Source organism: Collinsella sp. OM08-14AT (genome assembly GCF_003438115.1).
GTDB lineage: Bacteria > Actinomycetota > Coriobacteriia > Coriobacteriales > Coriobacteriaceae > Collinsella.
Genome location: NZ_QSTE01000001.1, coordinates 124,056 through 321,818 on the forward strand (window position 1 = coordinate 124,056; position 197,763 = coordinate 321,818).

Consider the following 197,763-nt stretch of genomic DNA (forward strand, 5'->3'; position numbering starts at 1 on the left):
TAGGCGTAGTCGTCCTTTTGGTAGTTTGCCGTGTGATCGGAGTGGGCGATTGCCATGAGCTCGTCGGTCAGGCCAAAGTACAGATGGCGCTGGTCCAGGTCTCCGTACCAGTTGTCGCTGGTGTCGTCCCGGGTTAGGTCCATCTGGCACCATTTGCCGTCGATCTTTACGGCGTTCCAGGTGTGGCCGTTGCCGGTGATGCGGCCGTTGGCGATGCCCGCGGCGTTAAGGAGCTTGGAGTAGATGCGCTGGTAGCTCTCGCAGGTGCCCTGGTGGCGCGTGAGGTCGCTTTCGGCCGAGCACCAGTTGAGGTTGTGGTCGTACTCTAACTGGTCGAGCGTCCAGTCGTGGAGCCACAGCGCCATGTCGTATTCCGAGCAGTTTGTTTCTTGCCTGCACTGGGCTACGGCGTTGTTGACGATCTGCGTGACGCTTGGGCGGGCAGTGTCGTTTACGGCGACTTCTGCCATGGTTCGCAGGTAGTAGATCCCCTTGTCGTTTTGGGGGTCGTTTCTGTCGTTGTCCATAAAGTAGAAGTAGATGCGGTACGTGCCCGACGCTGTGAAGTCAAAGGTAAAGTCGTGGCCCGCGGTGCTCAGGCTGTAGTAGCTGGCCCATGCCTGGCGCGACGGGTCGCAGACGCTTTCCTGGCTGCCGCCGTCCCAATAGGTGGGCACGTCCATGCGCGCCTTGGCCTGGGACGAGCCGTTGGCTTGGGTTACGTGGAAGGTCGTCGCGGTGCCCGCGGGGGCGGCGTTCCACGAGACGGTGAAGGTGACGCCGTTTTGGGTTGCGGTGGCGGAGTGGGCGTAGGTGGTTTTCGGCGTGGTGGAGATTGCGGTGGGCGTGGGGTTGGTCTGGGCTCGGAGGGATGGGGCGGGGGTGCCGGTTGCGGCGGCGGTGCCGTCGGCGCTTTCCGTGTTGACGGCGCTGGTGCCGGTGGATGTTGCGGTGCTGTCCTCTGCGGTATCTGCTGTCGTATTTGTGTTGGTGCCGTCTTCGGCCTTGCCTGTGTCGCTGCTCGTGGCGTCAGCTTGCGCTTGCTGCTCGGCGGCTGCCTGAGGCTGGATGGCTTCCGCGACGGCTGCCATGAGCATCGTCGAGCTGACCATGGACGTGCACGCGATCGCGCAGAGCAGGTAGTAAAGGGGTCGTTTCATAGCGGAGCCTCTCGGTGAGCAGCCAATAGGGTTCGAAGGCAGCTCCAGGCCAGCACTCCGCACATATTTTACTGGGTTTATTTTACGGGAACCACAGTCAACATCAGCGAACTTTCTGGGGAATGTTGGGGAGGGGAGGGATGGTTGTTGGCTTTCTGTTTCCCCATCCGGCGGCTATGCGGCATGCGTTGGGTTGTCTATGCGTGCTGCGGAAGCTCCAGCGCGAGTCTGTGTTGTTCCTCCGCGAGGCTCGACACGGGCGTCTTCCAGGAAAAGCCTGTGAGTTGGCTACCCAGGTCCAGCTCTGCGTGGCCATATTCTTCGATTTTGCATCCAGGGTGCTTGGTATCGGGCCTCAGGCGGCACTCGACCGGGTTCGACCCGATGATTCGATATTCCTGCTGGTAAGCGTACTTGGGCGTTTTGATAAGTAGGTTGCAGATCGTGCCTTGGAAATTTCCTCGATCAGCTTTGGTCCGGGGATGCCATAGGAGATGGCGCCGTGGGCGTATACCTCCTCGCCGCCGGTGGTGTGGCTGTCTATAAGGCGCGCGAAGCTTTCGTACCGCACGATGCCGATCCATCCGTCTGCGCATCCGAACTCCCGGATCATGCGCATTGGGCTCTGGACGCAGTTGTTGAAGGTTTCGCTCTCGCGGACCGTATACATGCAGTAGATGGGTAGACAGTGATTTCCGCTTAGGCATACCTCGGGAACTATGGACGCTTCGAGCGGGTCGCCCTGTTCGCCAGGCAGGCCATGGTAGTAGCCGGCTGCGTTCATGTAGAGGCGACCGTTTATCAAGTCGTCGATTTATGCTTCCCTGGGTGCGAACTTGAGTAGATATGTGATGCCGTCGTTGGACATGGCATGTCCTTTCTTGAGCGGTTCTGTCCCGGGCTAACTCGTTCGTCCGGGCACCTTGAGACCATGATAGGGACGTTCCCCAAAACCTTCACTCGCAAATTGATTTATTCGGTTCCGCTCCCGCACGGCCGGTCGGCTTCTGCGCCCATCACAACGTCCACGACCTGCTCGGCGAGGCTCCTGAGCAGCTCCTGCATGTCGATGGCGCCATCATCGAAACGGGGCATGTAGAGCATGTCCGGCGTCGGGTCTGACAAGATTTCTGCAGCGGTCTTCGTTCTTTCCCAGAACCTGTTGTTGTGGTGATTTCAGACTCTAGGACGAGGACCGTTTTTCGGTAATCGGGCGCTAGGGCGTCATCCTTACGCCAACGTTTCCGACGGACCCTCTTTTCGTTCTGCGATGTAGTCCGCGAACCATTTTCGCGCGTTGTTCTTGAGGATACGGATATTATCTTCGTTTGCGGTGTTGATCTCCTGAAGCGCTCGTTCGGCGATAACGCTCTGATCTTCAAGAGACTCGTCGACGCTTGAACGGTATTTTTTAGCGACCGATGCTATATACCTGCTTACGAAGGTCTTTTTCTCCTTATCGCTCAGGGCCGCGAAATCTACTTTGAGATTGAGCCTCGAGAGCAGTTCCGGTGGGAACTTTTCCTGCACCTCGGTTCTCGGTGTGTTCGAGGTGAATACTATGGTATAGCCGTTAAGGTCGTGTTCCTCGCCCTGGGAATCCGTGAACTTGCCGTTCTCAAGCAGGTCGAGGAAGAAGCTCCATACTGCTGAATCTCCCTTTTCGAACTCGTCGATGAGAATGACGCCCGACTTACTGCGCTCTATCTTCATTGTTAGCTCGCCCTCTTCGCTGCCCATGTAGCCACGCGGGCTGCCGATGAGTGAATTGAGCGAGTCCTTGCTGCTGTAGTTGCCAAAGTTGATTTTTGCCAGCGATTCCCCCGGCGCGAGCAGGCTACTGAGGATCCTTGCAGTCTCGGTTTTGCCCACGCCGGAGGGGCCGATCAGGAACAGGGAGAGAATCGGCTGTTCTCCGATGCTGTTAAACAGCCTGAAAATTTCGACCTGTTTGCGGAAATCATCTTTGAAATTGTCCTGCCCGATGAGGTCGTGTACGAACTGGTCGAGTAACTCTTTTGTCTCTGAGTCGTCTAGGTCTATCAGGCGTTTTGGCTTCTCTTCAGTTGGCATGGCTTGATCTTCGGTATCTCCTTCGATATCGCATTGTCGTACGGTGTCAAATATGGTGCGCATTTCGTATGCGTATCTGCCTGCTGTTGTTTCATCGGCAGTGAACACCGTGTTTTCAGGCATTTGATAGAGAAGACCTTCAAATGTTGCGGCCATGCTTCCTTTGCCGCCAGTGGGATCGAGTAGGGATAAAAGCGATGAAACATCGAGTGCCATATCACCCTCTCCAGCTTGCAGCGCAATTTGTGCCGTGCTAGATAGAGATAACGCCGAGGTATATTCGTATCCTTCGCTTTCGAGCCGGCCCCTGAGACGGGCGAACTGGTCCTTTCTGTATGTGATTAAGTTCAGCATGGCTTATTCACTCTTTTTATTGACTGCCTGGATGACTGCGATGACATCGATATAGGTTGCTTCGGTCTCATCTTTTTCTGTTGTCGGATTGTCTACTTGATCGTCCGTTCGTTCTTTGTATGAGCCATCAATGAAGCCGTCGTCCGGTTCAGCTGTCTTGCCTTTTGTTTGAAAGTATTCGTACGAGCTGCGAAGGTTCGATGGATAAACTTTTCCCTTGCAGATTCCGATGATTCCGACTTTGCCGATGAGAAGGTCATCGATTGAGTAGCCGCTCTCGAAGAGATCTGCCCCATCGATTGGAATCTTCAGGATAATGTCGTTGCTCTTTCCGTCGCCGATTCTCCCGATAAGCTTGAATGACGTGCCCGACTTGATGAAGGACTGGAATAGGTGCCCCACATCGAGGCCGCCAGCCTCCGGGATTGTAATCCCATCGAACGTTCCCGACATGACTGTTATAAGGGTACGCACTTCGTCCTCGTTGAGTAGCGAGAGGCGTACGTTATCGATGTAAACTAGGTCGCCCTCATCTCTCTTTTCTTTGTCAAAATCGAGGCAGTTTCTTTTGATGTCGGCGAGCATGCGGCTCATGGTGTTTATGTACTCGAACGTATCGATCATCTTCGTTCGCTTCTCATGTCCCAAGTCGCCGCCTCCTTCTACGGTAAATTTTGTAAATATTGGAACCTTGGTTTCGCCTTTTGCGTTGATTTCAGCATTGCCAGAGGTGGCCTTATTTTCTTCATTTGAGCCATCTTTCCAAAGCGTGTTATCTAGCAACATGCGCATCTCATAAACCTTGGAATGGTTCATGTAGTACACCGTGAAGAGGTCTGGGGCCTTGGTTTTATTCGACATAGCATTCCAATCTATTTGATTCGTACATTTGTTCTATCTATTGTATCCAAAGTCGCTGGATCGTGAAGGTGCGCGCCAGGTTGAAGCTTTAATTCGGCTGCGATTAATTAAAAGGGCTATTTGGTAGGGGGCCGTTGATAAGATGCAGACGACCTTTAGTCAATACATGACATACCGTGGTAGTGTCCTGTTCATCTTTAAAGACCTGTTCACTTTTGTGATGTACCGGCACATATTTCAGCGATAGACTTCTATTGTCAACACTTATCTGTTCCTAGCTGCTTTGGAGGTTGCTTATGGATCCGGCGTCCATGTTTGATGGTCTGGGCTCATCGGTTATAGCGGCTATTGCCGGCGCTCTCGTGACTGCTCTAGTTAGTGTTCCCGTCAGCTACAAGGTTGGGCAGAGATCCGTCAAGCAGTCTCAGAAGGCCGGTAAAGGCTCAAAGCAGATTCAGGTTGGTGTCGTAAATGAGCGCAACGACAAATAAGCAAATCCAAAAGGCTGGCGATAATGCAAACCAGATTCAAACGCAGACGTTTGTGCAGAACATCGGGATATCTGAAGAGCGGGTTTATGACATCGTAAGCGCTGCGTGCGACAGGGCTATTGAGTCTTGCCTTATGGAGTCAAGGCTTGCCGTCGAACAGAGGTTGAATAGTTTTAAAGATGAGCTGTATGCCATTGTCGGGAATCAATTACAGCTTTTCGAATCGCTTCGCGAGCCGTCGTGTGCGGCGACGTTAGGTGCAGCCGCAAATGCCGCGGCTAGGACTAACTCCGTTGCTGATCATCAGATGCTGGCTGAGCTTTTAGTCAAACGCTTCGAGTCACCATCGGATCGCCATGTTGCCACTGGGGTAACTAAGGCGATTGAGATTGTCGAGTTTCTTACTGATGAGGAGCTTGCTGGATTGACGACACTGCATGTTGCGCGAGCCTTCACACCTGTGAGTGGCGATATAAAGAAAAGTATCGAGTCTTTAGCTGGGTTGATTGATGTGCTCCCGTTGGAGCTTCTTCCTAGTGGGCAAGAGTGGATAGACGATTTGGATATCCTTGGTGCCGTTAGATCTTCACCTATCGCATCGCTGGTGCCCTATCTCGATATTCAGTTTAAGCAACTGGATGGATATACCGTTTGCGGTGTTAAAGCCGGTTCTGATGAAGAAGCTGAAGCGTTGGATAAGCTTTCAGAAGTGGGTCTACCCGCTAATTTGCTTGTTGAGCATGAATTGAACCCAGGATATAAACGTTTGCCCCTTAGGCATATTAATAATTTTGAAGGGCTATCCCTTTATTCGCCCTCTGATCCTTCAGCGTCGCAAACCGAGCTCAATAGTGATCAAATAAAAGCATTTCGATATATTTGCAGTTTGAGTAAAGATAATTCTTGTGATGAGGTGATTAGGGGAAACCTCAAGAAGGAGATGTTCCGATATCCATCATTGGTTACCCTTATCAATTGGTGGGATTCGATTCGGTTGGCTCTGAGGCTTACGTCTGTCGGCAGGTGCCTCGCGAGTTCAAATGCAAGAAGGCTGAAACCCGAGCTGCCGGAATTCTAGTAACAATCTGCTTCGCTCCGCTAGGCTTCTTTTGCGCGTTGATTTGCTAAATGTGTCTTTAGATTAATCTCTTTTGAACAAATAGGTCTAGTTGTAACGGTCCGCCGGTGGCTCTGCCCTTAATCGTTACCCTTACGGGCTTTCACCTTACAAATTTCCAATGTCAGTTGTTTGTTATCCTGTTCTTTAATAAAGAACGACCGTTGGGGGCGTTATGCACGATAAGCCATGGCTTACTCCTGAACAACAGATTGAGCATTTGGAACGTAAGGGCGTAGCGTTCAGCTTGATGAGCAAACAAGAAGCTCTGAGTTATTTAAAGCATAACAATAATTATTTCAGGCTCCGCTCGTATCGGTGCGGTTTCGATAAGGTCGTTGGTGGAGTAAATGATGGCAAGTATATTGGTCTCGATTTCGCCATGCTCCAGGATCTATCTGTTATTGACTATGAATTGCGGCAAGTCTTACTGCCCATGACAATCGATATCGAGCACTTTTCAAAAGTTGAGCTGCTTGAGAGACTTGGGCGTGACTCCGTTGATCCGTATGAGATTGTCGAGCAGTACCTCTGTGGCAAAAGACGCTCACAGTATGAGGGCGTATCGGGCGGAAGCGTGACGCGCGAAATTGATTCAAGGCTAAATAGCTGCTATATCAATGGTCTTATTTCGGCCTATAGGGAAACTGGTTATCCAGTTTGGGTTTTTACAGAGTTGATTACTTTTGGAACTTTCATTGATTTTTGGTTCTCGGTTTCTCGCTATCTTCATGATGGGGAATTTAGAAGACGCGCCTATGAACTGCAGGCTGTGAAGGGCCTTAGGAATGCCTGCGCGCATAATAACTGTATTATCAATGATCTGAAGTCGGGTAATCCCAGGTATAACGTTTCGTATGACGTAAGAAATGCTGTGACGGCTCTTAAACTCCAAGATGTGAATGTTAAGGCCAAGCTATCAAACGAACGTCTACAGCATATTGCGACTACGTTGTACCTTCACAGTACTATGGCTTCAACCGGGGTAATGACTAATAAAGGAAATCAGCTGCGCAGGCTAGTTGAAAGAATGTATCGCAACGAGAGCTATTATCTTCGTAATGATCAAATAAGAACCGGTTTCGCTTTTATTAGCGGCCTGATAAATGGCTGGTTTGTGAATTAGAAAATAGTCTCTTTTGGGAAACAGGGCTATAGCTATAATACTCACTCACAATACAAAGAAGGTTGAAGCCTTCTTATCGGGGACGCATCCTTTGGGTGTGTCCCCGTTTTCTTTTCATTGAGTAAGACGAACTGTCCGATTGTGACGGGGAACTCCTTATGAGTTCAGTGTTTATCGTTGCGACCCGGTATTCAACATCCACGTTGCTAGTCGTTTTTGGGCATGATCGCTATTTCGTGTAGGCGCTAGGGCCGGCGTGGACCCCTGCAAAATCCGATGGCTATATTTCAGTCAGTTCTCTTATCCTTATAATGCTGTTTCATCGCGTTGATGTTGATTGAAGGTTGCTTCATATGGTCTTTCAAGGATTGCCTGTTTCCGATCCTCCGGAAAACTGGAAGGAGATGGAGAGGTCCGTTGCACAGATTCTGACAGCTTCTGGAATGGATGCTGAGGTTCAGAAAACTATTGCCTTGGCGCGAGGAACTGTAACCGTTGACGTTTTTGCTCAGCCCAAAAAGAGCTTGTATGGGCCAATTATATGCGAATGTAAATATTGGAACACAGCTGTTCCTCAGGAAAAGGTGTTTGCATTTAGCCGGGTAGTTGGTGATAGTGGCGCTTCTCTTGGGTTGTTGATTTCGCGATTTGGGTTTCAAGAGGGGGCTATTAATGCTGCGCGATATAGCAATATTAAATTGTTTTCATGGCCTGAGTTTATTGAGTATATAAAGCCATTTTGGCTCTGTGAGACAACAAGGCGCTGTTTGGGGTTTGGGCGTGTTTTACTAAAATATTCGGATCCCCTGGATGTTCCGACTCATCTTATTGGCGATCAAGGGCGTGCGGAATATAAAAAGCTCATTTCGAAATATCGCGGGCTTGTTCAATTGCTGTCTTCGTTGAGTATTGAGGTTATTTCTCAGGTGGAATATCCTGCAATGTTGCGAGATGGTGACATTGTGCGCGCTGCTGATGCTTTTGTAAATCACTATGCGGACATGCTTCAGGTAAGGACTGCGGATCAATTGTTCACCTTCCTTGTCGACGCTTGCGAACAGGCAATTAATGAATTTGAAAATGTTTTTAACGGATTCGACTTAGATGATACTCCCTATGAAGAGGTTGCTAAATATGCAGACGATTTGATCGAAGCGCTTTTCCCAGAATAGCAGTCTTCATCCAGAGATTCTGGCGAGGAAACCGTCAAGCATACGCTTAGCGTGCTGCTCGACGAGGCGGCGTTCGAGTCAGTCGGGGCAGAGTCTAGATTCAACATGGCTAGGGAGCTTGATTGATCTTCAGTAGAGTCCAATGGGTGGTTGCAACTCTCATTGGACAAATGGATAACCGTGAATATGCGTCAATAATATTGATAGGTCTTTTAGCGATTTACCTACTGGCTAAGGGTAAGTTGTTAAGTGTTATTAAATCGTTTGCCGATGTTGCTAAACTTGCGCTAAATCCCAAAATTCTGGTCCCTGCGCTCATCCTTGTAGCGTACTCCTTGCTTTTGATATACGGTGCGTTTGTTTGCGGGTTTTGGAATACGGGCATCTTGCTGGACACGATTCTTGAAGTTGTATTTGTTGGGTTTCCCTCCATGCTAATTGCGTCCAAGACCACATCGGTTACTTCTATTAAAAATGAATTGATTGTTCCCGAGGTCGGTTTTGGCGCACTAACGTCTTTCTATATCAACTTGGTTTGTTTCCCGATTCTGGTTGAGGTTGTTCTTCAACTAGTTATTTTGTTTTTGGGTATTGGATATGCTCTATATTCATCCAAGCGTGAGCTATCCAATCTACGCCTGTTTGAAAACGCGAGAGCTGTTTTGGGCATCATAGTTTTTGTTGCAGCAACGTTACTGCTCTCAAATACTTGGTTTTCTATGGACTGGGGCGATGAATTAAGCTCGTTATTTCTTTCAATCTGGTACCCAATATTCATCGCGCCTTATGTTCTCGCCCTTGCCTATTATGCCTCGCTAGAATCGATGTCCATGCGGATTAACGTTGTGGGGGAGAACCTGCCTGCAAAGGAGTTTATTAATATCGCAATGGCGTTGCTTCCAAACTTTCGATACATCAGACATTTCAACGGATGGAATGCCCATGAGTATCTAGGGTGTTTAAACCCGTCTGAAAAAGCTTCCTACTTGGACAATTTTAAGCGTGAAATTGACACAGTCGCCGCTAACGCCAACGCTAAGGTTAAGCGGTTTGAATTGGGTAAGGGGAGGAGCGGGTTTGATCAAGATGGGATATGGCTTGACTGGACATATCTGGAAGAGATGAAGTCCTTTCTTTGGACAATTGCAAGCTTGGAGAATCGGAGTTGGATGGAATCCGGCATCTATTCGTCTTTGGATGAGGCGTTTAACTGCTTCTTGCCCAAAGACTGCAACGGATCGTTGCTGCTTTCTCGCGGAAAGGACGCATACGTCTGTTGGGTAATCGATCCATCAGGTTTTGTGTTTGCTGCCGGTTCCAGGGACGGTGCTTTTCCTTTTATGAAATACGAGGGCGATTGCTGCCCAATTACCGACGGTGCGGATATGCTCTCTGGGTTTGTTGATGACAACGGGGATGCTGATACGCGGCTTAAAAACTGGCACTTCAGCTTTTATGTTGATAAATCTTACTTGTGATTACGCTTGAGACTGGATGATTTAACGATGCTTCTCTCTGCGGACCTCGGTGCTCTTTTGTTGCGGCGTCTGATTGACCTGCACCTATTTCGGTGCCTATTTGTTGCTATCGGCCGACCCCGCAGCGCTGGCGTATGTCGGTCTCGCTCAGATAGGTGATATCGGATTGACGGACCCCGAGTTTTCCCTTAAAGTAATCGTTGTGATGAGGCCTTGCGACGGTACGTCCGGCTTGGTCCGCGGGAACCGCCGGAAGGCGGTTTTTGCGTTTAAGGGATGTTTTGGTAAAGACTTCGTTGCGCTTTCCTGCTTAGAGCGCTCGGTTTTTATCGTTGCTTTCGAAAGTATGCGGTAAATTCCGGAACCCCCGAGCACATCACCTTTATCGCACTAAGAAACCGCAGGTAAACGCGTTGTCGCCATTTGACGTAGTCGACCTGTCCTAATTTTGCCGCATACTTCTGGTTTTATCCATCGTTGCGGTCGATCGACCTTCAAAACAATTCGATTAGCAAGACTTTCGAGGATAATCATTTCTAGATTTCGTAATAATTTATAACTAATTCGATAAAATATATCGATATCTAGTATGATTGTCAGCAACTTCCACGCTAGGAGACTGCTGATGGTTCGTATTGTTCAGATCGCGTTGCATGATTTTAAGAATATTGCCTTTGGCGAGATTGCCTTTACGAAATCGAAGCCCGGCTCTGCCTTTGTGCCCGGGACGGACGTTATAGGCATTTATGGCCAAAATGGCTCCGGCAAGACTTCTGTAATTGAGGCGATTGACCTGGTCAAAACCCTGATGACGGGTGCCGCGTATGACAGGCAGAAAGTTCTCGACTGCTTTTATCCTGGCAAAGACTCTTTTTCAATTGACATTGAGTTTAACATTGATACCGCGGATGAATTATTTCTTACGTTCTACACCGTCACTTTTTCGCGTAGAGCAGACTCTGCTTGGATTTCGCACGAAAAAATGGCTGTAAAACAATTTAATGTCGATAAAGACAAATGGGGCTCTAAGAGGACTCTCGTGGAGCTTGTTCAAGAGGCCCCCGAGTCTGCCGCGGAGGTTCTGCCCAGAAATCGCTGGTCCCATCTTTTGAACGCGGATCAACAGCTTAAGATGTCGATGTTGGTTTCGCTAGGTGTTCTTCAGCGGGGCAACATGTCCCCCATGCTTTCCATACAAACTGTAAAATATCTGATCTCGCTTTTTGCCTGCGATTTCAATCTTTATATGAAGGAGGAACCTCCGGAGCAATTGCAGATTAATGAGGCGGTGTACGAGCTGCAATCGGCTTCTTTCAAGAGTGCCCATCAAGAGATTCTCACTCCGCTGTATTGCCTGCTCGCCGAGCTTGGGCTTTATTTCCGTTACCGAGTCAATGTGTTTACGACGCTGGCAAATGCAACTTGCAGCTTAAACGTACTTTCGATGGATATTATCGATGACCGCGTGTTTGGCCAGAAGGGTCACCTTTCTGTCAATCTTTTTAAGCCCGCTGTTATTAAGGACGATGATTTCCCAGCTGTTTCGTCTGCGATTAAGCGCGTGAGCGGATTAATTGGCACGCTTGTACCGGGCCTTTCCATCGAGGTTAAAGTCATTGGATCTCAGCTTTTGGATAAGGGCGATTCACCCGCCAAGCAAGTCGAGTTCCTTTCTTGCCGCAATGGGGTCGAGATTCCACTGCGCTGTGAATCTGAGGGCGTAAGAAAACTCATCTCTTTCTCGCTCTGCCTTATGGAAGTCCATTCGTACTCTGACGCATTCCTTGCAATTGACGAGCTCGACTCGGGCGTATTCGAATTCCTCTTGGGGCAGCTTCTTTCCGTGCTTGAGTCGTTTGGCAAGGGGCAGCTCTTGTTTACTGCCCACAACCTACGTGTTCTTGAATTGCTGCCGGCATCAGAGATTCTTCTGACCACTGCAGATCCTGATAATAGGTTTGTTCGCTTTAAGGGTGTTAAGCCCACCAATAACATGCGTGACCAGTACTTGCGCGCGATTAGCCTTGGCGATAGCGGGCAGCGTTTGTACGATTCGACGGACAGGTACTCGATCGACGCCGCGCTCTGCTTGGATGGAGACGAGTAATGGGCGCTACCAAGTTCGTTCTGTTTATCGTCGAAGGCGAAACTGATGAGCTGGCATTGGGTCGTGCTCTTACAAGTTTGTTTGCAAGCGGGGAGCATCCTGGTCCTCGTTTTGGGATTGTGCGCGGCGACATCACATCGGTACATGCTCTCGGTGCAGGAAATCCCGCTTCGACTATTAAGAGGCGGTTGGTTGATACCGTGAAGGAATTTCTCGCTAAGGACAAATTGCGTGTCACCGATTTAGACGCCATTGTGCTGTTGTCCGATACCGATGGTGCATTTATCGATGATTCGCTGGTTGTCTTTGATGAAGATGAGCCTCGTTGTTCCCCTCGTTGTTCCTATTTTGAAGATAGAATCGAAACGTCGAACGTCGCCTCGCTGCGTCAGAGAAATCAATGTAAATCTTCGTGTCTTAAGACGTTATCTAGGACGCATGAGCTGACCTGTAATAAAAGGAAGATTCCTTTCAAAGCTGCATATATGTCACGCAACCTTGAGCATGCTTTGTCCGATTATTCGGGTAGGGCAACGCAGCAGAAAAAGTATGATCTGGCGCGCAAGTTTTCAAAAAAATACGGTACGGACGTTATTGGTTTCTTGGAGCTCCTTACGTTCCTTGCTCCCGTTGGCTCATATCAGGATAGCTGGGTTTATGTCGCGCGGGACAATAACTCTCTTTTGAGGGGTTCCAACATGAAGCAGACGCTCGAGGCTTTGCCCTCTAGTCCAATCAAAGCTGTCTCCTCCCTCTAAAGATGTTCTTAAAACAGCCTTAAGGATTTTGGACATATGCGTTGGCAGCGTACAATACGCATGTTTTGCATGATTGAAATCTGATGAAGGGGAGTACGCCATGGAGGTGCTGGTTGTTGGCAACACCGCATATGTTGACGATGACTTTTGCGCCAAGGCATTCCCTGGGGACCACGTTAAGGTTGTAGCCGCGCAGGAAGCGCGCCGCGATGAGTCGTCGCCCCATGCCTCGTGGAAAGAGCTGCTCCAGCACTTGGAGCAGGCCTACGAGTTCGACCGCGTGGTCTACCTGTCTAATTACCTAACCCCGCATACCGATACCGTGTGCGATATCGAGCTGCTGCGCTCGGTCTTTCGTACGTGCGCGGGTCGCCGGATCCAGCTGTTGTATATAGCAGGTCCCGCGGGTGCCGAGGGTGCCGCCGATGCCGCGGGGCGAACGGGCAAGGGCATTATCGCGCACGCAGCCAACGACCTGTGCCGCTACTACGCTGCTCGCGAGGGCGTTCAGACTAAGATCCTGCGCGTGCCGTTCCTGTATACCGCGTCTGCCGCGCTGGAAGACCCGTTTTTGGTGCCGCTGTTCGACGCGTGCTCAACCGGATCGGCCGCTCTGCAGGGCGCGCAGGATGCGGCGTTTCCCCTGCTGTGTGCCGAGGAGCTTTCGGTGCTGGTACGCCGTATCTTCGACAGCTGGAATGGTAACTTTGAGACGCTCGACGTAGTCGATACCTTCCATCACACGGTGGGTGAGGTGGGCGAGGCCCTTCAGGCACTGTTCCCAGGACTCTCGGTTGCCTATGGCGATTCTGCCGGCTACGCCCTGCCTGCCAGCGACGTCGCTCGCGTGCGCTATGGCTGGTTTCAGCGCTACGACTTGCTACGCGACCTCTCGACCATTCAGGCTCGCTGGGATGCTGGTCGTGCAAAGAAGGTCAACCCCTTGCGCGCGGCCATCGACCGCATTCAAATGCGCACGCTGCCTGTCAAATGCCTGGAGACGGCAGTCGCCTGGGTGCTCTTTGAAGTGCTGGAGCGCTTGTTCTCTCAATCGACCCAGCTCAACGTGCTCGATTATCGCCTGCTCTACGTGGTGCTCATCGGCACGCTGTATGGCTTGGACTTTGGCCTGGTTGCGGCGCTGCTGGCGTCGGTGGGTTTGGCCGCGAGTTACTTTACTCTGTACGGCTATACCTTCCAGGGCCTGTTCTACGAGCCGTCCAACTGGCTGCCGTTTATTGCGTACTTTGTTGTGGGTGCCGTGTGCGGCTATGTGCAGCTGCGCAATAGCGAAGCCATTAGGGCGGAGCGTGATCAAAACGAGCTCGTGCGCAACCGCAATACGTTTCTTACGCAGCTCTACCACGATGCCATCGAGGACAAGCGCACATACAAGCGCCAGATTGTGGGGCGTCAGGATAGCTTTGGCAAGATCTTTGCCGTGACGCAAGAGCTCGACGTGCTCAATCCGCGCGACATCTATCGCAAGTGCTGCGAGCTCATGGGTGAGATTCTGGAAAACGATTCGGTGGCGATCTACCACGTTTCGGGCGGGGCGTTTGCACGTCTGGTGGCGGCGAGTCCCGTGATTGCCGAAGACGCCACGCGCTCGTTTTCGCTTGAGCAGCTTGCGCCACTTTTGGGCGGCGGGGGTCGTTCGAACCTGTGGGTGAATCGCGAATTGACGCCGGGGCTGCCCATGTTTGGATACTCGATCGAGCGCGACGGGGCACCCGCCGTGTTGATCTCTGTGCGTCGTGCGGCTCAGAATCAAATGACGCTCTATTACCAAAACCTGTTCCGCATCTTGTGCGGCTTGGTCGAAAGCGCGCTGGGGCGCGCCTTTGACTATGAGGCGGTGGCGCAGGATAAGCGCTGCGTTGACGGCACTTGCGTGCTCAAGCAGGCGGCCTTTGGCCAAGAGCTCGCGGCCGAACAGGCGCTGGCAGACGGTAAGATGGGGAGCTTTTTGCTCCTGCGCGTGGTGCCGGGCATGGAGCCTGTCGGCGAGCTGGTGGGCGCGATTGGTTCGGCTATCCGCGAGAACGATGCGGCGGGCTTGGTCGACGGCGACGTGCTCTACCTGCTTATGCGCCAGGCAAAGGCGTGTGATCTTCCCATTATCCGCGAGCGCCTGAGCGCAAAGAAGATTGCGGTGGAGCCCGTCGACGGCGAGGACATCGTGGCGTTGTTGCAGCACATCTCTTACACCGGTGCCGGTGAGGGGGGTGCCGCTTGATCTCGCTTGTCGTTGCTGCCGTCTTGCTGCTGATTCATGCGCTGGTTTGCCTGATGCTGTGGACGCTCATGAAACTGGGCCTGCTGCCGGTGCGCGGGCATATGCTGGCTGTGATAGTGCTGGTGCCGCTGTGGGGCCCGCTGTTGGTGGCACTGCTTTCGGTCCGCAGCGCCGTGTTTGGCGAGGGGCTGAAAGAGTCTGCGCTGGAGTCGCTGCGCTTCAACGACGACTTGCATCGCAGTATGTCGGTACCGAGTGGTGAGGACGATGCAGGCGTAGTGCCGCTCGAGGAGGCGCTCATCGTCAACGACCCAGCATACCGGCGCCGCCTAATGCTCTCCATGCTCACCGAGGAGCCCGACGCGTACTTGGCGCAGCTGCAGGCGGCTAAGCTTAACGACGACGTTGAGGTGGCGCACTATGCCGCGACGGCGGTGGCGCAGATCTCCAAGGAGTCCGACCTTAAACTGCAGCAGCTGGAGCGTGCGTTTAAGACCGATCCCAGCTCGCATAACCTGGATGCGTATTGCGACTTTTTGGGCGCCTATCTGGACTCGGGTTTGGCGGAGGGCCGCGTGGCACAGATTCAGCGTCAGCAGTATGCACGCTTGCTCGCGCGCCGTTGCGAACGCGAGGACGGGCCGGCGTTGCGCATCCGCTATGCCACGGCGCTGGCCGATGCCGACGAGATCGATAAGGCAGAGGACGTCGCGAGCCAGTTGGTGATCGATGCGCCAGACGAACAGGACGTGTGGATGCTCTGCCTGCGCTTGGCTGTGATTCGTCGCGATGGGCAGGCGGTACAGCGCGTAATCGATGCGATCGAAAAGCAGCATGTGTATTTGAGCGCCGACAACCGCGAAAAGTTGGCATTTTGGCGCGACGGGGAGGAGGCCCGATGAGCGTGGTGCAACATATCCGCGACCGTGCAGGCCGCTTTCGTTGGATGGGACTGCTCGTAGTGTGGGCTGTTTTTATCGTCATGGCCGCCGTGCTGCTGATCGAACGCGCCGGCGTGCAGTACAGTGCGGGCCAGCATAAGCTGGGGATGCTTTCCGCCAACGATGCGGTGCCGGCCTCCTCGGCAATCTTTGGCCAAAAGCCCACGTGCCTGGTCATTACCGATTCCGATCAAGCTGGTGTCGAGGACGTAAAGGAGCAGTTCGACCAGATCCTGCTCGACATGAAGATCGCGCACCGCGACGTGGACCTTGCCCTGGACGGCGCGGATGCCATTCCCTCGCTGACCTCTTACGATCGCGTGATTTTGCTCATGCCGTCGCTCGATGGGCTCGGTACGCACCTGACCGATATTATGAGCTGGGTGAGTGCCGGCGGTTCGCTTATGCTTGCCATGCCTCCGGATAACTCGAGCTATCTGCAAGTGATTGCCCCCAAGCTTGGCATTGAATCAGCCGGATATGACTATGTAAAAGCCGAAAGCATTGTGCCGAGCGAGGACTTTATGCTGGGCGGGGGAGATCGCTACGAGCTCTCGGACCCCTTTGATTCGTCGCTTTCGGTTTCGCTGCGCGAGACGGCTCGTGTGTGGGCTAAGACCGGCGATGCGGGCGCCCCACTCATTTGGTCGAACGATTGCGGTAGTGGGCGCACCGTGGTGTGCAATATTGGCATCTACGACAAGGTCATGCGTGGGTTCTATGCTTCGGCCATAAGCCTGCTGGGTGATACCACGGCCTATCCGGTCATCAACAGCGCCGTGTTCTATCTGGACGACTTTCCCAGTCCTGTGCCCTCGGGCGATGGCACTTATATCAAGCGTGACTACGGCCTTTCCATTGCGGATTTTTACACCAAGGTCTGGTGGCCCGATCTGCAAAAGCTCGCGCAAAAATATGGCATTCGCTATACCGGCGTGATGATCGAAAACTACGAGGACGCGGTCAACCAGACCGAGCCCGCGCGCCAACCCGATACCACGCAGTTCCGCTATTTTGGCGGCATGCTGCTGCAGATGGGCGGCGAGCTGGGCTTTCACGGCTACAACCATCAGCCGCTTGCGCTCTGGGACACCGACTATGGTACGTTGTACGTCTACAAGACCTGGAAGAACAAAGAGACGCTCGTCGCTTCGCTCAACGAACTTATCGCGTTTCAAGACGAGGTCCTGCCCAATGCTCATGGCTCGGTTTACGTGCCGCCGTCGAATATCCTTTCGGCCCGCGCGCGCAAGCTTATCGGTACCGATGTTCCGCGAATTAAGACCATTGCCAGTACCTATTTTGAGGATGGCACCGACCTGCCGTACGTGCAGGAGTTTGGCGTGGCGAGCGATGGCATTGTGGAGCAGCCGCGTATTGTTTCGGGCGGCATGGTCGACGATTCCTATATGCGCCTGGCAGCCGTGTCCGAGCTCAACATGCACTACGTGAGCACGCACTTTATGCACCCGGACGATCTGCTCGATCCCGATCGTGGTGCCAAGGAGGGCTGGGAGGTCTACAAGGGCGGCCTGGTCGACTACCTGGAGTGGCTTACCAAGTTTGCGCCCGACCTGCGGCACCAGACGGCGTCGGAGTGCTCCGGTGCCATCCAGCGCTTTTCGTCGGTGACGGTGAGCGTGGATACAAGTGCGGATGCCTGGACGCTCAGCTTGGGCAATTTCCATGACGAGGTGTGGCTCATGTTCCGTGCCAACAATGGCGAGCCGGGTGCAGTCACGGGTGGCGAACTGACGCACCTTACGGGCAATCTGTATCTGCTCAAGGCAAATGATAAGACCGTGACGATCGAGCGCAAGGAGGGTGGCGACAAATGAGGATCTGCTTGGTACTCGAGGGTTGCTACCCCTATGTGCACGGCGGCGTGTCCACGTGGATGCATGGCTACATTACGGCCATGCCCGAGCACGAGTTTGTGCTGTGGGTGATTGGCGCACATGCCGAGGACCGCGGCAAGTTTGTCTACGAGCTGCCCGGCAACGTGGTCGAGGTGCACGAGGTGTTCCTGGACGATGCCCTGCGGCTTTCGGGCGAGCAGCACGAAGCCAGTTTTGACGACCGCGAGCGCGAGGCGCTGCGCCGCCTGGTGTCGCTCTCCAATCCGGACTGGGACGTGTTGTTCGATATCTTTCAGCGCCGTCGCGTGCACCCGCTCTCGTTTTTGCAGAGCCGCACGTTTATGGATATCTTTCGCTACGTGTGCCTGGCCGAGTACCCATACACGCCCTTTGCCGATGCATTCCACACCATGCGCTCCATGCTGTTGCCCGTGCTCTACCTTCTGGGCAGCGAGGTGCCGGTGGCCGATCTGTACCATGCCATCTCGACCGGCTACGGTGGCCTGCTCGCCTGCCTGGGCTCAAGCGTTCACCATGCGCCGGTGCTGCTGACCGAGCATGGCATCTATACCCGCGAGCGCGAGGAAGAGATCATTCGCGCCGATTGGGTGGTGCCGTCGTTTAAGGACCGCTGGATTCGCTTTTTCTACCTGCTTTCGGAGGAGATCTACCGTCGCGCCTTCCGCGTGACGAGTTTGTTCCATAACGCCCGCAAGACGCAGATCGATATGGGCTGCGATGCGGACAAATGCCTGGTCATCCCCAACGGCATCCAGTTCGACCGCTTTAAGGACATCCCCTTAAAGCCCGATGACGGCTGGGTGGACATTGGCGCGGTAGTGCGTCTGGCGCCCATCAAGGACGTCAAGACCATGATCTATGCCTTCTTTGAGTTGCACGAGCGCCTGCCCAAGGTGCGCCTGCACATCATGGGCGGCGTGGACGACGAGGAGTACGGCGCCGAGTGCCACGCGCTGGTCGAAACCCTGGGCGTGCGCGACCTGATCTTTACCGGCCGCGTCAACGTGGTCGAGTACATGGAAAAGCTCGACTTTACCATTTTGACGAGCATCTCCGAGGGCCAGCCGCTCAGCGTGCTGGAGTCGCTTGCAGCGCGCCGTCCCTGCGTGACGACTGAGGTGGGCTGCTGCCGTGAGTTGCTCGAAGGCGCCCCGGGCGACGACTTTGGCGTGGCGGGTTTTGTGACGCCGCCCATGTATCGCAAGGGATTGGCCGATGCCATGGAACGCATGTGCACAAGCCGCGCCCGCCGTATTGAGATGGGGGAGCGCGGCCAGCGTCGCGTTGCCACGTACTTCTTGCACGAGCAGATGCTCGCCAACTATCGCGCGCTGTACGACGAGACGGCATGTGCGTTTAACCTGCCCAGAGAGGGGGAGTAGCCGGTGGCCGGAATCGGTTTTGAGCTCAAGCGCCTGTTTAGGCGCAAGGGTCTGTTTGCCACGATGCGCGCCTATGGCTACGCTGGCATTGTGTGCACGGGCCCCATGCTGCTGGGCGTGCTGCTTCAGGTGGGTATCTTGGTGCTGTGCGGTCTGTGGGGTGTGGGCCGTTCCAACCAAGATCTGCTGGTGTGCATGGTGACCTATACGCTGCTGGCGTCGCTCACGCTCACGAGTTTTTTCTCTATGCCGGTCACGCGCTTTTTGGCCGATATGCTTTTTGCCGAGCGCGAGGATGAGATCCTACCTTCGTTTTGGGGCTCCAACGCCATTATGCTCGTTGCGGGCACAGTGCTCTACGGCGTCTTTTTGCTGTTCTCGGGCGCCACGCTGCTGCAGGGGCTGCTGTGCCTGTGGCTGTTCAACATTATGATCGTCAACTGGAACGGCATGAGTTACCTCACGGCCATCAAGGATTACCGCGGTATCCTATGCAGCTTTGCGGCTGCCATTGGCGTGGCGTGCCTGTGCGCCCTGGCCGCGCTGGCGCTGGGGCTGCCGCCGGTCGAGGGCCTTTTGGCGTCAATTGCTCTGGGCTACGGCGTCATGCTCGCTTGGGACGTGGTGCTGCTGTACCGGTATTTTCCGCAGAGCGATCGCAGCCCCTGGCTCTTTTTACGGTGGCTCGATCAGTTTATGCCGTTGGCGCTCACGGGCTTGTTTACCAACCTGGGCCTCTTTGCGCACTTGGTGATAATATGGGCCGGCTCCATTGGCGTGCAGGTCAAGGGCTTGTTTTATGGTGCGCCCTACCACGATGTGCCGGCGCTTATCGCGTTTTTGACGATCCTGGTCACGTCCGTCAACTTTGTGGTCTCGGTCGAGGTCAACTTTTATCCGCGCTACCGCGACTACTACAGCCTGTTCAACGACGGTGGCGTGGTGGGCGACATTGTGGTGGCCGAGGAGGAAATGCTTGCCACGCTCAACCGAGAACTGCGCTTTTGTGCGCTCAAGCAACTGTTTGTGACGGCGGCGGTCATCTCGCTCGAGACCACGGTGCTGTCGGCCCTACCGTTGGGCTTTAACAACCTGATGCACGGGTATTTTCGCACGCTGTGCGTGGGCTACGGCCTGTATGCCGTGGGCAACACGATCCTGCTGATCTTGCTGTACTTTACCGACTACAAGGGGGCCGTGCTGGCCTCGGGACTGTTTGCCGGTGTGGCCGGGCTGGCGACTGCCGTGTCGTTGCTTTTGCCGCAGCAGTTTTATGGCTTTGGCTTTTTGTTGGGTGCGGCGGTGTTTTTTATCGTGGCGCTGTCGCAGCTCGATACCTATACTGCCAACTTACCGTATCGTATCCTGAGTCAGCAGCCCATGGTGGCGACCGACAAAACGGGTCGCTTTACGGAGTTGGGCCGCTTGCTCGACCGTGCCGAGCAGCGCTATGAGGAAGGCCGCCATAAGGGTGAGCCGCATGGCGCTTTTGAGCGCACGGTGGTCCGTGTGTATCGCAACCATTGGGGAGGTTCTGATGACCGATAGGATGATGTCTCGCCGTCGCCTTTTTGAGGCGGCTGCCGGTGCGCTGTTGCTTTCGGGCTGCTCGGTGCAGGAAGACTCCTCGACCAAAAAGGTCAAAAAGCAGGACAAGATTAAAAAGGCCGAGTCCTCGGACGGTACCAAGCACCTACGCGATAAAGACGAGCTGTACGAGGTCTATGACGACTCGGGCATTGTGACCATGTACCTGACGGTCTCGCGTGGCAACAGCTCCGAGAACACCGACCACAGCTGGGCCGAGATCAATACGTACTCGGTGTATGATTATGCCGACATGGGCGTGACGCGCTATCAGGTTATGGGCCTGCTGCAGCCGGGCGACGAAGACGGCCCGGTGGCCGGCGAGGTTGGCTATGGCGAGGAAGCGCCCAATGCCACCGTGCAGGTGCGCGGTCAGACATCGAGCTCTTACACGCAAAAGAATTACAAGGTGGAGCTCAAAAAAGGCAAGGGCACCTGGCGCCAACAGCACGCGATTGCGCTCAACAAGCACATGGGCGAGGGTATGCGTTTTCGCAACAAGATGGCCTACGACCTTATCCGCGGGATTCCCCAGATGATTGGCCTGCGTACGCAGTTTGTGCATCTGTGGGTGTGCGACCAGACCGAAAAGTCCAACGATACCTTTGAGGACTACGGCCTGTTTACGCAGGTGGAGCAGCTCAACAAGACGGCGCTTAAGGCACATGGCCTAGATAAGAGCGGGCACCTGTACAAGGTGAACAGCTTTGATTTCCATCGCTACGAGGACACCATTAAGCTTGCCGATGATCCCGACTACAACCAGGCAAGCTTTGAAGGCATGCTCGAGATTAAGGGCGATACGGACCACACCAAGCTCATCGAGATGCTCGATGCGCTCAACGACGAATCGCAAAAGATCGATGACGTGCTCGACACCTACTTTGATACCGAGAACCTGGTCTATTGGTTGGCGTTTCAGATCCTGACGGGCAACTGCGATACGCAGAACCGTAACTGCTATCTGTACAGCCCGCTTAACTCCAAGGTCTGGTATGTCCTGGATTGGGATAACGACGGCATGCTGCGTAAGCTGGAGCTTTCTCTTACCGGGTTTTCGGACTACGCGAGCTGGGAGCGCGGCGCAAGCAACTACTGGGGTAACGTGCTGTTTAACCGCGCGTTGCGCAGCAAGTCGTTCCGCAGCGAACTCGACCGTGCCGTCAAGGACTTGCGCTCGTATTTGACCGAGACTCGCCTGACCAAGATGATCAAGCACTACCGCGAGGTGACTGAATCCATGGTCTTTGCTTCGCCCGATATCGACAATCTGCCTGTCACCAAGGACCAATACGAGCAGATCGCCGCGGCGATTCCCTCCGAGATCGAGGAGAACTACAAGAGCTTTCGCGAGAGTTTTAAAAAGCCCATGCCGTTCTACATCGGCGTGCCGCAGATCGATAACGGTAAGCTGCGCATTAACTGGGATGCGTCCTACGACTTTAAGGCGCGTGACATTCGCTATACCGTGGAGCTGGCGCGCGACTATGCCATAAGCGACGTGCTTTTTAAGGCCGAGGACGTGCTGCTTCCCGAGGTGACCTGCGATGCGCCCGATACCGGCCAGTATTTTGTGCGCGTGCGTGCCACCAACTCCGACGGCTATACGCAAGATGCGTTTGACTACTATGTAACCGACGACGGCAAGCACTACGGCATGAAGTGTTTTTACGTGCAAGACGGCGGTAAGGTCGTGGAGGATACGTATGAGGAGGGCTAGCGCGTTGCTTGAGCGCTTGGCGGCCCCGCCTGTGCGTGCCGCGCAGGAGCGTTACCGCCACGAGCTCAAATATCTCATTAACGAGGCCGAGCACGCCGCGCTTGCCTGTCGCATGGCGCCGGTGTTTAAGCTGGACAAGCATGCGCGGGCGGGCGGTTACACTATTCGCAGCCTGTATTTTGACGACTACTGTAGCTCGGCCTACGAGGAAAAAGACGCCGGCATTCTCATGCGCAAAAAGTATCGCGTACGCATCTATAACGGCAGCGACAAGGTGATTAAGCTCGAGCGCAAAAAGAAGTACGGTAGCTGGATTTACAAGGAAGATGCGCCGCTCACGCGCGGCGAGTTTGAGCAGATTTTGGCTGGCGACTACGACTTTTTGCTGAGGAGCCCTTATCCGCTCTGTCGCGAGTTCTACATCGAGTGCATCTGCAACATGATGCGCCCGCGGACCATCGTGGATTACGAGCGCGAGCCGTGGGTGATGGACGAGGGCACCGTGCGCATCACGTTTGACATGAACGTGCGTGCCGCGGTGGGGAGCTTTGACATCTTTGACGCGACGTTGCCCGCGTTGCCCGTACTGGAGCCCGGCAAGCTGGTGATGGAGGTCAAGTTTACCGAGTTTTGCCCGCAGCTGGTGCGTGATATGGTGCCGCCGGGAGCGGCCGAGCTTACGGCGGTCTCCAAGTACTGCCTGTGTTACGAAAAGACCGCCTACCTGCGCGGATTTAATTACTGGGAATCGGATTTTGAGAACCGAGGGGATATTTAGACCATGAGCACCAGGGACTTTTTTAAGAACTCCGTCTTGGAGGCGTTTGGTCAGGTCGACCCTGCCAAGATCGGCCTGTCGCTGCTCGTGGCGCTCGCCATGGGCATCCTGATCTACTACGTGTACAAGCGCTTTTTTACTGGCGTGGTCTATTCGCGCAGTTTTGCCGTGACGCTCGTGGGCATGTGCGTGCTTACCTGCATGGTCACGCTCGCGATCTCGACGAACGTGGTCATCTCGCTCGGTATGGTCGGTGCTCTGTCCATCGTCCGCTATCGTACGGCGGTCAAGGACCCGCTCGACCTGTTGTATCTGTTTTGGTCCATTACCACGGGCATTACGGCGGGCGCCGGTATGTATGCGCTCGTAGGTCTCACGGCAGTGGTGATCGTGGTGATGATCGCCGGCTTTGCGAGCCACCAGGACAAGGCGCGCGTGTACATGATGGTTATCCACTACACGGGCCAGACCACCGGCGACGATATCGTGCGCGCGTTTGGGCGCACCAAGTTCACCGTCAAGTCCAAGACCATGCGCGGTGACAAGGTCGAGATGGCTGTCGAGGTGTTCTCTGATGGCGTTGATATGCCCTACGCCGATGCGATTCGCGCACTCGACGGCGTTGAGGACTTGACGCTCATCCAATACAACGGCGAGTATCACGGCTAGCTTGGTTCCGGCGTTTTAACAAACGCCGGACCGCTTGACGCTGCGCGGGCATCTGCCGGGCGATCTGCCGCTCAAACCGTCGCGCGCGTACATAAAGTACGCGTCGCTCCTCTTTCGAGGCACCTCGCCACGGCAGCTGCCCGCTCGCTGGCGTGCGATCTTCATGGATGGTTTATTCGGTTCGGTTTTTGGGGACGGTGTTGCGTGGACGTGCAACAGCTAGAAGAAATCTGGGCTGCAAGGGCCGGCGCGCGTGAGGTGCGTCTTGTTGCGGCCTCGCATGTGCCGGCGGCGCTGTCGATGCTGGGGATTGTGCAGCCCGGCGATCGCCTGGTGGCCTTTGCGGACGACTTTGCCGATGCATTCGCCTGCGGCTTTGATGGCTGCGATGTTGCGCTGGTGGGGGAGCCCGCGGCTGCGGCGTTTGCTGCTGCGTCCGAAGGCTTTGATGCTTCGTTTGATGCCGAGGGGCCGCACCTGTGGTGGTTCGTCAACTCCATCGGCGGGTTTGGTCTGCGTGTGCCCGACCTTCGCGCTCTGGGCCGCGCCGCTCGTGAGCCGCATGCGCTGCTCGTGGTTGATAACACTGTGTCAGGCGTCTTTGGGTGCAACCCGCTGCGTCTGGGCGCCGTGCTTTCGCTCGAGGCGCTCGACCGTGTGTGTGCCGGCGTTGCGCCGCGCAAACTCGTCGCCGCTTCGGTGGCGCGCTCGCAGCTTAAGCGCCATCGCGTGGATGCCGCCGCCGAGTGTGCGTATGCGCTTCTTGCGGATTGCGGTGCGTCTGCACTCGACCTTTCTGTTAATGAGGCTTGCATGCTGGAGCGGGGGCTGTCTTCGCTCGACGCTCGCATGCAGGCCCACTTCGACCGCGCCCGTGCGCTGGCCGAGTATCTGGCCGCCAACGAGATGGTACGCAACGTGCGCTATCCCGGGCTGACCTCGCATCCCGACCATGCCATCGCGACCGGCATCCTGGAGCACGGTTTTGGCCCGGCAGTAGAGTTTGACCTGATGGACTGCATCGCGGGTGAATTTTTCAGCATACTGCCGGACGAATTCCGCACATCACCCGCCGGCGGCTCAACAACGCGCCTTTCGGCCCCGCGCGGTAAGCAGGGGAGCGCCATCCGCCTCTTCGCCGGTACAGACGACCCTCTGCAGGTGGCTGCCACTCTCGATAACGCCCTTCGCAAGTAGCTAATCGGGGTCTGTGTCACGAAAACGGCCTATTTACTACGTTTAAGCAATAGGGGTCGACCACACCCGCCTATTTTGAAAATTACCAAGCTGTTTACCAGCGGTTTTGTTTTCATGAAATCTGGTGTGGTCGAGGGTGTCCAACTAAACGTAGTAGATGGGCCCGTTTTGTGGCGCGAGCCTCAACCCGAGGGCGCTGTGGGCTAAAAACCGCCCAAAAGGACTACTCCGCGTTGATGTTTGCGATGAGGGCATCGGCCTTGGCAGCGATGATGTTGTTGATATCGGCCTGCAGCTCCTCGTAGACTGCTATGGCTCGCTCGCCGGCCGGCGTGAGCGTGGATCCGCGGGCGCCGTCGCGCTCGATGAGTTTGCATCCCAGCTGTCCTTCGGCCTCGTTCACGATGCGCCAGGCCTTAGAATACGACATGCCCATGCTTTTGGCGGCGCGGTTGAGTGAGTGCTCCCGGGCAATACCCTGCAGCAGCAAGACGCAGCCATGGCCGAACACGCCCGGCAAATCCTTGTCGCACGCTTGAATGACCAACTTTGCCGTCGTCTTGTACTTCATACGCTCCACGTCTCCCCGCTAAAGTGTTTGCTGGGCAAACGCAAAGCCTGCGTCAAACCCTCGTGTGCTCTTCTTAAATCATGCATTGTAGCAGTCAAAGTGCGTTAAGATACTTCCCCAGTATTGGGCGCCCAAGGTTGGGCTGGGTCCTACGAGGCCTGCAGCCGACCGGTCGCATGGAAAAAGGAGAAACATGGCTACGTTCTTTCCCGGTGAGTCCCACACGTTTTCGGAGTATCTGCTGGTCCCTGGTTACTCGTCCTCGCAGTGCATCCCCAACAACGTGTCTCTTAAGACGCCGCTAACCCGCTTCAAGCGCGGTGAGAAGCCGGCAATCACCCTGAACATCCCCATGGTTTCCGCCATCATGCAGTCCGTCTCGGGCGTCGACATGGGTGTCGCGCTCGCTACCGAGGGTGGCCTGTCCTTCATTTACGGTTCTCAGACCCCCGAGTCCGAGGCTGCTATGGTCAAGGCCGTTAAGGATCACAAGGCTGGTTTCGTTCAGTCCGATTCCACGCTGACACCCGACATGACCATGGAGCAGGTCATCGAGCTCAAGGAGAAGACCGGCCACTCCACCATGCCGGTCACCGACGACGGCACTCCCAAGGGCAAGCTCCTGGGCATTGTCACCAGCCGTGACTATCGTCCCAGCCGCGATGACCACCAGAAGAAGGTCTCCGAGTTCATGACCCCGCGCGAGCAGCTCATCGTGGGCGACAAGAACATCAGCCTCAAGGTTGCCAACGACGTCATCTGGGACAACAAGCTCAACGCCCTGCCTATCGTCGACGACAACGATCACCTTATGGGCATCGTCTTCCGCAAGGACTACGACAGCCACAAGACCAACCCCAACGAGCTGCTCGATAACGACAAGCGCTATATGGTCGGCGCCGGTATCAATACTCGCGACTATGCCGAGCGCGTGCCGCTGCTCATCGAGGCCGGTGCCGATGTCCTGTGCATCGATTCTTCCGAGGGCTTCAGCGAGTGGCAGAAGCGCACCATCGAGTGGATCCGTGCCAACTACGGCGAGGACGTCAAGGTCGGTGCCGGTAACGTCGTCGACGCCGAGGGCTTCCGCTTCTTGGCCGACTGCGGGGCCGACTTCATCAAGGTCGGTATCGGCGGCGGTTCCATTTGCATCACTCGCGAGACCAAGGGTATCGGTCGTGGCCAGGCCACCGCGCTGATCGACGTCTGCCGCGCCCGTGACGAGTACTACGAGGAGACCGGTGTTTACGTGCCCGTGTGCTCCGACGGCGGTATCGTCTACGACTACCACATGACGCTCGCCCTTGCCATGGGTGCCGACTTTATGATGCTGGGTCGCTACTTCGCTCGCTTTGACGAGAGCCCGACCGAGCGCGTCAACGTGAACGGCCAGTACATGAAGGAGTACTGGGGCGAGGGTTCCGCGCGCGCCCGCAACTGGCAGCGCTACGACCTGGGCGGCGCCGCGAAGCTCAGCTTCGTCGAGGGCGTCGACTCCTACGTCCCGTACGCCGGCTCCCTCAAGGACGGCGTGGGCGGCACGCTTTACAAGGTCAAGTCCACGATGTGCAACTGCGGCGCCCTCTCGATCCCCGAGCTCCAGGAAAAGGCACGCCTGACCCTGGTCTCCTCGACCTCGATCGTCGAAGGCGGAGCCCACGACGTAGTCGTGAAAGACTCCCAGCAGTCTGTGTCTTATCGATAGGATAAGAGCTGCACATAAAGGTTGAGTTTCAACCACGTTATTTAGATAAAGCGAGATGCCTGCAAGTCGCAGGCATCTCGCTTGTTGTATTTGCTATCATCAGTCAAGTTAACCTTAGGGTCGGGCGGCTTAGCTTTGTTCGCTACAAGTTCCGCACGCAAAGAAGAGCACTTAATGTGCTCTTCGTCTTGCGCAGGACTGTCCGCAGTAGCGAACAAAGCTAAGCCGACCGACCCCATTAAAGATTAAAGGAGCTGATATGTGCGATTGCACAGATCATAAGGATGAGATCCCTGCCTACGACGCGCAGGCCATTGAGTCCAAGTGGATGAAGGCCTGGGAGGACTCCAACCTCTTTGCCGTCGACACCGACGCCAGCAAGCCCAAGAAGTACGTGCTCGAGATGTTCCCGTATCCGTCGGGCGACCTGCACATGGGCCACGCGCGCAACTATACCATCGGCGATGCCATGGCCCGTCAGGCCCGCATGCGCGGCTACGATGTGCTGCACCCCATCGGCTTTGACGCCTTTGGCCTGCCCGCTGAGAACGCTGCCATTAAGCACAACACGCAGGCTGCCGCCTGGACGTATAAGAACATGGACCAGGCGCTCGCCACGATGAGGCGCATGGGCTTCTCCTACGACCTGGATCGCACCGTTAAGACCTGCAGCCCCGACTACTATCGCTGGGGTCAGTGGATCTTTGAGAAGATGTGGGAAAAGGGCCTGGTCTATCGTAAGAAGAATCCGGTTAACTGGTGCCCCACCTGCAAGACCGTTTTGGCTAACGAGCAGGTGACCGAGGGCAAGTGCTGGCGTTGCGGCACCGAGCCCGAGAAGCGCGATCTTGAGCAGTGGTACTACAAGATTACCGAGTACTCCCAGGAGCTGCTCGATGACCTGGAGAAGCTCCCTGGCTGGCCCGAGCGCGTCAAGCAGATGCAGGCCAACTGGATCGGCCGCTCCGAGGGTGCCGAGGTCGACTTTACCCTGTGCGACGCCGATGGCGAGCCCATCGAGGGCGACGATGGCAAGATCACCGTCTTCACCACGCGCGCCGACACGCTCTTTGGCGTCTCCTTCTTTGTCCTGGCTCCCGAGTACGCCCGTCTGCACGAGCTCGTCGAGGGCACGGAGTACGAGGCGGCCGTCACCAAGATCGTTGAGGACTCCAAGCACATTTCTGCCGTCGAGCGTGCCCAGGGTACTCTCGAGAAGCACGGTGCCTTTACCGGCCGCTACGTGGTGAACCCCGTTAACGGCGAAAAGGTCCCCGTGTGGGTTGCCGACTACGTTGTGGCCGACTACGGCACCGGCGCCGTCATGGCCGTTCCCTGCGGCGACCAGCGCGACTTTGAGTTCGCACGCAAGTATGATCTGCCGATCGTGCCGATCATCCTGGACGATGACGACCGCGCAGCCGTCGAGGCCAGCGGCGAGACCATCGATACCTTCCATGCCGAGACCGTCGACTGGGATTGCGCCCATGCTGCCGAGGGCACGCTCGTCCAGTCCGGCAAGTACACCGGAATGCGCGGTGGCAAGCACTCCGAGGGCGAGGCTGCCATCGTGGCCGACCTCGAGGCCATGGGCTGCGGTCGTCGCAAGGTCGAGTTCCGTCTGCGCGACTGGCTCATTTCCCGTCAGCGCTATTGGGGCAACCCCATCCCGGCCATCCACTGCGAGCACTGCGGCATCGTACCCGTGCCCGAGGACCAGCTGCCGGTGACGCTGCCCGAGAACTTGGACCTGGGCGCCGGCGAGACGCTTGCCGAGTGCAAGGACTTCTACGAGACCACCTGCCCGGTCTGCGGTCGCCCGGCCAAGCGCGAGACCGATACCATGGACACTTTCACCTGCTCCAGCTGGTATTACCTGCGCTATACCGATCCGCACAACACCGAGCTGCCCTTCTCCCGTGAGGCCGCCGACCGTTGGATGCCCGTCGATAACTACATCGGCGGCATCGAGCACGCCATTCTGCACCTGCTCTATAGCCGCTTCTTTACCAAGGCCCTGCGCGACCTGGGTCTGCTGAGCGTGGACGAGCCCTTCACTAACCTGCTGTGCCAGGGCATGGTCAAGGACGAGAACGGCGAAACCATGTCCAAGTCCAAGGGCAACGTCGTGCCCCCGAGCTCGGTCATCGAGCCCTACGGCGCCGACACCATGCGTCTGGCGATCCTGTTTATCGCCCCGCCCGAGAAGGATTTCGACTGGGACCCCAAGGCCGTTGATGGCGCCAACCGCTTCATCAAGCGCGCCTGGCGTATCGTTTGGCAGCTTGTCCAGTCTGGCGACGCCAGCGTGGCCTTCGACAAGTCAGCGCTCGACGAGGTTGCGATGAAGCTCTATCGCGAGCGTCACCGCACCATCGCCAAGTGCACCGAGGACTTCGATCGCGGCCAGTTCAACACCGCCATCTCGGCCGTCATGGAGCTCGTCAACGCGGCGAGCGCCTACCTCAACGCCACTGAGGTCGCTTCCCGTGACAAGGCGCTGTGCTACGGCGTGGCTAAGGATATCGTGAGCGTCCTTGCCCCAATCTGCCCGTTCTGGGCCGACGAGCTGTGGCATGAGGCGCTCGGCTGCGAGGGCAATGCCTACACCGCCGCCTGGCCCGAGTTCGACTTGGCCGAGTCCATAGAGGACACGGTGCAGATCGTCGTACAGGTGCTCGGCAAGGTCCGCGGCCGCATCGACGTCGCCCGCGACGCCTCCAACGAGGAGATGCAGGCTGCCGCTGAGGAAGCCGTCGCCAAGTGGCTCGAGGGCAAGACGGTCGTCAAGGCCATCTGCGTGCCCGGCAAGCTGGTCAACCTGGTGGTCAAATAAGCTCTGCGCGTAAAGCTGACATGCAATAAACGAGGGACGGTCCGGTTGGGCCGTCCCTCGTTTTGTTTAGCCTGGCCGCGGTCAATTGTCCTATTCTTGTGGAGAAGCTGTGCGCACGCTGACCTGCAGATTCGTACTGTGCTTGCACGTTTTCGCAGCTATTGCTATAGTTTGCTTGCAAATGAAGTTGTAATTGAAAGAAGTGGGGTTTCGGCCCCGCTTCTTTTTTGTATGGATGGAGGTGCCGCAATGGTCAAGACTAAGACCGAGCAGGCGATCATCGATGCGCTCGAGGCCGTCGCTCCCCAGCACGATGTCGACATCGTCGACGTCGAGCTCGTGGGTGCCACCAAGGCCCCCTGCGTGCGCGTGCGTATCGAGGGTGCCGAGGGTCAGAGCCTGTCGCTCAACGACGTCACGGCCAATACCAAGTGGGTCGGCGACGTGATTGAGGAGCTCGACCCCATCTCTTCGAGCTATACGCTTGAGGTGTCGAGCCCGGGCATGGCGCGCCCACTGCGCCGCCCGTGCGACTTTGCCCGCTTTGTGGGCGAGAACTGTGAGCTCACCTCCACCGCCACCGAGGGCCGTCGCAAGTACGCCGGCAAGATTGCCGCTGCGACCGAGACCGACGTGACCCTCGAGCTCGAGGACGGCGAGTCCGTTACCCTCGATTTCTCTGATGTTAAAAAGTGCAAGTTGAAGCCCACCTACGACTTCAAGCCCGCGAAGGAAGGAAAGTAAGATGGCAGCATCCGACATGATGTCCGCCCTGATGGAGCTTTGCCAGGAGAAGCACATCGACCAGCTCTACCTGATCGACCGCCTGGAGCAGTCGCTCGCCAAGAGCTATGCCGAGATCCTGCATCTTGAGTGGGGCGCTAAGGTGACCATCGACCGCACCACCGGCAAGATCTACGTCTACCGCCTGGAGCCGATCGACGATTCCATGGACGAGGAGGGCAACTTCACCGAGTTCGAGGAGATCGACGTCACCCCCAAGAATACGAGCCGCATCGCTGCCCAGCACGCCAAGGCCGAGATCAACGCCATCGTGCGTAACTCCGCCCGCGAGCAGATCTACGAGGAGTTCTCCGGCCGCATCGGTGACCTCATCAGCGGTACCGTGCTGCAGTCCACGCCCGACTTCACGATCGTCAAGATTCGCGAGGGCGTCGAGGCCGAGCTGCCGCACTTCGATCAGCGTCGTTACGAGAACGAGCGCAACGAGCGTCCGATGGGCGAGCGCTACCTGCACAACCAGCACATCAAGGCCGTGATCATCGACGTTCGCGACCCCAACTCCAACCTGCAGCCGGTTCGTGGCGAGCACAGCCGTCCGCCGATTGTCATCTCCCGTACCCACCCCGAGCTCATGCGTCGTCTGTTTGAGCAGGAGGTGCCCGAGATCTATGAGGGCACCGTCCAGATTAAGTCGATCGCCCGCGAGCCCGGCCAGCGCTCCAAGGTCGCCGTCCACTCGCTCGACGACCGTCTGGATCCCGTGGGCGCCTGCGTCGGCCCCAAGGGCAGCCGTGTTCGCGCTGTCGTGGGCGAGCTCCGTGGCGAGCGCGTCGACGTCATCCTGTGGGATGCCGATCCTGCCGTCTACGTCGCCAACGCCCTGTCGCCCGCTAAGGTCACCCGCGTCCTCATCGACGAGGAGAAGGCCTACGCCGGCGTCATTGTGCCCGACGACCAGCTGTCCCTCGCCATCGGCAAGGAGGGCCAGAACGCCCGCCTTGCCGCGCGCCTGACCGGCTGGCACATCGACATCAAGTCCGAGACGCTTGCCGCCGACATCCTCAAGAACGTTCCCGTTCACGAGGAACCCGCCGCCGACCTGATCGGTGATGAGGAGGACGAGGACGTCCGCCGCTGCGAGTACGTGTCCGAGGACGGCATCCAGTGCCGCAACCAGGCCCGTCCCGGCTCCCGTTTCTGCGGTGTCCACGACACCGACGCCTTCGATGATGCGGAGGACCTGATCTAGCGCGGTCGCGCCGGGCGGGTCCCGGCGCGTCTCCCACGCTCGTTCAGTCTCTAGGCACCCAAGGTGCCAGAAAGGGTAGGTGAAGTCATATGGCAAAAGTCCGTGTGTCCACCCTGGCCAAAGAGTTCGGCATGACCTCCAAGGAACTGATGGGTCATCTCGCCGATATGAAGATTCCCGCTAAGTCCGCTTCCTCCACCTTGGAGGACGCCTATGTCGCCATGGTCCGCAAGCAGCTCGCCTCGGTGATCGAGGCCCGCGCTCAGGAAGTCGAGGCCGCCAAGCAGGCCGAGGAGCAGGCAGCTGCCGCCGAGGAAGCCGCTCGCGCCGCCGAGGCCGAGCGCGAGCGCATCGCCGCCGAGAAGGCACGCGAGGAGGAGCGCCGCCAGTTTGCCGCCGCCCAGGCTGCCGAGGAGGCTGCCCGCGCCGAGGCCGAGGCCAAGAAGAAGGCCGAGCAGGAGCGCCTTGCTCGCGAGAAGGAGGAGGCTGCCCGCGAGGCCCAGCGCCGCGCCGTTCCCGCTTCCGACTCCGGTTCGCGCTTCCGTTCGCTGCTCGACCAGATCGCTGCACAGGAGACCGTGCTCAAGGAGAAGAAGGACGCCGAGGACAAGGCCAAGGCCGAGCGCGCCGCCGAGCGCGGTAACCGTCGTGGCGGCAACAACGACCGCCGCGGTGGCCGTCGTAACGATCGCAACGCTTCCGACAACAACTCCGAGCGCAACGCCTCCGAGAGCCGTCCGCACAGCCATCGCACCAACGCCAGCAACAACGTCGCTGCCGGCATGGACTTCCCCAACCCCGATAAGCAGGGCAAGGGCAAGAAGCGCAAGGGCGGTCACAACAACGAAGAGGACCACTACAGCCGCATGGCTCGTGAGGCCGAGGAGTACAGCCGCGAGAAGGTGCTCGAGGAGGCTCGTGCTGCCGTCGAGGAGGCCTCTCGTGAGTCCACCGGTCGCCGCAAGAAGCGCAAGGAGAAGCGCGAGCGCGAGGCTGCCAAGGCTCAGGAGGAGCGCAAGATAGAGGAGGCGCTGGCCCAGGGCGTGAACCCCGAGGAGCTCGACGCCATCAAGGTCTCCCAGGGCGTTACCGTCCAGGAACTCGCCGAGGCACTCGACGTTCCGGCCAACGACATCATCAAGCGCCTGTTCCTGCTGGGCACGCCGCTCACCATGACGCAGTCCATGTCCGATGACCTTGTCGAGCTCGTTGCCGACGACCTGGGTCGTCAGATCAAGATCATTACCCCCGAGGAGGAGAATACCTTCTCGTTCTACGACGATCCCGCCGACCTTAAGCCGCGCGCACCGGTCGTCACCGTCATGGGCCACGTCGACCACGGCAAGACGTCGCTGCTCGACGCCATCCGTCACACCGGCGTTGCTGCCGGCGAGGCGGGCGGCATTACGCAGGCCATCGGCGCTTCGCAGGTCATGATCAACGACCGCAAGATCACCTTCATCGATACCCCGGGTCATGCCACCTTTACGGCCATGCGTGCCCGTGGTGCCAAGGTGACCGACATCGTCATTCTGATCGTGGCCGCCGACGACGGCGTCATGCCCCAGACCATCGAGTCGATCAATCACGCCAAGGCCGCCGGCGTACCCATCGTCGTCGCCGTCAACAAGATCGATAAGCCGGGTGCCAACCCCGACCGCGTGCGCCAGGAGCTCACCGAGTACGGCATCATCCCCGAGGAGTGGGGCGGACAGAACATGTTCGTCAACATCTCGGCCAAGCAGAAGATCGGTATCGACGACCTGCTCGAGACCGTGCTGCTCCAGGCCGACGTGCTCGAGCTCAAGGCCAACCCCGACACTTTTGCCTCCGGTAACGTCCTCGAGGCTAAGCTCGACAAGGGCCGCGGTTCGGTTGCCACGGTGCTCGTGACCCGCGGTACCCTGCACGTGGGCGATACGCTGGTCGCCGGCCTTACCTACGGTCGCGTCCGCGCCATGCTCGATCCCAAGGGCAACGCCGTCACCGAGGCCGGTCCTTCCGACGCCGTCGAGATCCTGGGCCTGCAGTCCGTGCCCAACGCCGGCGACGAGTTCCGCGTTTTCGAGGACGAGCGCGAGGCTCGCGCCCTGGCCGATGAGCGTTCACTCAAGGCCCGTATCGAGGAGCAGAGCCGCGTCAAGCACGTCACGCTCGAGAACCTCTTCGAGACCATTGCCGACGCCGAGGTCAAGGAGCTCAACCTGATCATCAAGGCCGACGTCCAGGGTTCCATCGAGGCCCTTCAGGACTCGCTCGACAAGATGGATCAGTCCGAGGTTCGCATCAACACGATCCACTCCGCCGTTGGTGCCATCAACGAGACCGACGTCGTCCTGGCCGACGCCTCCAACGCCATCATCATCGGCTTTGGTGTCCGCCCCGACGGTAAGGCGCGTTCCGCCGCCGAGCGCGAGGGCGTCGAGATCCGTTGCTACGACGTCATCTACAAGTGCCTCGAGGAGCTCGACGCTGCCCGTATCGGCATGCTCAAGCCCACCGAGGTCGAGGTCTCCACGGGTACCGCGACCGTCCTGGACACCTTCAAGGTGCCTAAAGTCGGTATCGCCGCCGGTGTCCGCGTCGAAGAGGGCGAGATCGCCGCGACCGATTCCGTGCGTCTGGTGCGCGACGGCATCGTGGTCTTCAACGGCAAGATCGCCTCGATGCGTCACTACAAGGACGAGGCCAAGAGCCTCAAGAGCGGTTCCGAGGGCGGCATTGGCCTGGAGAACTTCCAGGACATCAAGCCCGGCGACCAGATCGAGGGTTACCGTATCGACCAGGTTGCCCGTACCGAGTAGGGGGTAGCGCTATGAAGCAAACGCAGGCAACCCGCCGTCTGGGCGAGCAGCTTCGCGAGAAGCTCGGTTATATCCTGCTCTTTGAGGTTTCCGATCCGCGTCTCGACCTGGTTACTTTGACCGCGGTCGAGGTCGCGGTGGACCGTTCGTTCGCGCGCGTGTACGTGTCGTGCGATGCGAGCCGCTACGACGAGGTCTTGGAGGCGCTCGCAAGCGCTAAGGGCCGTATTCGCAGCCTGTTGGCTCGCTCGCTCGATTGGCGTGTTACGCCCGAGCTCGATTTTCGCATCGATCGCTCGACCGATGAGGCCGAGCGTATCACGCGTGCGCTGGAAAACGTTCCCGCCACGCTTGCGATCGAAAAGGACGAGGACGGCTATCCGATAGCGGATGCCGCCCAGGAGGCAGCTTTAGATGACTAATTCCGCCGACCTCGCCTCGTGCGAGTCTGCAGATATTCAGCGACGCATCCTCGAGCTCATCGAGGGTGCGTCCTCCATTGCGATTTCGGGACATACTTCTCCCGATGGCGATGCCTTGGGCTCCGTTTTGGGTCTGGGCCTTTCGCTCATGAAGTTTTTCCCCAACAAGGACATTGCCCTGCTGCTGGCAGACGATGATCCGGTTCCGCGTATCTACCGCTTTATGGAAGGCTCCGATCGCCTGGTGCCGGCATCTGCGTACACCGGCAATCCGGACCTGTTCATCTCGGTGGACGTGCCGGTCGTCGAGCGTCTCAATAATTCCGCCGAGGTGCTTCGTCGCTCCAAGCATGTGGTGTGCTTCGATCACCATCCGGCGCGTGAGGAGTTTGCCGAGCTCAGCCTGAGGCGCGTCGAAGCTGCAGCCTGCGCCATGATCATCGACCGCTTCTTGGACAATTGCGGCATTGTCGCACGTGATGGCGTTGCTACCTGCCTGCTGTGTGGCTTGGTTACCGATACCGGCCGTTTTCAGTACCAAAACGCCGATGCCGCCGCGTTCCATGCAGCCTCGCGTCTGGTTGCCCACGGTGCCGATCCGGCGCGTGTGGCACTCGAGGTCTACCAGAGCATGCGCGTTGAATTTTTGCACCTCAAGTCCATCGTTATGGGCCGCATTAAGACGGTGGCCCACGGGCGCGTCGCGTATAGCTACGCGTACCAGAGTGACCTTGAGGCCTGCGGTGTCACCTCGGATGAGTGCGACGGCCTGGTCGATGTGGTTCGCTCGGTGATGGGCGTCGAAGTCTGCCTGTTCCTGAAGGGCATTGAGGGCGATACCAAGGTGCGCGGCAACCTGCGCTCCAAGGGCGACCTCAACGTGTCCGAGATCGCTGCTGCCTTTGGCGGAGGCGGACATCCCGCTGCCGCCGGTTTCTCCAACAACGGAACGATTCTCGAGACGCTCACCGTGGCACTTCCCATGCTGGCCGAACTGGTAGGGGAGGATCCCGCTTCGGTGACCGTCGAGCTTTAACTTTTTGGATGGTACATGGCTCGTCGTACGCCTTCTCAACTGAATATGCTGCTCGCCGTCGATAAGCCGGTGAGCTGCACGTCCCACGATGTGGTCTCGCAATGTCGGCGCGCCCTCCATGAGCGTCGCGTCGGCCATGCCGGCACGCTCGACCCCATGGCATCGGGTGTCATGGTGGTGGGTGTTGGCCAGGCTACTCGTTTGCTGGGCATGCTAACCCTCGATACCAAAAGCTATGTCGCCGACATCTCGTTTGGCGCCGAGACCAATACCGATGATGCGGAGGGCGAGGCGGTCCGCACGGTGGCTATTGCCAACGAGCTGCGCGATCCTGCCTATGCCCGTGAGCGCTTGGCGGCCATGCTGGGTCCGCAGATGCAGGTGCCGCCGGCGTTTTCGGCTATCTCGGTCAATGGCGTTCGCGCCTACAAGTCTGCTCGCGAGGGCAATGCGGTGGACCTGCCTCCGCGCCCCGTCGAGGTCTATGCCGCCGACCTGATCGCCGTGGGCGGCGAAGGTGATACGTGTGTGTGGACCGTGGCGTTCTCGGTGAGCAAGGGCACCTATATCCGTGCGCTCGCTCGAGACTTGGGCCGCGCCTGTGAGAGCGCCGCGCACATTTCCGCGTTGCGCCGCACGGCCTCCGGTGTTGTTTCCATTGGCGCTTGTCATGCGGTCGAGGAACTTTCCCCCGAGTCCGCGCCTGGCTTTGCCCTGGATCCCATTGCTGCCCTGGGCGCCACGCGTGTTGACTTGCCTGGCAATCTTGCCGATGACCTGCTCTGCGGCCGACGCATTCCCGTTGAGCGTGCGCTTGCGGATTTCGATGCCTCGAAGGCGCCGTTTGCGTTGGTGCTCGATGGGGGACTCAAGGCGCTCGCCCGCATTGAGAGTGGCCGCTTTGTCATGGAGCACGTGTTTCCGCAGGCAATCGGCGGTGTTCGATGATGTTGTCCGCTCGCGAGCTCGCGCGTATCTTTTTCGCGGGCGAGTCGGACGAGGCTCGCATCGTTGCTGCCGATGCATTTGATGAGTGCGAGCACTTGGGTGCTGCCTCCATCGCCATCGGCGTTTTCGATGGTGTGCACCGTGGACACCAGGAACTCATCGAAGCGCTTGTCTGTGATGCCCGTGCCCATGGCTGTAAGGCGGTCGTGGTTACCTTCGATCCCGACCCGGACGTCGTGGTGAGCCCTTCGCCCGCTCAAAAATTGATGACGACGGCCGACCGTCTGCATGCCCTGGCTCAAACCCGGGTCGATGCAGTGGTGGCCGTTCCCTTTACGCCTGAGGTTGCGGCGCTCGACCATGTCGGTTTTCTCGCACTGTTGTCACGCGTTGTCGACATTCGTTCGATTCGCGTTGGCAGCGATTTTAGGCTGGGTCGCGGCGGTGCTTCTGGTGTTGCCGAGATGCGCGCCTGGGGTTCCGAGCGCGGAGTTGACGTGTATGGTCACGACCTGCTTTGCGAGGGCGGCGAGGCCATTTGCGCCACCCGCATTCGTCACGAGCTGGGACAGGGCCATGTGGGGCTTGCTGCTGGGTTACTCGGCCGCCCGTATATGGTGCGTGGCGGTGTTATTCGCGGCCGCCACGAGGGCTCTGGCATGGGCTTTCCCACGGCAAACCTACAGGTTCCCGACGGCATTCAGGTGCCTGCCGATGGCGTGTATGAGGGCCTGGTGCTGGTAAACGACATCGTGTGGCCTGCTGCCGTTAACGTCGGACTGCCGCCGACGTATGCCGACGATGCGGCATCTGCGCATCTTGAGGCTAATTTAATTGGTTATACGGGCGACCTGTACGGTGCTTCCGTTTCGCTGGCGTTTACGCGCTGGCTGCGTCCGTCGCGCGTGTTCGATTCGCTGGATGAGTTGATCGCGACCGTCGAGGGTAATATCGAAGATATTCGTCACAACTTGGGCGAGCAGGGGGTGAGCGTCCGTGATTAGCGATGAGGAAAAAGACCAGGTACGCGCTGCGTCCGACTTAGTCGCCATCGTGCAGGAAACGGTTGAGCTCAAGCCCCGCGGCCATGAGTTTTGGGGCTGCTGCCCCTTTCATGGCGAAAAGACTCCGTCCTTCCACATTATTCCCGCCACGCAGGTGTGGCATTGCTTTGGCTGCGGCGAGGGTGGCGACGTCTTCACCTATATCATGAAGCGCGAGAACCTGAGCTTTCCCGAGTCAATCCGTTATTTGGCCGATCGTGCAGGTATTGAGCTGCACGACACCGGAGATCGCCGCGAGCGCGGTACCAAGCGTGCCCGCATCTACGATCTGTGTGCCGAGACCGCCCAGTTCTACCACACCATGCTTATGCGCGGTAAGGATGGCCGTCCACGTGAGTACTTTGCCAGCCGCGGCATGGGTGGCGACGTCTGCCGCCGCTACTGCCTGGGCTTTGCGCCGGGTCGTAATATGCTGGTGGCTCATCTGTCGCAGGCGGGCTTTACTCCGCAGGAGATGATCGACGCCAACGTTGCCGTGAGTCGAGGGCGCGGGCAGCTTGCCGACCGCTTCTACGACCGCGTGATGTTCCCCATCTTTGACGAGCAGGGTCACAACATCGCCTTTGGCGGTCGCATCATGGGTGACGGCCAACCCAAGTACCTCAACACCGCCGAGACGAGCGTGTTTCATAAAAAGCGAAACCTCTACGGCTTTAATTGGGCCAAGGAGTTTATCGTCGCGCAGGATACCGCCATCGTGGTAGAGGGCTATACCGACTGCATCGCCTGTTGGGAGGCGGGGATTAAAAACGTTGTCGCTACGCTGGGCACCGCGCTCACGGAGCATCACGTCAAGACGCTCACCCGCTTTGCCAAGCGCATCGTGTATATGTTTGACGGCGATGCCGCGGGCCAGAAGGCCGCCCGTCGCGCGATTCAGTTTATCGAGCAGGATTCGATGGACCTGCGCTGCGTGGTGCTGCCTGACGGCAACGATCCCATGGAGTTCATCACGGCCCACGGCGGAGAGGAGCTGCAGAAACGCATTGACGCCGCCGAGCCGCTCATGGACTTCGTGTACCGTTCGCTGCAGGAGTCGAGCGACATCACCACGCCGGGCGGTCGCGCCAAGGCGCTGGAGGATGCGCTCACGCTCATCTATCCGCTTCGTGACAGCTATATGATCGATACGTACTTTATCCAGATTGCCGATCTGCTGGGTTTGGATTTGGAGACGGTGCGCGCGAGTTCGGGTCGCGTGTTTCGCGATGTCGCTAAACGCGAGGATGCGGAACGCCGACGCGAACAGAACTATGAACGCCAGCGGGCGCAGGCTGAGCGATCTGGTAGCGCGGGCGGTCGGTCGTCTGGTTCGCAGGGAACATCTCGTGGTGCTTGGGCGTCGGGCGCGACGCCGCCGGTGTCCGCACCGGTCGAAGAAGAGCCGTACGACTACGTCCCACTCGATGCCTACGGTGCCGCGCCGGTCGAGGTCGTCGACGACCTGCCGCCGATCGATGTGCCTGACGGTATGGGCTCTACGCCCGCCGGTGCCCCGACAGACGCCTCGGCCCCTATGGTTTTGACAGATCTAGAGCGCAAGTCCTTGGCGGGGGAGCGTGAGCTGCTAACCATGCTCACGAGCTACCCCGACCTGTTCCGCACGTATGCCGACCGCATCTGCTCCATCGAGTGGGTTGACCCACGTCACGAGTCCATCGCATGGGCCGTGCTGGCAACGCCGCCGGGAACCGATCCTGCAGCCTGCATGGATGCGGCACGCTCGGTGTGTCCCGAGGCGGCAACGCTTGTGAGTGCCGGGCGCATCTCGGCGACGAGCAAGCACCCCACCGAGACGAACATCGTGTTTATGCTCGATACGCTCGAGCTCTACACAATCAAGCGCCGCATGCGTGCCGCACAGGCCAAGCTGCGCCAGGACCGTTCGCTCGATGATGAGGCCCGTCGTGCGCTGACCGTGCAGGCCGCGCAGGACTCGCAGCGTCAGCGCGAACTGCAAAAGTCGATCGGCGGCGTGGCGGACCCGTTCCGTTTGATCGGCCTGGAGGCCGCAGGCACCGAACAGGCCTAGATGTTGTGGTCAACCAGCGTATTCTCGCCTATATCCAGTCCTCTTTTTGGGTATAGACGTCAATGTGTGTGCTAAAGTATTGAGTCCTGTGGACTATGAAGGGAGAATCTGTGCCAAAAAAGACTGAGAGCACGGGTACTGGGCTGGAATCCTACGTTGCAAAGCTCATTGGCAACGGCTCAAACAGGACTTCGGTAACCGAGGACGAGATTCAGGTCGCCCTGAAGGATATCGATGTTTCTGACGAGCAGCTCACCGCGGTGTATTCCGCGCTGCGCAACAGCGGCATCCAGATTATCTCCGCGAGCGGTAACGACGACGCCCCCATGGACGTCGACGATGACGATAACGATACCGATACCGACGATTTCGATGACGATGACGAGCACGATTCCGGCTCGCTCGACGATCACGAGCTCAAGATGGCCCGTCAGGCCGACGCCGAGATGGGTTCTTCCAAGAGCAAGAAGAAGCGCACCGTGCGCACGTCCCGTTCACGCTCCCGCGTGCGTGGCATCGATGCCTCCACGGTGATGCTGACCGGCGATCCGGTTCGTATGTACCTCAAGGAGATCGGCAAGGTCGACCTGTTGACCGCTTCCGAAGAGGTCGATCTGGCTATGAAGATCGAGGCCGGTCTCGAGGCCACCGAGAAGCTCGAGGCTGCCGAAGCAGGCGAGCTCGAGCTCACGCGTGCCGAGATGCGCCGTCTGACCCGTATCGAGAATGTCGGCCTCGAGGCCAAGCAGGCTCTCATCAGCGCAAACCTGCGTCTGGTCGTCTCCATCGCCAAGCGCTATGTTGGCCGCGGCATGCTGTTCCTGGACCTGATCCAGGAGGGCAACCTCGGTCTGATCCGCGCCGTCGAGAAGTTCGACTACCAGAAGGGCTTTAAGTTCTCCACGTACGCCACGTGGTGGATCCGTCAGGCCATCACGCGCGCTATCGCCGACCAGGCCCGTACCATCCGTATTCCCGTGCACATGGTCGAGACCATCAACAAACTCGTCCGCGTGCAGCGTCAGCTCCTTCAGGACCTGGGCCGCGACCCGACCCCCGAGGAGATCGGTGCCGAGATGGACATGAGCGCCGACCGCGTCCGCGAGATCCAGAAGATCTCGCAGGAGCCCGTGTCGCTTGAGACCCCCATCGGCGAGGAAGAGGATTCCCAGCTGGGCGACTTTATCGAGGACTCCCAGGCTATCGTTCCGCCCGATGCCGCCAGCTTCTCCATGCTGCAGGAGCAACTCACTCAGGTGCTCGACTCGCTTGCCGATCGTGAGCGCAAGGTTATCGAGCTGCGCTTTGGCCTTGTCGACGGGCATCCCCGCACGCTCGAGGAAGTCGGCCGCGAGTTTGGCGTCACGCGCGAGCGTATCCGCCAGATCGAGTCCAAGACCTTGGCCAAACTCCGCCACCCGAGCCGCAGCAGCAAGCTGAAGGACTATATCGAGTCTTAGTAGTTACGGCGTTTTACCAAACGCCGTAACTGGCCGACGCTGCGCGGACACCAGAGCGACAACTTGTCATTCAAAGAGGACGGCATGACCAGAAGGTCTATGCCGTCCTCTTTTCATGCCAATTTGTTCGCTCTGGTGCCCGCTCGCTCATATGACCCAATCCACTGTCAAGGGCCACAATGGCCCCGCCGACCGCTTGCAATCGGTCGGCGGGGCCTGCCGTTAAACCCGTCCCGGTCCGCCCCCGGCATGTCATCGACGCCTTCGGCTCAGTCTCATATCCGCGGATACCGCTCCGGCGGCCCGCAATCCTCTCCTTCGGCGGGGTTCCCCTAGTCTGTCTTCGCGCATGCGGCGGCCGCCGCGCGCACAGCGAGAACGGGGGTGTCCCCGAAGGCTGCCCGGCTCGCCGGGACGGGGGCTTATGTCTATTCCGCGCCCTCCCGGCACATCGTGCCGAGGGCCCACAGCCACCTCACGAGCTCGGCCGCGGTGGCCGCGTTCGCCTTCGCCTGCGGCATCCCGCGGGCGATCATCTCCTCGCGGCGGCGCAGGAGCCTCTCGGACCCCTTCCTCCCGTGCATCCTTATCTCGAGGGGCACGCCGGAGCCCTTGGGCATCAGCTTCGGCTGGTGGCCGGCCTGGGCATAGCACCAGGACCCCTCGACAGCCAGCTTCCTGACGAGCGCGTTGCCGGCCCCGCTGATTCCGCCGAGGCGCACGGAGTCCGCGCTCGACCTCTGCTTCGGGGCGAGGCCGAAGTAGGCCGTCACCTGCCTGCCGGAGCGGAACCTCGAGAAGTCGCCGACCTCGGACGCGAAGGCGGCGGCGAGCGCGAACCCGCACCCCTTGATCGACTGGAGCGCCTCGACCTCGGCCGAGAGGGGGCCCGCCGCGACGGCGGCCCTGTATTCGGCGAGGAGGGCCCCCCTCGTCTCGTCGGCCGCCTCGACCTCGTTCCTCAGCGCCGCAAGCGCCCGGATGCCTCCGTCGTCGGCGGGGTGTATGCCGTCGAGCCACCTGAGGAAGCCGTACGTCCAGTACTTCCGGGGGTTGCCGGCCGGCGTCGTGCCGCCGTAGACATAGCCGCGGCGGGCTAGGAACGCCAGGAGCCGCTGCTTCGCCGCCGCGAGCCTCGCGGTCGCCGCGTCGTGGGCGGCGGCGAGGTGTTAGCGCCCTCGATCTCGGGGGACGGCACCCATACCGGGGTGACGTCGTGCGACAGTATCGCCTTGGCCATCCTGGCCGCGTCGTTGCGGTCGTTCTTGGACGAGAGGTCGGCAGCCGACCTCGGGACCTTGGAGACGGCCGCGACGACGCAGTCGACGCCGAGCCCGGAGAGCTCCCTTTGCGGGGCGAAGCCGAGGTAGCCGCTCTCGTAGGCGGCGAGCGACGGGCCGGGGAAGCCCGACATCCACTCCGCGACCTCGCCCCAGGGGTTGCCGCGGAACCTCCTCGTCACGGCCTCGCCCGTCTCCGCGTCGAGCGCGCAGACGGTGGTGGACCTGAGGTGTACGTCCATTCCGAAGGCGGTAGAATATCTAGGCACGGGAGCCTCCCAACCTCGTTGCGGCGCGGCTGCGCCTCTGGCACTTCAACAACATTGTCGCAGCCCCGACCCGCGGTCACGAGCGGGGGCTCCTGTCGTTTCCGTGCCCCTGGATTGGGTCATAGTGTCTGGCATTGTCAAAACATCGGCGTTTCCGTTGCCGGTGCCGGCAGTTAGGCCGTCCCCAAGGGATCAAGGCGAGAAAATTTCTTAAAAAAGTTCTTGCCCTAAGCTGATTCGTCCGTATAATAAACTTCGTTGCTTGAGAGCACGCACCTATTCCTCGGTAGCTCAATGGTAGAGCACGCGGCTGTTAACCGCGCTGTTGTAGGTTCGAGTCCTACCCGGGGAGCCAGAATTTCTCAGCCCATTCCGCTGGGCTTTTAAATTCCTCGGTAGCTCAATGGTAGAGCACGCGGCTGTTAACCGCGCTGTTGTAGGTTCGAGTCCTACCCGGGGAGCCAGGTTGTAAAACCCGTCGCTTATGCGGCGGGTTTTTTCATGCCGCGACCACTTGACTCGAACGTTGCCATATCAACATTTCGTGTCGAGGATGTAATCCCGCGACCCACCACCTCAACATGGCGCGGTCGTTGTAGAATATTGCAATGATTGCTCCCACGACATGGTGCCGCGAGCACCAGATAAGGAGATTCTTGTGTCTGAGACCATTAACGGCAGCCTGAGCGTCTCGAACGACGTTATTGCCGATATTGCCGGTTATGCCGCGATGACGTGCTATGGCGTCGTCGGTATGGCTGAGCAGCTCCAAGGCGCCGAGAGCGTGCGCCTGCTTGCCGGTCAGCGCCTCCGCAAGGGCGTGCTTGTCTCCGCCGACGAGAACGGCCTTACGGTCGATCTTCACGTCGTGCTCGAGAACGGCGTCAACATGAAATCCGTCTGCCACAATCTTTCGAGCTCCGTTGCCTTCACCCTGCAGGAGATCGCCCAGATCGATCCCGCCAGCCTTAAGATCGGCATCCATATCGACGCGCTCAAGAGCCGTCTGAACTAGCATCCGAAAACGGAGATTTAAATACCCATGATTGCAAAGACCATTCGCACCTGTTTTCCGATCGCTGCGGCTGCCGTTTCCGACAAGGCCGAGGAGATCAACAAGCTCAACGTCTTTCCCGTGCCCGACGGTGACACCGGCACCAACATGTCGCTCACGCTCGCCTCGGTGACCAAGGAGCTTTCTGCCCTTCCCGCCGACGCCGACATGGAGGCCATCGCCGGCGCCATCACCCACGGCTCCCTGATGGGCGCCCGCGGCAACTCCGGCGTCATCACCTCGCAGATCTTGCGCGGCGTGGCCGAGGGCCTTGTCTCCGCCGACGAGCCCATTACGTCCGCCAACATCGCCTTCGCCTTCCGTCGTGCCGTCAAGGTTGCCTTCCAGGCCGTCCGTAAGCCCATCGAGGGTACGATCCTCACGGTGTTGCGCGATGTCTCGACCAAGGCCGACGAGTGCGAAAAGAAGAAGTTCTCGGCCGAGGACGCGCTCGACGCCATCGTCGTCGAGGCCTACCAGTCCGTCGCCCGCACGCCCGACCTGCTGCCCGTTCTGAAGGAGAACGGCGTGGTCGACTCCGGCGCCTTTGGCTTTGCTATTTTCCTTGAGAACTTTGTTGCCGCCGCTCTTGGCCGCAGCACCGTTGTCGAGGATTTCTCCGCCACGTTTGATTCCGCCTGCTCTGCCCGCGACGCGGCCCTTGGTCGTGTTGAGATCGAGGCCAACGACGACTGGGAGGGCTCGGAATTCCGCTACTGCAACGAGTTCCTCTTTAAGGCCGACGCTCCCTTTGACGAGGACGAGTGCCTCAAGTTCCTGGGTTCCATGGGCGACTGCGAGCTGCTCGTGGGTGCTTACCCCGATTACAAGATTCACGTGCACTCCAACACCCCCAACTTGGTGCTCGAGCACATGCTGCAGCTTGGTCAGATCTACGAAGTCTTTATCCATAACATGGAGATGGAGGCCCACGACCGTACTGCCAAGATCCACGAGGACCAGGAAAAGGCCGCCGAGCCCGCGAAGGCCCTGGGCTTTGTCGCCGTTGCCGCCGGTTCCGGCGAGGCAGACATCCTCAAGTCTCTCGGCGTTGACGTGATCGTCTCGGGTGGCCAGACCATGAACCCTTCGACTGCAGACCTGCTGGGCGCCGTCGACCAGGTCAACGCGACCTCGGTCATCATCCTGCCCAACAACGGCAACATCCGCATGGCCGCCGAGGCCGCTGCTTCAGCCTGCACCGACAAGAAGGTCGCCGTCGTTCCCACCAAGACCGTTCCGCAGGCCTTCTCCGCGCTGTTCGCGGTCCTACCCGATTCCGAGCTTGAGGATGCCGTCGCCGCTATGGTCGACGCCATCAGTGAGGTTCGCGATGGCGAGGTCACCCGTGCCGTGCGCGATTCCAGCGCCTCCGACGGCTCGCCGATTCACTCCGGTGACGTCATGGGTATCATTGCCGGCTCCATTGATGTGGTCGGCTCCGACGTGAAGCAGGTCACGCTCGATTGCATTAACCGTATGCAGGAGGAAGAGGAGGGCGACGCGCTGACGATTCTGGCAGGCGAGGAACTGTCCAATGAGGCCTTCCAGGAGATTGTCGATGCCATTGAGGAGGCTCAGCCCGATCTGGAGATTGACGCCCATCGTGGCGAGCAGCCGCTCTATCCCGTGATCTTCTCGATCGAGTAGGCAACTGCCCATGTCCGAACTGTGCTCCGTGCCGCGCGTCTCGGAGCGCTTTGCCCAGAGCAATGCGCTCGACGAGGATATCGCGCGACTCAAATATGTTTCGGGTAAACGTGAGGAGGCCCTTCGCCGTCTGGGAATTCGGACGGTGGGGGACCTCCTTCTCCATATCCCTCATCGATACCTGGACTTTACGCGCTCCTGGTCCATCGAGATGGCGCCCATCGGTACCGTGTGTACCATCATCGCCACGGTCGACCGTATCGTCCAAAAGCAGCCTCGTCCGCACATGCAGGTGACCGAGGTCTCACTCGTTGACGAGACGGGCGTGCTGCAGGTCGCCTTTTTCCGCCAGCCCTGGATTGCCCAGCAGCTTAAGCAGGGCGACCGCCTGGCCGTAATGGGTAAGGTCGAGTTTGCCTACGGCTTTAAGCAGATGGCCTCGCCGCACTTTGAAAAGCTTGAGGAAGGGCGCGCCGCGGGCACTATCCTGCCGGTCCATTACGTGAGTGACGGCGTGAGTCAGGCATGGATGCGCCGTATCGTAAGCGGCGCGCTCGAGGTCGTCGGCAATCCCTTTGATCCCATTCCGGCACGCTTACGCGTTAAACGTCGCCTGATGAGCCATGCCCGTGCCCTTCGATCGATCCACTTTCCCTCGAGCATGGCTGAGCGCGATATCGCGCGCGCACGCCTTGCCTACGAGGAGTGCCTCTACCTTCAGCTGGCGCTGCGCTTGCGCAACGACGGCGGCCTGGTCGATGTGGTGCCCTATGCCCACGCCGCGGGCGAGCACCTGGCCGCGCTTAAGCAGGCCCTGCCGTTTTCGCTGAGCGACGAGCAGGAGGCCGCGTTCCAAGATATCCTGCGCGATATGTGCGATGGCGGGCGCGTGATGAACCGCCTGCTGCTGGGCGATGTCGGTACCGGCAAGACCGCTGTTGCCGCCTGCGCGCTGGCTGTGGCTGCCGATAGCGGCACGCAGGCCTGCGTTATGGCGCCCACGGGCGTGCTGGCGCGTCAATATGCCGATAAGACCGGCCCCTTGCTCTCGCAGGCTGGCATGACCTGGGCGCTCCTGACGGGCGCCACGCCGGCGGCCGAGCGCGAGCGGATCCATGCCCAGCTGGAATCGGGCGAGCTCGATGTCCTCTTTGGCACCCACGCGGTGCTTTCGGATAACGTGGCGTTTAAGCATCTGTCGCTCGTGGTCATCGATGAGCAGCACCGGTTTGGCGTCGGCCAACGCAACGCCCTGCGTGCGAAGGGCGTTGGTGCCGATCTACTCGTTATGACGGCAACGCCCATCCCACGTACGCTGGCGCTTTCGGTCTACGGCGATCTGGACACGAGCATCATCCGCCATCGGCCCGTCCCTGGCGCTGGCGTGATGACACGCGTGCTTACCGAGTCGAGCCGCGACCTTGCCTATGGCGCCATCCGCGAGGCGCATGAAAAGGGTCAGCAGGCCTACGTGATTTGCCCGCTCGTGGAGCCGAGTGACTCGGTCGATGAGCTTGAGGACGTGCCCGGTATCGCCCGCGACGACGAGGGCCGCGTGACGGTCCCCGTGCCGCTGCACGATACGGCGACCGAGCTCGATCGCCTGCGTCTGGCGTTGCCGGGTCTTGCCATCGAGCGCCTTCACGGCCGTATGCCAGCGGGGGAGAAGGACCAGGTTATCGATGCCTTCAAGCGCGGCGAGATCGACGTGCTCGTCTCGACTACGGTGGTCGAGGTGGGCGTCGACGTGCCCAACGCCACCGTCATGGTCATCGAGAACGGTGAGCGCTTTGGCTTGGCGGCCCTGCACCAGCTGCGCGGCCGCGTGGGCCGCGGCAGCGTGTCGGGCACCTGCCTGGTCATGACGCACTCCAAGGGCAACGGCGGCGCTTCGGCGGCGCAAGAGCGTCTCCAGTCGCTCGAAAAGACCTCGGACGGCTTTACGCTCGCCCAGATGGACCTTCGTCTGCGCCACGAGGGCGAAATCCTGGGGTACCGCCAGCATGGCGGTGTGACTCTGCGCTTTGTCGACCTGGATGCCGACGAGGAGCTGATCGAGTGGGCCCATTTGGACGCGGTCGAGCTCTTGCGGTATGCTTGCAACCTTGACTCCGTGGCGACGCGCCCCCTGCGCGATGCGGTCGCCATGCGATATCGACACATTTTTAAGGAGGTCAGCGGAGGATGAGAATCATCGGCGGCGAATGGCGCGGTCGTAAGATCGAGGAGCCCCGTGGTCGCGATGTCACCCGCCCCACGACCGATCGCGTGCGCGAGGCATGCGCATCTATGGTCATGTCGGCATTCGACTTCGATCTGGACGAGGTCCGCGTGCTGGACGCTTTTGGCGGCTCCGGTGCCTTAGGGTTAGAGATGCTCTCACGTGGTGCCCGCTCACTCACGACGTTCGAGATCGATCGGAATGCCGCGCGGCTCATTACCAAGAATATCGAGTCGCTCTGCCGTGACCGTGCGCGTTGGCGCGTGGTAACGGGCGACATGCTGGCGAGCGCCTCGCGCGGTCGTGTGCCGGGCGGCCCCTTTGATCTGGTCCTGCTCGACCCGCCCTATGCTTTTGGTGCCGAGCCGGTCGAGATACTGCTGCAGAACCTGGCTCAGCAGGGTCTGCTTGCACCTGGCGCTTATGCCCTGTTTGAGCATGCCGCCGCCGATGCGGGCGCGCATCCGGCAGGCTTTGAGATCGTGCGCGAGAAGCGCTACGGCATTACCTCGGTCGACCTGCTTCGTTGGGTCGGCGATGACGATAGTGAGGAAGATTGCGCCGGCACCGATGCTTACAACAACGATGCCATGACGGTTCAGGAGAACGCCCATGAGTGACACCATCAACCGCGTGATCGTCCCGGGCACCTTCGATCCCATCACGTTTGGCCATATCGACGTCATCCGCCGCGCCCGCCGCATCTTTCCCAGCGTGATCGTCGCTGTCGCCGAGTCGCAGGGTAAAAACGGTGTGGGCACCACGTTTATGCTCGATGAGCGCGTGGCGCTGGCTCGCGAGGCGCTCGGTGATATCGACGGCGTCGAGGTCCTGCCCTTTACCGGCCTCTTGGTCGACTTCGCTCGCGAGCAGGGGGCGGGGGCCGTGGTCAAGGGCCTGCGCGCCATGACCGACTTTGAGTACGAGCTGCAGCAGGCAGACCTCAACTATCGCTTGGATAACGAGTTGGAGTCCATCTTTGTCATGAGTGCGCCGCAGTACGGCTATATCTCGAGTTCGGTCGTTCGCCAGATCGCCTCGCTCGGCAGCGATGTATCGACGTTTGTCCCGCCCAACGTGGTCGAAGCGCTCAGACACCGCTTTTCGTGACGTTTTTTATTGCCTGGTGGCATGTGGTAAACTAGCACGATGATATGTTACCTATGAAAGGAGACTGGATGCCGGGCGAGAATTTTCCTGGCGATAGGATCGTCAGCTTGGTCGATGAGCTCGAAGGGCTGATCGAGGAAGCCAAGCCGCCTTTCGGCAAGAACGCTCAGTTCAAGGTCATCGACGCCGACGTGTTCTTCAACATCCTCGACGAGATCCGCATGAGCTATCCCGAGGAGTGGCAGAAGTCCCGCCGTATCCTTAAGGAGCGCGAGGAGCTTATGGCTTCCGCCGCCGCTCAGGCCGATTCCATCATCGCCGACGCTCAGCAGCAGGCCCTCACCATTGCCGGTGAGCAGGAGATCGTCCGCTTGGCACAGCAGCAGGCCGACGACATCCGCGATCGTGCCCAGCAGTACGAGCGCGAGACGCGTTATGCTGCCGAGGACTACGCAGAGCAGGTCTTTACGCACCTGGAGGAGAACCTCAAGAGCCTGACCGGCACCGTTACCCGTTGCCGTCAGCAGCTCAACGAGGGTGCCGCCCAACAGAATGGTCAGTGGTAATGGCTGAGTTCCCGAGCGTTACCGTCGATCTTTCTGAGCAGCTCGAGTTTCCTGGTGATTCGTATCCGCTGACCGGCAAGGTCGATGTTGCCACCTACACGGTGGGCGAGAAGGAGTACCAGCTACAGGACGGCATCGACTACGACGTTGTCTTTACCAATGCCGGTACCGGTGTCTTGCTCACGGGCATGGTCCGCGCGCACGCCACCGGCGAGTGCGACCGTTGCCTGGAGCCCGCCTCGTTTGATATCGCCGGCGAGATCGAGGAGTTCTACCTCTTCGAGGAGCCCGAGGATCCCGAGGCCTACGAGGACGGCTACGAGCTCCTGGGTGAGGACCGCATCGTCGATCTGGGTGAGCCCATCAACGACGCGGTCGTCATGGACACGCCGTTTGTCGTTCTGTGCAAGCCCGATTGCCGCGGCCTGTGCCCCACTTGCGGTTGCAATCTCAACGTCGAGCAATGCGATTGCGCCGCCCAGGCAGAGGCAGAATGGGCCGCTGCCACGGAAAATCCATTTGCAGCATTGAAGAATCTCAAGCTCGACGAGTAAAACTGTGGTAGTATCGCTACTTGCGCGTAATCGCCACACTGGATAGTTCATAAGGAAGGTCACTATGCCCGTACCTAAACAAAAGCAGGGTCGTATCCGCACTCACACCCGTCGTTCCGCCAACATGAAGATCTCGGCTGCGGCTCAGTCCACGTGCCCCCGTTGCGGCGCTGTCAAGCTTCCGCACCACGTGTGCCCCAGCTGCGGTTTCTACAAGGACCGCGAGGTTATCGTTACCGAGTAACGGTATACTCTGGATGCGATGCCGTTCCAAATGGAACCACAATGGCCGGCTCAATGAGTCGGCCATTTTTGTATAAGGAGTATGTATATGAGTAACGTTCGCGTTTGTGTAGACGTTGTGGGCGGAGACGAGAAACCTCAGGTTGTTCTCGATGGTATCGAGGCTGCGCTTGCCGCCGATCCCGATATCGAGGTCCTGGCAGTCGGTCCCGCCGAAATCGTCAATCCCTTTGCCGCGGCCCATGCGCGTGTGGAGGCTCTGGAAGCCCCTGACATTATCGCCATGGATGACGATCCCATTCGCGCCGTGATGACCAAGCGTAAGTCCTCGATCGTGCTTGCCTGCCGCGCCATCAAAAAGGGCAACGCGGACGCGTTTTTCTCCGCCGGCTCCACCGGCGCCATGACCGCTGCCGCGACCGCCTACGTCACACCGTTTAGATATATGGCCGAAGGCAAGAAGCAGCCGGTGCGCCCCTGTTTGACCAATGCGCTGCCCAATCGTGCCGGCGGCCTGACGGTGCTGTGCGACATGGGCGCCAACCCCGATGTCGAGGTGGACGACATGGTGCGTTTTGCCCAGATGGGTAGCGCTTATGCCCGCGTTGTCCTGGGCATCGAGCATCCTCGCGTGGGCTTGCTTGCCAATGGCACCGAGGACGAGAAGGGCTCCAACTTTACCAAGGCGTGCTTCCCGGCCATGAAAGCCGCCGTTCCCGGCTTTGTGGGTAACTGCGAGGGAACGGACATCACCTCCGGTAACTTCGATGTCGTCGTTGCCGACGGCATGTCGGGCAACATCGCACTCAAGGCCACCGAGGGCGCTGCCAAGTTTTTGCTGCAGGAACTCAAGGGTGCCTTTATGTCTTCGCTCGGCACCAAGATTGCCGCGCTGCTCATCAAAAAGCAGATGCGCGAGATTAAAGCCAAGCTCTCTGGCGACGCCAAGGGCGGCGCGATTCTTTTGGGCCTGCGCGGCGTGGTCCTGATCGGCCATGGCGCCACCTCGGTCGAGGCTGTTAAAAACGGTACGCTCGCGGCGGCCGAAGCCGTGCGCGCCGGGCTGGTCGAGAACGTCGCCAACTCTATGGACGGTATCGTTTTATAACAGCGGCGTTATGCGTCTCGGGGCGTGCGTCGTGGGGTAGAATCAGAACCGTGTCTTGGTACCGCCCGGGCGGTACCATTCTTTTGGTATTCATGCACTATGAGAGGAAGCGCTATGGACCGCTCCGAAATCTTCGACAAGATCGCCGAGGTCGCTGCTGACGTTCTGGGCGTCGATGTTGCCGAAATTAGCGATGAGACCACCTTTGACGATCTCGATGCCAACTCGCTCGAGCGCCTGCAGCTGGTTACGGCTATCGAGGACGAGTTTAACCTCGAGATCGATGACGAGACTCTGCTCTCGCTCAACTCTGTCGCCGACGCCGTCGACGCCATCGAAAACGCCAGGGAGGCCTAGGTTTTGGCTTTGTCTGAACGACTTACGCGCGCCCAGGAAATTCTGGGCCACGAGTTCAATAATAAGGTGCTGCTGCGCGCGGCCCTTACGCATCCCTCGGCAGTCGAGGGCCAGCCGGTTTCTGCCAGCTATGAGCGCCTTGAGTTCTTGGGCGATTCCATTTTGGGCGCCGTGGTCGCACGCTCCCTGTTTGAGTCCTATCCGGAGTTTGACGAGGGCAAGCTCACACGCCTGAAGGTATCGCTTGTCTCGGGCGCTACGCTGTCCGAGGTTTCTCACGAGCTGGGCATCGACGACATCATCATCTTTGGTGCCTCCGAGACCGGTACCGGTGCGCGCGGCCTGCATTCGGCGCTCGAGAACGTCTACGAGTCGCTCGTGGGCGCACTGTACCTGGATGCCGGCTGGGATGCCGCAGCGGAGTTTATCCATCGTACGCTTAAACCGCATTTGGCTTCCGAGCGTGCCGAGCATCCTGCAAACCCCAAGTCGTTTTTGCAGGAGTGCGTGCAAGCCGACGGTCATGAACCCCCGGCGTATAAGCTCGTTGGCTCCGAGGGCCCGGCGCATGCGCCCACCTTCACCGCCGTGGTTTTGATCGATGGTATTCGCCAGGGTCGCGGCTCCGGCTCCTCAAAGAAGGAAGCCGAGGGAGCCGCCGCGCTCGAAGCGCTCGACCGCATGGGTTACACCACCAACGGCGTGATTCTCAACAAGAAGCACGTGTAAGCGAGGAACCGTGTATCTCAAGTCCCTCACGCTCAAAGGGTTCAAGTCGTTTGCCGATCGCGCACATATGACGTTTGGGCCGGGCCTGACCGTCATCGTCGGTCCCAACGGCTCGGGAAAATCGAACATCTCCGACTCCATCCTGTGGGTCCTGGGTGAGCAGAGCGCCAAGCAGCTGCGCGGCCAGGCCATGGAGGATGTCATCTTTTCGGGCTCGTCAGCGCGCAAGCCGGTGGGTGTCGCCGAGGTCACGCTGGTGCTCGATAATTCGGACCATATGCTGCCCGTCGATTTTGACGAGGTCGCCATCACCCGTCGCATGTATCGCTCGGGCGAAAGCGAGTACCTCATCAACTCGAGTCCGTGCCGCCTGATGGACATTCAGGACATCCTGCACGATTCGGGCCTGGGCAAGGATACGCATTCCATCATCAGCCAGGGCAAGCTCGACGCCATTTTGCAGAGCCGCCCCGAGGAGCGCCGCGCTCTCATCGAGGAGGCCGCCGGCATCTCCAAGCACAAGCGCCGCAAGGAGCGTGCGCTCAAAAAGATTAAGTCGATGGACGAGCATCTGACGCGTGCTCGCGACATCAATAAGGAAATCGCCCGTCAGCTGCGACCGCTGGAGCGTCAGGTCGATCGCGCGCGCAAGTACAAAGAGCTGTCCTCGCGCGCGAACGAGCTTACGCAGATGCTGGCCGTCGACGAGCTGCGTTCGCTGCAGTCGCAGTGGAACGACCTGGAGAGCCGCTCCAAAGAGGGCGCGGCCGAGCTGGAGCTTGCGCAGTACCGCTTGGGCGAAAAGGAGCGCGAGCTCGAGAAGCTTCAGGTCATGCTCGAGGAAAAGGGCCTGTTTGTGGGCGACCTGGGTGAGCAGCGCCGTCATATGCAAGATGTGGTCGGCCGCATTAACTCCGACATGCGCCTGCTCGAAGAAAAGGGCCACAACATGGTGTCGCGCCTGTCTGACATGCGCGGGCAGATTTCGAGCTCCGAGCATCAGCGACGTCGCGTGGTCGAGGAGCTCGAGGACTCGCGTGCGCAGCTTGAGGAAGTGACCGGTGCGCACATGCAGGCCCAGGAGGACGTTGACGCCGCTGGTCCTGCCGCCGCCGAGCTCAATGAGCGGCGCGTGGCGCTCGACAATCAGATTTCGCAGCTTACGCGTGAGCAACGCGATGTGCAGCGCGTAGCCGATAACGCCGCGCTCGAGCTCGCCAAGGTGAAGGATTCCTTGAGCAACGCCGAGGTCGAGGACAACATGTATGCCTCGCGCCTGGAGCAGATCGATGAACAGCTCGAGGAGGTCACGGCCTCGCTCGAGAGCCGTCGCGACCGCGCCGAGGAGCTTGAGGGCGCTCTTGAGGAAGCGCGCCAGGCTCAGGTCGATGCGCGTGAGGCCACCGAGACCGCACGCGCGGCCCTGAAGGACCTGCGTGCCCGCGAGAGCGAGGCGCGCAACAAGTTATCCGAGGTGCGCTCGGAGCTTGCCAGCCAAAAGAAACTCGATGCCCGCATGGCCGACAGCTCACCGCTCGTGAGCCGTCTGGTGGGTGCGCTGGGCGATGACGTAACGGGTCGCCTGGGCGATGTGCTCGAAGCCCCGCGCGAGCTTGAGGGCCTAGCTGAGCAATTGCTCGCCGGCGATATCGATGCGCTGCTGTTTGATGATACGTCCTCGCTTGAGCGTGCCGGTCGTGCCGCTCTGGACCAGAAGAAGGCCTCGGGTGAGGCGCTGCTGGTGGCGCGCGGCGTGAGCGGCTCTGCTGCCGCCGAGGGCGCTGCCGGTTCGCGTCTGGTCGATCGCCTTTCCGTGCGTGCCGGTTATGGCCCGATTGTCGAGGCGCTGCTCGGCGGCTATTACGTAGTGGACGATCTTGCTGCCGCGCTGTCGGCGCCTGTCGTTGACGGTGTGACCTACGTGACTCCCGATGGCGCCCGCGTAAGCTGTGGCGGCCTGGTGCGTGTGGGGCTCGATGCCGGCGAGGCCTCGGGTGCTCTGGAGCGCAAGCGTCGCATTCGCGAGCTGGAGGGCCTGGAGCCCGATCTGACTGCCGTGTTTGAGCATGTGTCGGATCAGGTCGTCGAGGCCAATGCGGCCGTTGAGGAAGCGCGTGCCGCTGAGGGCGATGCCGCCGGCGAGATCGCCCGTCTTGAGGGCGAGCGTCGCTCCCTGTTGTCCGAGATCGGCCGTCTGGAGCAAAGCGCCAACAATGGCGAAGTCGAGCGCGTGCGTATTTCCAAGCGCCGCGAGCAGGCTGCCGAGGCCGTTCGTGCCGCACGCCCGCGCGTGGATGAACTTACCCGTTCGCGTGACGAGGCCCGTGCGCAGGCGAGCGACTTAGGCTTGCAGATTGCCGAGGCCAATGACGAGCTCGACCGCGTGCGCCGTGACGATTCCGAGGCCGCCGGTAAGCTCGCCGACGCTAAGGTACGCCTGGCTCAGACGAGCGAGCGCCTGCGTTCGCTGAAGGGCCGCGTGCCCGATCTTGAGCATCGTCTGGAGGGTATCGACCGTCGTATCCGCGGGACGCGTCAGGCCTCGCGCTCGCTCGAGCTGCTGCGCCTTCGCGTCGATCCCATGCACGAGCGCTATTCCGCCCTGTTGGAGCGCGCCTCGGACTGGGCTGCGCGCCTGCGCGATCAGGCAACGCTTGAGGAGGCGGACTCGGCTTCGCTTAAGAAGACCATCGAGGACGCCAAGACCGAGGTCGCCCGCGCCAAAGAGCGGGTCGATGTTGCCGCCACAGCGCAAAATGAGTTCAAGGTGGCGCGCGGCAAGCTCGAGGTGCAGGTCGAGGCTGCCATCAAGGCCATCACCGCCGATGGCACCACGGTGCTTGAGGAAGCGCTCATGCTGCCGGCGCCCACCGATCGCGACGCCGCCGAGCGCGAGCTTAATCAACTCGCGCGCCAGATCAACAACCTGGGCCCCGTGAACCAGGTTGCCATGGAGGAGTACGAGCAGCTCAAGCGCCGCGCCGATTACATCGAGGAGCAGCTGACCGATCTTGAGAGCGCGCGCAAGGCGCTCACCAAGATCACCGTGGCCATCGACCGCAAGATGCGTAAAGCCTTCCTGGTGACGCTTGAGAAGGTTGATGCGAATTTCCGCGAGATCTTCGCCATGCTCTTCCCGGGCGGCCAGGCACATTTGGAGATGACCGACCCCGAGCATCCGGCCGAGACTGGCATTGAGGTCGTGGCGCAGCCGCGCGGCAAGCGCATCACCAAGATGATGCTCATGTCGGGCGGCGAGAAGAGCCTGACGGCGCTCGCCCTGCTCTTTGCCGTATACCGTACGCGCACGGTGCCGTTCTATGTGCTGGACGAGGTCGAGGCGGCGCTCGACGACGCCAACCTGTCCAAGCTCATCGGCGCCCTCGATGTGCTGCGTTCCGATACGCAGCTCTTGGTAATCTCGCATCAGCGCCGTACTATGGAGGATGCTGACGTTCTCTACGGCGTCTCGATGCAAGCCGACGGTGTCAGTCGCGTCGTCTCGCAAAAACTCGATTGCGAAACCGGAAAGGTCGTGAATGCATAATGGGATTTTTTGACGCACTCTCGCGCGGACTTGAGCGCAGCCGCGAGGCCCTCAACGAGGTCTTCTACTTTGGCGGCGAGGTCGACGAGGATTTTTGGGAGGACCTTGAGGACACCCTCGTTATGGGTGACATGGGTGCCGAGGTCGCCATTCAGGTCTCCGATAACCTGCGCGACGCCGCTGCCAAGAAGAACCTCAAGACCGCCCCGCAGCTTCGCCGCGCCCTGGCCGAGCAGCTCGAGGGCCATTTTGTGCCTGTTGAGCGCGATCCGTTTTCCGACACGCCGAGCTGCGTGCTGTTTGTCGGCATCAACGGTGCCGGCAAGACCACGACGGTCGGTAAGATCGCGAGCGCCATGGCCGCCCGCGGCAAGAACGTGGTGATCGGTTCGGCCGACACCTTCCGCGCCGCCGCCATCGAGCAGCTCGATGTGTGGGGCCAGCGTGCCGGCGTGCCCGTCATCAAGCGTGACCGCGGCTCCGATCCGGCGAGCGTGTGCTATGACGTGCTCGACGAGGCCGATAAGCGCGGCAGCGACCTGGTGCTCATTGATACCGCCGGTCGTCTGCACACGAGCCCCGAGCTCATGCGCGAGCTTGCCAAGGTGGTCAATGTGACCCGTAAGCGCGCCGCCAATATGGCCGCCGGTCCCATGCCCGTTTCGGTCGTGCTTGTGATCGATGCCGCCACTGGCCAGAACGGTCTGAACCAGGCGCTCGAGTTTAACGAGGCGCTGGGCCTGGACGGTATTATCATGACTAAGCTCGACGGTACGGCTAAGGGCGGTATCGCCATGGCCGTGGCCGAGAAGCTCAAGCTCCCGATTCTGCGCATCGGCGTGGGCGAGCAGGTCGATGACCTGCAGGAGTTTAATGCAAAAGATTTCTGCCGCGCCCTGGTGGGCGAGTCCAATTAAGGAGTGACTAGTGTTTGATTCCCTGAGCGATCGCCTCAACGACACATTTGACCGCCTGCGCGGCAAGGGTAAGCTGACCGAGGCCGATATTACTTCGGCCATGCGCGACATTCGCATGGCGCTGCTCGAGGCCGACGTCAACTTCAAGGTCGTCAAGGAGTTCGTCGCCAAGACCAAAGAGCGCTGTATGACCGCCGAGGTCATGGAGTCGCTCTCGCCGGCGCAAAACGTCGTTAAGATCGTGCTCGACGAGCTCACCGAGATGCTCGGCTCCACCGAGAGCAAGCTCGTCTTTAGTAACCGCATTCCCAATGTCATCATGCTCGTGGGCCTGCAGGGCTCCGGTAAGACCACGGCTGCCGTAAAGCTTGCCTACCTGCTCAAGAAGCAGGGCCGCTCGCCGCTGCTCGCCGCGTGCGACGTCTATCGTCCCGCTGCTGCCGACCAGCTGGCCACGCTCGGTGGCGAGATTGGCGTGCCGGTCTTCCGCGGTGACGGCGCGCACCCGGTCGACATTGCCAAGGGTGCCATCCAGGAGGCCGTCGACCACCTGCGTGACGTGGTCATCGTCGATACCGCCGGTCGTCTGCAGATCGACGAGCAGATGATGCAGGAGGCCGTCGACATCAAGAAGGCCGTCAAGCCCGACCAGGTGCTGATGGTCGTCGACGCCATGACCGGCCAGGATATCGTCAACGTTGTCTCGACGTTTGCCGAGCGCACCGATTTTGACGGCGTTATCATCTCCAAGCTCGACGGCGATGCCCGCGGCGGCGGTGCGCTTTCCGTGCGCCAGGTGACCGGCAAGCCCATCAAGTTCGTGAGCATGGGCGAGAAGCCCGATTCGCTGGAGCCGTTCTACCCCGACCGCATGGCCAAGCGCATCTTGGGCATGGGTGATGTTGTCGGCATTATCGAGAAGGCCCAGGAGGCCGCCGATGCCGAGCAGCTCGAGGCCGCCGAGCGCATGCTGCGCGAGGGCTTTACCATGAACGACATGCTCGACCAGATGAAGGCCGTCAAGAAGATGGGCGGCATGAAGGGCATTCTGGGCATGCTCCCCGGTGGCCAGCGTGCACTCAACCAGATGGGCGGCAACCTGGACGAGGGCATCTTCGATAAGAACGAGGCCATCATCATGTCGATGACCAAGGAGGAGCGCCTGCGTCCCTCCATCATCAACGGTCAGCGTCGCGCGCGTATTGCCAAGGGCGCCGGCGTAACCCCCACCGAGGTCAACAGCCTTATGAAGCAGTGGGGCGAGATGAATAAGATGATGGGCCGCATGCGCACGATGGCCAATCAGGCACAGGCCGGCGGCAAGAAGGGCAAAAAGGGCAAGAAGGGCAAAAAGATGCGCATGCCCAATATCCCTGGGCTGGACGCTATGGGTCTGGGCGGCATGGGCGGCCTGGGTACGGGCGGTCCCAAGTCCGATATGGAGCTGCTGCGCCAGATGGAAGCGCAGATGCGTAATAAGAAATAGAGCTGTAATTCCAGCTTGATATGGCAAAGGCCACTCGGATGCTACCGGGTAGCCTTTGTTGTTGGCTTTGATTGTTGGGTTGCGTTCGGCGTCGCGCCCCGAGCTCGCGGTGCCGTGCCGTTAGTGGCAGCCGCAGCCCTCATGGCCCTCGTGCTCGTGATGGCCGTGGCAGCTGCAGGACTCGCCATGTTCGTGGGCGTGGTCATGGCCGTGGCAGCCGCAGGTGGCCTCGCCGTTCTGTGCGAGCTTGCCGGCGATAAGGGCCTCGACGCAAGCGTCGCAGCTGCCCTGGGCACCTGCGTATACCGTGATGCCGGCTTGGGCAAGCGCGTTGATAGCGCCACCGCCGATACCGCCGCAGATGAGCGTGTCCACGCCGCCGTTGGCGAGCAAGCCCGCCAGGGCGCCGTGGCCGGTGCCGCCGGTGCCCACGACCTGCTCGTTGAGCACCTTGCCGTCCTGAATGTCGTAGATCTTGAACTGCTCGCTGCGGCCAAAGTGCATAAAGATGTTGCCGTTGTCGTACGTGGTTGCCACCCTCATGGTGTCGATCTCCTTTGCTGGCCATGCGGCCGTCGTTGTGGTGATGGGGGAGTACGCGATATTGCCGCCCTCGATGATGAGCGCTCGTCCGTTGACCAGCGCGTTTGCCACCTTGCGATGCGCTCGACTGCAAATTGCCGCCACCGTGGCGCGTGCGATGCCCATGTGCTGGGCGACGGCCTCCTGATTGAGGCCTTCCAGGTCGCACAGCCGCAGGACTTCGAGCTCGTCGACCGTCATGTCGATGGCGTCTCCACTGGCAAGGCCGTCGGGGGTAAAGCCGCGGTATTCGGGGATGATCCCGACGCGGCGCAGTTTCTCGCGTCTTCCTGCCATGTGCTCTCCTTATCTGACATATGTCAACAATAGAATAGCGAACGCGCAGATTTATGCAATGAATTTCTGGCATATGCCAGAAAATGAGGGCTTATGTTTGGGCTGTGGGGCCGCATGTGCCTGGGCTACAATGAATCTCGCTTATAGGCGACTGACAGGAGGGTCAATGAGCAAGGCTGATCAACAGTTTGTAACCATGTGCCGCGATATTCTGGACCATGGCACCACCACCGAGGGCCAAAAGGTCCGCCCGGTGTGGGAGGACGGCACCCCTGCCTATACCATTAAAAACTTTGGCGTCACGGCACGCTACGACCTGCGTGAGGAGTTTCCGGCGCTTACCCTGCGTCGTACGGCCCTCAAATCTGCCATGGATGAGATCCTATGGATCTATCAAAAGAAGTCCAATAACGTGCATGACCTCAACAGCCATATTTGGGACGAGTGGGCCGACGAGACTGGCTCCATCGGCAAGGCCTACGGGTATCAGATTGGGCAGAAGAGCCATTATGCCGAGGGCGACTTTGACCAGATGGATCGCGTGCTGTACGACCTTAAGAACACGCCGTACAGCCGCCGCATTATGACGAACACCTATGTGTTTAGCGACCTGTCCGAGATGCACCTGTATCCGTGTGCCTACAGCGTGACGTATAACGTGACGCAGCGTCCGCAGGATGATAAACCGACGCTCAACATGATTCTCAACCAGCGCAGCCAGGATATTTTGGCTGCGAACAACTGGAATGTGTGCCAGTACGCCATTTTGCTGATGATGGTCGCGCAGTCGGTCGATATGATCGCTGGCGAGCTGCTGCATGTGATTGCCGATGCCCACATTTACGACCGTCATGTCGATATCGTTCGCGAGCTTATTGAGCGTCCGCAGTTTGCTGCGCCCAAGGTAACGCTCAACCCCGATGTGCATGACTTCTATGCGTTTACGACCGATGATCTGATCGTCGAGGGCTATGAGCACGGCCCTCAGGTCAAGAACATCCCCATTGCGGTGTAGGTGACGCGCATGAGGTGTAAGCTTTCTGCCATTGTTGCCGTGTGTGACGATTGGGGCATTGGGTGCGAGGGTGACATGGTCGTGTCCAATCGCGCCGACATGCGCCATTTTGTGGCGTGTACCAAAGGTTGCCCGGTCATTATGGGACGCAAGACGCTGCTGAGTTTTCCCGGCGGACGTCCGCTCAAGAACCGCCGCAATATCGTGCTCACGCGCGATGAGGACTTTGCTCCCGAGGGCGTCGACGTGGTGCATAGTATCGACGAGGCGCTTGCCGCGGTTGCCGATGAACCCGTTGCCTGGGTAATCGGCGGCGGCGAGGTATATCGACAGTTTTTGCCGTATTGCGTGGAGGCCGAGGTTACGCATGACCATTGCGTGCATGACGTGGATACGTACTTTCCCGATTTGGATGCCGATCCCGCGTGGGAGATTGCGCGGCGTGACGGTGTTGCCACGATTGCCTCGGGCGAGGGAGACGAGGGTGTCGATTATGAGTTCGTGACGTATCGTCGCGTTGAGGCGTAAATCGTCTGGCGTGAACGGTATCATCGGGTTGTTTGAATGCATGGGGCGGCGCTTAGCGTCGCCTCGTTTGGTATAGATGTGCTGTAAAGAAGGGTGCGGGCTGGCTGCTATGACTGATGCCGTTGAGGTGCTGCGAATCGATTCTCTCGAGGACGAGCGGCTCGATGCCTACGTGCGACTGACCGAGCGTGAGCTTCGCTGCGTGCTGGAGCCGCAGAAGGGCATTTTTATCGCCGAGAGTGCCAAGGTCATCGAGCGTGCGGTTCGCGCCGGATACCAGCCGGTGAGCTTTCTTTTGGGCGAGCGCTGGCTCGACCAGATGATGCCGCTGTTTGAGCGCCTGATTGTGCGCGAGGGCGCGGGTCCGGTTCCTGTGTTCGTTGCCTCCATGGAGCTTATGGAGCAGCTGACGGGCTTCAATGTGACGCGCGGTGCGCTCGCGGCATTCCGTCGTCCACGTCAGATTCCGGTAGCCGAGTTCTTGGGTGGCGTCGTCGATGCGGCGGGGGAGCGCCCGGTGCGCGTGTGCGTGCTCGAGGGCATTGTCGACCACACCAACGTCGGCGCGATTTTCCGCTCGGCGGCTGCGCTGAACGTCGATGGCATTTTGGTGAGCCCTACGTGCTGCGATCCGCTGTACCGTCGCTCGGCCCGCGTGAGCATGGGCACGGTGTTCCAGGTGCCCTGGACACGCATTGGCAGCGAAGCGCGCGTATGGCCGCATGATGGGCTGGCGGCGCTACACGATGCCGGCTTTTCGTGTGCCGCTATGGCGTTGACGGATGATTCGGTGTCGCTGGACGATCCCGCGCTCCAGGAGATTGACCGCCTGGCAATCTTTATGGGCACCGAGGGTGCTGGCTTGGGCGCCAAGACCATTGCAGGCTGCGACCGCGCCGTGCGTATTCCGATGGCACATGGGGTCGATTCACTCAACGTGGCCGCGGCAAGCGCTGTTGCCTTTTGGCAGCTGTGCCCGCATGTGAGCAACGAGTACCACTACCAGCCGGGGCTGTATCACTAGGCAGATAGTTAGCACCGGGCTCTGGTTCGGGGCGTTTCGGCCGACGTCGGTCGGTGCTAAGCTGGTATCGGCTTTGGTCTTAAATTGCCGTTTTGTTGTTTGACGTACGCTGGTGGGGAGGGCGTGTGGCTAAGAAATCTACGGCTATCGATGTAACGCAGGGTGTCATTTGGCAACAGCTGCTGTCGCTGTGCGTCCCTATCTTCTTTAGCTCGTTTTTTCAGCAGGCTTACACGCTTATTGGTACGTATATCGTCGGCCAGTTTGGCGGCAAGCTCGCGCTGGGTGGCATTCAAGCCACGATGGTGCTCACCGAGCTCTGCATTGGCTTTTGCGTTGGCGTTGGCGCTGGCTGCGCGGTCATTACCGGTCAGTATTTTGGTCAGCACGATGATGAGCGATTGAGTCGTTCGGTCCATACGGCCATGACGCTCGCGCTGGTGGGCGGTATCGTTTTCTCGATTCTTGGCATAGTGTTCGTTGAGCCCATGCTGGTACTTATGAACACGCCGCATGAACTATTGGCCGAGGGCGTGGCCTATGCTCGTTGCTATTTTGCCGCCATGGTTGCGGCGCTGCTGCTCAATATGGGAACGGCGCTGCTGCGCGCCGTGGGCGACACACGCGGCCCTGCTGTGATCATTGCTTCCGGCTGCCTTGTTAATGCGGTGCTGGATGTCATCTTCGTTGCCGTGCTTCATATGGAGGCTCTGGGCTGCGGCATCGCGGTGGCGCTGACCATTTGCTCCAACGCCACGATGATCGTGATTCGTATGATGCACGCTCCGGGTGCGTGGCGGCTTTCACTGTCCAAACTCTGCATTGATCCTGGCATTTGTAAGAGCATGATCTCGTGTGGTCTGCCGCTTGGCTTTCAGTCTGCTGCGTATTCGATTTCCAACGTTTTGATTCAGGTGTCGGTCAACTCGTTTGGTGCCGATGTCACCACGGCGTGGGGTCTTTCGGGCCGTTTGGATGGCATTGTCTGGATGGTTACCGAGGCGCTTGGCGTTTCGATCACCACGTTCTCGGCACAGAACTTTGGCGCGCGCAACTACGAGCGCATGCGCAAGGGCTACCATACGTCGCTTGTGCTGTCGTTTATGCTCATTGGTGGCCTGTCTGCCGTGCTACTGGTGTTCTCGGGTCCGTTGTCGCGTCTGTTTGTCGACGATGCTTCGATTTCGGCCTACACCACGACGATTCTTCATTTCATCGCGCCGTTCTACGCGATCTTCTCGATTATCGAAAACGCGTCCGGCTCCATCCGCGGCGCTGGCGTGAGCTTCCAGCCTATGATGCTCACGATTTTTGGCACCGTCGTGCTCAGGGTGATCTGGGTGTTTGCGATTATGCCGTTCGATCCGTCGCTTGAGCACCTGCTGCTGGTTTACCCCGTAACCTGGCTCATCACGGCCACGATGTTTACCATCTACCACCACAGCGGCAACTGGCTCGGCCGCGCCACCGCCTAATGATCCGTAGGGGACGGAGGAAAACGGATCATTGACCTGGCGATAAGGCAAAATGATCCGTTTTCCTCCGTCCCCTTCGGATCATTTAGTATTCGATGCCTTGGCGGGCTAGGAGGCCTTCGTCGAAGTAATGTTTGACGGGGCGCATTTCGGTGACCAGGTCTGCCAGATCGGCGAGGGGCAGCAGACCGCGGCCGGTAAGCACGAGCTCCGTGGTGGCGGGCTTTGTCGCGATCAGCGCTTCGACATCCACGCGCGTCACAAATCCACGGCGCATGGCCTCGCCAAGTTCGTCCAGAATCAGAACGTCGACTTTGCTAATCTGCTCGCGCGCCAGCTCTATGATCTGTGCGGCACAGGCTTCGGGCGTGTCGCGGTCGGCTTGTACGATGCGCAGACCTAAACGGGGCGCCGCATCATGCTCGGCGCAGTGCAGCTTCTTGGCAAACTGCAGCATAAGCACGTTAAGTCCATAGCCCGTGGCGCGCAGTGCAAGCCCCAGCGCAGCCGTCGTCTTGCCCTTGCCGTCGCCCGTGTAGATCTGAACCTTGCCGACTTCGAGTGATGCCATCTCTATTCTTTCGTGCCCGGCGTCGGTTTATCGCCGGCCGGGTTGGGTATTCTAGTTAGCATTATCAACCCCAGTAGATGGAGTTCAAGCAGATGGAGATGGATGACAACAAACGTAGACGGAATATGATCCTCTACGTGCTCATCGCCTTCGTCGTCTACCTCGTGCTCTCGACCGTTCTGTTCCCCAACATCGGTCACACGCAGCAGATTACGAAGACCGATTATTCGACGTTTGTCAAAGCGCTCGATAAGAAGAGTGTCGACAAGGTCGAGTACAACACGGACGATTACTCGATTTATTACACCAAGAAGGGCGAGGACGAGAACATCGCCTACAAGACGACCGGCGTGCCGAGTGACACGGGCTTTACCGATCGCGTGCTCGAGGCCGGCGCCTCGCTGGAGTCGGTGGTTCCCGATAAGAACTCGGGCCTGATGACTTACTACTTGCTCACGCTCGTCCTTCCCATGGCGATTTTCTTCCTCATCGGCTGGTGGCTCAACCGCCGTATGAAGAAGGCCATGGGCGATGACGGCCCGTCCATGAATTTTGGTGGCGGCGGCTTTGGCGGCGGTGGACTGGGTAAGTCCGGCGCGCGCGTGATTGCTTCCAAGGACGTGGGCGTGACCTTTAAGGATGTTGCTGGTCAGGAAGAGGCCAAGGAATCCCTGAAGGAGGTCGTCGACTTTCTGGAGAAGCCGCAGCGCTATGAGGAAATCGGCGCCAAGCTGCCGCGCGGTGCTCTTCTCGTGGGCCCTCCTGGCACTGGTAAGACCCTGCTTGCCAAGGCTGTTGCCGGCGAGGCGGGCGTACCGTTCTTTAGCATTTCGGGCTCTGAGTTCGTCGAGATGTTCGTCGGCCGTGGCGCCGCCAAGGTGCGCGACCTGTTTAAGCAGGCTAAGGAAAAGGCCCCCTGTATCGTATTTATCGATGAGATTGATACCATCGGCAAAAAGCGTGACGGTGGCGGCTTTAGCGGCAACGACGAGCGTGAGCAAACGCTCAACCAGCTGCTGACCGAGATGGATGGCTTCGACAACCACAAGGGTATCGTCGTCCTCGCTGCCACCAACCGTCCTGACAGCCTCGATCCCGCTCTGCTGCGCCCCGGTCGTTTTGACCGCCGCATCCCCGTTGAGCTGCCCGACCTGACCGGCCGCAAGAACATCCTCGAGCTTCACGCCAAGAGTGTGAAGACCGAGCCGCCGATCGATCTGACCGCGATTGCCCGCGCCACGCCCGGAGCCTCGGGCGCCGACCTGGCCAATATCATCAACGAGGGCGCCCTGCGCGCCGTTCGCGAGGGTCGCAAGCGTGCAACCCAGGACGACTTCGAGGAGTCGGTGGAGGTCGTCATCGCCGGCCAGCAGCGTAAGTCCACGGTGCTGTCCGATCACGAGAAACAGGTCGTGTCCTATCACGAGATCGGCCATGCCATCGTTGCCGCCCGCCAGAAGGGTTCTGCGCCGGTTACGAAGATCACCATCGTGCCGCGTACGAGCGGTGCTCTGGGCTACACCATGCAGGTCGAGGAGGACGAGCGCTTCTTGACCACGCGCCAGGAGGTGCTCGACAAGCTCGCTGTCTACTGCGGCGGACGTGCTGCCGAGGAGCTCATCTTTGGTGAGATGACGACTGGCGCGGCCAATGATATCGAGCAGGCCACCAAGCTCGCCCGCAACATGGTGACGCGCTTTGGTATGTCGGAAGAGTTTGGCATGATGGCGCTCGGTACCGTTCAGAATGCCTACCTCAACCAGGACACGTCGCTCACCTGTGCCCCCGGTACGGCCGAGCGCGTCGACGCGATCGTCGCCAAGCTGATCGAGGACGCACATGACCGCGCCCTGCAGATCCTCAAGGAGAACAAGTTTAAGCTCCATGAGCTGGCTCGTTATCTGTACAAGAAGGAGACGATCACGGGCGAGGAGTTCATGAATCTCCTCACGCGCGAGAATCCGCTGATGCCAAAGCAGCAGTAAGGCTGGTTGCACAACGTCGAACGCCCCATTTGAGTTTCTATCTCAAATGGGGCGTTTTGTTTGGGAGGGATATGTATGAAGATCGTGGTGAGTGCCTGCTTGATGGGAGAGAGCTGCAAATATAACGGGCTCGACAATTACCATCGCGCGTTGGTCGAGGCCTGCGAACGCACAGGGACCGAGGTCCTGTTGGTGTGCCCCGAGGTTTTTGGCGGCTTGCCCACACCGCGCAAGCCGTCCGAGATTGTGAATGGCGAGGTTTGTACCTGCGAGGGCATCTCGGTCGATCGCGAGTTTCGCCTGGGTGCAGAGCGCGCGCTCGATATGTGCGAGCAGGCGGGCGGCCCGTCCGAGATCGCTGCGTGCGTCTTACAGGACCGTAGCCCCTCGTGCGGTGCGGGTCGCGTCTACGATGGCACCTTTAGCGGCACGCTCACTGTGGGCAATGGTGTTTTTGTCGATCTGCTGCTGCGTCACGGGTACCGTGTGATTCCGGCTAGCGAGTTCGATCCCAGCATACTGGAACATTGTCCACAGCACTCGAACCCAACACTTCCTCACGGGTGACCGTTTTGGCATCATCCGTGAAGTTGATATTGAGTACGACCCGGTCATCAAAGACGTAGACCGAGTTGACAGGCGCCGTACCCATGCAGCCCCTCCCCACGGCCCTCGCGCAGGAACGCGCACACGGCCTTCCCGTCTCTTGCGCCTCTCCCGGAACTGTCCACATCAGCGTAGCCAATCCAGTCCGCCAAGGGCTGCAGCCCGGACAACGCGGCGATGGAGGGCTTCTTCGGCCTGCTCAAGAAGGAGTTCTGGCACGGCAGGGACTGGTCGGACTGGACCCCCGCCCGCTTCATCGAGGAACTCGGGGGCTGGATCGGCCGATACAATACGGAGAGGCGCAGCGATGCGCTCGGTGGCCGCACCCCGGCCGAGTTCCGCTCCGCGCTGGGAAGGGCCGCGTAACGGTCCAAGAAATCGTCCGCAGTCCCCATTCTTGCCCCTTTGGGACGGCTTCTTGTTGGGGCGTGCCTGCCCCAAACCCTGCTAGGAACGAGTGCAGCAAACTGGAATTTTAAATTACTCTTTGCAAATAACCTTTGAACCTTCACCATCAATTACAATTCCCTGACGATTGTTAATTGGGCATAGATTCAAATCCGAAAACTCAGTTATTATTTTCTCGGTAACTTTCTTAAATGGTGCTGTAAGAAAATGCGGAAGAACATAGAAATCAATCAAATTAAGCCCTGCATCATCTTCTTGTGAGTAGTCCTCCGGCTTTTCATCCATTTGCTCGATATATTGGATGCTTGGAGCGCATACAATCGCACCTGCCGATTCACCAATCATCAGTTTTCCTTTTGCCAATTCTTTCTTCAACAGCTCATCCGTTCCCGTTTTACGGAGCTGGTCTATAAGGAAAAAAGAATTTCCGCCGGTAAAATAGATCACATCCGCATCTTCAAAAAGAGACTGTATCGTTGAATAAGCCTCCGTTGAAATATCAATTTCAGTTACGATTGCTCCCAACTTTTTGAATAATTTTCGAGCCGAGCCGACATAACCGGTGTAGCCTTCACGCAGCGAAGCTGTTGGAATAAATGCGACTTTTTTATTTTCAATTTCTTCCTTTATCAGACTTCCTACACTTGAAAAGTGAGAACATAAAAACAGTTTCATCAATATCCTCCTTTATGTATAAATTCTTATTTGTTGAACTAAGCCGTGTATACCATACTCTCCAATGAAAGAACGCCCTAATATAGCGAAATTTTGCCGTTTTCCTGCGTACGTGCGTACACACTCCACAGGAATTCTAAGGTGCCTGCCCCCTTAGCACACGGACTTTGGAACAAAGTCTAGCGTGTTACGCCTTGCCAGAGGTGTACAGGCTCCCGGTATGCACGTACGAAGCAATTGCCATCAATGCGCTATATAAGTGGCGATCAAGTTCGCATAAAGCGACCTTGATCCCGCAAAACAAAAGGCAGGATACCATCACCACGATGATACCCTGCCTCTGTTCGTTCCTGTTTGCCGTTCCGAGTAGTCCTTCCGCAGAATTTCCGATAAACAAAAAACGTACCCGAACCCTTTCTCGTAAAGAATCGGGTTCGAGTACGAACTGAATGCTGGATCAATAAAAAACCACCAGAAAGGTGCCCGTCCCATTTGTGGTGGTTTTGGGTCAGTCCTAGAGCGTGTGGCCGTAAGCGTCGGTGGCCTTGATGGCGGCGGCGAATTTTTCGTCCGTGAAGGGCTCGGGGTTTCCCTGCTTCCACTCGTTGGTGGCGTGCGCGTACTCGCACAGGGCAGGGATATCAGCCTCGGAAAGCCCGACCTGCTCAAGCGTCACGGGCAGGCCCATCTGATTGTTAAAGGCGGCGTAGCGCTCAAGGTTCTCGGTATCGCCCGTATAGGCGAACAGTACCAGCACACCCAGGCTTACGACCTCGCCGTGCAGGTAGGAGCCCTCGCGCGGAATGCTGCAGGAAGCGTTGTAGAACGCGTGCGCCACGCTCGAGTTGTAGTAGTAATCGTTTTGGTTGGTCAGGTTGGAGACGTAGCCCGTGTTGACCACGATGTCGAGCGCGATCTGCTTGACGGCATCGGTCGACTGGTCCTGGCGCACGTCCTCAAGACCCTGGACGCCAAAGGTAAACAGCGGCTCGGAGCAGGTGTGGGCGAGTGCTAGGCCAAGGCCTGCCGTGTGCTCCAGGTTGCCGGCGCTCGTGGCGTACTCGACCTCGGGCTGCTTGGACATGGCATCACCCACGCCGGCCCAGAAGTACTCCGCCGGAGCCTCGGCGATGATCTTGGGGTTGATGAAGATGTGCGCAGGTCGGTTAGGGTACGAATAGCCCTCGAGCGAGCCGTCGTCGTTGTAGACAACGGCAATGGCGGTCGCGGCGGAGCAGTTGGAACAGATCGTCGGTACCGTAAAGACAATCTTCTTGAGCTCGATAGCTGCGGTCTTCACGGTGTCGAGCGCCTTGCCGCCGCCGCATGCGATAAGCACGTCAGCTTCCTGGCAGGCAGGGGAGTTTACGACCTTGGCGATATTTGCGCGCGTACTGTTGGTGCCGTAGACGCGCGTCTCCAGAATCTCGACGTCGGTACCTGCCAGCGCAGCTTCGATACCGGGAAGTGCTGCGGCCAGTGCTCGTTTACCACCAATGATGGCGACCTTGGTTGCTCCGTACTCGGCCAACGCGCCGTGCAGCTCGTCAAAGCAGTCTTCGCCAACGGTATAGTCGCTCATTCCGATCGTGCGCATAGCAATCTTCTTTCGTTCGATAAAGTGCTTACAGGTATTTTGCTCCAAGAGAAGGTCCACGGCCGCAAGAAATTTCGAACGTATAAAACCAGTGTTGAGGGTTTTTCGCCGGTGCGGAACGTGCTAGCATACTCCGCATAAGCGTTGATGGGGACGAGTAGTCGGCCGTCCGCATGCTACAGAGAGCGGGGAGCGCTGAGAACCCGTGCATGCGACCGATGAAAATCACCCCGGAGCTGCGGTCCCAACGGACGTGCCGCGCAGGTTCGTCTTAGTAGACATCGCCGAGATGGTCGTCGATACAGACCAGCCGAGTAACGGATGCGAGCGCGCGAATACGCGGGCGAGGGCATCTAAGCTGGGTGGTTAAGCGAAGAGCTTTTGCGGGCGTGCAGCCCGTTTGTGGCGCTTCGTCCCAGCTTGTAGGGACGGGCGCTTTTTTGGTGCCCAGAGGGCGTGCGCGCCCACGACATGAAAGGGGTACCGTGGCAAACGAGTACAAGCAGACGATGAATCTGCCCAAGACCGGTTTTCCCATGCGTGCCGGTCTTTCCAAGTCCGAGCCCAAGCGACTCAAGGACTGGCAGGACAACAAGGTCTACGAGCAGGTTCTGAAGAAGAACGAGGGTCACAAGAAGTTCGTGCTGCACGACGGCCCTCCGTACGCCAACGGTCCGATCCACATCGGCCACGCCATGAATAAGATCTCCAAGGACATGATCAACCGCTACTGGATGATGCAGGGCTATGAGGTTCCCTACGTCCCCGGTTGGGACTGCCATGGTCAGCCGATCGAGCACAAGGTCGAGGAGAAGCTCGGCACCGAGAAGTTCAACCAGACCTCCACGGCTAAGATCCGCGAGCTCTGCAACAAGTTCGCTGTCGAGAACATCGAGCTGCAGAAGGCCGGCTTCCGTCGCCTGGGCGTGCTCGGCGACTGGGACAACCCCTATCTGACGCTCTATCACCAGCATGATGCCGCCGACATCGAGGTCTTCAAGGCCATGTTCGATAAGGGCATGATCCATCGCGGCCACAAGCCGGTTCACTGGTGCAAGCATTGCCACACCGCACTCGCCGAGGCCGAGATCGAGTATTCCGACGAGACGAGCCCGTCCATTTTCGTGCGCTTTGAGATGACCTCCAAGCCCGCCGGCCTCGAGAACTTCGACGGCCCGGTCGACTTTATCATCTGGACGACCACGCCGTGGACCATCCCCTCCGACCAGGCCGTTTCCCTTAAGCCCGGCGCCGCCTATGTCGCCGTTGAGCACGAGGGCCGTGCCGAGGTCATGCTCGAGGACCTGGCTCCTAAGTGTTGTGAGGAGTTTGGCTGGGAGTACACCCCGGTCATGGTCGATGGCAAGCCCTACGTGGTTTCCGCCGAGACCTTCCACCACATCCACTACAAGCAGCCGATCTTTGACGGCGTTGAGGGCGTGGCGCTGCTGGCCGATTACGTCGGTGTCGATGACGGTACCGGTATCGTCCACAACTCGCCCGGCCACGGCGTCGACGACTACTTCGCCTGCCTCAAGGAGGGCATCACCGACATCTGCATGCCGGTCGATGACGACGGCAAGTTCTACACCGGCGAGGAGTTTGGCACCGGCGGCCCCTTCAGCGGCATGGATACCGATGAGGCCAACCCGCACATCATCGAGTTCCTGCGCGAGCGCGGCACCCTGGTCCTCGAGAAGAAGATCACGCACAGCTATCCGCACTGCTGGCGCTGCAAGCACCCGGTGCTCTTCCGTGCTACCGACCAGTGGTTCGTCTCGATGGACAAGACCGGTTTGCGCGAGCAGGCTGGCAAGGAGGTCCGTGAGAACGTCAAGTGGTATCCGGCTCACGCCGCCAACCGCATCGGCGCCATGGTCGAGCAGCGTCCCGACTGGTGCATCAGCCGCCAGCGCAACTGGGGCGTGCCTATCCCCAGTTACACATGCGCCGACTGCGGCGAGAAGGTCATGAACGACGCTACGCTCGACGCCGTTATCAAGCTCTTCCACGAGAAGGGCTCCGACGCCTGGTTCACCGATGCTCCCGAGAGCTACCTGGGCGAGGCCTGCGTCTGCCCCAAGTGCGGCGGCCATCACCTCAAGGCCGATAAGGACATCCTCGACGTGTGGTGGGACTCCGGTGTCTCCTGGAAGGCCGTCTGCGAGTATCGCCCCGAGCTGGAGTATCCGGCGGATGTGTATCTCGAGGGCTCCGACCAGCACCGCGGTTGGTTCCAGAGCTCGCTGCTCACCTCGGTGGGTGCCAACGGTCACGCTCCGTACAAGGCGGTCGTCTCGCAGGGCTTCACGCTCGACGGCCAGGGTCGCAAGATGTCCAAGTCGCTCGGTAACGTCATCGACCCCAACAAGGTCTGTGACGAGATGGGTGCCGACATCATCCGCCTGTGGGTTGCCTCGGTCGACACCAGCTCCGACGTTTCCATCGACCACGAGATCCTCGCTCGTACGTCCGATGCCTACCGTCGTTTCCGCAACACGCTGCGCTTCCTGCTCTCCGAGCTCGAGGGTCAGTTTGAGCCCGAGACCGACGGCGTCGCCTTTGCCGACCTGTTGCCGCTCGACAAGCTCATGGTTGCCCGTCTGACCCAGGTTCAGGCCGAGGTTGACGATGCTTACTCTTGCTACGAGTTCCCGCGTGCCTACCGTGCGCTCTACGACTTTGTGGTTACCGAGCTCTCCAACGTGTATCTCGACGCCCTGAAGGACCGCCTGTACTGCGAGAAGCCCGGCTCGCTCGAGCGCCGCAGCGCCCAGACCGTGCTTGCCGAGCTCTTCTCGATGCTCATGCGCGATCTGCAGCCGATCCTGTCCTACACCGTCGACGAGGCCATGGCCTATGCGCCCGCCGGCTGCGTCGATCATCAGAAGTACGCAGCGCTGCTCGATTGGTACAAGTCGCCCATTACGGTTGACGAGGCCAATGAGTTCGAGGGCGTGCTCGAGGCTTCACTCGAGCTCCGTAGCGCCGTGACCAAGGCCCTTGAGGACGCCCGCTCCGCCGGCACCTTCACCAAGAGCCAGCAGGTCCGCGTCAAGGCGGTCGTTCCCGCCGAGATGTACGCGCTGCTGACTGGCGACAAAGCCGTCGACCTGGCCGAGTTCTACATCGTCTCCGCTGTTGAACTGACCCAGGGCGAGGAGCTCTCCGTTGCCATCGAGGCTGCTGAGGGCGAGTGCTGCGACCGTTGCTGGAACTACCGCACCACCGTCGGCGAGTACAACGGCCACGCTCACATCTGCAAGAGGTGCGCGAATGCCCTTTAAGGCACGGTAACTCGGCATTTTAGTTATAGGGAGAATTTGGGCGCCTTCGGCCCATTTGCTCCGCTGAATAAAAGCGGCATTCTGTTTTTCGGAATGCCGCTTTCGTTTTTAGCTGGTTATTTCGCTTGCGTTGGTGGATATGTCGTGCGCTCTGCGTGTGGCAATATAAGATGGTTACTTGCACTAAGCGTAATTTGAGCTTTTGAGGGTAGGGGATCGATTTGGGTCGTGGTGCGGATATGACGCCGCCTTTGCGTTGGCGGTTGGTTGTTGCTGGTGGGGTGGCGCTTGTTGTGTTGCTTCTTGACCAGCTGACCAAGCTTGCGGTTCGTGCCGTGGGCGACGCCTTGCATGTGACCGTTATCCCCGGTGTTATCGACTTTATGTTTGTCCGCAATATCGGTGCCGCCTTTAGCATGGGCGAGGGGCATGGTGTCGCGTTTGCCGTGCTGGCGTTGGCGGTCATTATCGCTATTTTTGTGTACCTCGTTCGTGCACCTCAGCTCGCCCATCTTGAGGTTGTGGGCATGGCGATGGTTGCGGGCGGTGCTATCGGTAACGCGATCGATCGTTTGGCCTTTGGCTTCGTGACCGATTTCATTGCTACCACCTTCATCGACTTCCCCGTCTTCAATGCTGCCGATATCGGCATTACCTTGGGCGTCGTGCTCGCCCTCTTTGGCTACATGTTCTTGAGCCCCGCTGCCCGTGAGGTCGATGCGACCGCCGAGCTTAACGCCCGTGATGAGGCCCGCGCCAAGCGCAAAGCCAAGCAGCGTGGGGAGCGTGCCCGCAAGATTCGCGAAAGGACTGAGCGCTAATGGCCGACATCCATATCCTTGTTGCCGACGATGCCGCTGGTCAGCGTCTTGACGCCTATCTGGGCGCCAATGACGGCTGCCCTACGCGCTCTGCCTGCGCGCATCTGATTGAGGGTGGGGCCGTAGTGGTCAATGGCGAGACCTGCCTGTCCAAAAAGTACGCCGTGCGAGCCGGTGACCGTATTTCGGTTGATTTGCCCGAGCCGCACGATCCCACCGATGTGATTCCCGAGGCTATCCCGCTCGATATCCGCTACGAGGACGACTACCTCATCGTGCTCTCCAAGCAGCGCGGCCTGGTGTGTCATCCTGCGCATGGTCATGAGAGCGGTACGCTCGCGAATGCGCTGGTCTATCACTGTGGTATCGACCATCTGGGCACCGTGCAGGGCGAGGACCGCCCCGGTATCGTGCATCGTTTGGATCGCGATACCTCGGGTCTCATGCTTGCGGCCAAGGACGACGATACCCAGCGCGCGCTCAAAAATCTCATTCGCACGCGCACGCTCGACCGCCGCTACATTACGCTCGTTCACGGTCATATCGCCATGGATGAGGGTACCATTAACACCGGCATTGCCCGTTCTACGCGTGACCGTGTCAAGATGGCGGTTTCGGACGATCCCTTTGCGCGCCAAGCCATCACGACCTTCAAGGTCCTTGAGCGCTTTGATTCCACGCGTTTCGACGACGGCTACACGCTTGTCGAGTGCCACCTGTTTACGGGCCGCACGCATCAGATTCGCGTGCATATGCGCCATATCAACCACGCCTGCGTGGGAGATCCGCTCTACGGCAAGTGCGATGCACGCGCCGATCAGGGTCTGACCAGGCAATTCCTTCATTCCTGGCGCGTCGCATTCGACCATCCCGTGACGGGGGAGCGCATTGAGTGCCGCGATGAGCTGCCGTGGGATCTCGCTGCGGTTCTTGACGACCTGGCCCCGCGCTCGCTTGGCCGCACCGCTGCCGGCGACGAAATCGTTCCGCAGCTCGGTCTGCTCGAAGCCTAGCCAGTATTAGGTGGTTTCTTGAACTCGGTAAGCCTGCGGTAAGATATACGGTTGTTTACGTAACGCGTTGCTGGGAGCCTGCATGCTCGCCTTTTTACAAACCAACACACCCATCGTGATCTTCAACCAGATTGTGGTTACGCTGCTCACGGTCTGCTTTCTGTACCAGGTGGTCTTCTTTGTCATTGGCGCTCTTCGTGGCGAGGTCGCGCCTCCCAAGGCCAAAAAACTCCACCGGTATGCCTTCTTTATCGCGGCGCATAACGAGGAGGCCGTGATCGCCAACCTCGTTCGCTCCATCAAGGACCAGGATTATCCGTCCGAGCTTATCGAGGTCTTCGTGGTCGCCGATGCCTGCACCGATAACACGGCGCAGCTCGCGCGCGAGGCGGGCGCCATCGTCTATGAGCGCAATGACCTGGCCCGTAAGGGCAAGAGCTGGGTCATGGACTTTGGTTTCGACCGCATTCTCAACGAGTATCCCGACACGTTTGAGGGTTACTTTATCTTCGATGCCGACAACGTTATCTCCCGCGATTACGTCTCCAAGATGAATGATGCCTTTGACCAGGGCTTTCATGTGGTCACGAGCTATCGTAACTCCAAGAACTTCGGCAGCTCGTGGATTTCGTCTGCCAACGCCACCTGGTATCTGCGTGAGGCCCGCTTCCTCAACAACGCGCGTAATATCTGCAAGACTTCCTGCGCTGTCTCGGGTTCGGGTTACCTCATCTCCGCCAGTGTTATCGAGGGCATGCACGGCTGGCAGTTCCATACACTGACCGAGGACATCCAGTTCACCACGTTCTGCGCCATTCACGGCATCCGCATCGGTTATGCGCCGGCGGAGTTCTTTGACGAGCAGCCGGTGACGTTTAAGGCGTCCTGGAAACAGCGCATGCGTTGGACCAAGGGCTTCTACCAGGTCTTTTTTACCTACGGCAAGCATCTTGTCAAATCGACGTTTCGCTATCATCGCTTTGCCGCATATGACATGTTTATGACCATCGCTCCGGGCATGCTGCTGTCCCTGATCTCCATGCTCGCCAATGCGACGTTCCTGATCGTGGGTGGGCTTTCGCACGGCTTCTTGGCCACCGAGGTCGAGATGCAGGCTTGTGCCGCCTCGCTCATTATGACCTTCGCGATGATGTATCAGACCTTCTTTATCCTGGCGCTGCTCACGACTATCTTCGAGTACAAGCACATCCATTGCGCGCAAAAGTGGCGCCTGGTGACCAACATGTTTACCTTCCCGATCTTTATGTTCAGCTATATCCCCATTACGGTGGCTGCGTTGTTCCTGAAGGTCGACTGGGTCCCGACGCAGCATGCCGTCAACGTTACCCTCGACGAGGTCATGCAGGGCGCTAAATAACCACCACCAAAACCACCACAAAGGGGACAGGCACCTTTTTGGTGGTTTTTGCTTTTGAGCAGCTGTTCATGGAGGTGCACGATGTTCTACATCCCATTTTGGATCTGCGCTTTTGCCGGCGCGGTGATTGATGCCCGTGAGCGGCGGTTTCCCAATGAGCTTGCCGGCGTGTGTGCGGTGGCGGCGCTTGCAGGCGTTTGGCTCGACAGAGGTGTTAACACGGCGCTTGACCACGCCGGTCTTGCGGTCATCGTCTACCTTGCCCTTGTGCTTACTGAGTCGCTTTGGCGGCGTTTCCGCCAGGCCCCCGGCATCGGCATGGGGGATGCCAAGGCGCTTTTCGCGCTTTGCACGCTCGACCCTCTGGGGGGCATCGTGGCATTTGCCGTCGCGCTCCTGGTCCTGGCCCTCTCCTGCCTCTTCACAAAATCGCGCTCCCTGCCATTGCTCCCGTTTTTGGTGCCGATATTTGCCATAATCGAGGTCGTGGGCTGCACATTGTAACCGATTGCGCATCCTTTTTAAGGAGCATGCCATGGCAACTAATCAAGAAACGGCCGTCATTGAGGCGCGCATGGACCGCATTCCCGCGGCGTTGTCGCCCGAGCTGGTCGAGCGTATCGCCGCCGACCGCGCCTCGGGTGTCGTTAATCCTTATCGATGCGGCGATGACCAGGTCATTCGTCGTATTGATCGCGCTGCCGACAAAGGCACACTCATGCGACCGGCATTTATGCGCGACACCGAAAAGATTCTTCATCTTCCTGCGTACACGCGTTATGCAGGCAAAACGCAGGTCTTTAGCTTTCGCAGCAACGACGATCTGTCGCGGCGCGGCCTTCATGTGCAGCTCGTCTCGCGCATTGCCCGCGATATCGGCCGTGCCCTGGGCCTCAACTGCGATTTGATCGAGGCGATTGGCCTGGGCCACGATTTGGGCCACACGCCCTTTGGCCATGCCGGCGAGCGTTTCCTCAACGATATCTATCACGAGCGTACGGGTCGTTATTTTTTCCATAACGTGCAGTCCGTCCGCGTGCTCGACGCGCTGTACGGCCGCAACGTGTCGCTCCAGGCGCTCGACGGCGTGCTGTGCCATAACGGCGAGTACGAGCAGCGTGTCTTTGAACTCTCGGACATGGCGTCGTTTGACCAGTTCGACCGTACCGTCGAGGACTGCATTGCCACGGGCTATGGCGCGATCGAGCACCTTCGTCCCATGACGCTCGAGGGCTGTGTGGTGCGTATCTCGGATATCCTCGCCTACGTCGGTCGTGATCGTCAGGACGCTATTGCGGCGGGCCTGCTGTCGCCCGACGCTTTTGACGATGGTCGGGGCGGCGCCTATAACAGCTGGATCCTCACGCACGCTTCTATCGATATCGTTGAGCATAGCTATGGCAAACCGCGTATCGAGATGAGCGAGGACCTGTTTGAGGAGATCCGCCGGGCTAAGCGCGAGAACTACGAGAAGATCTATAGCAAGGGCGGTATCGAAGGCGACTCCGAAGCGGAACTGCGCGAGGCCTTCGAAAAGCTCTACGACCGTTGCCTGCAGGATATAAACGAGGGTGACGAGTCCTCCTACATCTTTAAGCACCACATTTCGCGTGTTGAGCAGCAGCTTTCCTATTATGGCCGCACCTATGCTTGGCAGGACGACAAGGATCAGGCCGTCGTCGATTACATCGCAAGCATGACGGATGGTTATTTTTGTGAGCTGACGAGCAAACTGTTCCCGGGATTAGAGTTTCCGCATCGTACCTATATTAACGAACGGTAGTTCGTATCCTTTCGGTATACTGTTGGTCAACAACGATTTTGATTAATGCACGGGATGGCTATGGACGACCTTTTTTCTGCTTCGACGCGCGAGCGCTCCTTTAAAAATGCGCCGCTTGCGGTGCGTATGCGCCCCAATTCGCTCGACGAGTATGTGGGCCAGCAAAAGGCCGTCGGTAAGGGCTCGTGGCTGCGCGCCGCGATTGAGCATGACGTGCTGTCGAGCGTGATTCTGTACGGCCCGGCTGGCACGGGCAAGACGACGCTGGCCCACATTATCGCCAACCATACCAAGAGCGAGTTTGTCGAGGTCAGCGCCGTGACGGGCACTGTGAAGGATCTGCGCCGCGTAATCGATGAGGCTAAGACCCGTCTGAACACCTACGACCGCCGCACCATTCTGTTTATCGATGAGATCCATCGCTTTTCGAAGTCGCAGCAAGATGCCCTGCTGCATGCGGTCGAGAACCGCACCGTCATTATGATTGGCGCCACGACGGAAAACCCGTACTTTGAGGTCAACTCGGCATTGCTCTCGCGTGGGCGTGTTGTAGAGCTTGAGCACCTGAAGGACGAGGATATCGCCATGCTCATTGAGCGTGCGCTCGAGGCGCCGCAGGGTTTAAACGGTAAGTTCTCGGCCGATGAGGATACAGTCAAGACCATTTGCACGCTGGCCGCGGGTGATGCGCGCTCGGCGCTCACGACGCTCGAGCTTGCGAGTGAGATTGCCGTTACGCGTCCCGATACTGAGGGAACGCCAGCGCCGGCGGCGGGGGAACGCTATCCCATTACCGTGGATGACGTGAAGATCGCCAATCCGCGTCGTGGGTTTTCGTATGACAAAAACGGTGACATGCACTACGACATTATCAGTGCGTTTATTAAATCTATGCGCGGCAGCGACCCCGATGCCACCATTTATTGGCTTGCGCGCATGATCGATGCGGGGGAGGATCCCAAGTTTATCGCTCGCCGCATTATGATTCAGGCTTCCGAGGATGTTGGCAACGCCGACCCGCAGGCGCTTTTGGTGGCGCATGCCGCATTTAAATCTGCCGAGGTCATTGGCTATCCCGAGTGTCGCATCAACCTGGCTCAGGCTGCGCTCTATGTGTGCCTGGCGCCTAAGTCCAACGCGTGCGAGGCCTCGATCGATGCGGCGCTGGCCGATATCCACAGCAGTGGTCTTCGCGAGGTGCCCAGCTACCTGCGCGATCGTCACCGTCCCGGCAGCGACGAGTACGGTGTATACAAGTACCCGCACGATTATCCCGAAGGCTGGGTCGATCAGCGCTATTTGCCCGAGGGGTTGGAGCGCGGCGCGTTCTGGCAGCCTGCCGGCCGCGGTTGGGAAGAGTGGCGTGTGGAGCAAAGCGAGCGCGACCGTAGCGGCAACGCTCCCAAGTAGGCCATTGGCGCCTCGCGCATTCCCTTTGGGTATCTTTGCCCTTCTTTGGGGTACCATGAAAAACGTCTGTATTTCGATTCCTTCGGGAGGCTTGTATGAGTCCCATTCAAATCGCCCTGCTGCTGCTCGCCGTTGCCGGCGTGTGGGCTGTTGTCGAGCTCGCGCTCACGCTGCGCAAGACTCGCACCGTCGTCGACTCGCTCGACAAGACGGTGAGTGACCTTAACAATACGCTCGCCGAGGCACAGCCTGTGGTGGCAAAGCTCGATGGCGCTGTCGATGAGCTCACCCCCGCGCTGGCACAGGTTGAGCCGCTCCTCAAGTCGAGCAAGACTGCCGTTGATGCCCTGACGTCCAACCTCGTTGAGGTTGAGGCGGTCGTTCGCGACATCTCCGAGGTCACGGGCAGCGTGGCCGAGGCCAGCAATGCCGTATCGAGCGTGACTGATTCTGCTGCTGGCGCCGTGCAGAAGCTCTTCAATAAGGTGAAGGCTCCTGCAGCCGACGCCGATCGCAAGCTCGCCGCTGCCGCCGCCGAGGCCGAGCAGCCTACTGAGCGCGTTCTGATTGACGATGACGATGCCGCTGCTGACGACGATGATGTTCAGAAGCCCGCTGCTAAGCCTGCTCAGTATTACACCTATACGCCTGCCGAGACCTCCGAGGAGTCCTGCGATGAGTAGTGAAGCAACCTGCCCCATTACGCTGAGCGTTGCCGGTGATCCGCGTCTCGCGCGCTTGGTGCGCATGACGGCCGCCAACGTCGGCGCCCTGTGCTCTATGTCCGTCGATCGCATCGAGGATATCCGCATGGCTGCCGAGGAAGCCTTCATCTTTGGGTGCACCGCGGTCGACTGCGACGACATCACGATCAATTTCGATGTGGACGAATCTCACGTCGGCATGACCTTTACCTTTGGGGAACAGGCCACCGTCGACGAGGATGACCAGGCTGCTGTGTATGCCGAGCTCATTCTTGCAAGCGTGTGCGATTCCTACGAAAAGACTGCGGCGCCCCTAACGCTTTCCCTCGACCTCAAGGCGGATATCTAATATGACCGAACGTTCCCGGAGCGGCAAGACCGCTTGGGACAAGGAGAAAACCCGCGAGCTGTTTCGTCGTTATAAGGAGACCGGTGATCCGGATGCCCGCGAGCAGCTCGTCATGTCCCATATGAATCTGGTAAGGTTTCTTGCCAACAAATTTAAGAACCGCGGCGAGCCGCTCGATGACCTTTTGCAGGTCGGCTATTTGGGCCTGCTCAAGGCTATCGACCGCTTTGACCCTGAACGCGGACTTGAGTTCACGACGTTTGCCACGCCCACCATCTTGGGCGAGATTAAGCGCCACTTCCGCGACAAGGGCTGGAGTGTGCGCGTGCCCCGTCGTTTGCAGGAGCTCTCGGCCAAGGTCAACCAGGCTACCGATAAGCTCACCAACGAGCTGCAGCGTTCGCCTAAGGTTGAGGAAATCGCAGAATACCTGGACGTGACCGTCGACGAGGTGCTCGAAGCCATGGAATCGTCCTCGGCCTACACCTCGGTGCCCATCGAGGCCCCCGGTGCGTCCGATTCCGATGATGCGCCTTCGATTCTCGATCGCTATGCCGACGACGACAACGAGCTCGACTTTACCGATGACCGCCTGGTAATCGAGGAAGCCATCCGCGATTTTTCGCCGCGCGAGCGCGAGGTTATCGAGCTGCGCTTCGTTAAGGGCATGACCCAGATCGAGATTGCCAAGAAGCTTGGCATCTCGCAGGTGCAGGTCTCGCGCCTGCTTCGCCGCACGCTTAAGAAGATTCAAGACAAGATTGACCCCGACGGAGTGATGGTTCGTTCATGAATGAGCACCCCCAACAATCCGACCGCACGCTTCGCGATACCCGTATTCTGACGCTGCGCATTTGGGCCGTCGTCGGTTGCATCGTTATCGCCGCTGTCATCTTTAACCTTATGGGAATCCTGGCGCCGGTTATCGAGTTTCTCGCTGTCGGTTCCATCATCGCTTTTGTGATGTCGCCGATCACTAACTGGCTCGAGCATCACGGCGTCGGTCGTGGCATCGGTTCGCTTGTCGCGCTCATCGTGGTTGTGGCGGTGCTCGTCGGCGTCGTCTGCATCCTGTCGCCGATTCTGTTCGGCCAGATTATGGAAGTCCTGAGCCGTCTGCCCGCGCAGCTTCGCGTTGCGGGCGGCGACCTCAATGAGATGCTCTCGCACGCCAAGACGCTCAACAACACGCCGCTCAAGGAGTATCTGGACGACAATCTTTCTTCGCTGGTTACCGTGGCGTCCAAGTACGTCTCGCAAATCGCTGCCGAGCTCGGTCGCGGTGTATTCCCGCTCATTACCAACACAGCCTCGCAGCTGTTCGTCATCTTCCTGGGCCTGGTGCTTGCCTATTGGATGGCCTGCGACTACCCTCGCATGCACCACGAGATCTGCACCATTATCTGACAGGAAAAGGAGACCTCGTACCGCTTTATGGTTGCCATTCTGTCGCGCTCGGTGGGCGGCTACATGCGTGGTATGGTCGTGACGTCCATCTGCGGCGGTTTCCTCGCCTTTATCGGTTTTATGTTCATCGGCCATCCGTATGCGGCGCTCATGGCTATCTTTACCGGTATCATGCATTTGGTTCCGGTTGTCGGCCCCTGGGTGAGCGCAGCAATCGCCACAGTGCTCGGCTTCATGTTCAGCCCCATGTTGGCGTTATGGACGCTCGTCGTGACGATGGTCGCGCAAAACGTCACCGATAACGTGATTTCGCCTAAGGTCATGCAGAGCTCAGTACAGGTGCATCCTATCATGAGCCTCACGGCGCTCGTTATCGGTTCGGCGCTCATGGGTCCCATCGGCATGATCATTGCCATCCCGCTGTGCGCAGCTCTCAAGGGCATTTTCGTCTACTACTTTGAGAACGAGACCGGTCGCCAGCTTGTGGCATACGACGGCGCCGTGTTTAAGGGCACGCCGTATCGCGATACCGAGGGCAATCCTGTCGCCGCCTATGACGCGCTTGGAGACGATACGTTCATCTACGAGTCCGAGCTCATCGGCAACGAGACCGCGCCCGAGGCCCAGGCCATGCCCAAGCCCGAGCTCGATAATCCCTGGATTAAGCTCTCAGGCCTGCAGCCCGACGCGACGGGTTTCTTTAAGAACCCCTTTGCCAAGGACGACGACACAAGCTCTGACGACGACACCAAAACCGGCATCGACGGCTCCATGGACGATTCGGATTCCAAATAGGCCCCGTTAGCGTTTCTTGATGTTGTAAAAGACAAGAAACACGAGCAAAGCGATTGATAAGGGGCCGGCCACATAGAAAAAGATGGCGTCAATTGCGCTTAGGGTGTAATACGCTTTATCGCCAGATGCTACTGCGTACAATGCGTAGCCAAATCTCGGCTGGTTCACATACCAGCTCGAGTAAGCGAAGATTGCTAAAAGGGCTACCGAGGTTAGTGCATTCACGACAAACCGTTTGCTATTCATCGATCGCTCCTTTCGGACGATTCTTATATACAATTTTACCGAAATCATTTTTTTCAAAGTATTTAACAGACCTAAATAGCATGCACTTTCGCTGGAGGGTCGCCGTTTGGCGGCCCTCTTTTTTGCACAGGCGCGGCGGGATGGTAATATCGTTACGTTTGAACTGTTTCGATGTGAAACCGAGGAGATTCCCTCTATGAGTGCTGACTACCCGTCAATGACTACGGCCGAGATCCGCTCCAAGTTCCTCAACTTCTTTGAGGAGCGCGGTCTTAAGCTCTATCCTTCTTCGTCTCTTGTTCCCGACGATCCTTCGCTGCTGCTTGCCAATGCCGGCATGAACCAGTTTAAGGAGTACTACCAGGGCAAGAAGACCATGAAGGAGATCGGCGCGATCTCCTGCCAGAAGTGCGTCCGCACCAACGATATCGACTGCATCGGCGAGGATGGCCGCCACCTGTCCTTCTTTGAGATGCTCGGCGACTTCTCCTTTGGCGGCGTCTCCAAGCAGCAGGCCTGCGCTTGGGCCTTTGAGCTCATCACCAAGGAGTTCAAGCTGCCGCTCGACCGCCTGTACTTCACCGTCTTTACCGAGGACGACGAGACCCACGATGTGTGGCGCTCTCTGGGCGTTGCCGAGGATCACATCTCCCGCCTGGGCGAGGACGACAACTTCTGGGCCGCTGGCCCCACCGGCCCCTGCGGTCCGTGCTCCGAGATCTACTTTGACATGGGCGAAGAGGTCGGTTGCGGCAGCCCCGATTGCAAGCCTGGCTGCGACTGCGACCGCTTCCTTGAGTTCTGGAACCTCGTGTTTACCCAGTACGACCGCCAGGAGGACGGCTCCATGCCGGAGCTGCCGCACCGCAACCTCGATACGGGCATGGGTCTGGAGCGCATGGCCGCCATCATGCAGCACAAGACCGCTAACTACGACGGCGATCTGATGCAGCACCTCATCAAGCTCGGTGAGAAGATCAGCGGCAAGACCTATGACGCCGACGATTACTCCGGTGCCAGCCGCTCCCTGCGCATCATCGCCGACCACTCCCGTGCCGTCGACTTTATGATCTCGGACGGCATCCTGCCCGGTAACGAGGGCCGCGAGTATGTCCTGCGCCGCCTGCTCCGTCGTGCCGTGTTCCACGGTCGTCTGCTGGGCATCGAGGGCGCCTTCCTGACTAAGTTTATCGACGAGGTCAACGCTCAGATGGGCGAGGCTTATCCCGAGCTGCTCAAGAACGTCGCGCTCGTTAAGGGCATCGTCGCATCCGAGGAGGAGCGCTTCTCCACGACGCTCGACAACGGCCGCGTTTACCTGGACGAGGCCCTGGCCGCGCTCGCCGACGGCGCTGTCCTTCCGGGCGATGTTGCCTTTAAGCTTCACGACACCTTTGGTTTCCCCATTGACCTGACTGTCGAGATCGCCGGCACCGCCGGTCACGACGTCGATATGGATGGCTTCACCGCTTGCATGGAGGACCAGAAGGCCCGTGCCCGCGCCAACGCCAAGGGCGATGCCTGGGGTAGCTTCAACGACGTGTGGGTCGAGCTTTCCGACAAGGTTGCTGCGACCGAGTTCGACGGCTATGACAACGACGTCATCGATGGCGCCAAGGTTGTCGCCATCGTGCGCAACGGCGAGTCCGTCGAGTCCGCCGCTGCGGGCGAGGACGTCGAGGTCGTGCTCGACCGCACCCCGTTCTACGCCGAGATGGGCGGCCAGCAGGGCGACGCCGGCGAGCTTTCCGCCGAGGGCGTTGCGCTGACCATTTCCGATACCAAGAACCACAACGGCCTGTATGCCCACGTTGCTCACGTTGCCGAGGGCACGCTGACCGTCGGTGCTACTGTGACCGCCGCGCTCGACGCCGAGCGCCGTGGCTTCCTGCGTCGCAACCACACCGCCACGCACCTGCTCGACGCCGCGCTTAAGCAGGTCCTGGGCGAGCATGTCTCCCAGGCTGGCTCGTTGGTGACGCCCGAGCACCTGCGCTTTGACTTCACGCACTTCGAGGCCCTGTCCTCCGAGCAGCTCAAGGCTGTCGAGGACCTGGTCAACCAGCAGATCTTCGCTTCCAAGCCGGTCGTGACCCGCGTCATGGGCATCGACGAGGCCAAGGCTGCCGGTGCTGTCGCCCTGTTTGGCGAGAAGTACGGCGACGTCGTCCGCGTTGTCTCCGTGGGCGCCGAGGATCAGCCGTTCTCCCGCGAGCTCTGCGGTGGTACGCATGCCGCCAACACCGCCGAGATCGGTCTGTTCAAGATCATCTCCGAGTCTTCCACGGGCTCCAACGTCCGCCGTATCGAGGCCGTGACCTCCAAGGGCGCTCTCGATTACATGGCCGACCGCCTGGCGCTCGTTGACGCCGCCGCTTCTGCGCTCAAGTGCCGCGTTGACGAGGTTCCCGCCCGCGTGGAGAACCTACAGGCCGAGCTGCGCGAGACTTCCAACAAGCTCAAGAAGGCACTCACCGGTGGCTCCTCCGATGCGATTTCCAGCGCCATCGACGGCGCTGTCGAGCTGAATGGCTACAAGCTCGTTGTCGCTGAGCTCCAGGGCCTTGAGGCTGCTGACCTGCGAAACGTCTGGGATACCGTGCACCAGAAGGTTGCCGGCCCCGTCGCCTGCGTCGTTGCCAGCGTGACCGAGAAGGGCACCCCGGCTCTGCTCGCCGCCGGCTCCGATGACGCCGTGAAGGCCGGTTTCCACGCCGGTAACGTGATCAAGCAGATCGCGGGCCTGGTCGATGGTCGCGGTGGCGGTCGTCCCAACATGGCCCAGGCCGGTGGCAAGAACGCCGCCGGTATCGCCGATGCCCTCGCGGCCGCCAAGACCGCGCTTGGCGCCTAAGAACATAAGTAGTCGCTGTGGTCGCGCTCGCACTGGACATAGGGGAGACCAGGATTGGCATTGCCGTCTCGAGCCGTGATGGCAAGATGGCAATGCCTGTCAAGGTGCTTCCGGCTGCCGAGGTCACTGGCATGGCCAAGACGTTCAGTTACCTGGTTGAGGACTATGAGCCCGATATCCTGGTAAGCGGACGTCCCTTGACCATGGCCGGTGAGCCCGGTCCCCAGGCCGAGCGCGTCGCCGCCGTGGCCCAAAAGATTGCCGACGAGCTCGAGCTTCCGCTGGAGTTTGAGGACGAGCGTCTGTCCTCGCAGGAGGCCAAGAGAATCCTGCGCGAGCAGGGGCTCAACGAAAAGCAGATGAGGGGCAAGATTGACATGATCGCCGCCAGCCTGTTCTTACAGACATGGCTCGATCGTAAAAACGAGGAGGTTTCGCATGCCTAGCGCTTCCGATCCGCGCCAGCAGAATCGCTATGGGCAGCCTACGCCGCGCCCTGCCCAGCCTGGCCAGCGTCCGGCACAGCCGACCCAGCGCGCAGCTCAGTCTGCCGCGCGTCCGGTGCAGTCCTCCTCTCGTTCGGCCCAACCTGTTCAACGGACGGGTCAGCAGCCTTCTGCTCGTTCGGTTCAGCATCCGGCTTCTCACGCGGCTCAGCAGCCCACTGCTCGTTCGGCTCAGCCCGCAGGCGGTATTCGCTTTAAGCAGCAGGCACCTACCCAGAGAACGCAGGCCCCCCAATCGCATTCGCATCACGCTCGCGGCTCGCATGGCGTTGCTCCGGCGACCCGCTCGAGCTACAACACGCATGCTCGTCGCGGTGCCCAAAAGAAAAGCTCCCTGGTGCCTATGATTGTCGGCGTCGTGGTGGCCGTAATCGCGCTTGCTGCTATCGCTTTCTTTGTCGTGCCTGCCGTCAAGGGCTTCTTTACCGGTGAGGATACGAAGGTCACGGCTGGTCAGCAGGTTACGGTGACCATTCCCGACGGTGCTTCGGGCGATACGATCGCCTCGATTCTCTCCGAGAACCATATCGTCGAAAATCCTAAGGATTACTACGCGGCGGTGAAAAAGCTCAACGCCGATATGTCGCTTAAGCCTGGCACCTACTCGTTCTCCACGCTCATGGATGCGACCAAGGTCGTCCAGCAGCTCATGGAAGGCCCCAACGCGGGCTCCAATGCGCTGACTATCCCTGAGGGCCTGACAGTCGATCAAGTCGCGGACCGTGTGGCCCAGGCCTACGACAGCATCTCTAAGGAAGACTTCCTCAATCAGGCCAAGGCCTCTAACTACGTGGACGACTATAGCTTCCTTAAGGGCGCCGCCAACGATTCGCTCGAGGGTTTCTTATTCCCCAAGACCTATTCGTTAGGCGATTCGCCGACGGCTGATGACGTGATTCGCGCCATGCTCGATCAGTTTAAGACCGAGTACAAGTCGCTTGACTTTGCGAGCTGCGAAGCCAAGATCAAGGAACGCTACGGTGTGGAGATGTCTGACTACGATATCGTCAACTTGGCCTCTATCGTTGAGCGCGAGGGCCTCAACGTCGATCAACGTGCGCATGTGGCCTCGGTCTTCTACAACCGCCTTGCCGGCAAGCTCGACGGCCTGCGCTATCTCAACAGCGATGCGACCATGATGTATGTCACCGGTGGCGAGGTTACCGCCGACGACCTCCAGAGCGATAGCCCGTATAACACCTATAAGCATGAGGGCCTGCCGCCCACGCCCATCTGCTCTCCGTCGCTCGAGGCGCTCAAGGCCACCCTTGAGCCGACCGACTCCGATGACCTGTATTTCTACATTACGCAGGACGAGGAGTACTTCTCGCAAACCTACGAAGAGCATCAACAGTCTTGGAATTAGCATGAGGATTTTTAGCCCCAAACGTTACGTTGCCTCGGTCGATCGCATCGACCTTGATACCCTGTGGGCCGACGGCAAACGCGCCATTCTGCTCGATCGCGATAACACCCTGGTGCCGCGCGACACCGAGCAGGTTCCCGCCGCGGTTTCCGCCTGGCTCGATGCCGCCCGCGCCAAAGGCTTTAAGCTGTGCATGGTGTCCAACAACTGGCATCGCGATCAGGTCATGAGCTCTGCACGCGAGCTGGGACTCGAGGCCATCAGCCACGCCATGAAGCCGGCGCCGTTTGCCCTCAAGGCGGGTCTTAAGCGTCTCGGCGCCACGGCCGACGAGGCGGTACTGATCGGTGATCAGCTCTACACGGACGTGTGGAGCGGCAACTTCGCCGGCGTCGATACCATTCTGGTAAAGCCGCAGGCGACGCAGGACCTGTGGTATACGCAGATCTTCCGTATCTTTGAGCGCCGGGCCCTTCGCGACCTTCCCTGCGAGGAATAGGTCACGCTATGTCCCAGCACACCAAACACGGCTGCGACCATATCTTCTTTATCGGCTTTTTGGGCGCGGGCAAATCGACGCTCGCGCGCAACGTCGGCACTATGTTCAAGCGGCGTTTTATCGATACCGACCGCCTGGTCGTGCGCCGTTGCGGCAAGTCGGTAACCGAGATTTTTGAGACCGAGGGCGAGGATCGTTTTCGCGAGCTCGAGACCTCGGCGCTCCGTTCGCTCCAAAGTGAGCGCAGCCTGTTGGTTTCGTGCGGGGGCGGTATCGTCGAGACACCGGTGAATATTGAGCTGATGCACGAAATGGGTACGTGCGTGTACCTCGAGGGCGACTTCGAGGATTCGATTCGCCAGATTCGTCGGTCCGACACGCGCCCCGATTTCCGCTCGCCTGAGCATGCCGCGCGCCTGTTTGAGCATCGCCGTCCGCTGTATCGCCAGGCTGCCGACCTTACCCTTGATATTCGCAACAAGTCCTTCGAGGACGTTTCCTACCTTTGTGCCGAGATGCTTTTGGAGCGTGGACTGCTATGATTCGCCGTCAACTGATCAATTTCCAAAACCGCAGCGTCGATGTCCGCGTCGGATTGGGCGCGTTCGATGAACTGTCGCGTATGTTTGCCTCGGCCGTGGGCAAGCCTAAGCGCGCGATGGTCGTTTGGAACACCGCCACATCCGAGCGTTTTGGTGAAGTCGTCGAGCATGCGCTGGTCGACGCCGGTTTTGCCGTGTCGCAGCTAGTCCTCGAGGTTTCGCCTGCTGGTGCCACGCTGGCCGATGCCGATGCGATCTTTGGCGCCCTGTCTGCCAACGGCGTTACCTGCGACGATCTGGTTGTCGCCGTTGGCGATGCCGCAACCTGCTCGGTTGTTAGCTGGTGCGCCAACCAGTGGTGCGGCCGAACCGAGTGCGCGCTGTTGCCGACGACCTTCGACGCCATGCTCACGGTCGCGACGACCATGAAGCCGCTCGTCGCCTCGTCGGCCAATGCGCTTCCCGCTATCGCGTTCCGTCCCGAGCCGGGCTTGGTCGTGTGTGACCTCGACCTTGTTCGTGAGGCGGACCCCGAGGACCTCAAGCTCGGCTTTGTGGTGCTTGTTGGCACCATGCTTTCGAGCAGTAAGTCCCGCTGGAATCAGTTTACTGAGACCGTCCCCGAGATTCTCGCGGGCGAGGAGGTCGCGCTCGTCAATGCCGTTCAATGGTCTCAGACTGCCCGTAAGGACGTACTGATGGCCACGAACCCGAGCGCTCGCCATGCGCTCGATTTTGGCAAGACGGGGGAGCGTACCCTGCGCGCCTGCTTGGGCGATGCCGCTTCGCAGGTCCCTGCCTATCAGCTGTTATCCGAGGGCATGCGCTTTGAGGCGCGCCTAGCACATGATGCCTGCGACTTTGATATTGATTACGTCTTTGAGGTCGATGACTGCCTGGAGGACTTTGGTATCGAGGAACTTGCCTTCGATCTGGAGCCTGTCGCATATATCGAGGAGTTCCGCAGGCAGCAGTTTGCCCGCTCAAACCGTAGCATGTTGCCGCTGCCCGCGGCACTCGGCGCCATTCGTCTAACGAGCGTTGAGGACGAGGTTCTTGAGCGCCATGTTCACGCCTACTTGGCTTCTCGCAAAGAACTTCTCTAAGATTTATTGACATCCATCGTCTTTCGTATCATGTTGAGGGGCGGGTTTTCAATCGGTTGCGGATCGCATGCGATTCCGTCGTTCGGTTGAGACCCGTCCCGTCTATATAGAGACAACAAGAAAGGAAACTGCATGTCTGAGTTTGCTGCCGGTCCTGCCGGTCGTATCGAGCGTGTCCGTGCCCTGATGGTCGAGCGTGGCTACGATGCCATCGTGGTGCGCGACGAGGCTAACCTTCGTTGGCTCACGGGCGTGAAGGGCGTCTTCGACTACACCTTCGAGTTCCCGCACGCCGCGTTTATTACGGCTGACCAGTGCCTGTTCCACACCGACTCGCGCTACCTCAACAGCTTTGAGGAGAACACGCCCGCCGGCAGCCCCTGGGTCTACGACATGGACGAGGGCACCATTCCCGGCTGGGTCGCCGGCAAGATCGCGGCCAACAATTGCCGCGTCTGCGTTGTCGAGGATGACATGCAGATTAACTTCTACCAGGGCATTCAGCGCGGCCTGGAGGACCGCTCTGTCGCCTGCATGCTGCCGTTGATGCACGACGACATCCGCAAGATGCGCGCCATCAAGGATGCCGAGGAGATCGAGCTCATGCGCCATGCGCAGTCGATCACCGATGCCGCCTTCCAGCATATGCTCGGCTTTATTAAACCCGGTATGACCGAGAAGCAGGTTCGCAACGAGCTCGAGAACTTTATGTTCGCCAACGGCGCCGACAGCCTGGCCTTCGGTTCCATTGTGGCGAGCGGTCCCAACACCGCCAACCCGCATGCCGTGCCGAGTGACCGTGTCATCGAGAAGGGCGACTTCGTCCTCATGGATTACGGCGCGGGCTACTGCGATTATCGTTCCGACATGACGCGCACTGTCGTGATGGGCGAGCCTACCCAGGAACAGCTCGACCTGTACGCGCTCGTGCGCCGTACGCACGAGGAGTGCGTCGCCGCCATCCATCCGGGCGTCGAGGGCAACGACATTTTCAAGCTTTCCAAGAAGATCATCGGCGATGCCGGTTATGGCGATTACTACAACCATGGCCTGGGCCACGGCGTTGGTATCGACATCCACGAGCTGCCCAACTTTAACCGCAGCAAGAACATCATCGAGGTCGGCTCGGTTGTCACCATGGAGCCCGGCGTCTACCTGCCCGGTGTGGGCGGCGTGCGCCTGGAGGACTACGGCGTCGTCACCGAGAACGGATATGAGCCCTTCACCAAGACCCCGCACGACCTGCACGTCATCGATTGCTAGCCCATTTCGATAGATTTTTGGGGCGGGGCGTCCGGAGCAATTCGGACGCCCCGCGTTCTCTTTTTATGCGCTCGCTGCAGGCGCCGTCTGCAAGTGTATAATTTCGGTCGTATGTAATTTGGACGCTTGTGCGTTCTGCCCATAACAAGAAAGGTCGCTATGCCTACCATTTCTACCGCCGACTTCAAGAACGGCCTCGGTCTCCGCATTAAGGACAAGGTCTACACCATCGTCGAGTTCCAGCATGTCAAGCCGGGCAAGGGTGGCGCTTTTGTGCGCTACAAGACCCGCGACATCAAGAGCGGCCGCGTCGTCGAGAACACCTGCAACGCCGGCACCAAGTTCGAGAGCGTCATGCTCACCACCCGTGAGTTCCAGTACCTCTACAACGATGGCACCGACTACATCTTCATGGACAACGAGTCCTATGAGCAGGTTCCCGTTCCCGACGACATGGTGGGCGAGAACTCCAAGTGGCTGCGCGAGAACGACATCTGCCAGCTGCTCTTCGCCGACGATGAGCTCATGGGCGTGACCCCGCCGATGTTCATCGAGACCACCATCGTCCAGACCGACCCGGGCTTTAAGGGCGACACCGTCCAGGGTTCCACCAAGCCGGCCACGATTGACACCGGCGCTGTCATCCAGGTCCCCATGTACCTCAACGAGGGCGAGGTCATCAAGGTTGACACCCGCGACGGCAAGTTCGTCTCCCGCGTCTAGCAACCAACTCTTCTAGGAGGACTCATGCCCCAGGAAATCAAGATTGACGGCATCGGCATTTCGCCCGATGTTCTGACCGCCATCGTCTCGCGCGCCGTGTCGGATGTCGAGGGCATCGCCTCCGTTGGCGTCAAGGACCTTGCCACCAACCTTGTCTCCATGATGCTCTCGTCCAAGGCCCCGGCTTCCGAGCCGGCGGTCGAGACCGAGGTCGTCGGCGACAAGCTCGCACTCACCGTGCGCGTTGTGGTGTTCTTTGGCTATCCGTTCAAGAAACTCGCCGAGGCCGTTCGCGCTGCCGTGGTCGCTGCCATCGATGCCCAGGTGGGCGTTGAGGTCGAGCGCGTTGACGTTTGCATCGACGGCCTCGTTTTCCCCAAGGAGTAACCTTTGAGCCTTAAGGTTTATCGCGGGCGTACGCTTGCCCGCAGTCAGGCGCTGCAGCTGCTGTTCCAGGCCGAGGCCACGGACAGCCCGCTCGAGCGCGTCCTCGAGGGCGATTTCCTGATCTCGAAGGGCCCCCTCGACCCCTATGCGCTGGAGCTGTGCCGCGGTGCCTACGAGCATATCGATCGCATCGACTGTGCCCTGCGCGCCGTCGCCAAGAACTGGGATCTTATGCGCATGCCCGGCGCCGACCGCAATCTGCTGCGTATCGCCGTCTACGAGATGCGCTTCCTCACCGACGAAGAGGTCTCGGACGCTATCGTGATCAACGAGGCCGTCGAACTTGCCAAGGCCTATGGCACCGACCAGTCCGCGTCGTTCGTCAACGGCGTGCTGGGCAAGATCGCGCGCAGCGAGGAGTTGCCGGGTGAGGACCTGTACCAGGAACTGCTGGCCGAGGATCGCGCTCGCGAGGAGGCCCAGGCTGCTGAGGCTGCCGCCAAGGTCGCTGCCGCTCAGGCTACCGCCGGTGTACTTGCCGAGGATATGGACGCTGCTGAGGCCGTCGAGGCCGACTCCGTCGAGGAGTAGCCATGCCAGAGGGTTCTGTCCGCAACTTTGACGAGATCTCGGACCGTCTGGACCAGATCATCGCTACCGTTCGCTCCAAGGATACGTCCTTGGAGCGTTCACTCGATCTGTTTGACGAAGCGATTGAGCTGGGCTCCCGCGCGGTCGATATGGTCGACAAGTTTGAGCTGACGCCGCGTGAGGCCGATAAGCTCGAACAGGAATACGATGAGGATGCGGCAAACGAATCCCAGGATAGTTAGCCGCATCTCCGGATACGAATGGTTGATGGCATTCATGAAACGCGTGCGTCTTGATGACGAACTGATTTCACAGGGCATCTGCGCCGATCGCGCGGATGCCCTTCGCACTCTTATGGCCGGCCTGGTCTCGAGTGGCGGCGAGCGCTTGACTTCGCCGGGCCTTAAGGTGACCCCGGGCTTGCCTCTGCACGTGAAGGGGCGCATTCCGTACGTTGGGCGCGGCGGCCTTAAGCTCGAGGGTGCGCTCGATGCGTTTTGTATCGACCCGACGGGCCTTGTCTGCCTGGACGTAGGCTGCTCTACCGGCGGCTTTACCGATTGTCTGCTCAAGCGCGGAGCTGCGACCGTTGTTTCGGTGGACGTGGGTCGCGCCCAGTTTGATTGGTCGTTGCGTCAGGACGATCGCGTGACGCTGCATGAGCGCACAAACGTGACGCAGCTGCCTGAGCTTGGCTATGCCGGTGCCATCGACCTGGCTGTATGTGATGTCTCGTTTACCAGCATCGCGAATATCATCGACGCCGTGCTGGCGTGCCTGAAGCCTTCGGGTTCGTTCTGCACGCTCGTAAAGCCCCAGTTTGAGGCGCCGGCTGCGCTGGTGGGCGACGGCGGTATCGTGACCGACTCCGCCGTCCGCCGCGATACACTCGTGGCGGCGATTGAGCTTTTTGCCGCCAAGGGCCTGTTCCCGGTCGATGTGTGCGTGTCACCCATTCATGGTGCCAAGGGCAACGTTGAGTTTTTCCTGTACGGCACAAGGTTTGTCCCCGGGGAGCGCGCCGACGATGAGCTTCAATCCCAGGTATCGGCTTTGAGCGAGAAAGCTGCAACGCTATGAAGGTCTTTCTGGTCCCCAATTACTACAAGCAAGAGGCGGTCGAGAGCGGCCTGATGCTCGAGCTTTGGCTTTCGCGCCAGGGCTACGAGGTCGCATGGGCTGCCGACCAGCGATCGAAGATTCAAAGCACGCCTGATATTGATGGCTCCGATCTGGTCATTACGCTCGGCGGCGACGGCACGTTGCTGCGCGCTGCCCGCATCCTCAACCATCGCGAGATTCCTATCCTTGGTCTTTCCTATGGTCACCTGGGCTTTTTAACTGCTGCGAGCCCCGAGGAGCGCGACATTCTGCAGGTTGTGAGCGATGCTCTGTCCGGCGAGCTCCACGTGAGCCGCCGCGCCACCATCGCCGCGGATATTGTGTCCGTGCGCGAAGACGGCGCGAAGGATGTCGTGCGCACGTTTGCCCTCAACGATATGGCACTTACGCGCGGCCCCCTGTCCGATATGGTCGAATTTGACATCACGGTGTCCGGCCATCATATCGACCGCCTTCGCGGCGACGGTGTCGTTGTTTCGACGGCGACCGGCTCCACCGGCTACGCGCTTTCCGCCGGCGGCCCCATTGTCAGCCCCGATTACACGGGTATGGTCTGTGTGCCCATCGCTCCGCATACCATTCAGGCTCGCGCTTTTTTGACCTCGCCGAGTGATGTCGTCGAGATCTTTATGTCCGATGATCGCCCGAGCGTGCCGGCGATTGCCATCGACGGGCAGTTTATTACCTGCGATGGCACCGTTGAGAGCGTGGCGGTGCGTCGCGGTCCCGGAGATGTGCTGCTTCTCGATTACGGTCCCGAGAGCTTCTATAACTCCGTGAGCCGCGTGTTCTACGGAGTGCGTCATGATCGATGAGCTGCAGGTTTCCAACATTGCACTCATTCGCGAGGCGACGCTGGTGCCGAGTGCGGGCCTAACGGTTTTGACTGGCGAGACCGGTGCCGGCAAGACCGCGCTGCTCTCGGCGCTCAAGCTCATTTTGGGCGAGCGTGCAGATTCGTCGACCGTGCGCGAGGGAGAGGCGCTGGCGAGCGTCGAGGCGCGCTTGTTCGACGGCCCGCACGACACGGAGGGCTTTACCGTGCAGCGCAGCCTTTCTGCCGAGGGTCGCAGCCGCGTCAAGATTGACGGCCGCATCGCCAGCGTGCGCGAGCTTTCCGAGCGCGTCGGCGTGATGATGGATCTGTGCGGCCAGCATGAACATCAGCGTCTGCTCGATCCGGCGCATAATGTTGCCATGGTTGATGCCTGGGCTGGTCGCTCTGCGCTCGAGGCGCTCGACCGTTACCGTGCCTGCTTCAAGGCGTCGCGTGCGGCTGCCAAGGAGGTCCGTCGCGTAGAGGAGGCGTCGCGTGCGCAGGGGAGTCGCGTCGAGGAGGCGCGCTTCGCCCTGGAGCGTATCGCCGAGGTCGACCCCAAGCCGGGTGAGTATGAGGAACTCGAGGAACTGCTGCCGCGCTCCGAACATGCCGAGGTACTGGTTGCCACAGCTAACGATGCCCATGCATCGCTTGCCGCCGAAGGTGGAGCGCTCGATGCCGTGAACAGCGCCGTGGCAGAGCTTTCCCGTATGGCTACCGTCGATCGCAAACTGGGCGACATTGCCGATGCGCTTTCGGATGCCTGCATCTCCCTTGAGGATAGCGCGAACGAGCTTCGTGCCTATCGCGATGGCGTCGCCTTCGACCCGCGCGAGCTCGCTCGCATGCGTGAGCGGTATTCCGACCTCAAGGGCCTGTTGCGTCAGTGGGGTCCCACCATGGACGATGTTTTCGCCATGCGCGATCGCTCTCAAGAGCTGATGTCCCTGGTTGATGATGGCGATGAACAGATCAAAAAGGCGCGTGAAGCGCTTGGCGCGGCGGAGCGCGAACTGTTTGCTGCCGCCAAGGCGCTTAAGCGCGCTCGCAATACGGCGGCCCCGCGCTTCTGTCACGAGGTTGGCCGCCAGATGGCTCGCCTGGAGATGGGCGGCGCCGAGCTCGTCTGGGAGTCGCGCGATCTTCCCCGTGCTGAGTGGACGCCCGTTGGTCCTTCGAGCTACGAGCTGCTATACCGTAGCGGTGCCGGCTTGACGCCGCGCCCTCTGCGCCGCATTGCCTCGGGCGGCGAGCTCAGTCGCGTTATGCTGGCGAGCAAGGTGGTCTTGGGTAATGCTGACGGCGTCGACACACTGGTATTTGACGAGGTCGATGCCGGTGTCGGTGGTTCCACGGCTCGTGCTCTTGCTGGTGTGCTGGCCGATCTTGCCGCTACGCATCAAGTGATTGTCGTAACCCACTTGGCGCAAGTCGCCGTCATGGCCGACAAGCATTATGTTGTCAGCAAGGAGCCGGGCGATGTTCCCCAGACGCATTTGGACGAGGTAACCGGCGAAGCGCGTACCGCCGAGATTGCCCGCATGTTGAGCGGCGATCAGTCCGAGGCAAGCTTGGCCCACGCAAAGCAGATGCTCGAAGAAGTTCGAGGCTAGGTCGTATCAGCGGTGTTGGTGGGACAAAATAGACTGAAATTTTTGTCCCACTACGCGTTTTACTCAACGACCTTGTCCGGCTGGATGAGCTCCTCGTAGTAGCTGATATGTTCGCGAGCGTCTTCAATCTCGGGCAGCAGGAAGTTGTAGATAACTTCGATGATCATCGTGGCGCTGATCTTGGAGAACGCAAAGTCACCCGTCGTCAGCAGCGCCTCGTGGTTGACGGTATTAAAAGTGTAGTCTGCCAGGCGCGCGAGTGGAGACTTGCTGTCGCTGCTGATGACGACTACGGTGGCACCGCAGTCGCGAGCTGCTTTTGCCATGCGATTCAGTCGGCGCGATTTGCCGGAGTTTGAGATGAGCACGATGACGTCACCGGGGCGCAACGTGAGTGCAAAGCCGATTGATGTCTCGCTAATGGTACTCGCCATGCAGCGCAGGCCCAGCTGCGAAAACTTAAACGTCGCATCGAGCGCGACTGCGTTCGTATTGCCCACAGCCGCAAACTCAATAACCCCTGCATACTTAAGGGCATGTACAACAGCCGCCAGCGTATCGTGGTCGATCCCGTCGATGGTCGCATTAAGCTCGCTCACCTTTGCAGCCAGGATGTTCTTAAGGCTCTGCTCCATGTTGTCGAGCGAGACTTCGTCAGTCAGGCCCTCGTTGCGCTGACTCTCCAAGTCGCGCGCCAACGAAAACTGAAAGCTGCGGAAGCTGCCAAAGCCCAGCTTGCGGCAGAAGCGCGAAACCGTCGCCTCGGACGTGGCGGCGGCTCGTGAGAGCTGGGCGGCCGTCAGGCGCGGCGCCTCGGACTGGTGCTCCAATATATAGTCGACAATGCGCTGCTCGGACTCGCTGTATCCCTGGTGGGTACTAATGAGGGAAAGTGCGCTCTTGCTACTATCGGTCATGGATGGCTCCTGGTTGGCATGAAAAATGGACTCGTTTGTAATGTCATAGTATAGGGGGATTTTCAATTACAAGATACACCTTGCCGTTTCAAGTGTTGATGGTAAACTTTCATTTACCGTTTACGGTTATGAAAGAACCTTTCACCGGAGAATTGCGCCTTGTCTCTTCTCACGCGGACGGTAGGTTGGTATCTTTCAGTTGTGGAAAAGCGCGCAAGGACGCGCGTGTAGGGGAGCGCCTGCGGGCGCAGTACTCAAGAAGGAGGGACACATGGCTAAGTTTGACATCATCGCCGCCACCGGTTGCCCGACCGGTATCGCGCACACCTTCATGGCGAAGGAGGCGCTAGAGAAGGCAGCTGCCGAGCGCGGTCTGACCATTAAGGTCGAGACCCATGGCCAGGTCGGTGTCGAGAACGAGCTCACCAAGAGCGAGATCGCTGGCGCCAAGGCCGTTGTCGTCGCAGCCGATAAGGATGTCCAGGCTGAGCGTTTCGCCGGCAAGCCCATGGTTTCCGTTGGTGTTTCCAAGGCCCTGTCTGTTGAGGCCGCCGGTAAGCTGATTGACCGCGCGCTCGCCGCCAAGAGCGACGGCACGGTTGCAGCCGCTGCCGATGTCGAGGACGAGGTCGAGGAGAAGGAGTCTATCGGCCACGTCATCTATAAGCACCTTATGAACGGCGTCAGCCATATGCTGGTCTTCGTCGTTGCCGGTGGTGTTCTGACCGCCGTCTCGTTCCTGTGGGGCATTACGTCTTTCGATTCGACTGCGTCTGACTACAACAGCTTTGCTGCGATGCTCAAGATCATCGGCGGCATCGCCATGAACCTCATGGTTCCGGTGCTTTCCGCCTACATCGCCGAATCCATCGGCAAGCGTCCTGCGCTCGTCCCCGGTTTAGTTGCCGGTATGATCGCCATCCAGGGCCTGCCTGTTAACGCCGAGACCGGTATGATCGACGCCGGTGGCGCCGGCGTGGGTTTCGGCTTCCTGGGCGGCATCGTCGGCGGCTTTCTCGCCGGCTATGTCATCCTGCTGCTCGAGAAGGTCTTTGCCGGTCTGCCCAAGAACCTGGACGGCCTCAAGGCCATCTTCCTGTACCCGCTGTTCTCGACGGCTATCGTCGGCCTGGTCATGCTCGGTATTTCCGGCCCCATGGCTGCCATCAACACCGCCATGATGGACTTCCTCAAGGGCCTGTCCGCCTCTGGCGCCGTTGTCCTGGGTCTTGCCATCGGCTGCATGTGCGCCTTTGACATGGGTGGCCCGGTCAACAAGGCTGCTTACGTCACCGGTACCGCTATGCTCACCGAGGCACTGGCTGCTGGCGTTGGCACCGATACCTACAACTTCGGCACCAACTTCATGGCTGCCGTCTCCGCCGCTTGCATCGTTCCGCCGCTGATCACCACCTTCGCCGTCGTTGTCGGCAAGAAGTACTTCAGCCAGGAGGATCACGACGCCGGTATCGTCAACCTCATCCTTGGTTGCACCCACATCACCGAGGGCGCCATTCCGTTCATGACCAAGAACATCTGGCCCGTCATGCCCATCATGATGCTCGGTTCCTCTATCTCTTCGATCCTGACCATTATGTTCAACGTTCACGATCCGGCGCCTCACGGTGGCTTCCTGGTCCTGCCCGTTGTCGAGAACGGTCCGCTTTGGGTCCTCGCGATCCTCATCGGTGCTGTTGTCGGTGGCATCCTGTTCGTGGCCTTCAAGAAGTACGACTTCGAGAAGAATCAGAAGGCCGCTCCTGTAGCCAAGCCGGTTGAGGCTTCCAAGGCCGCTGCCGTTGAGGCCCCTAAGGCCGAGGCTGCCGACTTCGTGAAGGTTGAGAATGTCTTTGTCGCCGAGGACTTCGCTTCTCGTGACGAGGCTCTGAGCTTCGTTTCCAACCAGGCTGTCAAGGCCGGTATCGCCAGCGACGCCGACGCCGTGATGAACGCCTTCCTGGCCCGCGAGGCCGAGGGCACCACGGGCATGATGGAGGGCTTCGCCATCCCGCATGCCAAGTCCGACGCCATTACCGAGGCTGCCGTCATCGTCGTTAAGGACGAGTCCGGCGTGACCGGTTGGGACACCATGGACGGCGCTCCTGTCAACGTGGCCATCGCTCTGCTCATCCCTGGTGCACAGGCTGGCACCACGCACCTCAAGATCCTGTCCAAGGTTGCCGAGGCGCTCATGGACGAGGACTTCCGTGGCACCGTCAAGGGTTCCACCGACGCCGCCGAGATCGCCAAGACGATCAACGCCCGCCTGGTCTAATCCCACAGTACGCGAATAACATCGCCCCCTGTAACAAAGGCGAGGACTCCCTACGGGTCCTCGCCTTTTTTCATACCACCCGGCACTCAGGGATGTTCCTTTCCTGCCGGCACCCCGGGACACTCCTTAGTCCCCAACAGGGCATAAATAGCCCTCATCGACTGAATCACCCACGCGAACAATAATTCAGCCAGAATTCCTTTTGCACGATATTTCTTGGACGGAAGCATGTTCCCGCAGCTCGCCTGCCGGGCGGGGCGGTTAAGTTTGTCGCGAGTTCCGCACGCAAAGGAAAGCACTTAATGTGCTTTCCGTCTTGCGCAGGACTGTAGAGCAGCAAACTTAACCGCCCCGCCCGGCAGGCGAGCGGACAGCGAACGACATCTGTCCAACAATTCGTGCGAAACACAATGAAAAACCGTTTGATGTGAGTTAATATAAACAACGTCGTGAATCTGACTCCTGCCACATGCATGACAGGGGTTAAACACAAAAAAGGAGTCAACTATGGTTTCTGAGAAGGCTACCCTCGTTAATCCTCAGGGTCTGCACATGCGTCCGGCTGGTCTGTTCGCCTCCACCATGGGCAAGTACGCCTGTGACGTGACGGTCGTCACGCCCGAGAAGGAGGTCAACGGCAAGTCCCCGATGGCCCTCATGGCTGCTGGTATCCCTTGCGGTACCGAGGTCGAGGTCAAGTGCGACGGCGCCGACGAGGCCGAGGCTCTGGCTGCTGCCATCGAGCTCATCAAGAGCGGTCTTGGCGAGTAGAACTCAAACGGGTCGCATGTTGAACAATTAAGTTCATACTTGGGGGCGCAGTGACCTGTATCAAGGTAGCTGCGCTCTTTTGTCATGGATATGGCAAAACGCTTTATCACATGGCACGGAGAGAGGAATGGGAATGTATCAGGGAGTCAACGCATCCGAGGGCATCGGAATCGGCACCGTTATGGTCGCCGTCGATCCCGACTTGACGTTTGAGCCGCACGAGGTTGCTGATTCGGCAGCAGAGAAGGAGCGCTATCAGACCGCTCTTTCGGTCTTCTGCGAGAAGACCCAGGCTCAGGCCGACCACATGAAGGAGACGGTGGGCGAGGCCGAGGCCGAGATCATGAGCGGACACATTGTCCTGGCTCAGGACCCGGGCATGACCGACGCCATCAACGCCGCCATTGACGGCGGCACCTGCGCCGAGCAGGCGCTCATGGACACCTCGACCATGTTCGAGAACATGTTCCTGTCCATGGACGACGAGATGTTCCGTCTGCGCGCGGCCGACATCGCCGACATCCGCACCGGTATTCTGGCCGAGCTGCTGGGCAAGGAGGTCGTCGACCTCTCCGTCCTGCCCGAGAATACCGTCGTTGTCGTGCACGACCTCACGCCGTCCATGACCGCCACGATCGATAAGGCCCACGTTGCCGGTATCGTCACCGAGACCGGTGGCCGCACGTCGCACTCCGCGATCATTGCGCGCGCCCTCGAGATCCCGGCTGTCCTTTCGGTTTCCAACAGCTGCACCGCGTTGCGCAACGGTATGACCGTTGTCGTCGACGGTGGCAAGGGTATCGTCGAGGCCGATCCCGACGAGGAGACGCTCGCTGCCTACACCGCCAAGGCCGAGGCCTTCGCTGCCGAGAAGGCAGCCCTCGAGGCCTTCCGTGGCAAGCCGTCCGTGACTGCCGATGGCATCAAGAAGATCATCGCCTGCAACATCGGTAACCCCGATGACGTGCCCAACGCGCTCGATCACGACGCCGAGGCTATCGGTCTGTTCCGCTCCGAGTTCCTGTTCATGGACTCTGCTGAGCTTCCTTCCGAGGAGGAGCAGTTCAACGCCTATCGTAAGGTCGCCAGCGCGCTCAAGGGTGCTCCGGTCATCATCCGCACGCTCGATGTGGGCGGCGACAAGGAGATTCCGTATCTGCACATGGTCAAGGAAGAGAACCCCTTCATGGGCTTCCGCGCCGTGCGTTACTGCCTGGCCAATCCCGACCAGTACAAGGTTCAGCTCCGCGCCCTGCTGCGCGCCAGCGCCTTTGGTGACGTCAAGATCATGATCCCGCTCGTCACCTGCGTCGAGGAGGTCGTGGCCGTCAAGGAGCTCGTCGAGCAGTGCAAGGCCGAGCTGACCGAAGAGGGTCGCAAGTTCAACGAGAACATCGAGGTCGGCATTATGGTCGAGACGCCTGCCGCCTCGCTGCTCGCTGACCGTCTGGCCGAGGTCGCCGACTTCTTCTCTATCGGCACCAACGACCTCATCGGCTACACCATGTGCGCCGACCGTGGCAACGACACCATCTCCAACCTGTACCAGGTGTACTATCCCGCCGTGCTCCGCTCGCTCAAGAACATCATCGAGAGCGGCGTGAAGGCCGGTATCATGGTCGGCATGTGCGGCGAGGCCGCTGCCGATCCGCTGCTTGAGCCGCTGCTGATCAGCTGGGGCCTGGAGGAGTTCTCGATGAGCGCTCCGTCCATCCTGCGCGCCCGCAAGACCATCAGCCAGTGGACCAAGGCCGAGTGTGACGAGCTCGCCGAGAAGGCACTCGCCTGCAACACTGCCGCCGAGGTCAAGGCGCTGCTCGAGTCTGCTGCTCGCTAATTTGGTATCAGAGGTAACCGCGTGGTTGGAATGGGCCAATCACGCGGCCCTCACATATACAGGGGGTACTGTAAATGTTCTACACGCTAACCGCTAACCCGGCTGTCGACATGACGGTTTCGAGCTCTCCGCTCGAGCCCGATGAGAACGTCCGCACCGGCTCGGCCAGCTACACGGCTAACGGCAAGGGCCTCGACGTGTCCTTCGCCTTTAAGAAGATGGGCGTCGACACCGTCGCGCTCGGCTTCTTCGCTGGCTTCACGGGCAAGTTTATCGTCGAGGAGGTCATGAACCTGGGTTGCCTGTGCCGCCCGGTCTGGACCGACGGCATCACGCGTATCAACACCTACGTCAACGATGGCCAGCACGAGTACGGCATCCTCAACCCCGGTGCTCCTATTACGCCGCAGCACCAGGAGGAGCTCTACAACATCCTGGACACCGCGGGCGATCTTGAGTGCCTGATCGTCTCTGGCTCCGTGCCTCCCAAAGCTACGCCCGACTTCCTGGCTCAGGTCATGGAGCACGCTCAGGCCCGTGGCGCCGATGTCGTCCTGGACCTGTCCTCCGACAAGCTCAAGGAGCTCGCTCACAAGAAGCCGCTGCTCATCAAGCCGAACCATCACGAGATGAAGGCTATCTTCGGCGTGCCGGTCGACACTGATGACGAGGTCCGCGTTGCCATGAAGATGGCTCACGACGCGGGCGTTCAGAACGTGCTGCTCACCCGTGGTAGCCGTGGCGACGCCTACTTCTCCAACGGCGAGGACATTTGGTACGCCAAGCGTGAGTTCAACATCAAGCTGGTCTCTTCCGTCTGCGCCGGCGACTGCACCCTCGCTGCGTTCCTGCACAAGTGGTACAGGGATCGCGACAACGTCGAGGAGGCCATGAAGCTCGCTATGGCCACCGGCGCCAACGTCGCTGAGTCCGTCGGCATCGGCGACTTCGGTCACGTTGACGAGTACAGCAAGCGCGTTGCTGTCCGCAAGCTCGATCGTCAGTAATCGAAACGCGACATATTCGTGCGCATGCGGCGCCCCGGTTTCGGCTGGGGCGCCTTTTTGTTCCGCCACGGGGGAGAGGAGTCCTTCCGTACTTCATCGCTTCCACACCGTTCACCGAGTTGTCCTAGCCTTTTACCGATGCGTGGAATATACTTTCATTAACACGTTGCCTTGTGAAAGGAACATTCATGATTTACACGCTCACTGCAAATCCCGCCATTGACTACAACATCACCTGCGACGGTCTTGCTGCCAACACCGTCACGCGTACCCGCAACGCCGTCTACACGCCCAACGGCAAGGGCCTCAACGTCTCGTTTACGCTCGACCACTACGGCGTCGACACCACGATCCTGGGCTTTTTCGCCGGTTTCTCGGGCGAGTTTATCGTTAAGGGCGCCGAGGCCCTGGGCGTGCCCGTCAAGCCCGTGTGGACCGACGGCATCACGCGCGTCAATGTGTTCCTCAACGCCGGCCCCGACACCGAGTACAACATGGTCAACGCCGGTGCCGCCATCAACGAGGCCAACGAGCGGGAGATGTTTGAGCTCATCGATTCGCTCGATGACATGACCTGCCTGGTCATCAGCGGCTCGCTGCCTCCCAACACTTCCGAGGGCTTCCTGGCCGAGGTCCTGCGCCGCGTCAAGGCCAAGGGGGCCGAGTTCGTGCTCGATATCTCGAGCCATCAGCTGGCAGACCTCATTGCCATGGAGCCGCTGCTCATTAAGCCCAATGACGACGAGCTGCTCGATATCTTTGGCATTAAGGTAAGCGGCGGCGACGATGAGTCCGTCAAGGGTGCCATGGCCGAGCTGCACGCCAAGGGCGCTAAGAACGTGCTGCTGACGCTCGGCGGCGCCGGTGCGTACTTCTCCAACGGCGAGCACATCTGGTTTGCCAACCGTACTTTTGAGGTTAAGCTGCTGTCGACGGTGTGCGCCGGCGATTCTTCGCTGGCCGCCTTCCTGTCCGTGTGGCACGACGCCCCGGAGCGCGTCGAGGACGCCCTGCGTCTCTCGATGGCCACCGGCGCTAACGTGGTCGAGTGCCCCGGTCTGGGCGACTTCGCCAAGGTCGATGAGTATCAGAAGGGTATTGCAATCCGTCAGGTTTGCTAGTTCTGGCACCTTGCCTGAATAGTTCAATTATTTCGCATCCGTCTTAGACCAGGACGGATGCGTTTTTGTTTATCGGACTTGCGTGTGCAGTGGAGGCTGTTTCTTGCTAGACTTCTTGCAGACGCAATCGATAGCCAATTTGATAGTCGCAGGAGGCCATAGGCATGTGCAATGTTTCGCTCAACGGTACGCAGCCGACCGATGCCTCTATCCGTGTCCTGCGTGCGCTTGAGGCAGCAGGTCTTGAGGCTTGGTACGTGGGTGGTTGGGTACGTGATGCGCTGATGGGATGCCCCAGCCACGATGTCGACATGTGCTGCAGCGGCCTGTGGCTGGAGTCCAAGGCGGCACTCGAGGCCGCCGGCATTGCGGTAGTTGAGTCGGGCATTAAATTTGGCGGCATTACGGCTATTTGCGATGGCGAGCGCATTGAGGTCACCACCTATCGCCTGGACGGCTTCTATACCGACGGTCGTCATCCTCAGAGTGTGGAGCGCGCCGCTTCGCTTGAGGACGATCTGGCGCGCCGCGACTTTACCGTCAATGCCATGGCGTGGCATCCCGAGCGCGGCCTTGTCGACCGCTACGATGGCCAGGGCGACCTAGACCGCAAGCTGATTCGTGCCGTCGGAGATCCCAAGCGCCGCTTTAACGAGGATGCCCTGCGCATGTTGCGTGCGGTGCGTTTTGCCTGCCGCCTGGACTTTGTGATTGAGCCCGAGACCAAGTGCGCCCTTGCCGAGTGCGCGCCGCTGCTCGATGCCGTGGCGCGCGAGCGCGTGGGTATTGAGCTCGAGGGCATTCTATCGACCGGCCACGGGGGAGACGCGATGCTGCGCTACCCCGAGCTCATCTGCGCCGCCGTGCCCGAGCTTGCGCCGGCTCGTGGGTTTGACCAGCGCAGTGTCTATCATGCGTTTAACGTCTACGAACATATCGCCCGCGTGCTGACGGTGGCAGGGGAGCTGGCGCTGTGCGATGGCGTGGCGCCTTCGCCGAGCTTAATGTGGGCAGCGTTTTTGCATGACGTCTCCAAGCCCGATTGCTTTACGGTCGATCACGCCGGCAGCGGCCACTTCTACGGTCATCCCGAGCTCGGCGCCAAGAAGGCGCGCGTCATTATGGATCGCCTGGCGCTCTCGCACGATTTGGTGCGCGATGTGTGCCTGCTCATCAAATACCATGACAAGCCGCTGCGCCCCGAGCGCTCCTGCCTGCTCAATATGATGCGCGCGCTTTCGGGCGAGGGCGTCGACACGCCGCGTCTGATGGACGAGCTCATGGATCTTAAGCGTGCTGACACACTTGGTAAGGCCCCGTCGTGCTTCTATTACGTCGAGACGATTGAGGAGATGCGCGCGATGGCGCACGAGCTGCTGAAGGCGGGGGAGCCCTATACGCTCAAGATGCTCGCCATTAACGGCGGCGACCTGATCCGCGCCGGTGTGAAGCCGGGGCCCGAGCTAGGCCAGCTACTCAACTCCGCCCTCGACGCCGTGATCGAAGACAACATTTCCAACGAGCGCGAAGCTCTTTTGGTCCATCTCAACTTGAATTAGCTACCCAGTTTACCTGCGCGTTCCATAACCTGCCGACAATTTTTTCGGCAATTTGGAATTTCTTCTTGCGCTGATGTTTTTTGTCCCGTAATATATGTCCTCGCAGCACGGCAGTGCAGATGTCATGTGGCCCGTTCGTCTAGCGGTTTAGGACGCCGCCCTCTCAAGGCGGAGATCACCAGTTCGAATCTGGTACGGGCTACCACTTCTTTTCTGCTGAGGTCTATGGCCCGTTCGTCTAGCGGTTTAGGACGCCGCCCTCTCAAGGCGGAGATCACCAGTTCGAATCTGGTACGGGCTACCACGCATCTGATACCCGGTCTTCCCATGGAAGGCCGGGTTTTTTATTTTCAAACAACCGTCTGCAATTCCCGTTTGAACCAGAGCTTTGCGTTCTGCCTATGGCCCTTACGGGTACAATAACCAAGATATTTTGACTGTTAGAAGGAGTCTCATGACGGAGTCCTCTCAGCATACGTCTAAGCCCCAGGTCGAGGTTGAGGCCTCGGGCGGAGATGACAATAAGAGCGCACGCCGCGGCGCCATCTTTATCGGCGTCGTGCTGGTGGGTTATATCGTCTATCTGGTGGTAACCGGGCAGATGGGGCAGTTCTGGGCCGCTATGTCGAGCGTCCAGGCGCCATGGCTCGTTATCGCGTGTCTTTGCATGTTCATGTATCTGTTCTTTGGCATTGTGGCCTATGCGATCGCCGTTTGGCTCGACCCTTATTCGCCCGTCGGCATTCGCGACCTGATCTCGGTCGAGGCGAGCGGTATCTTCTTTGGCAACCTGACGCCCATGATGATGGGCTCTACGCCCGCCCAGATTTACCGCCTGACCAAGGCAGGCCAAAATGTCGGCGAGGCCGGTGCCACGCAGTTCACGCGCTTTATCGTGTATCAGTTTGGCCTCGTTGCCTGGGGCGCCATTCTGCTGCTTGCCCGAATGCCGTTTTTCGCCGAGCGCTATGGCGACATGACGCTGCTGTGCGTCTTTAGCTTTGGCGGTCACTGCTGCATTCTGCTTGGCATCTTTGCCGTCGCGCTCATGCCTAAGACCGTCACGCGCGTCGCGCACTGCATTATCAATTGGCTCGAGCGAATGGGCGTCTCGGCCACCAAGATTGAGGACTGGCGTACGTTTGTCGACGGCGAAATCTACTCTTTCTCCGAGAAGTTCAAGCTTTCAGCCGGCCACTTTTCGTCCATGCTGCTCACGGTGGTCATCACCATGATGCAGCTCGCGTTTTTCTACCTCGTGCCGTATTTCCTGATGCTTGCCTTTGGCCACCACGAGGTCGACTTTTTCTCGGTCATGGCCGCGAGCGCCTTTGTCCAGCTGTTGAGCTCTGCGGTCCCCTTGCCCGGTGGAACTGGTGGCGCTGAGGGCGGCTTTGCATTGTTCTTGGGTCATTTCTTTGGGTCGGCTTCGACCGCCGGCTATCTGCTGTGGCGCCTCATTACGTTTATTGCGCCGACCATTTTGGCTGCGCCCCTGTTGGGCCTTAAGAGCGCCCACAACGAGAGCATCCATGCGCGCTGGGATCGCGTGATGCGCAAACTCGGCCGCACGCCTCAGACGCCCTCTGCGCCCACTAAGCCGCACCCCACGAATGCTGTTACCGTTGATCCCAAGAAGCACGCTCAGAAGGCTTCTGGGACCGCTAAGCCGGCTCATAAAGCCTATGTGCGCCAGACAGGCGACGGTATTCGCGTATCTCCGTCGGCACTCAATAAGAAGAAGCACCCTAAGTCGCAGTAGGGCAGTCGTGCGTTCTTCATATTGCCGGGCTTTTTTGTGCCGGATGGGGGATAATCCTCTTACGTAGATTATCTCTCATCTGTTGATGTATGCCCGCATATCGAAGGGACACGCCCATGGCCACCAGCAAACCGCGTATTGATCGCCGCATCGTTCGCAGCCGCAATGCCATCCTTTCCGCTTTCGAGCGCCTGCTCATGGAAAAGCCGCTGGCAGACATTACGGTGAGTGCCATCGCGCGCGAGGCCAATGTCGACCGCAAGACCTTTTACGTTCACTTTGGTACGGTCGACGGCCTGCTCGATGCCATTGCCGTCGATGTGGTGGAGATGATTGTCGACTCGGTCGAGAAAACGCTTGCTTCCATGGACGGTGACACCAACGAGCGCGCCCTGGGAGCGGCGGCGACCTTCTTTAAAACCGTTAACGAGGCGTTATGCAACAACCTGGTGCTCAATCGTCAGCTGATCGAGAACATTCCGCTCGATGATTTTATGGCTCGTCTTCGTGCACCTCTCGAGCACGAGATTGCCGAGCGCAATCTGCTGCCCCAAGGCCTTAAGGATGAGATGTTCGACTACTATCTGGCGTTTTTGCTGTCAGGCATTATCGGTATCTATCGCACGTGGGCGCTGTCTGACGGCTCGGTTCCTATTGAGCGCGTCTCTGAGGTCGCCAACGACCTGACTCTCAATGGCCTGTCGAGTCTGGAATCTCGCTTGGATTAGGCCTAATTGGGCTCGTCGGCGTGGAAATTCCTGTTCATGAAGTTCTCCGGCGCCTTGTAGACCTCGCCGCGTAGGAGCTGTAGCCTGAGGATCCTTAAAAGAAAGTCCAGTTTATCCTTCCCACTCCAATTGGGAATCCTCCGATGCGCCTTCGCACGCTTGCATGACCTCGATACCATGCGATCGTGCGAACTCGACGAGCTCTACGTTGCGGGCGTTTATGGTGCCGAAGGCGGCGGGGCACACGATAAGACGCGCGCAGTGGACGAGGAGCTCTTTGGCGCGGGCTATGGTTTTATCCCCGATCGGCTCGAAGGCGCGCTCGGCCACGCATTCCGCCGCTAGGTCGCGCGCAAGCTCGCAGTCGATGTCCCCTTCGTGCAGAACGCCCGCGTAGAACGCCTTGCCCTGCCGGATGAGCTGGCGAAACACAGCCGACCCCGTACCTGCGCCGGCGATGACGAACGTGTGCGCATCGCCGTGCGGGCGTCCAATTTCCACGCTGCCGAAGCGCTCGTTGAAGGTGCCATGTTGAAGGCCGTAGAGCTCGCCAATCGTCTCGCGCGTGAATATGTCCTCGGGTGCGCCGGCGCGGAAGACCCGGCCGTCCTTCACGCAAATCACCTTGTCGGCGCTTTTCTGCGCGAGCTCGAGTTCGTGGATGGACATGATGACAGCCACATTCCGCGATTTCGCAAGGTGGCGAAGTATTCGCAGCAGGTCGATCTGGTAGCGGATATCGAGATACGACGTGGGCTCGTCGAGCACGAGCACACGCGGATCCTGTGCGATGGCGCGTGCGAGCATGACGCGCTGGCGTTGCCCGTCGCTTATCTGCATGAAGTCGCACTCGGCGAGCTCTTCCATATGTGCGGTTTTCATGGCCTCGTCGACCCGACTATGGTCGTCGGGCGAGAGTGCGCCCATTCGCCCGGTGTAGGGATGTCTTCCCGCCTCTACGATATCGCGGCAGGTGAGGAGCTCGGTCCGGGGGCGATCTGTCAGCATAACGGCAAGGTTCCTTGCGAACTCCGCCGTCTTCCATCGGGAAATCTCCCGCCCGTCGAGCTCGACCGCGCCGGCAAGCGGTGCCAGATGGCGTGTGATGGTTTTCAAGATGGTCGACTTGCCCGAGCCGTTCGGCCCGATGAGCGCCACGACATCGCCCGCGCGAACCTCCAGATCGACGCCTTCGACTACGACCTTCTTGTCGTAGCCCGCCGACAGGTCGCTTATGCGGAAAAGCGGCGCTCCGTCAGCCTGCGTTTCGACCGGAGTTTCGAGGTTCGGCTCCGCTCGGAGGAGGCGTTCCTCGCGCAGTTCCGCACGAGCCGAAAGTGCCTTCTGGCGCTTTCGTGCGAGCTCAGGACTGTCTAAGCATGGAATGTCCCCTCCGAGCGTTTTGGGCCGCGGCGCGAATTCTCCCATCTACCTCACCCGCTTCTTCAACATGAGCGCGATAACCACCGGCGCGCCGAAGATGGCGGTGACAGCGCTGATGGAAAGTTCGACGGGAGAGAACAGTGTGCGCGCGATCAAATCGCAGCCCGCGCAGAAGATGGCGCCTCCCAAGAAGCACGCAGGAATCACGCGGATGGGCTTCGACGACTTTAGCGCCGACTTCACGAGATGCGGAACCGCAATGCCTACGAACGACACCGGACCAGCGAACGCGGTCACGCAGGCGGAGAGCATGCTCGCTAGAAGGACGAGCGCCACGCGGAAGCGTGCGACGTTCACGCCGACGCTTTTCGCGTAGGCTTCTCCCAGCTGGAAGGCGGAAAGGGGCTTCGATATCGCGAATACGCATGCGCTTACGGTGATCACCACGACCGTGATGACCGCGACGTCGTCCCAGCTCGAACCCGAGAAGCTACCCAAAGACCAGTTGTGCAGGTTCACGATGGACTGGTCGTCGGCGAAGGCGATGAGGAAGTTCGTCGCCGCCGAGCAGATGTATCCCACCATGACGCCCGCCACGATGAGCATGGCCATGGAACTTATGCGCCGTGCAATGAGGAGCACGAAACCGATGGTGATAAGCGAGCCCAGAAACGCTGCGGCCACCATGGCCGGCGAGGACATGGCCTGGTTTGCGCCCAGAAGTACGATCATCGTAAGCGCGACGACGAACTTTGCGCCCGAGGAGACGCCCAAGATGAACGGGTCGGCGATGGGGTTGTTGAAAAACGTCTGCAGCAGGAACCCGGAGAGCGAAAGTGCCCCGCCGAGAAGCACGGCTGAAAGTACGCGCGGCAGTCGAATCTCCCAGATGACCTGGCTTTCCATGGAATTGGCCGCGCCGCCCGAAAGGATGCCGGGGATGTGGTCTGCGGGCACGAGCACGCTCCCGATGCACAGGTTGGTCCCGACGAGCACGATGAGGGCAACAGCGAGCAGCGCCGTCACGACGCGACACCGCGCGGCGCGCCCCGATTCGTCGTATGCCATGGAAAGTCGGCTTCTCATGGTGCTAGCCGAGCTTCCTCAGATAATGGAAGTCGCTCGTGTCATCGCCGGTGAACGCCCCGTGCAGCTCGTCGATAATGTCGGCGGTAGAAGTCATCTGCTGGTACATGTCGGCGCTTGTGACCCAGACGTTGCCGTTCTTCACGGCTTTGAACTGCGACAATAGCGCGTTTTTGCCTACGAAGTCGTTCAAGGTGGCAACCGATTCGTCGATGGTGCCGTTGTAGACGATGATGTCGGCATCCTTCGCTGTCGCGTAGAAGCGCTCCATTTCGAGCGTTACTGACGAACCTGACGTCGACGCCGTCTGCGCGTCATCGAGCGCGTAGCTGCCGCCTGCAAGCTCGATCATCTGCGCCACGTAGTCGCCCGCCCGCCGCGTGACGGCGGCCCCGTTCGAGTTAATGTAGAAATACGCCACGGTTTTACCTGACGACGCGAGCCCCGACGTTTGCTCGACGCGGGCCTTCTGCTCGTTGAACAGGTGCGTGGCCTCGTCTTCCTTGTCGAACAGGACGCCGAAAAGCTTAATCCACTCGACGCGCCCGAGTGCTTTGGGCTCGCTCGACGACTGTTCGGTGAGCACGACGAGCCCGAGCTTCTGCAGCTTTTCCTTCACATCGGGCGAGTGGTTGATCATGGTGTTCTCGATGGCGAGCGTGCAGCCCGAGGCCGATATTCGCTCGTAGTCGGGCGCGCTGTACTTGCCGCCGTAGGCGATCGCCCCACTTTCGAGCGCGCTTTTGAAGCCCGCGACCGAGCAATCGTCGGCTTTCGTGCCCGACATTAAGATATTGTCGTTCGCATCGAGCGCGTCGACCAGGCACATCGTCGCCGACGACACGAGGTACACCTTGTCGGCGGGGCGCCTTATGACCGCGATGTCGGAGCTTAACCCATCAGGTACCTTCGCATCTTGCGGCACCACGAGGAAGCGCTCCCCGTTCGAAACGCAGATAAGCCGCAGGCCGCCTTCGAACTCGTCGACAGTGAAGTGCTCGGCGTATTCAAGCTGAAGCGCTCCCGTCGGCTCCCAGCCGCAGCCCAAATCGGCGTTGTGGAAGTCGGCCGCGGCGCTTGAAGCCGTTCCCGCAGGGGAGCCGCCGCTTGCATCGTCGCCCGATTTCTCCTTCATGGTGGATGAGTCGAAGTGGAGCGTGTAGTCGATGGTGTGCGGCGTCGACATGGCGACGGTCTCAGCCGACACGGCGATGTCCTCGTCGAGCGTGACGGGTATCTCGAACGTGGAGTTGCCGCCGTCGTTTACGGGCGCGTAGTCCACGCCGTCGACGGTCATCTTGTCGTAGTTCGAACTCGACCAGGTGATGGTCGCGGTGTAGGTGTCGCCATCCTTCACAATTGTGGTGGGTGAGGCGATGCTTGCGCGCCCTGACCCGCCGGAAAGCGAGACGCTCACCGTGTATTCCTGAGAGCCCGCCGTGCCACCGGTCGCGTTCGGGCTCGCACTGCACCCCGCGAAGGGAAGCGCGAGCAGGGCGACGAGAACGCAGGCGATCGCGCGCGCCGCGATGCTGTGGAGCTTCCTGTTTTCCCCCTTGGGAAGAATCGACCGCATGGCGTTACTTCAGTGCGTCGGCGCGCAGATCGACGCCGGCGGATTCGAACACAAGTGTGCGGTCGTACCACTGCTCTTTTCTAATACTCCACGCGGCACAGGCGGTGTCCTCGTCGAGCGCATCAACGGGCACGTCGTAGGTGTACTTGCCTTCCGCGTTTTCCACATAGGGGATGAAGTCGGCCTCGCTCGCGGCGGCAGCCTCGTCGCCCGTGCCCATGAAGAGCTTGCCGTAGCCCGTGCCGGAAAGCGTCATCACGCAGTGCATGGAGCCGTTTTCCACGATGAGCTGGGCGTCCACGATCCTGAACATGTTCGAGCTGGAATCTACGGTGATTGGATAGGTGCCGTCGGCCACCTTGTCGGCGGTGATGGGGGCAGCGCTTGCGCCCGCGGGCGCATCGGCCGCCTGTTCGGTCTTTTCCTGGGAATCGGCATCGCTTGCCTTTGCGCTGTCGATTGAATTTCCGGCGCAGCCGGCGAGCGAGAACGCGCAAAGCGCCGCCGACAGGGCGAAGACGAGGGTTTTCTTCAACATGGAGGGGGTTCCTTTCAATCGCTTCGACCGCCCGTGCCGTGCGGTGGGCGGTCGGGATGCGAATGCAACGGGCATGCGTCGTCAGTCGGGGAAAGGCGCATGCCCGTTGCACGGGGACGCGACCGGCGCCCCCGTGCGCGGCGAGTTTACAGCTTGGCGATGGCGTCGTCCACGTGCGAGACGTAGATGTCGTCGACCGCGACGTTCTGTCCCAGACCCTGGAGCAGGCACGTCACTTCGAAGCCGGCGGCCACGAACTTCGCAGCCCAGCTGTCGGGGTCGGTCTCGTCTGCCATGTCGTTGTTCGCGTGGTCGCCCGCGACCACCATGAACGGCGCGAGCACGGCCTTCTTGTAGCCTGCGGCGCTCGCGGCGGCGATAACATCCTCGCAGGTCGGTTCAGCCTCGACGGTGCCGACGAAGAACTGCGTCAAACCCTCGTTCTTGAACACTTCCTGCATCTTGGCATAGTCGGCGTTGGAATCGGCTTCGGTGCCGTGGCCCATGAGGCACAGCGCCGTCTCGCCGTCGTCGAAGGACGCCATGTTCTCCTTAATGGCTGCGGCCACCTTTTTGTAGTCGTCGTCGGAGGTGAGCAGCGGGTCGCCGAGCGAGATCTTGTCGAACTTGTCGGCGTACTTGTCGAGCTCGTCTTTCACGTCGGCGTATTCCAGGCCAGCCATGAGATGCGTCGGCTGCACGACGATTTCCTTCACGCCGTCTTCCACGCAGCGGTCAAGCGCCTCGGTCATGTTGTCGATCGTGATGCCGTCGCGCTTCTTCAGCTTGTCGATGATGATCTGCGCGGTGAAGGCGCGGCGGATGTCGTAGTCCTGCCAGTACTTCTCGCGGATAGCGTCTTCGATGGCGCCGATGGTGATGTGGCGCGAGTCGTTGTAGCTCGTGCCGAAGCTCGTGACGAGGATGACCGGCTTCACGGCCTTCTCCTTTTCGCTCGATTTCTCGGAACTTGCGGAGGTGCTGGAGCAGCCCGCGAGCGTGATTCCGGCGAGCGCGACGGCTCCGGTTGCTGCGGCGCCCATGAAGCTGCGGCGTGACATCTGGTCGGACATGGTTTTTCCTTTCCTCGGTTTGCCGGTCCCCCGGCGACAGTTGCTTGTCGGCACAAGCGAAAGAAAAGCGCACCCCTCGGGGTTCACAAGGAGCTAACGCCACGGCGATGCCGTGAGGAAAAGGCGAAGCAGTCTGGCTTGGGGCGCGAGGCGGTTCGCCCGCGCGTCCTATACAGTAATGTCCCTTGCCCAGGATTCCCACCTGGTTCCCTCCGCAAGCCAGCGCGGGCTGTGCGGACGCCGCGCCGGTCATTTCCTTTTATCCGATTGTCATATGCTCGTTGCCGAATCTTTTACTATGATAGTGGGCACTTGTGAACGTGTCAAAGCCAGGGCGGGCGGCATTGCGCCTCCTGCCTGCGTATTTGCGCCGATTGCCGCTTCGGGCGCCGTGTTTTGCCCGCTGCGCGAATGGCGGCGTAAACGGTTGCGATGAGAAACGGGAAGGGAAGGCTCGGATGATTCATATCGTTGGCGCAGGCTCGGGCGCCGCCGACCTTATCACGCTGCGCGGGGCGCGCCTTCTGCGCGCGGCCGACGTGGTCGTTTGGGCGGGAAGCCTTGTGAATCCCGAGCTGCTCGCTGAGTGCAAGGAACCCTGCATCGTCTACGACAGCGCGCACATGACCTTGGAGGAAGTACTCGACGTGATGTGCGCGGCAGATGCGCGGGGCGAGGAAGTGGTGCGCCTGCACACGGGCGACCCGTGCCTGTACGGCGCCATCCAGGAGCAGATGGACGCGCTCGACGCGCGCGGCGTGGACTACGAGGTGGTGCCCGGCGTGTCGAGCTTTTGCGGTGCCGCGGCGGCGCTTCGCCAGGAATATACGCTGCCGGGAATCAGCCAGTCGGTCGTGATCACGCGGCTTTCCGGGCGCACCTCCATGCCCGCGGGCGAGGACATGCGCACCATGGCGGAAAGCGGCTCGACTATGGTCATCTTCCTGAGCTCGGGTATGCTCGCCGAGCTTTCCGCCGAGCTTTTGGCCGCGGGCCGCAGCTCCGACGAGCCGGCGGCGCTCGTGTACAAGGCGACCTGGCCTGAGGAGCGCGTGGTGCGCTGCACAGTGGGCACGATCGCCGATGCGGGCGCGCGAGAGGGCATCGACCGCACGGCGCTCGTGGTGGTGGGCCGCGTGCTCGGAGCTCGCGGCGGGCTTGCGCACAACGGCGCGCAAGCGGAGTCGTACGAGCGCAGCAAGCTTTACGACCCTTCGTTTGCCACGGGGTATCGAAAGGCGAGCAGCTAGCGTGGCCTTCGAGCACTACATATATACCGGGACAACCCGCCTGCGCTGCGGCTACACGACGGGGAGCTGCGCCGCGCTCGCGGCGAAGGCGGCCTGCGAGATGCTCTTGTCACGAAAGCCCGTCGGCCGCGTGTCGATCGTCACCCCCGGCGGGCTGCCCGTCGAGGCGAACGTGGTCGACGCATGCATCGGCGAGGGGTGCGCCCAGTGCGCCGTGCGAAAGGACGCAGGCGACGATGCCGATGTGACCGACGGCGTGCTCGTGTACGCGCGCGTGGAACATGCGGGGTCGGGCACGGGCGCTGCGGGCAGCAAGGGTGTGCCCGCGCGCGAATCGGAAGTTTCCGTCGATGGCGGCGTGGGCGTGGGGCGCGTGACGTTGCCCGGGCTCGAGCAGCCGGTGGGGGCGGCCGCCATCAACGCGACGCCGCGCGCGATGATCACTTCGGCGGTGCGCGAGGTGTGCGCCGCGCACGGCTTTTCTGGAAATATTGCTGTGACGATTTCGGTACCCGAGGGCGTTTCCCTTGCCGAAAAGACCTTCAACCCGCACCTGGGGATAGAGGGCGGCATCTCCATCCTGGGCACGACGGGCATCGTCGAGCCGCGCAGCCTCGCTGCCTTGCGCGACAGCATCGAGCTCGAGATCCGGCAGCATGCGGCTATGGGGCGGCGCGGAGTCGTGCTCACGCCCGGCAACTACGGCGGGCAGTTCATCTCGGGGCATTTCCACCTAAACGGTGCGCCGGTGGTCTTCATCTCCAACTTTGTGGGCGATGCGATTGATTGCTGCGTTCGCGAGGGATTTACCAATGTCCTTCTTGTGGGACACATCGGTAAGCTGGTGAAGGTCGCGGGCGGCATCATGGACACCCATTCGCGTACCGCCGACTGCCGCGCGGAGATTCTGGCCGCCCACGCGGCCTTGGCCGGCGCGGGCGCGAAGACCGTGTGCGAGATCATGTCGTCGGTCACGACCACGGCGGCGCTCGATGTAATCGAGGCCGCCGGCGTGGGGGACGCTGCGCGCGCCTCGCTCGCTGCGGCAATCGAGGACAGGTTGCGCCGCCGCGCGGCGGGCGCATGCGACATCGCCGCGGTCGTGTTTGACGCCGGGCGCCGCGAGCTTTTTCGCTCGTCGGGCGCCGATGCAGTTATCGGGGAATTGGGGGCGACGTATGAGTAAAGGCGTGCTGTACGGGGTGGGCACGGGGCCTGGCGACCCTGAGCTGCTCACGATCAAGGCCGTCCGCACAATCGAATCGTGTCCGGTCATCGCCGCGCCGCAGACGGCGGACGGGGCCATGGTCGCGCTTGACATCGTGCGCGGCGCCGTCGACCTTACAGGCAAGACGGTGATCCCCGTGCGATTCTCGATGACGCGCGACGCCGAGCGCCGCGCGGCCGAGCATGCCTCGCTTGTTTGCGAGCTTGTCGCGCACCTGGATGCGGTCCGCGACGTCGCGCTGCTGAACCTGGGGGACCCGAGCATCTACGCCACATTCCAGCGCATAGCGCCCGACGTGCGCGCCCGCGGGTTCGAGGCGTGCGCTATTCCCGGCGTGCCGAGCTTCTGCGCGGTCGCCGCGGCGCTCGAGCGCGACCTCACGCCCGAGATGTCGTCGCCTCTGCACATCGTGCCCGGCGGCTACGACGACGTGCGCCACGCAATCGGCTGGCCGGGGACGAAGGTGGTCATGAAGGCGCGCCGCTCGCTTGCGGACACGAAGCGCATCCTTCGCGAGGAGGGCGCCTTCGACGGTGCCGAGCTCGTAGAGGACTGTGGGCTTCCGGGCGAGCGCGTGTACCGCTCGCTCGACGATGTGCCCGATCGGGGCAGCTACTTCTCGACGATGGTGGTGCGCTAGATGAGGATTTCCTGCATAGCGTTCACTGAGAGGGGGTATGCGTTGGCGGGGCGCGTCGCACGTGCGCTTTCCGATTGCGCGCAGACAGGTGAAGATGACCCTGGCTGGAACGTTTCCGTTTCGCGCGGGTTCGGCGAGGGGAAGGTCGACCTGCGCGCATGGACGGCGCTCGCGTGGGAAGCGTCGGACGCGCTCCTGTTCGTGGGCGCGGCGGGCATCGCCGTGCGGGCGATCGCGCCGCATGTCGCCTCGAAGGCAAGCGATTCCGCGGTTGTGGCGATCGACGAGGCGGGGCGCTTTGCCGTCCCGCTTTTGTCGGGGCATTTGGGCGGTGCGAACGAGCTTGCGCAAACTGTGGCACGCGCGGCAGGGGCCATCCCCGTCATCACCACGGCGACCGACGTCCGCGGCGTGTGGGCGGTGGATACGTGGGCGCGCTGTGCGGGGCTCGCCATTTCGAATCCCGAGGCCATCAAGCGAGTGTCGGCGCGGCTGCTTTCGGGCGGGCGCGTGGCGCTCTATTCCGACATGCCGATTTCGGGACAGCCGCCTGAGGGGGTTGACATTGCGTCCGACCGCGCTCGGGCCGATATCGTCGTGTCGCCGTTCGCTGGCGCGAATGCAGGTGCGTCCCTTCGCGCAGCGGAGACGACGGGCGATGTTGTGCCCGCCGGTGAGACGGGGAAGCCGGCGGGCGTGCGGGCGCAGGAGCCTGCGCCCGAGCCGCTTCGCCTTGTCGTGCCCTGCATCGTTGCGGGCATAGGGTGCCGTCGCGGTGCGTGCGCCGAAGCGATCGGGGAGGCGTTTCTTCTCGCGTGCGGGCAGGCGGGTATCTCGCCTTCGGCCGTGCGCGAGGCGGCGACGATCGACGTGAAGGCGCACGAGGAGGGTCTGCTCGCCTTCTGCCGCGCGCGCAAGATTCCGCTTGCGACGTATTCCGTAGAGGAGTTGTCGCAGGTCGAAGGCAGCGTTTCGCCATCTGATTTCGTGCGCGCGACGGTGGGGGTCGACAACGTGTGCGAGCGCGCGGCGCTCGCGGACGGGGGCAAACTTATCTTCCCGAAGCTCGCTCACGGCGGCGTGACCGTCGCGTTTTCCAAGGTAACTATCGAACTTTCGTTTAAGGAGCTGTGATGGGAAAGCTCTTCGTGGTGGGGATCGGCCCGGGCGGCCCCGACGGCATGACGATTGCGGCTCGGCGCGCGCTCGAGGCGGCCGACATCGTTGTGGGGTACACGAAATACGTGGAGCTCGCGCTCGCCGCCGTGCCCGACGCGGCGCATCTCGCGACGCCGATGATGCACGAGGTCGAACGGTGCCGCCTGGCGCTTTCGCGCGCGCAGAGCGGAGAAGCCGTGGCGCTTGTGTGCAGCGGTGACGCGGGCGTGTACGGCATGGCGAGCCCCGTGCTGGAGCTTGCTGAGGACTACCCCGATGTAGACGTGGAAGTTATCGCCGGGGCCACCGCGGCTCAGAGCGGGTCGGCGGTGCTCGGCGCCCCGCTTGCCCACGACTTCGCGGTCGTGTCGCTCTCCGATCTGCTCACGCCGTGGGAGGTCATCGAGCGCAGGCTCGCCGCCGTGGCGAGCGCCGACTTCTGCATCTGTTTGTACAACCCGCGCAGCAGAAAGCGCGCCGACAGGCTCTCGCGCGCGGCGAAGATTATGCTCGAATGGAAGGCCCCCGACACGCTCTGCGGCTGGGTACGCAACATCGGACGCGAGGGGCAGCAGTCGGGCATGTGCAGGCTCTCCGAGCTGGGGGAGTTCGACGCCGACATGTTCACCACCGTGTTCGTCGGCAACGCGGACACGAAGCGCGTAGGCGGCCGTATGGTCACGCCGCGCGGGTATCGGGAGATTCCATGCGAAAGGTAACGATCATCGGGGCGGGGCCCGGAAACCCCGACTTGCTCTCGCGCGCGGCGCTCGACGCGATCGACATCGCCGACGTGGTCATCGGCGCTCATCGCGCGCTTGTCAGCATCGACGTGCCGCCCGACGTGGTGAGATGCGAGCTCGTGAAGACGGCGGACATCGTCGCCGCGCTCACCGATGCTGTGTCGTGGCAGCGCGCCGTGGTCGTGATGACGGGCGATGTGGGGCTGTTCAGCGGCGCGCGCCGCCTGGTGGAGGCGCTCTCCGGCGACGCGCAGGTGGACGTGCGCGTCATTCCCGGCATAAGCTCAGCGTCGTATCTCGCCGCGCGCCTCGCGCGTCCATGGCAGGATTGGCGCTTCGCGAGCGCTCACGGCGTGGCGTGCGACATCGTGGCCGAGGCCGAGCACGCAGGTGAGCTCTTCCTCGCCACGTCGGGCGGGGAAGACCCCTCGCGGCTTTCGGGCGAGCTTGTGCAGGCGGGCTTCTGGGACGCGCGCGTGACGGTGGCCGAGCGCCTGTCGTACCCCGACGAGCGCATCACCTGCGCGACCGCAAGTGAAATCGCAGGTCAGACGTTCGACGACTTGAACGTGATGCTTATCGAGTTCGCAGGCTGCGCCGGGTCGCCTGCGGGCTCTAGCGCAGCCTCCGAGGCGCCGGCCGGCGCGTCTGCGCCCGCGGCTGCTTCTTTCGCGGCGGACTCTGCGGGCGCATCCCGCGCCGCGAGCTCCCGCTGGCCGTACGCTTCCTCGGGCATTCCCGACGAGCTCTTCATCCGCGGCGACGTTCCCATGACCAAGCAGGAGGTGCGCGCCGTCGCGCTCGCGAAGCTGCGCCTTACCGCGACCGACACCGTGTGGGATGTCGGCGCCGGCACGGGGAGCGTGTCGATCGAGGCGGCGCTCGTCGCGCGAGCGGGGTCGGTATGGGCGGTCGAGCGCAACGCGGCCGGCGTGCGGCTCATCCGTGAGAACGCGGATGCATTCGGGTGCGGCAACGTGCATGCGGTCCCCGGTGTCGCCCCCGAAGCGCTCGCGAAACTGCCTGTCCCCGACGCCGTGTTCGTCGGCGGGAGCGCGGGCGAGCTTCCCTCCATCGTGGAGGCGGCGCTCGAGAAGAACTCGCAGGTTCGCCTGTGCGTGCCATGCGTCACCGTTGAGACGCTCACCGAGGCGTGCGCGCTCCTCTCGGGTTCGCGCTTTAAGGGGTTCGAGGCGTGCCAGGTGTCGGCCGCCCGTGCCGAGGCTGTAGGCTCGCACCATCTTATGAAGGCGCAAAACCCCGTGTTCCTCGTCAGTGCGCGCGGTGCGAGCGCGGATGCCGAGGAGCTTGCCGAAGTCGGCGCGCTTGCTGAGTCGCCTTTCGGGGAGAACCCCTCTGTCGAGGGGAACCCATCCGTTGAGGTGGTCTCGCTTACTAACTGCAGCGCCGCAGGTGGGGAAGGCGGCGCCCGGTGAGCACGTCCATCCCGCGCTTCATGGTCGCTGCGCCCTCGAGCGGGAGCGGCAAGACGGTCGTAACGTGCGCGCTCCTGCGCGCGCTCGCGCGCCGCGGCATTGCATGCGCGGCCTTCAAATGCGGCCCCGACTACATTGACCCGCTCTTTCATCGCCGCGTCGTGGGTGCGCGCTCGGGCAATTTAGACGGCTTCTTCACCGACGCCCCGACGCTGCGCGCCCTGCTCGCACGCGGCGCCGCGGGCGCGGATGTCGCGGTGCTCGAGGGGGTTATGGGCTTCTACGACGGCATGGCGCCCGGCGTGGCCGACGCGAGCAGCTACCAGGTTGCGCGCGACACGGAAACGCCGGTCGTTTTAGTGGTGAACGGGTGCGGGGCGTCTTTATCGCTCGCCGCTGTAATCCGCGGCATCGCCGAGTTCCTGCCTTGTGCGAACGTGCGCGGCGTCGTGCTGAACAAGACGAGCGCCGCTGCCTGCGCCTACGCGGCGCCTGCGATCGAGAAGCACACGGGCGTCGCGGTTTTGGGGAATATCCCCGCCGACGAGGCGTTCTCGCTCGAAAGCCGGCATCTGGGGCTTGTGACCGCCGACGAGGTCGAGCAGCTCTCCGCGCGCATCGACAAGATGGCCGAGCTGGTGGAAAAGAGCGTCGACGTCGACCGCTTGCTCGAAATGGCGGCGACGGCACCCGATATCCGCGAGGAACCTTACCGGTTGGAGCCGATCGCGGGAGCGCGGCCCATCGTCGCCGTTGCGCGTGACGAGGCGTTCTCGTTCTACTACGAGGAGAACCTGCGCGCGCTCGAGGATCTGGGTTGCGAGCTGGCCTTTTTCAGCCCCCTGTGTGATAGCGAGTTGCCCCGGGGGACAAGCGCCCTCTATCTGGGGGGCGGCTACCCGGAGCTCCATGCGCGGCAGCTCTCCGAGAACGCGCCGATGCGCGAGGCGGTGCGGCGCGCGGTGGAATCCGGCATGCCGACGGTCGCCGAATGCGGTGGGTTTCTGTACCTGCAGCGCGAAATCGCCGATAGCGAGGGGCGGCGCTGGCCTGTTGCGGGCGCCCTTGAGGGCGCAAGCGAGAACGGGGGAAGGCTGTCCCATTTCGGGTACGTGGAGCTTACTTCCCAACGCGACGGGCTCTACGGGCCGCGCGGCACACGCATCCGCGCGCACGAGTTCCACTACTGGCAGTCCACCTGCCCGGGCGGCGACTTTTGGGCGCAGAAGCCCCGGCGCGACAAGGGCTGGCCGTGCATGACGACCACCCCGTCCCTGGTGGCGGGCTTCCCGCATGTGTACTATCCTGCTAACCCCGACGTTGCGCGCGCGTTCGCGTCTGCCGCAGCGTCGTTCGCAGAGAGGAGACGGCATGGCTGAAGCAACCGAAACCGCGCTTGCCTGCATCCGCGAGGAAGTCGAGCGAGCGTTCTCGTCGTCTCCGGGCGCCGTGCTCGAAGCCGCGCTTTCCCGGATCGCGCCCGCAGACGAGTGCGCCCGTGCCGCCGCGTACGCCGCGTGGGACTCCATCGCGCACCCCTTGGGGGGATTGGGCGACTTTGAAGACGCCGTCGCGTGTATCGCCGCAGCTCAGGGGAGCGCCGAGGTGGCCGAGTTTCCCCGTGCGCTCGCGGTATTCTTCTCCGACAACGGGGTCGTTGCCGAAGGCGTGTCGCAAAGCGGACAAGACGTGACGCGAGCCGTCGCGCGTAACATGTGCGAGGGGGCCGCGAGCGCCTGCCGCATGGCGGCGTTCGCGGGTGCCGAGGTCGTGCCCGTCGACGTGGGTATGGCCCGGGGCATAGAAGACGCGCGCATGGTGCGCGCGAACGTGCGGCGGGGGAGCGGCAACATCGCTCACGGCTCCGCTATGTCTCGCGATGGGGCCGTGCGCGCGATCGAGGTCGGAATCGCCGTCGCGTGCGGGCTTGTCCGCGCCGGCGTGCGCCTTCTCGCCGCGGGCGAGATGGGCATCGGCAACACGACCACCTCGGCGGCGGTGGCCGCAGTGCTCATCCGGGCGGACGTGCGGAGCCTCGTCGGGCGCGGCGCGGGGCTCTCGGACGCCTCGCTCGCGCGCAAGCGCGACGTGGTCGAGCGCGCTATCGACGCGAACTCGCCCGATCCCGCCGACCCGATCGACGTGCTCTCGAAGGTGGGCGGCTTCGACATCGCGGCGATGTGCGGCTTCTACCTGGGGGCCGCGGCCTCGAAGGCGCCGGCGCTCCTCGATGGGGTTATATCCTGCACGGCGGCCCTGTGCGCGGTGCGCCTGTGCCCCAACGCCTTGGGCTACCTCGTGGGCACCCACGCATCAAGCGAACCCGCAAGCCACGAGCTCCTTCGCGAGCTCGGCATAAAGGCGCCCCTCGACGCAGGCATGCACTTGGGCGAGGGCGCGGGCGCCATGGCGTATCTGCCCCTTCTGGATTCGGCGCTGCGCGTGTACCGGGATGGGAAGACGTTCACGGCGACTGGCATGGCTGCTTACGAGCATTTCGAGGCCGGGAAATGACGGTGACGCTCGTCATCGGCGCCGCCGCGAGCGGCAAGAGCGCCTACGCCGAGTCCCTGTGCCTCGGGCAGGACGGCCCCCGCGTGTACCTGGCAACGATGGAGCCCTTCGGGGAAGAGGGCGCCCGCCGCATCGCGCGCCATCGGGCGCTGCGCGAGGGCAAGGGGTTTTCCACCCTCGAGCGCACGCGTGACGTGGGCGACGCAGTGCCCGGGCTTCCGCGCGGCTGCACGCTTCTTTTGGAGGACGTGGGCAACCTGGTTGCGAACGAGCTTTTCGCGGAAGGCGGCTTGTCCCCACGTGACCCCGACGCTGCGGCGCGCGAGGTGCTCGGAGGCATCGAACGGCTCGCTCAGGCCGCTGCGTATACGGTGGTGGTCACCGTCGACGTGTTCGCCGATGGGATGCGCTACGATGAGGGGACCGAGGCATGGAGGCGCGCGCTCGCGCGCGTGAACGCGGGCGTGGCGGCGCTGGCCGACCGCGCAGTCGAAGTGGTATGCGGGATTCCCGTGTGGATGAAAGGTGAAGGACCTACAAGGTGAAGATAGCAGAGGCAATCGGCGCGGCGTTCGGAACGTTCTCGCGCATCCCCGTCCCGAAATCGGCCTGGACCGATTTCGGGTCAACCCATGCACTTGCCGCGTTTCCCCTGGTGGGCCTTGCGGAAGGCTTCCTCATGACGGCGTGGGGGCACGTGGCGAACCTGCTCGGCGTGCCCGCGACCATCGTCGCGGCCGTGCTCGTGGCGCTGCCTGTGGCGGTGACGGGAGGCATCCACCTAGACGGGCTCTGCGACACCTCCGATGCGCTTGCAAGTTGGGCCCCGCGCGAGCGAAAGCTCGAGATCATGCACGATCCGCGGGCGGGCGCCTTCGGGGTCATCGGTGTTGTTGTGTACCTTATTCTGCAGTTTTCCCTTTTCACCGCGTTGTCGCTTACGGCGGGGGCGTTCCTCGCGCTTCTGTGCTCGCTCGTGTTCTCCCGCTCGCTTTCGGGGCTCGCCGTTGAATGCTGGCCTGCCGCGCGTGCGGACGGCATGGCCGCGGGGCTCTCACCTGCTAAGAAGCGCGCGGCGATCGTCGTGCCGCTTTGCGCTTTCGCTGCGGCTTCGGCTGCAGGGATGGTCGCGTGCGCTCAGGCCGTCGGCGCCCTTATGGCGGTGGCGGGGCTTTTGGTGCTCGCGTGGTACCGCCATGTTGCCCTGTCCCGCTTCGGCGGGGTGACGGGGGATTTGGCCGGATGGTTTCTGCAATGGGCCGAGCTCGCGATGCTTGCCATGCTGGTGGCGGGGGGCATGCTCCTATGATGCTCGTGGTAGGTGGCGCGCATTCCGGGAAGAGGACCTTCGTGCGCGAAAAGCTCGGGTTCGCGGCGGACGATTTCGTCGACGCGGCGCAGTTTGCGGAAGGCGGCGTGCCCGCGGCTTTTGCCGGCCGTGTCGCTTACTGTGCTGAGGAACTCGTACGCGCGCTCGACGCTGACCGGGCGCTCGAGCGGCTGATCGGCTTCGACGTAGTGATTCTGTCCTTGGTCGGCTCGGGGGTCGTCCCTATGCGTGCGGAAGACGCCCAATGGCGCGAGCGCGCGGGGCGCCTGGGATGCGCGCTCGCTGCGCGCGCCGACGTCGTCGTGCGCATGACGTGCGGGATTCCCCAGGTCATCAAGGGAAACCTTGATGATGCGCCTCGAGGGACGCAGGGCGCGGGCGCGCCTTTGGAAGTCGTCTTCGTGCGCCATGGTGCCACGGCGGGCACGGAAGACCATCGCTACAGCGGGGCGGGCACCGACGAGCCCCTGTCGAGCGCGGGCGAGCGCGCTTTGCGCGACCTCGCGTGCTATCGTGACGTGTTCCGTGTTATCACGAGCGGCATGGCCCGCACCGACCAGACGGCGCGCATCCTCTTCCCGAACGCGGAGCTTATGGCGTGCCCCGGTCTGCGCGAGATGGATTTCGGCGACTTCGAGGGACGAGGCGCCGCCGAGCTTAAAGAGGATGCGCGCTACCGCGCCTGGGTAGACTCCTGGTGCGAGACGCGCTGCCCGCATGGCGAGGGCAAGAACGATTTCACCCGCCGCGTCGTCGCGGCGTTTCGGGAGGCGTGCAAATCGGAGCGTGCCCAGGGGAGTGGGCGCGCCGTCTTCGTCGTTCACGCGGGTACCGTGAAAGCGCTGCTCTCCGAGTTAGCTGTCCCGAAAATTGGATACTTCGACGTGCATACTGAGCCGGGCGGCGCATGGGCCGCCACCTGGGATGGGCGCTACCTTCGCGACGTTCGCCCCGCTTCGGGGGGCGATGCCCGGTGATGACGATTCTTGCCGTCGCCGCCGGGTTCGCGGCCGACCTTGCCTTCGGCGACCCGCGCTGGCTTCCCCATCCCGTCGTCGCCATGGGGCGCGCGATCACGTGGGCCGAAGGCCGCCTGCGGGGCGCATTCCCGCAAACGTCCGCGGGCACGCGCGCCGCAGGTCTTGTGCTCGCCGTGGCGCTTCCGCTTGCGTGTGGGCTTTTGACCTGGGGCATCCTGCATCTTTGCGGCATGGTTCACTCCGGCTTGCGCTTCGTTGCCGAGGCATGGGCGAGCTATCAGATTCTCGCGACATGCGAGCTGCGCCGCCAGAGCCTGGCCGTGGCCCGCGCGTTCTCGAAGGGCGGACTTGTCGCGGCGCGCGAAGCCGTCGGGCTCATCGTGGGACGCGACACGTCTGTTCTCGACGAGCAGGGCGTCGCGCGCGCCGCCGTGGAAACGGTGGCGGAGAACGCGAGCGACGGTGTCATCGCGCCGCTTTTCTACCTTATGATCGGGGGTGCGCCTTTGGGCATGGCGTACAAGGCGGTGAACACGCTCGACAGCATGGTGGGCTACAAAAACGAGTGCTACATCGACTTCGGCTGCGCTTCGGCGCGCCTCGACGATGCGGTGAACTGGATTCCCTCGCGCTTATCGGCCCTGATCATGATCGCCGTGTGCCCGATCGTCGGGCTCGACGCGCGCGGGGCGGCGCGCATCTGGCGCCGCGACAGGCGTCGCCATGCGAGCCCGAACGCGGCACAGACTGAGTCAGCGTGCGCGGGCGCGCTCGGGCTGCGCCTGGCAGGACCCGCGGTGTATTTCGGCAAGCTCGTTGAGAAACCGACGATAGGCGACGCGTCCCGCGAAATCGAGTGGGGCGACATCGCCCGGGCGACAAGGCTCATGCTCGCCGCGTCCGTATGCGCGCTTGTCGTCTTCGGTGCTGCGCGCGCGGCGGTCGTGCTCGCCGTGGGGGCGATGGCATGAAGGAAGACCACGTCGCGCCCCGGGCTGCCGGGGGAATCCTGCGTGCCCGTGCGCATGGGGGTAGTACGCAATCGCTCGGCATCGCTTGCGAAGGGGGCGCCTCCGACCTCATTGACTTCTCGGTGAACGTGAATCCGGCAGGCCCCTCGCCGCGCGCCGTCGCCGCAGCTTGCAAGGCGCTTTCTCGAATCGACGCCTACCCCGATAGGGAAAGCCTCGCCCTCGTTCGCGCCCTAGCGCGCGCCCAGGGCATTCCCGAAGATACTATCGTCTGCGGCGCGGGCGCGTCCGACATCATCTGGCGGCTCGCCGCGGCGGTGCGCCCGAAACGCATCGTCGTGTGCGCGCCGACGTTCTCTGAATATGCGGAGGCGGCATCGTACTACGGCGCATGCGTGCAGGAGTTCCCGCTCTCCGAAGCGGACGACTTCGACGTGCCCGCCTCCTTCGCCCGCGCGATTGAGAGGCCGGGAGACGTGGCGTACCTCTGCAATCCGAACAACCCGACGGGGCGTCTCGTCGACCCCAGCGTGATCGATGCCGCGGCTTGCCGCTGCGAGCAGGTGGGCGCGCTGCTCGTCGTGGACGAGTGCTTCCTCGGATTTGCGCCCGACGCCCGCGAAAGGAGCGTGGCCGCACGCGCCGCGTGTTCGCGCCACGTGGCCGTGCTCTCCGCGTTCACCAAGCTCTACGGAATGGCGGGCTTGCGGCTGGGATATCTGATCAGCGGAAACGCCCAACTCATCGAGGGGATTCGCCGGGCGGGGCAGGCGTGGCCCGTCTCCTCGGTCGCCGAGGCCGCGGGCATCGCCGCCCTGGAAGACGTTGAATACGTCTCGCGCACGCGCGATGTATTGGCGGGTGAGCGAGCGTGGCTTTCCCACGAGCTCTCCTCGCTCGGGCTTTCCGTCGTGCCATCGGATGCGAACTTCCTTTTAGTCCGCACGCCGGCGAAAGATATCCCCGAGCGCTTGTATAAACAGGGGGTTTTGGTCCGCACGTGCGACTCGTTTTCGGTACTGTCCCGTTTCTGGTGCCGCGTCGCGGTGCGCACGCGCAAGGAGAATGCCCGGCTTGCGATGGCGTTCAGCCGCGCACTTCGGGCGGAAGGTGCATCGGGCGAAGGCGAACCCGACGAACGGAGCGGCGCTTCTTGCAGCGGCGCTATGGCGGGCGCGGATGGCCGAGGCTCGGCGAAGGAGGTCGATACCCGTGGGTAGGGCGAAGCCCATCATGATCCAGGGCACCATGTCGAACGCGGGGAAGAGCCTGCTTGCGGCGGGGCTGTGCCGTGTGCTTTCGCAGGACGGCCTGCGCGTGACTCCCTTCAAGAGCCAGAACATGGCGCTCAACAGCGGTGTCACGGCCGACGGGCTCGAGATGGGGCGCGCCCAGATCATGCAGGCCGAGGCGTGCGGCATCGCGCCCGACGTGCGCATGAACCCCATCCTTCTCAAGCCCGAAAGCGACCACCGAAGCCAGCTCATCGTGGCCGGCAAGGCGCAGGGAGCCTTCGCTGCGAGGGACTACTTCGCGCGAAAGAAGGCGCTCATGCCGCAGATTTTGGAGGCGTTCGATTCGCTCGCGGAGGAAAACGACGTCATCGTCATCGAGGGCGCCGGCAGCCCCGCCGAAATCAACCTTTCCGAAAACGACATCGTCAACATGGGGCTCGCGCGCGCCGTGTCCTCCCCCGTGCTGCTCGCGGGCGACATCGACCCAGGCGGGGTGTTTGCCCAGCTCTACGGCACGGTCGCGCTCTTTGCGCCCGAGGATCGCGCGCTTTTGCGGGGGCTTGTGGTGAATAAGTTCCGCGGCGATGTGGAAATCCTGCGCCCGGGTTTGGCCCCGCTCGAGAAGATGTGCGGGGTTCCCGTCGTGGGGGTCGTGCCGTATCTTACGCTCGACCTGGACGACGAGGACTCGCTCGCGCCGCGCCTATCTGCCCGCGAGGCGCGCGGCGTCATCGACGTCGCCGTCGTGCGCCTTCCGCATCTGTCGAACTTCACCGACTTCGACCCGCTTTCGCGCGTGCCCGGCATGGGCGTGCGCTACGTTTCCTCGACGACCGATCTGGGCCGACCCGACCTGGTGGTGCTTCCCGGCTCGAAGACCACGCTCGACGACGCGCGCTGGCTTGCGGCTAGCGGCATCGGAGCCTGTGTACGCGCGCTTTCGGGCGCGGGCACGCCGGTGCTCGGCATATGCGGAGGCTACCAGCTTTTGGGAGACGAGCTTTCCGACCCGCACGGCAGGGAAGGCGCTGGCACCGCGCGCGGGCTCGGGCTCATCCCTGCAAGTACGGTGTTCAAGGAGGAAAAGCGCCTCGCCCAGTCGGAGCTGCGCATCACGGGCGCCCAAGGCGCGTTCTCGGTGTGGAACGGCATGACGGCGCGCGGGTACGAGATTCACGACGGCGAAACGACCGTCTCCTGTGCCCCTGCGGGCACGATTGGCGGCAAACCAGAAGGCGCGGCCTGCGGAAACGTGTTCGGAACCTATCTCCACGGCCTGTTCGACGAACCGGGGGTGGCGCTCGCTCTCGCGCGCTCGCTCGCGCGCATGCGCGGCCTGCCCGAGAGCGTCGTGGGTGCTGCGGGCGCAGCGTCCGCAGCCGATCACCGTGCGCGCGAGTTCGACCGCCTGGCCGACGTCGTGCGCGGGGCGCTTGACATGGAGTATGTCTACCGCATTATCGAGGAGGGCGTATGATCCACGTGTATCATGGCGACGGCAAAGGCAAGACTACGGCGGCGATGGGCCTCGCCCTTCGCATGCTCGCCGCAGGCCGCCGCGTCGTCGTCGTGCAGTTCCTGAAAGACGGCGAAAGCGGGGAGGCGCGCCTGCTCGCCGAGCATTTCGGCGTGCCCTTGTTCGCGGGGAAGGTGTCGGACAAGTTTACCTGGTCGATGACGTCGGAAGAACTTGCCGCGACGTGCGAGCTGCACGATGGGAACCTCGCTTCCGCGCTCGCCGAGCTCGAGGGCGCGCAAGAGGGACTGCTCGTGCTCGACGAGGCGCTCGACGCGCTTTCGAAGGGGCTTGTCGACGAGGCGCTCGTGAACCGCGCGCTCGATTTGTCCGCGCGCGGCGTCGAAGTGGCGCTCACCGGGCGCGCGCTTTCCCGCAAGATCGTGGAGAAGGCCGACTACATAACCGAGATGCGGTGCGAGAAACACCCCTACTCTCAGGGGATATGTGCAAGGGAAGGAGTGGAGTACTAGATGGATTCCAAGGAGATGGCGCCCGGCGACATCGAGCGGCGCAGCTTCGAGATCATCACCGAAGAGCTCGGCGGCTGCACGTTCCCGCCGCTCGAAGAGCCCGTCGTGAAGCGCGTCATCCACACCACTGCCGACTTCTCGTACGCCGATTCCCTCGTGTTCACCCATGACGCCGCGCACTGTGCGCTCGACGCACTGCGTGCAGGGGCCACGGTGCTCACCGACACGAACATGGCGCTCGCAGGCATAAGCAAGCCCGCGCTCGCGAAGCTCGGCTGCAAGGCCGTGTGCTACATGGCCGACCCTGATGTCGCCGCGGCTGCGCGCGCCGCGGGCACGACTCGCGCCGTTGTGAGCATGGACAAAGCTTGCCGCATCGAGGGTCCGCTCATCGTGGCCGTCGGCAACGCTCCCACAGCACTTCTGCGCCTCGCCGAGCTCATGGACGCGGGGAAGATCGCGCCCGCGCTCGTCGTTGGGGTGCCGGTCGGGTTTGTGAACGTGGCCGAGGCGAAAGAGGAGCTACTTGCGCGACGCGTGCCGGCCATAGTCGCGAGGGGCCGCAAGGGCGGCTCGACCGTGGCGGCCGCCATTATGAACGCGCTGCTCTACCAGATCACGCGCACTGGTGGCGCGAAGTGACGGCCCCCGCATCCGTGCCGGCGCTGCGCATCTTCGCCGGCACCACCGAGGGCCGCCTTCTGTGCGAATGGGCGAGCGGGGCGGGCATCCCCGCCCGTGCCTACGCGGCAACCGAGTACGGAGGCGAGCTTTTGGGTGAGCTTCCGGGCATCGAGGTGCATGCGGGCAGGCTCGACGATGCCGACATGGAGCGCGAGCTTTCCGGCGCGCGCATCGTCGTCGACGCCACGCACCCCTTCGCTACGCTCGCAAGCGACAACATCCGGGCCGCTTCGCTCGCCGTGGGTGCACGATGCCTGCGCCTTGCGCGCCCGGTCGAGGCGCTGCCCAAAGGCATCGTGCCGGTCGCGTCGATTGCCTGCGCGGCGCGCTTTCTCTCCGAGAACCCGGGTCGCGTTCTTCTCACGACGGGGAGCAAGGAGCTTGTTCCCTACACGCGCGTCGCCGATTTCGCGGAGCGCTTCTTCGTGCGTGTGCTCCCGCTGCCCGGTGCTATAACGAAGTGCATCGACGCGGGGTTTTCGCCGTCGCACGTCATCGGCATGCAGGGGCCCTTCACCCGCGAGCTCAACGAGGCGATGCTTCGGCAGGTGGGCGCCCAGTGGCTTGTGACCAAGGACTCGGGAACCGTAGGCGGCACGGCCGAGAAGCTCGCCGCAGCGCGCGCCGTGGGAGCGCGCTGTATCGTGGTCACCCGCCCCGCCGAGGGAGGCGGGGCCCTTTCGCTTCGGGAAGTGGAAGATGCGCTCTTACGGGAGTTCGCGCGCTAGGCGCTCGCCGCGCCTAGCGCGCCCTCCCGCCCGCGAGGAGGATCGCCCCGAGCAAGCTCGACCCGTACAAGCCCGTCATCCGCCAGAGCTCGAGGACGACGCCCGAAACTGGCGCAAACAGCCCTTCAATGAGTTGCGGTGAAATAGTGTCTGTTTTTTCTGCTAGATAGCATATTCAGTCCCTAATTCACCGCAACTTGTTGGTGGTGGCTTACTGGTAGCGTAGGCACTCCACCGGGTCGAGCTTTGCCGCGCGTCGAGCGGGGTAGAAGCCAAAGATTACGCCGATGCCGACGGAGACGGCGAAGGCCAGCAGCACCGTGGCGATTGAAAAACTCGGGGTGATTTGCCCGCTGGCACCGAGCTCGCCAAGAATCCCGGATCCGGAGGCAAACATCGCGAGGCCCCAGGCCAGCAGATAGCCTATCAGGACACCCAGCAGGCCACCGGTGACGCACAGCGCCGAGGACTCGGCCAAAAACTGTGCGGTGATATCGCGACGACTGGCGCCCAGAGCGCGACGGATGCCGATCTCGCGGATGCGCTCAGTCACGTTGGTGAGCATCATGTTCATAATACCGATACCGCCGACAAGCAGCGAGATACTGGCGACAGCACCCATGATGAGCGAGAAGGCGCCCATAAAGGAATTGAGGGAGTCGATAGCGCTTTTCATGGAGGTAGCCGATACACTGTCGTACTCATCATCCTCCGCGATACCCTTCATCGCGCGTACCTTGGACTCGATGGTCTTGCAGAGCTCATCCATGTCCGTGCCCTCGGCGGCAAGTGCCGTCACGCTGGGGAATGAAGGATTCTCGTCGCCAAATAGGCCGGAGATGGTTTCGCGTGGCATATACAAAGTGAGCGAGCCCATGGAGTCGCCGCCGCCATCAATCACGCCTACAATCTGCACCTCGCCGTTGGACACTTTGATGGTTTTTCCCAGCGCATCCTGTTCGTTGCCGTAAAGCTGATCGGCGCCGCCGCGGCTGATGAGCGCCACGCGCGAGCCTGCCTTTGACTCGACATCGGTGTAGGTGCGCCCCGCAACGAGCTTACTGGCACCCACGGCGTCGAGCATGTCGCTATCGACACCCTGTGCCATGACGGTATAGCTTTTATCGCCGGTCTTGTACTCGGTATACGCGCTTTTGACAATGCCGATCTGTTCTATCTGCGGCACCAGTTTTTTAAGCTTCTGGACGTCAGAATCAGAGAGTTCTTGGGACGAATAGATCTGAACCATGCGAGCTGCGTTGAGGCCAAGGCTGTTGACCAAGCTGTTTTGGATGCCGCCGATGAGCGAAGTCATGGCAATGACCGAGGCGATGCCGATGACAATGCCCAGGATGGTGAGCAGGCTGCGCCCCTTGTTGGCCTCGAGCGAGTGAAGGGCTTCCTGGATAAGATCGCGGGCGCTCATGCCATCACTCCTTTCGGCGGGTTGGCGGAGGCGGAAATCATGGGCAGGTTATCTACGGCGCTGCGTAGGGTCCGCGGTGCATGCGGAATATACGCGCCGTCGTGAATGCGACCGTCGCGGATGGTCACGGCACGGTCGGCCTCGGCGGCGATGCCGGGGTCGTGTGTGATAAGCACGATGGTTTTGCCGCGCTCCTGGAGCTTGTGGAAGGTTTCCATGACGAGCGCTCCCGTGGCGGAGTCCAGGTTGCCCGTCGGCTCGTCGGCCAAAATGATGGGTGGATCGTTGACAAGGGCGCGCGCGATGGCGACGCGCTGCATCTGGCCGCCCGAGAGCTCGGATATGCGGTGGTCCCAGTGGTCGACGGGCAGCGTGACGGCCTGCAGCGCGTGTACGGCGCGCATCTCGCGCTGGCTGCGCGGCACATTGGTGTAGGACAGCGGCAGCATGACGTTTTCGATCACCGTCAGGCGCGGCAGCAGATTAAAGCTCTGAAAGACAAAGCCGATGCTCAGCGCTCGCACCTCGGTGAGCTCGTCATCGTCGAGCTCGGCGACGTTGAGCCCTTGCAGGAAGTAATCGCCCGCCGTCGGTTTGTCCAGGCAGCCCAGGATGTTCATGAGCGTCGACTTGCCCGAGCCCGAGGGGCCGGTGATGGCAACGAACTCACCGGGGTCTACTGCCAGGCTCACGTTATGCAGGATGTGGGCGCAACCGGCCTCGCTCTCAAAGATGCGGTGCACGTTGCGGATGTCGATGACGGGACGCATTACTTGCCCTCGTCGGCAGGCATGTTGTCGCCGCCGTCTGCCGTCATTCCTGTGCCGGTATCCGTCACGATGGTGTCGCCGTCGCGTAGCTTGGTAACCGGGACGTCTGGATTGATCTCGTTGCCCTGGTCGTCGCGCTTGACCTGCGCCTTACCGACTACAGCCTCGTTGTCGTTTTGCGTCACGACGGTCACCTTCACGCGGCGCGTCTTTTTGCCCTCCGAATCGGTGGCCAAATTGACGTAATAGTGCTCGCCATCTTCGGTCATCAGCGCCATGGTCGGCACCATCACCACGTCGTCGAGCTTCTCGGTCACTACCGAGACCTCGGCAGTCATACCCGGCTTAAGGCGACTGTCAGGTGCTTCGATGAGGATGTCGACGTTGAAGGTCACACTGCCGCCGCTCCCGGAGGAGGAGTCGGAGTTTGCCACCGAGGCGATAGCCGTGACGGTGCCCTGGCTCACGATATCGGGAAACGCGGGGTAGGTCACGTTGGCGCTTTGGCCCACGGCAATTTTGACGATATCCTTTTCGCCCACCTGAACCGTCACCTTCATCTTGGACAGGTCGGCGATCTGCATGCACTGCTTGCCGCCGCTCGTATCGCTTTCGCCCATGATCATGCCGCCTGTTACCGTGGCGCCCACCTTGGCGTTGAGCGCCACGATGCTGCCCGAGCTCGGGGCCGTGACCGTACGGCTGGCGGCCTTGGCGTTCGCCTGATCGAGGTTTGCCTGGGCCGATGTGAGGCTGCGCTGCGCGGCCGATACGGCGTTCGTGTCCGCTGATGCGGCGGAGATGCCAGCCGCTGCGGAACCTCCGTCGACGTCCGTCGTTGGGTTGGCCTGCGCGGCAGCTGCGGCTTTCTTCGCGTTGGCGAGGTCTTCTTGAGCGGCTGCAACTGCACGCTGCGCCTCGGCAACGTTGCGATCGAGCTCTTCGTTTTTAATGGTCATAAGCACGTCGCCCTCGTTGACGGATTGGCCTGCCTGCACGTTGATCGAATCGACCGTGCCGTCGACAGAAGGGGAGACCACTGAGGACGAAATGGGTTTGAGCTGGCCTTTTGCCTCGACCGTTGTGCTAAACGTGCCCTCGGTCACCATGTCGGTCGCAGGCCTGCTATCGCCCTGTGGCTGCGCATTGATAACCAGGGTTGCAACAATAGCAATGAGCGCGATGACACCCACGATGCCGGCGGCAATGCCGCGTCGAATCAGCTTTTTGCGTCGACGTTCGGCACGTTTTGCCTTGAGCTTGGCATATGCCTCTTCATCGGAAATCTCGGCCGTATCGTTCGTGCGTCCGCTCTCCTTGTCGGCATGTACGTCTGTGATCAGAGGAAGCGTTTCGGTGGCACCTTCGGGCGTGTGCTCGGTATCATCCGGGCCCGGGGTGATGTTGGGGACATTCGGCATAGCGTCTCCTTTATAGAAAGAACCTTGATAAGTATATGCGCCCGCCGGTTGGGGCAGGCGCATAGGACGGTATCTTTCGGAATTGTTAGATTGGTCGCAGCAGTTGCATGTTGTATGAATGCGCGCGTTGCACTACGAGTGGACAACCACGCACAGGCCGACTTTGATGCAATCGTGCAGCGCCTTGGCGTCGGCCAGGCGAAGGTTGATGCATCCGTGGCTGCCGCACCACTTGTAGGAGTTGGGATCGTCGAAACTCTTGTCGTTTTGCCACGTTGCATCGTGGAAGCCGACCATGTTTCCCTCAAACGGCATCCAATAGCTGACCGGGCTCTCGTATTTGGGCTTGCCGGTCTCGGGGTCCTTGGCACCGATAAGCTTGCTGGCGCCATTGTTGCTGTTGATCTGCCATACGCCCTCGGGGGTGGCGTCCTCTCCCGGCTTGCCGGAGATAAAGTTGGCCTCCCACACGATATTGCCGCTCTCGTCGTAGTAGCGCGCGTGCTGCTCGGACAGATCGACATCGACGTATGCCTTCCAGTCGGGCTCTCCCTTTGCAGTAAAGGTGTCGGCCTTCTGGGAGTACTTGATCTCGATTTCGCCGGTCTGCTTGTTGTTAATGGCGTCCTCGACCTGCTTGGCGAGCGAGCTGCTGTCGATGGACCAACCAAAGTCGCCGCCTTCGACGGCGCATTGCTTGCCATCGGCGCGCGTCCACCAGCGAGTGGAGCCCACGGTGTTAAAGCCGTTGGCGAGCTCGGCTGCCCAGCTGCCGATCTGCGACGTATCGAGCGTGGGGTTGGCCGGATCGGCAAAGCTGATCCACTGCAACACGGAGCTGCCATCAACCTTGCCGGCATCCTCGCCGTTGAGCTTGAGGGTCACGTTGACGCCCAGGAAGTTGTTGGCGGCATCGCATGCGGCCTGAATCTGATCATCGGTCAGCGTTCCATTGAGCGGCTCATAGGCATCGTTGCCGAGCTTGGAAAGGTCTACGGTCTCGGACAGCGAGGCAAGCTCGAGCTCGGCATACTTAATGACATGCTCGCGGTCGAGTTTTTCGTTGGAGCGCGCCTTCTCGACGGTAAACTTGCCGGCCTGCTCGTCATAGGAGCTATTGGCCTCGAACGTGCCCGAACGGCCCTCGTTAAACTCATCGATGGCGGTGCCCAGATCCTTCTCAAACTGCTTTTGGTCAAAGGTATCGGAGAGCATGGACAGGTCGACGTCTTGATCAAGATCTACTTCGTTGGAGGTAGCGGTTGTTTTGGTCTTGCCGCTTAAGGATTCTACAAGGCGGACCGGCCATACAAAGGCTTCGTTGTGGTTGATGATCTCTTTTGCGGCAGCTTCGCCGTCGACGATGGGCTCATCGGACTCGGGCTGATAGGTCCAGCTAAAGTCATCGCCCGCCACGGTGAGCTTATAGTGCTTCCACGCTGAGTTGACCTTGGTGGCGGCAGACGAAGCGTTGGAGAACGAGACGTCGACGCCGGCGATGGTGGTGTTGGGGTAGGCTACCTGCGAAAACGCTACGACGCCTACGATATAGACAATGACGATAAGACCCAGGAGGACAAAGAGCGTCGTCTTTTTGCCCGACTTATTGTTCCCGGTGGGTTTGCGCGCGGGGTCGCGATCGCCTCGACCGTGCGTGGGGGGCTGCTTGGGCGTATTGCCGTTTGCCTGGCGCTGCTGGCGCTGCTGGTTCGGGCGTTGCGAAGCGTTTGCCGCACCACGCTGCTGACCGTGGCTCGGCGCGATAGGACGCGGCGACTGAACGCCGCCGGTGTGCCTGCTCGGCTGCTGCGGATCGGGAATCAGTTGAGTTCGATCGTTTTGCGACATCGTATGCATATCCTTCGGATTTCGCCTTGCGGCTCATCGTGTTTTTACTGGGCTTGCATTATAGCGATTACCCAGTTGTTTGTGGTATGGAAACGGTGGCATTCAAAAGAGGTGGGACATTTGTCCCACCTTCGAGTCTTTCTTTGTCGCTATCCGCACACACCGCATTTTGCACAGGCCGAAAGTGCGGCCGGAGCCTGCGCGATGCCACCCTTTGCCGTCTCGCGCAGAGTGGCCGGCAACGCGTGGCCCACGGAGAGCATGACGTGCGCCATCTGGTCAAACGGCACCAGGCTCTTGATACCGGCAAGTGCAAGCTGCGCCGAGCTAAATGCCGCGGCCACGCCGATGGCATTGCGGTTTTGGCACGGCACCTCCACGAGGCCGCCCACCGGGTCGCAGACCAGGCCCAGCAGGTTGCTCAGGGCGATGGAGCTGGCGTCGAGTGCCTGCTCAGGCGTGCCTCCGAGCATCTGCACCAGCGCGGCGGCGGCCATGGCGGCCGCGCTTCCCACCTCGGCTTGGCATCCGCCCTCGGCGCCGGCGACGCAGGCGCTCGTGGTGAGGTTGAGGCCGATGGCGGCGGCGCAGTAGAGGGCGTCCATGACTTGCTCATCGTCCAGTTGCAGATGGTCGGCGAGCGCCAGCACGCAGCCGGGCACGACGCCTGCGGAGCCGGCCGTGGGGGCGGCGACGATCATTCCCATTGTGGCGGAGCGCTCAAGGACGGCCATGGCGCGGGCCACGGCATCGGTCTGGACGGCGCCCATCAGGCTTATGCTCAGATCGTTTCGGCTGGTGGCATCGACAAGCTTTGCCTCGCCGCCGATGAGGCCGCCGAGCGAGCGCTGTGGATTGGAAATGGGGGCTGTGGTCTCTTCGCGCATGACGTCGAGTACGCGGCGCATGGCGGCGATAGCGTGTGCCTCGCCGGTCAGACGTGCCTCGCGCACGGCCATGACGGCGCCGATGTTGAGCCCCAGTTCCTCGCACGCATCGAGCAGCTGCTCGCCGTCGTCGAAGATTTCCTTTGCCGAGACGCCGGGGGAGAGCGACGAGGCAGAACCGGGGAGCTCGATAAAGGTCGCGTAATCGACATTGTCGAGCTTGCGGAGCATGGGGACGACGGTGTCGTCGGGGGCGCCGTCGGTCTCAAAGACGGAGTAGGCCTGGCCGCCCACTTCGGTGCGGTAGGTGCGGCAGAAGGCGATGTTCACATGGGCGTAGGCGAGGAGGTTGGTGAGCGCGGCGAGCACGCCGGGGACGTCCTGGTGTGCCACAAACAGCGTGGAATTCATGCCCGAGATATCGACGCCGACGCCGTTAATGCGGCTGATGCGCATCTTGCCGCCACCCAGGCTCTCGCCGCGTACCTGAGCCGTGGCTCCCGTGGCGTCGACCATGTCGATGTCGACCGTGTTGGGGTGGATGGAGGCGTCGTCGCCCTTGATGTCAAAGTGGTAGTCGAGGCCCTGCTCGCGTGCGAGGTCGAAGGCCTGCTTGATGTTCTCGTCGTCGGTGTCGAGGCCCAGGATGCCCGCGACGAGCGCACGATCGGTGCCGTGGCCGCGGTAGGTGTGGGCAAAGGAGTTCCACAGGCCAAAGGTGACCTTAGTGATGCGGCCTTCCAGCAGGCTGGCGGCAACTTGGGCGCAGCGCAGGGCGCCGGCGGTGTGCGATGAGCTGGGGCCGACCATGACGGGGCCCAAGATCTCGAATGCCGAGGTCGTAGCTAGTGTTTGCGGCTTGCCTGCCATGGCTGCTCCTTTGCCTTGTCTCGTCGTCCCGAGGGGCGGGGCATAAGGTCGCCTGCTCGGGCAGTCCTGCTCGCACGGAGAGCACATTAAGTGCTCTCCGGCTCGTGCGGAACTCGCGATCGACCTTATGCCCCGCCCCTCGGGACTAAGGATACATGGTAGAAGTGCGCATGCTGCAAAATTCATTAGCTGGTGACGCAGCGTGGGCTCATATCGATATATCTTCACCACCGGATTAATAAAAAAGAAGTACCGGTTGGAGCCGGTACTTCTATTGGTGCGTTTCTATTTGGCTGTGGCTTTTCTCGTTAGCTTACAGGCCGCAGGCTGCTTTGAGTTCATCGACTCGGTCGGTTTTCTCCCAGGTGAAGTCGGCGTCTTCGCGGCCGAAGTGACCGTAGGCTGCCGTCTTTTCGTAGATGGGGCGACGCAGGTCTAGGTCGCGGATGATTGCGCCCGGGCGCAGGTCGAAGGTCTTCTCTACGGCCTCGACGATCTTGTCCTCGGCAACATGCGCGGTACCGAAGGTGTCGACCATGATTGAGAGGGGCTTGGAAACGCCGATGGCGTAGGCAAGCTCGACTTCGCATCGGTCGGCCAGACCGGCGGCGACCACGTTCTTGGCGACCCAGCGCGCGGCATACGCGGCGGAGCGGTCAACCTTGGTGCAGTCCTTGCCGCTAAAGGCACCGCCACCGTGACGGCCGTAGCCGCCGTAGGTGTCGACGATGATCTTGCGGCCGGTCAGGCCCGTGTCGCCCATGGGGCCGCCCACGACAAAGCGACCGGTGGGGTTTACGTAGATGTCGGCGCCGTCCCAAGGCATGTTCTCGGCAGCCATGACAGGCGCGATGACATGCTCGATGAGGTCGGCCTTGATCTTGCCCATGTCCTCAATCTCGGCAGCGTGCTGCGTGGAGATGACGATGGTCGTGACCTCCACGGGCTTGCCTTCCTCGTAGCGCACCGTGACCTGGGTCTTGCCGTCGGGACGCAGATAGGCGAGGGTGCCGTCGTGACGCACGGCGGCCAGGCGCTCGGCCAGGCGGCTTGCCAGGTAGTGCGGCATGGGCATGAGGGTCTTGGTCTCGTTGGAGGCATAACCGAACATCATGCCCTGGTCGCCGGCGCCGATCAGGTCGATCGGGTCGGTGGTGGCGCCGGTCTGGGTCTCGAAGGACTCGTCGACGCCCTGGGCGATATCGGGCGACTGATCGTGGATAAGGCTCATAACGCCGCAGGTGTCGCAGTCAAAACCGAACTTGGCACGGTTGTAGCCAATGCGACGGATAACGCCGCGGGCGATTTCCTGTACGTCGACGTAGGCCTGGGTGCGAATCTCGCCGGCGACGATGACGGTGCCGGTGGTCACGAGGGTCTCACAGGCGCAGCGGACGTTCTCCACGTTGGCAGGCACGCCGTTGGGGGCGATGTAGCCCTGCTCCTGGAGCTCTATTTCTTTGGCGAGGATTGCGTCGAGGACGGCGTCGCTGATCTGGTCAGCGATCTTATCGGGATGACCTTCGGTCACCGACTCCGACGTAAAAACAAAGGACCCGTGTTGGGGTGGGATGGAACGAAGTTCTTCTGACATGATTGTCCTTTCAAAAACGTGTCCCGGCGACCGTTACCATTCCGCTGGGCTCTCTATGCAATGGCACATCATAGCGCGTAAATCAAACATTCACACCCTTTCCGCACCCTTGCGGCACTTTACTCATTGGGGACAGACTTAAATGACCAGCCTTGCCTAAGTGCCGACAGGTTGCCCAAAGACTGATCATTTAAGTCTGTCCCCAATGAGTGGGTCGGTGCCCTTTGTGCGGAGGTGGGCATTGTTGCTTTATACTAATGCGGTTAGACATCCATCCTGCAATCGAGGAGATTTCCATGGCATCAGACGTTCGCGTCCGCTTTGCACCCTCACCGACGGGCAAGCTGCACATCGGTGGCGCCCGCACCGCTATCTATAACTGGGCTTTCGCCCGTGCAAACGGCGGCACGTTCATCCTGCGCATCGACGACACCGACCCCACCCGCTCTACCGACGAGAACACGCAGATTATCCTGCGCGCCATGCGTTGGCTGGGCCTGGACTGGGACGAGGGTCCCGAGGTGGGCGGCGATTTTGGCCCCTACGCCCAGACCGAGCGCCTGGACCTGTACAAGCAGGCCGCCCAGAAGCTTTGGGACGAGGGCAAGGCCTATCCCTGCTTCTGCACCAAGGAGCAGCTCGACGCCGATCGCAAGGCCGCGCAGGAGCGCAAGGACCCCTTCCAGGGCTATCAGCGCCGTTGCCGCGACCTTGATCCCGAGGAGGCCCGCCGTCGCATCGAGGCCGGCGAGTCCTACGTCCTGCGCATCAAGGTGCCCGAGGACCGCGGCGACGTCGTCATCCACGACGCCGTTCACGGCGAGGTGACCTTCGACGCCAAGGGGCTCGACGACTTTGTCATCTTCCGCTCCGATGGCACGCCCACGTACAACTTTGCGACCGTCGTCGACGACGCCATGATGAAGATCACCCATGTCATCCGCGGCGACGACCACCTCTCCAACACCCCGCGCCAGGTCATGGTCTACGAGGCCCTCGGCGCGCCCGTGCCCACGTTCGCCCACATCTCCATGATTCTGGGCGCCGACGGCAAGAAGCTCTCCAAGCGCCACGGCGCCACCTCAGTAGAGGAGTACCGCGACGCCGGCTACCTGTCCGACGCTTTCGTCAACTATCTGGCGCTGCTCGGCTGGTCGCTTGACGGCGAGACCACGATCATCCCGCGCGATGTCCTGGCCAGCAAGTTCTCACTCGACCGCATCTCCAAGAACCCGGCGACCTTCGACCCCAAGAAGCTCGACTGGGTCAATGCCGAGTACATCAACGGCATGTCCGATGCCCAGTTTGCCGACGAGATCATGGTCCCCGAGCTGCACGAGGCGGGTCTCATCGAGGGCAACGTCGAGTACGGCGAGGACTGGATTGACGCACTCGCTGCCATCGTCAAGCCGCGCACCAAGATGCCAGCCGACGCCGTGACCGTCGCCGCTCCCATCTTTGCTACGGCCGAGACGCTCGAGTATGATGAGAAATCCGTTAACAAGGGCCTGGCCAAGGAAGGCATGGGCGCCATCCTGGACGCCGCCAAGGCCGCGCTCGAGGGCGTGGACGAGTGGACAGCCGCGAACATCGACGCCGCGCTTGAGCCGCTGCCCGAGCAGATGGACCTCAAGAAGCGCGTGGTGTTCCAGGCCGTGCGCGTCGCCGTTTGCGGCAACATGGTGAGCCCTCCGCTGGGCGAGACCATGGCGCTCGTCGGCTGCGATGACTGCCTGGCACGCATCGACCGCGCCCGCACGATGGCGCTGTAGCAGCTGCGCAAACGTATGTATTCGAGCCCCGTTCACCCCGAGCGGGGCTCTTGTTTCTGTACCGATGAGTGGGTTGCTGGGACAAAATAATCAGTGGTGTTTGTCCCGTGTTCGAGCGACGCAACAAGCTCGACACTCGTATCGGCCATGGGACAAACACCACTGATTATTTTGTCCCACCCCTTTCAGGTCCGTTCGTTAGAGGTGGTGTATGGCTCAACAACTGTCGCTGTTTGGTTCACCGGAACCGGAGGAGGCTCTGGTGAAGCTCATGCCTGCCGCTGCCTCGGCTCAGCCTAAGCCTGCACCTGAGCCCATCGCTGCCTACGCGAGCGTGGTTCTCGACATTCCTACCCGAGCGCTGTCCGAGCCATTCGCCTACGGCATTCCCGAGTCCCTTGCCAACGAGGCCCAGGTCGGATCGACGGTCCTGGTCCACTTTGGCAACCGTGCCGCCGCAGGCTACATCGTCGATATTGCGCCCGAGCTGGGCGACCTACAAGGCAACAACGCCCTTGACCTTTCGCGCATCAAGCCTGTCGAAGCCATCCTCAGCAAACCGCTCTTTACCGCCGAGGCTGCACGCATTGCGCGCTGGATGAGCCGCGAGTATGTCGCGACGCTTTCCGAGTGCCTGCGCCTGTTTTTGCCACCGGGCGGCAGCCCGCGTGTGGTCAAGGGCGACGACGGCGTGTGGACGGTTGAACGTCCAGCCGTCAAACCCATCCAAAACCGCTGGGTGATGCTTACGCCCGAAGGCTTTGACTACACGCCACCCAAGACCGCGGTCCGCCAGCGCCAACTCATCGAGGCGCTCCAGTGCGGACCGGTCACGACGCGCGACCTCAACCTTCTCTATAACAGCATGTCGGCGACCATCAAGGCGCTCGAAAAACGCGGCGTTGTGGTGGTGGAAGAGCGCCGCGCCTGGCGTGGCTGCGGCGAGCAGACCACGCTGTCCTCGGCAAGCGGCAAAGCGCCGGTCTCCCTTACCAGTGGCCAGCAACAGGCACTCGCGCAGATTGAGCGCGCCCGTCTGGACGCTCATGGCGACGTGGTGCTGGTCGACGGCGTCACCGGCTCCGGCAAAACCGAGGTTTACCTCTCCGCCATCGAGCGCGTGCTCGCAGCCGGTCGCTCGGCCTGCGTGCTGGTGCCCGAGATTTCGCTGACGGCCCAGACCGTCGGCCGCTTCCGTTCGCGCTTTGGCGAGACGGTCGCCGTGTTCCATTCGCGGCTTTCGGCCGGCGAGCGCCTGGACCAGTGGGATATGGTTGCCAGCGGTGCGGCCCGCGTGGTCGTCGGCGCACGTTCGGCGCTCTTTTGCCCGCTTGGCGACCTGGGCCTCATCATCATTGACGAGGAGCACGAGACCAGCTACAAGCAGGGGTCCAGTCCGCGCTACCACGCGCGCGAGGTGGCGGCCGAGATGGCGCGGCGCTACCGCTGCCCGCTCGTGTTGGGCTCCGCCACGCCCTCGGCCGAGGCCCTCGACCACTGCCGCCGTGGAACGTATAACGGCACCACTTGGACGCGCGTCGAGATGCCCGAGCGCCCGGGACACGCCGTGCTGCCCGAGGTCCGCATTGCCGACCTGCGCCGCGAGTTTTCGCACGGTAGCCGTTCAATGTTCTCTAAACCGCTGATGGAAGGTTTGGAGCGCGTTGTAGAGCACCGCGAGAAGGCCGTGCTGCTGCATAACCGCCGTGGCTTTGCGCCGTTCCTGATGTGTCGCGAGTGCGGCTGCGTTCCCACCTGCAACCACTGCTCCACCGCGCTTACGTATCACGAGCGCACGCACACGCTGCAATGTCACACATGCGGATCCTCCTGGCGCGTGCAGCCGTATCCCGCGCCCACGAGTCGTTGCCCCAAATGTGGCAGTCGCTACCTGGCAAAAATGGGGCTGGGCACGCAGCAGATCGAGGACGCACTGCACCAGATGCTGCCCGAGGACGTCGCCATCATCCGCATGGATGCCGATTCCACGCGCGGCAAGGATGCGCACAAAAAGCTGCTCGAGCAGTTCGATGCTGCCGATTGCGCCGTGTTGCTGGGCACCCAGATGATCGCCAAAGGCCTCGACTTTCCCGAGGTCACGCTCGTGGGTGTGGTCAATGCTGACTTCGCCCTCAAGCTGCCGGATTTCCGCGCAGGGGAGCGCGCCTACGATTTGCTTGAGCAGGTCGCCGGTCGCGCCGGTCGCGGCGACCGCCCTGGCGAGGTCATCATCCAGACGTATCTGCCCGAGGATCCGGTCATTCGCGCCGTCGCCGAGCACGATCGCTCGATCTTTACCGACTACGACCTGGACCAGCGCCGCGACGCACTGTATCCGCCGTTCGTGCGCCTGGTTAACATTTTGGTGTGGTCGGCAAGCCGCGACGATGCGCAGGATTATATCGGGCGCATTGCAAAGCTTCTTAAGCGCCGCTGGCATGCCGCCGCGCCCGACTTTTTGCGGGCGGGTAGCGCCGTGCCCCAGGTGCTGGGCCCGGCTTCGTGTGTAATCGAGAGAGCCAAGGACCGTTACCGCTTCCATCTGCTTGTGAAGTCGCCTGTGGGGTACCATGTCTCTGATGATATCGACGCCTGCCTCAAAGAGGTGGGCTCTGTGCGCGGCGTGAGCGTGAGCGTTGACGTCGATGCCTATGATTTGATGTAACAACCCGAAAGGATGGCCATGGAAGCCAACGGAATCGTACTGTCGCCCGACCCTCGCCTGCGTCAGGAGTGCGCCGTGATCGAGGAGATCACCCCAGCGATCGAGGCGCTTGCCGAGAAGATGAAGAAGATGATGTTCGACAACGGCGGTTGCGGCCTGGCTGCTCCGCAGATCGGCGAGCTTATTCAGCTCGTCACCATTGACTGCGACTACAGCGACAAGAACGACTACGACCCGTACGTGCTCATCAACCCTGTCATTGTTGAGCAGAGTGACCATCTGGTGCCGTTTAGCGAGGGCTGCCTGTCCATCCCTGGCATTAGCTGCGAGATCGAGCGTCCCGACCATGTCGTCGTAGAGGCGTACGACTTGGACGCAAACCTGATTCGCTACGAGGCTACGGGCGACCTGTTCTGCGTGTGCCTGCAGCACGAGATCGATCACCTGCATGGCAACACTATGTTCGAGCGACTGAAGCCCATGCAGAGGCTCAAGGCCGTCAAGGAGTACCAGGACGCCCTGGCCCGCGGCGCTCGACCGGGCGAGACGGAGTAGGTTAATTGTCCGTCCCTGGGATGGGGCCCACACATATCATCCCGTGCTCAAACATTCTCGCTTTGCTGCGAAACTGCGCGCGGGACGATATGTGTGGGCCCCATCCCAGGGACTACGTTGTCGCTCTTCGTTTCGCCCGGGTGCCGTCGGGCCAGGGAGGGGCGTCTTCGCTGATAGGTGCTTTCTTGGGAGGGCTGCTTTTATGCGGCTCTTTCTTTGTTTTTGGGTATATTTGTTTCTGTTGAACTATTCTTGCGGCTGGGCGCGCTTGCGACCAGGAACGCTTTTTTGTAGCCGTCTCGGCTCGTTATTGAGAGGAGACTAACTTTTATGCGTATTGTGTTTATGGGTACGCCTGATTTTGCTGTGCCTTCTTTGACTTCGCTTGTTGAGGCTGGGAATGAGATTGCGCTTGTTGTTACTCGTCCTGATGCTGTTCGTGGGCGTGGTAAGAAGCTGGAGCCGTCTCCTGTTAAGGCTAAGGCGCTGGAGCTGGGGTTGCCGGTCATTGAGGCGAATCGTATGACGCCTGAGGTTGTTGAGGTGCTCCAGGCTGCCCAGGCTGATATTTTCTGTGTGGCTGCCTATGGCTGCATTTTGCCCGATGAGGTGCTGCATATGGCACCGCTCGGCATTGTGAATGTTCATGCGTCCTTGCTGCCTCGTTGGCGTGGGGCTGCTCCTATTCAGCGTGCCATTCTTGCTGGTGATGAGGTTGTTGGCGTTTCCATTATGCGCATTGGGCATGGCGTGGATACCGGCGCTTATTGCGCCCAGGCGTCTACGTCGGTTGCAGGCAAGCATGCCGAGGCACTGACTACGGAGCTTGGCGAGCTGGGCGGCAAACTGCTTGCCGATACGTTTCCTTCTCTTGCCGATGGCACCGCCGTGTGGACTGAACAGGATGAGGCGCTCGTTACCCATGCTGCCAAGATCTCCAAGCAAGAGATGCGTCTGGATCCGCACATGGCGGCGCTTGATTGCGTGCGTCATGTGCTGGCCTCGTCCGATACCGCGCCTGCTCGTTGCGTGATTGCCGGCAAGACCGTGTGCGTGCTCGACGCTGCGCCGGCTGATGTGTCGCTTGGTGAGGGGCTCGTCGCCATTCAGGCTAAGCGTGTTTACCTTGGCCTTTCCGATGGCTCGGTTGAGTTGCTCGAGGTTAAGCCTGATGGCAAGCGTGCTATGGCCGCTTCTGCTTGGGCTGCTGGCCTGCAGGGTGCCGATCTTTCGTGGGGTGTTTTGTCATGAGCAAGCTGTCTCCCGCGCGCAAGCTTGCGCTCGATGTGCTGATGGAGGCCGATCGCCGCGGCATGTACGCGCGCGACGTGCTCTTGTCCCGTGCTTCCGCCAGGGCCATTGACCAGCGCGATTCCGCTTTTGCCGCCCGCTTGGCGCTGGGTGTCGCCGCCACGCAGGGTATTTTGGACGAGCTGCTCGACCAGTTTCTCGATAAGCCCAAAAAGGTCGCTCCGCGTGTGCGCATGGCGCTTCGTATCTCGGCCTTCGAGATGCTCTACCTGCATACGCCTGGCCGCGTTGCCGTAAGTCAGGGAGTTGAGCTGGTTCGCTGCGGTGCTAAGTCCGCCGCTGGCTTGGCCAATGCTGTACTCCATAAGGTTTCAGACAATGTTGAGGACTTTGCTACTGCGTCCGATGTGGATGAGTCTGAGCGACGCTTGGTTCGTCTGTCGCGTCTGATGGGTCTTCCTCGCTGGCTGTGCGCTCGCATTATGGCGTCGTTTGACACGCCAGAGGGTGCGCTTAACTTTGCCGGCAATCTGGCCCCCGCGCCGCTGGCCCTGCATGAGAACGCCTTTGCGACTAATCCCGATCCGTATATCTCGCAGCTTGTGGCACCCGTGTTCCCGGGTTGCCATGCCCCGGTTGATGCCCAGGTTACCGTTGCTTCGGGTGCGTTTGAACGTGCTGCCGCGGTGGCATCTGATCTCAACGCGCAACTTATCGCCACAGCTGCCACGCGCCCTGGTAGCTGCCTTGAGATTGGTGCCGGTCGTGGCACCAAGACCTATGTGATGATGTGCCAGGCCAAGCGTACGGGCTATGAGCGTCAGCATACGGCGCTCGATCTGCATGATCGCAAGTGCGATTTGAATCTCGCTCGCCTGCATAAGGCTGGTATTCAGGGCGTTCGCACGGTTTCGGGTGATGCTTGCGAGCTTGATGAGGTGCTCACATCGTTTGATGCCATGCTTGGCGAGCCGGTTAAGTTCGACACGGTCTTTATCGATGCGCCGTGCTCTGGCACCGGCACCATGCGCCGTCATCCCGAGATCCCGTGGCGCCTGACCGAAAAGGATGTGACGGTTGAGCTACCCAAGCTGCAGCTGACGATGCTCAAGGAAGCCGCTGCGCGTGTGGCTGCCGGCGGCGAGCTCATCTATGCGACGTGCTCGGTCTTTGATGAGGAGAACACGCAGGTTGTGGATGCGTTCTTGGCGTCGCCCGAGGGTGCGGACTTTAGCCTGGAGCCGCTCTCCGAGGCGCAGATTCTGCAACTCCCCGATTTCGAGCAGGCCAAGAAACTGGTAGCCGTCCGTCAAAACGACCGTGGCCTCTTCCAAAGCGTCCCCGTAAACGCCGACTCCTACGACGGCCACTTCTGCGCTCGCCTGATCCACAACTAACTACTAATTTGCGGTGAAATAGGGATTGAATAGCGGCTTCTACCTGCCAAACTGTCCTTATTTCACCGCAATTCATAAGGAAACCTGGCCTGATAATTAGCTACCCATTGCGCAAAGAAATAGCCCCGCGATCGGTGTTGATCGCGGGGCTGATTGGTTTCTAGTGGCTGTGCGGGCAGTTGGCGCAGCAGCCACTCGTGGCGCTGGTGCTGGAGCCGCCGCTTCGCTGGTCGGTGTTGTAGAAGCCACTGCCCTCAAACTTGATGCCGCTGGCCGAGAACGTCTTGGCGGCCGGAGCGCCGCAGTTGGGGCACACGACCTCGGGGGTCTCGGACATGGGATGCTCAACCTCAAACACGTTGCCGCAGCTCGAGCACTTGTAATCGTAGCGCGCCATAATACTTCCTTTTCAGCACAAAGCGGGCAGATTACTCTGCCCGCAAAAATTCAAACGTCTGTAACTGTACCCTATATCGGGCGTTTTATCACGCTTCGCCCCAGAATCTATGCGTGTTGCGCAGGAGCTGTGCGGTTTTGCTCTCGGCGGCCGCAACGTCGGCCTCGTCAGCCTGCCAGGTCCAGTTGCCCGTGGCCACGCCCGGTACGTTCATGCGCGCGTCGTCGCCCAGCCCCAGGACATCCTGCAGCGGCATCATCACCAGGGGAGCGTCGCTTGTCAGCGCGTCACTCATCAGCTTGGCTGCCACCTCAACACCGCTCGGCTCGTCGCCGCCCGCAAAGGAGCGCGTGCACCAACCCGCGAGCGTCGACGTGTCGTGAGTCGATGTGTACAGGATCTTGCCGGGCGTAGGGTGCACGCCGCAACGAACGTCGTAATCGCTAAACTCCAGTACGTCCATACCGGGGAAGCCGCAAGTCGAAGCCATGGCGCGAACACCGGGCGTCAGGTAGCCCAGGTCCTCGGCGATAAAGTTGAGCGGCCCCAGCTCGTCATAGGCGGTCTGGAACAGGTCCTTGCCCGGGCCTGCCAGCCAACGCCCGTCGGCGCAGGCCTTACCCGCGGGAATGCTAAAGTAGCTGTGGAAGCCCAGGAAGTGATCCAGGCGCACGCGGTCGTAGAGCGAAAATGCACGACGCAGGCGATCCATCCACCAGCTATAGCCGTTCTGCTTCATGTGGTCCCAGCGGAACGTCGGGTTGCCCCACACCTGGCCCTCGGGCGCAAAGTTGTCGGGCGGCGCACCGGAGATCTCGATTGCCTTACCGGTATCGGACAACCAGAAGTTCTCGGGCTCGCTCCACGCGTCGGCCGAATCGTCGGACACGTACATAGGGATATCGCCGATGACCTCGATGCCCTTCTTGTGCGCATAGTTCATGAGCTCGCACCAGGCCAGGTCAAAGCGGTACTGCATGTACGCCTGAAGCTCGGCCTCGTCGTGGAAGCGCTTGTCGTCGATCAGATGCTCGTTGTAGCGCGCGACATCTGCCGGCCAATCGTGGCGCGATTCGCCCTCAAAGTACTTTTTGACGGCCATGTAGACGCAGTACTTCTCGAGCCAATCGGCATTGCGATGTTTAAACGCGGTGTACAGCGGATCGGCATCCTCGCCGCCGCGGGCCTTCCAGGTCTCAAAGTCGGCTGCCAGCTCCTCGTGGCTCTCGGGCAGCAGGTCGATATTGCCTGCAAAGGCCGAAGGACCGGCGTAAGGGGAGCGGAAGAAGTCCGTGGGGTTGACAGGCAGGACCTGCCAGTAGCGCATGCCCATAGCGGCCAGATGATCGATAAAACGACGCGTGGGCGCACCGATTGTGCCGGGGTTGCCGTCGTCAGTCGGCACCGAGGTGATGTGGCACACAACGCCCGCACCGTGATCGAGCGGCTCCTGCAGGCGCTGCTCGGCGTGGTGATAGATGATCGACGACCCCAGCGGATACAGATCGAGCGTGACCGTACCATTGTGGATCTCGCACTCGTGACCGCTGATCACGTCGCTCGCGCATTCGCCGAGCGCTGGAATCGTCACGCGGTGCGAATTGCGCAGGCTGCGGTTGATGATAACAGTCGCGGACTCGCCATCCTTGCCCGTGCGGTTGTATGCCAGTACCTCGTCGTTGAGCGCGAAGGCCTTGATCTCGCCGTCGATCATAAATGGCAGAGCGCGGCGCACAGCAGATGCGTTCTTGACGATCGCGAACGTATCGAAGTCGTGCAGGTCTTCCTTCAAAGGCAGCGTGCGGCGATTGCCCGGATCGGTCAGGCCCTCCAAGCCGTACTCATCGCCGTAGTAGATTGAAGGCACACCGGGGAAGGTCATCTGCATGAGCGTGGCGAGCCAAAAACGGCTCTTGGCCAGGCCCATCGAGTTCTCGTCCAGGCGCCATTTGCTGCGCTCGCACTCGGGCAGCTGCGACTCGTCGGGGCCGCCGCCGAGCACCGAGATGATGCGCGGACGGTCGTGGCTCGAAAGCAGATTAAGTGCGCAGGACAGGGCCTCACGGGGATAGTTCTCGCGCATGGTTTCGATATCCTCGGCTGCCTGGTAGGCGTTCTTGTAGCCCATCAAAAAGCCGATGACCATGTCACGGAAGGGGTAATCCATAGCAGAGTCCAGCTCGGAGCCCTGCAGGTAGCGGCGCAGATGACCGTAGCTAATCTTGTTGGAGGCGTCTTCCCAGACTTCGCCGAGCAACAGTGCATCAGGCTTTTCGGCAAGTACGGCCTTCTTGATCTCGGCCAGAAAGTCGTCGGAAAGCTCGTCAGCGACGTCCAGACGCCAACCATGGGCACCGGCGCGCAGCCATTTGCGGATCACGCCGTCCTTGCCCAGGAGCTTCTCGCGCACCAGCTCGGACTTCTCGTTGATGGCTGGCATGTTGCCAACGCCCCACCAGCAGTCGTACGAGCCGTCCTCGTGGAAGGTAAACGCATCGCGCCACGGCGAATCCTCGCTCTGCCAGGCACCCACGCCGGGGTAGTTGCCGTAGCGGTTGAAATAGATCGAGTCATCGCCCGTGTGGTTGAAGACACCGTCCAGGATGATGGAGATGCCCAGCTTCTCGGCTGCCTGGCACAGCTCGGTAAAGTCCTGCTCGATGCCCAGAATCGGGTCGATCTTGGTGTAGTCGGCCGTGTCGTAGCGGTGGTTGCTCGCGGCTTCAAAGATGGGGTTGAAGTAGATGGCCGTAAAGCCCAGCTCGGCGATGCGGGGCAGGTCTTCCTGGATGCCCTTGAGCGAGCCGCCGTAGAAGTCCCATGTCTTGATGGAGCCGTCCTCGGCACGCTCGTACACGGGCGGCTCGTTCCAGTCCTCGACCATGCGGCGCTGGATTCCGTTGCGCGGTTTTTCGACCTCGGCCAGCGTGCGCTCGCGCCAGTGCTCGTCGCGGGCATAGCGGTCGGGGAAGATCTGGTACACCATGCCGCGCTCGTACCAGGCGGGGCGGTTGTCGCGGTGCTTATAGACGGTGATCTGGAACGAAGGTACCTCGGCGTAGTCGTAGGTTACGCCTTCGCCGCCGGTGCGGCCCTGCGGTGCGCCCAGGCGAACCTCGGGCTGGCCCTCGATATTGCAGATAAAGCTGTACCAGATAAGACAGGGCTCGGTACACTCAAGCTCTACGGAAAATATGCCGTCGCCTTCATGCGTCATGGGATACCGAGACTCGCCGATCTCATCGACCCAGGTGCGCAGGGTGAGCGTTGCCTGGTTGGGGTCGGCATCCTCCAAGATCACCGAGAGCGAAACGGAAGTGCCAGTGGTAACAGCGCCAAACGGAGTGCGAAACTGCGGCAGGCGGCTGTTGTGTATCAATCTCATAGTACGGTCCAGTTCAATAGAATCATGGCCTGCTGGCCATGGGCTTTACGCACAGGATGTAAGTATATCTGTTGTACACAGGCTGTATAAACAACATCCGTTTACCATCGGCGAACGGTTGTCCTAGAAAATCGTTTTACCAACTATCCACAGAGAAGGGGCGCCCGGTTGGAGCGCCCCTTACTTATGGTTTGATGAGGTTTTGGATCGTCTGTGGGCTAGCGGCGCTTGCGGGTGGCCGTTGCCTTGCGGACGGACGTCTTCTTGGACGGCGCTTTTTTCTCGGTCGCGGCGGCGGGGGAGACCGGGGGCTCCTTGGCGGGTTCGACCTTAGGCTCGGCCTTTGCCGTAGCCTTCGGAGCGGTTTTCGGTGCCGGCTTGGGCTTTGCCTCGGGCTTGGGCTCCTCTTTGACGGCGGCGGGCTTAGCCTCTGCCTTGGCAGCTGCGGCCTTGGTCGTGGACTTCTTGGCCGTCGTCGTTGCGCGCTTGCGCGTGGTGGTCTTGGCGGTCGGCTTGGCCTCGACAGCTGCCTTGGCCTTAGGCTCGGCGGCTGCCTCCTTAACCTTGACGGCGGGCTTTGTGGCAGCCTTCGGAGCGGCCTTGGTCGCAGTAGCCTTGGCGGCCGTCGACTTCGTTGCCGTGGTCTTCTTGGCAGCTGTTACCTTCTTGGCGGTCGTGGTCGCCTTCTTGGCAGCGGTCTTTGCCGGAGCCTTGGCGGCCGGCTTGGCCTCAGCGATCTCGGCCTTTACCTCAGGAGCGACCTCGGGTTCGGCGGCCTTCTTGGCAGCTGCGGTGGTGCGCTTGCGCGAGGTCGTTGTCTTGACAGCGGTGGTCTTGGTTGCCGTCGCTTTGGCCGCTGTGGCCTTCTTAGCCGTCGTCTTACGAGTCGTGGTCTTCTTAGCTGCAGGCTTCGCAGCTGGCTTGACCTCGGACTCTGCCTCAGGAGCAGCCTCAGCCTTCACCTCAGACTCGGCCGTAACGGGCTCAGCTTCAACCGGCTTCTCTTCGGCCTTGGGCTCCTCAGCGGCCACCGGCTCAGCAACAGCCTCAGGCTCGTCGACAACAGCCAGCGGGCGCTCGATCTCCGGGTGCATAAAGAAGTACAGATCCAGATACTTGTCTGCCGAGCGCGTCCAGCTAAAGTCCTGGCTCATGGCCTGCGTGACCAGCTGGTTCCAAGCGTCGCGGTTATCCCAGAACAGGCGCGCTGCGCGGAAGACCGCGTCGCCCATCTCGTCGCCGTTAAAGTTGCTAAACGAGAAGCCCGTGCCCTCGCCGGTAAACTCGTTATACGGGATCACGGTGTCCTTCAGGCCACCGGTCTCGCGCACGATGGGCAGCGTACCGTAGCGCATGGCGATGATCTGCGACAGGCCGCAGGGCTCAAACTTCGAAGGCATCAGGAACATATCGGCGCCAGCGTACATGCGCTGCGACAGCGCCGGATCGAACTCGATGCGCGCGGCCATGGTGCCGGGGTACTTGTCCTGGAAGTAGCGCAGGCCGTCCTCGTAGTCGCGGTCGCCGGTACCCAGCACGGCCACCTGAACGCCGCCTGCCAGGATGCGGTCGAGCGCGTACATGACCAGGTCCATGCCCTTTTGGCGCGTCAGGCGCGTGACCATCACCATGAGCGGACGGTCGTCGCGAACCTCGAGCCCCAGTTCCTCCTGCAGCTTGGCCTTGCACACGGCCTTGCCGGAACGGTCCTCCACGGTGTAGTTGGCGGCAATGCGCTTGTCGGTCGCCGGATCAAAGCCCGCGACGTCGATGCCATTCAAAATGCCCTGCAGCGCATAGGAGCGCTCGCGCAGCACACCGTCCAGGCCCTCGCCAAACTCGGGCGTCTGGATCTCGTTGGCATAGGTGGGGCTCACCGTGGTAATGGCGTCGGCATAGCGAAGCGCGCCCAGCATGTAGTTGACGCTGCAAGCGTCGCAACGCAGCTGTGAGGCGGCCGCGGGAATATGCGCCACACCCAGGATGTCCTCCATCACGGTGTCGCTAAACTGGCCCTGGAACGCCACGTTGTGGATCGAGAACACGGTCTTGACGCGGTCGTACAGCGGCAGGCCCTGGTAGAACTCGCGTAAGAACACTGGTGCCAGCGCCGTCTGCCAGTCGTTGCAATGCAGGATGTCGCACTCAAAGCCGGCCGGCAGGTGCTGCAGGCTCTCGGTGATGGCCTTGGAGAAGAACGCGAAGCGCTCGCCGTCGTCAAAAAAGCCGTACGGATAGTCGCGCGCAAAGTAGCGCTCGTTGTCCACGAACATATAGGTGACGCCGTCGCGCTCGAGTTTCTCAAGCCCGCAGTACTCGTTTCGCCAGCCTAGGCTCACGTAAAAGTCGGCAAAGTGCTCCATCTGCGCCTTGTACTCGTCCTTGATGGTGGCGTACTTGGGCACCATCACGATAACCTCGGCGCCGGCGCGCACAAGCGCCGCAGGCAGCGAGCCCGCCACGTCACCCAGGCCACCGGTCTTTACAAACGGTGCGCACTCGGCCGAGGCAAACACGATCTGCATCTTTTTGCTGGAATCAGCCATATTGTCTCCCATGTTGCAATTCGAGAATAGCCGCCTGGCGCTAACCGGGCGGCTATTCTACATTTTACGAGCGATGTTGCGGTGCCAACGTTAACGTACGATGGTGGTGTCGGAAGTTAACGGAGCCTTGCCCAGCACCAGGATGTTCTCGGGCGTGCCGCGAAGCTCGGTGTTGGTGGGGACCACGTTGTTCTTGTCCAGAATGGCGTTCTCAACGCGTGCGCCGCTCTTGATGATGCAGCTCTGGTTGATGATCGAGTTGGTCACCGAAGCGCCTTCCTCGACCACGACGCCGCGCGACAGGATCGAGTTACGCACGGTGCCCTTGATGATGCAGCCGGCCGAGATGATCGAGTTGCACGCGTGGCTGCCGGTCGCATAGCGCGAAGGCGGCACGTCGTGAGCCTTGGTCAGGATCGGGCGCTCGGGGTCAAAGAGCTGATCGGCCACGGTCTGGTCGAGCAGGTCCATGCTGCGGCGGTACAGTGACTTCTCGCTAAACACGCCCACGACCTCGCCCTTGTACTCGTAGCTGCACACGTCGATGTTGCCAAAGTCGCCCTGAAGTGCCTCGAGTAGGTCCAGATAGTCGGCAGCCTGGTAGTGGTCGATGATCTCGAGCAGCGTATCGCGGTTGACGATGCAGCAGTCCATAGAGGCGTTGTCGCCGTACACGACGCCAGCGCTCACGCCCGTCAGGCGGCCGTTCTCGTTTATTTCGAGTTTGGTCTCGTCATCGACGTTGCGCGTGGCCTTGCAGTACACCACGGTCATCTGGGCGCCGGAGTTCTCGTGCGCGTCGATGATGGTGTTGAGATCCATGTTAAAGATGATGTTGGTGCCCATCATCACGACATAGGGCTTATCCGAGCGCTGGAACAGCGTCTTGTTGGAGATGATGTCGCGCAGCAGGAAGCGCATGCCACCCTTGGTGGTGCCATACGCGTTGCCGGGCACCATGAACAGGCCGCCCTTCTTGCGGTCCAAGCCCCAGTCCTTGCCCGAGCCCACGTGGTCGATCAGCGAGCGGTAGTTTCCCGGCATGACGACGCCGACGGTCTTAATGCCGGCATTCATCATGTTGGACAGCGGGAAGTCGATCAGGCGGTAGCGGCCCAAAAAAGGAACGGACGCGATGGGGCGGTCCTTGAGCAGCACGCTGCCGTAGGTCGAAGAGTAGTTAGCGGTGATATAACCGATGGCCTTGCGATTGATCATCGGATCATTCCCCCTTCCCGATAACGACGTCATTTCCAACGACGGCCGTATCCTTGGTGGTATCGACAGAGCCGAGCTTCACGCCCTCTTCGACCGTGGAGTTCTCGCCCAAAATTGCGCGGCAGATGTGCGCGCCGCTCTTAACGTGCGCACCCGGCAGCAGCACGGAGTCCTCGACCACGGCGCGTTCTTCGATGATGACATCGGTCGAAAGGATCGAGTGGCGAGCGGTGCCGTAAATCTTGCAGCCGTTGGAGACCAGGCAGTCGTCCAGGCGGCCGTCCGGGCCAATGTAGTGCGGCGGACGCGTGGTGATGTTGGACATGATGGGGAAGTGCTTGTCGAACAGATCGAACTCGGGGTTGTTGCCCAGCAGGTCCATCGAGGTCTCGTGGAAGCTGGCGATGGTGCCGACGTCCTTCCAAAAGCCGTGGAACTCGTAGCTGTACAGGCGCTTGCCCTCGCCGAGCAGCTTGGGGATGATGTCCTTGCCAAAGTCGTGGCTCGAGCGCTGGTCCAGAGCATCCTCCTCGAGCGCCTCGATCAGCACGTCTGCCGAGAAGATGTAGATGCCCATGGACGCGAGGTTCGAATCGGGCTTATCGGGCTTCTCGGTGAACTTGGTGATGCGGCCGTCCTCGGGATCGGTGGTCAGGATGCCAAAGCGGCTGGCCTCCTCCCACGGCACGGGCATAACGCTCACCGTGAGGTCGGCGTTGTTCTCAATGTGCGTCTTGAGCATCTTGCGGTAGTCCATGCGATACAGGTGATCGCCCGAAAGAATCAGGACGTACTTGGGGTCGTTAGCCTTGATGTAGTCGAGGTTCTGCGTAATGGCGTCGGCCGTGCCCGCATACCAGGCGCCACCGGTCTGCGTCTCGTACGGCGGCAGGATCGACACGCCGCCATCGCGGCTGTCCAGATCCCAAGCCTCGCCGGATCCCACGTAGGCATGCAGCAGGTAGGGGCGGTACTGCGTCAGAACGCCCACCGTGTCGATGCCCGAGTTGGAGCAGTTAGAGAGCGAAAAGTCTATAATGCGGAACTTGCCACCAAAGCTAACCGCCGGCTTAGCGATCTTTTGGGTGAGTGCCCCCAATCGGCTGCCCTGTCCTCCTGCGAGGAGCATCGCGATGCATTCTTTCTTACTCATCGATTTCTCCTTCTGTCATCGATGTTCCTAAACCCATTAGCGACGGGCGCGGCGCTCGGTCGCGCCCGTCGAGTAATGCCGTGCTGGCATAAGGGAGCTCGCGCGCCTTTACGCGTGCCAGATCTCGTCGCGGTACTCGCGAATGGTGCGGTCGCTCGAGAACCAGCCGGAGGAGGCAGTGTTGAGCAGGGCCTTGCGGTTCCAGGTCTCCTGGTCGCCATAGCTGCCGGTGAGCTTCTCCCACGCATCCACGTAGCTGCGGAAGTCTGCCATGACCAGGTCGGGGTCGTTGTTGTTCATGAGCTCGTTGTAGATGCTCTCGAAGTTGCCCGAAAGACCCGCAAAGGTGTTGTCCTTGAGCTCGTCCATCACGCGGCCCAGGCGGTCGCGATCGTTGTTGAGCGTATCCCAGGCAAAGTAGCTGTTCGACGCCCAAAGCTGCTCGACCTCGGGAGCGGTCAGGCCAAAGATGACCTCGTTCTCGCGGCCGGCCAGGTCGGCGATCTCGATGTTGGCGCCGTCGAGGGTGCCCAGCGTAATGGCGCCGTTCATCATGAGCTTCATGTTGGACGTGCCCGAGGCCTCCTTGCCGGCCGTGGAGATCTGTTCCGAGATCTCGGCGGCAGGGTAGATGAGCTGGGCGTTGCTCACGCGGAAGTTGGGGATAAAGCAGACCTTCATGACCTCGTTGACGCGCGGGTCGTTGTTGATGACGTCGGCCACCGAGTTGATCAGGCGGATGGTCTCCTTGGCAAAGGTGTAGCTCGAGGCTGCCTTGCCGCTAAAGATGAAGGTCGTCGGCGTCACGTGGAAGTTGGGATCGGCGATGCGACGGTTGTAGATGTCCATCACCTTCATGATGTTCATGAGCTGGCGCTTGTAGGCATGGAAACGCTTAACCTGAACATCGAAGACGGTGTTGGGGTCAATGACCAGACCGGTCTCGGCCTTGACGTAAGCGGCCAGGCGCTCCTTGTTGGCGCGCTTGGAGGCACCCACGGCCTTCAGGAACTCGGTGTCGTCCTTAAACTCCTTGAGCTTCTCCAGCTCAAAGGCGTCCTTCAGCCAGCCATCGCCAATGGCCTCGGTCACGAGCTTGGCGTAGGTAGGGTTGGCCTCGGCAAAGAAGCGACGGTGCGAGATGCCGTTGGTCTTGTTGTTGAATTTCTCGGGCGTCAGGGCATAGAAGTCCTTGAGCACGATGTTCTTGATGATGTCAGAGTGGATCTTGGCCACGCCGTTGACGCTGTGGCTGCAGATCACAGACAGGTTGGCCATGCGAATCTCGCCGTCCCACAGGATGGCGGTCTGGCGCAGACGCTCCTGCCAGCCCTCCTGCGTGGTGTCGAACGACTCATGCCAACGACGGCTGATCTCGTCGATGATCTGGTACACGCGGGGGAGGAGCTTGGAGAACGTGCCGATGGGCCACTTCTCCAGAGCCTCGGGCAGGATGGTGTGGTTGGTGTAGCTCACGACCTGCGTCACGATGTTCCAAGCGTCATCCCACTCGAGCTTCTTCTCGTCGATGAGGATGCGCATGAGCTCGGGGCCGCACATGGCGGGGTGCGTGTCGTTGGTGTGGATGGCCACAAACTGCGGCAGCAGCTCCCAGTTCTCACCGTGCTCCTTCTCAAAGGTGTCGAGCAGGCTGTAGATGCCGGCCGAAACGAACAGGTACTCCTGCTTCAGGCGCAGCAGACGACCGTGCTCGCCGGCGTCGTTGGGGTAGAGGATGGCGCTGATGGCCTCGGCCTCGGCGCGCTCGGCGTCGGCCAGGGCGTAGTCGCCGCGGTTGAAGGCCTCAAGGTCAAAGTGCTCCTCGACCGGCTCGGCGGCCCAGACGCGCAGCTTGTTGACGGTCTCGCCGGCATAGCCCACTACGGGGATGTCGTAAGGAACGGCCAGGATATCCTGCGTGTCCACCGTGCGGTAGAATGTGCGGCCGTTCTCCTTAAAGCCCTCAACATGGCCACCAAGCTTAATGGTCACGGCCTTGTCCTGACGACGAACCTCCCAGGGATAGCCGTGGGTGAGCCACTCATCGGTGGCCTCGACCTGACTGCCGTTGACGATCTCCTGCTTAAACAGGCCGTAGCGGTAGCGCATGCCGTTGCCGTAGCCGGCAATGCCCTCGGCTGCCATGGAATCCAGGAAGCATGCGGCCAGACGGCCCAGGCCACCGTTGCCCAGCGCCGGATCGGGCTCCTGGTTCTCGATGACGGACAGATCAAAGCCCATGTCGTCGAGCGCCTCGGCGACCATGTCGCGCACACCAAAGTTGAGCAGGTAGTTGTCGAGCAGGCGGCCGATCAAAAACTCAATCGAGAAGTAGTACACGCGCTTCTTGCCCTCGGCGGTGACGCGGGCGTCGCTTTTGGTGGCAACGGTGCGTGCCTTCTCGGCCACGAGCTTGGCCAGGGCGTTAAAGCGGTCCAGGTCGCTGGCGGCCTCGACGCTCTTGCCGCTGATGCTCATGACGGCATCGCGATAGAGCTCGGTAAACTCCTGCTTGTTGTCGAAGATCTTATTCATACGTTCCTTCCCCCGGGGATGTTTCTCCCGGAACGGTTATGGCTTGTATCCTACGCCCCTGCGGGGCGGGTAATTGCAGTGGTAACGCTTTTGTTACGCTTTCCTGGCAGGAGCCTTAACAGCGCCTGTCTTGGCCTTGGGAGCAGCCTTTTTAGCGGTTGCCTTCTTGGCCGTGGTGGACTTAGCCGAAGCCTTGGCAGCGGGCTTGGCAGCCTTCGCCTTGGCCTTAGCCGGAGCCTTCTTAGCAGCTGCAGGCTTGGGCTTCACCGAGGACGTGCGCTTTTTGGGCGCAGCTTTGGGCTCCTCAACCACCGGCGGCTTGTAGCTGCTGGGACCGCGGCGCTTAAGCACTACGCCTGCCAGGCCGGGCACCTTCATCTCGATGGAGTCCATCTGCCCGTTCCAGGGATAGGGCTCGCTCGAGCAGGTGTAGGGCTCTTCACCGGCGTATCCGCTGCCACCAAACTCGGGACGGTCAGAATCGAAGATGACTTCCCAGTCGCCCTCGCGCGGCACGCCCACGCGGAAGCTCTCGTAGCTCGCTGGGTCAAAGTTGATCAGGATCACCAGGTCGTCATCGACGTCCTCGCCCTGACGCACAAAGCTCACGATGGACTGCCTGGAGTTGTCCGCGTCAATCCAGGTAAAGCCGTCGTCGGTGTAGCCGCGCTCGTACAGGGCGGGCTCGGCGGTGTACAGGTGGTTGAGCGCCTTGATAAACGCCTGATGATGGCGGTGTGTCTCGTACTCCTCGGTCAGGAACCACTGGATGGACTCGTAGTAGCGCCACTCAATAAACTGTCCGATCTCGTTGCCCATAAAGTTGAGCTTGGCACCGGGGTGCGTCATTTGGTAGAAGGCCAGCGTGCGCAGGCCGGCAAACTGGCGCCACCAGTCGCCCGGCATCCGGCCAATGAGCGAGCACTTGCCGTGCACGACCTCGTCGTGGCTCAGCGGGCAAATAAAGTTCTCGGTAAAGGCGTACATGATGGAGAACGTGAGCAGGCCGTGGTTGCCGGGGCGCCACGGAAAATCGGTCTGCATGTAGTGCAGGGTGTCGTTCATCCAGCCCATGTCCCACTTGTAGTGGAAGCCCAGGCCGCCGTCCTGCGGCGGATAGGTCACGAGCGGCCACGCGGTGGACTCCTCGGCCATCATCATCACGTCGGGGTAGTGCGCCTCTACAGCGCAGTTGACCTGACGGATAAACGCGCTGGCGTCCAGGTCCTCCTCGGTACCGTACTTGTTGAACTTCTTTTGGCCGGGATCGTCAATGCCAAAGTTGAGGTACAGCATGCTGGACACGCCGTCCATGCGAATGCCGTCCACGTGGAAGTTTTCGAGCCAGTACAGCACGTTAGAAACCAGGAAGGAGCGGACCTCGCCACGGGCGAAGTCAAACTTGTGCGTTCCCCAGTTGGGGTGAATCTCGTGCTCAAACAGCATGTGGCCATTAAAGGTGGCAAGGCCGTGGGCGTCGGCGCAAAAACCGCCGGGCACCCAGTCCATAATCACGCCGATACCTGCCTCGTGGCATGCATCGATAAAGTGCATGAGCTGCTGCGGGTTGCCGTAACGCGACGTGGCGGCGTAGTAGCCTGTCGTCTGGTAGCCCCAGGAGCCATCGAAGGGATGCTCCATAAGCGGCATGACCTCGATATGCGTGTAGCCCATGTCGCGCACGTAGTCCACGAGCTCCACCGACAGGTCGTCGTAGGTATAGAACTCGCCGCGCTGCGCGGGGAAGGGATCCATGGGGCCGGGGTAGTTGCCGTACTCGTCGGGCTCGCCCTGCGGCGCGTCGCCGTGGCGCTTCCACGAGCCAATATGCACCTCGTAGATGTTAAGGGGCTGCGACATGTGGTTATGGCTGGCGCGGCGCTTGAGCCATGCGGCGTCGTTCCACTTGTAGCCATCGAGAGTCCACAGCACGCTCGCGGTACCCGGAGGGCACTCGGCCTTAAAGGCGTACGGATCTGCCTTGTAGAGCTTTTCGCCCTCGTTGGTCTCGATGAGATATTTATAGAGCTGGCCCTGCTCGGCGCCAGGAATAAAGCCTTCCCAAATAGCGCTCGTATGCACGGGTACCAGCGGGTTGGCATCCTCATTCCAGTCGTTAAATTCGCCAATGACATGGACACTCTTTACGTCGGGCGCCCAAACGCAAAAGCGCCAGCCGCGCGTACGGTTCTGCGTGTCGGGATGCGCGCCCATCTTTTCCCAGCTGCGCTCCCACATACCAATGCCAAACAGGTAGACATCGTCCTTGGAGAGCTCCGGTGCGTGCGGAGCCGGTTTGCGGGTTGCGGGCTTTTTAGCCGTTGGCTTTAGCTTTGTATCGCTCACGTTTGATCCCATCATGACGCGGCAGCGTGTTGCCTTGGTGACTAGATGCGAAAGGTCCAAGGCTGCACGAATCGAAGGGACGGCGATAGTTCTATGATTCGTTCCACCTCGCGTGCTCGGTGGAACTTTCGGCACAAAATAAGATAGCACCTGTACGTTACTTTTATGAACGAAAGAGGATTTGCGGTGGCGTTTAATCGGTAAGCGCCATGTTTATACCACTTGCAGAATTGCCGTGGTAAAACTCTTGACAGTTTTACCAATTAGGGTTTCAAGATAGTTGGGTTGACGTTTGGTAAAACGTTTTTAGCAGGTTGTTTACCATTTGACATCGAAAGGTACGTTTATGTTCCAGACCGCCGCTCCCAATGCCGCTTTTATTTTCGATTGCGACGGAACACTGGTTAATAGCACCCCGGTTTGGGCCTATGCGCAGCCCGAGTTATTGCACCGCCACGGTGTTGACGTGACGGTCGACGATTTTGCCCAGTTTGAGCATTTGTCGCTCGAGGACGAGTGCCAGGCCTACCACGACACCTGGGGTATTGGAGCGAATGGCGAGGAGCTGTATCGCGAGCTGAGCGACATTCTGATCGATGGCTACTCTAAGGTGCCGCCACGCGAGGGTCTGCTGACGTTTTTGGAGCAGGCGAAGGCGGCCGGTATTGCCATGTGCGTTGCCACGTCCACGCCGGCCGAGCTGGTGCAGTCCGCGCTCGCTGGTGCCGGGCTCGACGCTTACATGGAGTTTGTTACCACGACGGGCGAGGCGGGACGCTCCAAGCAGTTCCCCGATGTGTACGAGCTGGCGCTGCGCCGTCTGGAGGGGCGCCATGGACACCAGTTTGACCGCGCATGGGTGTTTGAGGACGCGGTTTTTGGCCTAAAGAGCTCTGGTGTCGCCGGCTTTAAGCGCGTGGGCATCTATGACCCGCACGGCCGTATGAAGCGCGACGACGTACGCGCCAACTGCGATATCTTTATCGATGGCTATGAGGACCTGGATCTGGTCCGCGTGCTTTCGTTTGAGGGATAGGCGAGGGCTGTGGCTTGCAAGGTATTAGTGGTCTGCGGCTCGCCCGTGGTGGCGAGCGCGGATCTGTTGCGTAGGCTAGCAGGGGAGTGCGACCACGTTGTCGCCGTGGACCGCGGGCTCGATGCGTTGCTGGGCGCCGGCCTGAGCTGCGACGTATATGTGGGGGATGCCGACACGGTGAGCGATGCAGGTCGCGCGCTGGTCGATGCCGCCACCGATTTTGAAGTTGAGCGCCACGATCCGTACAAGGACTATACCGATCTGGCGCTGGCGCTCGATTCCGTCCGACGCCGCTGGCCGGTTGCCGAAGTAGTTGCGACTTGCGCCACCGGCGGCCGCCCCGATATGGCCCTAAGCGTCCTAGGCCTATTATCCAACTACAAAGATGCTCCCGTCTGGATTGCCGAGGACAAGGTAGTCTCCCACATCCTTCGCGCAGGCGAATCGTGGGCCATCGAAGGCGCCGAGGGCAAGACGTTCTCCATCATCGCCATTGCCCCCAACACCGAGGTAAGCGAACACGGCCTAGAATGGGAGCTAGATCACGCCCCCCTGGGCTTGTTAGCCGACACGGGCATTAGCAACGTCGTCAGGTCAACAGCCACGATTCAAGTCCACACCGGCATCGCCATCGCTTTTCTATATCAATAGGCATTTAGAGTCTGGCTCAAAAAAGTCCTTGCACGCCGTGCCAACTTCCCCTATAGTATCTCCACGTCACGGGGGCGTAGCTCAGCTGGGAGAGCGCTTGACTGGCAGTCAAGAGGTCAGGGGTTCGATCCCCCTCGTCTCCACCATCGTGAATGCAAAGGTCTTCGGTATTTCGAAGGCCTTTTTTCATATGAAACACCACACGCCACAAACCCCACCTACGCCAACAAAAAGTTGCACAATTTATTTCCCATGTCTGTACATAGTTTGTTATCCAAACGCAATTACCAGTGCAGCTCGCTGCTCCAGTTTGGCTTCAGGAACGCACCTAATTATTGCCAGCACCCCAATAACCTGCGCCAACGTGAACAACATCCCAAAACAACCCCCTTAATCACGTCAAATGAACGATATGTTGTCCAACGCAGCCCAAATCAGTTTCACTAACAGCTTGTGCTAGGATACCTAACGTTACATGAGTTCAACTGTGCTCACGGCTCCAGCAAGTCATAAAGCGCAGGGTTGATCAGCATCCGGCCGTAACGGCGGTGCCAGAAACACCACGAGCTCCAATATCGATTGTCATGTGCGATTTTGCACTTGCTTTTGTGGCTATTTATAAGCTCGCCATAGGCTGTGCAATATATTCTCATGACAAACCGCAGCAGTATTCAGCTGTTTGCGTGCGGACCACTTTTGAACTCTCTTGACTGGTTCGCACGCAGTCAGCTGAGGTTGCTGGCATTCTTGCGATACGTGCCTGTGACCTCAGCGCTGCTTGTATACATACCGTTCACGGTGGGGCAGAGCCACGTGCTTGTCTGACTGGGCTCAGGGTTTGAATATGGGGCGCCTTTGCGCACAAGCGCTCTGGCGTAGCCATACCCAAACCCCGTGAGCCACACGTAAGACAGCAAGGGGGTGGTACTCGTGTGGTATGTGATCCAGGTCATTAACGGTCGCGAAGACGTAATGCGCGAGCGCATCGAGCATATGGTGCCGGCAAGCGCCATGCAGGAGCTCTTTTATCCCCAATTTCAAACCGAGATCAAGGTACACGGCGAATGGGTCAATACGACCAAGCCGCTGTTCCCCGGTTATCTTATCTGCGACACGGCAGATCCCCGTACCGTGCAACAGTATCTGCTTCGCGTGGACGACTTTGCCCGGGTGCTATCCCAGGACGGTCAGTTTGTGCCGCTGGCAAAAGAAGAGGTCCAGCTTATTGGCAGCTTTACGCATAGGGGAGACCGCGTTGTACCCATGAGCGAGGCCCTAAAAAACGGTGATCAGGTCGTAGTGACGGCAGGTCCACTGCTGGGCCACGAAGGCCTTATCAAAACCATTAACAGACGCAAAAACACTGCTTATTTGGAGCTCGACCTGTGCGGTCGACGCGTGACTACGCGCGTTGGTCTTGCCGTGCTTTCGGCCGAGCAGCGTGTAACGCGAAACCTTAAAAAGGCGATCGCTTAGCTGCAGACGGTCGCTATTCAGAACAGGGAGGATCCCCGACCCGGGGACGAAGTGTTGGAAGAGAACGTGTCGGATAAAACTCAATATACAACGGATGCGCCCGCAGGGGCGGCACTGATTGCTCAGGCCATGGACCGGCGCGAGGGCGTCGGCCGTTACAAGGCCATGCAATCCATCGTGGACTGGGATCGTTCGCGCCTGGCCTACCGCGCCGTTAAGCGCGCCTTTGACATCGTGTTCAGCGGCTGCGTGCTGGCCGTCATAGCCGTACCCAGCCTTGTGCTTGCCGCGGCCATCCGCCTAGAGAGTGAGGGCAACCCCTTCTACAGCCAGATCCGCGTTGGTCAGACCTGCCCCGACGGCAGCCTGTCAACCTTCCGCATGTGGAAGTTCCGCTCCATGTACAGGGACGCCGACGAGCGCCTCGCCGAGCTCAAGGAGCAAAACGAGATCGCCGGCGCCATGTTCAAAATGAAGGAGGACCCCCGCGTCACCAAGATCGGGAAGTTCATCCGCAAGCACTCCATCGACGAGTTCCCGCAGTTCCTGAATGTGTTTCTGGGTCAGATGTCCGTGGTTGGCCCCAGACCGCCGCTGCCGAATGAGGTCGCGGAGTACACCGAGTACGACCTGCAACGTTTGGCCGTGAAGCCCGGCATCACCGGCTGGTGGCAGGTTACCGATCGTAACTCAACTGGTTTCGACGGCATGGTCCGCCGTGATCTCGAGTACATAGCCAGGCGCGGAATTGTCACTGACCTCAAGATCGTCTTCCTCACGGTTCTGGAGGTCTTCAACGGGAGCGATGCGTACTAATGCAGCATGTTTTCATCATCGGATCCAAGGGGATTCCGGCAAACTACGGCGGCTACGAGACGTTCGTGGAGAAGCTGACCGAGAATCAGGTTTCGCCTGACATCAAATATCACGTGGCGTGCGCCGTGGATTCCGCCGAGCAAGTCGGCGAGTTCGAGCACAACGGGGCGCACTGCTTCAACGTGCTGCGCAGGCCTGTCGGTGCCGCGAGGGCGATCTTCTACGACATCGACGCCCTCAAGTGGTGCATCGCCTACATTGAGGAGAACCGAGTCCAGCACCCCATCGTCTACGTGCTGGCCTGTCGCATCGGGCCGTTCTTCGGCAGGTACGTGAACAGGATCCACGCCCTTGGCGGCAAGGTCCTCGTGAACCCCGACGGGCACGAATGGAAGCGCGCCAAGTGGAGCGCGCCCGTCCGCAAGTACTGGAAGGTCTCGGAACGCGGGATGGTCAAGCACGCCGACCTGATGGTGTGCGACTCCAAGAACATCGAGAAGTACATTCGAGGGGAGTATGCCGACCTGGACCCCGAGACGACTTTCATCGCCTACGGGGCCGACATCAGGCACTCCGCGCTCGCTGACGACGACCCCAAGTTCACCGGATGGCTCTCCGAGAAGGGCCTCGAGCCCTACGGCTACTACCTGGTTGTGGGACGCTTCGTGCCTGAGAACAACTACGAGACCATGATTCGGGAGTTCATGGCTTCCGACTCCAAGCGGGATTTCGCGCTCGTGACGGGAGTGGACGACTCCTTCCTCGCAGAGCTCGAGCGGAAGACGCACTTCAAGTCCGACCCACGCATCAAGTTCGTGGGAACCGTCTACGACCAGGAGCTCCTAAAGAAGATTCGTGAGCAGGCTTACGGCTACTTCCACGGCCATGAGGTCGGGGGCACCAACCCGAGCCTCCTGGAGGCGCTGGCATCCACGCGCCTTAACCTCCTTCTCGACGTCGGCTTCAACCGCGAGGTCGCCGAGGACTCGGCTCTGTATTGGAGTAAGGGATCCGGAGACCTGGCTGAACTTATTAACCGTGCGGACATGATGGACTCAAACTCGATCGAGGAGCTCGATACGGCCTCGACTTCCGTTATCCGCGACCGGTATTCGTGGCGGTCCATCACCGACAGCTATGAAGAACTTTTCCTCGGAAGGTAATAGTGCCATGAAGGGCATCATCCTCGCCGGCGGGTCCGGTACGCGCCTGTACCCGCTCACGCTCGTGACCTCCAAGCAGCTGCTGCCGGTCTACGACAAGCCCATGATCTACTACCCGCTGTCCACCCTCATGCTGGCGGGCATCCGCGACATCCTGGTCATCTCCACGCCGACCGACCTCCCCAACTTCGAGCGCCTGCTCGGGGACGGCTCGCGCTACGGCGTGAACCTCTCCTACGCGGAGCAGCCCAGCCCGGACGGCCTGGCGCAGGCGTTCACCATCGGCGAGGAGTTCATCGCCGGCGAGCCGTGCGCGCTGGTGCTCGGCGACAACATCTTCTACGGCAACGGCCTTTCGCGCCACCTGACGCGCGCCGTGCAGAACGCCGAGTCGGGCCGCGCCACGGTCTTCGGCTACCACGTGGACGACCCCGAGCGCTTTGGCGTCGTGGAGTTCGACCGCGAGGGCCGTGCCGTCTCCATCGAGGAGAAGCCAGCCGAGCCCAAGAGCTCCTACGCCGTCACCGGCCTGTACTTCTACCCGGGCGACGTGGCCGCCAAGGCGCATGGGGTGGAGCCCTCCGCCCGCGGCGAGCTGGAGATCACCGACCTCAACCTGATGTACCTGGAGGAGGGGACGCTGTCCGTCGTCACCCTCGGCCGCGGCTACGCGTGGCTCGACACCGGCACCATGGAGAGCCTCCACGAGGCCGCGGAGTTCGTCCGCGCCGTGGAGCACTCCCAGGACCTGCCCGTGTCCGTGCCCGAGGAGATCGCCTGGGAGAACGGCTGGATCACGACCGCGGAGCTGGAGGAGGCCGCGGAGGCCTACGGCAAGTCGGTCTACGGCCGGCACCTGAAGAAGGTCGCCGCCGGCGAGATCGTCAACAGCCCGCGCGAGTACTAATTCAATCCAATGGGAGATAGAAACATGTCTGAAGAGCTCTTCGAGCCCAGGAACATCATCGTCACGGGCGGCTGCGGCTTCATCGGCAGCAACTTCGTGCACTACGTCGTGGACAACCACCCCGGCGTCCACGTCACCGTCCTGGACAAGCTGACCTACGCCGGCAACCCCGAGAACATCTCCGGGCTGCCCTCCGACCGCGTGGAGCTCGTCGTGGGCGACATCTGCGACGCCGCGCTGCTCGATGAGTTGGTGCCGGGCCACGACGCCATCGTGCACTACGCCGCCGAGAGCCACAACGACAACTCCATCGCCGACCCGGAGCCGTTCCTGCGCACCAACGTCGAGGGAACCTTCCGCCTGCTGGAGGCCGTCCGCAAATACGGCGTCCGCTACCACCACGTCTCCACCGACGAGGTCTACGGCGACCTTGCGCTCGACGACCCGGCGAAGTTCACCGAGGAGACGCCGTATCACCCGAGCAGCCCGTACTCGAGCACCAAGGCGTCCTCCGACATGCTGGTCCGCGCCTGGACCCGCACCTACGGCCTGCGCACGACCATCTCCAACTGCTCCAACAACTACGGACCCTACCAGCACGTGGAGAAGTTCATCCCGCGCCAGATCACGAACATCATCGACGGCGTGCGCCCCAAGCTCTACGGCCGCGGCGAGAACGTCCGCGACTGGATCCACACCGAGGACCACTCCAGCGCCGTCTGGGACATCCTCACCAAGGGCCGCACGGGGGAGACCTACCTCATCGGAGTCAATGGCGAGAAGAACAACATCACGGTCCTGCGCATGATCCTCGAGGCGATGGGCCGCGACCCCGAGGACTTCGACTGGGTCGCCGACCGCCCCGGCCACGACCGCCGCTACGCCATCGACTCGACCAAGCTCCAGCGCGAGCTGGGCTGGAGGCCGGCGCACACCGACTTCGCCGAGGGGCTCAGGCAGACGATCGACTGGTACGTCGCCAACGAGTCCTGGTGGCGCCCGGCCAAGGAGGCCACCGAGGCCAGGTACAAGGCACAGGGCCAGTAGGAGGGGAGAGACATGGCTGACATCGCATTCGAGAAGGACCTCTCCGTCGCCGAGACCGGCATCGGGGGCCTCAAGGTCGTCGACCTGGCCGTCCACGGCGACTCGCGCGGCTGGTTCAAGGAGAACTGGCAGCGCGCCAAGATGTGCGCCCTGGGCATCACGGACCTCCGCGTCGTCCAGAACAACGTCTCCTACAACGACAGCCGCGGCGTCACGCGCGGCATCCACGCCGAGCCCTGGGACAAGTTCATCTCCGTGGCCCGCGGCTCGGTCTTCGGCGCATGGGTGGACCTGCGCGAGGGAAGCGAGACCTACGGGAAGGTCTACACCTGCACCCTGGACCCGTCCAAGGCCATCTACGTCCCGCGCGGCGTGGGCAACTCCTTCCAGGCCCTGGAGGACGGCACCGCCTACACCTACCTGGTGGACGCCCACTGGTCGCTGGAGCTCAAGAGGACCTACACCTTCGTGAACCTCGCCGACCCGGAGCTCGCCATCGAGTGGCCCATCCCGCTTGCGGAGGCCACCGTATCCGAGGCCGACCTCAACCACCCGATGCTGAAGGACGTCGTCCCCATGGCACCGAAGCGCACCCTCGTCACCGGCTGCAACGGCCAGCTGGGCCATGCGGTGCGCGCGCTCGCCGAGGAGCGCGGCGTCGCCAAGGACTTCGACTTCTGCGACATCGACACCTTCGACATGTCCGACCCGGACGCCTACTCCAAGTACGACTGGTCGCTCTACGGCACCGTCATCAACTGCGGCGCCTACACGGCCGTGGATAAAGCCGAGACCCCCGAGGGCCGCGTTGTCGCCTGGAAGGCCAACGCGACCGGGCCGGCCCTGCTCGCCCGCACCTGCGCCGGGCACGGGATCACGCTCGTCCACATGTCCAGCGACTACGTCTTCGACGGCACCGCGGAGGTGCACACCGAGGACGAGCCCCTCAGCCCGCTGTCCGTCTACGGCCAGACCAAGGCAGCCGGCGACATCGCCGTGGCAGGGGGCCCCCGCCACTACATCATGCGCAGCTCCTGGGTCATCGGCGAGGGGCACAACTTCGTGAAGACCATGAAGGGGCTGTCCGACCGCGTCGCCGACCCCGAGGACGGGCTCGAGCGGGTCACCGTCGTGGACGACCAGCTGGGCCGCCTGACCTTCACGCGCGACATGACCGCCGCCATCTTCCACGTACTGGGGACGCACGCCCCCTACGGCACCTATAACTGCACCGGCTCCGGTGCCGTGAGGTCCTGGGCGGACATCGCCCGCGCCGTCTTCGAGGCCGCCAACGGCAACGGGGACAAGGTCGTGCCGGTTTCGACCGCGGACTACTACGCGAATGCCGAGGGCCCCATCGCCCCGCGCCCGGTCCACTCCGCACTCGACCTTTCCAAGCTCGAGTCGGTCGGGTTCCACATGTCCGACTGGGAGAAAGAGCTGGGGGAGTATGTTGGCTCGGATGGCGACAGCGTCGCTCAATCAACTATGGGGATAGAAGCCGTATGAGTGTCGAACTTTCCTCATTGTTTACGAATTCTGATGGCCATGGGATTGGCAAGAGCAATTTCGTACCTACAAAAACCTATAGCCTCTTTACCAATTTGCTGCTTTTCTTCATTTGCGGAAATGTGGCGCTTGATTTCTTTTCAGGATTATTCGGCATAAGCTCGTTTTCCCAAATTGTCCGAATGACTTTCTTTGCCTTGTTGTTATATATAGAACTTCGTCTTGACCCTAAAGGATTTTGTATACTGTTTCTTGCTTTAACGTCGATTGTAATTCAATCTGTGCTAATGCAGGCGTTTAGCACAGAAGGCATGACAGCGTCTACATTACTTTATGACATAAGCATCGGTATTAAACTAATAATTTGTTTTGCAGTTTTCTTTGCTTCAAAAAGTTTGATTCGCTGCAATGCGTTGTCTATTAATCAAGTCAAAAAAGCAATATCTATCGCTGCAATTTATGTTCCGATTCTATATTTGGGATCGATTGCTTTGGGACTTGGGGCATCAAGCTATTGGGATGGCTCAGGCTATAAAAGCGTCTTTTCTTCTCTTAACAGCATCAATGTTTCTATGATTGTGCTTTTTGCTTATTCGGCTGATGCTGTATTTATACAGAAAAAGTCTCTTTGGATTATCCCAATGGGGTTAAATCTAATTTCATTATTATTGCTTGGCACAAAGGCGGGATATCTATTCGCCTTTTTCATAGTGATGTATTACTTATTAATTCCCCCTGAAACTAGGTTGAGAAATGCCGTGATCGGAATTCTCGTTTTTGCTGGCCTGCTATTCGCCTTCAATAACGTAACCTTTCTAAATGAAATGCTTGAAAAGGTATCTGTTCGTCAAACTTACCTTTTCGAGAATCGTTCATTAATTGACTACCTCACAAGTGGACGAACCTGGATGCTGGCTGAAGCAACCAATCTATTTATTGCAAGCAATAATCCTCTGGGTTTCTTAATCGGCAATGGGTACTATCGTTTTCACCATGATTTAGCTGTATCAAGTGGCTATTTATTAACTGCAAACGTTAGACCGATCGAATTTGATTGGGCTGATTTATTTTTTTCCTATGGGGCCTTTGCCTTTATCTGTGTATATGCCTTTTTGTTTAAACAGCTGCGTCTGTCTTGGCGAACAAGAAACGAAGGACATTTTCAATTTATAGCTTTACTTGGAATGCTTGCGTTTAGCTGTGTTGGTGGTCATGTCTTTTTTGAAGCAATTTCTTCAGTAACGTTGGGTTCCGTTTTGGCCTGCATCTATGAGGATAGTAATGGACGATAAATTTAAGATGATTCTTTCGGCTTGCACCGAAGATCGGAGCAATGTTATTGCCAAAGGTCAAAGTGCTTGGTCAAGACGCTGCGGTATCGACTTGCTCTTGAAAATGCTGCTTGTCTATATCAACTCGATTGGCTTGCGTCATGCACCAGAATCGACAATTTACGTTGATGAAATTAAGAATAACAACATGGTTTCTAATTTGCGAGATACTGCGGAGATCTGCGATGCTGAGAAAGCTACGTTCATTTGTCTCAATAGTTACTCGCCAAATAGACACATCAAAATGGGCGTGTTTTGGCCGATATTTAAAGCTGTGACCCTTGTTGTCCTTTCCCTGCCTCGTGTTCTTTCTTTTATCGGCAGCGAATGCACCGTAAATGATAGTTTAGCTAGGTTTTTAATTAAACGAATGGATAACTACGTTGCGCGTATAGGCTACCAGCATCCTTTTATTTTGATGACTGACCATCATTTTTATTCAACAGTCATAGCCATGAACGACCATGCAACATCCGCAGTTCTTCAGCATGGCCTAATTGGAGACGCTCGATTCTTTTCGCCTGTGCGTGCCACATATTTCTATGCCTGGAGCAAAAAGAGCGCTGTTCTTGTCAATTCAGAAAAAGCTGTCGACGCTGGTACTTATAAATTTTCAAAATTGATGAGACTGGAACCTAAGCATTATGTTGAGAGTTTTGCTGACGCAAAACGTGTCTTGCTCATTCTTTCCAGCTCGAAAACCTCTGAACAGATTTCTCATCGCATCGAACCTCTCCTTAATCTTCAGAATCGCTTCGGTTTCAAGCTGCTCATCAAAATGCATCCTGGCTCCCTGTTTTCCATTAATGAACTGCGCGACGCCGTTTCGACGAGTGATGTTGAACTATATAAGGAAGAGAAAATTGAAGCAATTGATTTTGATTTCGCCTTTATTGAGCAGTCTACTGCTGCGCTAGACGTCGCTTGTCTTGGAACCCCCTACATTGTTATTGACGAGTCTCTTGACAGCTATTTTTCCGAATACCAAGAAATGTTGCCTACCGCAAGTAATCCTGACGAGCTGCTGAGGTTGACGGTTGAATTTAGTTTGACCAAATATATGCCAGCCTATACGTCCTTCTTGGAACAAGAAATCGACAACGGTCAATGCCGCATCGATTCGCTTATTCATCGTTTGCAAAACGAATGTGGGTCAACATATGGAGGGCGGTATGGCAAGTAGTTCTTCGAATAAGTCTGGAAAAGCAAATACATTCCTTTGGAGTTTCATTGAACAAGGTGGCTCTAAGGCTATTCAACTTTTCGTTCAAATTATTCTTGCTCGATTGCTATCCCCTGAGGCCTTCGGTATTTTGGCAATATTGTTGGTGGTTACTCAAATCACCGATTCTATTGCCCAAAGCGGTCTAGGGATGGCACTTATTCAAAAGAGCGATGCCGACGATCGTTCTTATTCCACCGCTTGGTGGCTGAGTCTCGGATTGGCAGCCGCTCTATATATCGTGGTGTACTTTACGTCGCCGACAATCTCTGTCTTCTATAATATGCCAGATCTCGTGGTTTATCTTCGAGTGCTCGGTGTAATAGTCTTTTTCAACTCGGCAAACTCTATTCAGCGTTCCTACCTCCAACGAAACATGAATTTTAGGTGCATTTTCGCCGCCACGACAATAGCCGCGCTCATTTCGGGCTTCGGAGGCGTGGTGCTCGCTTTCTTTGGGTTTGGCGTTTGGTCTCTAGTCTTACAGTCTTTGCTTCAAAGCATTTTCATTTGTATTGTCATGTGGCTGCAAATCAGCTGGAAACCTGCATTTACGTTCGATGTCGCTCAGGCGTGGTCGTTATTTAGTTATGGCTGGAAGATCTGCATTACGGGAATTCTGAATGTTATCTACTCCGGCATCTCGGAGTTGATAATCGGTCGTGCCTGTTCAACCAGCGAACTCGGGCTGTACAGCCAAGGCCGTAAGTATCCCACTGCAGCAATTGGGGTGATGAGCAATTCCATCGCCAACGTATTATTTCCAATGTTTTCAGCAATTAAAGGAGATTCTGAGGCACTTCGTGGCGCCATACGTCGCGGGCTCACGCTCGGTACGTTTCTCGTCGCCCCCATATCTTTGCTGGCTGCCGTAGTTGCCAAGCCACTAGTTGCCATTCTCTTGACAGAAAAATGGCTCGCTTGTGTTCCAATCTTTCAGCTGACGTGCATCTCTAATGCCATTTTGATGATTCAGCTTGTAAACCTCCGAGCGTACATGGCTCTGGGAGATAGCTCTCTTTATATGCGTCTCCAAATTATTAAAGTTTTGGGCGGAGGAGCCATCATATGGATCACCGCCGCCCTCACCCACGATATTTACCATACGGCTTGGGCAAATTTCATCGTTGGAGTTATCTCGATCGTCTTCGTCGACGCTACACCTGCAAAGCGCCTTCATGGCTATTCGTCTTTGAACCAGGTCAAGGACGTTCTGCCAATCTTATTCCTCTCTCTCGTTGCCGCTGCGGCATCGCTCGCTGTTCAGCTTCTGGGGTTGGGCTGCGTTCCCGAATTGTTTCTGCAGGGCATCCTTTTCGCTTCTGTCTACCTGGGAGGAGCAAAGCTCTTCAAGTTCAGTGAATTATCCGAGGCAGCATCACTCTTGCGCGGGTTTATTTCAAGGAGAAGCTGAAGCTCAACTCTTTATTAGGTTACTTATCAATTCGAATACGATAGAAAGGGATCAATCCAATGTCGACATTCAACGGGTCAACTTTAATGATTACGGGAGGAACGGGATCCTTCGGCAATACCGTCCTCAAGCATTTCCTGACCTCCGATGTGGGGGAAATTCGTATTTTCTCCCGCGACGAGAAGAAGCAGGATGATATGCGTCACGAGCTTCAGGCTCGATATCCTGACCATTTCGCTAAGGTGAAATTCCACATTGGCGATGTACGTAACATTCAATCCGTGCGCGATGCCATGCATGGCGTGGACTATATCTTCCATGCAGCAGCCCTTAAGCAAGTTCCTTCTTGCGAGTTTTTCCCGATGGAGGCTGTCCGCACCAACATCATGGGCACGGATAACGTCCTTCACGCTGCATCGGATGCAGGTGTTAAGCGAGTCGTTTGTCTCTCCACTGATAAAGCCGCGTATCCCATTAACGCTATGGGAAAGTCCAAAGCACTTATGGAAAGCGTGATCTTCGCCAATGCTCGTAGAGCTGCAGAAAAAGGCGATACGGTGGTGTGCTGTACTCGTTACGGTAACGTTATGTGCTCTCGCGGTTCTGTTATCCCACTCTTTATTGAGCAGATTCACGCTGGTAAACCCATCACCATTACGGATCCCAGCATGACACGATTCCTGATGAACCTTGATGAGGCAGTTGACCTTGTTAAGTTCGCATTCGAGCACGCCAACCCGGGTGACCTTTTCATTCAGAAGGCAGACGCAAGCACCATTGGCGATCTTGCGAAGGCCGTTCAGCAGCTGTTTGGCGATACGGGTACAACTATCATCGGCCCGCGCCACGGAGAAAAACTGTTTGAGACGCTCATGACTCGCGAGGAGCGCCTGCGTGCCGAAGATATGGGCGGTTATTATCGCGTGGCAGCCGATATCCGTGGTCTGAACTATGACAACAAGCAGGCCACCGGAGAGGTGAGAACCATGACCGACGAGGCCTATACGTCCCACAATACCAACCGACTGGATGTTGAGGGCACTGTAAAGAAAATCATGACTGCTGAGTATGTACGCGAAGAGCTTAATGGTATCCGCCACATCTAAAGGAGGGCAAGATGATTTATAGGTTCCCGTTGCGTGACGTCAAAGACATGCTGCTCAATCAAATCGGTAACAACTTTTTTAAGTCAATTGATGATGAGCGCCTGATTACCAAGCATATGGAGCGAACGCTCGAGAGGCTGGAGCGCAATATCTCTGCTAATGAAAATAAGTACTACTGGAGACTTAATGCGGCGGGGGAGCGTGAGGCATACTTCGATCCTCTGCATACTTGCCATTGGATGCTGTTTCTGTACCTGACGGCTAACACTATTTTCCGAGAGGAAAAAGACAATCCCACTGCAGCACGTATTGTTTGCGACAAGATCTACGGTCAAATGAAGACGGTTTCGGGTTGCGACTTGTATTACGAAGTTGAACTGCCTGAGACTTTCACCTTCGATCATCCGACCGGCTCCTTCATGGGCCGAGCAACCTACGGAGAGGGCTTCTCGTTTACTCAGGGGTGTACGGTCGGCAATATTAACGAAGTCTACCCGGTCATCGGCCGTGACGTGCAAATGTGTACCGGTAGCAAGGTGTTGGGCAATTCTCACATCGGTGACGGCTGCCTGATTGGAGAAGGTGCCGTCGTAAGGGATGATGATGTGCCTGCCGGATCAGTTGTCTACGGCAAAACTCCGAATCTGAAGATTATGCCCAGGAACTAATAGTACTGTTCAACAGGAGGTTTGACATGAAGGAACTCGCAATAAACGGCGGCAAACCCACTAGTCTCAAGGTTTTGGGCTATGGACACCAGGATATCAACGAGGACGACATTAAGGCAGTGGAAGATTGCCTGCGCGGTGACTATCTGACCTGCGGTCCCGCGACCGAAGCCTTCGAAGAGTCCATTAAGGCTGCCACAGGGGCTAAATTTGTAACTGCCGTGGCTAACGGCACTGCGGCTCTGCACGTAGCATGTCTTGCCGCAGGCATTAAACCCGGTGATGAAGTGATAGTATCTCCTATCACTTTTGCCGCATCGGCTAACTGCGTGCGCTACTGTGGTGCTACGCCTGTGTTTGCGGATATTGATCCGAAGACCTGGAATATCGATCCAGCTTCAATCCGTGAGAAGCTTTCCGCCAAAACGAAAGCAATTGTGGCTGTTGACTTTGGCGGTGTTCACGTTGCTTCTGATGAGATTCGCAAGATTTGCGATGAGAACGGTCTGACCTTCATTGAGGACGCAGCCCATGCAATGGGCACGTTCCACAATGGCCGCGCAGTGGGTGCTATCGCTGATATCACTACTTTTAGCTTCCATCCGGTGAAGACCATCACTACTGGTGAAGGCGGCGCCGTAGCAACGAATGATCCCGAGCTGGGTAAGATGATCGAGCTTTACGCCAAACACGGCATTACGCGCAACCACGATATGATGCGCGAGACGGACCAGGGCGGTTGGTACTATGAGCAGCTAGTCTTGGGCTACAACTACCGCATTAGTGACATTGAGGCATCTCTTGGCGTAAGCCAGATGAAGCGACTAGACCAGTTCGGCTCTCGCCGTAAGGAGCTCGTTGCCTTCTATAACGAGCAGTTCTCCAAGATCCCGGAGGTGCAGTTCCAAATGGATGCCTCTCCTGAAGATACCGTGCGCCACCTCTATTGCCTAAAGTTTGACACGGAAGCACTTGGCGTAAACCGTCGTTGGATCTTCGATGCTTTGCGTGCTGAGAACTTGGGTGTCAATGTTCACTACCTGCCTGTTTACCTATTACCATACTACAAGGACCTGGGACACGGCCGCGGCGACTGTCCTAATGCCGAGGATTACTATGATCACTGTGTAACGCTTCCGCTGCACTGCGGACTCTCCAATGAGGATGCGCAACTCGTTGTTGACGCGGTTACCAAGGTCGTTGAGTGGTGCCGTGCCAATAGGGGTGCGAAATAATGCCCTCTAGTGTTTGCATCATTACTGCCCGCGGTGGCTCGAAGCGAATACCGCGCAAGAATGTCCGCGATTTCTGTGGCAAGCCCATGCTGGCGTACTCGGTCGAGACTGCGGTTACGAGCGGCATCTTCGACGTCGTGATGGTCTCGACCGACGACGACGAGATTGCCGACGTGGCTAGGAAATACGGGGCCGAGGTTCCCTTCATGCGCAGCGAGGCTACGAGCAACGACTACGCCACGACGGCGGATGTGTTGCGCGAAATACTCTCCGAGTACGCCAAACGCGGCATCGAGTTTGATAGAATGTGTTGCTTGTACCCGACGGCACCCTTCGTCCAGGTCTCCGAGCTCATGGAGGCCTCCGAGATGATTGAAGCGGGGGCCTCATCCGTAATCCCTGTTACCTCATTCGATTTCCCGCCTCTGCGCGGCTTCAGGGTGGGTGAGGACGGCTCGCTCGAGTACGCCTTCCCCGAGTACGCACAGACCCGCAGCCAGGACCTCCCCGAGATGGTTCACGACTGCGGGAGGTTTTACTTCGCGAAGGTCGCGTCTTACTACGAGACCGGCAGCTTCATCACCAATAATACGAGATTTCTGCGCATACCCAGCAGGCTCGTACAGGACATCGACACTCCCGAGGATTGGGAGCTGGCCGAGCAGAAATATCGAGCCATGACCCAGGAGGACTAGACAATGAGACTATTCGAGACCATAAAGCGCGGCGACGTCTACTTCATTGCTGAGATGAGCGGCAACCACGGCGGGAGCGTCGACAAGGCAATGGAAATCGTCCGCTCCGCCGCTGAGGCAGGCGCGGATTGTCTGAAGCTTCAAACCTACACCGCCGACACTATTACCATTGACTGCGACTCGCCCGACTTCCAGACGACGCCTGGCGGGCTGTGGGAGGGTAGGACGCTCTACGACCTCTATGAGGAGGCGCACACCCCCTGGGAATGGCAGGCCGAGATTAAAGAGGAGTGCGAACGCTTAGGCATGGACTTCCTGTCCTCCGTCTTCGATCCGACCTCCGTTGACTTCCTCGAGTCCATCGGCTGCGAGATGTACAAGATTGCTTCGCCTGAGCTAGTCGACGTGCCACTTATCCGTTACACCGCCTCAAAGGGCAAGCCTATGGTCATTTCCTGCGGGATGGGTACCGCGGACGTAATCGCCGTCGCCGTTAACGCCTGCCGCTCTGTAGGCAACGACCGCATCGTGCTGCTGAAGTGCACGAGCGAGTACCCCGCCGTCTACGAGGACATGAACATTGCCACCATGACCGACATGCGCGACCGGTTCGGGTGCGCCGTTGGCCTTTCTGATCACTCCATGGGCTGGGGTGTCGACGTGGCTGCGGCCACGCTGGGAGCGAGCGTCATAGAGAAGCACTACTGCATCTCCCGCGAGCAGAAAACTGTGGACTCGGAGTTCTCAATGGAGCCCGCCGAGTTCAAGGCGATGATCCGCGACGTTCGACGCGCGAAGGCATCCATCGGCCATGTCACCTACGAGCGCACTGAGAAGGAGGAGAAGGGCCTTCCCGGCCGTCGCTCCCTCTACGCGGTGAAGGACATCGCGCGCGGCGAGGCTTTCACCAACGTGAACGTGCGGAGCATCAGACCTGCCTATGGAGTGGCACCCAAGCACCTGGACGCGCTTCTCGGCCACGCAGCGCAGCGCGACATTAAGTTCGGAGAGCCCATCATCCAGGCCGATCTGGAGAGCTTGTAGCGGGCGAGCTGAGGGAAAGGAGAACGGTTTGACCAAGAAATGTCTTGTCATAGGTGCCTCGAGCTTCATTGGTGCCTATGTCGTGGATGCACTACTCGACGCTGGTTACGAAGTAGTCGGCACGGGCAGGAACCGGCGATTCACGGACCACTACCGAAAGCTTGGCGTCGAGTACATACCCCTCGACCTCGATGACCCATCTGGCATCGGTGCCCTCCCCACCGACTTCGATTTCGTCGCCCATCTGGCGGGAAGGCTGCCAGCAAACTCGGCCTTCGACCTTTCCACTGAGGACGACGCCGCTGAATATATCAGGACGAACGTCCTGGGGACCGCCTTGCTCCTCGAGTGGGCGCGCAAGAACGGCGTGCGCCGGATCGTTTCCACCACTTCCTACGCAGACGTCCAGAACAGCTGGAGCGCTTCGGAGCCCGTGCGCGAGGACTGGCCGCGGAACTTTAGGCTGGACGGCGACCACGCCGCCTACGTTATCTCGAAGAATGCCTCCGCGGACCTGCTTTTCTACTACAACGAGCAGTACGGCATGAGAAACTGTGTCTTCAGGCTCCCCCCAGTTTACGGCTGTGGTCCTCACGGCTCGCTCAGGGTCAACGGCGCTGTCAAGAAGTCGGGCATTGGCCTTTTCGTTGACAAGGCGAAGGTAGGCGAGGACATAACCGTATTCGGCGATGCTGACGCGGCGGTCAGAGATATCGTCTACGTCAAGGATGTCGCGCAAGCATTTATAAAAGCGGGAGAAAGCGAGTCAGCCTCTGGCCTATACAACATCGGCTCGGGGCGCGCGGTTTCCCTCCGCGAGCAGGCTGAGGCGATAGCCGACGTCTTTTCGGGAGCCGCTGGCACCTCCGAGGTCTGCGTCGACGAAACCAGGCCGAACGGCATCCAGCCTTACTCGTTCGACATCTCCCGCGCGGCGTGCGATTTCGGCTATGCTCCTGCTTTTGCCGATTTCCGCGATTTGATGGCAGACTGGAAGGTTGAGGAGGAGAGAGGCGTGATGCCCACGCTGTTTGATGCTACCCATAAACCGAGCGGGGGTCTCCTAGACTAGGGGTCGCACCGGGCACCCTCTCTTTTAATCCTCGTGCTTAGAAAAAGCGGCGGGATGCATATGGAATGCTACATCCAGCTCCCCTTCGGCAGAGTTTCGCTCTGGCGATTTGTCTCCTATGACGTCGCGAGGACCTATGATTGGGTTTCGGACCTCTGGTATACGGGCGATTTTACTGGGTCTGCAGTGCCGAATCCTGGGGCGCACCGCAGGTATTTCGAGAACGACTTGGTGGATCACAGACAGGTTTCCTTCGCGGTTTGCGTTGGCGAGTTCTTTATCGGCAGCGCCGTCCTTAAGTACTTCGAAGGCGATTCCTGTGAGTGCTTGTATTACATTGTGAATGAGTTACAGCGTGGCAAGGGCTACGCCAAGGAGATCGTTAACCTTCTCTGCCGCGTAGCGTTCTCTATCGAGGGCGTGGTTCGCATTAAAGCCAGCGTACTTAAATCGAACCCCAAAAGCTCGAAGGCTCTTCTTTCGAACGGATTCAACGAACGCGGGAAGTTCGTCGACGAGAAGAGGGTTTCATAATGTATGAGAAACGAAATTGGTAAGATGAAAATGGTGAACACTTCACGAAGGAAAGTCTTAATACGCACTGACGCCAACGCGGTGATTGCGGGAGGCCACGTCATGCGTTGCCTTTCCGTGGCCGACGCACTCGCGGGCCTTGGCGCTGATGTCTCATTCGTCCTTTCGGATGGCAACTCCGTCCAGCTCATAGAGTCCCGGGGCTTCGCAACGTCCGTTCTCGGGTCCAACTGGAGAGATATCGGAGATGGGGCCGATGAGCTTTGTCGTCTCTGCGACGACGCCGAACTTCCAATCGTCCTTGTTGACACCTACTCGGTGTCTAGGGAATTCGTCGACTGCCTCGCTCAGCACGCCAAGGTATGCTATCTCGGCAGCAAAGACGGAGATCTCGGCAAACTTTCCCTTATCATTAATTACTCGACTTGTATCGATGAGGCATTCTATGAGGAAACATATGGTGATCGTGGGACGAAACTCCTTTTCGGTCCCAAATACGCACCGCTTAGACCATGCTTCGCCAGTGCATATCGTGAATGCAGCGCCGAGATTGAACACGTTCTCGTGACTACGGGAAACACGGATCCTCAGGGCTTTCTCCCTACTTTCTTAGGTGTGGCTCTTTCCGATAAGCGTCTTTCCAACATCACCTTCACAGCGGTAGTAGGCAGAATGGTCTCTGACGATGTCGCTGCAAAGGTTGAGCTCATTGAATCGAGAAGCTCTAGGGTTAAGATGCTTCGCGCCGTCACTGATATGGCTGGGCTGATGGGTCAATGTGATGCCGCCGTCTCTGCAAATGGCACGACGGTGTACGAGCTTTTCGCTGCAGGTCTTCCCTCTGTAACTTTTGCGATGGTTGAGGAACAGGTGCAGAGCGCTGAGTCTCTCGCGAAACTAGGGGCTGTGGAATACTGCGGACTCATGGGCAACGAGCCGCACGCCACCGCAATTGAAAGCGTTAATCGGCTCGAGGATCTCGTCGCGTCTCATGACAGGGCCGTAGCCCTCGCGACTCGCGCACACGCTCTCGTAGACGGCTACGGCGCAAATAAGATAGCTAAGGAGATACTCTCGCTATGACAAACGTAGATCAACGCAGGACAGTAGTGATGCTCGGCGGAAGTAGGCTGCAGGTACCCGCCATCATGGCGGCACAGAGGCTTGGATTCCGCGTCGTATGTGCCGATTATGACCCCGATGCGGTGGGCTTTAAAGTCGCCGACGTCTCATCGCTTACGAGCACGCTCGACGTCGAAGCTGTGGAAGCACTCGCTCGCGAGGAACAGGCAGACTTCGTGATTACATCTACGAGTGACGCTCCCGTAAGGGTAGCGGCCGTCGTCTCCGAGAGGCTCGGGCTTCCCACCGGCATATCATCAACTGACGCAGTGTGCGCCACACAAAAGGATGCCATGCGGAGAAGGCTCGCCGATCACGGCGTGCCCATGCCCGAGTTCGAAGTGTGCAACAGCGCTGATGAGTTCGGACGCGCCCTGGAGCGCTTCGGTTACGACTGCATCGCGAAACCCGCGGACTCCGCCGCTAGCCGCGGCGTAAAGCTCATTACTCCCGAGGACCGCGCGACGTCAGCGACTGAGCTCTTCGACCTCTTCCGCAGCTTCTCCCGTAAGGGAACTGTAATGGTCGAGCAGCGAGTCACCGGTCGGGAGGTGAGTGTGGAAGGCATGACGGTTGATGGCAAGACGACCATTCTAACCATCACCGATAAGCTAACAACTGAGCCGCCCTTCTTTGTCGAGCTTGGCCATTCTGAGCCCTCAAGACTTCCAATCGAGGCTCAAGAAGCCATTCGCGAAGTTGCGAAAAAGACCATCGATGCCATCGGCATCGTGACTGGACCTTCGCATACGGAGATCATGCTCACCGACGAGGGTCCGAAGGTTATCGAGATGGCTGCACGACTTGGAGGCGATTTTATTACTTCCAAACTCGTACCACTGTCGACCGGTCTCGATTTTGTTGAGGGGACCGTGGCCGCAGCTCTTGGACTGCCGTTTGACTTTGAGGTAAAGGCGCATCGTGGGTCGGCAATTCGCTTTATCACTGCGGATCATGCTGGAACGATATCCTCCATTGATGTGGCGGATAATCTCTGCCACACTGAAGGCCTTGGGGAAATCGAGCTATACCTTAAGCCCGGAGATTCTATTGAGACGCCGCACTCAAGTAATGACCGAATCGGACATGTCGTATGCAGCGGCGATAACGCCGATGAAGCTGCGGCACGAGCTGAATGGGCACTTGGACAGATTAAGGTAAACCTGAGCTAGCGCATTTTGGAATTGGTGTTAGGAAAGTATTATGGATGTATCGATTATTGCGCCGTATATCGTTTCGATACTTGCCGCGATAATTTCCGGCTTCAGCTCTTATTTGGTAGCCCACAATAAATCCGCTTCGGAAATTCGAACGCTCAAGGAAGCAAATGAGCATGAAATCGAAAAGCTCATGAAACAGCACGAAGTTGATTTGGACAACTTAAAGGAGACCCATAAGCTTGAGATGGAGAAACTCGAAGCGGAGCATAGATATTCCCTCGAGCTGGCGAACTCCAACGCGCAGAATGAAATGACCAAGCAGCTGATGGGTTCCCTTGTCGGAAATTTGATGGCAGCACCACAAATGCAAGATCTCTTTGCAAGCGCGTTGGCTGATTCAATTAAGAAGGGTAAACAAGAGTAGCAACTAAAACGATAGGACATTTATCGTCTCAATAGTTAATGCTTGCATTTTTGAGGACGGACCGCTTTGTTACTAGCTAACAAAGCGGTCCGTCCTTATTTGTACAGCTTCCAAGATCGCAGAAGAACGACTGTATGACGTCGAGTTGTACCTTCGGGACGATGATGTCGTCCTGGTAACATACTCGGAAGATTCGAACGAGGACGGCGGACTCCATTTCCAAGGGTTTTGCTTTGACATTGGGGGTGTTCGAGATGTCGCCCAGCTCTACATTGACGCCCTTTACGAGCTCGATCGTTACGTATCGAGATTGAGGAACAAGGACTTCGAGTGAGGCGTTCGCCGTAATCTTGTGGTCGCTCTCGTCGAGGTTTATCCAGCTTTTGATTTCGCCCGATGAATTATCTTGCCGCTCACGCAGATTTGCCGATTCGGCGATTGGTGAGGGGTTATCAAGACGCCGCTTTGGGCATTGTTTATAGAATAAGGATGACAGCACGATTTCGAGGATGTTCGCGGGAGATACGAGGGGATTTTGTAATTCTCTTTTATAGCCTTTGCATCAGATTTAGAAACTGCTGGTTAATTCAGATTCGCGCAATCAGCGAGGTTAATTGGAGGTGTTCGTGGTCAAGAACTTCTTTGTCACTTGTGGAGTATGTGGATGCGTGCATCGTGTGCGCGTCCAGGCTGGATTTGTTAATGACTATCCGGTTAGATACTTGTGTCCGCAGTGCCGGAACCGCATCGACGGAGCGGTTCGCCTTGACCCGAGCTGCGCTTTGATTGATTTTAAGCTCGACCCTGGCACGGTTGCCTCCATGGGTGGAAATTTAGATTGCGCCCGAGTTATGGTGGAGTTATCTGGTGAGCTTCCGTCATATAAAATATCTGTAGAACATCGTGCCTGCATGACAAGCCCCTTTATCAGAGCCTCTGAGCTGATTCCATTTGATGAACTCAGCGAGTACGTGAGTAATATGGTTTATTGTCTTCATTATTACCGCGAAGACTGGCCTACCCTGAGGACCGCTCTTCAACTGTATTGCGATGGGCATGACGATTATGCGGATAAGGTTCTTTCGGAATTCGAGCGCAAACTGTTAGGCGAGGACAATCGACACTATTCCTTGCTGAGCCGAATCGCGAGAATGTCTTGGCTCGGTCTCCCCATGATTGCGGGAAGCGACGCGCATGAGCGCGCTGTTGAATGTGAAAAACTCGTTTCTTGTCTAGAGGCAGAGGCGCTTTCCGGCCTAGCAGGTTACTACCTCAAAACCGATATGACTGCCAAGTCGCTGCTTGCTGAAATCAACGAAGTTCTGGATTCCGTAGCCGGATCATTTCCGGTTCTCCTCAACGGTTTTACTTTTCTTATGGCGGGAGACGCCTATGACTTGGAAAAGTACGGTACGTTCTGCTGCACTCCTAGTGATATTGAGAAGCTTTATTGTCGGGAATATGAGCTTATTGGCAGCCTGCTTGTTCTGTTTATCGGGCTCGACAACATCGAATGTAACGGGGCGTTCGATGTCATGCCCAAAGGCGTAGATCTAGGTGCAAAGTCGTTCGACAAACTTTCTGTAGCCCCTAAGGCAAAGCGATTCAACGCTGTCGGTACGGGCTCATTTACTGGCCATATCAAGCAGTGTTGGAATCCGGTTCTGCGCAATGCATTTAGTCATAATCGGACGGATTTCGACTGCGCGACTCAAGTCATTCGCACTTTGCGTGAGGATGGGACCAACGATTCTCGAGGCAACACCTATTTGCTTGAAATGGTTCGCGATTGCATTTTGATGGCTCGGGAAATTATGGTATTTCGTGGTGTCTTATTCCATTTCATTGGAAGTGGGCTGTGGTAAGGATTGGACTTAACGCCGATGTGCATGCACGGCGTAAATCGTGGTGCACATGTGCGTCAATCATCGAGCTGTGGGTGTGAAAGCGATATGCCAGCGACGGTCATCTCTGGCCATCTCCGCGTTTGCACTCGCAAGGCAAGGATTAAGGTGCGCCGCCCTAATTGGCATTGGAGCGTCGACGACCGCGTCTATAAATTTTGATGAACAGTGATATGGACTCATTGTTATAGCTAGGAGCCAAACATGGAAGCACCCGCCGTTCTCTATCATTATGCAAGCCTAGATACGCTGGCCTTGATTCTGCATAATCGAACTATCAGGTTCAGCCGGTTAGATAAGGTTGACGACCCACAAGAACAGCGTTCAGCAGACTCTCAAAATCTTGGAAAAATGAAGCTCGTCAGTTGTTGGACCTCTTCTGATGAGGAAAGCATCCCCATGTGGCGCGAGTATGCTGGAGCTGAATGTGGAGTAAGAATCCAAATGAAGAGTCATCCGTTTAAGCGGTACTCTGTGTCTACCGAAAGCCTAAGTAAGCTATCTAGTGACGCAGTTTTGAATACTCCTGGTGGCAAGTTTGATGGACTTCAATTGCCGCTCGAAGACTTTTGGGATAAAAAATATCATTTTAAAGAAATGGCCCGAAGCGTTGAGATGCTTCATGAAGTCCAGTATACGAACGATAAGTCGCTTCTGTTTCCAAAGTTGATCCGTAACTTCGAAAACGGCTGGATAGAAGCCGATTTAAACACACTTGGGATTCACAAAGCTACTGCCTGGTCATACCAAAACGAATGGCGATATGTTTTGACGGCAGTTCCTGTGGGCATCGCCTCTGTAATCAAGGGTGATGTTGAAGCAGTTAAGAGGGCCACTGAGGTCATACTTGATAGATGCGATCCCGAAATTCCTTCCTTTTACGATTTGATTATCTCAGACGAAGCATTTTCTTCGATGAAGATCGTCGCTTCCCCAAAGATGACGCCGGGGAACCGATTAATTCTGGATGAATTAGTGCAGAAATACGCACCTGGCATTGATGTTGCAGAAAGCTCGATTGAGTTGGTTTAAATAGGCAGCAATATGATGCCGGAGGTTCCCATGTGTTGTCTGCGAATTCATGGTGGGGGAGCCGATACTCTTCTAATCCAATGCGCAAATAATCAGATCGCACTTTTGGACAGCTCTAGAAGTTCTTACTGATAACTGCATATCCGCAATAAGGGAAGGGCTGACAAGTGGCTGCCGATATGCCCCTTCTTATTAAAGCCAATTTGCTACTTATTAAGGGTCTAAATAATTACTGCCCACCCGAACTTATCGTCCTTGACTATTAAACATGGTTATACTGCAAGGAGTATTCTTGTTTGTTCTTTTGGAGCTCGGCATATGCAATTTAATTATTCCGCGCTTGATAGCTATGAGTTTGAGTTGCTCAGTCGTGATGTCGCCGAAAAGCTTATGCATATTAAGCTGTCCTGCTATACCGAGGGCAGGGATGGCGGGATAGATGCCTCCGATTTTTATTTCTGTGGTTCTCATGCCTGTCCATCGGTTGTCGTTCAAGCCAAGCATTGGACTCAGCATGTGCGTTATTCCAGGCTTGAATCAACTTTATTAGCTTTGATTAAACAGCTAGACTCTCGCGGTAATCTTCCCTCCAGATGTTTAATACTTACTGTGGCCTCTGGCGTTACGAGAGAATTCCAACAGCGATTGTTTTCTAAGGCGGAAGCTCTCGGTGTTCAAGATTTCAAACTACTGGATTCCGTTAAGCTTGACCAGCTCCTTTCTGATGAGTCTAATTCAGATATTCTGCGTAATCATTTTAAGCTATGGATTGCTGGGGCCAATGTGCTGCAAAACCTGTACAACAGGTCATTCTTTGTAGGCTGTGATTTGTATCTTGCTAATATCGATGAACGCAAATCCTTATTTGTCCAAACCGCTCTATTTAACAGGGCGGTCAATATTCTCGAATCAAACCCCTGTCTAATCATCACCGGCGATCCGGGTACGGGCAAAACCACACTTACACAAATGCTCGCCCTTCAAATGTCCGCAGCTGGTTATCGCGTTCTCTATTCTTCATGCTATGAATTGGAGGGCGTAATTAGCGCATCTTCGCCCGATTCCAACCTACCGGAACTTATTGTACTAGATGATTTCCTTGGACAGAATTTTCTTGATGTCGATTCAAAGTTGCTGCGCCTGATTAGCAGCTTACTTTTTATGGTTAAGAAATCTGACAAGCGAAAGATAATTCTCAATTCACGCATTTCCATTCTCAACGAAGCTGGTAGGAAGGACGATTCTTTTCATCGTTTGATTCGCAAACTTGATGATCAGCTTGTTTTAATAGACACCAGTTCCATGGCCTTATTTGACAAAGCTCGAATACTTCTTTCTAACTTGCGATTCGAAAACGTACCGCAGCCGTACATAGAGGCGCTATCTAAAAAAGTCGATAAAGATAAAGCGGGCTGCGTTAAGATTTGTGAACACGCCAACTATAATCCTCGTGTGATTGAGTATTGTTCTCGCCCGGAATTTATTGAGCAATGTGATTTGAACAATTACTGTTCAGAGATTGTTTCACGTCTTAATAACCCTATTGATATCTGGAAAAACGAATTCGAAGAGCGTCTTGGTGAGGAAGAGAGAGTTCTTGCTTTTCAACTATTTTCGTTTGGAAAGAAATTCGTAAGCCTGTCACATCTAAAAACTGCCTTTAATTCTAGAATCAAACTATCTTATGGGATTGATTGTTCTATCGATTGCTTTGATCGTGCAATCAAGCGCCTTGAGTCGGCCGTAATCAAAACGGTTGTTATCGATGGTGAGCGGCATGTTGCAATGATTAACCCTTCTGTTAATGATTACTGTGCCGCCTTTCTTGCTGGAAATACCCTAGAGTCTACAGCGATAGTGGAATCAGCAATATATGCCGATCAGCTAGAAACCATTTTTAAGGTCAATACAGATAGGTCCGTTATCGACGCATTTAAATTCAGGGCCATTAAAGGCGAGGTTTTAACCCTTAAAGTTGATTGCCCTGGATCTTGGCTTCGTCTATGTCCGGAGCATTATGTTTGTTCTGTATTGCGACAGATTATTGGTCTTCTTATCGATAGTGATTTTGAATGGATTGGATCTCTTCTGAGTGAAATGCTCGATTCAGAAAACACTAAAGCCTGGGAATCTGTTTCGCTTTTGCTGGTTGGCTCAGGTCGGGGTGCTTTCTATAACAGCCCATACTATGCGGAATTGCTATGCTCCTTTTTGAACTTGAGTCATTTAGCGATAGGTACAAGCTATTTAACAGCCTATGACTTATTGGAAGACCTTGAAAGAGCTAAAAAGATACTGAATGTCTCCGATAAAGTTTCTGGACGTCTTTCACTTGCGCTTAAGGCGGAAGCGAATCGTTGGCTTAAAGAATATGTCATAGATTCCGTTGAGAGCTTTGGTAATGGTCGTGATTGGGAATCTGAATATCAACCTTCGATGTTCGACTGTTATATCGAGGATTGGGAAACGTTTGTAAAAAAGAAGATTCACGATGCGATGCTCAAGAATTTAAATCCATATTCGATACTTTATGGTTTTTGTGACGGTTTAGGTGAATTTCTAACGGAAGACATTTCGTTAGACCAGGTAGAGGAAGTAGTTAAAGATTGCGTTTCCGAATTTGTATGGGATTTGAATCTTGAGTATAAAGACGATAGGGAAGACCGCGTTGTCGACACTGCCGACGATTACCGATATGAAATGGCTCAATATCAAAATGATATAAGAGCTGTAGAGAAACTATTCATCGAATCATGTTGATTCGGTCTTGGGTTCTAGTCGGATAATCCAAGCATCTTTATAGAACGGTGCATGCTTCATGTAAGCTCTTGTTGTGAATAGTTGCATGGGCGAGCAGTGGCCGGTCCAAGGCGTGTGCTGTCTGACGACAAAGTCAAACAGCGACAACTTACGAGCGAGCTCCATCAAGGGCGTCATAAAGTGCGTTAAGGGCAAGGGCGTGCCCGTGGTGGTCTACGAGCCCACGCTGGACGCGCCGGAGTTCTTCGACTCCGAAGTGGCCCACGACCTGGAGGCCTTCAAGGCTGGCTGCGACGTGATTGTCGCCAACCGTTGGAGCGAAGAGCTCGCTGACGTGGCGGACAAGGTGTACACGATGGGTCTGTTTAAGCGGGATTAGGGGAGAGACCGCCTGCGCTAGGTAGGGCCTGACCTGCAGCGAAGTCACCTTAGCTGAGGACGGGGCGTATCGGCTAGCGCCGATACGCCCCGTCTTTCGTAGTTATCAGCAATTACAATAACGAATACCGAATGTGCGAGTTCAGCAAGATCAGCATGTAGGGAAGGCATTAGCTGCTAAATATATTGACTCAGCAAACACTTGATCTAGTGCTGCAAATCCAGGAATGACCGATTGGAGAACACGCAATGCAAGCAAAAGAAATCACCGAGGCAATTAAAAAATACATGCAATGTGACACCATTGGCCTTCAAGCTGTAGTTCTGCATGGCGAATGGGGTTCGGGGAAGACGTATTATTGCGAGAACGATCTTAAAGCCGCTCTAAATGATATAGGCGTAAAGACATGTCGCGTGTCGCTATTTGGCGTTTCCGGCTATGATGAGATCTGCAATAGAGTTCTGGCTTCACGACTCCATATTTACGAAAACGCAAAAGATCGCGTTGGCACCGCGATGAACGTTTTTAAGAAAAGTGCAATTGAAGCCGGCACCTCAGCATTAAATAGCAAAATTGCAGATTTAGGAATTCAGATATCAGTAAATTCCGACTTGATGCTGTCTTTAATCGACATGACGAAAGTTCTCGTAATATTGGACGATTGCGAACGCAGTAGCTTCGCCCATGATGACCGTTCATTTCTTGGGTTCGTTAACAATATGGTCGAAAACCATGGCTGGCATGTGATGCTCGTTAGGAATCAGCCCCTGTCTTTTGAGGATGACTGTTCTGTTGAAAAGGCGGTTATACGCCAAATCGAATATGAGCCAGACCTACAGGCGCTTTACCGAGTCATGGTAAAGGACAAGCTGCGCATTCCCAAACATATCGACTTCGAAGTCATGGATGCTATTGCTGAAGGACTGAAGGGATCCCTTGTCAATATAAGGGCTCTATTAAGATCAATTCCGTCTATTAACTGCGCATTAAATACGTCGGTTCTTTTCGATGAAAATATCGATTTTCATGGAAGAGTAAAAGCGTTCTCAGATTTTGTTGGCTATACAGTTCAAGCATCAGCAGGAATAGTTCCTGATGAGCCTAAAGACGCGAAAAAATCAATGAGCATTTTCAATGCGTCTGAACTTCAGGAATATGACAACTATCTTACTTTATCAAGGGCCCTTGCCCCTTTAGCTGAAGGGAAGGATATAAACCCAGAAACTGTTAAGAGTTCATTCAAAAAATTTGTGCTGAAGAAAAACCCCAATTCAGCTGCAGACGTCGAGGCCCAAGAAATGGAATACCATTGGAGCGCTTTGCACTGCTTGGAAGACAGTGAGGTTGAATTGCTGGCGAACAAACTTAAAAACATGCTAGCTAAGGGGCAGTATTCTCAAGAATGGTTCTATAAGATCATTGGGTTTTCACTTAATCTTATTAATCTTGGGTTCTGGGATGAATCATATCGCGAGAAGCTTCTCGATTCGCTTCGGCTCGCCGCAAATCACGACCCCAAGTGCGACGCTGCTGCTTTGAGGCAAGAACGGGATAATTTTAATGATTTTTATGGTACAGATGCCAATCTCATAATGGACAAACTTATAACTGAGGTTGAACAAGATGAAAGGGAGCGAGATTTAAATCGCATCAGTTTTGAGTTTTCTATAGTTGACCAGAACACAGGTAAAACAATCTCCGCGTTTTTTGAAGAAGTCATTAAATCCGAGCACCAAAATAGAATACTGAATGTACCAGCTGAAACTGTGGCCATGTCAACCTATGTAGGAACCGCCGACTCACAAAATTCTCTGCATTCATTTTTTCATACCGGCATGAAGAGATATAGAGACAAGCATAGCCTGAATGAAGCCGTTGGATGGTTAAAAAAGATTGACGCGCAACTTGTCAAAATGGGGTCCAAATCTCGCATGGGCGGACTGAGAACTAAATGGATTCGCAATGACATCAAGGAGGCAATCGAAACGTTGAGCGAAAGGGCGCAGTGCGCATCAACTGAATCTGATGCCGTTATGTGATTACGCCTAGTTGCTCAACGCCTTGCTGATGCCATGCGCTTGTTCAACATATGAGAAGCTTCCTTTCGCCGACTGACAAAACGATTTACACCTAATTATTGGCACTGTTCACGGGCGTTTTCTTTGCTTACGGCCTGATCTCGCTAAACTAATAGCTGCTGCTACCAGGGCATTTTCTGGTGCACATTCTATTGGCTCCTGCGAAGATCGGAGCGGGTATGTTTGCTGCCGAGTCCCACACCAGCCGTCATTACATTGCGATTGTTGCCATGGCCTGCCTATGCGTTTTGCTGGGCGGGCCTTCTTATGCCGCGGGCGCGGAGAGCCTCATCATCGCGGGCGAGACGTACTACGAGCCGGGCGTGTCGGGCCCCGGCTGGGCCTGGACCGATGCCGACCACCTGGAGCTTAACGGCTACGCGGGCGAGGCCATCGGCGCCGAGGGCGACCTGGTGCTGACGCTTACCGGGCAAAACTCCGTGACGGAGTCGCATGCGCCCGATGCGGACATCACGCTGTGCGGCATGGAGGTGTGGGGCAACCTGACGCTTAGCGGCACCGGGACCCTAACGGCGACGGGCTCGCAGTGCGGGATCCACGTTTCGCAGGCGCTCGTGGTGGACGAATGCACCGTCGATGCCCGGGCAGGCGGGGCCGATATAACGGACGAGGCGGTCGCTGGCGTGATCGCAGGCGACATGGCCGTGCGCGGCGGCGGACGCGTCGTTGCCGCGGGCGCCGGGTCCGGAGCGGGCGTGCGCGCCTACGGCGTGTATCTGCAAGATGCGGGCCTTGGCGACGGTGCGGTTGGCTGCCGGCTTTCCGTCGACGCCTCGCGGCTCGATGCGGCCGGTACCGACGGCGGCGTTGCATGCACGGGCGGGTCGCTTGTGTCCGCGCGGTTTGTGACGCCTGTTGGTGGGGCTTTTGGTGCTGGCGGCGTGTTGGATGCCTCCGGTGCGATGGCACCGCATGTGGTGGTTGTGCCCGATGTCGCCACGCCTCCCGCGGGGGAGACCGACGGGCGCGACGTGCCAGGTGGCAGCGTGGACAGGTCTCCCACCGATGCTAACCCCGCTGCCGGAGGGCCCACCACAGGACCCACGGCAAATCCCACGATGAAACCCGCGGCCACGACAACCAAGACAGCAACGACAGTAACCAAGACCACGGTGTCCACGTCCTATAAGCCCAAGACCGCAACCGCCACCGCGACAACTGCGTTACTCCCCAAGACCGGCGACAACAACTGGGTCGCAGCTTCCGTGACGCTTTTCCTGCTTGGTACAATGCTTCTAGCTGCCGCATGTCGTTGTTGAGATAGCTGCCATTTGGAAGAAAGGGACATCCACAAGGCATTGCTATTTGCTTGTTTGCTTATAGGCGCCCAATTATCGAAGGCAGAGGCCATACGGACGCGTCCATGGGCTGAATCGCGGCAACGAGACCCGGGTTGATATACGGGAGAAAAGAATTCAACAATAAGGTGGTGCAGATCACAAACAGCAAAAAGGGCACCGGGACTTATGTCGGCTCCGGTGCCCAAGCGCAATATCGGCAGTACACAGAGCACCGCAATGCAACAATCAGGGTCGAGCGCAAGGCGGATTTAGATCCGCTGAATTCATTTATAGTGCAAGCAGTATGGTCTAACCCCTCTTTTGCGTATATCCGGCTGTTGCGGTCGAGGCCTACGTCCCATGCGTAGAATTGCTTGGTATATAGAATTGCAACACCATTAAGTATTGTGGGGGTTTCTTGTGAAGTGGAACGAATTGGCTGAATTAATATGCGCGTTTATCTCTTTAATTGTGACAGCCATCATTGGCAAGAAACAGTGTTGCCAGAGCAAGCGCATGGAGGAATTCGAGCGTCGCCAGGACGAAAGAGACGAACGCAGACACGCCGAAGGGAATAAGGCGCAGGCAATCGAGTTTATCTCGAAGTATTACTCAGACAGAGGATTAATTCCGCTTTGCGCTGTCGCCGCCATGCACAATGACCTTTTTTATTATTCACGTGAGATGTACCGGAACTTTTGTTGTCTCGTGCCGGAGGTACAGAATCTAATTCTTAAATACTGCAATCTTGACTTGCGGGTCAGGGGAGAGGATGACCTGTTCGTCCGTTGCATCACCGCAGTCGAAGCCGCCCTCCGTGACCGCTTCCCAGAAGACGAACCCGTTCTTTATGATGATGGGAAATACGTGCTTCGCAGCCTCGAAAGGTATGCGGGGGAGAGGCTGCCAGAACCTCGGGTTGACCTTCTTTCTGAGTGCCTGGACTCTTCCTTTCTGCCCCCTGATAGCTGTTCCCCGGGGTACGATTACCTTATCCGTAAGGTCCTTTCCGAGGCCTTCGAATCCAGGGTCGCTTCCTTCGCCCCCATTTCCTATCTGAAAAATGAATATCAATTCGAATCGAGCTCCGAGATTGAGGCCTGCCGATTCGCGTTAACCGTTGCATTCTACGCGGCGACCTACGGCTCTGGTGACGAGGCCAACGATAAGGACTACGGGTGCCCCGGCGGTTTCGATGGCGAGAGAATCGAGACCATGGAAGACCTATTTCTTCTTGCCGTCTTTCAGATGTATACCAGGTTTCTACTTCCGGACGAGGAATAGGAATCGCAACCACGTGTCCGAGCCTTAAATATGTGTTCAAACTTCTTCCCCTATGTCCCCTTTGGGGACAGCCGCCAGCGCAATACCTCAGTGCTATACTCGTTGTCCTAAGGAAGTGATTCATATGTACTTGAGCGATACTAAGATTCAGGAGCTCATCGACAGCAAGGTGCTGCTCAATGCCGATGCTTCGAACATCGGACAGGTTACGTATGACTTGCGCACTGACGGGTTCTACGTTAACGAAAGCAAGCAATCCGAGGTCGAACTTGGCCCTGGAGACTCGACTTTTGTCTCTTGCGTTGAATGTATCGCGCTGCCCAACGATTTGACCGCTAGCGTTCTTTTACGCAATTCGCGCATTCGCCAGGGGCTTTCTTTGGATGCGCCGCTATATTTCCCCGGTCATGGAACACGGCTGTTCTACCGTGTTACAAACGTAAGCGGCAACACGATTGCCCTTGATAAATCTAAGGGTATCGCGCAAGTCGCATTCCAGCGCGTCGAAGGCACGGTTGCTCATCCTTACCATGGAGCCTTTTCCGATGAGCTCAATTTTAATGGGCTTGCCGACTATTCCGACGTCTATGCCGGAGAGCTCAAAAAGGTCGAGGATAAAAAGAACGAAGTCGCCAACATCGAGTCTCGTATCTATGGCAACGTTCTGGCTCTCTTCGCCATTTTTGCCGCGATCTTCACGCTTGTGAACGTTAATGCCGGAGGGGTTTCTTCCGATATAACGACCGTCCGTTTCGTTGCGCTTGATCTGCTGATTATCGGCGGATTCCTGGTCCTTGCGTCCGCAATTGAGGCTTTTCTTGTTAAGGATAAAGAAGATAAGGCGTGGCTTCCGCTCGTGATAGGCATCATATGCATCGCAGCGGCGGTTTTCCTTGCTTTTCGTAAATAGTCAAGTGATCTAAAGGTAAGCAATATGGCTTCCGAGACGGGGTGCCCCGGCCAATGCCGGGGCACCCCTATCTGTTGAGCGGTCTTTTGTTTTTAAATTACATGGCAGCCATAGCAGCCCCAACACATCCTCTATTTAAAAAACGCATGTCGCATAGCGTAAAACCGGGGTCTGGTCGACGGGCCTTGGTTTTACTCCGCACTTCGCTTGGATCCGCGACCTCGTTTTCGAAAGCCACTCCCGCGACAAGCTCGTCAAAAAGCAAGGTCGCAATTGCTTTGTGGCGAGCCGGCGACCTGTCGCGCGTATAGAATCTAAGGATCCGCACTCCAGTTATGAAATGGATTGGACACCACACGGAGATCCCCAGCACCCTGTGCAGCAATGTGTACGACTTCGCGTTTTGCCCCGAGCCCTGCTACGACCGCCTGGTCGACCTCGCCGACCCCGAGGACTGGGGCCCCGGCAACCGCATCCTCAAAAACTACCTGTCGTTTTCGTTTAGCCGCGCGGTGTTCCTGACCGAGCGCGACGTGGACCAGACCGCCCCGTCCAACTTGCCGCTGGTGTTCGACGACGTCCGCTGCCTATTCAACACCGGCCTGCACACGCGCCGCTACGAAACCACCTACGGCCTGTTTGAGCCCAACACCAAGCCCGACGCGCACCAGCACTGGTTTTTGAAGGGCTCCTTTAAGGAAAGCGACCCCATGCTAGTCTCGTTTGAGTACCTGCCGTGCCGCGTACGCTTTGCCGAGGACCCTTCCGAGCTGGTCTTTGACCACCGCCTTCCCATCCGCTCCAACATCGATCACATTCTGGGCGACGAGGAGAACCTGACGCGCATTCCTGCCAGCCTGATGGGGGAGGGTAACTCGCTGCTGCTGCGCCGCGCCTTTGAGGGTGCCGTCGTCGAGGCCGCCCGCCGCGCCGCCGCCAACTACACACTCGCCGTGCCGCAGTTCTACGGCGGCCGGATCCAGCTGCTCTTGCCGCTGTGCCTAACCGGCGACAAGCCCGAGCTGGCGCTGACCATCCAGCGCGAGGACGGTTTCTACGCCGCACGCACCTGCCTCACGCTCGACATGGCCTACAACAACGCGCGACTTATCTGCCGTCCCGAGACCTCGTGGATTAAACGATAAAGGGTGGTTTAGCTGCGGTTTTTCAGATTGCTTTGATTGTTTTGGCTTGGCTAGCACCCACGAATTTAAAATCGAGGGCAAAAAGTTCTTGGTAAACCACGCGCGGCTATGTTAGTATCTCTTTTGCCGAAAGGCGACGGGCGATTGGCTCAGGGGTAGAGCATATCCTTCACACGGATGGGGTCACAAGTTCGAATCTTGTATCGCCCACCATCAAAAGCGCAGGTCAGAGGTGTTAAGCCTCTGGCCTTTTTTCATATGATGCCAAATCGAACCGAATTTACCTAAAGCGTTGTATGTTATGCAGTTCACTTTAGTTGTCGTCATCGCACGTTTTGAAAAGTGCATCTGCGTTCATTCATTGAATTCTCTGCGCAATCTATGCGCAATTGTGGAGACAGAGACCACTGGCTCACAGCTCGTACCAGCACGTTCATGTCTATGGCGGATTTTCAATAGATTGCGTCAAGCTTTTGGTCAGTGTTTGGTCAGCTACCCGTACTTACCCGCATGATGCGCCAGTAGATAATCGACCTTGCCCGCAATCCGCACGGCCTACGGCCGATACCAGGGGAGGCGCAAATGGACGATATCGTCTGCGCAAACACTGCATTCCGCTATTGGCGCTGCCCACCGCAGGTGCGCAATCTCTACCCGCGCCTGCCCAACTCCGAAGACGGCTGGCGAGCTCTATCCCAAGCCCCTTTTGTAACCGAAGTCCTCAAGACCCCAATTATCGCTGTTACTTCGCCAGGTTGTTGTAATCACCACTCGGGATTGCGCTCTACTATTCGCTGGGAAGGGGCATCGGATGCCGGCACAACAATCGACACTAATTTAGGCTTTTGTGTCACCAATCCGCTTAACACGTTATTTACTATGACACGCTTTGTATCCCAAATAGATCTCGTACTGGCTATGTACGAACTTTGCGGTTGGTTTTCTGTTTTCGAGCCGGCTCCCGCTGCCGAAATGCAGTTAAAAATGGCGGTAGAGGAGAATCGCAATTCCAGCACGCAGGATCTGTTCGAACTTGGAGAAGGCGAAGACGAGGTTCCTTGGAAACGAGTTTATGCCCGCGCAACCGTTAAGGACCCAGATAATGATAGCCAAACGAGCAAGCGTGAAGATGGAAGAGAGGTTACGAAACTCAAAGGTACTTCTCTCTGGATGAGAAAGCCGCTCATCGAGCTGAGCGACCTGCATCGTTTCGCCGACAAGGTCAAAAGTCAAATGTGGGGAAAGCAGTTTTATGATGCCGCTCAGCAGGTTATCGGCATTGCTGCGTCTCCGCTCGAGGTTGCAGGAATCTTGCTTCTAAACCGTCCGCGGCGTCTTGGCGGCGCTGGCTTCACGAACGTTTATGCCAACGACTTAACTCCTCTTTCCATATCGGCGCAAAGCATCGCAGGTCAAAAGGTCTGCTACGGCGATATCGTGATCGTAAATCCGATTCTTATGAAAGGGGCAATTATCGAAATCCAAGGTGAAGTCATTCATGGTTCAGGTGCAATACTTGACCACGATGCGGAACGCATGACTGCGTTGCAGAGCATGGGATTCGATGTATTCCTGGTGACTCACGATATGCTCAACGATTCAAAGCAGCTAGACACCATAGTCAGAAGTGTCTGCGACCGTTTAGGGATTCGCTATAAAGTCAAAACTGAGGCAATGAAGTGCGCCGAGACGAGACTGCGAGCAAATGTTTTGTGCAACTGGTTGGAAATCGGAATTTAGCCGGCGACAAGGCGCTAGAACTACCTAGTTTGCCTGTTAGTGAATTAATGTCATTTCAAAACTGTGCCGGATTACGGGGCTGGACCCGGACCGGCCGTCCATACCCTGCATTTCACGGAATGCGCAAGTCGCCTACCTGCGATTTTGATTTTACCGATTACGGCATGCTCGGGGGTTCCCGGCCTGGCCCCGTAAACCGGCATGGTTTTGGAATCGCCGGGTCGGCGGGGGCGCGGTCGGCCCCGGTAATGGGCCTGGCGCCGGCAAGACGGCCGTTGGGCGGATGGCGGAACGCGCCGCGACTGCGAAATTTTCCAAAATTGTCCTTGCATCGTGGTCCGAGTTCCCGTATAGTACTTCTTCGCACGGGGGCGTAGCTCAGCTGGGAGAGCGCTTGACTGGCAGTCAAGAGGTCAGGGGTTCGATCCCCCTCGTCTCCACCCGAGCATTGAATGAGGCTCCAACGCAAGTTGGGGCCTTTTTTCATATTGGCACACAAGGTCAAAGGCGGCACCATGATCCTCCTGGTCGACAAGATCGAAAAAAGCTTCGGCGCACGCGTCCTCTTTAGCGGCGCGTCCTTCCAGATCAACCCCGGCGAGCGCTTCGCGCTCGTGGGCCCCAACGGCGCCGGCAAAACCAC

The 197,763-nt window shown here is 59.2% G+C and carries 165 protein-coding genes, 7 tRNA genes and 1 pseudogene (1 of these 173 cut by a window edge); 141 read left to right on the top strand and 32 right to left on the bottom strand.

Annotated elements, in window-relative coordinates; genetic code table 11:
- From DXC18_RS00530 to DXC18_RS00550, 5 genes are all read right to left on the bottom strand, one after another.
- Positions 1–1,160, bottom strand: partial view of a transglutaminase domain-containing protein gene (locus DXC18_RS00530; RefSeq protein ID WP_158551909.1) — the 5' portion only. 274 nt of this gene lie to the left of the window's left edge; the window shows 1,160 of its 1,434 coding nt (coding positions 1–1,160); the start codon lies at positions 1,158–1,160; its stop codon lies beyond the left edge, outside the window.
- Positions 1,161–1,515: 355 nt separating this feature from the next.
- On the bottom strand, positions 1,516–1,944 hold the full coding sequence (locus tag DXC18_RS10510) for a hypothetical protein (protein WP_199412156.1): 429 nt from the start codon (positions 1,942–1,944) through the stop codon (positions 1,516–1,518).
- A 188-nt stretch (positions 1,945–2,132) separates the two neighbouring features.
- On the bottom strand, positions 2,133–2,264 hold the full coding sequence (locus DXC18_RS10765) for a hypothetical protein (RefSeq protein ID WP_255413448.1): 132 nt from the start codon (positions 2,262–2,264) through the stop codon (positions 2,133–2,135).
- 126 nt (positions 2,265–2,390) lie between these two features.
- The gene (locus DXC18_RS00545) at positions 2,391–3,449 is read right to left on the bottom strand and encodes an AAA family ATPase (protein WP_233508959.1); all 1,059 of its coding nucleotides are present in this window, start codon (positions 3,447–3,449) and stop codon (positions 2,391–2,393) included.
- Between the two features lie 141 nt (positions 3,450–3,590).
- A complete protein-coding gene (locus DXC18_RS00550; RefSeq protein WP_147330245.1) occupies positions 3,591–4,403 on the bottom strand; it encodes a hypothetical protein in 813 nt (270 codons plus the stop codon).
- 516 nt (positions 4,404–4,919) lie between these two features.
- Between DXC18_RS00550 and DXC18_RS00560 the strand changes: the two genes are divergently transcribed.
- From DXC18_RS00560 to DXC18_RS00630, 15 genes are all read left to right on the top strand, one after another.
- On the top strand, positions 4,920–6,017 hold the full coding sequence (locus DXC18_RS00560; RefSeq protein WP_117716019.1) for an LPO_1073/Vpar_1526 family protein: 1,098 nt from the start codon (positions 4,920–4,922) through the stop codon (positions 6,015–6,017).
- Positions 6,018–6,231: 214 nt separating this feature from the next.
- Positions 6,232–7,182, top strand: a complete 951-nt coding sequence (locus DXC18_RS00565; protein WP_117716020.1) for an Abi family protein — start codon at positions 6,232–6,234, stop codon at positions 7,180–7,182.
- A gap of 353 nt (positions 7,183–7,535) precedes the next feature.
- Complete coding sequence (locus DXC18_RS00570) at positions 7,536–8,354, top strand: restriction endonuclease (protein WP_117716021.1); 819 nt, start codon at positions 7,536–7,538, stop codon at positions 8,352–8,354.
- Between the two features lie 170 nt (positions 8,355–8,524).
- Positions 8,525–9,832: a hypothetical protein gene (locus DXC18_RS00575; RefSeq protein ID WP_199412157.1), complete on the top strand. Its 1,308-nt coding sequence runs from the start codon at positions 8,525–8,527 to the stop codon at positions 9,830–9,832.
- Positions 9,833–10,457: 625 nt separating this feature from the next.
- Positions 10,458–11,939: an AAA family ATPase gene (locus DXC18_RS00580; RefSeq protein ID WP_158551914.1), complete on the top strand. Its 1,482-nt coding sequence runs from the start codon at positions 10,458–10,460 to the stop codon at positions 11,937–11,939.
- Complete coding sequence (locus DXC18_RS00585) at positions 11,939–12,697, top strand: hypothetical protein (protein WP_117716024.1); 759 nt, start codon at positions 11,939–11,941, stop codon at positions 12,695–12,697. Before DXC18_RS00580 ends, DXC18_RS00585 begins: the two co-directional genes overlap by 1 nt.
- A 100-nt stretch (positions 12,698–12,797) precedes the next feature.
- Positions 12,798–14,936: a DUF4118 domain-containing protein gene (locus DXC18_RS00590; RefSeq protein WP_117716025.1), complete on the top strand. Its 2,139-nt coding sequence runs from the start codon at positions 12,798–12,800 to the stop codon at positions 14,934–14,936.
- A complete protein-coding gene (locus tag DXC18_RS00595; RefSeq protein ID WP_117716026.1) occupies positions 14,933–15,838 on the top strand; it encodes a hypothetical protein in 906 nt (301 codons plus the stop codon). The genes DXC18_RS00590 and DXC18_RS00595 overlap by 4 nt, the downstream gene beginning before the upstream one ends.
- Complete coding sequence (locus DXC18_RS00600; protein WP_117716027.1) at positions 15,835–17,715, top strand: DUF2194 domain-containing protein; 1,881 nt, start codon at positions 15,835–15,837, stop codon at positions 17,713–17,715. Before DXC18_RS00595 ends, DXC18_RS00600 begins: the two co-directional genes overlap by 4 nt.
- Entirely contained in the window at positions 17,712–19,139 is a 1,428-nt protein-coding gene (pelF, locus tag DXC18_RS00605; protein WP_117716028.1) for a GT4 family glycosyltransferase PelF, read from the top strand. The genes DXC18_RS00600 and pelF overlap by 4 nt, the downstream gene beginning before the upstream one ends.
- A 3-nt stretch (positions 19,140–19,142) precedes the next feature.
- The gene (pelG, locus tag DXC18_RS00610; RefSeq protein ID WP_117716029.1) at positions 19,143–20,687 is read left to right on the top strand and encodes an exopolysaccharide Pel transporter PelG; all 1,545 of its coding nucleotides are present in this window, start codon (positions 19,143–19,145) and stop codon (positions 20,685–20,687) included.
- Complete coding sequence (locus DXC18_RS00615) at positions 20,677–22,446, top strand: CotH kinase family protein (RefSeq protein WP_117716030.1); 1,770 nt, start codon at positions 20,677–20,679, stop codon at positions 22,444–22,446. The genes pelG and DXC18_RS00615 overlap by 11 nt, the downstream gene beginning before the upstream one ends.
- On the top strand, positions 22,433–23,224 hold the full coding sequence (locus tag DXC18_RS00620) for a polyphosphate polymerase domain-containing protein (protein WP_117716031.1): 792 nt from the start codon (positions 22,433–22,435) through the stop codon (positions 23,222–23,224). The genes DXC18_RS00615 and DXC18_RS00620 overlap by 14 nt, the downstream gene beginning before the upstream one ends.
- A gap of 3 nt (positions 23,225–23,227) precedes the next feature.
- Positions 23,228–23,893, top strand: coding sequence for a DUF4956 domain-containing protein (locus DXC18_RS00625; RefSeq protein WP_117716032.1), 666 nt, complete (start codon positions 23,228–23,230; stop codon positions 23,891–23,893).
- Between the two features lie 204 nt (positions 23,894–24,097).
- Entirely contained in the window at positions 24,098–25,090 is a 993-nt protein-coding gene (locus tag DXC18_RS00630; RefSeq protein WP_158551917.1) for a PLP-dependent transferase, read from the top strand.
- 223 nt (positions 25,091–25,313) lie between these two features.
- Here DXC18_RS00630 and DXC18_RS00635 read toward each other — a convergent pair whose 3' ends face one another.
- Positions 25,314–25,661 (bottom strand): winged helix-turn-helix domain-containing protein, encoded by a 348-nt coding sequence (locus DXC18_RS00635; protein WP_117716034.1) that lies wholly within the window; start codon positions 25,659–25,661, stop codon positions 25,314–25,316.
- Between the two features lie 193 nt (positions 25,662–25,854).
- On the opposite strand from DXC18_RS00635, the gene DXC18_RS00640 reads away from it, so the two are divergent.
- From DXC18_RS00640 to rpoD, 11 genes are all read left to right on the top strand, one after another.
- Positions 25,855–27,366, top strand: coding sequence for an IMP dehydrogenase (locus tag DXC18_RS00640; protein ID WP_089571691.1), 1,512 nt, complete (start codon positions 25,855–25,857; stop codon positions 27,364–27,366).
- Between the two features lie 259 nt (positions 27,367–27,625).
- The gene (leuS, locus tag DXC18_RS00645; RefSeq protein WP_117716035.1) at positions 27,626–30,202 is read left to right on the top strand and encodes a leucine--tRNA ligase; all 2,577 of its coding nucleotides are present in this window, start codon (positions 27,626–27,628) and stop codon (positions 30,200–30,202) included.
- 249 nt (positions 30,203–30,451) lie between these two features.
- Positions 30,452–30,946, top strand: coding sequence for a ribosome maturation factor RimP (gene rimP, locus DXC18_RS00650; protein WP_117629483.1), 495 nt, complete (start codon positions 30,452–30,454; stop codon positions 30,944–30,946).
- A gap of 1 nt (position 30,947) precedes the next feature.
- A complete protein-coding gene (nusA, locus tag DXC18_RS00655) occupies positions 30,948–32,195 on the top strand; it encodes a transcription termination factor NusA (RefSeq protein ID WP_006234042.1) in 1,248 nt (415 codons plus the stop codon).
- Positions 32,196–32,284: 89 nt separating this feature from the next.
- Positions 32,285–34,999, top strand: coding sequence for a translation initiation factor IF-2 (infB, locus tag DXC18_RS00660; RefSeq protein WP_117716036.1), 2,715 nt, complete (start codon positions 32,285–32,287; stop codon positions 34,997–34,999).
- Positions 35,000–35,010: 11 nt separating this feature from the next.
- Complete coding sequence (gene rbfA / locus DXC18_RS00665) at positions 35,011–35,421, top strand: 30S ribosome-binding factor RbfA (RefSeq protein WP_117637767.1); 411 nt, start codon at positions 35,011–35,013, stop codon at positions 35,419–35,421.
- Complete coding sequence (locus tag DXC18_RS00670; RefSeq protein ID WP_099431635.1) at positions 35,414–36,457, top strand: bifunctional oligoribonuclease/PAP phosphatase NrnA; 1,044 nt, start codon at positions 35,414–35,416, stop codon at positions 36,455–36,457. Before rbfA ends, DXC18_RS00670 begins: the two co-directional genes overlap by 8 nt.
- Before the next feature lie 15 nt (positions 36,458–36,472).
- Positions 36,473–37,405: a tRNA pseudouridine(55) synthase TruB gene (gene truB / locus DXC18_RS00675; RefSeq protein WP_117716037.1), complete on the top strand. Its 933-nt coding sequence runs from the start codon at positions 36,473–36,475 to the stop codon at positions 37,403–37,405.
- The gene (gene ribF, locus DXC18_RS00680) at positions 37,402–38,409 is read left to right on the top strand and encodes a riboflavin biosynthesis protein RibF (RefSeq protein WP_233508960.1); all 1,008 of its coding nucleotides are present in this window, start codon (positions 37,402–37,404) and stop codon (positions 38,407–38,409) included. Before truB ends, ribF begins: the two co-directional genes overlap by 4 nt.
- The gene (dnaG, locus tag DXC18_RS00685) at positions 38,402–40,501 is read left to right on the top strand and encodes a DNA primase (protein ID WP_117716038.1); all 2,100 of its coding nucleotides are present in this window, start codon (positions 38,402–38,404) and stop codon (positions 40,499–40,501) included. The genes ribF and dnaG overlap by 8 nt, the downstream gene beginning before the upstream one ends.
- Positions 40,502–40,611: 110 nt before the next feature.
- Positions 40,612–41,961: an RNA polymerase sigma factor RpoD gene (rpoD, locus tag DXC18_RS00690; protein ID WP_117716039.1), complete on the top strand. Its 1,350-nt coding sequence runs from the start codon at positions 40,612–40,614 to the stop codon at positions 41,959–41,961.
- A gap of 428 nt (positions 41,962–42,389) precedes the next feature.
- Here the strand turns inward: rpoD and DXC18_RS10615 are convergent, their stop codons facing one another.
- Both DXC18_RS10615 and DXC18_RS00700 read right to left on the bottom strand, forming a co-directional pair.
- Positions 42,390–43,070, bottom strand: a complete 681-nt coding sequence (locus DXC18_RS10615; protein ID WP_199412166.1) for a transposase — start codon at positions 43,068–43,070, stop codon at positions 42,390–42,392.
- The gene (locus DXC18_RS00700) at positions 43,058–43,483 is read right to left on the bottom strand and encodes a transposase (RefSeq protein WP_117716041.1); all 426 of its coding nucleotides are present in this window, start codon (positions 43,481–43,483) and stop codon (positions 43,058–43,060) included. The genes DXC18_RS10615 and DXC18_RS00700 overlap by 13 nt, the downstream gene beginning before the upstream one ends.
- Positions 43,484–43,790: 307 nt before the next feature.
- Between DXC18_RS00700 and DXC18_RS00705 the strand changes: the two genes are divergently transcribed.
- The 16 genes from DXC18_RS00705 (at position 43,791) to ffh (ending at position 59,052) form a co-directional block, all read left to right on the top strand.
- A tRNA-Asn gene (locus DXC18_RS00705) sits at positions 43,791–43,865 on the top strand.
- A gap of 34 nt (positions 43,866–43,899) precedes the next feature.
- Positions 43,900–43,974, top strand: a tRNA-Asn gene (locus tag DXC18_RS00710).
- Positions 43,975–44,135: 161 nt separating this feature from the next.
- Positions 44,136–44,525, top strand: a complete 390-nt coding sequence (locus tag DXC18_RS00715; protein WP_187361832.1) for an Asp23/Gls24 family envelope stress response protein — start codon at positions 44,136–44,138, stop codon at positions 44,523–44,525.
- A 27-nt stretch (positions 44,526–44,552) separates the two neighbouring features.
- Positions 44,553–46,214, top strand: a complete 1,662-nt coding sequence (locus tag DXC18_RS00720; RefSeq protein WP_117564154.1) for a DAK2 domain-containing protein — start codon at positions 44,553–44,555, stop codon at positions 46,212–46,214.
- Positions 46,215–46,224: 10 nt separating this feature from the next.
- Positions 46,225–48,402, top strand: coding sequence for an ATP-dependent DNA helicase RecG (gene recG / locus DXC18_RS00725; RefSeq protein ID WP_117716042.1), 2,178 nt, complete (start codon positions 46,225–46,227; stop codon positions 48,400–48,402).
- Complete coding sequence (gene rsmD, locus DXC18_RS00730; RefSeq protein WP_117716043.1) at positions 48,399–49,055, top strand: 16S rRNA (guanine(966)-N(2))-methyltransferase RsmD; 657 nt, start codon at positions 48,399–48,401, stop codon at positions 49,053–49,055. The genes recG and rsmD overlap by 4 nt, the downstream gene beginning before the upstream one ends.
- A complete protein-coding gene (coaD, locus tag DXC18_RS00735) occupies positions 49,048–49,545 on the top strand; it encodes a pantetheine-phosphate adenylyltransferase (RefSeq protein WP_117716044.1) in 498 nt (165 codons plus the stop codon). The genes rsmD and coaD overlap by 8 nt, the downstream gene beginning before the upstream one ends.
- A 68-nt stretch (positions 49,546–49,613) precedes the next feature.
- On the top strand, positions 49,614–50,111 hold the full coding sequence (locus DXC18_RS00740) for an ATPase (RefSeq protein WP_040358176.1): 498 nt from the start codon (positions 49,614–49,616) through the stop codon (positions 50,109–50,111).
- Positions 50,111–50,665, top strand: a complete 555-nt coding sequence (locus DXC18_RS00745; protein WP_055309521.1) for a DUF177 domain-containing protein — start codon at positions 50,111–50,113, stop codon at positions 50,663–50,665. Before DXC18_RS00740 ends, DXC18_RS00745 begins: the two co-directional genes overlap by 1 nt.
- A gap of 64 nt (positions 50,666–50,729) precedes the next feature.
- Positions 50,730–50,909 carry a 50S ribosomal protein L32 gene (gene rpmF / locus DXC18_RS00750; protein WP_022094017.1) on the top strand — a complete coding sequence of 60 codons (180 nt, stop codon included), beginning with the start codon at positions 50,730–50,732 and terminating at the stop codon, positions 50,907–50,909.
- Positions 50,910–50,996: 87 nt separating this feature from the next.
- Complete coding sequence (plsX, locus tag DXC18_RS00755; protein WP_117716045.1) at positions 50,997–52,016, top strand: phosphate acyltransferase PlsX; 1,020 nt, start codon at positions 50,997–50,999, stop codon at positions 52,014–52,016.
- Positions 52,017–52,130: 114 nt separating this feature from the next.
- The gene (locus DXC18_RS00760) at positions 52,131–52,373 is read left to right on the top strand and encodes an acyl carrier protein (protein WP_055309519.1); all 243 of its coding nucleotides are present in this window, start codon (positions 52,131–52,133) and stop codon (positions 52,371–52,373) included.
- Positions 52,374–52,376: 3 nt separating this feature from the next.
- The gene (rnc, locus tag DXC18_RS00765) at positions 52,377–53,102 is read left to right on the top strand and encodes a ribonuclease III (RefSeq protein ID WP_117716046.1); all 726 of its coding nucleotides are present in this window, start codon (positions 52,377–52,379) and stop codon (positions 53,100–53,102) included.
- Between the two features lie 10 nt (positions 53,103–53,112).
- The gene (gene smc / locus DXC18_RS00770; protein WP_117716047.1) at positions 53,113–56,649 is read left to right on the top strand and encodes a chromosome segregation protein SMC; all 3,537 of its coding nucleotides are present in this window, start codon (positions 53,113–53,115) and stop codon (positions 56,647–56,649) included.
- On the top strand, positions 56,649–57,566 hold the full coding sequence (gene ftsY / locus DXC18_RS00775; protein ID WP_117716048.1) for a signal recognition particle-docking protein FtsY: 918 nt from the start codon (positions 56,649–56,651) through the stop codon (positions 57,564–57,566). The genes smc and ftsY overlap by 1 nt, the downstream gene beginning before the upstream one ends.
- A 10-nt stretch (positions 57,567–57,576) precedes the next feature.
- Positions 57,577–59,052: a signal recognition particle protein gene (gene ffh, locus DXC18_RS00780; RefSeq protein ID WP_117637757.1), complete on the top strand. Its 1,476-nt coding sequence runs from the start codon at positions 57,577–57,579 to the stop codon at positions 59,050–59,052.
- 120 nt (positions 59,053–59,172) lie between these two features.
- Here ffh and DXC18_RS00785 read toward each other — a convergent pair whose 3' ends face one another.
- Positions 59,173–59,931 (bottom strand): NifB/NifX family molybdenum-iron cluster-binding protein, encoded by a 759-nt coding sequence (locus DXC18_RS00785; protein WP_117716049.1) that lies wholly within the window; start codon positions 59,929–59,931, stop codon positions 59,173–59,175.
- A 166-nt stretch (positions 59,932–60,097) separates the two neighbouring features.
- Here DXC18_RS00785 and thyA point away from each other — a divergent pair, with 166 nt between their 5' ends.
- From thyA to DXC18_RS00805, 4 genes are all read left to right on the top strand, one after another.
- Positions 60,098–60,946 carry a thymidylate synthase gene (gene thyA, locus DXC18_RS00790; protein WP_117564144.1) on the top strand — a complete coding sequence of 283 codons (849 nt, stop codon included), beginning with the start codon at positions 60,098–60,100 and terminating at the stop codon, positions 60,944–60,946.
- 9 nt (positions 60,947–60,955) lie between these two features.
- Entirely contained in the window at positions 60,956–61,474 is a 519-nt protein-coding gene (locus tag DXC18_RS00795; RefSeq protein ID WP_117716050.1) for a dihydrofolate reductase, read from the top strand.
- Positions 61,475–61,583: 109 nt separating this feature from the next.
- On the top strand, positions 61,584–62,498 hold the full coding sequence (locus DXC18_RS00800; RefSeq protein WP_117655408.1) for an RNA methyltransferase: 915 nt from the start codon (positions 61,584–61,586) through the stop codon (positions 62,496–62,498).
- Between the two features lie 125 nt (positions 62,499–62,623).
- Positions 62,624–63,973 (top strand): MATE family efflux transporter, encoded by a 1,350-nt coding sequence (locus tag DXC18_RS00805; RefSeq protein ID WP_117564142.1) that lies wholly within the window; start codon positions 62,624–62,626, stop codon positions 63,971–63,973.
- A gap of 85 nt (positions 63,974–64,058) precedes the next feature.
- On the opposite strand, the gene DXC18_RS00810 is transcribed toward DXC18_RS00805, so the two are convergent.
- Positions 64,059–64,544 (bottom strand): cob(I)yrinic acid a,c-diamide adenosyltransferase, encoded by a 486-nt coding sequence (locus DXC18_RS00810; protein ID WP_117716051.1) that lies wholly within the window; start codon positions 64,542–64,544, stop codon positions 64,059–64,061.
- Positions 64,545–64,636: 92 nt separating this feature from the next.
- Here DXC18_RS00810 and ftsH point away from each other — a divergent pair, with 92 nt between their 5' ends.
- The 3 genes from ftsH to DXC18_RS00825 all read left to right on the top strand — a co-directional run bounded on the left by ftsH (position 64,637) and on the right by DXC18_RS00825 (position 67,501).
- Entirely contained in the window at positions 64,637–66,529 is a 1,893-nt protein-coding gene (gene ftsH / locus DXC18_RS00815) for an ATP-dependent zinc metalloprotease FtsH (protein ID WP_192934481.1), read from the top strand.
- A 75-nt stretch (positions 66,530–66,604) separates the two neighbouring features.
- Positions 66,605–67,096 (top strand): DUF523 domain-containing protein, encoded by a 492-nt coding sequence (locus DXC18_RS00820; protein WP_117629300.1) that lies wholly within the window; start codon positions 66,605–66,607, stop codon positions 67,094–67,096.
- A gap of 177 nt (positions 67,097–67,273) precedes the next feature.
- Entirely contained in the window at positions 67,274–67,501 is a 228-nt protein-coding gene (locus DXC18_RS00825) for an IS3 family transposase (RefSeq protein WP_369831449.1), read from the top strand.
- Positions 67,502–67,615: 114 nt separating this feature from the next.
- On the opposite strand, the gene DXC18_RS00830 is transcribed toward DXC18_RS00825, so the two are convergent.
- Together DXC18_RS00830 and DXC18_RS00835 are read right to left on the bottom strand one after the other, a co-directional pair.
- Positions 67,616–68,218: a Type 1 glutamine amidotransferase-like domain-containing protein gene (locus DXC18_RS00830; protein WP_117635137.1), complete on the bottom strand. Its 603-nt coding sequence runs from the start codon at positions 68,216–68,218 to the stop codon at positions 67,616–67,618.
- Positions 68,219–68,732: 514 nt separating this feature from the next.
- Complete coding sequence (locus tag DXC18_RS00835) at positions 68,733–69,815, bottom strand: iron-containing alcohol dehydrogenase family protein (protein WP_117716052.1); 1,083 nt, start codon at positions 69,813–69,815, stop codon at positions 68,733–68,735.
- Between the two features lie 509 nt (positions 69,816–70,324).
- Between DXC18_RS00835 and ileS the strand changes: the two genes are divergently transcribed.
- The 11 genes and pseudogenes from ileS to DXC18_RS10620 all read left to right on the top strand — a co-directional run bounded on the left by ileS (position 70,325) and on the right by DXC18_RS10620 (position 82,762).
- Positions 70,325–73,102 (top strand): isoleucine--tRNA ligase, encoded by a 2,778-nt coding sequence (gene ileS / locus DXC18_RS00840; protein WP_370445784.1) that lies wholly within the window; start codon positions 70,325–70,327, stop codon positions 73,100–73,102.
- A gap of 239 nt (positions 73,103–73,341) precedes the next feature.
- A complete protein-coding gene (lspA, locus tag DXC18_RS00845; RefSeq protein WP_117716133.1) occupies positions 73,342–73,923 on the top strand; it encodes a signal peptidase II in 582 nt (193 codons plus the stop codon).
- Complete coding sequence (locus DXC18_RS00850; RefSeq protein WP_117716054.1) at positions 73,923–74,936, top strand: RluA family pseudouridine synthase; 1,014 nt, start codon at positions 73,923–73,925, stop codon at positions 74,934–74,936. Before lspA ends, DXC18_RS00850 begins: the two co-directional genes overlap by 1 nt.
- A gap of 82 nt (positions 74,937–75,018) precedes the next feature.
- Positions 75,019–76,314 (top strand): glycosyltransferase family 2 protein, encoded by a 1,296-nt coding sequence (locus DXC18_RS00855; protein WP_117716055.1) that lies wholly within the window; start codon positions 75,019–75,021, stop codon positions 76,312–76,314.
- A gap of 81 nt (positions 76,315–76,395) precedes the next feature.
- Entirely contained in the window at positions 76,396–76,818 is a 423-nt protein-coding gene (locus DXC18_RS00860; RefSeq protein ID WP_117716056.1) for a prepilin peptidase, read from the top strand.
- Positions 76,819–76,849: 31 nt separating this feature from the next.
- Positions 76,850–78,097 (top strand): deoxyguanosinetriphosphate triphosphohydrolase family protein, encoded by a 1,248-nt coding sequence (locus DXC18_RS00865; protein ID WP_117716057.1) that lies wholly within the window; start codon positions 76,850–76,852, stop codon positions 78,095–78,097.
- Between the two features lie 60 nt (positions 78,098–78,157).
- Positions 78,158–79,507, top strand: a complete 1,350-nt coding sequence (locus DXC18_RS00870) for a replication-associated recombination protein A (protein WP_168170407.1) — start codon at positions 78,158–78,160, stop codon at positions 79,505–79,507.
- 95 nt (positions 79,508–79,602) lie between these two features.
- Entirely contained in the window at positions 79,603–80,190 is a 588-nt protein-coding gene (locus tag DXC18_RS00875; protein WP_117716058.1) for a hypothetical protein, read from the top strand.
- Complete coding sequence (locus tag DXC18_RS00880; protein WP_117629310.1) at positions 80,183–80,560, top strand: ATP-binding protein; 378 nt, start codon at positions 80,183–80,185, stop codon at positions 80,558–80,560. The genes DXC18_RS00875 and DXC18_RS00880 overlap by 8 nt, the downstream gene beginning before the upstream one ends.
- Before the next feature lies 1 nt (position 80,561).
- Positions 80,562–81,353, top strand: coding sequence for an RNA polymerase sigma factor SigF (locus DXC18_RS00885; RefSeq protein ID WP_117583446.1), 792 nt, complete (start codon positions 80,562–80,564; stop codon positions 81,351–81,353).
- A pseudogene (locus tag DXC18_RS10620) lies at positions 81,350–82,762 on the top strand (AI-2E family transporter). Before DXC18_RS00885 ends, DXC18_RS10620 begins: the two are co-directional and overlap by 4 nt.
- Positions 82,763–82,768: 6 nt before the next feature.
- Here DXC18_RS10620 and DXC18_RS00900 read toward each other — a convergent pair.
- Complete coding sequence (locus DXC18_RS00900) at positions 82,769–83,008, bottom strand: hypothetical protein (RefSeq protein ID WP_117716061.1); 240 nt, start codon at positions 83,006–83,008, stop codon at positions 82,769–82,771.
- A 196-nt stretch (positions 83,009–83,204) separates the two neighbouring features.
- On the opposite strand from DXC18_RS00900, the gene alaS reads away from it, so the two are divergent.
- From alaS to DXC18_RS00970, 14 genes are all read left to right on the top strand, one after another.
- Positions 83,205–85,862 carry an alanine--tRNA ligase gene (gene alaS, locus DXC18_RS00905; protein WP_117716062.1) on the top strand — a complete coding sequence of 886 codons (2,658 nt, stop codon included), beginning with the start codon at positions 83,205–83,207 and terminating at the stop codon, positions 85,860–85,862.
- Positions 85,863–85,879: 17 nt separating this feature from the next.
- Positions 85,880–86,308, top strand: coding sequence for a Holliday junction resolvase RuvX (gene ruvX / locus DXC18_RS00910; RefSeq protein WP_117716063.1), 429 nt, complete (start codon positions 85,880–85,882; stop codon positions 86,306–86,308).
- On the top strand, positions 86,301–87,734 hold the full coding sequence (gene mltG, locus DXC18_RS00915; protein ID WP_233508962.1) for an endolytic transglycosylase MltG: 1,434 nt from the start codon (positions 86,301–86,303) through the stop codon (positions 87,732–87,734). The genes ruvX and mltG overlap by 8 nt, the downstream gene beginning before the upstream one ends.
- Before the next feature lies 1 nt (position 87,735).
- Positions 87,736–88,233, top strand: coding sequence for a YqeG family HAD IIIA-type phosphatase (locus tag DXC18_RS00920; RefSeq protein WP_117646451.1), 498 nt, complete (start codon positions 87,736–87,738; stop codon positions 88,231–88,233).
- Between the two features lie 8 nt (positions 88,234–88,241).
- A complete protein-coding gene (locus tag DXC18_RS00925) occupies positions 88,242–88,775 on the top strand; it encodes a shikimate kinase (protein WP_006233986.1) in 534 nt (177 codons plus the stop codon).
- Positions 88,772–89,881, top strand: a complete 1,110-nt coding sequence (locus DXC18_RS00930; protein WP_117716065.1) for a hypothetical protein — start codon at positions 88,772–88,774, stop codon at positions 89,879–89,881. The genes DXC18_RS00925 and DXC18_RS00930 overlap by 4 nt, the downstream gene beginning before the upstream one ends.
- Before the next feature lie 132 nt (positions 89,882–90,013).
- Positions 90,014–91,144, top strand: a complete 1,131-nt coding sequence (locus DXC18_RS00935) for a Xaa-Pro peptidase family protein (RefSeq protein WP_117716066.1) — start codon at positions 90,014–90,016, stop codon at positions 91,142–91,144.
- Between the two features lie 159 nt (positions 91,145–91,303).
- Positions 91,304–91,867 carry an elongation factor P gene (gene efp, locus DXC18_RS00940; RefSeq protein ID WP_117635155.1) on the top strand — a complete coding sequence of 188 codons (564 nt, stop codon included), beginning with the start codon at positions 91,304–91,306 and terminating at the stop codon, positions 91,865–91,867.
- A gap of 24 nt (positions 91,868–91,891) precedes the next feature.
- On the top strand, positions 91,892–92,254 hold the full coding sequence (locus DXC18_RS00945; protein WP_117629319.1) for an Asp23/Gls24 family envelope stress response protein: 363 nt from the start codon (positions 91,892–91,894) through the stop codon (positions 92,252–92,254).
- A gap of 3 nt (positions 92,255–92,257) precedes the next feature.
- Positions 92,258–92,845 (top strand): transcription antitermination factor NusB, encoded by a 588-nt coding sequence (gene nusB, locus DXC18_RS00950; protein WP_117635156.1) that lies wholly within the window; start codon positions 92,258–92,260, stop codon positions 92,843–92,845.
- Between the two features lie 2 nt (positions 92,846–92,847).
- Entirely contained in the window at positions 92,848–93,087 is a 240-nt protein-coding gene (locus DXC18_RS00955) for an exodeoxyribonuclease VII small subunit (protein WP_006233978.1), read from the top strand.
- A 34-nt stretch (positions 93,088–93,121) separates the two neighbouring features.
- Positions 93,122–93,925: a TlyA family RNA methyltransferase gene (locus DXC18_RS00960; RefSeq protein WP_117716134.1), complete on the top strand. Its 804-nt coding sequence runs from the start codon at positions 93,122–93,124 to the stop codon at positions 93,923–93,925.
- Positions 93,922–94,782: an NAD(+)/NADH kinase gene (locus DXC18_RS00965; RefSeq protein ID WP_117635157.1), complete on the top strand. Its 861-nt coding sequence runs from the start codon at positions 93,922–93,924 to the stop codon at positions 94,780–94,782. The genes DXC18_RS00960 and DXC18_RS00965 overlap by 4 nt, the downstream gene beginning before the upstream one ends.
- Positions 94,772–96,400 carry a DNA repair protein RecN gene (locus tag DXC18_RS00970; RefSeq protein ID WP_117716067.1) on the top strand — a complete coding sequence of 543 codons (1,629 nt, stop codon included), beginning with the start codon at positions 94,772–94,774 and terminating at the stop codon, positions 96,398–96,400. The genes DXC18_RS00965 and DXC18_RS00970 overlap by 11 nt, the downstream gene beginning before the upstream one ends.
- Positions 96,401–96,459: 59 nt before the next feature.
- On the opposite strand, the gene DXC18_RS00975 is transcribed toward DXC18_RS00970, so the two are convergent.
- Positions 96,460–97,317: a MurR/RpiR family transcriptional regulator gene (locus DXC18_RS00975; RefSeq protein WP_117639502.1), complete on the bottom strand. Its 858-nt coding sequence runs from the start codon at positions 97,315–97,317 to the stop codon at positions 96,460–96,462.
- Between the two features lie 271 nt (positions 97,318–97,588).
- Here DXC18_RS00975 and DXC18_RS00980 point away from each other — a divergent pair, with 271 nt between their 5' ends.
- The 10 genes from DXC18_RS00980 (at position 97,589) to DXC18_RS01025 (ending at position 108,377) form a co-directional block, all read left to right on the top strand.
- Complete coding sequence (locus DXC18_RS00980; protein ID WP_117716068.1) at positions 97,589–99,592, top strand: fructose-specific PTS transporter subunit EIIC; 2,004 nt, start codon at positions 97,589–97,591, stop codon at positions 99,590–99,592.
- A gap of 507 nt (positions 99,593–100,099) precedes the next feature.
- A complete protein-coding gene (locus tag DXC18_RS00985; RefSeq protein ID WP_022094575.1) occupies positions 100,100–100,363 on the top strand; it encodes an HPr family phosphocarrier protein in 264 nt (87 codons plus the stop codon).
- A 133-nt stretch (positions 100,364–100,496) separates the two neighbouring features.
- Positions 100,497–102,200, top strand: coding sequence for a phosphoenolpyruvate--protein phosphotransferase (gene ptsP, locus DXC18_RS00990; RefSeq protein ID WP_117716069.1), 1,704 nt, complete (start codon positions 100,497–100,499; stop codon positions 102,198–102,200).
- 74 nt (positions 102,201–102,274) lie between these two features.
- Positions 102,275–103,207: a 1-phosphofructokinase family hexose kinase gene (locus DXC18_RS00995; RefSeq protein WP_006233969.1), complete on the top strand. Its 933-nt coding sequence runs from the start codon at positions 102,275–102,277 to the stop codon at positions 103,205–103,207.
- 188 nt (positions 103,208–103,395) lie between these two features.
- Positions 103,396–104,328, top strand: coding sequence for a 1-phosphofructokinase family hexose kinase (locus DXC18_RS01000; protein WP_117635162.1), 933 nt, complete (start codon positions 103,396–103,398; stop codon positions 104,326–104,328).
- A 164-nt stretch (positions 104,329–104,492) separates the two neighbouring features.
- Positions 104,493–105,887: a CCA tRNA nucleotidyltransferase gene (locus DXC18_RS01005; protein WP_117635163.1), complete on the top strand. Its 1,395-nt coding sequence runs from the start codon at positions 104,493–104,495 to the stop codon at positions 105,885–105,887.
- 128 nt (positions 105,888–106,015) lie between these two features.
- Positions 106,016–106,092, top strand: a tRNA-Glu gene (locus tag DXC18_RS01010).
- Positions 106,093–106,114: 22 nt separating this feature from the next.
- A tRNA-Glu gene (locus DXC18_RS01015) sits at positions 106,115–106,191 on the top strand.
- A 150-nt stretch (positions 106,192–106,341) separates the two neighbouring features.
- Positions 106,342–107,649: a lysylphosphatidylglycerol synthase transmembrane domain-containing protein gene (locus DXC18_RS01020; RefSeq protein ID WP_117716070.1), complete on the top strand. Its 1,308-nt coding sequence runs from the start codon at positions 106,342–106,344 to the stop codon at positions 107,647–107,649.
- Between the two features lie 116 nt (positions 107,650–107,765).
- Positions 107,766–108,377 (top strand): TetR/AcrR family transcriptional regulator, encoded by a 612-nt coding sequence (locus tag DXC18_RS01025; protein ID WP_158551920.1) that lies wholly within the window; start codon positions 107,766–107,768, stop codon positions 108,375–108,377.
- A gap of 111 nt (positions 108,378–108,488) precedes the next feature.
- Here DXC18_RS01025 and DXC18_RS01030 read toward each other — a convergent pair whose 3' ends face one another.
- From DXC18_RS01030 to DXC18_RS01050, 5 genes are all read right to left on the bottom strand, one after another.
- The gene (locus DXC18_RS01030; protein ID WP_117716072.1) at positions 108,489–109,805 is read right to left on the bottom strand and encodes an ABC transporter ATP-binding protein; all 1,317 of its coding nucleotides are present in this window, start codon (positions 109,803–109,805) and stop codon (positions 108,489–108,491) included.
- Positions 109,806–110,828: an iron ABC transporter permease gene (locus tag DXC18_RS01035; protein ID WP_117716073.1), complete on the bottom strand. Its 1,023-nt coding sequence runs from the start codon at positions 110,826–110,828 to the stop codon at positions 109,806–109,808.
- Positions 110,829–110,850: 22 nt separating this feature from the next.
- Complete coding sequence (locus DXC18_RS01040; RefSeq protein WP_147330247.1) at positions 110,851–112,422, bottom strand: ABC transporter substrate-binding protein; 1,572 nt, start codon at positions 112,420–112,422, stop codon at positions 110,851–110,853.
- A gap of 4 nt (positions 112,423–112,426) precedes the next feature.
- Positions 112,427–112,960 carry a hypothetical protein gene (locus DXC18_RS01045; RefSeq protein WP_117716075.1) on the bottom strand — a complete coding sequence of 178 codons (534 nt, stop codon included), beginning with the start codon at positions 112,958–112,960 and terminating at the stop codon, positions 112,427–112,429.
- Positions 112,961–113,106: 146 nt separating this feature from the next.
- Positions 113,107–114,033, bottom strand: a complete 927-nt coding sequence (locus DXC18_RS01050) for a sirohydrochlorin cobaltochelatase (protein ID WP_117716076.1) — start codon at positions 114,031–114,033, stop codon at positions 113,107–113,109.
- Between the two features lie 458 nt (positions 114,034–114,491).
- Between DXC18_RS01050 and cobM the strand changes: the two genes are divergently transcribed.
- The 17 genes from cobM to cobK are packed head-to-tail and all read left to right on the top strand — an operon-like array spanning position 114,492 to position 130,919.
- Positions 114,492–115,283 carry a precorrin-4 C(11)-methyltransferase gene (gene cobM / locus DXC18_RS01055; protein WP_117716077.1) on the top strand — a complete coding sequence of 264 codons (792 nt, stop codon included), beginning with the start codon at positions 114,492–114,494 and terminating at the stop codon, positions 115,281–115,283.
- A 1-nt stretch (position 115,284) separates the two neighbouring features.
- A complete protein-coding gene (gene cbiD / locus DXC18_RS01060; protein ID WP_233508963.1) occupies positions 115,285–116,469 on the top strand; it encodes a cobalt-precorrin-5B (C(1))-methyltransferase CbiD in 1,185 nt (394 codons plus the stop codon).
- Positions 116,462–117,151, top strand: a complete 690-nt coding sequence (gene cobI, locus DXC18_RS01065; RefSeq protein ID WP_117716078.1) for a precorrin-2 C(20)-methyltransferase — start codon at positions 116,462–116,464, stop codon at positions 117,149–117,151. Before cbiD ends, cobI begins: the two co-directional genes overlap by 8 nt.
- Before the next feature lie 42 nt (positions 117,152–117,193).
- Positions 117,194–118,285: a cobalt-precorrin 5A hydrolase gene (locus DXC18_RS01070; protein ID WP_233508964.1), complete on the top strand. Its 1,092-nt coding sequence runs from the start codon at positions 117,194–117,196 to the stop codon at positions 118,283–118,285.
- Entirely contained in the window at positions 118,285–119,028 is a 744-nt protein-coding gene (gene cobJ / locus DXC18_RS01075) for a precorrin-3B C(17)-methyltransferase (RefSeq protein ID WP_042435525.1), read from the top strand. Before DXC18_RS01070 ends, cobJ begins: the two co-directional genes overlap by 1 nt.
- Positions 119,016–120,488: a precorrin-6y C5,15-methyltransferase (decarboxylating) subunit CbiE gene (gene cbiE, locus DXC18_RS01080; protein WP_117716080.1), complete on the top strand. Its 1,473-nt coding sequence runs from the start codon at positions 119,016–119,018 to the stop codon at positions 120,486–120,488. Before cobJ ends, cbiE begins: the two co-directional genes overlap by 13 nt.
- Entirely contained in the window at positions 120,485–121,867 is a 1,383-nt protein-coding gene (locus DXC18_RS01085) for a cobyrinate a,c-diamide synthase (RefSeq protein WP_233508965.1), read from the top strand. The genes cbiE and DXC18_RS01085 overlap by 4 nt, the downstream gene beginning before the upstream one ends.
- Positions 121,782–123,002 (top strand): nicotinate-nucleotide--dimethylbenzimidazole phosphoribosyltransferase, encoded by a 1,221-nt coding sequence (gene cobT, locus DXC18_RS01090; RefSeq protein WP_233508966.1) that lies wholly within the window; start codon positions 121,782–121,784, stop codon positions 123,000–123,002. The genes DXC18_RS01085 and cobT overlap by 86 nt, the downstream gene beginning before the upstream one ends.
- On the top strand, positions 122,999–123,547 hold the full coding sequence (locus DXC18_RS01095) for a bifunctional adenosylcobinamide kinase/adenosylcobinamide-phosphate guanylyltransferase (protein ID WP_117716082.1): 549 nt from the start codon (positions 122,999–123,001) through the stop codon (positions 123,545–123,547). Before cobT ends, DXC18_RS01095 begins: the two co-directional genes overlap by 4 nt.
- On the top strand, positions 123,544–124,311 hold the full coding sequence (gene cobS, locus DXC18_RS01100) for an adenosylcobinamide-GDP ribazoletransferase (protein ID WP_117716083.1): 768 nt from the start codon (positions 123,544–123,546) through the stop codon (positions 124,309–124,311). Before DXC18_RS01095 ends, cobS begins: the two co-directional genes overlap by 4 nt.
- Entirely contained in the window at positions 124,308–125,309 is a 1,002-nt protein-coding gene (locus DXC18_RS01105) for a histidine phosphatase family protein (RefSeq protein WP_117716084.1), read from the top strand. Before cobS ends, DXC18_RS01105 begins: the two co-directional genes overlap by 4 nt.
- On the top strand, positions 125,309–126,283 hold the full coding sequence (cbiB, locus tag DXC18_RS01110; RefSeq protein ID WP_117716085.1) for an adenosylcobinamide-phosphate synthase CbiB: 975 nt from the start codon (positions 125,309–125,311) through the stop codon (positions 126,281–126,283). The genes DXC18_RS01105 and cbiB overlap by 1 nt, the downstream gene beginning before the upstream one ends.
- Entirely contained in the window at positions 126,280–127,503 is a 1,224-nt protein-coding gene (locus DXC18_RS01115) for a histidinol-phosphate transaminase (RefSeq protein WP_158551923.1), read from the top strand. The genes cbiB and DXC18_RS01115 overlap by 4 nt, the downstream gene beginning before the upstream one ends.
- Positions 127,496–128,995 (top strand): cobyric acid synthase, encoded by a 1,500-nt coding sequence (locus DXC18_RS01120; RefSeq protein WP_233503946.1) that lies wholly within the window; start codon positions 127,496–127,498, stop codon positions 128,993–128,995. Before DXC18_RS01115 ends, DXC18_RS01120 begins: the two co-directional genes overlap by 8 nt.
- The gene (locus tag DXC18_RS01125) at positions 128,992–129,507 is read left to right on the top strand and encodes a cob(I)yrinic acid a,c-diamide adenosyltransferase (protein WP_117716088.1); all 516 of its coding nucleotides are present in this window, start codon (positions 128,992–128,994) and stop codon (positions 129,505–129,507) included. The genes DXC18_RS01120 and DXC18_RS01125 overlap by 4 nt, the downstream gene beginning before the upstream one ends.
- Complete coding sequence (locus tag DXC18_RS01130; RefSeq protein ID WP_117716089.1) at positions 129,508–130,149, top strand: precorrin-8X methylmutase; 642 nt, start codon at positions 129,508–129,510, stop codon at positions 130,147–130,149.
- Positions 130,146–130,919 carry a precorrin-6A reductase gene (gene cobK / locus DXC18_RS01135; RefSeq protein WP_117583481.1) on the top strand — a complete coding sequence of 258 codons (774 nt, stop codon included), beginning with the start codon at positions 130,146–130,148 and terminating at the stop codon, positions 130,917–130,919. Before DXC18_RS01130 ends, cobK begins: the two co-directional genes overlap by 4 nt.
- A gap of 211 nt (positions 130,920–131,130) precedes the next feature.
- Here cobK and DXC18_RS01140 read toward each other — a convergent pair whose 3' ends face one another.
- From DXC18_RS01140 to metK, 6 genes are all read right to left on the bottom strand, one after another.
- On the bottom strand, positions 131,131–132,345 hold the full coding sequence (locus DXC18_RS01140; protein WP_117583482.1) for an ABC transporter permease: 1,215 nt from the start codon (positions 132,343–132,345) through the stop codon (positions 131,131–131,133).
- Positions 132,342–133,115: an ABC transporter ATP-binding protein gene (locus DXC18_RS01145; protein ID WP_117583483.1), complete on the bottom strand. Its 774-nt coding sequence runs from the start codon at positions 133,113–133,115 to the stop codon at positions 132,342–132,344. The genes DXC18_RS01140 and DXC18_RS01145 overlap by 4 nt, the downstream gene beginning before the upstream one ends.
- Positions 133,115–134,536, bottom strand: a complete 1,422-nt coding sequence (locus DXC18_RS01150) for an efflux RND transporter periplasmic adaptor subunit (protein WP_158551926.1) — start codon at positions 134,534–134,536, stop codon at positions 133,115–133,117. Before DXC18_RS01150 ends, DXC18_RS01145 begins: the two co-directional genes overlap by 1 nt.
- A 132-nt stretch (positions 134,537–134,668) precedes the next feature.
- On the bottom strand, positions 134,669–136,384 hold the full coding sequence (locus DXC18_RS01155) for a L,D-transpeptidase (RefSeq protein WP_158551929.1): 1,716 nt from the start codon (positions 136,382–136,384) through the stop codon (positions 134,669–134,671).
- Positions 136,385–136,533: 149 nt separating this feature from the next.
- On the bottom strand, positions 136,534–138,141 hold the full coding sequence (gene sdaAA, locus DXC18_RS01160) for an L-serine ammonia-lyase, iron-sulfur-dependent, subunit alpha (protein ID WP_117716092.1): 1,608 nt from the start codon (positions 138,139–138,141) through the stop codon (positions 136,534–136,536).
- A gap of 313 nt (positions 138,142–138,454) precedes the next feature.
- A complete protein-coding gene (gene metK, locus DXC18_RS01165; RefSeq protein ID WP_117716093.1) occupies positions 138,455–139,735 on the bottom strand; it encodes a methionine adenosyltransferase in 1,281 nt (426 codons plus the stop codon).
- A gap of 296 nt (positions 139,736–140,031) precedes the next feature.
- On the opposite strand from metK, the gene gltX reads away from it, so the two are divergent.
- From gltX to DXC18_RS01190, 5 genes are all read left to right on the top strand, one after another.
- Complete coding sequence (gltX, locus tag DXC18_RS01170; protein ID WP_117583488.1) at positions 140,032–141,507, top strand: glutamate--tRNA ligase; 1,476 nt, start codon at positions 140,032–140,034, stop codon at positions 141,505–141,507.
- Between the two features lie 211 nt (positions 141,508–141,718).
- Positions 141,719–144,172, top strand: a complete 2,454-nt coding sequence (gene priA, locus DXC18_RS01175) for a primosomal protein N' (RefSeq protein ID WP_117716094.1) — start codon at positions 141,719–141,721, stop codon at positions 144,170–144,172.
- An 18-nt stretch (positions 144,173–144,190) separates the two neighbouring features.
- Positions 144,191–144,727, top strand: coding sequence for a peptide deformylase (def, locus tag DXC18_RS01180; RefSeq protein WP_117583490.1), 537 nt, complete (start codon positions 144,191–144,193; stop codon positions 144,725–144,727).
- A 330-nt stretch (positions 144,728–145,057) separates the two neighbouring features.
- Positions 145,058–145,978, top strand: coding sequence for a methionyl-tRNA formyltransferase (gene fmt / locus DXC18_RS01185; protein WP_117716095.1), 921 nt, complete (start codon positions 145,058–145,060; stop codon positions 145,976–145,978).
- On the top strand, positions 145,975–147,375 hold the full coding sequence (locus DXC18_RS01190; RefSeq protein ID WP_117583492.1) for an RsmB/NOP family class I SAM-dependent RNA methyltransferase: 1,401 nt from the start codon (positions 145,975–145,977) through the stop codon (positions 147,373–147,375). Before fmt ends, DXC18_RS01190 begins: the two co-directional genes overlap by 4 nt.
- 160 nt (positions 147,376–147,535) lie before the next feature.
- Here the strand turns inward: DXC18_RS01190 and DXC18_RS01195 are convergent, their stop codons facing one another.
- The 7 genes from DXC18_RS01195 to glgB all read right to left on the bottom strand — a co-directional run bounded on the left by DXC18_RS01195 (position 147,536) and on the right by glgB (position 160,970).
- Positions 147,536–147,772 carry an FmdB family zinc ribbon protein gene (locus DXC18_RS01195; RefSeq protein ID WP_117583493.1) on the bottom strand — a complete coding sequence of 79 codons (237 nt, stop codon included), beginning with the start codon at positions 147,770–147,772 and terminating at the stop codon, positions 147,536–147,538.
- An 88-nt stretch (positions 147,773–147,860) separates the two neighbouring features.
- The gene (locus tag DXC18_RS01200; protein WP_117716096.1) at positions 147,861–151,157 is read right to left on the bottom strand and encodes a 4-alpha-glucanotransferase; all 3,297 of its coding nucleotides are present in this window, start codon (positions 151,155–151,157) and stop codon (positions 147,861–147,863) included.
- A 218-nt stretch (positions 151,158–151,375) separates the two neighbouring features.
- Positions 151,376–153,703, bottom strand: a complete 2,328-nt coding sequence (gene glgA / locus DXC18_RS01205; protein ID WP_199409677.1) for a glycogen synthase GlgA — start codon at positions 153,701–153,703, stop codon at positions 151,376–151,378.
- Positions 153,704–153,793: 90 nt separating this feature from the next.
- Positions 153,794–154,921, bottom strand: coding sequence for a glucose-1-phosphate adenylyltransferase subunit GlgD (glgD, locus tag DXC18_RS01210; protein WP_117583495.1), 1,128 nt, complete (start codon positions 154,919–154,921; stop codon positions 153,794–153,796).
- A 4-nt stretch (positions 154,922–154,925) separates the two neighbouring features.
- Positions 154,926–156,074 carry a glucose-1-phosphate adenylyltransferase gene (locus tag DXC18_RS01215; RefSeq protein WP_006233920.1) on the bottom strand — a complete coding sequence of 383 codons (1,149 nt, stop codon included), beginning with the start codon at positions 156,072–156,074 and terminating at the stop codon, positions 154,926–154,928.
- A gap of 108 nt (positions 156,075–156,182) precedes the next feature.
- On the bottom strand, positions 156,183–158,609 hold the full coding sequence (locus DXC18_RS01220) for a glycogen/starch/alpha-glucan phosphorylase (RefSeq protein ID WP_117716097.1): 2,427 nt from the start codon (positions 158,607–158,609) through the stop codon (positions 156,183–156,185).
- Between the two features lie 93 nt (positions 158,610–158,702).
- The gene (gene glgB, locus DXC18_RS01225; RefSeq protein ID WP_117583497.1) at positions 158,703–160,970 is read right to left on the bottom strand and encodes a 1,4-alpha-glucan branching protein GlgB; all 2,268 of its coding nucleotides are present in this window, start codon (positions 160,968–160,970) and stop codon (positions 158,703–158,705) included.
- Between the two features lie 331 nt (positions 160,971–161,301).
- Here glgB and DXC18_RS01230 point away from each other — a divergent pair, with 331 nt between their 5' ends.
- From DXC18_RS01230 to DXC18_RS10810, 35 genes are all read left to right on the top strand, one after another.
- Positions 161,302–161,991: an HAD family phosphatase gene (locus DXC18_RS01230; RefSeq protein ID WP_117583498.1), complete on the top strand. Its 690-nt coding sequence runs from the start codon at positions 161,302–161,304 to the stop codon at positions 161,989–161,991.
- Between the two features lie 9 nt (positions 161,992–162,000).
- Positions 162,001–162,642 (top strand): thiamine diphosphokinase, encoded by a 642-nt coding sequence (locus DXC18_RS01235; protein WP_117583499.1) that lies wholly within the window; start codon positions 162,001–162,003, stop codon positions 162,640–162,642.
- A 70-nt stretch (positions 162,643–162,712) separates the two neighbouring features.
- Positions 162,713–162,788: transfer RNA gene (locus DXC18_RS01240), tRNA-Ala, on the top strand.
- A gap of 784 nt (positions 162,789–163,572) precedes the next feature.
- Positions 163,573–164,118, top strand: a complete 546-nt coding sequence (gene loaP, locus DXC18_RS01245) for an antiterminator LoaP (RefSeq protein ID WP_233503804.1) — start codon at positions 163,573–163,575, stop codon at positions 164,116–164,118.
- A 66-nt stretch (positions 164,119–164,184) separates the two neighbouring features.
- Entirely contained in the window at positions 164,185–164,934 is a 750-nt protein-coding gene (locus DXC18_RS01250) for a sugar transferase (protein WP_233503805.1), read from the top strand.
- Positions 164,934–166,097 (top strand): beta 1-4 rhamnosyltransferase Cps2T, encoded by a 1,164-nt coding sequence (gene cps2T, locus DXC18_RS01255; RefSeq protein ID WP_117583502.1) that lies wholly within the window; start codon positions 164,934–164,936, stop codon positions 166,095–166,097. Before DXC18_RS01250 ends, cps2T begins: the two co-directional genes overlap by 1 nt.
- Positions 166,098–166,104: 7 nt before the next feature.
- Entirely contained in the window at positions 166,105–167,004 is a 900-nt protein-coding gene (gene rfbA / locus DXC18_RS01260) for a glucose-1-phosphate thymidylyltransferase RfbA (protein WP_117716098.1), read from the top strand.
- A gap of 24 nt (positions 167,005–167,028) precedes the next feature.
- Positions 167,029–168,051, top strand: a complete 1,023-nt coding sequence (rfbB, locus tag DXC18_RS01265) for a dTDP-glucose 4,6-dehydratase (protein ID WP_117716099.1) — start codon at positions 167,029–167,031, stop codon at positions 168,049–168,051.
- Between the two features lie 12 nt (positions 168,052–168,063).
- Positions 168,064–169,560 (top strand): sugar nucleotide-binding protein, encoded by a 1,497-nt coding sequence (locus DXC18_RS01270; RefSeq protein WP_117716100.1) that lies wholly within the window; start codon positions 168,064–168,066, stop codon positions 169,558–169,560.
- On the top strand, positions 169,557–170,852 hold the full coding sequence (locus DXC18_RS01275; protein WP_117716101.1) for a hypothetical protein: 1,296 nt from the start codon (positions 169,557–169,559) through the stop codon (positions 170,850–170,852). The genes DXC18_RS01270 and DXC18_RS01275 overlap by 4 nt, the downstream gene beginning before the upstream one ends.
- A complete protein-coding gene (locus DXC18_RS01280; RefSeq protein WP_117716102.1) occupies positions 170,842–172,074 on the top strand; it encodes a hypothetical protein in 1,233 nt (410 codons plus the stop codon). Before DXC18_RS01275 ends, DXC18_RS01280 begins: the two co-directional genes overlap by 11 nt.
- Positions 172,064–173,527, top strand: a complete 1,464-nt coding sequence (locus tag DXC18_RS01285) for a lipopolysaccharide biosynthesis protein (RefSeq protein ID WP_158551932.1) — start codon at positions 172,064–172,066, stop codon at positions 173,525–173,527. The genes DXC18_RS01280 and DXC18_RS01285 overlap by 11 nt, the downstream gene beginning before the upstream one ends.
- A 59-nt stretch (positions 173,528–173,586) precedes the next feature.
- Positions 173,587–174,633 carry a polysaccharide biosynthesis protein gene (locus tag DXC18_RS01290; RefSeq protein WP_117583138.1) on the top strand — a complete coding sequence of 349 codons (1,047 nt, stop codon included), beginning with the start codon at positions 173,587–173,589 and terminating at the stop codon, positions 174,631–174,633.
- An 11-nt stretch (positions 174,634–174,644) separates the two neighbouring features.
- Entirely contained in the window at positions 174,645–175,301 is a 657-nt protein-coding gene (locus DXC18_RS01295) for a transferase (RefSeq protein ID WP_117716104.1), read from the top strand.
- Between the two features lie 26 nt (positions 175,302–175,327).
- Positions 175,328–176,536, top strand: a complete 1,209-nt coding sequence (pseC, locus tag DXC18_RS01300; protein WP_117583140.1) for a UDP-4-amino-4,6-dideoxy-N-acetyl-beta-L-altrosamine transaminase — start codon at positions 175,328–175,330, stop codon at positions 176,534–176,536.
- Entirely contained in the window at positions 176,536–177,231 is a 696-nt protein-coding gene (pseF, locus tag DXC18_RS01305) for a pseudaminic acid cytidylyltransferase (RefSeq protein WP_117583141.1), read from the top strand. Before pseC ends, pseF begins: the two co-directional genes overlap by 1 nt.
- A gap of 3 nt (positions 177,232–177,234) precedes the next feature.
- Positions 177,235–178,275, top strand: coding sequence for a pseudaminic acid synthase (pseI, locus tag DXC18_RS01310; protein WP_117716105.1), 1,041 nt, complete (start codon positions 177,235–177,237; stop codon positions 178,273–178,275).
- Positions 178,276–178,303: 28 nt separating this feature from the next.
- Positions 178,304–179,347, top strand: a complete 1,044-nt coding sequence (locus DXC18_RS01315) for an NAD(P)-dependent oxidoreductase (protein WP_199409665.1) — start codon at positions 178,304–178,306, stop codon at positions 179,345–179,347.
- 60 nt (positions 179,348–179,407) lie between these two features.
- The gene (locus tag DXC18_RS01320; protein WP_158551934.1) at positions 179,408–179,881 is read left to right on the top strand and encodes a GNAT family N-acetyltransferase; all 474 of its coding nucleotides are present in this window, start codon (positions 179,408–179,410) and stop codon (positions 179,879–179,881) included.
- A 3-nt stretch (positions 179,882–179,884) separates the two neighbouring features.
- Entirely contained in the window at positions 179,885–180,964 is a 1,080-nt protein-coding gene (locus DXC18_RS01325) for a PseG/SpsG family protein (protein ID WP_199409666.1), read from the top strand.
- Positions 180,961–182,175 (top strand): ATP-grasp domain-containing protein, encoded by a 1,215-nt coding sequence (locus tag DXC18_RS01330; RefSeq protein WP_117716106.1) that lies wholly within the window; start codon positions 180,961–180,963, stop codon positions 182,173–182,175. The genes DXC18_RS01325 and DXC18_RS01330 overlap by 4 nt, the downstream gene beginning before the upstream one ends.
- A 31-nt stretch (positions 182,176–182,206) precedes the next feature.
- Complete coding sequence (locus tag DXC18_RS01335; RefSeq protein ID WP_117583146.1) at positions 182,207–182,587, top strand: hypothetical protein; 381 nt, start codon at positions 182,207–182,209, stop codon at positions 182,585–182,587.
- A 782-nt stretch (positions 182,588–183,369) separates the two neighbouring features.
- Positions 183,370–184,452 carry a hypothetical protein gene (locus DXC18_RS01345; RefSeq protein WP_233508967.1) on the top strand — a complete coding sequence of 361 codons (1,083 nt, stop codon included), beginning with the start codon at positions 183,370–183,372 and terminating at the stop codon, positions 184,450–184,452.
- 243 nt (positions 184,453–184,695) lie between these two features.
- Complete coding sequence (locus DXC18_RS01350; protein ID WP_117583149.1) at positions 184,696–185,523, top strand: DUF2971 domain-containing protein; 828 nt, start codon at positions 184,696–184,698, stop codon at positions 185,521–185,523.
- Between the two features lie 318 nt (positions 185,524–185,841).
- Positions 185,842–188,283, top strand: a complete 2,442-nt coding sequence (locus tag DXC18_RS01355) for an ATP-binding protein (protein WP_117716108.1) — start codon at positions 185,842–185,844, stop codon at positions 188,281–188,283.
- Positions 188,284–188,356: 73 nt separating this feature from the next.
- The gene (locus tag DXC18_RS01360; RefSeq protein WP_199409667.1) at positions 188,357–188,662 is read left to right on the top strand and encodes a UDP binding domain-containing protein; all 306 of its coding nucleotides are present in this window, start codon (positions 188,357–188,359) and stop codon (positions 188,660–188,662) included.
- Between the two features lie 248 nt (positions 188,663–188,910).
- Positions 188,911–190,701, top strand: coding sequence for a hypothetical protein (locus DXC18_RS01365; protein WP_117716109.1), 1,791 nt, complete (start codon positions 188,911–188,913; stop codon positions 190,699–190,701).
- Between the two features lie 218 nt (positions 190,702–190,919).
- Positions 190,920–192,020 (top strand): hypothetical protein, encoded by a 1,101-nt coding sequence (locus tag DXC18_RS01370; protein ID WP_117583153.1) that lies wholly within the window; start codon positions 190,920–190,922, stop codon positions 192,018–192,020.
- 537 nt (positions 192,021–192,557) lie between these two features.
- The gene (locus tag DXC18_RS01375) at positions 192,558–193,325 is read left to right on the top strand and encodes a hypothetical protein (protein ID WP_199412159.1); all 768 of its coding nucleotides are present in this window, start codon (positions 192,558–192,560) and stop codon (positions 193,323–193,325) included.
- Positions 193,326–193,455: 130 nt separating this feature from the next.
- The gene (locus DXC18_RS01380) at positions 193,456–194,235 is read left to right on the top strand and encodes a hypothetical protein (RefSeq protein ID WP_199412160.1); all 780 of its coding nucleotides are present in this window, start codon (positions 193,456–193,458) and stop codon (positions 194,233–194,235) included.
- Positions 194,236–194,570: 335 nt separating this feature from the next.
- A complete protein-coding gene (locus DXC18_RS01385; protein ID WP_117583156.1) occupies positions 194,571–195,380 on the top strand; it encodes a DUF3825 domain-containing protein in 810 nt (269 codons plus the stop codon).
- Between the two features lie 138 nt (positions 195,381–195,518).
- Positions 195,519–195,593 (top strand) — tRNA-Val (locus DXC18_RS01390).
- Between the two features lie 369 nt (positions 195,594–195,962).
- Entirely contained in the window at positions 195,963–197,120 is a 1,158-nt protein-coding gene (locus DXC18_RS01395; protein WP_147330249.1) for a hypothetical protein, read from the top strand.
- Between the two features lie 367 nt (positions 197,121–197,487).
- Positions 197,488–197,560, top strand: a tRNA-Ala gene (locus DXC18_RS01400).
- A 75-nt stretch (positions 197,561–197,635) separates the two neighbouring features.
- The coding region (locus DXC18_RS10810; protein WP_199412161.1) for an ATP-binding cassette domain-containing protein at positions 197,636–197,763 on the top strand (128 nt) is incomplete at its 3' end.

Coding starts and splice junctions, on each gene's coding strand:
- DXC18_RS10510 (WP_199412156.1), bottom strand. CDS start 1,944: ATGAACGCAGCCGGCTACTACCATGGCCTGCCTGGCGAACAGGGCGAC.
- DXC18_RS10765 (WP_255413448.1), bottom strand. CDS start 2,264: ATGCTCTACATGCCCCGTTTCGATGATGGCGCCATCGACATGCAGGAG.
- DXC18_RS00545 (WP_233508959.1), bottom strand. CDS start 3,449: ATGGCACTCGATGTTTCATCGCTTTTATCCCTACTCGATCCCACTGGC.
- DXC18_RS00550 (WP_147330245.1), bottom strand. CDS start 4,403: ATGAACCATTCCAAGGTTTATGAGATGCGCATGTTGCTAGATAACACG.
- DXC18_RS00560 (WP_117716019.1), top strand. CDS start 4,920: ATGAGCGCAACGACAAATAAGCAAATCCAAAAGGCTGGCGATAATGCA.
- DXC18_RS00565 (WP_117716020.1), top strand. CDS start 6,232: ATGCACGATAAGCCATGGCTTACTCCTGAACAACAGATTGAGCATTTG.
- DXC18_RS00570 (WP_117716021.1), top strand. CDS start 7,536: ATGGTCTTTCAAGGATTGCCTGTTTCCGATCCTCCGGAAAACTGGAAG.
- DXC18_RS00575 (WP_199412157.1), top strand. CDS start 8,525: ATGGATAACCGTGAATATGCGTCAATAATATTGATAGGTCTTTTAGCG.
- DXC18_RS00580 (WP_158551914.1), top strand. CDS start 10,458: ATGGTTCGTATTGTTCAGATCGCGTTGCATGATTTTAAGAATATTGCC.
- DXC18_RS00585 (WP_117716024.1), top strand. CDS start 11,939: ATGGGCGCTACCAAGTTCGTTCTGTTTATCGTCGAAGGCGAAACTGAT.
- DXC18_RS00590 (WP_117716025.1), top strand. CDS start 12,798: ATGGAGGTGCTGGTTGTTGGCAACACCGCATATGTTGACGATGACTTT.
- DXC18_RS00600 (WP_117716027.1), top strand. CDS start 15,835: ATGAGCGTGGTGCAACATATCCGCGACCGTGCAGGCCGCTTTCGTTGG.
- pelF (WP_117716028.1), top strand. CDS start 17,712: ATGAGGATCTGCTTGGTACTCGAGGGTTGCTACCCCTATGTGCACGGC.
- DXC18_RS00615 (WP_117716030.1), top strand. CDS start 20,677: ATGACCGATAGGATGATGTCTCGCCGTCGCCTTTTTGAGGCGGCTGCC.
- DXC18_RS00620 (WP_117716031.1), top strand. CDS start 22,433: ATGAGGAGGGCTAGCGCGTTGCTTGAGCGCTTGGCGGCCCCGCCTGTG.
- DXC18_RS00625 (WP_117716032.1), top strand. CDS start 23,228: ATGAGCACCAGGGACTTTTTTAAGAACTCCGTCTTGGAGGCGTTTGGT.
- DXC18_RS00635 (WP_117716034.1), bottom strand. CDS start 25,661: ATGAAGTACAAGACGACGGCAAAGTTGGTCATTCAAGCGTGCGACAAG.
- DXC18_RS00640 (WP_089571691.1), top strand. CDS start 25,855: ATGGCTACGTTCTTTCCCGGTGAGTCCCACACGTTTTCGGAGTATCTG.
- leuS (WP_117716035.1), top strand. CDS start 27,626: ATGTGCGATTGCACAGATCATAAGGATGAGATCCCTGCCTACGACGCG.
- rimP (WP_117629483.1), top strand. CDS start 30,452: ATGGTCAAGACTAAGACCGAGCAGGCGATCATCGATGCGCTCGAGGCC.
- nusA (WP_006234042.1), top strand. CDS start 30,948: ATGGCAGCATCCGACATGATGTCCGCCCTGATGGAGCTTTGCCAGGAG.
- infB (WP_117716036.1), top strand. CDS start 32,285: ATGGCAAAAGTCCGTGTGTCCACCCTGGCCAAAGAGTTCGGCATGACC.
- rbfA (WP_117637767.1), top strand. CDS start 35,011: ATGAAGCAAACGCAGGCAACCCGCCGTCTGGGCGAGCAGCTTCGCGAG.
- DXC18_RS00670 (WP_099431635.1), top strand. CDS start 35,414: ATGACTAATTCCGCCGACCTCGCCTCGTGCGAGTCTGCAGATATTCAG.
- truB (WP_117716037.1), top strand. CDS start 36,473: ATGGCTCGTCGTACGCCTTCTCAACTGAATATGCTGCTCGCCGTCGAT.
- ribF (WP_233508960.1), top strand. CDS start 37,402: ATGATGTTGTCCGCTCGCGAGCTCGCGCGTATCTTTTTCGCGGGCGAG.
- DXC18_RS00700 (WP_117716041.1), bottom strand. CDS start 43,483: ATGGACGTACACCTCAGGTCCACCACCGTCTGCGCGCTCGACGCGGAG.
- DXC18_RS00715 (WP_187361832.1), top strand. CDS start 44,136: ATGGTGCCGCGAGCACCAGATAAGGAGATTCTTGTGTCTGAGACCATT.
- DXC18_RS00720 (WP_117564154.1), top strand. CDS start 44,553: ATGATTGCAAAGACCATTCGCACCTGTTTTCCGATCGCTGCGGCTGCC.
- recG (WP_117716042.1), top strand. CDS start 46,225: ATGTCCGAACTGTGCTCCGTGCCGCGCGTCTCGGAGCGCTTTGCCCAG.
- rsmD (WP_117716043.1), top strand. CDS start 48,399: ATGAGAATCATCGGCGGCGAATGGCGCGGTCGTAAGATCGAGGAGCCC.
- coaD (WP_117716044.1), top strand. CDS start 49,048: ATGAGTGACACCATCAACCGCGTGATCGTCCCGGGCACCTTCGATCCC.
- DXC18_RS00740 (WP_040358176.1), top strand. CDS start 49,614: ATGCCGGGCGAGAATTTTCCTGGCGATAGGATCGTCAGCTTGGTCGAT.
- DXC18_RS00745 (WP_055309521.1), top strand. CDS start 50,111: ATGGCTGAGTTCCCGAGCGTTACCGTCGATCTTTCTGAGCAGCTCGAG.
- rpmF (WP_022094017.1), top strand. CDS start 50,730: ATGCCCGTACCTAAACAAAAGCAGGGTCGTATCCGCACTCACACCCGT.
- plsX (WP_117716045.1), top strand. CDS start 50,997: ATGAGTAACGTTCGCGTTTGTGTAGACGTTGTGGGCGGAGACGAGAAA.
- DXC18_RS00760 (WP_055309519.1), top strand. CDS start 52,131: ATGGACCGCTCCGAAATCTTCGACAAGATCGCCGAGGTCGCTGCTGAC.
- ftsY (WP_117716048.1), top strand. CDS start 56,649: ATGGGATTTTTTGACGCACTCTCGCGCGGACTTGAGCGCAGCCGCGAG.
- DXC18_RS00785 (WP_117716049.1), bottom strand. CDS start 59,931: ATGGCAGGAAGACGCGAGAAACTGCGCCGCGTCGGGATCATCCCCGAA.
- thyA (WP_117564144.1), top strand. CDS start 60,098: ATGAGCAAGGCTGATCAACAGTTTGTAACCATGTGCCGCGATATTCTG.
- DXC18_RS00795 (WP_117716050.1), top strand. CDS start 60,956: ATGAGGTGTAAGCTTTCTGCCATTGTTGCCGTGTGTGACGATTGGGGC.
- DXC18_RS00800 (WP_117655408.1), top strand. CDS start 61,584: ATGACTGATGCCGTTGAGGTGCTGCGAATCGATTCTCTCGAGGACGAG.
- DXC18_RS00810 (WP_117716051.1), bottom strand. CDS start 64,544: ATGGCATCACTCGAAGTCGGCAAGGTTCAGATCTACACGGGCGACGGC.
- ftsH (WP_192934481.1), top strand. CDS start 64,637: ATGGAGATGGATGACAACAAACGTAGACGGAATATGATCCTCTACGTG.
- DXC18_RS00820 (WP_117629300.1), top strand. CDS start 66,605: ATGAAGATCGTGGTGAGTGCCTGCTTGATGGGAGAGAGCTGCAAATAT.
- DXC18_RS00830 (WP_117635137.1), bottom strand. CDS start 68,218: ATGAAACTGTTTTTATGTTCTCACTTTTCAAGTGTAGGAAGTCTGATA.
- DXC18_RS00835 (WP_117716052.1), bottom strand. CDS start 69,815: ATGCGCACGATCGGAATGAGCGACTATACCGTTGGCGAAGACTGCTTT.
- ileS (WP_370445784.1), top strand. CDS start 70,325: ATGAATCTGCCCAAGACCGGTTTTCCCATGCGTGCCGGTCTTTCCAAG.
- lspA (WP_117716133.1), top strand. CDS start 73,342: ATGACGCCGCCTTTGCGTTGGCGGTTGGTTGTTGCTGGTGGGGTGGCG.
- DXC18_RS00850 (WP_117716054.1), top strand. CDS start 73,923: ATGGCCGACATCCATATCCTTGTTGCCGACGATGCCGCTGGTCAGCGT.
- DXC18_RS00855 (WP_117716055.1), top strand. CDS start 75,019: ATGCTCGCCTTTTTACAAACCAACACACCCATCGTGATCTTCAACCAG.
- DXC18_RS00860 (WP_117716056.1), top strand. CDS start 76,396: ATGTTCTACATCCCATTTTGGATCTGCGCTTTTGCCGGCGCGGTGATT.
- DXC18_RS00865 (WP_117716057.1), top strand. CDS start 76,850: ATGGCAACTAATCAAGAAACGGCCGTCATTGAGGCGCGCATGGACCGC.
- DXC18_RS00870 (WP_168170407.1), top strand. CDS start 78,158: ATGGACGACCTTTTTTCTGCTTCGACGCGCGAGCGCTCCTTTAAAAAT.
- DXC18_RS00875 (WP_117716058.1), top strand. CDS start 79,603: ATGAGTCCCATTCAAATCGCCCTGCTGCTGCTCGCCGTTGCCGGCGTG.
- DXC18_RS00880 (WP_117629310.1), top strand. CDS start 80,183: ATGAGTAGTGAAGCAACCTGCCCCATTACGCTGAGCGTTGCCGGTGAT.
- DXC18_RS00885 (WP_117583446.1), top strand. CDS start 80,562: ATGACCGAACGTTCCCGGAGCGGCAAGACCGCTTGGGACAAGGAGAAA.
- DXC18_RS00900 (WP_117716061.1), bottom strand. CDS start 83,008: ATGAATAGCAAACGGTTTGTCGTGAATGCACTAACCTCGGTAGCCCTT.
- alaS (WP_117716062.1), top strand. CDS start 83,205: ATGAGTGCTGACTACCCGTCAATGACTACGGCCGAGATCCGCTCCAAG.
- mltG (WP_233508962.1), top strand. CDS start 86,301: ATGCCTAGCGCTTCCGATCCGCGCCAGCAGAATCGCTATGGGCAGCCT.
- DXC18_RS00920 (WP_117646451.1), top strand. CDS start 87,736: ATGAGGATTTTTAGCCCCAAACGTTACGTTGCCTCGGTCGATCGCATC.
- DXC18_RS00925 (WP_006233986.1), top strand. CDS start 88,242: ATGTCCCAGCACACCAAACACGGCTGCGACCATATCTTCTTTATCGGC.
- DXC18_RS00930 (WP_117716065.1), top strand. CDS start 88,772: ATGATTCGCCGTCAACTGATCAATTTCCAAAACCGCAGCGTCGATGTC.
- DXC18_RS00935 (WP_117716066.1), top strand. CDS start 90,014: ATGTCTGAGTTTGCTGCCGGTCCTGCCGGTCGTATCGAGCGTGTCCGT.
- efp (WP_117635155.1), top strand. CDS start 91,304: ATGCCTACCATTTCTACCGCCGACTTCAAGAACGGCCTCGGTCTCCGC.
- DXC18_RS00945 (WP_117629319.1), top strand. CDS start 91,892: ATGCCCCAGGAAATCAAGATTGACGGCATCGGCATTTCGCCCGATGTT.
- DXC18_RS00955 (WP_006233978.1), top strand. CDS start 92,848: ATGCCAGAGGGTTCTGTCCGCAACTTTGACGAGATCTCGGACCGTCTG.
- DXC18_RS00960 (WP_117716134.1), top strand. CDS start 93,122: ATGAAACGCGTGCGTCTTGATGACGAACTGATTTCACAGGGCATCTGC.
- DXC18_RS00965 (WP_117635157.1), top strand. CDS start 93,922: ATGAAGGTCTTTCTGGTCCCCAATTACTACAAGCAAGAGGCGGTCGAG.
- DXC18_RS00970 (WP_117716067.1), top strand. CDS start 94,772: ATGATCGATGAGCTGCAGGTTTCCAACATTGCACTCATTCGCGAGGCG.
- DXC18_RS00975 (WP_117639502.1), bottom strand. CDS start 97,317: ATGACCGATAGTAGCAAGAGCGCACTTTCCCTCATTAGTACCCACCAG.
- DXC18_RS00980 (WP_117716068.1), top strand. CDS start 97,589: ATGGCTAAGTTTGACATCATCGCCGCCACCGGTTGCCCGACCGGTATC.
- DXC18_RS00985 (WP_022094575.1), top strand. CDS start 100,100: ATGGTTTCTGAGAAGGCTACCCTCGTTAATCCTCAGGGTCTGCACATG.
- ptsP (WP_117716069.1), top strand. CDS start 100,497: ATGTATCAGGGAGTCAACGCATCCGAGGGCATCGGAATCGGCACCGTT.
- DXC18_RS00995 (WP_006233969.1), top strand. CDS start 102,275: ATGTTCTACACGCTAACCGCTAACCCGGCTGTCGACATGACGGTTTCG.
- DXC18_RS01000 (WP_117635162.1), top strand. CDS start 103,396: ATGATTTACACGCTCACTGCAAATCCCGCCATTGACTACAACATCACC.
- DXC18_RS01005 (WP_117635163.1), top strand. CDS start 104,493: ATGTGCAATGTTTCGCTCAACGGTACGCAGCCGACCGATGCCTCTATC.
- DXC18_RS01020 (WP_117716070.1), top strand. CDS start 106,342: ATGACGGAGTCCTCTCAGCATACGTCTAAGCCCCAGGTCGAGGTTGAG.
- DXC18_RS01025 (WP_158551920.1), top strand. CDS start 107,766: ATGGCCACCAGCAAACCGCGTATTGATCGCCGCATCGTTCGCAGCCGC.
- DXC18_RS01030 (WP_117716072.1), bottom strand. CDS start 109,805: ATGGGAGAATTCGCGCCGCGGCCCAAAACGCTCGGAGGGGACATTCCA.
- DXC18_RS01035 (WP_117716073.1), bottom strand. CDS start 110,828: ATGGCATACGACGAATCGGGGCGCGCCGCGCGGTGTCGCGTCGTGACG.
- DXC18_RS01040 (WP_147330247.1), bottom strand. CDS start 112,422: ATGCGGTCGATTCTTCCCAAGGGGGAAAACAGGAAGCTCCACAGCATC.
- DXC18_RS01045 (WP_117716075.1), bottom strand. CDS start 112,960: ATGTTGAAGAAAACCCTCGTCTTCGCCCTGTCGGCGGCGCTTTGCGCG.
- DXC18_RS01050 (WP_117716076.1), bottom strand. CDS start 114,033: ATGTCCGACCAGATGTCACGCCGCAGCTTCATGGGCGCCGCAGCAACC.
- cobM (WP_117716077.1), top strand. CDS start 114,492: ATGATTCATATCGTTGGCGCAGGCTCGGGCGCCGCCGACCTTATCACG.
- cobI (WP_117716078.1), top strand. CDS start 116,462: ATGAGTAAAGGCGTGCTGTACGGGGTGGGCACGGGGCCTGGCGACCCT.
- cobJ (WP_042435525.1), top strand. CDS start 118,285: ATGGGAAAGCTCTTCGTGGTGGGGATCGGCCCGGGCGGCCCCGACGGC.
- cbiE (WP_117716080.1), top strand. CDS start 119,016: ATGCGAAAGGTAACGATCATCGGGGCGGGGCCCGGAAACCCCGACTTG.
- cobT (WP_233508966.1), top strand. CDS start 121,782: ATGTGTACTATCCTGCTAACCCCGACGTTGCGCGCGCGTTCGCGTCTG.
- DXC18_RS01095 (WP_117716082.1), top strand. CDS start 122,999: ATGACGGTGACGCTCGTCATCGGCGCCGCCGCGAGCGGCAAGAGCGCC.
- DXC18_RS01105 (WP_117716084.1), top strand. CDS start 124,308: ATGATGCTCGTGGTAGGTGGCGCGCATTCCGGGAAGAGGACCTTCGTG.
- cbiB (WP_117716085.1), top strand. CDS start 125,309: ATGACGATTCTTGCCGTCGCCGCCGGGTTCGCGGCCGACCTTGCCTTC.
- DXC18_RS01115 (WP_158551923.1), top strand. CDS start 126,280: ATGAAGGAAGACCACGTCGCGCCCCGGGCTGCCGGGGGAATCCTGCGT.
- DXC18_RS01125 (WP_117716088.1), top strand. CDS start 128,992: ATGATCCACGTGTATCATGGCGACGGCAAAGGCAAGACTACGGCGGCG.
- DXC18_RS01130 (WP_117716089.1), top strand. CDS start 129,508: ATGGATTCCAAGGAGATGGCGCCCGGCGACATCGAGCGGCGCAGCTTC.
- DXC18_RS01140 (WP_117583482.1), bottom strand. CDS start 132,345: ATGAGCGCCCGCGATCTTATCCAGGAAGCCCTTCACTCGCTCGAGGCC.
- DXC18_RS01145 (WP_117583483.1), bottom strand. CDS start 133,115: ATGCGTCCCGTCATCGACATCCGCAACGTGCACCGCATCTTTGAGAGC.
- DXC18_RS01150 (WP_158551926.1), bottom strand. CDS start 134,536: ATGCCGAATGTCCCCAACATCACCCCGGGCCCGGATGATACCGAGCAC.
- DXC18_RS01155 (WP_158551929.1), bottom strand. CDS start 136,384: ATGTCGCAAAACGATCGAACTCAACTGATTCCCGATCCGCAGCAGCCG.
- sdaAA (WP_117716092.1), bottom strand. CDS start 138,141: ATGGCAGGCAAGCCGCAAACACTAGCTACGACCTCGGCATTCGAGATC.
- metK (WP_117716093.1), bottom strand. CDS start 139,735: ATGTCAGAAGAACTTCGTTCCATCCCACCCCAACACGGGTCCTTTGTT.
- gltX (WP_117583488.1), top strand. CDS start 140,032: ATGGCATCAGACGTTCGCGTCCGCTTTGCACCCTCACCGACGGGCAAG.
- priA (WP_117716094.1), top strand. CDS start 141,719: ATGGCTCAACAACTGTCGCTGTTTGGTTCACCGGAACCGGAGGAGGCT.
- def (WP_117583490.1), top strand. CDS start 144,191: ATGGAAGCCAACGGAATCGTACTGTCGCCCGACCCTCGCCTGCGTCAG.
- fmt (WP_117716095.1), top strand. CDS start 145,058: ATGCGTATTGTGTTTATGGGTACGCCTGATTTTGCTGTGCCTTCTTTG.
- DXC18_RS01190 (WP_117583492.1), top strand. CDS start 145,975: ATGAGCAAGCTGTCTCCCGCGCGCAAGCTTGCGCTCGATGTGCTGATG.
- DXC18_RS01195 (WP_117583493.1), bottom strand. CDS start 147,772: ATGGCGCGCTACGATTACAAGTGCTCGAGCTGCGGCAACGTGTTTGAG.
- DXC18_RS01200 (WP_117716096.1), bottom strand. CDS start 151,157: ATGAGATTGATACACAACAGCCGCCTGCCGCAGTTTCGCACTCCGTTT.
- glgA (WP_199409677.1), bottom strand. CDS start 153,703: ATGGCTGATTCCAGCAAAAAGATGCAGATCGTGTTTGCCTCGGCCGAG.
- glgD (WP_117583495.1), bottom strand. CDS start 154,921: ATGATCAATCGCAAGGCCATCGGTTATATCACCGCTAACTACTCTTCG.
- DXC18_RS01215 (WP_006233920.1), bottom strand. CDS start 156,074: ATGAGTAAGAAAGAATGCATCGCGATGCTCCTCGCAGGAGGACAGGGC.
- DXC18_RS01220 (WP_117716097.1), bottom strand. CDS start 158,609: ATGAATAAGATCTTCGACAACAAGCAGGAGTTTACCGAGCTCTATCGC.
- glgB (WP_117583497.1), bottom strand. CDS start 160,970: ATGATGGGATCAAACGTGAGCGATACAAAGCTAAAGCCAACGGCTAAA.
- DXC18_RS01230 (WP_117583498.1), top strand. CDS start 161,302: ATGTTCCAGACCGCCGCTCCCAATGCCGCTTTTATTTTCGATTGCGAC.
- cps2T (WP_117583502.1), top strand. CDS start 164,934: ATGCAGCATGTTTTCATCATCGGATCCAAGGGGATTCCGGCAAACTAC.
- rfbA (WP_117716098.1), top strand. CDS start 166,105: ATGAAGGGCATCATCCTCGCCGGCGGGTCCGGTACGCGCCTGTACCCG.
- rfbB (WP_117716099.1), top strand. CDS start 167,029: ATGTCTGAAGAGCTCTTCGAGCCCAGGAACATCATCGTCACGGGCGGC.
- DXC18_RS01270 (WP_117716100.1), top strand. CDS start 168,064: ATGGCTGACATCGCATTCGAGAAGGACCTCTCCGTCGCCGAGACCGGC.
- DXC18_RS01275 (WP_117716101.1), top strand. CDS start 169,557: ATGAGTGTCGAACTTTCCTCATTGTTTACGAATTCTGATGGCCATGGG.
- DXC18_RS01280 (WP_117716102.1), top strand. CDS start 170,842: ATGGACGATAAATTTAAGATGATTCTTTCGGCTTGCACCGAAGATCGG.
- DXC18_RS01285 (WP_158551932.1), top strand. CDS start 172,064: ATGGCAAGTAGTTCTTCGAATAAGTCTGGAAAAGCAAATACATTCCTT.
- DXC18_RS01290 (WP_117583138.1), top strand. CDS start 173,587: ATGTCGACATTCAACGGGTCAACTTTAATGATTACGGGAGGAACGGGA.
- DXC18_RS01295 (WP_117716104.1), top strand. CDS start 174,645: ATGATTTATAGGTTCCCGTTGCGTGACGTCAAAGACATGCTGCTCAAT.
- pseC (WP_117583140.1), top strand. CDS start 175,328: ATGAAGGAACTCGCAATAAACGGCGGCAAACCCACTAGTCTCAAGGTT.
- pseF (WP_117583141.1), top strand. CDS start 176,536: ATGCCCTCTAGTGTTTGCATCATTACTGCCCGCGGTGGCTCGAAGCGA.
- pseI (WP_117716105.1), top strand. CDS start 177,235: ATGAGACTATTCGAGACCATAAAGCGCGGCGACGTCTACTTCATTGCT.
- DXC18_RS01320 (WP_158551934.1), top strand. CDS start 179,408: ATGGAATGCTACATCCAGCTCCCCTTCGGCAGAGTTTCGCTCTGGCGA.
- DXC18_RS01325 (WP_199409666.1), top strand. CDS start 179,885: ATGAGAAACGAAATTGGTAAGATGAAAATGGTGAACACTTCACGAAGG.
- DXC18_RS01330 (WP_117716106.1), top strand. CDS start 180,961: ATGACAAACGTAGATCAACGCAGGACAGTAGTGATGCTCGGCGGAAGT.
- DXC18_RS01335 (WP_117583146.1), top strand. CDS start 182,207: ATGGATGTATCGATTATTGCGCCGTATATCGTTTCGATACTTGCCGCG.
- DXC18_RS01350 (WP_117583149.1), top strand. CDS start 184,696: ATGGAAGCACCCGCCGTTCTCTATCATTATGCAAGCCTAGATACGCTG.
- DXC18_RS01355 (WP_117716108.1), top strand. CDS start 185,842: ATGCAATTTAATTATTCCGCGCTTGATAGCTATGAGTTTGAGTTGCTC.
- DXC18_RS01365 (WP_117716109.1), top strand. CDS start 188,911: ATGCAAGCAAAAGAAATCACCGAGGCAATTAAAAAATACATGCAATGT.
- DXC18_RS01370 (WP_117583153.1), top strand. CDS start 190,920: ATGTTTGCTGCCGAGTCCCACACCAGCCGTCATTACATTGCGATTGTT.
- DXC18_RS01375 (WP_199412159.1), top strand. CDS start 192,558: ATGGAGGAATTCGAGCGTCGCCAGGACGAAAGAGACGAACGCAGACAC.
- DXC18_RS01385 (WP_117583156.1), top strand. CDS start 194,571: ATGAAATGGATTGGACACCACACGGAGATCCCCAGCACCCTGTGCAGC.
- DXC18_RS01395 (WP_147330249.1), top strand. CDS start 195,963: ATGGACGATATCGTCTGCGCAAACACTGCATTCCGCTATTGGCGCTGC.